Below are 230,686 nucleotides of genomic sequence, written 5' to 3' on the forward strand. Positions count from 1 at the left end.
TTCGAACGCTACCCGGGCGGCGGCTGTCAGGGCATCCGATAGCGGAGCGGGTAGCGCCGCAGCAGCATCCACTGCGCCCGCCAGGGTTTCTCCCGATTTACCGGCTGCCTGCGTGGACAACCCCTCCGGGATGACGAGGTTGTGCTGGTAGGACGCAGTGAGGATAGAGCCCAGCACGGCCGTTCCCAGGAGCGAACCCAGCTCGTAGCCGGTTTCGGAGATCGCGGACGCCGCTCCGGATTTGTCGGCCGGCATCGAGCCGAGGATGAGGTCGTTGGAAATGGTTTCCGCTGCGCCTACGCCAACGGCGAGGACAGTCAAAGCTGACAACAGGAACACAGGTCCACTGCCGTGGTCACCTACAGCGACCACCAAATAGCCCGCCGCGCTGAGGGTAAGTCCGCCGGCGACCACGAATCCTGGCCGGACGCGCTTTACCAGCGGGACCACTACCAGGCCGGCGATGACCGTTGCCAGGAGCGCCGGAATCATTGCGATGCCTGCTTCCATGGGGGACTGGCCCTCAACAAGTTGCAGGTGCTGGGCGAAGAAGTAGATGAAGCCCGTCATGGAAAACAAGGACAGGACGTTGGCCACTATCGCTGTGCTGAACACCTTGTTCTTGAACAAAGAGACGTCCAGCATGGGGCTCTGGATCCGCCGCTGGCGACGGACAAACAGAATTCCCATCACCAGGCCGAAGACCATGAAGGCCGCTGCCGACGCCCCGAATCCGTGAACAGCGAATTCCTTGATGCCGTACACGAACGGAGCCATGGTGATCACGGACAGCGCGATGCTGGGCACGTCCACACGGCCAGGGTTGGCGTCCTTGGATTCGGGAATGAGGACCCTGCCGAAGGCGAGGAGGGGCAGGAGGAGGAAGGCCGCCACGAGGAAGACGGCACCCCACCAGAAGTGTTCCACCAGCCAGCCGCCAAAGATCGGGCCAAGGGCTGCGCCACCCGAGAATCCGGCAGCCCAGACGGCAATTGCGAGCCGCCGACGGTTCGGATCAGCAAAGATGTTCCGGATCAAGGACAGCGTTGAAGGCATCAACATGGCGCCGAATACGCCCAGTGCGGCGCGGCCCGCAATCAGCCATTCCGCGGAAGGCGCGAATGCTGTAGCAGCCGAAACCGCGGCGAAGCCCGTGCTGCCGATCAGCAGCAGCCGCCGTCGTCCGATCCTGTCGCCGAGGTTGCCCATGGAAACCAGCAGCGCCGCCAACACGAGCGGGTAGGCGTCAATGACCCATAGGAGCTGCACGCCACCCACATCCAAGGAGCGGGCAATTGCCGGCAGGGCGAACGTGAGCGCGGTGTTATCGACGGCCACCAGCAGCACCGGGAACATCAGGAGTGCCAGGGCCGTCCAATCGCGCCACGGTGCTGCCTGACCAGTCAAGGTACGAGTGGAGCGGGGCGCTTGGGTTGAGGACGGCGTGAACATAAAGTTTACTGTACCGTCTAGACGGTACAGTTTCAAATTCAGCACCGCCAACCCCGTAGGGAATGATGTAGTCATGCCACGAAAGCCAGTTGCCAGGGATGCAGTCCTTGATGCCTACGAAGCCCTCCTTATCGAAGTGGGGGAGCGGGCTGCCACGCTTGACGCAGTCGCCAAGCGGGCAGGGGTCTCCAAGGGCGGACTGCTTTACCACTTCCCCAACAAGGAATCGCTGATCAGCGCTCTGTTGGAGCGCTTGGATGAGTTGGCCCAGGCAGACATCGAAAAAATGAAGACGGCACCAGATGGCAGCGCTGCTTACTTCATTCGGACCTCACTGTGGGCCGGAACTCCCATGGATCGGGCATTCGTTGCTGCCACGAGACTGGCCGAAGTTGCCCATGAGGAGACCCGCCACAGGTTTGCCGGAATCCAGCAGCAGTGGTTGGACGTCCTGGCCGAGGATGTTGGTCCGGAGGTTGCCAAGGCCGTCAGTTACATGGGCGACGGCCTGTATTTCAACGCCATGTTCGAGGGTGGCCGGGAAGGCGGCAAGGCCGGGCGGGAGGCCGACGTCGAGATCCTGCTGGGCGTCCTGGACCGGCTCCGCAAGTAGCGGGTCATCCATTTGCGGCGACGCCCGCGACGTAGGACAATTGAGCCTTGTGGTGCGCCTTTACTGGGGCACGCAAACAATTGAATATGCCTTTGATCTGCGGCGGGAGAGTCCTGCAAGCAAGTGATGCGGGCGCCGTAGGAGCAAACCCTCCCCAGGAATCTCTCAGGCCCACGCACCGCCGCGGCGAGGCAACTCTGGAAAGTAGCAGGCCTTTTGCCGCGTCCTTTGGCGCGGACGAAATGCTGTGCTCACCGACGGTGCAAGCGATCGTTGTGCAAGCAACACGCGGAAACTCTCAGGTCCAATACAGAGTGGGGAGGAACCCAGCCACTGTGGCGTACCCAAACGCCGCCCAAGTAATGGAGTTCCTTCGTGACGGTTAGTTCAGCCTCCACCACCTTCGTCGATCGGCATATTGGCGCCCGCCGCCAGGCCGACATTGAAACCATGCTCAAGACGGTCGGCTACGACACCGTTGATTCGCTGGTTGATACGGCCGTCCCCAACGACATCCGCCAGGACGTTGCCCTCACCCTTGAAAACGCGCTCAGCGAAGTCGAGGTGCTGGCTGAGCTGCGCAAGCTTGCGTCCAAGAACAAAACTGCCGTCCAGATGATCGGCCAGGGCTACTACGACACCGTCACGCCGCCGGTTATCCGCAGGAACATCCTCGAATCCCCGGCCTGGTACACGGCATACACGCCGTACCAGCCGGAAATCTCGCAGGGCCGCCTCGAAGCCCTGCTGAACTTCCAGACGATGGTCCAGGACCTCGTGGGCCTGCCGATCGCCAACGCCTCCCTGCTGGACGAAGCAACCGCCGTGGCAGAGGCCGTGCTCATGATGCGCCGTGCCAACAAAAACAAGGCAGCCCATGATGGGAAGACCGTCCTCGACGCCGACTGCCTTCCTCAGACCATTGCCATCGTCAAGGGCCGCGCTGAGGCCCTCGGCTTCGAGGTTGAGGTTGCTGACCTTTCGCTCGGTCTCCCGGAGGGCGTCATCAACGGCGTCGTCCTGCAGCAGCCCGGCGTTTCGGGCCGCGTGTTTGATCACTCCGCCGTCATCGCTGAGGCCAAGGAACGCGGTGCACTGGTCACGGTCGCAGCAGACTTGCTCTCCCTGACGCTCATCACCCCTCCGGGCGAGCAAGGTGCGGACATCGCCGTCGGTTCCGCCCAGCGCCTCGGCGTTCCGCTGTTCTTCGGCGGCCCGCACGCCGCGTACATGGCCGTCCAGAAGGGTCTCGAGCGTTCCATGCCCGGCCGTCTGGTGGGCGTTTCCAAGGACGACGCCGGTGTCCCCGCCTACCGCTTGGCGCTGCAGACCCGCGAGCAGCACATCCGCCGCGAGAAGGCCACGTCCAACATTTGTACCGCGCAGGCGTTGCTGGCCATCGTCGCGTCCATGTACGCCGTCTACCACGGCCCGGAAGGCCTGAAGGCAATCGCCGAAACCGCCCACGGTCACGCCCGCACCCTTGCAGCGTCGCTGAAGGCTGCCGGCGTCGAGGTCCTTCACACTTCCTTCTTTGACACCATCACAGTCCGCATCCCCGGCAAAGCGGCTGAGATTGTGGCCGCCGCCGAGGCCAAGGGCATCAACCTGCGCGGCATTGACGTTGATCTGGTGGGCATCTCTGTTGATGAGACCACAACGACGGCGGTTGTCGCCGACGTCGCGGCGGTCTTCGGCGCTTCGGTGCTCGAATCAGCAGAAGATTTCGCGCTGGAATCTTCCGTGGAGCGCTCAAGCGACTTCATGCAGCACCCCGTATTCAACACGCACCGCTCCGAAACCCAGCTCCTGCGCTACATCCGCAAGCTCTCGGACCGTGACCTTGCACTGGATCGCACCATGATTCCGTTGGGTTCCTGCACCATGAAGCTCAACGCAACCGCCGAGATGGAAGCCATTTCGTGGCCGGAGTTCGCCTCGATCCACCCGTTCGCTCCGGATTCCCAGACAGAGGGCTGGCGCGAGCTGATCACCGATCTTGAGTCCCAGCTAACTGAGATCACCGGCTACGATCAGGTCTCCATCCAGCCCAACGCCGGTTCGCAGGGTGAGCTCGCCGGCCTGCTCGCGATCCGTGGTTACCACCTGTCCCGTGGCGACGAGCAGCGAAACGTCTGCCTGATCCCTGCATCTGCGCACGGCACCAACGCTGCTTCCGCAGTGCTCGCCGGCATGAAGGTTGTTGTCGTGGCCACCGCTCCTGACGGCACCATCGATCACGTTGACCTCAAGGCCAAGATCGAAGCCAACCGGGACGCTCTCTCGGCCATCATGATCACCTACCCGTCCACGCACGGTGTATACGACGCCGACGTCCGGGAAGTCTGCGACGCCATCCACGAAGCCGGCGGACAGGTCTACATTGACGGGGCAAACCTCAACGCCCTCGTTGGACTCGCGCAGCCGGGCAAATTCGGCGGCGACGTCTCGCACCTGAACCTGCACAAGACGTTCTGCATCCCGCACGGCGGTGGCGGACCGGGTGTTGGCCCGGTTGCGGCCAAGGCCCACCTGGCACCTTTCATGCCCGGTGACGCTGCTTCCTGGACCGAAGGCAACGACGTCCCGATCTCGGCCTCCCGTTTCGGTTCGGCCGGTGTGCTCCCAATTTCCTGGGCTTACGTGAAGCTCATGGGCGGCCAGGGGCTCACGGAAGCCACCAAGTCCGCGCTGCTGGCGGCGAACTACATCGCTTCCCGCCTCAACGAGCACTTCCCCGTGCTCTACACCGGGGAAGGCGGACTCGTCGCCCACGAATGCATCCTGGACCTCCGTGAACTGACTGCCCGCACAGGCGTTACAGCTGAGGACGTTGCGAAGCGCCTGATCGACTTCGGCTTCCACGCTCCCACCCTCGCGTTCCCTGTCGCCGGAACCCTCATGGTGGAGCCCACAGAGTCCGAGGACCTCGTGGAGATCGACCGCTTCATCGAAGCCATGATCACCATCCGTGCCGAAATCGAGCAGGTTGCCACAGGCGATTTCACTGTTGAGAACTCCCCGCTGCGCAAGGCACCCCACACGGCTGCCGCCGTCGTAAGTTCTGACTGGGACCGCGCATACCCGCGTGAGCAGGCCGCGTTCCCCGTCCACCACCTCAAGCAGGACAAGTACTTCCCGCCCGTTGGCCGCATCGACGGCGCAGCAGGAGACCGCAACCTGGTCTGCTCTTGCCCGCCGATCGAAGACTTCGAAAACTAAAGGACGCCCTGCAAATGAACGAGAACTACACCGCTCTCTACGAAGAGCACAAGAAACTGGGCGCGTCCTTCACCGACTTCGGTGGCTGGCAGATGCCCCTTAAGTATTCGTCCGAGTTGGCCGAGCACCACGCAGTCCGCAAGTCCGCTGGCTTGTTCGACCTCTCGCACATGGGCGAAGTCTGGGTCACCGGACCTGACGCTGCAAAGTTCCTGGACTATGCGCTGGTAGGCAAGATTTCCGCCATGGCCGAAGGCAAAGCCAAGTACTCGCTGATCTGCCAGGAAGACGGCGGCATCATCGACGACCTCATCACCTACCGTCGCCCCTCTCCCGAAGAAGGCCAGGACAAGTTCCTGGTGGTCCCCAACGCGGGCAACGCTGCGGTTGTGGCGGCGGCACTGCTGGAGCGCGCGGCTGGTTTTGACGTGGTTGTGGAGGACGCCTCTTCCGAGACGTCGCTCATCGCCGTCCAGGGTCCGCGCGCGGAAGCAATTCTCCTGCGCCTTGTGCCCGCAGAGCAGCACGCCCTGGTCACCGAACTGAAGTACTACGCCGCTGTTGAGGTGCCGTTCACGTTCGACGGCGGCACTCAGGACCTGCTGCTCGCCCGCACCGGCTACACCGGTGAAGACGGCTTCGAGATCTTTGTGTCCAACGACTCCGCTGCTAACCTCTGGCAGGCCATCACCGACGCCGCTGAAGAAGGCGAGCTCGTCCCCGCAGGCCTGGCTTCCCGCGACTCCCTGCGCCTGGAAGCCGGCATGCCGCTCTATGGCAACGAACTGTCCCGCGAAGGCAACCCCTTCGCGGCAGGGCTCGGTCCCGTCGTCGCACTTTCCAAGGAAGGCGACTTCGTCGGCAAAGACGCACTCGCTGCCCTCAAGGCTGACGGCGCCGGCTCCACCAGCGGCCGCAAGCTCGTGGGCCTCAAGGGCCTGGGCCGTCGCGCTGGTCGAGGCCACTACCCGGTCCTCAAAGACGGCGCAGTGGTAGGCGAAGTCACGTCCGGCCAGCCCAGCCCGACGCTTGGTTACCCGGTAGCGCTGGCCTACGTCGACGTCGAGCATGCCGAAATTGGAACTGCGTTGGACATCGACCTGCGGGGTAAGAGCGAGCCGTTCGAAGTGGTCGCATTGCCGTTCTACAAGCGCCAGAAGTAAGCGGGGGTTGTCCCGACGGGTCGCCTTTTGGCCCGTCGGGGCCGGCGACCTCTGCATGCTCGGTCGCATGGGCGCCCGCTGAGCGGACGCGATGCTCTCTTAGACGCATGCTGCCGGTCACCGGACCCGAAGGGGCTGCGCACATCACCAGGACGCGCGGCCACTCTGGCGCCCCTCGAACCGCTGAATGCTGAGGGAGTGGCAACCTGCCGAAGGTGATCCGGTTGGATCACCTTGCCCACGGGACTTGGGTCCGTTCGACTTGGCGGCACGCCGCAAGGCTGGTTCCGCGCTGTGGTTCGGATCCAAGTATGTTATGGGTTCTCGCCAGGGATGGCGGGCCGACGGCGGGGGAGCGGGTTCCGGGAGCGGGCGTCCAAGGGAGCGGCACGTCCGCCCAGCGGGCGTCCTCGCGACCGAGCCCGCGGAGGAACCCGGTTCCACGCCCCCAACCCAGCCAAGGCTGCCGCACACGCAGCACAAAGATTTTGCCAACCAAAGAATAGGAAAACAGAATGCCCAAAGTAGCGCCCGAACTTCAGTACTCCGACGAGCACGAGTGGGTTTCCCGCGGGGAGGGGAACCTGGTATCCGTCGGGATTTCCGAGGTTGCCACCGACGCGCTGGGTGACATCGTGTACGTTGACCTGCCCGAGGTTGGCTCCGCCGTGACTGCTGGCGAGACCTGTGGCGAGGTTGAGTCCACAAAGAGCGTTTCGGACCTGTACTCGCCGGTCACTGGTGAGGTCACCGAGATCAACGACGCCGTCGTGGGCGATCCCGCCCTGATCAACAACGACCCCTATGGTGCTGGTTGGTTGTTCAAGGTCGCCGCTGAGTCCGAGGGCCCGCTGCTCTCGGCCGAGGAGTACGCCTCCAAGAATGGCGGAGATCTGTCCTAAGGGTCACTTTTCGGCCCGTCGGGGCCGACGTCCTCCGCGTGCTCGGTCGCATATGCACCCGCTGAGCGGATGCGATGCTCCCTTGGACGCACGCTTCCGGACGCCGGTCCCAAAGGGGCCAGCGTTCAGGCGCCACCGTATCGTGGGGTTGGGATGCTCGCTTAGACGCCCGCTGCCGGACGCCGGTCCCATGGGGCCAGTTCCCCGGCGAGCGTTAGGTATTGCCAGTCCGTTTCGGGGGTTCGCTGCCGGAGATGCCGTGCGCACGGCATGTTTGGCAGCGGAGCCCCGAAATGGACGGTGGAGCCCGCGGAGGACGTTGGCTCGAAGCGACCATACAGCGCCCACTGTGGCGTAGCGTGGGATTGTAGGAACTAAATAATTCGCGACGCCGGGTTGCCGCCAAAAGGGGCCGCCCGGCGTCGTTGTTCGGTCGCTTCCGCCACGAGCGGGGGAGACCATCCGCCAGGACCATCTGGCGGACCGTTTCAAACTGTATTAAGGAATCCCGACCATGGCTGTTGGTGTTTTCGATTTGTTCACCGTGGGTATTGGCCCGTCGAGTTCCCATACTGTGGGGCCGATGCGGGCTGCCGCGGTGTTTGCCGGTGAGCTGCGTGAGTCCGGCCTGCTGGACCAGGTGGCCTCTTTGCGGGTTGATTTGTATGGCTCCTTGGCTGCGACTGGCCGTGGCCACGGGACCATGACGGCCACGCTGCTGGGCTTGGAGGGATATCACCCCGAGCTGATCCTGCCCGATGAGGTGGAGGAGCGGCTCGCGTCGATCGCTGAGACGGGTGTGCTGAATCTGGCGGGAGCCGGTGAAGCGGGTGCCGGGGTTCAGTTGCCGTATGCGGTGGAGGACATGATCCTGCATCCGTTGACGGTGTTGCCGCGGCATACGAATGGGATGAAGTTTGCCGTGGCTGATGGCGAGGGCAACATCCTGCGGGAGGCGACGTTTTTCTCGGTTGGTGGCGGGTTCATTGTCCGCGAGGGTGAGGAGGACGCGGCCCGGGCGGAGTTGGAGGAGACGAAGGCGGAGTTGCCGTTGCCGTTCCGGACGGCTGCTGAGTTGATGGGCCGCTGCTCCTCGAAGGGTCTGGGGATTTCCGACATCATGTTCATCAACGAGCGTGCGTCCCGGTCGGAGGAGGAGATCCGGGAGGGTTTGCTTCATATCTGGCATGTGATGGAGGCGTGTGTTGAGACGTCGTTGAAGCGTGAGGGTGTGTTGCCCGGGGGGTTGAAGGTCCGCCGTCGTGCTCCTGACTGGCTGGAGCGGTTGTTGAAGGAAGACAAGGACCGCAACGATCCGAAGTATTGGCAGGAGTGGGTGAACCTGATCGCCTTGGCTGTTAATGAGGAGAACGCCACGGGCGGGCGGGTGGTCACGGCGCCGACGAACGGCGCGGCGGGGATCATTCCGGCGGTGTTGTATTACGCGTTGAATTATGCCCCGGGCATGGATCAGGCCAGCCAAAAGGACAAGGACGATGTGGTGGTGAAGTTCCTGCTCGCCGCGGGTGCGGTGGGTGTGTTGTATAAGGAGCAGGCGTCCATTTCGGGGGCTGAGGTGGGCTGCCAGGGTGAGGTGGGCTCGGCGTCGTCGATGGCTGCTGCCGGGTTGGCTGAGGTGATGGGTGGTACGCCGGGTCAGGTGGAGAACGCGGCGGAGATCGCGATGGAACACAATCTGGGGTTGACGTGTGATCCGATCGGGGGGTTGGTGCAGATTCCGTGTATTGAGCGGAACGCGATTGCTGCGGCGAAGGCGATCAACGCGGCGAAGATGGCGTTGTGGGGTGATGGGACGCACCGGGTGTCGCTGGATGAGGTGATCGTGACCATGCGCGAGACCGGCAAGGACATGTCCTCCAAGTACAAGGAAACCGCGATGGGCGGCCTGGCCGTGAACGTCGTCGAATGCTGAGTCTGTTTACTGTCGGTCGCTAGTGCCATGCTGTATCCATGAGCGGGGGATACGACAGGGATTTTTTGCGGGCACGCCTTGAACTGCCCAGTCCGTCGGCAACGACGATTCTTTTGGACTACACGCACTTCTCCGTGCGCTTCCGGGTGGCTCGGAAGCTCGCGGCGATCGTGGGGGTCAACATCAGTGGTCGGGAGTTGAGCCCGCTGGCCCGCGAGGGAACCTGGCATTTCGATAGCAGGATCCCTAAGGAACAGCAGGCCGGCCCGGACGTCTACAAAAACAACGCGTTCGATCGTGGGCATTTGGTCCGTCGCCTGGATCCCGTGTGGGGCGATGCGGCCACGGCGAAAACGGCCAACCAGGAGACCTTCGTCTTTACGAATGCCGCACCGCAGGTGGACGACTTCAACCAAGGCAAGGAACTGTGGGTGGGGCTTGAGGACCACGTGCTGGGCCACGCCGATGCGTACGACGCCAAGCTCTCCGTGTTCACCGGGCCAGTACTTCTCGACGACGACCTCCCGTACAGGGGCGTACAGGTTCCGCGGAAGTTCTGGAAAATCGCCGTATGGACCAACGACGCCAAACTCGGCGCCGCCGGCTTTGTGCTGGACCAATCGCCCTTGCTGGGCAAAGTTGAACTGAAGAAGGCGATCGACCAGCGCCTCCTTGAAGGTGAGCCACCCCCGCTTGGGCCGTTCCGGACCTTCCAGGTTCCCATCGGACAGATCGCCGACCTGACCGGACTGAGCCTCAGCAGACTCGCCAACGCGGACCGCCTTGTGAAGGGCCAGCGGGAACTCGGCAAGGAACCGAAAGCCATCAAGCTGGAGAGCGCTGAGCAGATCCGGCTGTAAGGGGCGCCGCTGGACGGGGACATGGCTCCCCTTTAATACGTGTCGTGGCCATGAGCTTCGTGACGCCCAAAGATGACTATTTCTGATAATTCTCTAATGTTTCACCAGTGAATTCCGGATAAACTGCCTCGTTTGATGTTCCCTCGCAAGATAGCTATTTTTGGCTTCATAACAGTTCTAGTCGGAGCTGGTGGGGATGCCGGGAGGCAAAATGGCACGGTATCCACTGAGTCTGCTCGTGTTGGTAGTTGCATTGGCCGGATGCAGCGCCAATTCGCAGCCTGACGGAGTGGATGCCGCGTCCTTGCCTTCCGTCGACCGAGCAGCATATGCCGGCGTGCATGCAAAACTGGATCCGGCTACGGCGACCATTTCCTTACCCATGGATGCGTACGAAGCGACGCCCGACGAATCAATGGTCATAAGTGCGGCCAACATGTATGTCATCGAGGATTGCATGAAAAACGCCGGTGTGACCATGCCAGAGAAGCACGGTGATCTGACGGTTAAAGCCGACCAGTCGTATGGCGTTTGGGTTCCCGAACTTGCGGCGAAGTACGGATATGACAAGGCAATAATCCGTACCGTCCCAGGTATTTACGATTCCAGGACGAGGGAATCAGCGGACGCAAATGTCAAGAAGTACTTTGAATGCGATAACGCCACGACCTCGAATCAGATACCTCCATTCCGAAGCAGAATCGCCGGTGCGGACTCATTGCTAACAAACATTAGCAATGACTCAAATGCATTATCTGAGCGGGATCCTGACTGGAGGGAATCACGCGACGACTGGATTGCTTGCCTCAAAGATGCCGGAATTTCAATGCGACAGGACTCACCTGATGCGTGGGTGCCTTCGTACCCTTCGGACAAGCAAGGCGAAATCAGGACAGCTGTTCAAGACGCGAATTGCAAGCAGGAAACCAAGGTAATGCAACGCATCTCGGATATCCGGGCGCAGTATCAATCTGCCCTGATCGCCGCCAACCAAGCTGCCATGAACAGGCTCGCGGAGGATAAGACCGAGGCTTTGGCCAAAGCGAGGACGATTCTCCGGCAACATGGCAAGGGCGCCGCTTGATGCCGTTGCAGCAAGACGCAGTAGTTAAGGTCCCACGAGTTCCGCGACTCCGGCGGATCATTGGCTTCTTGGTCATAGTTGTGGCAGGAATGGCAGGTTCCTTCCTTGCCGGAAGCTACATAAAGTCACCCCAGTCTGCTGCCCTCGACTCCATCAACACTCCAATCAAGGTGACCGCCACAGTGGAGCGTAGGACTTTGGCGAGCACTTTGATCATCCCCGGGAGCATGACCCCGGGAACGTCGGTGGGCATCGCAGCATCAGTACCGCCAGGGACTGAACGCGCCGTCATAACGCGCATGCTGGTTGCTGTTGGCGACACGCTAAAGCCGGGGACAATCGTTGCGACTGTGTCCGGGCGCCCTCTCATTGTCATATCAACGTCCGTCCCGTTGTATCGGGACCTGAAAGATGGTGACAACGGTCAAGACGTTTCCGCCTTGCAGAATTGGCTTCAATCCATAGGGTATCGGCCCAACATGACCGGAATATTTGATAAGTCCACCCAAGAATCCGTGGCGGCTTTGTACCGTGACGTTGATCAGTCAGCCCCAAAATCCGACGACAAGAAGGCCATGGTCCGGTGGAGGGAGTTTGTTCAAATTCCTGGTGATGAGGGCTCTGTGACGAGCATTGCTGCTTCAGGAGCCGTGCTGACGGACGATCTTTTGGTGGCTACAGCGCAAACTGCCCCGGACGTGGCCGTGGGACGGGCGTCAATTACACAGGCTGAAGCTCTCACAGTTGGCCAGGCCGTTGCGCTCGAAGCCAGTGGGTACAGCGCCCAGGGCGTCATTCAGAGCATCGGGGTTTTCGACCAAGGCAATCCGGAAAAGGGGACGCTTCCAGGAATGGACATCATCGCATCTGTTCCGGACGATCCCAACAAACCAAAGCCGGGTCAGCCAGTCTCTGTCAGCGTGAAGGAGCCGGTCCAAGAGACCTTGGCAGTTCCCCTGACCGCCATCAAACAGGATGACATCGGGACGTATGTGACCGTGCCAAGTTCGAAAAAGGACGCTGGTGAGGATACTTCGGCGGAAAGAATCGACGTGACGGTGACAGGGCAGCGCGATGGCTGGGCTGCCTTGGCCGAGACTTCGAAGCTGGAGCCTGGAACCACGGTCGACGTATCGTGAACCTGCCTGCGCAAAGGCCCGGCAGGATTCCCCTGCTCCGGTTGGAAGGCATCGGGCGCTCCTATGCAGGAGCCGATGTGCCTACTGCGGCCCTTCAAGACGTCAATCTTGAGATCTGTGAGGGTGAATTCGTTGCGATCATTGGTCCCTCAGGATCCGGCAAATCAACGCTACTGAACATTCTTGGACTGTTGGACCGTGCATCAGAAGGCACGTACTCGATCAACGGTGCAGACGTATCACTGATGGCCGAGAAGCAGCGTGACTGGTTGCGATCGCGGATGTTTGGGTTTGTCTTCCAAGCCTCGCACGTGATCTTGGATGAATCGTCCGCACGGAACGCAGCGCTCGGCCTTCGTGTGCAAGGTGTCCGCCACCTGGACCGGGAGTTGGAAGTAACGCAGGCCCTGCTGCGCGTTGGGTTGCTGCACAGGACAAGCGTGCTCGGCAAGAACCTCTCTGGAGGGGAGAGGCAACGTCTTGCCTTGGCTCGTGCTCTCGCGACCAAGCCCAGGATCCTGTTCGCAGACGAACCCACAGGCAACCTGGACAGTGTCAATACCCAGAGCGTCATCGCGGATCTCAAGGCGTTGAATCGAACCGGGGTGACAGTCGTCGTCATTACGCATGATCCGATCGTCGCCGCCGCAGCAGCCCGCCGGATCGTCATCGACGACGGACGACTGGCAAAGCCCGACGCGCCGGGTTCCCCTGCCTCGACAGCTGTTCACGAGCCCATGGTTGGGCGCCCGGATCCAACTGAAGTTTTCTCCCCAGCCCCACTGGGGAGACGGCTCAATCTCTTGATGGATGACGTCTATGATGCATTGGCATCCCTTACCTCCAGGGCAGGCAAGGCACTGCTGCTCATTCTGGCGTTCATGCTGGGATCGGGCGGACTGGTTGCCTCAGTAGGCCTTAGCCAAAGTGCCTCCGCGCAGGTTTCCGAGCGCTTGGCCGAAGCCGCATTGGATGAAGTGCAAGCCTCAAGAAGCCCATCTGGGGTCCAACCCACGAACGCTGACATCGCAGCCTTGCGAGGTCAGAAGAGGAAAATAGAGAATCTTCACGGAGTGGTCGCGGTTGGTTTGCGAGTGGAGTTGGCGACTTCTGAATTTCGGCCCACACGCTTTCAGCCAAATAGGGGAATCCAGGAGGACGACTTCGCAGGGTCACTCCTGGCCGTGGACTCGACGTTCCTCGACATTAGCCAGGCCGTAGTTGAGCCTGCTTCTGCGTTATCTCTTCTGGACAATTCCTTCGGAAAGCCCGTAGCAATATTGGGACAAGATACGGCCGTCCGTTTAGGGATTCCTTCTGCGGGTCCGGGCCAGAAAATTTGGATCGGTGGGCAGTCCGTTCCAGTCGTGGGCATACTGCGCCAAGCCGGAAGGAACCCGGTTCTCGCAGACAGCATCATCCTGGGGATCAGCGCCTACCCATCCGCTGCTTCTGACAACCCTGTATTTGTGATCCGCACTCTCCCTGGATTTCCAGCACCATTGGCCGACGTGATTCCTTTGGCCCTCGACGCAGCTCATCCGGAGCACTTCACCGTCAACACGGTGGCAGACCTTCGTTCGCTCCGCAAAGGAGTCAACAACGACCTGGGCGTGTTGATCAGTGTCATCTCGTGGGTGTTGCTGGCACTCGCCTGTCTTAGCGCTGCTACGTCGATGTATCTGACTGTGCAAACGCGAAGATCGGAGATCGCTCTGCGGAGAGCCCTCGGTACGAGTCGCTTCAGCATTGGCCGGATGTTTATCTTTGAGGGTTTGCTGGTGGGATTGGGCGGTGGACTGGCTGGCGGAACGGTCGGAGTGCTGGGAGTTCTGACCTTTTGCCTGGGCCAAGGGTGGACACCGGTTCTGGGGCCTGAATCAGTGTGGACCGGAGTTGCCGCTGGCGCAGCTACTGGTGTTCTTTCAGCGTTGTATCCAGCCATTGCGGCGTCCAAAGCGGATCCGGCTCAGGCTATTCGCGCCTAGTTCGAGCGGGCAACTCACCCAGAGTCGGGCTATTTTCCTCGGCCCGATAGACTTGAGGCTGCATGTCCGCATGCGCACCCAGCTTTTGAACACTGCACCAAACCCCTGAGATTGGACACGGCCACCTTGCGAGAATTTACCGCCCGCTTTGCCACCGCCGAGGAAATCGATAACTGGGACAAGCACGTCACAGCCAACCCCAATGGCGGCAACATGCTGCAGTCGGACGCCTATGCGGCAGTCAAGGATGGCAACGGCTGGTTGGTCCGCCGGCTCGTCATTGAGGCCGCTGACTACGCCAGCTACAACCTCCTTCTTGAAAAGAAGTTCCCCGTCCTTGGCCGGCTCTGGTACCTCATCAAGGGACCGGACGCAGCCGAGGTAAGCGACATCAAGCCTATGCTGAACGCCCTCGTCGCCTTGGCGAAGGAACAGAAGATGAACGTCTTCACCATCAAGATAGAGCCCGACGTCGTGGAGTCACCTGAGGTGTCCGGCCAGCTGAAGGCGGCTGGCTTGGTTAAGGCCCCGAACATCCAATCCAACGATTCCACCGCACTCCTGGACATCTCCGCGCCCGCCAATGAAGTGCTGCGGGGCATTTCATCGCGGGCCCGCAACGCTGTCCGCAGGGCAGAACGTGAAGGATGCGAGGTCCTCCCAGCCGAGCCCGGCGAGGAGACCTATCGCAAGCTCTACGCACTGATGCAAGACACAGTGAACGCCAAGGGTGCCATGCCATTGCGGAGCTACGAGTACTACTCCCGTTTCTGGCACGAATTCTGCAGCCGTGGCCAGGGTCACTTCTTCTTTGTCTACGAGGACGGTGCACCCAGCGTCGGTGCTTTTGTTATCAACTATGGCTCCAAGGCAACCTACAAGGATGGCGGTTCCACCCAGAACCGCAAGCAGTACGGTGACTCGCATTTGGTCCAGTGGGCGGCTATCCAGCGGATGCAGGATCTGGGCTGCGTTGAGTACGATTTCTGCGGCACGCCGCCGGCCGCCCGGATCAAGGACAAGACCCACCCGCTGTTCGGCATGGGTTTGTTCAAAACGAGTTTCACCAAGACGGTTACGGACTTCGTGGGTTGCTACGACCTCGTCCTCGGACCTATCCGCCATAAGCTCTGGCTCAAGGGAGCAGAGCGCGTCTTCCGCCGACTGGAAACTATGCGCACAGGCGGACAGTTCTACTAAAGAACCGGCACCAACCCAACACTTCAGGCCCGCCCCGGCCACCAACGGGTGCAAATCTATCTAGGTGAGGTAATTTCTTTGACTCCGATTGAGGCTGGAACCGGCATGGAATTCGTGATTCTCAGTGACGCTGATTTCGAGACATTCGCCAAGGGGCACCCACAAGGCAGCTTCATCCAGTCCGTGGACCTGGCGCGTTTCCAACGTGCCCGCGGCCAGGAAGTGGAGCTCTTTGGCGTGACCCGCGGTGGCAGCCTGATCGCTGCCGGAAAGCTCGTCTATACCACCAATCGCTTTGGCTACAAGGTCTGCGACTGCGCAAAGGGACCACTGCTGGACCACAACGACGCCGAAGCGGTGCGGTTCGTCGTCGAGCAGTTGAAGAAGCACGCGGCCTCGAAGAAGGCTGCTGAGCTGCGCATCTCACCGAACGTCAAGTACATCGCCCGTGACGAGGACGGCGCCGAGCACCCGGAGGTTGAGGACAACCGTCCGCTGCTGAAGGAGCTGGCAGGGTTGGGCTTCAAGCACCAGGGCTTTGACATGAATTTCGCGAACATCAACTGGATGTTCGTCAAGAAGCTGGACGGAATCGCCGATTCCGAAGAGCTCATTATGGGCATGAACTACCGCACGCGCAAGGCCATCCGGAAGGCCGAAAAGAACGGCGTTTACCTGGAACAGGCCACGCTGGAAACCCTGGACGACTTCTACAACGCGCTGAGCACTGCCGGCGACGAAAAGGGTTTCACCTACCGCGAGCGTGAGTACTACGAGCAACTGCTCCGCAATACCTCGGATGAGTTCACCAAGCTCATGATGGCCAAGATCAACATCCCCGAATACCGGGCCTCCATCACAGAGCGCCTGGATGCGGAGTCCAAGACACTCGCGGACCTCAAGCGCGACGTCGAGGAAACCGGGAGCAAGAAGAAGGCCAACCGCATCAAGGTGGTCCAGGACCTCGTGGACAGTTACGAGCGTAGCCTCAAGGACATTGAACGGTTCCCCGACTCGGTTGGCGTGGCTACGGTTGCGGCGATCCACTTCGCTTGCTCCGGCGATGAAATCGTGTGCGTGATCGGCGGGACTGTCCAGGACTACATCTACTTCAACGGAGCCACGTCGCTGTACTGGGGCATGCTGTTGCACGCTCTGAACAACGGCTACTCGCGTTATAACTTCTACGGCACCTTCGGCATCCAGGGCCAGGACGAAACCGGTCACGGCGGCTACGAATTCAAGAAGGGCTTCGGCGGCGAGGTGGTCCAGCTGGTTGGCGACTTCGTGACACCGGTGAACCTGCCGGTCTTCACCGCTTACCGGGCGGTCAGGAAGCTCGCAGATGCCGCCAAGACGATACTGGCAAAATTGCCGGAGCCCGGAAACCTGCTGAGGAAATTCCCGGGGAAGAACTAATCAACCAAAGCCAAGGGAGGAACACTGCGTGACTGAACGCCCTGAGGGCTCCGGCGGCAGGCCTCACACTGACGGCTTGCCCAAGACCCAGCCGTTGCGGCCATCGCAAATCCGGCAGAACGCCAATGCCAAGCGCATGCTGATGCGCTTGGTTCAAGGCGATAGCCCGCCCACTGCCCCCATGAACATCGTGGACCGGCTCGCGGGCAGTCCCTACGCCAACCCGACTATCCAGGTTGTTGGTGTCGACGCCTCAGCGCGTAAGACGATCGACTTCGCCCTGCATCTGGCCGAAGTCATGTTCCGATACGGTGCAGGCGCCCTTGAAGTTGAGACAAGCATGATTGCCGTTACCGCGGCCCTTGGCTTGAAGAACGTTGAAGTGGACATCACCAACCAGTCGGTAGCCATCAACTATGCGCCAAAGGACCAGACCCCCATCACGTTGTTGCGTGTGGTGCGCTCGTGGACCAATAACTACGCCGGCCTCGCGCAGGTGCATCAACTGGTCACGGACATCGTGGCCGGGGGAGTGGGCCGCGACGAAGCCGTCCGTCGATTGAATGACATCGTCCGCAGCGCCAAGCCCTTCCCTCGCTGGATGGTTACGGTTGCCTTTGCCGTGTTCGCGGCGGTGTTCGTGGGCGTCCTGGGTGGTGGTCCCGGCGCTTCAGCCCTGGCTTTTGGCTCCAACTTGCTGATCAGTTTGGTTGCGCGGCAACTGAGCCGGTGGCGGACGCCCGACTTCTTCATCACCATGGCTTGCTCGTTCCTGGTCACGTTTGTCGCCCTGATGCTGCGTTGGGCGGGTGCGGACATCGCTCCGTCCATTGTGGTTGCCGGCGGGATCCTGTTGTTGCTTCCAACGGGCAGGCTTGTATCTTCCGTGCAGGACGCCATCAACGGCTTCCCGGTCACCGCGGCCGGACGATTCCTCTCCACGCTGCTCACCTTCGGCGCGATCGTCGCTGGTATCGCCGTCGCCGTCGTCGTCGGGACCCTCATGGGCAGCGAAGTCCTGGACGTCACCAAAACATTCCCCGATGCGTATCCTTTGTGGGGCCAAGCCATTCTGATCGCCATCGCCGTAGTGGCTATCGGCGTCACCGAGCAGACACAGATGCGCCTGTTACTCCCGACGGCGGCAGTCGGCTTGGTCGGCTTCTTCGTGTTGTGGGGGGCTACCACTGCCGGGTTCGGCGACCGCTTGTCGCCGGCAGTATCGGCTGTGGCCATCGGCCTGTTGGCTCGGGTAGTGGCACTGAAACTTGGCGCTCCCCAGCTTGTAGTGGCTGTTCCGGCCGCGCTCATCCTGCTCCCCGGCCTGACCATATTCCGTTCAATGTATGTATTGACCATTGAGGAAGCGGACATTGTTCAGGGCGCCGGAGGCATGCTGAATGCAGGCGCGATCGTCCTGGGAGTGGCAGCAGGAATCGTCCTCGGTGACAACCTGGCCAGGCCGCTCACGAAGGGCCTATCCAGCAACGAGCGCCGCAGGGTACGGCGCCGCTAGATCTGCGCTGGCCGCTGGATCTGACTAAATCTGTCCTACGGGAAGCTTCTTCTCGGCCTGGAAAACTTCCTCTACCCGGCCCTGAGCCCAGTAACCGGAGAGCGAAACCTGCGAACGCTCCAGGCCGCGCTCGGCGAAGAAGATCTGCCGCAGGCCCTTCATGTAGCCTCTTTCGCCGTGTGCAAAGACATCAACCCGGCCGGGGAGCCACTGCATTTCACGAAGCGCCTCAAGCAGCAGCTCGCTTGATCCGGCAGGCACTCCGTTGCGCTGCAGCCAGTGGAGTTTCAGGCCAGCAGGAGCAGAGATAGGCAGGATGTCCTCGGCGCTGTCCACCTCAAGGAACGCAAATCCGCGGGCTTCCGGGGCGAGCGCCTCTATGCAGGCTGCGATGGCTGGAATCGCGGCGTCATCGCCGGCGAAGAGGTGCCAATCGGCGTCGGGCGCAGGATTGTAGGCGCCGCCGGGCCCGGTAAAAATCAGAGTGTCCCCAGGTTCCGCTGCCGCTGCCCAAGGCCCTGCCAGGCCCTCGTCGCCATGGACTACGAAGTCAATCGCCAGTTCCCGTTCTTCCAGGTTCACCCAGCGAATGGTGTAAGTCCGGGTGTGCGGCCATTGCTCACGTGGCATCGTCTCGCGGATGGCCCACAGGTCCAGCGGAAGTTGATAATCAACGCCGGGCTGGGGAAAAACGATCTTGACGTACCGGTCCACGTATTCGTTGTTCACGTAGTCGCTGAACCCTGGCCCGCCGGCGACGATCCGCACCATGTGAGGTGAGAGCCATTCTTTGCGCTGGACCCTCAGGTTGACCTGCGGGCGTGTGGTCCGGGTGGCGGACGAAGAAACGGGGAGAGCAGCCATATAGGCAAGCCTAAGCTAATTCGTGGGGTGCCAGTTGGGTATGAGTCGAAGGTTACAAGATGGGTAGTTCCCAATCGACGGGCTCTGCGCCCTGTGACGCCAACAGCTGGTTGGTTCGGCTGAACGGCTTGGAACCAAAGAAACCACGTGATGCCGAAAGGGGACTCGGGTGCACCGAAGTGATTGCCGGTGTGCCATCCAGCAGCGGCAGGACCGCTTCGGCGTCCTTCCCCCACAGAATCGCGACCAGGGGACTCCGGCGTCCCGCGCCGTCGGTGCGATGGGCTACCGCACTGACAGCCGCCGTCGTGATGGCCTCCCAGCCTTTGCCGCGGTGTGAGCCAGCGCTTCCGGCTGCGACACTAAGGACACGGTTCAGCAGCAGGACGCCTTGGTCCGTCCAGGCCGTGAGGTCGCCATGGATGCGCGGCGGGAGCCCGAGGTCGTCGTGGAGTTCACGATAAATATTTGCCAGGCTCCGGGGGATCGGCCGCGTATGCCGCGAAACGGCAAAGGAAAGCCCGACGGCGTGTCCCGGGGTTGGGTACGGATCCTGGCCAAGGATGAGTACTTTGACGTCAGCCAATGGTCGGCGGAAAGCCCGGAGAAGGTTGGTAGCTGCAGGAAGGACGTGGATCCCTTGGGCAGCCTGACCCGCAACAAAGGCCAAAGCCTCACGGAGTTGGCCTTCCACGGGTCGCAACGCGTCCGCCCAATCAGCGGCCATCAGCTCTTCCAAGGGTCGGTCAATAAGCTCGTCGAAGCCTGGATCGGCAACGCCGGCGGGTTCCAGGTCAAACAGTGCATCCTCACCAGTCACCCTGTCATTGTCTCCTCCATGGCATCGGCGGTGCGAATGACAGCGTTGTTATTCGCCCGTAACATGGGGGTAGGACATTTTCCCCCAACCAGCGTCAAGGAGTGTGCCGTGGCTGAACCAGCACCGGAACCAATGGCGCCGCAGTCTACCGGTTTGGCACTTGAAGACCTGGCAGCCGAGACCCGCAGCGACTCACCTCTAAGTGACCGAGATCAGCAAATGTTGGCCTTGGAACGGCAATGGTGGAAGTACGCCGGCGCCAAGGAACAGGCGATCCGTGAGCTCTTCAATCTCTCCGCCACGCACTATTACCAGATCCTGAACGCACTTATCGATACCGAAGATGCGTTGGCCCACGATCCCATGCTGGTGAAGAGATTGCGTAGACTACGTACGTCGCGCCAACGTGCGCGGACAGCGCGCCGTTTGGGGTCCGACGCGTAAATCGCCCGGCTGATAGTCAGCAGCAACCAGCAAGGACAAGGCTTCACCATGACCAAATTTGCCAAGGATGAATTCGACCGGGTCCCACAGAACAGCTCCCGGCAGGGTGTGCACCGTGACGCCCAAGAGACAGTCCGCCCCAATTTGTGGCCGGTCCTGACCCTAGGAGCCGTGGCCCTTGTGCTGGGACTCGTCGCTTTCCTGATACTTCCGCGGCTCGGCCTGGTGGCCCCCAGCGCGTCCACAAGCGTTTCGACTCCGGCGCCTCAGCAGAGCGAAACCTCCCCTTCTGCTGCTCCTACCGAATCAAGCAACGCACCCATCGCTTCCGGCGAGCCGAGCCCGGGAACCACGCCTTCAGGCGAAGCTTCGGCAACTCCTTCTGCTGCGCCGGTGGACAAGTCCGTTGCAGTGGCTGTCTACAACGGCACGGCTACGGCTGGGCTTGCCAGTCGCGTCGCGGGCCTGGTCCAAGGCGATGGTTGGGCTTTGGGATCTGTGGGGAACTGGGGCGGCCTGCCGCAACAGTCTTCCGTGGTCTTTTACAACGTCCCTGGACAGAAGGCGAATGCAGAAGCACTGGGCAAACTCCTCGGTATCACCGCGGTTGTTGAGTCTCCTGAAATACAGCAGCCTCTAGTGGTTGTTGTGGGACCTGGCTACCGGTAATTTCGCTGAATCCCGCCCGTTTTTCTGTGGTTTCAGCCTCGAAAGCTACAACTCGGTTAAGCCTCAATAACAAAAGTCATGGTCGGCCCCTCGGCAGGAGCGCGCGGATAGTGACTGTGGTTACAGTGGATTGATTCCGGTCCGGAGATCCCGGCAACCGGTCTTGGCTACTGTGAAAGTGTGGGCATCATGGCTTTGGGAACCGTCAAATGGTTCAATGCCGAAAAAGGGTACGGCTTCATCACTGTGGATGACTCCGGCGACGACGTCTTCGTGCACTGGTCCGCTATTCAGATGGAAGGCTTCCGTGCCCTCGAGGAAGGCCAGCGGGTGGAGTTCGAATTAGGCGAAGGCCAGAAGGGTCCGCAGGCCGAAAGCGTCCGCGTTGCATAGTCCCTTTGGCCGTCACGTCAGCTAACGGCTGAAACCCCTTTGTTTATAGCGCAAAGTGGCGCTTCTGCTTGCACTCTCCCCGGTCGAGTGCTAATTATTGATTTAGCACTCCTACGCTTCGACTGCTAACTCCGGCCCGGCCTACGCCGGCGGCGGATGGCTCTCGGAACGTCAGGGGGATCAAGAAACACCTTGGTGGGGTGAGGTCCGGAGCGCGGGGCATACAGAGGCCGCAAGCAAAGGACCGTCCGTCGCGGGCACCCCATCTGACAGGTTCCTTCTTAACGACTGTCCCGAAAGGACTACCGCCGTTATGGCCAAGATCATTGCATTTGATGAAGAGGCACGCCGCGGCCTCGAGCGGGGCCTGAACATCCTCGCCGACGCCGTCAAGGTCACCCTCGGCCCGCGTGGACGCAACGTCGTCCTCGAAAAGAAGTGGGGCGCCCCCACGATCACCAACGATGGTGTTTCCATCGCCAAGGAGATCGAGCTGGACGACCCTTACGAGAAGATCGGCGCTGAGCTGGTCAAGGAAGTTGCCAAGAAGACGGATGACGTCGCTGGCGACGGTACCACCACCGCTACGGTTCTCGCCCAGGCACTGGTCAAGGAAGGCCTGCGCAACGTTGCCGCCGGCGCCGACCCCCTGTCCCTGAAGCGCGGTATCGAGAAGGCTGTTGAGGCAGTCATCAAAGAACTGCTCGCCTCTGCCAAGGAAATCGAAACCAAGGAAGAGATCGCGGCCACGGCTTCCATCTCCGCCGGTGACCCGGAAATCGGCAGCCTCATTGCCGAAGCCCTGGACAAGGTGGGCAAGGAAGGCGTCATCACGGTCGAAGAGTCCAACACCTTCGGCCTGGAGCTCGAACTCACCGAAGGCATGCGCTTCGACAAGGGTTACATCTCCGCTTACTTCGTCACCGACGCTGAGCGCCAGGAAACGGTCCTCGAAGACCCGTACATCCTGATCGTGAACTCCAAGATCTCCAACGTGAAGGAACTCGTCACGGTTCTGGAGAAGGTCATGCAGTCCAACAAGCCGCTGCTGATCATCGCCGAAGACATCGAGGGCGAGGCTCTGGCCACCCTGATCGTCAACAAGATCCGTGGCACGTTCAAGTCTGTTGCCGTCAAGGCTCCGGGCTTCGGTGACCGCCGCAAGGCCCAGCTCGCCGACATCGCCATCCTCACCGGTGGCCAGGTCATCTCCGAAGAAGTTGGCCTCAAGCTCGAAAACGCTGGCCTGGAACTCCTCGGCACCGCCCGCAAGGTCGTTGTCACCAAGGACGAGACCACCATCGTTGAAGGTGCCGGCGACGCCGAGCAGATCGCTGGCCGTGTTGCCCAGATCCGCGCCGAGATCGAAAACTCCGATTCCGACTACGACCGCGAGAAGCTGCAGGAACGCCTGGCCAAGCTGGCCGGTGGCGTTGCAGTCATCAAGGCCGGCGCCGCAACCGAGGTTGAGCTCAAGGAACGCAAGCACCGCATTGAGGACGCAGTCCGCAACGCCAAGGCTGCCGTTGAAGAAGGTATCGTCGCCGGTGGTGGCGTTGCCCTCATCCAGGCTGGTGCCAAGGCATTCGCCAACCTCACCCTCCAGGGTGACGAAGCAACTGGTGCCAACATCGTCAAGGTTGCCATCGACGCTCCGCTGAAGCAGATCGCCTTCAACGCTGGCCTCGAGCCGGGCGTTGTTGCTGACAAGGTTCGCGGCCTGCCTTCCGGCCACGGCCTGAACGCTGCCACGGGTGTCTACGAAGACCTGCTGGCTGCCGGCGTCAACGACCCCGTAAAGGTCACCCGCTCGGCTCTCCAGAACGCTGCTTCCATCGCTGGTCTCTTCCTGACCACCGAGGCTGTAGTTGCCGACAAGCCTGAGAAGAACGCTCCGGCTGCCGGTGGCGACGACATGGGCGGCATGGGCGGCTTCTAAGCCTCCTAAGCTGTAGCGTCACGCTTCAGAGCAAACGACGGCGGTTCTCACCATTTGGTGGGGGCCGCCGTCTTGCTGTATCGCCCAAGTAAGTCGCAGCACATCTCGTTCTGAATGCTCAAAACGACATGTGCTGCTACATAGATGGGTGCTAGCACGCTTTCAGTGTCTGTGTGGTCTGGCAGGATTGAAGGCATGACGATTATTGCTGCCGCCGATGGCTCTGCCCTCGGCAATCCTGGGCCGGCCGGTTGGGCCTGGTATGTTGACGACTCCTGTTGGCGCGCAGGAGGCTGGCCCCACGGCACCAACAACATGGGCGAGCTCATGGCTGTCCTGGACCTGTTCCGTTCCACTGCCCACGTACCGCAAGAAGAACTGCTGATCCTTTGCGACAGCCAGTACGTCATCAACTGCATCACCAAGTGGATGCCCGGGTGGAAGCGGAAAGGCTGGCGCAAGGCTGACGGAAAGCCCGTCCTGAACGTTGACCTCCTGAAGGACATCGACCAAGCAATCGTCGGGCGCAAATACACATTTGAATGGGTCAAGGGCCACGCCGGCCACGACCTCAATGAGGCCGCAGACGAGCGCGCACGCGCCGTAGCCACCGCCTTCCAGCAGGGCACCGCAGCTCCAATCGGACCGGGCTTTACAGGCTCCGACGAGGCCCTCGCCGCGCCTCTTCCTGTTCCGGCCAGAGCCGGGCGCAGCTTCCAAGCCCACTCGGAACCCACGTTGTTTGGGGAGTCGGGTATCTTCGGTCAGCCGGATCTTTTCAGCGAACTGGAAGAGGATGCGTCCGCCCAGCAGTTGCCCGCAGAGGAAATCGTGGTTGCCTTGGAGCGCGAGCTCCTGCGCCCGGATGTACGGACCGACATCGGCAGGATTGGAGTATTGCTTCATCCTGACTTTGCCGAGATTGGCAGCTCGGGTCGCTTCTGGACCCGGGACGCCATGATGGTCGCCCTTGAGGAGGACCCCGGCGAACCCATTGAACTGGAAGTTCTTAGCGCCGATCGCCTGAGCGAGAACACTATCCTGCTGAACTACCGCAGCTTCGCGCATTCGGGTTCGGCCCTCCGCAGTTCCGTTTGGCTTCTGGACCGAGGCCAGTGGCGGCTCCGATTCCACCAGGGCACCCCCGAAAACTGACCCAACGGAAACACTGCACATCAATTCACAGCAGGAAACAGAAAGCTTGGTGACCTGCGGGGCGGCTGCACAGGGGGAAGACAGCCGGCCCCGCAGGAGCTTATGTGAAGCAGGACCTCGAATGTGCCTTGAGCGTGCAGCCCCTAGTAGGCGAACCGCTGGGTGTTGCCCTGCTCCACTTCGAGGTAGCTTGCTGCGGCCGACGCTAAAGCCATGTTGATGGAAGCCAGCGAGGCCTCGACCTTGTTTTGCGTCAGGGACCATTCAAGGACAAGCGACTGGAAGTTGGTGGCGGCTGAGCCTCTCCACGTGGCTTGAAGCTCGTCCAGTCCGTGTTTCATGGCTTGCACGTCCGTGCTGATGCGGTCAACGGTTGCTTTGACGTTGGACGACTTGAGCTGAAGGAGCTCTGTGTCGACGGAAATGACGCTCATGGGTGATGCCTTTCGACGATGATGTTCCGCTGAACGCGGCGGTGTGCGTGGCCACAACATTGAGCCTAGGCAGCTGCCTGGGGCCCGGGAACAACCATTCGTCGCTATGTGGATAACAGCTCTCTTGAAGAGCCGTTGCCTGGGTAATGCCGCCATGGATGACACCAGCGTTACTGGGATATCAGCTCCGCGGGCTCCTCGCGGAACGGGAGGCTGACCACCAAAGTTGCGCCGCCGCCGTCGGTCTCTTTCACCCGGACGCTGCCTCCATGCGAGCCAACGATGGCAGCCACAATGGCCAGACCGAGGCCACTGCCGCCTGTCTCGCGGGTGCGTGAGGTATCGGCCCGGTAGAAGCGTTCAAAGATTTTGTTGGTCTCGGCATCTGGAATGCCGGCTCCGTGATCTCGGATTTCGATGACCGAGAAGGCGCCTTCAGGAGTGGTCCGAACACCAACTGCGAGTTCTATAGGGGTGCCCTCTGGCGTGTAGCGCAGGGCGTTGCCCACGAGGTTGCCGATGACCTGCCGGAGCTTTGCCTCATCGCCCTGGACCGGGGCTGGCGTCGGGGAGGATCCATCGAGTCCGATGAGCGTGATGTTCCGGTTGCCGGACGAGGCTTTGGTATCCACCACGGCGTCGTGCGCCAACAACTGCAGGTCCACCGGCTTGAGTTGCAACGGCCGTTGCTCGTCCAGCCGGGCCAAGAGGAGGAGGTCCTCCACCATGGAACCCATGCGTTTGGCTTCACTTTCGATTCTGCCCATGGCCGTGGCGACGTCTTCGGGGGTGGCCAGCGCGCCGTGGCGGTAAAGCTCTGAGAAACCTCGAATGGTGACCAATGGAGTCCGGAGTTCATGGGAAGCATCGGCGGCGAAGCGGCGCATCCGGGCTTCAGACGCGGCGCGCGCCGCGAAGGAAGCCTCGATGTGGGCCAACATTGCGTTCAACGAAGCGCCAAGCCGACCCACCTCTGTATGGGGGTTGTCGATTTCCACGCGTCGGGAGAGGTCACCTGCCGCGATGGCTGCTGCTGTCTTCTCCACGCGCGCCAGGGGCCTGAAGGATCGCGCCACAGTCCATGTAGCGATGAAGAACGCCAGAACCAGGGTCAGCAGGCCAACGCCCACCACTACAAGTACGGCGTGTTCCATGACTTTGTCCACGGGCGTCAGCGGCAGGCCGATAATCACCACGCCGTTCTGACCGTTGGCAACGACGCCCACGGCAACGACACGCCAGTTGCTACCGGCGGTGCCACTCACTTGGAACGGGGCATTGCCGCGTGCCTTGGCCTCGGCAGGAGTGATGTTGGCGATCGCCGGACGGTCACTTTGCATGCCACCGAACTGGTACGGCGAAAGCCCCGGAACATACAGGGTCAGCGAATAATCAGTGGGCACGGCGGGGTTCGGCTCGGAGAGCTTGTCGAATGACTGCTGGTCCTGTGCCAGCGCGACGGCGGCCTTGAGTTTGTCATCTACCTGGCCTTGCAGGTAGCTCTTGACGAGCGTCAGCGTGCCGGCTCCCGTCGCGGCCAGAGCGAGGAGGAGCAGCCCCATGATGATGGCGACCAGCTGCGACCTCAGGGACGCCGATTTCCAGCGTTGCAGCAAGGTCAGCGCTTCTCTGCCGTTCGCAGCACGTAGCCCACTCCGCGCTTGGTTTGGATGAGGGCTGCGGCATCGGGGTCGATGTCCACCTTGCGGCGTAGATAGGAGATGTACGACTCAACGATGGAGGCGTCGCCATTGAAGTCGTATTCCCAAACGTGGTCCAGGATCTGTGCCTTGGAGAGAACGCGGTTGGGGTTCAGCATGAGGTAGCGCAGGAGCTTGAACTCAGTGGGGGACAGCTCAATGACTGTGCCACCGCGTCGGACCTCATGGGCGTCGTCGTCGAGTTCGAGGTCGTCCACGCGGATCACGGCGTCGTCATCCTCAAGGGGCTGGGTCCGGCGCAGTACGGCGCGGATGCGGGCCACGACTTCGTCAAGGCTGAATGGCTTGGTGACGTAGTCGTCGCCACCCACGGTCAGGCCAGTGACCTTGTCCTCGGTGTCGTCCTTCGCCGTGAGGAACAGGACGGGGAAGTGTTTGCCTGCGGCCCGGAGGCGACGCGTCACTGTGAAGCCGTCCATGTCCGGCAGCATGACGTCCAGGACTGCGAGGTCCGGGGAGTTAAGGTCGGCGGCGGCCAGGGCTTCGCGACCATTGGATGCGGCAACGACCTCGAAACCTGCAAACCGCAGGGACGTGGAGAGAAGCTCGCGGATGTTGGGTTCGTCGTCGACGACAAGGAGCTTGGCTTCGGGGCCGTTCTTTTTCATGACACCCATGATGCTCCCAGTTTCTGTGAGTTATCTGGATGCTTGATGTGAGGAGACTGCGTGCCGCCTCAGATTCCCAGGGCCAGTCCTGCGCCGAGGGCTCCCATGGTTACAGCGATCCCGCCGTCCAGGATTCGCCACGACTTGGGCCGCGCAAAGAAGCCGCGCAGGAATCTGGCGCCGAAGCCCAGGGAGCAGAACCAGAGGATGCTGCCCAGCATCGCACCGGCGCCGAACCACCACTGCAACAGAGTGCCTTGGGCACTGGCGAGCGAGCCGATAAGTGCGATGTCCAGGTAGACGTGGGGGTTTAGCCACGTCAACGCCAGTACGGTGGTGAGAACCGCGGCGAGGCCACGTTTGGCGTCGCCGTCGGGAGAGGGCGTCTCGGAAGAAAGGAGCACCTGCGGGCGAAGGGCCCGACGAGCCGCAAGCACCCCATAAGTCACCAGGAACGCCGCCCCCACAAAGCGCAGAACCACGACGGCGGCAGGAGCGGCCGCGATCAGTGCACCCGTGCCAAGTACGCCCGCAGCGATAAGGAGGGCGTCTGAGAGTGCGCACACTGCGACAACCGCGCCTATATGTTTGCCAAGAATTCCTTGCCGAAGGACGAAGGCGTTTTGGGCGCCGATGGCAACGATAAGGCCTAGGCCCGTAGCAAGGCCGAGGCCAGTGGAGTTGAAGATATCAGAGAAAGTCACACTTCCAAATTATGGTCCGCAAGGCATTTAGGACAGCTAATGTTATTGATGCCCCGTAAGATTTTCTTATGCCACAGTTTCCCTCAGAGCAGTTGTTAACGTTCGCCACCGTACTTTCGGAAGGCACATTGGATGCGGCCGCACGCCGGCTGCACATCACGCCGTCGGCAGTGTCCCAACGCCTGAAGGCGCTTGAGCAATCATCCGGAAGGGTCCTGCTCCAGCGGAGTAATCCCGCGCAGGCCACCGAAGCAGGCGAAGTGGTCCTTCGACTCGCCCGGCAGGTTGCCCAGTTGGAAGCAGATGCAGGCGTGGAGTTGGGTTTGGGCACGGACGGTCCGCACCTGGCTGTGCCGATCGTGGTGAATGCGGACTCGCTTGCGGTCTGGTTCCTGCAAGCACTTGCCCGCGTGCCGAGCGATCTCCACATCACCTTTGACCTGCACCGTGACGACGAACAACACTCCACCTCGATGCTGCGTTCGGGGACTGTCATGGCCGCAGTCACGGCCACCCCGGAACCGGTGCAGGGCTGCCGTGTTGAGAGCCTCGGAGTCATGCGCTACCGGGCAGTTGCAGCTCCAGCCTTTGTGGATCGTTGGTTCGCAGAAGGGGTGGACGGCGGCAGGCTCAACATCGCACCGGCAGTGGATTTCGACCGAAAGGACACCTATCAGTGGGCTTTCGTGGAATCGTGGCCAGGTGTTTCACAAGCACAACAGAAGGGGCCGCGACACTACGTGCCAGCTTCACAGGACTTTGGCGATGCCATTCGCGTGGGCTTGGGCTGGGGACTGATTCCCGAAGTTCAATGCGGGCCCGACATTGCCGACGGGCGCTTGATTGAACTCGCTCCCGAGCGTCCCTTTGATGTTCCGCTCTACTGGCAGCGCTGGAAGACGGCGTCAAGAGTGCTCGACGTCCTTAGCTCCACAGTCCGGGAAGTCTCAGCCGAGTACCTTCGGACGCCCTAGTCCATCCGTTGTCAGGAAGCCACTGGGCCAGGGTTAAAGATCCGAACACGCCCACGGATGCTCCTAAAAATGTCAGTGCCCCATTCCACACTGGAAACATGGCAAAAGAAGCAGCCCCCATCAGCATTCATCACAATGAAAAAGCCGCGGACGTCGAGTTCCACGTGACGTACCTGGATACAGACTCGGGCCACATCAGGCGCGAGGAATTTCCGGACCTGGCCTCAGCCGAGCGCTTCGCGAGCGCGCAGCTCCACGACGCCGATTGCTGGGCAGTAGTGGATGGCGTTGCGATCCAGCACGCCAGCCGCATGGTTGCCTGAGGACGTCCGCCCGCCAGCCGTCCTATCCCGCCAGCCGACCTATTCAGGCCGGTTGTGGGAATGGCCGCCGTGGACGAAGTCAGATGACACGCCTTCGTACTTCAGCATCATCATCATTCCCTCTGCAGCATGGTCCAGGTTGTGGCAGTGGTCCATCCAGATGCCCGGATTGTCCGCATGGAGCAGTAGCTCCCATACTTCGCCCGGCAGCACCTCCACGGTGTCAAGGATCAGCGGCGATCCACTCGGAGCCACGCCGTTCCTGCTGAGTACTTGAACGTGGTGTCCGTGGGGATGCATGGGATGAGGCTCAGCGGTGCGGTTAACGATCGTCATTTTTACGGTGTCTCCTTCGGCCACCTCAATGGATGGCACCAGGGGATAGGATGCGCCGTTCACCGTAAACGCGTAGCGCGGAACTCCGTCAACAAAGCGGAATTGCCGGTCCAACACCAACACTTCCTCCCGGACATTTTCTGCGGGTGCCGGTGTTCCAGCCACAGGTTCGCCGTAGTGCAACAGGTCCAGGACGGGCGTCGTCGCAAAGACGCCCGGCTGCGCCTTCTCAGGAACATCCGGCGCTTTCTCGGGGACGTCGGGCGCCTTCTGCTGGACGTCGGCTGCTTTCGCTGCGGCATCGCCCTTGGCAGCGTCTGCATTCACCCCGTCCGGGCGGGATGGGGTGACCACGACGACGGCGCTGGCCGCCGAGTCAGAGCGGAGCGTCACCTGGGATTCGGGCATAGTGAACGTGACGTCCATCCGTCCTCCTGCCCCAATCCGCAATAACTTCCCTGTCACCTCCTGCGGCTGGTTCACGTCCGTTCCGTCCACGGCCGCAACCTTGAACGCTGTTCCGTCCAGAAGGTAGCGCTGCGGCAGGGAATCAGTGTTGATGAGGCGTACCCGAACGCTCGAGCCCGGGACGGCCGCGTACACACTGTTACGGTCTGAGGAGCCCAGCAACCCCAGACCGCCGAGGTCGTGTCCTGCCACCACAATGTCAGTATCTGCGCGAGGCAGTGTGGGGTTGTGCACGACGAATGTGCCGTAGAGGCCCTTGCGGACACCTTCGGCTGAGTCCTGGTGCGTGTGGTACCAATATGTGCCGGCTTGGGCAGCAAGGAAGCGGTAGGTCATGGACTGCCCGGGCATGACGGCGTCCTGTGTTGCCCCGGCCACGCCGTCCATGGCGTTGGGGACGTCGTAACCATGCCAGTGCAGGGTCACGCCAGCGCTCACATCCTGGTTCTTTAGCTCAACTTCCATGACCTCGCCCAGTTGTGCTTCAATGCCGGGCCCGGGGAGGCTGCCAAAGGTCCACGCATCAGTGGACTCCCCGGAGGGCAAGGTTATGTGTTCCGTGCGGGCAGTGAGTTCGTAGTGCCGGACCACGGCGTTGTCAGGGATCTCTCCCACCAGGCTTGTTACCTGAGTTGGGGCCACCACTGGTGCAGCGGTGACACCTCCGTGATGACCCACGGCGGCCGCAATCACCGCGCCATCGGCGGACCGGCTACCCAGCCACGCAAAGACTCCCGAGCCCAAAGCGGTGCAGGCCATGAGTCCGGCAACTGCAGCAGCCGCCGTCGTGCGCCTGTGAACCAGGCCTCGGCCGGGTGCGGGGCTGCCGCCGGGAAGGGCGGGCGGAGCGGGAGGAGCGGGAGGAGCTGGCGGAGTGGGCGGAACCTGGAACACAGGGAACAGCGCCAGCCTGGCTATCATCACGGTCCCTGCTACCAGGAACAAGAGAACCGCCAGCGTCCACGGGGCGGGGAATGGGCCGAGGACGAACATCAGGGCAAGTGAGGCAATTGCCGAAGCCGCGGCCGACACCATGGCGAGAACCGTCCATTCGTGGGTTCGGCCAGGGCGGCCGGGTTGCTCCCGCGAAGATGGTGGGCCGGTGTTCCGCCTCCTCAGCAAATACGGAACACCGGCCATCGCGGCCCAAGCCGCGGGGATGGCGGTCAAAGGCAGGCTGATGGTTGTGCGTTCGCTGGCAAACCACCAACTGCCGGCCACCAAAGCTGGGAGCAAGGCATAGCGCGCTGCCGTCATAAGAATGGCTAAGCCCAGCAGAAGAAGCGCCAAGTCGACAACGCGTGGCCTGGCGGGCCCCCTGCCAGAAGAAATGACCATCCAAGCGGCGACAATCCAGGCGCCGCCGGCAAGGATAGCCAGCACCAGGTCGACGGCCAGTAGCTGTGAGATGTTCACAGCCGCCGCTTATCAAGCTGTAGCGGAAGAGGCGGAAGCATCCGATGCTGCTGCCTTGGGTGGAAGGGGTTGGGGATTGAGTGCAAGGGCGCGGGCACGTCTGAACAACCAGTAGGACATGAAGATAATCAGCAGTCCTGTGACGGGGTGGATGGAAGCCACCCACGAACCCGAAGGCGTGATGAAATCCTCCGACGAGCCAGTGAGCATTCCGCCAATGATGAAGATGAACAGCTGGACCCATGTCATGAGGAAGATGCCGGCGGCAAGCCAGATGGTCCGGGATCCGGCCTTGGCAATAGCTGCGACAATCACAGCCAGCAACGCCGAATAGCGCAGCACGAATTGGCCGTTGATTACGTGATAAACGCCCGCTTCGCGCTGGGCTTCAATGGTGTTTTGGAAATGGAAGTAGCCCGCGAAAAAGAGCTGGGCAAGTCCCGATAGCAGGATGATCGCCGCCAGGACCAGGAGGGTTTTACGCATAGGGAGTCCTCTGGTAAAAAATCACAGATTCTTCAAGGCCTTCGAATCGCCGGCACCCTGGCTGCGGGCTACCCCCACTGCCGACGACTGGCCGCCGGGCTGCCTGGACCAAGGGCAACTCTAAAGGGCGGAGAGCTTCACTTGGAATCCTAAAATTGCTGGAGATAAATAGCAATGCCCTGGCGATTATTCGTCGGTGGCAGCATCCTTGCCCACGTCCTTGGCGTCCATGATCCGGTAGGCATATCCCTGTTCAGCCAGGAAACGCTGGCGCTTGGCGGCGAAGTCCTGATCCAAAGTATCGCGGGCCACAAGGGAGTAGAACCGCGCGGAACGGCCGTCTTGCTTGGGCCTCAGCAGGCGCCCCAGGCGTTGCGCCTCCTCCTGGCGGGACCCGAAGGAGCCCGAAACCTGGATGGCTACTGAAGCTTCCGGGAGGTCGATGGAGAAGTTGGCAACCTTGGACACTACGAGCGTCTGGATCTCGCCCTTGCGAAAGGCATCAAAAAGCTTCTGCCGGGCTTTGACGGTGGTTTCACCCTTGATCAGGGGAGCATCCAGCCGCTCCGCGATCTCGTCCAGTTGGTCAATGTACTGGCCGATGACCAGCAGTTGCTCACCCTTGTGCGCCGCCACGAGCTGCTCAACCAGTTGGGTCTTTGTCTCGGAGGTCGCACACAGCCGGTATTTGTCCGCGTCATCAGCCATGGCGTAGGCCACGCGTTCGTCGCGGGGTAAATCGACGCGGACCTCAACGCAATCCGCCGGTGCGATGTAGCCCTGCGCTTCGATGTCCTTCCACGGAGCGTCGTAGCGCTTGGGTCCGATGAGGCTGAAGACTTCGCCTTCCCTGCCATCCTCGCGCACCAGTGTGGCCGTCAGGCCGAGCCTTCGCCTGGCCTGCAGGTCCGCCGTCATCCGGAAGATCGGGGCGGGTAACAAGTGCACCTCGTCATAGATGATCAAGCCCCAGTCATGACCGTCCACGAGTTCAAGGTGCGGGTAAAGTCCACCGCGCTTGGTGGTGAGCACCTGGTAAGTAGCAATAGTTACAGGCCTGACTTCCTTGACCGCTCCGGAATATTCGCCGATCTCATCTTCGGTCAAGGACGTCCGCTTGAGCAGCTCGTCTTTCCACTGACGTGCCGAAACCGTGTTCGTGACCAGGATCAGTGTTGTGGTGGAGGACGTCGCCATCGCGGCCGCGCCCACCAGGGTCTTTCCCGCACCACAAGGAAGAACGACGACGCCGCTGCCGCCGGCCCAGAAGTTCTCCGTGGCGAGCTTCTGATAGGGGCGCAACTGCCAACCCGTTTCGTCGAGCATGATCAGGTGGGGTTGCCCGTTGACGTACCCGGCAAGGTCCTCGGCCGGCCATCCCAACTTCAGGAGCAACTGCTTGAGCTGGCCTCGCTGCGAGGAATGAACCACGACAGTCTCACCATCGATCCTGGGCCCAAGGAGTGGGGCGATCTTCTTGGCACGGATGACTTCCTCCAGCACGGGGTAGTCGTCGGTACGCATTACCAAACCGTGCTGTGGATCTTTTTCGAGGCGAAGCCTGCCGTAGCGCGACATGGTCTCTTCGATATCAATCAACAATGCATGGGGGACCGGGAAACGGGAGTACTTCAGCAACGTATCCAACACCTGCTCGGCGTCTAGTCCCGCAGCCCGCGCGTTCCAGAGCCCAAGGGGCGTCAGCCGGTAGCTGTGCATGTGCTCGGGAGCGCGCTCCAGTTCAGCAAATGCCGCAATGGCGTGCCTGGCCTCTGTAGCGAGCTCGTGATCGACTTCCAGCAGAATGGTTTTATCGCTCTGTACTATCAGTGGACCGTCGGTCACTCTTGAATCCTCACTTGTGCAGTTCTCCTGCTGGTTCTACATCGATGATCCGGTGGATGGACAGCACACGTTCTGTTTCCTTACCAGGATCGAAGACCCTGACGCGGCCACCGGAGACGGATACAGGAACCACAGTTTCGGTGTTCGCATTCCCCAGGCTGTCCACCACGTTCATGGTGACCGCCTGTTTGAGCCGGATGGCCTTCTGCAGCGTTTCCAGGCCGAGCTGCGTGGAGGCTTCGCCTGTCGCATCAGCCGGGACGGCGCGGTGCTGCCGTAACACCGAAAGCTGGGCTTCGACGTCGTCGTCCGGTGGGGCCGTCCGCGGAGCCGTGTAGACCGGACGCGCGCTGCCGGGCACTGCCGCTGTCCGTTTAAAGCGCACGACGGCGGGTTCCGCCTCCTGGACAGCAGGTGAGAGTCCCAGCTCGCGCAGCACACGTGCAGTCTCCTTGGGGCTGGCAGAGGACGTCAGGACGGTGGGGGCGATCCGAACAAGGCTCAGTGCAGACGTCCGGGCCTCGTGCAACAGGTCGGTGATGGCGGATTCGTCGTCGCTTTGGATGAAGCTGGCACTGGAACCGATTCGCAAACGTCCGTGTCGGGACGCTGTGTCCTGCACCAGGTACGCCAGTGGTTGCGGCACGTCTGTGGCTGAATGCTCGCGTAGGAACGACAACAGCGATTCCGCATCCTGTCCGGCGTCGAGGGCCCTGCGGATAGTTGCCGTGGAAAAACGGTAGATCGACGCCGGGCCCTGGCCCTCGGCGTCGGCCATGAGCAGCAGCGTTTCGCTGAGTTCGGGGGCGAGGTAACCGGGCGCTACTGCTGTGAGGTCCGCCTGAAGGAGGATGTGGTTGACCGCGGCCGGCAGGTGTTCACCGAGGAGGGTCATCGCCTCCTCCGGATGGCCGAGCGCGATGGCAGATCCCAACTGGGTGAAGGCCCCGGACCCCATCAAGCCCAACAAGGTGGCTTCTTCCAGGATCCCCCTCACCAGCGAGCTGAACCGGCGGGACATGCGGGGCTGCGCCCATTCCGCCCGTTGCAGCACCGCGCGCGCGTCAAGGACAGGTGCTTTGCCATCCGGAGCTGCGGCCTCAACCGTCAGTTCATTGAGGATCTCCAGGATCCTGCGCCTGACCACTGGAGCATCGGGCCTTTGAGCCTCCGCGGACAATGCATTGATGGTGCTGCCGGCGGAACCTGGATGGGATGGCGAGCCGGACGTCGCTCCCGGGAGGGGCTGGCCCACCATGGAAGGTGCCCGCTCGCTGGCCAACCAGGCGTTCACCAGCCAGAGCCACTGTTCCTGTCGCGGCAGGGAGAGCCATTCCAACTGTGGCGGCTGGATCCACGTGGAACTGTCAACGTCCAGCCGCACAAGGCCGGCCAGCGCGCAGAACTCCAGCAGGAGGGCAGTTTCGTGGACGCCGCAGCGGATGGATTCAGCCAGGCGCCGGAGCTCACGCACGCCTACGCCGCCGCTCCGGAGGGTTGCCAGCGGCTGCTCACGGACTGCAAACAGCACCTCGCTGGTGCGCCGTAGAGTCTCGGCGATGGCGCCCATCGCGGCGTTGCGCCGGAGGGCAGAACTCGTGTGGCCCAGTTCTGGAACCGGAGGGCTCAGGGTGAAGTCGTCAACGATCGCACCACCCCGCAGGGCGATGCCCACACTGTGTGGCAATTCGACGTGGCCGGCATCCAGGGGAACCAACAGGCCGCGGGCCAGCAGCCAATCGACAGGCCCGACGTCGGCGCTTTCGTGGGTCACGGAGGCCCGCCGTTGAGCCTGGGGGACTGCGCCCATGGCCCAACTGCCGAACTTGTCCAGCAAGCCAACGGTCCTTTCGGGCGCCGTGGCCAGAATAGCGCGCACATTCTCGGGGCTTGACGTCCAGCGTTGCAGGGACAAGGCGGCGTCCATGGGAGTGCTGGCAGGGTGGATGTCCAAGCCACAGTGATGGAGCTCGGCTACGAGCTGAACCACCCGTTGGGCGAAAGCCGGCTGCAACCTGACCAGCTCCGTGTAGCTTCGGCCCAGGCCGGCCGGATAGATGCCGATCACGTCCTTCAGGCTTCCAACGGGAAGGTAGAACCGTTGCCGGGAATTCGGTTGTGAAATTGATGCCGCCGGCGGATCGGCCCGGTGAATCAACGCCAACTCCTGAAGTTTGGCGAGGATCGGTTCCAGTGCAGAGAGAGTGGACCCTGCAATGACCTTCTTGAGTCCGGCAGCAGAAACACTGTGACCGGTATCGGCATTCGTGCACAGATGGAGCGTCTCCAGAACCTGCATTTCAGGCTTTGTGAGTCGCTCCAACGCCCGTTGCACGCTGACTCGCGCACTTGCCCGGGCTGCCAAGGCAGCGAAGTCCGGGGCCATGGGAGAAATCAGGTCTGGCCGCGCGGCAAACAAGGCCCGCAGCGAGTTATCGCTGCGCGCTTCCAGTTCCTTGCTGAGCGCGCGAATAAGGGACATCAATCCAACGTTACCGCCACAGGGCCGCTCGTGCGTGGCCAAGGCAAAGCCGTCCCGGTTGATTCGCTGTTGACGGCGCCTGGTTCGCTGTTGCCGACGCTTGATTAGCTATTGCCGGCGCCGTTGACGGACGGCATCCAACACCAGGACCACGGCAAGCATGAAGGCAACCGGCAGTCCATATAGCGCGATGGACGTGATCCACACTGGTGCCACTCCACCGTTGAATGCGATAGCCATGACCGCGCCCACTGCAGCCAGGGAAAGGACGGCGATCACAGCGGCGACGATCATCAGGGGGCGGCGGTAACCCGGGGAAGTCATGCGCCTAACGCTAGCAGCAGCGCACACAAAACAGGCCTGTGGGCTTTTCGGCGGCCGGCATCGCGGCCCGCACCGCTGCCAGGGTGCAGGAAAGGTGCAGAAACGGGTGAAGCAACGGGTGCAGCAAGGCGCCGCAAAGCGGCGGCAAAGCATGAATAGCTGGTCCGGCAGGATAACCTTGAAGTAACAGACCAACACGGACCGTGCTGTCTCCCTCGATCCCGCAAATCCCTGCGGATGCGGTGGCGGCGTGGCGTGTCTCCAAAGCAAGAACGAAGAAGGTTGATTACGTGCCCACCGGCAAGGTCAAGTGGTATGACAAGGAAAAAGGCTTCGGATTCCTCGCGGCTGAGGACGGCCAGGAGGTATTCCTGCCCAAGACATCGCTGCCCGCAGGCGTAACCGAGCTCAAAGCCGGTACGCGTGTGGAATTTGGCGTGGCCGATGGCCGTCGTGGTGCCCAGGCATTGGGCCTTCGGGTCCTGGACAAGACGCCCTCCATCGCCAAGGCCAAGCGCATGAACGCCAAGGACCTGGCGCCTTTGGTGCAGGACCTCGTGACCGTGCTGGATAACTTGTCCGGTACTTTGTCTTCCGGCAAGTACCCGGAGGGCAACAAGGCCAAGGCTATCGGTATGGCGCTGCGCAAGGTTGCCGACGAGCTGGAAGCCTAGGAACTGCCATGACTTCGGAATCCGCACAGGATACACAGGCAGGAAGGGACGCGCAGGCCAGCCCTGGGGTCGTCACTGACGCCGCCCCAGTTCCTGTCGCCGGGGAGAATCCTGTCGCCGGGGCGAATCCTGTCAACGGGCAAGCCCCTGAAAACAGCGACACCCCAGGGCGGAAGCCGGTCGCAGCGAAGCAGCGGGCCGGCATCCCCGTGTGGCGCGTTGGCAAGCCGGATGCGTTCCTGGCTGCCGCCGTCGACGTCGCGCGGGAAGCGGTGGAGACTATCGCGAACCCGGGCGAGGTGGGTGCCCACATCGGCGCAAAGTCCGAGGGCGACCGCGTGGTCACGCATTTGTTCGAGTCGAAGCTTGCGGGATACGGCGGGTGGCAGTGGTATGCCGTGATCACCCGCAATTCCCGGTCAAAGATCGTCACAGTCAGCGAGCTTGGCCTCCTGCCCTCTGAGGATTCCATCCTGGCCCCGGAATGGGTCCCCTGGGCAAAGCGTGTCCGCCCGGAGGACGAGACGCCCCTGGTGGAGGAGACGGTAGAGGAAGTGACCGAGGAATCCGTGCAGGCTGCGGAAGACGACGCCGCCGAAGCATCCGATCCTGAAGCCGATGAAGCCGATGAAGCCGATGAAGCCGAGCCAGCCGACGAAGAGGACGACGACGCCGTCGCCCGCTTAGGGGATTAACGGCAACGGCGCCGTCCGGGAACAACCCCGACGACGCCGTTTCCTGCCTTTCGCGAAAAGCCGCGGCAGTTAGTTCTTGAGTTTTTATTTCTTGAGCTCGCCCACGACATAGTCGATGCTGGCGAGCAGGGCTGAGACGTCGTCCGGTTCGATAGCGACGAACGTGGCGATGCGGAGCTGGTTTCGCCCAAGCTTGCGGTACGGCTCAGTGTCCACCACGCCGTTGGCCCGCAGGATCTTGGCGATTGCCGCTGCATCGATGGAGTCGTCGAAGTCGATGGTGGCGATCACGTTGGAGCGGTCCTCAGCCTTTGCGACGAACGGTGTGGCGTACTCGGAAGCCTCGGCCCAGGAGTAGATGCGGCTGGCAGAGTCTGCTGTGCGCTTGCTGGCGAAGTCCAGACCACCATTGCTGTTGAGCCACTGCACCTGTGCGTCCAAAGTCACCAGCGTGGACAGCGAAGGTGTGTTGTACGTCTGGTTCAGTTTGGAGTTGTCAATTGCGGTCTGCAGGTCCAGGAAGTCCGGAATCCAGCGGTCGCCGGCCTTGATGCGGGCGGCGCGCTCCAACGCCGCGGGGGAGAACAGGCCGAGCCACAGGCCGCCGTCAGAAGCGAAGTTCTTCTGCGGGGCGAAGTAGTAGACATCCGATTCGGCGACGTCCACGTCCAGCCCGCCGGCGGCTGAGGTAGCGTCCACCAGGACGAGCGAACCGGCGTCGGCGCCCTCTACGCGCTTGACGGGGGCTGCAACACCGGTTGATGTCTCGTTCTGGGGCCAGGCGTAGACATCAACGCCGGCCTCTGCCTGGGAGGCCGGTCGCGTGCCGGGCTCTGACTTGATGATGGAGGATGCATCGAGGAAGGGGGCTTTGTTGGTGGCCGCGGCAAACTTGGAACCGAACTCACCGAAGGAAAGGTGCTGGGCCTTTTTCTCAACCAGGCCGAAAGCCGCTACGTCCCAGAACGCTGTGGAACCGCCCACGCCGAGGACAACCTCGTAGCCCTCAGGTGCACGGAAGAACTGGCTGAGTCCTTCGCGCACCGAACCCACCAGGTTCTTGACCGGTGCCTGACGGTGTGACGTGCCAAGTATGGTGGTCGACGCGTCAGACAGGGCCTGGACCTGTTCCGGGCGCACCTTGGACGGTCCCGCGCCGAAGCGTCCGTCCTTGGGCAGCAGGTCGGCGGGAATAGTGATGCTGTTGTCGCTCACGTGTGGCTCCAATGGGTATCGGTTAGAGAGGGGGAGGTGGGCAGGTGGCATCGGCTGCCCCTTCGACTCCCTCATTCTGCCTGACCGGACCCACCGTCAGGAATCTGCGGTTGTCATAGTCCGCCACGTGGAATGCCGGACCACCATGGGCATTGCGACCCCGGGAAAAATTATCCAGAGTAATTCCAAATAAGCTAGGCTTGGGTTGACGTTCCTGAGGTGTCGGTTGCACACCATCCACCTTGGCGGGGACGCGGTACGGTGGAGATTACGCAAGAAATGCGTTCGAGGAGAGCTGAGCTGGATGACGGATCTGATCGATACCACTGAGATGTATCTTCGGACCATTTTGGAGCTTGAAGAAGAGAACATCGTGGCTCTTCGCGCACGCATTGCGGAGCGTCTGCGGCACTCGGGTCCCACGGTTTCCCAGACCATTGGACGCATGGAGCGCGATGGCCTGGTGATTGTGTCCAACGACCGCCACCTGGAACTGACCGAAGTCGGGCGCAAGCGGGCCACCGAAGTCATGCGGAAGCACCGCCTTGCCGAGAGGCTCCTGGCGGACGTCATTGGTCTGGACTGGGCATACGTTCATGACGAAGCGTGTCGCTGGGAACACGTCATGAGTGAACGGGTGGAACGGCGCCTGTATGAGTTGTTGGAGCACCCCACCGAGTCACCGTATGGCAACCCCATCCCGGGTTTGGAGGCGCTTGGCGGCCTCGCCAACCAGCCCGTTGCCCGCTTGGACGTGAACCTGCTGCATGCCATGGACGGGTACGCTGCCGATTCCCGCGTAGTAGTCAGCCGGCTTGCTGAACCCATCCAGGTTGAGCCCGAACTCCTCACCCAGCTCGATGAAGGCGGAATTCGTCCAGGCGCAACTGTCTCCTTGGAACGGGTGGGGGAGTACATCTCCGTCCGCGTTCCCGGTATTGAAGGAGCACTGGAGCTGCCTCCCGAGGTAGCTGCGCACGTCTTCGTTGCTGTCAGCTGACCCTAGGGCGTGTCAGATCTCACTTTGGGGCGGCTGGCGCGCGTGTGACCTGCGGATTCCTGCGACTGGTGATATGGGGGCGTCCACAACACGGTCGTTTGGGAAGATAACGAATTTATTACTGCGGGCTTTAATCGCCTATAGTTATCTACTAGCGCCGATACCAAAGCGTTACCTGATCTGGAGCCGAGCTCTGCCAGCAGATCAGGTGTGTCATCAACTACTGGCAGAGGCGGGGGAACCACAAGCGGCTGCCTAAAGAAGCAGCCTTGGGGTGAAGTCCGCAGCAGAAGTGCCTACTAACGCAAGTCCTTCCGGGGATACCTGTGTGCCGTTTGCGCTTCGTGCGGACCGGGTCTTTGAACTCTCTGACCCGAATCCGACAGCTAACTTCGCAGGCTTTCCAGAGAGGAACAGAGTTTGACATCGCAGAACGTCAGGGGCCGTCGCCGCGCGTCCGGCCCCGCTGCTGAGCTGCGGCCAGCCCGCGCCGCAATGGAGATCCGGCCACGCGACACCCCGCGTCAGGTGCGCCGCCGCAAGAGCCCATTGCGCCAGGTAGCCGACTTCGCCGCAGCCAGTGGTGTCGGGCAGAAGGCCGGAGTCGCGCTTGCCGCTACCGGACTTGCCCTGACTGTAGGCCTGCCTGCCACAAGCCCGGTCATGGCCACATCCGAATCCGGCCAGGCCGAGGCGGCCCTCTCCGTGCCGGGTGGCAGCCAACCCGAAGTTTCTGCGGCAGCCTCTGCCAAAATCGATTTCAGTCGCGCAGCAGTCGCTACCGCCGCTGATCCTGACGGCAAGCTCAAGCAGTTGCTGAGCGCCCAGTCAGCGGGGAGCATTCAGCGCGCATCCTCACTTGGCACGCTGGGAAGCCCTCTGGACAAGCTGGTCACGGCATCGCCGTTTGGCTACCGCGTCAGCCCCCTTACGGGCGGCACCGGTGACTTCCACCGCGGCCAGGACTTCGTAGCCCAGTGCGGTACTGCCGTTCACGCCGCAGCCGCAGGCAAGGTCACGTTCGCAGGCTGGCATGAGTACGGCGGAGGCAACCGCGTCGTGATTGACCACGGCAACGGCCTCGAGACCACGTACAACCACCTGTCGTCCTTCAACGTCAAGGTGGGCCAGACTGTCAGCCGTGGCGATACTGTCGCGCTGAGCGGCACTACAGGCGCATCTACGGGTTGCCACCTCCACTTCGAGGTCCAGGTAAACGGTGAAGTCGTAGATCCCATGGGCTGGCTCTGAGCCAGTTGATGGTTGTCTATCGCATTCATGACACGCCCGTGACCTGAATGTGACATTCACGAATATCTGTTGTACCGTCTAAAGCGCATCGGCTTTTTAGGGGGCCGATGCACTTGAGTGGATTGCCTAGCTCTGCCACCACTCGAGGTCCGTTCGCAAAAATCGTCTGGCAGGGGCGGGGGAACCAATTTTGGCCTTCGAATCAGAAGGCCTTGGGGTTAAGTCGCAAAAGCTTCCTTGAAGCCGCGCGGCCGGATGACTCCCATCCGAATCCGACAGCTCACCTCGCAGGCATTGGGAGAGGCTACCTTCGTGTCATCACGCACTACCCCTGCGCGCCATCGCGCCGAATTGGTTCGTACGAACCCGTTGAACACCCTTTCCAAGGCTGTCTCAACCAATGCAGGCACCGTAGGCCGCCAAGCCGCCGTTCTGGCCGCAGCCTCGGGACTTGTTCTCAGCGTTGGACTCCCGGCCCAGGCCGCTGACACCGACGTTTCCAAGTCGGAATCCTCCAGCACCCAGCAGTTGGTCGCCACCGCGGTTGTTACCGCTGAGCCCACGGCAACCGTTTCCTTCGAAAGCCCCGTTGTGGCTACCAAGGAAGCCCCCAAGGTTCAGCGCGCCTCCCAGCGCACGCAGGCAGCCGAAGGCCAGACGGGCGACGCCCTCGCTGCCCTGTCCTCCACGGCCAAGGATGCCGCATCCAGCGCGGCAGCTTCCGGACTCGCAGCAATTGCCTACACCGGCATTGGCCACCCCTATGTCTGGGGCGGCACTTCCCCCAACGGCTGGGACTGCTCTGGATTTGCCCAGTGGGTCTACGCCCAGGCCGGCATCAGCATCCCCCGGGTCAATGCCTGGACGGCCATGAAGCCCACCAGCACGCCGGCCCCCGGCGATCTCGTCATGCAGAACGGCGGAGCCCACGTGGGCATCTACGTCGGCAACGGCATGATGATCAGCGCGCTCAACCCCAGCCAGGGGACGCTCCTGACCCCGGTCGCAGCCACCGGCACATCCTCGTTCTTCACCCTCCGCTAGGAAAATCCCATTCGGGGTAAGCCAGCATGCCCCCCAAGTGCTGGCCGCCCATAACCTGCGTGCGTCCCCACCGTGCGCGGATACGAAAAGAGAGTAATCATGACCAGTGCAAACAAGGTTGCACGGCATAGAGCTGAGGCCCCCAAGACCAGCTCACTTGCCGTCATTGCCAAGGCTGTCAGCGACAACGCCGGTGGCGTTGGCCGTCAGGCAGCAGTGATCGCAGCTGCATCAGGCCTTGTCCTGACCAGCGGCGTGGCTGCAAATGCTGCGGATACCAATGTCCAGCGCGAATCCACGTCTGCGTCCACCCTTGATGTGCAGTCGGTTGCCCAGGCCACCATTGCTGCCGATTCCAGCGTTGCCATCTCCTACGAGCGCCCCGTAGTCAAGACTGTCGAAGCCCCGGCTCCCGTCGTCGAGAAGGCACCTGCCAAGGAAGCTCCGGCTGCCGGCGGCACCGCTACTTTGGCGGTCAACACTGATACCTCCGCGGCAAAGGCGCCTGCTGCATCCAGTGGCCTCGGTGCAGCTATCGCTGCAGCGGCCTACGCACAGCTCGGTGTCACGCAGGACTGCACCATGCTGGTGACCAACTCGCTGGCCGCCGTCGGTATTCACTTCCACGATTGGCCGGCCGGCTACCTCTCCCTCGGCCGCACGGTCAGTGCAGCTGAAGCGCAGCCCGGCGACCTCGCTTACTACGCCAACGGTGGCTACGGCGGAATGGCACACATCGCTGTTTACGTCGGCAACGGCATGGCAGTCCACGGTGGATGGAACGGATCCACCACGGCACTGTTCAGCGTGAACGTTGGCTCCGGCCCCGTTTTCATCCGCGTCAACGGCTGATCAAATACTCCACGGAACACCCCGCAGGCGCACGCCGGCGGGGTGTTCTGCTTTAACCAGCAAGGTGTCCCGCACATGAACTTTCGCCAACACCACAGGCGAAACGGCAGAAAAATTCGTTGATACGGCATATAAGTGCTTACCCTTGTGTTGTCGATCCACAGCCCGTACAAGCAGAGGGCAGCCGGCCCTCGTGCCCCTGACGGGTGCGGCCGTGAAGAGGTACGTGCATGCGCACACTCGTTCTGAATGCTGGATATGAACCGCTGGCGGTAGTAACCTTCCGCCGGGCGCTGGTCCTTGTGCTGACTGGAAAAGCTAGCGTGGTGGCCGAAGGCGACGAGCCTGTCGTCGGGCCACAGGAGATTCTCGGAAGACCATCCGTGATTCTTCTCAATCGCTACATCCGGCCCCGGTACAACAAGATCACTGCCGTGAGCCGCCGCGGGGTACTCCGCCGCGACGGCCATCGCTGCGCCTATTGCGGGAAAACAGCGCACACCATAGACCACGTCCACCCCAAATCCAGGGGCGGCGCGGATTCCTGGGAAAACCTGGTTGCGGCGTGCTTGAAATGCAACAACGCCAAGAGTGACCACACGCTCGCCGAGATGGGTTGGAAACTTCGTTTCAAACCTGGCGTGCCCACAGGAACCATGTGGCAGATCAAAGAACTCGAGAAACCTGCGCCGGACTGGGATCCGTTCCTGTTGCCGGAATCCGCCGCCTGATCGATTTCTGTTGCCCTCCCGCCGTCCGGGTACTCTGGGCGGATGGAGTTCAACGCTGTGATTCTGGCGGGTGGCAGGGCCACCCGCCTCGGTGGCGTGCCCAAGCCCGGATTAACGTTCGACGGCGCCAGCCTCCTTTCGCATGCCCTGCAGGCGGCGCGGGGTGCTTCCGCAGTGGTGGTGGTTGGTCCAGACACTTCTGGTGGCGGTGGCGTCCTGCCTGATGGAGTTCTTAGCGCGCGGGAGGAGCCGGCCTTTGCCGGCCCTGCCGCCGCGATTGCCGCTGGTTTGGCGGCTTTTCATCAGGCAAGGGAGCAAGCGCCCTGGACGCTCGTCCTGGCATGCGACATGCCGCACGCCGCCAGGGGCATTGAGCCCCTATGGGAAGGACTGCGTGCGCATCCTGAAGTAGAAGGCGCAATGGCCGTTTCAGCCGATGGCCGGCAACAGCCCCTCCTGGGCATCTACAGCACCCGGGCTTTGGAAAGGGAAGTTGCGGCAGCTTCGGGGTTAACGAACTCTTCAGTGTTCCGGCTGCTTGCTAGGCTGAACCTGCTGGCCATTACCGTCCCCGATGGGTCTACCGATGATGTGGACACGTGGGAGGACGCTGAGGCCTTGGGCATACACGACGAGCAGGAGGCGGACATGAAGAGCCAGGAAGAGACGCTCGAGGACTGGTGCCGCACACTGTTGCAGGCCTTTGAGCTTGAGGGCGTTGAAGTGGACATCAATGAAGTCCTTGCCGTGGCAGGAGCTGCAGCCCACTCCGTGGTGCGGCCTGCTGCGCCACTGACAACGTTCATCGCAGGTTACGCTGCGGGCATGGCCAGGGGGATCGGGCAAGCCGCGGACGACACCGCCATGAGCGCTGCCCTGGATCTGGCCCGCCAGGTTGCCAAGCAATACCTGGAGCCCGGGACTGAGGCGGAATGACCGAGGCCCCCGGACAGGGCCACCACCACGCGGCACACACATGGCATGAGGCCCGGCAGCGTGCCTTTGACGTCGCCGCTCCCATCCCGCCAAGCCCAGTGCCGTTGAAGGCTGCCTTGGGAAGGACATTGGCCTCGGATGCAGTGGCCATTCAGGACATGCCGCACTATGCGTCCTCCGCCATGGACGGCTGGGCTGTCAACGGAACGGGTCCATGGATTCTTGTTGAGCCCGGACACAGACTTGCTCCCCACCAGGCCAGTCCCATCGTCACCGGAGGACTCATTCCACCAGGCGCCAAGGCCGTTCTGCGCACCGAAAGCGGCGTTATTACCACGGACGACGACGGCCTTCCGATCCTTGCGCTCGGCGGCTTGGCGAAGCCGGGGGAGCCACGCAATGGCCAGCACATCCGCAAAGCTGCCGAGGAAGCCGCAGAAGGGGACGTGCTGCTCAAGGCCGGTACCGTCCTGAATCCTGCGCACATTGCCTTGGCTGCCCTGGCCGGCCTGGATGAGCTGGAAGTCCTGGGGAAACCCTTGGTGCGATTCCTCCTGACGGGATCGGAAGTGGTGACGCAAGGGGTTCCCCTACCGGGGAAGGTCCGGGATACCTTCGGACCTCAGCTAGGCGCTGTCGTCGAACTCCTTGGTGGCATCGCAGGAGAGCAACTCAAGGTTGGCGACAACTACGACGACTGGCTTGCGGCTTTGCAGGACACCGAGCCTGAACCCGCGGAACCATATGCAGCACCGGAGCCGCCGGCCGACGTCGTTATTACTACGGGCGGTACCGGACGCTCAGGGACGGACCATTTCAGGAGGGCCGTGGCTGAACTGGGCGGCCGGCTGCTGATCGATGGCATTGCCATGCGCCCTGGCCACCCGGCCGTGTTGGCGGAGCTTCCGGACGGACGCTTCGTGCTGGGCCTGCCCGGGAATCCGCTGGCGGCCATGATGGCATTGTTCACCGTGGGGGGGCCGCTGCTCGCAGCGCTTGGCCACGGGAAGCTGGAGGACGTTGGCGAGGTTCCCAGCGGTGCAATGATCGACGCCGATCCTGGACGGACGCGCCTGATGCCTTTCAAGCTGGTCTACGGATTGGCATCGCCCGCGCAGCATGCCGGCCCGGGGATGATGCGTGGGCTGGCGGGAGCAGATGGCGTCTTGGTGGTGCCGCCGCATGGTGTCCAGATGGGCGAACTGGTCCCGGCCTTTCCCTTGCCGTGGGGTAAACCTTTGCCCGCACCCAAGGCCGCAGAAGGAAAACCCCGCAAGTCGCCGGCCCGCCAACAAAAGAAGGCCCCGTCCGGTCCTGTTGACTGGAGCGCGCTGGAAGCCTAGGGGTCGCCGGGTGGACGCAGGTGGCAACTGGGTGCCCGGGCTTGCAATGATGGACCCATGAACAGGCATGCTCCCGAACAGGACATCAATGAAGATGACCTGCAAATCCACCCGCCCAAGAAGGCTGCGGCAGGCCTCAAGGCTGTCACTGTCGCCCTTGAAAGGGGCTACTCCCAGGCAGGAGTAGCCCGCACGGTCCGCTCCATGCTCAGGGTCAACCAGCATGACGGCTTTGATTGTCCGGGCTGCGCCTGGCCGGAATCCATCACGGGACGTCGCAGTCCCGCGGAATTCTGTGAGAACGGCGCCAAGGCAATCGCTGAGGAAAGCACCACACGGACAGTGGGGGCAGATTTCTGGGCAGCACATTCCATCGCCGATCTTGAAGACAAGACCGAATACTGGTTGGGGAGCCAAGGGCGAATCGCCGAGCCTGTAGTCCTCAAACCGGGGGATACCCACTATTCCCCGATCAGCTGGACTGAAGCCTTTGCCTTGATCGGGGAGCATATCAATGCCACCACACCTGATCGCTGCGTTTTCTACACCTCCGGCCGGACGGCCAACGAGACCGCGTTCATGTACCAGTTGTTCGCCCGCAGCCTGGGCACCAACAACCTGCCGGACTGCTCCAACATGTGCCATGAGTCCTCGGGCAGCGCGCTGAACCCGACCATCGGGATCGGCAAGGGAACGGTCTCGCTGGAAGACATCCACCACGCCGAACTGGTGTTCGTGGTGGGCCAGAACCCCGGAACCAACCATCCGCGCATGTTGTCCGCTTTGCGTGACTGCAAGAACAACGGCGGAAAGATCGTTGCAGTGAACCCGCTTCCGGAAGCGGGACTGCTGAACTTCAAGGACCCCCAGTCGCTCAATGGCGTGATCGGCGGCGGCACTACTATCGCGGACGAATTCCTCAAGATCAAGGTCGGTGGCGACCTCGCTCTGTTCCAGGCCCTGGGCCACCTGCTCCTGGAGGAAGAGAAGCGGAACCCGGGGACGATCGTCGATAAGTCATTTATCGGGAAGCAGACCGAAGGCTTCGAAGCGTACGCCAAGGCGCGGTCCCAGTTGGACTGGGAGGAAACCGAGCGCGCAACAGGGCTGTCCCGCGAGGAGATCGTCACTGTGGCGGGGCTGATGGCCAAATCAAAGGCGACCATTATTTGCTGGGCGCTGGGCTTGACCCAGCAGCCGCACTCCGTGGATACGCTGAAGGAGATCATCAACCTGCTCCTGCTCCAAGGCAACTTCGGCAAGCGGGGAGCCGGAGCCTGCCCGGTGCGTGGCCACTCCAACGTCCAGGGCGATCGCACCATGGGTATTTGGGAGAAGCCGGGCGAAACGTTCCTTGCCGCGCTGGACGAGGAGTTTGGTTTCCGGATGCCTCGCGAGCATGGATATGACTCCGTGGAGACCCAGCACGCACTGGAAAAGGGGGAGGTGGATGTCTTCGTGTCCATGGGTGGAAACTTTGCTGCAGCCGGTTCTGACACTGCAGCTTTGGAGGCCGGGCTCAAGACCGCTGGACTGACTGTCCACATCTCCACCAAACCCAACCGTGCCCACGTGGTTCACGGGAAGACATCCCTGATCCTGCCGACGCTGGGACGCACGGACACGGACGACAAACACCCCAAGGGCAAGCAGTTCCTCTCAGTAGAGGATTCGATGTCCGTTATCCACAAGACGCAGGGCAGGCTGGCTCCGATCTCCGAGCACCTGCTGAGCGAGCCCGTTATCGTCGCCCGGATGGCGCAGGCGACCCTCGGGGATGACCACGGCGTGGACTGGCGTGCCATGGCAGAGGACTATGACGTGATCCGGGACCACATCTCACGTGTCATCCCGGGGTTCGAGGACTTCAACGCCAGGGTCCGCACCAAGAACGGGTTTGTCCTGCCGAACCCGCCGCGGGACACCCGTACCTTCGCCACTGATATCGGCAAAGCACGCTTCTCGGTAAGTCCGCTGGAGTATCTTGAAGCTCCAGAGGGCCACTTGATCCTGCAGACGGTGCGCAGCCACGACCAATACAACACCACGTTCTATGGCCTTGATGACCGCTACCGCGGGGTCTCGGACGCCCGCAGGGTGATCCTGGTCCACGAGGAAGACCTCGCTGGTCTGGGCTTCGAGGACCGTGACCTGGTGGATGTCATTTCCACCTTTGCCGGTACGGAGCGGCGGGCAAATAAGTTCCGGCTGATCGCATACCCCACGGCCAAGGGCTGTGCTGCCGCATACTTCCCGGAAGCGAACGCCCTGGTGCACCGCGAGCTGGTGGCCCGGGAATCCAACACGCCCGGCTACAAGGCGATGACTGTACGGTTCGTGAAACACCCCGAGGAGAACGGATCCTGACATGGGACGCGTGACCCAGCGCCGAAAGCTGCATAAGTTCGTCCTGGACGGATCGCCCCAGGCCCTGGAACACCCTGTCCGATACAAGGAAGACATCCTCGCGGTCGAGGAGCCTCTGGAAATCCGTCTTGGAGATATGTCGTTCTCCGTGACCATGCGGACCCCTGGAGACGACTTCGATCTGGTGGCGGGATTCCTTGTGTCGGAGGGCATCATCTGGGAGCCGGGGCAACTGGTCTCCGAGCGTTTCTGCGCGGGGGAGGACGAGGAAGGCGTGCAGACCTTCAACGTCGTGGACGCACAGCTGCGGCCCGACGTCGAACGTCCGGACACCGGCCGTAACGTCTACACCTCAAGCTCCTGCGGCATTTGCGGCACCGACTCGATCGACGCCGTCCGGAAGTCCTCGCGGCACAGTCCCCAGGACGATGAGGTCACGGTCCCCGTAAAGGCGCTTGCTGCCCTCCCGGACCGGTTGCGTGAGGCGCAGGCGGTTTTCGCCAAAACAGGTGGCGTCCATGCCGCGGGCCTTTTCAGGATTCACGACGACGGTACTTCCGAGCTGCTGTGCCTGCGGGAAGACGTGGGCCGGCACAACGCCGTGGACAAAGTGGTGGGTTGGGCTTTGCGGGCCGGCAAGCTGCCATTGAAAGGAACGGTTCTTCAGGTATCCGGCCGGGCATCTTTCGAGCTCGTCCAGAAAGCTGCCATGGCGGGCATTCCCGTCCTTGCGGCCGTTAGCGCTCCCTCCAGCCTCGCGGCCGAGCTCGCGGACGAAACAGGTATCACGTTGGTGGGCTTCAGCCGTGGGTCGAGCCTGAACGTGTACGCGGGCAGGGACCGGATCGTGGGAGAAGAGGCTGGCTAGCGCCGCTATTCCCTGTGGATAGTCCTCGTTCACTTGGCTATTGAGCTGGAACAACGTAGATTTTATCCATCGATTGGAATCGCTGTGTCCTCGAATAACGCCGTCCATAAAGTGCCGGCTCGCCCGCCAGCCATGACGCTTTGCCACCAGCCAATGCCTAAGGGGATTTAATTGCACGACGATCGCCGGATCACTGAACAGCGTCTCGATCGATTCGTTCGGGAACGTCTTCTTCCGGCCATTTACGGCAGGTCCGTCCCACTGCAGCTCAGCAGCTGGGATGCGCCTGGAGAACCCGTGCCCGCAGCCGAGGCCATGCGCCAGCTCTTCACGCCCCAGGAGCCGGGCGCACCTTGGGGTAAGCCGTGGAGCACTAAATGGCTCCGCCTGCAGGGTGAAGTTCCAGAAGGCTGGGGTTCTGCCGAGGGGACGGCGGTGGAAATCATCGTGGACCTTGGCTTCAACAGCGACGTGCCGGGGTTCCAGTGTGAAGGCACAGCCTGGCGCGCCGATGCCAGCATCATCAAGGCCATCTCCCCACGTAACTACCACGTTCCGCTGAAGCTGCTCGGTGGCGGATTGTCCGTGGATTTCTATGTGGAAGCAGCAGCCAACCCGGATGTGTCGCAGGGTTGGTCATTTGCGCCTACTCCTTTGGGGGACAAGGCGACATCCGGAGACGAACCCCGGTATCGCCTCGGCCGGATTGCCATTGCCGAACTCAACGAGACGGTGTGGGAACTGAACCAGGACGTGTGGACACTGAGTGGTCTCATGCACGAGCTCCCCATGGAGCTGCCGCGCCGCCACGAAATCCTGCGGGCCCTGGAACGGATGCTGGACATCATGGACCCGGACGATGTTGCGGGAACGGCTGCCGCAGGCCGCGAGGCACTGGCAGAGGTACTGAGCCGGCCCGCCTATGCTTCGGCCCACGAACTCGTGGCTACCGGTCATGCGCACATCGACTCCGCTTGGTTGTGGCCTGTCCGTGAAACCATCCGCAAGTGTGCCCGTACATTCTCCAATGTCGTGGCTCTCATGGACGAGAACCCCGACTTCGTCTTCTCGTGTTCCTCGGCCCAGCAGATGGCCTGGATCAAGGAATTCTTCCCTGAGCTTTTTGTCCGCATCCGGGAAAAGGTCAGGGCCGGGCAGTTCGTTCCCGTCGGTGGCATGTGGGTTGAATCGGACACCAACATGCCCGGTGGCGAGGCCATGGCGCGCCAGTTCGTGGAAGGCAAGAGTTTCTTCCTGAAGGAATTCGACGTGGAGTGCCAGGAAGCCTGGCTGCCCGATTCGTTCGGCTACTCCGGCGCACTCCCACAAATCGTTAAATCTGCAGGTTTGCGATGGTTCCTTACGCAGAAGATTTCCTGGAACAAGGTGAACCGGATGCCGCACCACACGTTCACGTGGGAAGGCATCGATGGCACCCGGTTGTTCACCCATTTCCCGCCGGTCGACACGTATAACGCAGAGCTCCATGCCCGGGAGCTGGCGCATGCGGAACGCAACTACCGTGAGCACGGGCGCGGCACAATGTCACTGGTTCCCTTCGGTTATGGCGACGGCGGTGGTGGTCCCACACGCGAGATGGTGGCCGCTGCACACCGCACGGCAGATCTCGAGGGTTCACCCAAGGTCAGGTTGGGCACGGCCAAGGACTTCTTCACGGCGGCCGAAGCCGAGTATCGCAACCTCCCGGTGTGGGTGGGCGAGATGTACCTGGAGATGCACCGTGGAACGTACACCAGCCAAGCGAAGACCAAGCGGGGCAACCGGCGCAGCGAGCACCTGCTGCGCGAGGCAGAACTGTGGTGCTCCACGGCTGCCGTGCGCCTGGGCGACGCCTATGCCTATCCCGAAGCGGAGCTCAAGAGGCTCTGGCGGTTGGTGCTCCTGCAGCAATTCCACGACATCCTGCCGGGCAGTTCCATCGCCTGGGTCCACCAGGATGCCGAGCGGAACTACGAGGCAATCGCCCGCGATCTCGAGGCCATCATCACCGAGGCTGCTCAGGCACTTGTCGGCCAGGGAGACAGGCAGTTCCTGCTCAACGCGGCCCCACACATGCGGGCTGGCGTGCCGGCACTCGCCGCTGCGGAAGCCGTGAAGCCGGACGCAGTTGTTGATGCCGGCGAAAAGGATGGCGGCTACGTCCTGGACAACGGAATCATCCGAGCTGTGGTGGACAGTGATGGCTTGTTGACCTCGCTCATGGATCATTCCTCTGGCCGTGAGGCGATTGCGCCCGATCAGCCCGGCAACCTGCTTGAGCTGTTCAGGGATACTCCCAATGAATGGGACGCCTGGGACATCGAGGAGTTCTACCGTCGCAACGTCACCAAGCTGATGCAGGCGGAAACCATCGATCTTGAGCGCACGGCGGCAGGCGCCGTCGTGGTGGTCAAGCGCACGGTTGGTGCCTCCACCATCACGCAACGGATAACGCTCGACGCCGGTGCGGAGTCCCTGGGGATCGCCACCACAGTGGACTGGCAGGAACGCGAAAAGATGCTTAAGATCGCCTTCCCACTGGATGTCCGGGCGGACCGTTCGGCCTCCGAGACCCAGTTCGGCCATGTGTTCCGGCCGACCCACACGAACACATCATGGGATGCTGCGAAGTTCGAGATCTGCGCACATCGCTGGATCCACGTTGCCGAGCCAGGTTATGGCGTGGCGGTCAGCAACTCTTCCAGCTATGGGCACGACGTCACCAGGGCTGTCCGCGGAGACGGGCGGACGACGACCACCGTCCGTGTCTCGCTGTTGCGTTCCGCCAGGTTCCCGGACCCCGAAGCAGACCGCGGCGAGCACACGCTTGAACTTTCCATCAGGCCTGGAGCGGGGATCGGGGATGCCGTGGAGGAGGGCTACCGCACCAACCTGAAGCCCCGCTATGTCACTGGCAGCAAGCCAGTGGAACCCCTGCTCTCCGTGTCCAACCCTGCCTTGGCAGTGGAGGCAGTGAAGCTGGCCGAGGATGGCTCCGGAGACGTCATTGTGCGTCTTTACGAATCCCTGGGACAACGCTCAGCCGGTGTTGTCAGGGCCAATTTTGAAGCTCATGGCGTCCTGGCCACGGACCTGCTGGAACGGCCGGTAGAGGCCCCTGGAGTGACTGTGGGACAGGACGCAGCTGAGCTGGTCCTGCGCCCGTTCCAATTGGTCACGTTGCGGTTCGCCCGATAACGGCTGGCCAGCACCAAGAGGACCCGCGCCAAGATGTTTAGACGTCGTGCTGCAGCCGCTTCACGAACAGCTTGGTCCGTTCCTGCCGGGGTGCGCGCAGCACCTCGGCAGCAGGGCCGCGCTCCACCACAACGCCGCCGTCCATGAAGATGACCTCGTCTGCCACGTGCTGGGCAAAGGCCAACTCATGGGTCACGATCACCATGGTCCAGCCTTCCTCAGCGAGTTCCTTGATGACGCCCAGAACGTCACCGACGAGCTCGGGATCCAATGCCGACGTGGGCTCGTCGAACAACAGCAGTTGGGGCTGGAGCGCCAAAGCACGGACAATGCCCACGCGCTGCTGTTGTCCGCCTGAGAGCTCAAACGGATAAGCGTCCCGCTTGTCAGCCAGGCCCACCCGCTCCAGCAATCGCTCGGCTTCGGCGATGGCCTCTGCCTTGGGCCGCTTCTGGACTTGGACGGGGCCTTCAATGATGTTCTTCAGGACCGTCATGTGCGGGAACAAGTTGTAGTGCTGGAACACCATGGCACTGCGGTCCCTCAGCGCTGCGATCTCCTTCTTGCCCACTTTGGCGCCGAAGTCGATGGAGAGGCCATCAGAGGTCTCGCTCCCCGAGCCGGAGCCGGAGCCCGAGGCCGAGCGCGGACCCCGGCCGGTGCCGCCGAAGGTGACGGTACCGGCGTCGGGGATTTCAAGGCCGTTGAGCGAACGCAAAACAGTGGTCTTGCCCGAACCCGACGGCCCGATCAGGGCCACCACCTGGCCGCGCCGGATGTCGATATCGATGTCGCGCAGAACCACGTTGCTGCCGAAGGCTTTGGCGAGGTTCCGGGCCTTCAGGACTGAGGTGACGCGCGGTTCGCGCTGTTGAGGTGCATCAGTGGGCGACATAGCGGTCCAATCTCCTTTCCACGGCGGATTGCGCAGTGGAAAGGATCAGGCAGATGACCCAGTAAACCAGGGCTGCCTGCAAGTACAGGGCCATGAACTCCTGGCTGAACGCAGCGATTTGCTGGGCATTGCGGAAAAGTTCAGTAACCAGGATGAGGGAAGCGAGCGAGGTGTCCTTCACCAGGGAAATGAAGGTGTTGGACAACGGTGGAACGGACACCCGTGCCGCTTGCGGAAGGATAATCCGCACCAGCGTTTGGGGGTGGGACATTCCGATGGTGTGGCCGGCTTCCCACTGTCCCTTGGGGACGGAAAGAATTGCGGCCCTGATGATCTCGGCCGCGTAGCCGCCCACGTTCAAGGAGAACGCGATGATGGCGCTCGGCCAGGGATCCAGCCGGATACCAATGCTGGGAAGGCCGAAGAAGATCACAAACAGCTGCACCAGCAGGGGAGTTCCGCGGATGACCGAGACGTAGAAACGACCTATGCCGGACAGCAGCCAATTCGAGCTCAGCCGCAACAGCGCCACCACCAAGGCCAGCACCAGGCCAAACGCAAAGGAGGCCAGGGTAAGAGGGATGGTGCCCGTTACGGCCCCCGTGATGATTGGCCCGAAGGAACTCCAAATGAGGTCCCAGTTCATTTATTTGGTGACATCCGCACCGAAGTACTTTTCAGAGATCTTTACCAGGGTTCCATCTGCCCGGAGATCATCCAGCGCCTTGTCTACAGCCTTGGCCAGCTCGGTGGAACCCTTGCGGAACACCAGTGCACTCTCGGTCTTGTCCGGTGCTTCGGCCGCCACCTTCAAACCGGAATCCGGGGTGGTTTTCGCGTAGTCCAAGTAGGTGAGTTTGTCGTTGACAGTAGCGTCCACGCGTCCCTGCTGTACGAGGGTGGCAGACTGGGCCCAGCCTTCAACGGCCTGAACGTTGGCGCCGGCCTCCACGGCCATTTTGTAGAAGTTGCTGGTCAGCGACTGCGCGGTGGTCTTGCCCTTGAGGTCAGCGAAGCTGTTGATGCTGGAGTTGTCCTTCTTGGTCACCACAACGCCGGTTGAGACCGTGTAGGGCTTGGAGAACTCGTACTTGGCTTTGCGTTCGTCATTGATGGAGATCTGGTTGGCGATGGTATCGAACCGCTTGGCGTCCAGGCCCGCAAAAATGCCATCAAATTGCGTCTCCTGGAAGCTCGCCTTCACGCCCAGCTTTTCAGCCACGGCTTTGGCAATCTCAACGTCGTAGCCCGTCAATTCACCAGCGCCCTCGGCGTGGAAACTGAACGGCCGGTAGGTCCCTTCCGTTGCGATGACGAGTTCGCCCTTGGATTTCACGTCGGACAAGGATGTATCGCCACCGGACTGGGCTGGAGTGGAACCGCCACCGCAGGCAGAGAGTGCAATGGCGGCGGCGGCCAGGGTAGCGGCGAAAAGAGAACGGCGGGAGCGAAGGCTGGTCATGGAGCCATCTTAGTCACGGGCCACCACGGATTCCCGGCAGGAAAGGCTTGGAGGCCTGCGGAAAGGGTGGTTAAAAAGGCTGAGTGGGGGCGGTCCCCAACAGCCCGCCACCACTCATCCCCCCAATTGTGATCACGTGGGCGCCACATTCACCGGAAACCCGTTCTCTGATTCCGGTGCCAGGCTGCAACCGCGTTCACACATTCATGATTGTGCCACGATCTAATGGTTTTGTGAAAGTCTTTACGCTGTGCGTCTTGCTTTGCGCCTGGCAAATGCCTTGGAGAACCAGATCCCAGCGAGCCCAATGGCGGTGGCCAGCACTGCGGAGTAGTTAATCAGGGAACGCAGCCACAGGTGCACCAGCGGGATCAGTGGGAAGAGTTGGGACACCAACAGCAACGCCAGGCCAATAAACAGGAGTGCCGAGGCGGCACGCAGCAATGCGGGGTAGCGGCCTACGATGGTCCGCCAGATGGCGGGCAGCAAGCAGGCTGATACGTATCCAGGATAGAAGCGACCCAGGGCCGCGTAGGCCTCCATGGATGGTCCCCAGGTCAGCCCTGTCATTCCCGCCGTGGAGCCGCGGGTGTCCGTAATGACAAAAAAGAACGTGGTCAACGCCACCGTGATTCCGAGGACTGTCAGCCCCCAAGGGCCACGAATGGCCCGTTCCGCTGACCTGGAAGCGAAACCCATGGCAATTTTGATGCCCATCAGCAGGAACGTGCCGTATAGCAGGAACCGCAGGATCAGGTTGGTGACGTTAACCCCGCCGAGAAGGGCATCGATGGCAAGATATGGCGCCTCGATGCTGAGAAGGATATCCAGGGTGATCAGCGCGAAAATGTAGAAGACCACCCGGTTCTCACCCCTGAGCAGGCTCGGAATCCGCGCGATGGTAATCGCCAGGCACACCAGCAGCGTTGCCCAAGGCAGGACAGCCGTCATCCGAGATTCTCCCAAATTCGTTCAGTTCGTTCGTGGTCTTGTTCTTGGCGGCGCAAGGTCTTGCCCAGCGCCTGAAGCCTCTCACCGGCCAGGGTCACCAGCTCGCCCAAGGTCATCCGGTCAAGGGCCTCCTGCCGCCCGTTGGGGGACCAACCGGCCTCCGCCTCCGTGATCAGCCCTCCAGCAACCAGCCCGCCCGCTGGTCCGACGCCGGCAGCCCGCGACGTCGCGATGGCCAACTCGGGAGGAAGCCTGTTGGCGGTCAGGTGGGCGGAGAAGTTCTGTGGCGCGATGCCGGTGGCTTCGCTGACCCGGTGCCGCAACTCGCCGTCGTCGATTGCATCCACCCAGTTGCGAACTGCGGTGGGGTGCGGTGTTGGCGACAGTCCTGTGACGGAGACGGACCCCGGTTCACTGCGTTCCACTACCGCGCGCAGCAAATCCATGGTGGCAATCTGGCTCACCAGTTCATCCGGCGTGGGCGGGACGGCGTCGCCCCGAAGATCTGCGTAGAGGTCAAACGTGGCAAGGGCTTGCACGGGATTGATGTGATAGCCCCGGCTGATGCTGACCAACGTTGACTCTGCCACCTTGCCCCGGACCAACTGTTGGGCCAGCGTTGTCCGTTTTATCCCGGAAATCCTGCAGACGTCCGCTGTGCTGGCGTTGGGTGCAACGCCGTGAAGCCAGCGTTGGAACGCCTTGGACGGTAAGGGCATGGAGGGCTTTCTGGGATATTTCAAACGGCAAGTCCGGCATCACCCACAGGGGAACCGAAGCAAAGGGTACGGATTGATTTTACGCCGACGCCACATTGAATTATGCTTGATGCTTGAACCCGTTGGTCCGTACACCCCCCAAGTCCGGACCAGCGGGTTTTTCCATGCCCGTGGGAATCACGGGTAGTGAGGCCGCGTTTCGTAAGTGAACCCGCGCTTGTTTTAGCGTGCTGGTGATGTAGACGCGAGCGCCGTGGTGGCGCTGCGAGAGGAATAGAGAATGACTGCAACACTGGTGGCCAAAGATCTTGCCGGTGGTCACGGCCACCGCACGCTCTTTTCAAAGCTTTCCCTCACCGTTGCTCCCGGCGATGTGGTGGGTGTGGTGGGCGCCAATGGCGCCGGCAAATCGACGCTCCTGCGCATCCTCTCCGGCGTGGACCAGCCGCAGGAGGGGACCGTCAACCTGGCTCCGTCGGACGCCTTTGTGGGCTGGCTGCCCCAGGAGCATGAGCGCACCGTGGGCGAAACCATCGCAGCGTATATCGCCCGTCGTACGGGGTGCGCACAGGCGACGGCGGAGATGGAAGCTACTGCCGAAGCCCTCGGTTCCGGAGCTCCCGGAGCGGATGACGCATACTCCCTGGCCTTTGACCGCTGGATGGCATCCGGCGCTGCAGACCTCGAGGACCGGATTCCGGCCGTGCTGGCAGACCTTGGCCTGGAGCTTGGTACCGATGCCCTCATGACCGGGCTCTCCGGCGGGCAGGCTGCCCGGGTTGCTTTGGGTGCACTGCTGCTCAGCCGCTTCGATGTTGTCCTTCTTGATGAACCCACCAATGATCTGGACCTTGATGGCCTGGCCCGGCTGGAGGCTTTCGTGCAGGGCCTGCGCGGAGGAGTGGTTCTGGTTTCCCACGACCGTGAGTTCCTGGCCCGCTGCGTCACCACCGTAGTGGAACTGGACCTCGCCCAGAATTCAGTGGCTGTCTACGACGGCGGCTACGAAGCGTTCCTCGAGGAACGTGCGGTCGCCAAGCGCCACGCCCGCGAACGTTACGAAGATTTTGCCAACACCAAGGCCGATCTTGTGTCCCGCGCACGGACCCAGCGCGAGTGGAGCTCCCAGGGCGTCCGCAATGCGATGAAAAAGAATCCGGACAACGACAAAATCCGCAGGGCCGCGAGCACCGAGTCCTCCGAAAAGCAGGCGCAGAAGGTCCGCCAGATGGAGTCGCGCATCGCCCGCCTCACCGAGGTAGAGGAACCGCGCAAGGAATGGCAACTGCAGTTCAGCATCGGCCAGGCGCCCCGCTCGAGTGCCGTCGTCGCAACCCTTCGGGACGTCGTGGTCCGTCAAGGCGACTTCACGCTGGGACCAGTCAACCTCCAGCTCAACGGCGGTGAGCGCATCGGGATCACCGGGCCCAACGGCGCCGGTAAATCCACTCTCCTGCGCTTGCTGCTCGGCACCCGGAAACCGGACGACGGCGAAGCCTCCATGGGCGCCTCTGTCGCCATCGGCGAAATCGACCAGGCCCGTGGACTGCTCGACGGCGGACGGCAGCTGGGCGACGCCGTCGAAGCTGTGCTGGTGGATTGGAACAGTGCGGACGTCCGCACGCTCCTTGCCAAGTTCGGCTTGAAAGCCGACCACACTTCGAGGACCGTCGATTCGTTGTCCCCGGGAGAACGAACCCGTGCTGCGCTGGCCCTCCTGCAGGCCCGTGGCGTGAACCTGCTGGTGCTGGACGAACCCACCAACCATCTTGACCTCCCTGCAATCGAGCAACTTGAAGAGGCGCTGGAAAGCTACGAAGGCGCCCTCCTGCTGGTCACCCATGACCGGCGTTTGCTTCAGAACGTTCGGCTCGATTCGCGTTGGCACCTGGAAAACGGCCGTGTCCAGGAGCTTCACCACACCCCCGGCCAGGAGAAGTAACCATGAGTATGGACCGCGTAGCGTGGAGCTCGCTTTACAACATCACCACAGCCAAGAGCGGTTCACAGCCGTTCTCCAAGGAAACGCTGAAGCGCGTGCTGGGCTTTGCCGCGCCGCACAAGGCCAAGCTCATTGCCTTCGTCATTGCCTCGATCGCGGGTGCCTTCCTCGCCGTCGCCACGCCAGTGCTCGCGGGGCAAGTGGTTGACGCCATCATTGCCAAGGCGGATGTGGGTACGGTCATCTGGCTGGCCGTACTCATCGCGATTGTGGCTGTCGGCGAGGCTGGGGTTGGACTGGTGACGCGATGGTTGTCCTCCACCATTGGCGAGGGCGTCATCGTGGACCTGCGCACCCGCGTGTTCGACCATGTGCAGCGCATGCCCATCGCTTTCTTCACCCGGACCCGGACAGGCGCGCTGGTCAGCCGCCTGAACAACGACGTCATCGGGGCACAGTCTGCCTTCGCCGGCACGTTGTCCGGTGTGGTCAGCAACGTTGTGGCGCTCGCCTTGACCCTGGTGGTCATGCTCAACACGTCCTGGCTGGTCACCGTCCTGGCCATGGTGTTGCTGCCAATCTTCCTGATACCAGCCCGGCGTATGGGATCCAAGCTGGCCGACCTCCGACGCGAGGCGGCCGCGCACAACGCTGCCATGGGCACCCAGATGACCGAAAGGTTCTCCGCTCCCGGCGCCACACTGGTGAAACTCTTCGGCAGGCCGGACGAGGAATCCCAGGAGTTCGCTGCCCGCGCCGGCCGGGTGCGTGACATCGGCATCCGAACCGCCATGCTGCAGTTCACCTTCGTCACGGCGCTGACTTTGGTCTCGGCCCTGGCCCTGGCCCTCGTTTATGGACTGGGCGGCTGGCTTGCACTTGGTGGCCAACTGGCACCTGGCGACGTAGTGGTCCTGGCTCTCCTCCTGACTCGTCTCTACGCTCCGCTTACCGCGCTCTCCAACGCTCGCGTGGAAATTATGAGCGCACTTGTCAGCTTCGAGCGGGTCTTCGAGATCCTGGATCTGCAGCCCCTCATCACGGAAAAGCCGGACGCTGTAGCCGTTCCGTCCGGACCTGTCGCCGTGGAATTCCACGACGTCCGCTTCTCCTACCCGTCGGCTGACAAAGTGTCCCTTGCCTCCTTGGAAGACGTGTCCACGCTGGACACGCGTGGCGGCGAGGAAGTCCTGCATGGTGTCAGCTTCCGTGTTGAGCCGGGCCAAACCGTCGCCTTGGTGGGCTCGTCCGGTGCAGGAAAGTCCACGGTGGCCCAATTGTTGTCACGCCTGTACGACGTCGACTCCGGAGCCGTTCGCCTTGGCGGGCACGGACCTGGCACCGGCGTGGATGTCCGGGACCTCGGCTTTGACTCACTGCGCGACACGCTGGGCATGGTGACCCAGGACGGCCACCTGTTCCACGAAACCATTGCATCCAACCTGCGACTGGCCCGGCCGGATGCCACGGAAGAGGACATGTGGGAGGTCCTCCGCCGGGCACGCCTGGAGCCCATGATCCGGTCTCTTCCGGATGGCTTGGAAACGGTCGTTGGCGAGCGCGGGTACCGGCTCTCCGGTGGCGAACGGCAACGGCTCACCATCGCGCGTTTGCTCATCAAGCAGCCTTGCGTGGTGATTCTTGATGAGGCAACCGCCGCGCTGGACTCCACCAACGAGGCCGCTGTCCAGGCGGCCTTGGGCGAAGCGCTCGAGGGGCGTACCGCCGTCGTGATTGCGCACAGGTTGTCCACGATCCGGGCCGCGGACGTAATCCTGGTGGTAGAGGACGGCAGGATCGTGGAGCGTGGCACGCACACCGAACTGCTTGTTGCCGATGGCCGCTATGCGGAGTTGTATCGGACCCAGTTCGCGGAAGCCACGGCGGTGGCTGAGGAAGCAGTTCCGGAACTGTAACGCTGTCCGCAACTGGCTCGCATTAGTGGTTGTTCTGAGCCCTCAGAACAACCACTAATGCCAGCTACTTGGGCGGGGTGAGCAAAGGCAGCACGTGATCCGTCAGGAGCGGTGCGAGGTCCCCGGGTAGGGGTGCCGTGAGGTCCAACCAACGGATCTCGGCGATCTCGGCCGAAGGGTGCGCTTCCCAAATCCCAGGAGCGGTGAAGACCGTGGCTTCGATGTTGGTCGCGGCCTCGTTGGCGGCCACTGCGAGCCAAGCGCCCAGGGGTTCGAGGTCTTCGGGAGCAACCTCGATGCCTACTTCCTCGAACAATTCCCTGGCAGCAGCTTCTGCCGCGGTTTCACCGGCCTCGGGTTTGCCGCCTGGATGCATGAATTTATCCGTGCCGCGCTTGCGGACAGTCAGGAGCTGGCCCTCCTTGTTGTAAACGCACACGGCGCTGACCACGATCACATCAGTAACGCTCACGCTTGCCTCCCACTGTTGATTCGGACAAGGCGTTCATTCGCACCAAGTGCGATTCCAGCAGCAGATCCTTGGCCGGACCGCGGACATCCCACGTGAAGCGGAACGCGTCCGGGCCTTCCCAGGTGTAGTTCACGTAGTAGTCGTCGGGATCGCACCAGTGTTTGTCCTGGTTGGCTTGCTCCGCAAAACTCATCACATGGAATGGCCGGCCATCGGGGAAGAAAACGTCCATGGAATCCGCTTCAGGGCCGAGCTTGAGGAGATATTCGCGGAACGCCGGGCCAGTGTGCGTGGGCCAGTGCATGGTTCCGTCTTCGCGGTAGTGAAGGCCGCCGTCGGGCTCTTCCGTGTAACGCACGACGCCGGTAAAGGTTCCGCGGGTGCCGGAGGCCCGGTCCAACAGAGTCCGCTCCACATTCCACGTGCCGGCCAAATAGGCACGCAAGTCCTGGATGGGCTGCTGGTGGTTCAAGTGCCCTCGATTGGAATCGAACCAACGACACCGGCTTTAGGAGAGCCGTGCTCTATCCACTGAGCTACGAGGGCCTGCGTGTCCATAGCCCGGAGTACCGTTACGACAGCTCCATGGCCGGACACGACTACAAGCATACAAGCTGCCGGGCCAGTGCCCGAACCGGGCTAGGCTGGCGGTCATGAGAGGGCATACGACAGCACGGGAAACCACCGGCACGTTCCTTCCGGACGTTCGCGCTACGCGCGCAAACATCGGCGCCTGGGCCCAGCTGAGCGTGGTCCAGTATTTCGTTGCAGAGTCTGCTGTCATCGAGGCTTGGGCCGGTCCGCAACCGTACAGCAGGGCCGCCGGGTTCATCAGCGACCTGGGCGCAGTATCGTGCGGCGTCTACGAGGACCGGGCAGTGTGCTCCCCTTTGCATGTGCTGATGAACGCCTCTTTTGTTGTCCAGGGCCTGGCATTGATCCTTGGTGCGGTGTTCCTGACCGCAGGGCTTTTGTGCGTGGCAGCGCGTCCGGGTGTGCATGCCCAGCGCTTCCACACCGCCACAGCCGATGACGAGCCCCGGACCCGGGTCCTGGCCAAGCCATGGATCATGGCTGTGGCCATTCGCATACTGACAGGTGTTTCCGGCCTCGGGACGGTCATCGTTGGACTCGTGCCCGAAGACGTCGGCTCCCCATGGCATTTTGCCGGCGCACTGATGTTCTTCATCGGCGGCGGCTTCGCCTTGCTTCTGCTGGGCATCCTTTGGTTCCGGCAGACGCCGATGAGCTGGTTCATAGCTGCCTGCGGCTCCCTCTGTATCGGGGCGCTCATCGTTGGCGGGATCACGGGAATGGACGTGCCGCAGCCCGGAACACTGGAACGGCTGATGGGCTACCCCGTCACCATTGGCTTGGCAACTGCCGGCCTGGTCATCGCCCAGCGCGTGCACGCGGTACGAAAGGCGGCGAAGGCCCTGCGGTGATTCAGGCATGGGGACAGCAGGAGCGGGACGGTGACCGTGGATGGATGCCACAGCCACCGCTCCCGGTTAGGGGATGCTCTGCCAGAACCAGCGGATCAGGTCAACCGAAAGTCGGATGACATTCACCATAAGGTTCAGAGCGCCCCAGGACTTCTTGCGCTTTCGCTTTGAAGTCATCGGACACCTCCTCCCGTAGGAAAGGTGCGATCACGGACCCTACGAATGCCACTTGCCCAAATTCTGCAAGGGCATTAGAGAAAATCCGCTCGGGGGCCTAGTCTTGATGTGTGGGCACCAAGGAATTAGTCCCTTGATCGCACAACATGGGCGCCCTGCGCCTAACAATGACCCGCTGGCCGGCGGGTCAATTGTTTTAACGAAGGGGTGGGCGGTTGGCCCACTGGGATAACACTATCGTTTTTATTTCGCCCGCTTCGTACAGCCTTGCCCATCCGAAGACAGCGGCCCGGGCCCATGAACGGGTGCGCCTGCCGGGCTGCGGGACTATTCTGACGCTATGACGACGGCGGCTGGTCCGCGCGGCGGCGACCGGGGACTTCTGCCTGACCTCGCCAGCCGGCGCGAGCTGATTGGGGGTTGGGCCGCGATCACCCTCATCCACTATTTCGTGGTGGAAGCCACTGCGATGGCTGTCTGGCAAGGCAATCCAGGTTATGACCGGCGTGCCCACGTCATCAGTGATCTGGGCGCTGCCCACTGTGGTCCCTTCAACGGTTACGAGGTGTGCTCGCCGCTTAATTGGCTCATGAATGCTTCGTTTGTGCTTCAGGGAGTTGCCATGGTGCTCGGGGCGGTGCTTTTGAGCTCCGCTGTCCTTTCTGTGGCGGCTGAGCCAGGCGCCCGGGTCATCCGGCCAAGGATGGCATCAAGCGTCGCGTCACCCGACGCCTTTCCCTGGCTTGCAGCCGGGGCCGTCAGGGTGATGATCCTCGTGGCAGGCATAGGGCAGGCGATGGTTGGCCTGATCCCCGAAGACACCGACCTCGCCCTGCATCTGACCGGTGCGGGACTGTACTTCATCGCCGGACCGCTGTCGTTGGTGATACTGGGCCTGATATGGCTAGGGCACACGCAGATGTCATGGATAGTTCTGCTGTTCGGGGTTGTATCCCTGGGAACCACCATCTACGTGCTTGCGGTGCAGTTGCGCGTCGAGGAGCCCGGCGCCATCGAGCGCACCATGGCGTATCCGATCATCCTGGGGTTGTCCTTGGTAGGGCTGGTAGTGGCTCACCGCGTCACAAGGGAACGGAAAGCTGTCAGGGCTGTTTCGCGTTCTTCCGTCCGAGGAACACCGCCGCCACGCCGCACAGCAGGCTGATAAAGAACAGCACCCACGACGCAATGGTGACGGCGGAAGCCAGGGCAACCGAACCGGCGTCGGGCGTTTCCGCAGCCAGCATGGAATCAATGGCGACGTTGGACCACAAGTGAGCCACAGCAAAAAGCAAGGGAGCGGCCCACATTGCCCAGCGCCACGATTTGCGTGCAACGTTGATGCCGATCAGCAGGAGCCAACTGAAACCGAAGATCAGCGGAAAGAGCGTGCCGGCAGTCTTATGGACGTAATTCAACTGACCGCGCGCGGCTTCGTCCATCGCGGCGCGAAGCTGGGCGACGTAGTCCTGTGAGAACCCACCAATCAGCGAATCCGGCATTGCCAGGCCGCCTGAAAGCTGCGTCATCTGGTTCAGCGTCAGCAAGTGCAGGTACCAAAACAGGAACAGGCTGGCCACTACGCCTGCAATCACAATGAGCTTGGAATTGCTCTGCGCCTTCTCTGGGGTCCGCCGCGTGGTGGGATTGATCACGGGTGGGAGGGTGTGATCCGGGACCACCGCCTTGGCTCCGTGCTTCTTGATGCGCTGCGCTGGTGTCTTGGCCATGTCATTCATTATCCCGCCACATAAGCTGGGACCATGACCACCGGCAGGCACACCGCAACTGAACTCGATCCATCACTTGATGACTACCAATTGGCCAGCGCACTGGTCCGCGAGGCAGGCCAACTGGCGCTGCTCATGCGGATGGGCGGACTGCAGGGCACGCGCAAGACGTCAGTGTCCGACGTCGTCACGGCAGCCGATCATGCGGCCGAGGCGTATGTCCTGGAACAGTTGCAACGCTGCCGCCCCGAAGATGGCATCCTTGGCGAAGAAGGCACCTCTGTTGCCGGGACGAGTGGCCGGACCTGGGTGATCGATCCGGTGGATGGAACATACAACTTCCTGCACGGCTCCACATATTGGTGTTCGGCCATTGCCCTCAAACGCGACGATTCAGACCCCTTAGATCACCGAGTCAATCCAGTTGCGGACCCTGACGTGCTGCTCGGGGCCATCTACCAGCCCGAACTGGACAAGCTGTGGCTCGGCGGGGACGAGCATCCGGCAAGCCTGAACGGCGAACTTATTTCAGGTTCCGGAGACCTCCCTGTTGGCCAAATCTGTGCAGCAACCTACATCCACCCCACCTGGTTGGCGGACCCCCGCACTGCAATGCCCTGGCATGCCGCAGCTGTCTCCGCCGCATCGCTGCGCATGTTCGGTTCAGGCTCGTGCGACCTCGGCCGCGTGGCTGATGGCGAGCTCGGCTGCTGGTTCCAGCACAGCTGCCCTGAGTGGGATTGGCTCCCCGGCAAGGCGATCGTCCGCGCTGCAGGTGGGGACACCGCCGTCGTGCAGGTCAACGGCCTTAACTGGTTTATTGCCGGAGGCCCGACGGCGGTCGGCGAGTTGAGTGCGGCACTCACCTCTGTTCCCCAGTTTGCGTAGTTTTTGATCGCCGGGCTGTGCTCTCTTTGGGGTGGCCCTTGAGTGTCAGAGGCACCGCCTAGACTGGTAGTCACCATGGATATGTTGTTCGACCCCTACGCAGACGGCCCCTTCAACGCAGGCTCCAAAGCCGCCATCAAGGCTGCCCCGGAGCTTTCGCACGCGGGTGGCGGCACTGCCCGCGCCCGGTTCGGTGAGGGCAGCGGCGGGTCCAGCAGCGGTACGAACGACACTCCTGCTTCCGGTGGTTGGGGTAATCAAGGGGCTGGAAGGCTGCCATCCGCCGACGCCCTCCTCCAAGGCTTGAATCCGCAGCAGGAAGAAGCCGTGAAGCACGCCGGCAGTCCGTTGCTGATCGTTGCGGGTGCAGGCTCAGGCAAGACCCGTGTGCTGAGTAACCGGATCGCCTACCTCATTGCCACCAAGCGTGCCCACCACGGCGAAATCCTGGCCATCACCTTTACCAACAAGGCCGCGGCGGAGATGCGCGAACGTATCGAGGCCCTGGTAGGTGGCCGGGCCAAGAGCATGTGGATCTCCACGTTCCACTCCTCCTGTGTGCGCATTCTGCGCCGTGAGGCTGCGAACGTGGGCCTGAACTCGAACTTCTCCATCTACGACTCCGCGGATTCCCTGCGCCTGATCACTCTTGTGTCCAAGAACCTGGATCTGGATCCCAAGAAGTTCCCGCCCAAGGCCATCCAGCACAAGATCTCTGCGCTCAAGAACGAGCTAATCGACGCCGACTCCTACGTCTCCTCGGCAAACCACAATGACCCCTTCCAACAAGCGGTGGCGGAGGTCTTCAAGGGCTACACCCAGCGTCTTCGCCAAGCCAATGCCATGGATTTCGATGACTTGATCGCGGAGACCGTCTACATGTTCCGGGCGTTCCCCGCGCTCGCGGAGTCCTACCGGCGCCGGTTCCGGCACGTGCTGGTGGACGAGTACCAGGACACCAACCACGCCCAGTACGCGCTGGTCAGGGAAATCGTTGGCCTTGGCACTGATACCGACGTCGAGCCCAGCGAACTCACGGTGGTCGGAGACTCCGATCAGTCCATCTACGCTTTCCGTGGCGCGGACATCCGCAACATCGTGGAGTTTGAAGCCGATTACCCCAACGCGCGCACCATCAAGCTTGAGCAAAACTACCGTTCCACGCAGAACATCCTCACCGCCGCCAACTCCGTGATTTCCCGGAACCCCAACCGCCAGGAAAAGCGGCTGTGGACGGCAGAGGGCGATGGCGAGAAGATCGTAGGCTACGTAGGAGAAAACGAGCACGACGAAGCCCAGTTCATCGCCAAGGAAATCGACCGGCTTCAGGACGAGGAAGGGCTGCGTCCCGGCGATGTCGCCATTTTCTATCGCACCAACGCCCAGTCACGATCCATTGAAGACGTGCTGGTGCGGGTGGGCCTGCCGTACAAAGTGGTGGGCGGCACTCGGTTCTATGAACGCAAGGAAATCAAAGACGCCCTGGCGTACCTGCGCGTCCTGGTAAACCCCGACGACGACGTCAATCTCCGCAGGGTTCTCAACGAACCAAAGCGGGGGATTGGCGACCGTGCCGAGGGTGCAGTCGCTGCCTTGGCTGAACGCGAGCGGACGTCCTTCATGACCGCGGCCCGCCGTGCTGACCAGGCGCCAGGGATGGCAACGCGTTCTGTGAACGCAGTCCTCGGCTTTGTGAAGCTGCTGGATGACCTCGCTGAAGTGGCTTCCGGATCCGGTGCTTCCGCTGCCTTGGAGGCCGTGCTTGAGCAGACCGGATATCTCGAGGGTCTGCGCGCCAGCAACGATCCTCAGGACGAGTCCCGCGTGGAAAACCTCGCCGAATTGGTGGCGGTAGTCCGCGAGTATGAACGCGACAACCCGGACGGTTCACTGGGCGAGTTCCTGGAGCAGGTTTCCCTGGTGGCTGACGCTGATCAAATTCCTGATGCTCCCGGCGGAGATATTGACGCCGCCGTGGCCGAAGCCAAGCGCATGGGCGTTGTCACGCTCATGACATTGCACACCGCCAAGGGCCTGGAGTTCCCGGTGGTCTTCCTCACCGGCATGGAACACGGTATCTTCCCGCATCAGCGCTCGGCCACGGACCCCAAGGAACTGGCCGAAGAACGCCGCCTGGCCTACGTCGGACTTACCCGTGCACGCAAACGGCTCTATGTCACGCGCTCCGAGGTCCGCAGCATGTGGGGCCAAAGCCAGTACAACCCCGCCAGCCAGTTCCTGGAAGAGATACCCTCCGAGCTGGTGGACTGGAAACGTGAAGGCATGAGCCGGCAAGCGGCAGGTGGTGGTTGGGGAAATGCTCCAATCGGCTCCAACCGCTACGGCGGCTCTTTCTGGGGAGCAGGCACGTCCCGCGGGGTTGCCGCCAGCCCAACCGCAGGTTTCGACGCCGACGTCCCGGCCGCCGTCGCACGCAACAGGGTGCAGCCGCAAAAGGAAGTCATTTCCGTGGTGGTGGGGGACAAGGTCAACCACACAAGCTTCGGCAACGGCGTTGTGCTGGGGGTCGAGGGCTCGGGTGACAAGACCGTCGCCAAGGTGAAGTTCGACGTCGGTGAGAAGCGTCTGCTGTTGCGGTACGCGCCCCTGACCAAACTGGATGCCTGACCGAGGCCCAACTGCAGGCATGGCCGCCTCCTCGTTGACGTCCCGCCGGGTTTGTTGCCATAAGTTCAGGCCACCCCTAGACTGACGGGGCGTTGCACTGGGGCCGGCGTCGATTGTTTTGCCTACCTTGCAGCGCCAACAAATGTTGCATTCCTGTGGGGGAGGACGCGCGTGGGCGCAATGGCTGGGCGGCATGGTTATGCCGGTAAATCTCTGAGGTTCTTGCTTGCTGTGCTCCTCGTTGGCGGCTTCGCCGGGGGCCTCGCCCTGCAGGGCGCAGAGCCGGGAACTGCTGCTGATCTGCCCGTTCCTAGTAGTGTCCCCACTGCAAACCCGGCCGCCACGCCCAGCGCCAGCGCGAGTCCCAGCGCCAGTGCCAGTCCCACCGCCAGCGCGAGTCCCAGTGCCAGCGCCAGCGCGAGTCCCTCGGGCGGCGCGACAAACACGCCCAGCCCGACATCAACTGCGAGCCCTACCGAGACCCAACCACCCGCCGTCGAAAAAGTCGCCGTTGAGGCGGCAGCCCCGCTGTCGGTAAGGCTCAGCGAGGACCGCGCGTTCGTGGGCAAACCGTTTGAGGCTGAGTTGCAGGTTACCGGCGGGACCGACCCGTATACCGCAACGGCGACGGATGTCCCAGCAGGTTTGGTTTTTGACCCGGTGACCCTGAGCTTCAGCGGAACTCCTACTGAGCTGTACAGCCCATCTCTGACGGTCACCGTTTCGGACTCCTCGGATCCCCGGCAAACCCTGACCGAACAGATATACATCGACATCAAAAGCTACTATCCGCCGAGCGTTTACGTATCGGACGGAGAGCTGCTGCCGGGTATGGGCACGTTCGACGACGGTGTGGTGGGGTGGTACTACCAAGAGTTCCTCGACTATTACGGGTTGGACCGTGCGAACACCTCGATCTCAATAGTTTCCGGGCAACTTCCCCCGGGCTTGGAACTTCGCGAGTCATCGGTTTCCGGAGTGCCAACCACTCCGGGTACCTATGGATTTACTCTCCATATCCAGGACCGTTTCGGCTTCTCGGACAAGACATCCAGCATCATCGTCCATGCATTGGGAATGCAAACCACCGGTTTTGACGTTCCGCCGGCTGTGTTGGGTGAGCCGTATTCGGCCAAGATTGCACAAGCAACCGGGGGAGTAGCACCTTATGTCTACGGCTATTCCACGCGGAGGTACTTTGCGGGCGGATTGAGCTCGAGTGATCCGTCTCCGGAGGGCCTGACGGTGGATACGAACGGGTACCTCACGGGGATACCCACGCGCGTTGGCTCTTTCCGGATTGCCGTGTGGGTCCGCGACGCGGACCAGCTGACGCAGCGCATTTTCTGGACAACCGTGACTGTACTCGAAACCCGGCCTCCGGTCGTCGAGCAGCCGCCCGCGGAAAGTCCACCGGCGGCAGCGGAGGCTCCAGCAGCTCCAGCACCTCCGGCCGCGGTGACTCCGGCAGGAGCGGTGGCGTCGACGTCGGGCGCTGAACTCGTCGTAACCGGACTGCAGTCCGGAAGCCTGAAAACCACTCTGGGGGCCGCCGTGGGCCTGCTGGTTGTGGGCGCTGCGCTGATCGTCCTGAACAGCTTGCGTCGGCGGCGAAGCAGTCTGGTTTGAGGTCACCGGCATAATTGGTGGCATGCGACGGACTGTATTGGGGATTCTTGCCGCCTTGCTGATGGTGTTGGCCACGGGCTGCTCCTTCGCCACCAAGGACCCTGACTATGTCCCGCCGGCGCCGTTGCCTCCGCTGGAACAGCTCAAGCAGGTCCCCGTTACGGAGCAGACCGCCCTGGCTGCAGGCGAGGGCGTCACCGCGTTTGTGACGCCGGACCGCAACATCGTGTGCGCCATGACGTCTTCCAAGGGCGGGCACCTCAACGTGCCGTACGAGGCTAACTCGTATTCTGATGCGGCCAACAACAAGTTCGCCGTGGTGCCCGTGGTGCACTGCGAATTGGCGAAGTATGCCAAACCTGACCTAACCGACGTCGCGGACGACTGCGCCGGCACAGGCCTGGGCTACCTTGGCGGCACGGTTCTCCTTTCTCCGGATAAGGCCGTCTATGGCTCGTGTCGTTCCGGCGTAACACAAATGGAGTCAGAGTTCGGGCCCAAAGGTAGCCGGAGCGGCCCCATTTCCAAGCTGCGCGAGCTGGCCGACGGGCAGAACATCGAGCGCAACGGCCTGCGGTGCTCGGCCTATAACGACGGCGTAGCCTGCGGAAATGTCTCCGGTGGCGTGGCGTTCTTTGTCAGCCGGGAGGGCTACCAGCTGATTTCCGACGGCGGCAAAACGGTCCGCGGGAACCTGAAACCGGCGTCGTGATCGCCGTCGAACAGACGATGAGCGGCCAAAAAACCGCGTCATTCTGCGGGTTTTCTACAGCCGATAGAAGTGTAAGGTTACTCACTTAACAGGTAGTGTGTAGCTGGCGGGACTCCTCAAAGGGCTAAAGTTCCGAGAGGACCTTACGCAATGTGACCGGCTTCAATCCCGGTTGTTTACCGCGTACTTTCCGCAGCTGGCTATCGCGGTCATCGCGGTTCCCGGCTGAACAGAAAACTACTTCGACGTAGAAGGACACTAAACCGTGGACCTGTTTGAATATCAGGCGCGCGATATGTTCGAAGCGCACGGTGTACCCGTGCTCGCCGGCATCGTGGCGCACACTCCTGAAGAAGCAAAGGCAGCTGCCGAGAAGATCGGCGGCGTTACTGTCGTAAAGGCACAGGTTAAGGTTGGTGGCCGCGGCAAGGCTGGCGGCGTCAAGGTTGCCAAGACTGCCGAAGAGGCGCTTGAGCACTCCACCAACATCCTGGGCATGGACATCAAGGGCCACACCGTCAACAAGGTGATGATCGCCCAGGGTGCGGACATCGCCGAGGAATTCTACTTCTCGGTCCTCCTGGACCGCGCAAACCGCAACTACCTGGCCATGTGCTCGGTTGAAGGCGGAATGGAAATTGAGCAGCTGGCTGTTGAGCGTCCTGAGGCCCTGGCCAAGATCGCCATCGACCCCGCTGTGGGCATTGACCAGGCCAAGGCTGACGAGATCGTCGCAGCTGCAGGCTTCGCTGAAGAACTGCGCGGCAAAGTGGCCGACGTCATTCTGAAGCTCTGGGACGTTTTCAAGAAGGAAGACGCAACCCTGGTTGAGGTCAACCCTCTGGTCCGCACCGGCGCGGGCGACATCATTGCCCTCGACGGCAAGGTCACTCTCGACGAAAACGCCGATTTCCGCCACGTGCACCACGCACTGCTCGAGGACAAGGAATCGGCTGACCCGCTTGAGGCCAAGGCAAAGGCTCAGGACCTCAACTACGTCAAGCTGGACGGCGAAGTAGGCATCATCGGCAACGGCGCCGGTCTTGTGATGTCCACCCTGGACGTTGTTGCTTACGCTGGTGAAAACCACGGCAACGTCAAGCCCGCCAACTTCCTGGACATCGGTGGTGGAGCTTCCGCCGAGGTCATGGCCAACGGCCTGGACGTCATCCTGGGCGACTCCCAGGTCAAGAGCGTGTTCGTGAACGTCTTCGGTGGCATCACTGCTTGTGACGCTGTGGCAAAGGGCATCGTGGGTGCACTTGCTGAGCTCGGATCCGCTGCGAACAAGCCGCTGGTCGTTCGCCTCGATGGCAACAACGTCGAGGAAGGCCGCCGCATCCTGACCGAGGCCAACCACCCGCTGGTTACTCTGGCCGCCACCATGGACGAGGGCGCCGACAAGGCCGCCGAGCTCGCCAACGCAGCTAAGTAAAGGGACGCGACAATGTCTATCTACCTCAACAAAGACTCCAAGGTCATCGTTCAGGGCATCACCGGCGGTGAAGGCACCAAGCACACCGCACTGATGCTCAAGGCCGGCACCAACATTGTTGGTGGCGTCAACGCCCGCAAGGCCGGCACCACGGTCCTGCACGGCGACAAGGAAATCACCGTCTTTGGCACCGTCAAGGAAGCCATCGCTGAAACCGGCGCAGACGTCTCCATCGTCTTCGTTCCGCCGGCATTCACCAAGGATGCAGTGGTTGAAGCCATCGAAGCCGGCATCGGCCTCGTTGTAGTCATCACTGAAGGCGTTCCGGTACAGGACTCCGCCGAATTCTGGGCACTCGCCCAGTCCAAGGTTGACGCAGACGGCAACCAGGTCACCCGCATCATCGGGCCGAACTGCCCCGGCATCATCACCCCGGGCGAAGCCCTGGTTGGCATCACCCCGGCGAACATCACGGGCAAGGGCCCCATCGGCCTGGTGTCCAAGTCTGGTACCTTGACCTACCAGATGATGTACGAACTCCGCGACCTCGGCTTCTCCACCGCCATCGGTATTGGTGGCGACCCCATCATCGGCACCACGCACATCGACGCCCTGGCTGCGTTTGAGGCTGACCCGGAGACCAAGGCGATCGTCATGATCGGCGAAATCGGTGGCGATGCTGAAGAGCGCGCTGCTGACTTCATCAAGGCCAACGTCACTAAGCCGGTTGTTGGCTACGTTGCAGGCTTCACCGCTCCTGAGGGCAAGACCATGGGCCACGCCGGCGCCATCGTCTCCGGCTCCGCAGGTACCGCACAGGCCAAGAAGGAAGCTCTCGAAGCTGCAGGCGTGAAGGTCGGCAAGACGCCGTCCGAAACCGCTAAGCTGCTGCGCGAGGTTTTCGCAACGCTCTAGTACCAAAGCAACGCGGGGTCACTTATGGCCCATTCCTGAACGTGGAATGGGCTCAAAGTGACCCCGCGTTGCTCTTTAAAGCACGACGGCGGCCCCGCACCWTTTTCAAACGGAAGGTGCGGGGCCGCCGTCGTGCTTTAACGCGAACCCTCTGTACCTTCGTCATCTTTCTTTGTTAGTATGTCAGGACAAACTACTTCGAAGGAGACTCGGATGCCACTTGTAAGAATCGACGTCAATCAGGGCCGGTCGACGGAGGAACTGGCCTCCATCAGCCGCGCCATTCACGATGCAATCGTGACTGAGTATGAAATCCCCGAGCGCGACTACTTTCACATCCTCACTGAACACCCGCGGGGACGGATCGTGGCCCAGGATGCCGGACTGGGCTTTGAGCGGAGCGACGACGTAGTGATGATCCAGATCTTCACGCAGGGCGGGCGAAGCCAGATGGCCAAGAGCTCGCTCTTCGAGGCTATTGCCGAAGCGCTTGGCGAGGTTGGTATCAAGGGCGAGGATGTCTTCATTGGCTACATGGAGAACTCGCCTGGTGACTGGTCTTTCGGCTTCGGACGGAGCCAATATGTCACTGGAGAATTGGCCATCCCGCGCAAGTAGATGCAGTCCGTGTCATGTTGTAAATATGTCAGTACAAACCTTTGACAGGACATGAAATCTGGGGCAAAGTAGTCATGTGGCCCCGCTCACTGAGGGGTGGCAAGGCATTGGGGCCCAGCGCTCAAAGGTTCAGAGTTCACAAGAGAAAGGTCAACGATCATCGTGACCCACGAACTGCTTACAATCGGGCGCATCAGCGTTGATATCTACCCGAACGACATCGGAGTGGACCTGGAGGACGTAACGTCCTTCGGCAAGTATTTGGGAGGTTCGCCCTCCAATGTGGCCGTCGCTGCTGCGCGCCACGGCCGCCGCTCCGGTGTCATTACCCGCACGGGCGACGACGCATTCGGAAAGTATCTGCACCGGGAACTGCACAAGTTCAATGTTGACGATTCGTTTGTCTCCCCGGTGAAGGAGTACCCGACGGCGGTGACTTTCTGTGCGATCAAGCCGCCGGAGGATTTCCCGTTGTACTTCTACGGACGTTTCCCCACGGCGCCGGACCTGCAGATCAAAGCCGAAGAACTCGATCTTGAGGCCATCAGGGACGCGGGCATTTTCTGGTCCACGGTGACTGGCCTGTGCCAGGAACCCAGCCGCAGTGCCCACCTCGCCGCCCACGAAGCCCGGCCTCGGACTGGTCTGAAGGAAGGCCAGTTCACCATCCTGGACCTGGATTACCGGCCGATGTTCTGGGATTCGGAAGAGGAAGCCCGCACGGAAGTCGCTAAAATCCTCCCGCACGTCACAGTCGCGATCGGCAACGACAAAGAATGCGCCGTCGCGGTAGGAGAGGGGACGCCGGACGAACAGGCGGACCGCCTGCTGGCTGCAGGCGTCGAGATCGCAGTTGTGAAGCTCGGCCCGGAAGGTGTGATGGCCAAGACCCGCACTGAGCGTGTTGTCTCGGCCCCTGTAACGGTGGAAACCGTCAACGGCCTGGGCGCGGGTGATTCCTTCGGCGGGGCTTTCTGCCATGGACTGCTGTCCGGTTGGCCGCTGTCCGAGGTCCTGGATTACGCAAACGCTTCCGGTGCAATCGTCGCCTCGCGGCTTTCCTGCGCGGATGCGATGCCGACGCCGGATGAGGTCACTTCGTTGCTGGCCGAACGCGGCCGGCGGATCCCGGGAGCTTCCCCTGCCGCGGCCCCTGCGCCTGCAGTACCCACGTTCGCAGAAGGAGCAGTCCGTTGAGCCTGAATGACGATCCCCGCCGGTATGAGCACTTGAGCCGTATCAGGCTGGAGGACCCGGAGGCCGTCGCGCGCGCGGCTGCCACCCGGCGTCGCCACCCGGGCTTGAAGCACGGCGTCCAGAATTTCATTGTTGCGGCGGACCACCCGGCACGGGGCGCCCTTTCGGTCGGGCCGGAGCCGATGGCGATGGCCGATCGCCGGGACTTGCTGGACCGATTGCAGATCGCCCTGGCGAACCCGGCCGTGGATGGCATCCTTGCCTCGCCGGACATCATGGACGATCTCCTGCTGCTGGGTGCTTTGGATGGCAAACTGATCTTCGGCTCGATGAACCGTGGTGGCCTGGCTGGTCTGGTCAACGAGTTCGATGACCGGTTCACCGGCCACACAGCCGCTGCGTTGCAGGCACTGGGTGCCGATGGCGGGAAGATGCTTACGCGGATCTGCCTGGGAGATCCGGATACCGTGGCCACGCTTGAAGCGACCGCCAAGGCCATCGATTCGTTGGCCGAACGTAAGCTCATCGCCATGGTGGAGCCGTTCCTGTCGGTGCGGGACGCCCATGGCAAGGTCCGCAACGATCTTCGCGCGGACGCCGTGATCAAATCCGTCGGCATCGCCGAGGGCCTGGGTTCCACCAGTGCCTACACCTGGATGAAACTTCCGGTGGTGGCCGACATGGAACGCGTCATGGCCTCCACCACCCTTCCCACGGTGCTGTTGGGCGGTGACCCTGATGGCTCGCAGGACGAGGTCTTCGCCAGTTGGCAGGCCGCCCTCGCGCTGCCGGGCGTCCGCGGCCTCACAGTGGGCCGGACGCTGCTCTACCCGCACGACGGCGATGTGGCAGGTGCCGTTGCGACGGCCGCCTCGCTGCTGAACAGCACTGCACCTGCGACCGGACCTGCGCCGGCTGCGGGGGAGCGCACCTCGTCTGACCGTATTCCAGTGAAAGTATCGGAGTAGCCCCGCCATGGGAATCTCAACAGGAACAGCAACCCGTCGGATGACCGTGGCCCAGGCCGTGGTCGAGTTCCTTTCCAAGCAGTACACGGTGGATTCCATCGGAGGCCAGGAGTACCGTGAGCGCCTGATCCCGGGCATGTTCGGTATCTTCGGGCACGGCAACGTTGCTGGCGTTGGTCAGGCTTTGAAGCAGTACCAGGCAGCGGACCCGTCCATCATGCCGTACTACCAAGGCCGCAATGAGCAGGCCCAGGCGCATCAGGCGGTTGGCTATGCGCGGCACACGCGCCGGCGCCAGACGTTCGCGATCAGCACCTCGATCGGACCCGGTTCCTCGAACCTGCTGACAGGTGCCGCCCTGGCCACAACGAACCGGTTGCCGGTGCTGCTGCTTCCGAGTGACACGTTCGCCACCCGGGCAGCGGACCCGGTGTTGCAGCAGTTGGAGTTGCCGTACGCGTACGACATCACGGTCAATGATGCGTTCCGTCCGTTGTCGAAGTTCTTTGACCGGGTGTCCCGTCCGGAGCAGTTGTTCTCGGCCTTCCACCACGGCCTGCGTGTCCTGACGGACCCGGCCGAGACAGGCGCGGTGACCATTTCCCTGCCGCAGGACGTCCAGGCCGAGGCCCTGGACGTCCCGGAAGAGTTCCTGGCCGAGCGTGACTGGCGGATCCGCCGTCCCGAGGCCGAGGACGAGGACATCCGCCGCGCCGTCGAGGCCATCCGGGCCGCGAAGTGCCCCGTGATCATCGCCGGCGGCGGTGTGCTGTACGCCTACGCCAATGAAGAACTCGCCAAGTTCGCCGAACTGACCGGCATTCCCGTGGGGAACACGCAGGCTGGCGTCGGGGTTCTGCCCTGGGACCACAAACACTCCCTGGGTGCGATCGGGTCCACGGGCACGACGGCGGCCAACGCCATCGCTGCCGAAGCGGACCTGGTCATCGGGATCGGAACGCGCTACGAAGACTTCACCACCGCGTCCCGCACCGCGTTCCAGAACCCGGACGTGAAGTTCGTGAACATCAACGTCGCCCCCATCGATGCCTACAAGCACGGGACCACCATTCCGGTCGTCGCCGACGCCCGCAAGGCCCTGGTGAAACTGAACCAGGCCTTGGGCGGCTACCGTGTGGGTGCTGACCTTGAAGAAAAGGTCGCGGCGGAGAAGAAACGCTGGAACGCGATCGTGGACGAAGCGTTTGATACCCGGTTCACGCCATTACCGGCGCAGAACGAGATCATCGGCGCGACGAACAAGGCCATGGATGACCAGGATGTTGTCATCTGCGCCGCGGGTTCCCTGCCGGGTGACCTGCACAAAATGTGGCGGGTCCGTGACCCGTTCGGCTACCACGTGGAATACGCATACTCCTGCATGGGCTACGAAATCCCGGGCGGGTTGGGCGTGAAGCGCGCAGCACTGGCCGAAGCCGCTGCCGGCGGTCCGAACAGGGATGTGGTGGTGATGGTGGGGGACGGTTCCTACCTGATGATGCATACCGAACTGGTCACCGCCGTCGCCGAACGCATCAAGCTGATCGTGGTTCTGATCCAGAACCACGGCTACGCTTCCATCGGTTCGCTGTCCGAGTCCCTCGGTTCCCAGCGTTTCGGGACGCAGTACCGGGTCCTGGACAAGGAACAGCACAGTTTCGACGCCGGCGAGCACCTGCCGATCGATCTGGCCACCAACGCCGAATCCCTGGGCGCGAAAGTCATCCGGATCGAACCGGGCGAGAACGTCATCGAAGCCCTCGGCGCGGCCATCAAAGAAGCCAAGGCAGCCCCGGAAACCGGCCCGATCGTCATCCACGTCGAGTCCGATCCTCTGCTGGACGCGCCCAGCTCCGAATCCTGGTGGGACGTTCCCGTCTCCCAGATCTCCGAGCTCGAATCCACCCGGCAGGCCTACACGACGTACACCGAGCACAAGAACCGCCAGCGCAAGCTGCTCGGCTGATTCCCAACACACAGCCCCCGCCTCTAAAGCCACAGCTTTCAAAGCCACAGACCAAAGGAAGTCCGCATGTCGACGACGACCACACTGACCACCATTAACCACTTCATCAACGGCGCCGAAACCGCAGGCGACGGCGACCGCACCCAGCCCGTATATAACCCGGCAACGGGGCAGGTCAGCGCCGAGTTGCGCCTGGCCAACGAGGCTGACCTGAACACTGCGGTGGCCGCGGCGAAGAAAGCTGCCGAGTCCTGGGGCGATATTTCCCTGGCCAAACGCACGGGCGTGTTGTTCAAGTTCCGTGAGCTGGTCGCCGCGCACGTGGACGACCTCGCCGAACTGATCACCGCCGAGCACGGCAAGGTCCTCTCCGACGCGAAGGGCGAGATCGGCCGCGGCCTGGAAGTCATCGAATTCGCCTGCGGCATTCCGCAGCTGCTCAAGGGCGACTACTCGGACCAGGTCTCCACCGGCATCGACGTGTTCTCCTTCCGTGAGCCCCTGGGCGTGGTTGCCGGCATTACCCCGTTCAACTTCCCGGTGATGGTGCCTTTGTGGATGGCTCCGATGGCGATCGCCACGGGCAACGCGTTCATCCTCAAGCCCTCCGAGCGTGACCCGTCCGCCCCGATGCTCCTCGCCCGCCTGTGGAAGCAGGCCGGGCTGCCGGATGGGGTGTTCCAGGTCCTGCACGGCGGGAAGGAAACCGTCGACGGGCTCCTGACCCACCCGGACGTAGACGGCATCTCCTTTGTTGGCTCGACGCCGATCGCGCAGTACGTGCATGAGACCGCCACGAAGCGCGGCAAGCGAGTCCAGGCCCTGGGTGGGGCGAAGAACCACGCGATCGTGATGCCCGACGCGGACCTGGACAACGCCGCAGACCACCTCGCCGCCGCCGCTTTCGGCTCCGCCGGGGAACGGTGCATGGCGATCTCCGTCGCCGTCGCCGTCGGAGACGCCGCCGACCTGATCGTGAAGAAAGTCGAAGAACGTGCCCTGGCCATCAAGGTCAGCAACGGCACCGAACCCGACGCCGACATGGGCCCGGTCATCACCCCGGCCTCGAAGGAACGCATCCTCAAGATCGTCACCGAAGCCGAAAATGCCGGCGCGGCCATGGTCGTGGACGGCCGGGACCTCGTCGTCCCGGGCCACGAAGAAGGCTTCTGGGTCGGACCCACCGTGATCGATCACGTAACCAGCGAGATGACTGCGTACACCGAGGAAATCTTCGGCCCCGTCCTGGTCGTGGTCCGCGTCGCCGACCTCGAAGAAGGCATCGCGCTGATCAACGCCAACCCTTACGGCAACGGCACCGCGATCTTCACCTCCTCCGGCGCCGCAGCCCGTAAATTCCAGCGCTCCGTGACCGTGGGCATGGTCGGCATCAACGTGCCCCTGCCCGTCCCCGTGGCCTACCACTCCTTCGGTGGCTGGAAGAACTCCCTCTTCGGCGACAAACACATCTACGGCCCCGAAGGCGTGTCCTTCTACACCCGCGGCAAAGTCATCACCTCCCGCTGGCCCGAACCCACCCACGCCTCCGGCGCCTCCTACAACTTCCCCTCCAACTAACCTTCCTAGAAAGACACCGCTGTCATGACTGACGTCGAGAACAAGCTCATCATCGGCACCGCCCCCGACTCCTGGGGCGTGTGGTTTGCCGATGACCCCCAGCAGACTCCGTGGGAACGGTTCCTGGATGAGGTTGCTGAATCCGGTTACAAATGGATTGAACTGGGTCCCTACGGCTACCTGCCCAACGACCCCACCCGTCTGGCTGAAGAGCTCAAGCAGCGCGACCTCAAGGTCACTGCCGGAACGGTGTTCACGGCATTCCACCGTGGTGCCAAGCAGTACGACGAAGCCTGGGAGCCGGCCCGTAAGGTGGCCGAACTGACTGCGGCCATGGGTGGCGAACACATTGTGGTTATCCCCACGATGTGGCGGGACGACGTCACGGGCGAGGCCGTAGAGAATGGCGAACTGACCGACGAACAGTGGGCTGATCTCTTCGCCGGCCACAACCGGATGGGCAAGGTCCTGTTGGAGGACTTTGGCCTGCACCAGCAGTTCCACTCCCACGCGGACTCCCACGTTGGCGCGCAGCAGGACATCGAAACCCTCTTGGCGGCAACGGATCCCCAGTACCTGAACCTTTGCTTGGACACGGGCCACGCGGAGTACTGTGGCGCTTCCAGCCTGGAGCTCATCAAGAATTACCCCGACCGGATCGGCTACCTGCACCTCAAGCAGATCAACCCGGAGATCCTTGCAGAGGTCAACGAGAAGAACATGACCTGGGCCGCTGCCAACTTGGCCGGCGTCATGACCGAGCCGCCCAACGGCCTCCCGGACCTGCGCGCCGTGATCGAAGCCGTGGAAGGCCTCAACCGGCCGATCTTTGGCATCGTGGAGCAGGACATGTACCCGGTAGCGTTCGATGTGCCGATGCCCATCGCCAAGCGAACCCGGAACTATCTGCTCTCCTGCGGATCCCGCACACGGGTCCAGTAGCGCGGTCCAGTAACAAACCGAACCTCACGAAGGATAGAAAAGTGACAAAGATTCTCCGCGTTGCCGTCATCGGCGCAGGCCGCATGGGTGCGGACCACATCAAGCGCCTCAGCACCCGCATCCACGGCGCTGAAGTAGCCGCCGTCGTCGATGTTGACCTTGCCCGCGCGCAGGCTGCCGTTGAAGGAATCGACGGCGCCGTGGCGCTGTCCAGTGCCGATGAGGCGCTGAACAATGGTGACGTCAACGCCGTCCTGATCGCCACGCCGGGCTTCCTGCACGAGGAAATCCTGTACAAGGCGTTGGAGAAGGACTTCCCGATTCTCTGTGAGAAGCCGCTGACGCCGGATGCAGAAAGCGCGTGGAAGGTTGTCCAGGCTGAACTGGCATTGGGCCACAAGCGCATTCAGGTGGGTTTCATGCGCCGTTTTGATGCCGAGTACTCAGCGCTGGGTTCGATCATCCGCAACAGTGAATTGGGGGAGCTGTTGATGTTGCACCACCAGCACCGCAACCCCAGCACGCCTGAGGGCTTCACCAACGAGATGCTGATCAACGACTCCGTGGTCCACGAGTTCGATGCCATCCGTTACTTCACCGGCGAGGAAATCACGTCCGTGCAGGTCCGCTTGGGGAAGCCTACGCGCAACGCCCCGAATGGCCAGCACGACCCCCAGCATGTGCTGCTTGAAACCGAGTCCGGCGTGTTGGCCGACGTCGAGATTTACGTCAACGCCAAGTTCGGCTACCAGGTGGCCACTCAGGCGTCCTTCGAGGACGGCATTGTGAGCATCGGCGGGGACAGCGGCCCTTACATCCAGTCCGCTGGCAAGTGGGGCGGCAGCGTCACTCCGGGCTTCGAGGAGCGCTTCGGAGCAGCGTACGACGTCGAGGTCCAGGCTTGGGTTGATGCCGCCCTTCGCGGCGAAATCGGCGGTCCCACCGCCTGGGACGGTTATGCCACCGCTGCCTGCTGCGAGGCCGGCGTCGAGGCCCAGAAGTCGGGCGAAAAGGTCAAGGTCCAGTTGAACACCAAGCCGGATCTCTACAAGTAAGGGACTGTTATGAAGATCGCCCTTGATCCCACTCCGTTCCACCACAGCCATACGCTGCTGGAGTTCCCGCGCGTGGCAGCTGATCTCGGCTACAAGTACCTGCAGATGACTCCCCATGCGGACCTCATCCCGTTCTTCAACCACCCCAAAGCTGATGACGAGCTTGTGGGTAAGTTGAGGGCAGCGTGTAAGGACGCCGGCGTCGAAATCGCCTCGGTCCTGCCCGTCCTGCGGTGGTCTGGACCCGATGAGGACGCCCGGGAAGCTGCGGTCCGCTACTGGAAGCGGGCCATCCAGATCGCCGTCGATCTCGGGGTCCAGACCATGAACACGGAGTTCAGTGGCCGCCCCGAGAATGCCGAGGAGTCTGAACGCGCGTTCTACCGTTCCATGGAGGAGCTCCTGCCGATCATCGAGCGCGAAGACATGGATGTGCTCATTGATCCCCACCCGGACGACTTCGTGGAGGATGGTCTGGCTGCACTGCGTGTGATCCGGGGCGTGAACTCCCCGAACATCGGCATGGTCTACGTGGCTTCGCACTCTTTCCATATGGGCAACAAGCCGTTGGAGATCATGCGTGCAGCCGGCGACAAGCTCCGCCTGGTGCACGTCTCTGACACGATGAACCACCACGCCTCACACGGCCTCCGGTACATCACCAACCCGCCTGGCAACGCTGTCCGCGTCCACCAGCACCTCAAGATCGGTGACGGGGACGTGAACTGGGACGAGTTCTTCGGCGGCCTGAAGGAGATCGGGTTCCTGGACAAGGAGAACACCGTCATGGTCTCTTCGGTGTTCGCAGAGGACGAGAATGCCGAGGACGTTTCCCGGTATCAGCTCAAGACGATGAACGACTACATCGCCGGAACAAAATAGGTAGCTTGAGTACGGCTAAGGCCCCCTGGATATCATCCAGGGGGCCTTGGCTGTGCACCAGCTCGGGAAGTTAGGCGCCGAACGGGAGCCTTGGGTCCACGTCCTGGCCGTCCCAGGTCTGGCGGATCCAGCCGTGGTGGGGGTCATCGCTGATGAGCCAGTCGCGCACGCGTCCGGGGCCTGCCATGACGTTCAGGTAGTAGAGGTCGTAGCCCGGAGCTGCCATGGCAGGTCCATGCCAGCCGTACGGGACCAGGACCACGTCACCGGTGCGGACCTCAGCCGAAACATCGATGGGCCGGTCATCGGAGGCGTAGACGCGGGCGTAGCCGATGGCGTCTGAGTCTTCCGGGGCGGGCGAACCTTCAGCGACGCGCGTTTCGAAGTAGTAGATCTCCTCCAGGCTGGTCTCGCCTTCCTTCTCCTCATCGTGCTTGTGGGGAGGGTAGGAGGACCAATTGCCGCCGGGGGTGATGACCTCGCAGACAATGAAACGATCAGCTTCCAACGCAGCCGGTGTGCCGAAGTTGTGGACCTGCCGGGAGCAGTTGCCCGCCCCACGCAGCTCTACGGGGGTCTCGGCTGCCGTGATCAGGCGGATTGGGTACTCGGCCTTCGCCGGTGCGGTCGCGACTGCCACCCTGCCGCCGTCGTGCGAGCTGATGGTGACAGCCTTATCGATACCTGTGTACAGGACGTCACTTGGCCCGTGGAAAACCGAATGCCGGCCCGCGAGGCTGTACTCGCCGTCGTCGACCGTCACGGTAAACGAACCGCTCAACGGAACCACAATGCGTTCTTCCGCAGCGGCAGGAAGCTCGACGGCGGCACCAGGCACGAGCGTGGCAACCTTCAGTCCCGTATGGGCCCAGCCGTCGATCGCGAGAGTGGAATCGGAAGTGCCGAGCGAGATATCCCACTTGCCGTCAGTAGCTGTTCCCAGTGGGTAGACCCAGTTGGCCATAAGTTTGTGTCCTTGCGTTAGCGCTGTACGAGTGTCATTTCAAAGCTGTAGGAATCGGCGCGGTAGACGTGGTGTCCCGTTTCAACCATGCGTCCCGTGTCATCCACCGCGGTGCGCTCCATGGTCACAAGCGCCGAACCCACTTCGGCTTCGAGAAGGGGAGCCTGGTAGTCATTGGCGATCATGGCGCCGATGCGCTGGGATGCCAATCGGAAATTCACGCCGCCGCGACGAAGGATCGAATAGAGCCCCTCGCTGGAGAGCTGGGCTTCGTCCATGCTGGTGATGTCGTCACGGACCCAGTTCTCCATGAGCGCCAGGGGCTTGCCGCCAACTTTGCGGAGGCGGGTGAAGTGGTAGACCTTTGACCCAGGCGGCAGTTGAAGCGCGGTGAGTGTGGCGGCGTCGGCCTCCACGTGGGAGAAGCTGAGCACATCCGTGGTGGGCTTCTTGCCGTTATTGCTGAGGTCATCGAAAAGGCTGGAGAGTTCCAGGGGACGCCGGACCTGGCTTGAAACAACCTGGGTACCAACGCCACGTTTACGCACCAGAAGGCCCGAGCGGACCAGTTCGTCCATGGCCTTTCGCATGGTGGGGCGGGACAGGTTCAGCTGTGCCGCAAGGTCGATTTCGTTGTCCAACCTGCTGCCCGGTTCCAGGACTCCGCTATGGATGGCGGCTTCGATTCCCTGGACCACTTGGTGATAGAGCGGCACCGGGGACGAACGGTCGATGCTGAGGCTGAGTTGGTTCGCCACGGGTTTCTCCTAGCCTGCGGAAGCCCGGCCCGGGAAGCAGTATCCCGGCCGGATGGATGAGTATGTCCGCTCATGTTCTCTTGATAGGACATACTGCCTTTTTCTGATAATAGCAGCCGGGCTGTGCTGGTCAAGGAAGTGACTTCCACCCACGCTGCGGCGTCATCTACTCGAGGAACTTACGTAAAAACATCCTAATGTCAGGACAAACTGTTGACAAAGTGTGAGACGAGTCACCATGATCGAGGTAGCAGGCGATCCGGGCACGAGTCCCCGGACGCCCGAAGCTGACATCAAAGGAGATAACGGTGGCAAAATTCTCGTGGCGCAAAGCGGCGCTCGTCGCAGCAGTGGTTCCATTGGTGGCCCTGAGCGCCTGTTCGAGCCAGGGTGGTAAGCCGGCAGATTCCGGGGGAGGTGCAGCGGCCGGACAAGCAGCCAGCACGGCACGCATCAAGGTGGCCCTCATTACGCACGCAGCGGCTGGTGACACCTTCTGGGACATCGTCCGCAAGGGCGCAGAGGAAGCATCGAGCAAGGACAACGTGGAACTCCTGTACACCAGCGATCCCGAAGCCGGGCGCCAGGCACAGCTTGTTCAGCAGGCCATCGACCAGAAGGTGGACGGCATTGCTGTCACACTGGCAACTCCGGACGCCTTGAAGGATGTGCTGAAGAAGGCCACCGATGCTGGTATTCCCGTGGTGAGCCTCAATGCGGGTGAATCGGTTTCCAGCAAGCTGGGCGCTTTCACGCACTTCGGATCCAACGAACAGCTCGCAGGCGAGGCAGTTGGCACGCGGCTCGCTTCAGAAGGCTACAAGCACCCTGTGTGCGTCATCCAGCAGCAAGGCCACGTGGGCCTGGAAGCTCGCTGCGCCGGCGTGAAGGCCAAGGTCCCGGCAACGGAAATCCTCTACGTTGATGGCAAGGACATGACCGCGGTCCAGTCAACGGCCACAGCGAAACTCCAGGCGTCCAAAGATGCTGATGTGATCATCGGTCTCGGCGCCCCCATCACCCTCACCCTGCTCAAGTCCGTTACTGACGCCAGCAGTTCGGCCAAGGTGGCCAGCTTCGACCTCAATGCCGATCTCGCCCAGAAGATCGTAGACGGCCAAGTGATCTTCACCGTTGACCAGCAGCCATGGCTTCAGGGCTACATGTCAGTTGATGCCCTGTGGCAGGCAAAGCGCGGCGGCTTCAAGATCGGCGGCGGGCAGCCGGTCCTGACCGGACCAACCATCGTAGACAAGACCAACGCCTCCGATGTCCTCAAGTTCGCCCAGCAGGGCGTCCGCTAGATCCAGGCATCAGGCTGCGCGGCGGGAGACCGCCGCGCAGCCTGACCAACAAGGAGTCATTCCCATGGCAAACACAGCAACCCTGCCGCCGGCGACATCGCCTGGCGACGAACGGGTCGGACGCCGTAGTCCGGTCCAAAAGTTCCTGGCAAGGCCCGAGGTCGGTGCACTGGTCGGAGCAGTTGTCCTTTTCATCTTCTTCGCGTCTGTTTCCCAGACGTTTACGCAGCCGAACGCGCTCGCCACCGTGCTGTACGGGTCCTCAACCATTGGCATCATGGCCGTAGGAGTTTCCCTGCTGATGATCGGCGGTGAGTTCGACCTTTCCACCGGTGTGGCCGTGATCTCTTCCGCCCTGACCGCCTCGCTCTTCAGCTGGAACTTCTCAATGAATGCCTGGGTTGGTGTCACGTTGGCACTGGTTGTCTCGCTGGGCATTGGATTCATCAACGGCTGGATTCTCGTCAAGACCAAACTTCCAAGCTTCATCGTCACCCTGGCGACCTTCCTCATGTTGACGGGCCTGAACCTGGCACTGACCCGCCTCATCGGCGGCAGCGTCTCCTCGCCGTCGATCTCCAAACTGGACGGGTTCGAATCGGCACGAGCGGTGTTCGCCTCCTCCATCAGCATCGGCGGCGTGGAAGTCAAGATCACAGTCTTCTTCTGGATCATCCTGGTGGCAGTGGCCTCGTGGATCCTGTTGCGCACCCGCGTTGGCAACTGGATCTTCGCAGTGGGCGGCGACGCCAATGCTGCCCGCGCAGTTGGCGTCCCTGTGACCAAGACCAAGATCGGCCTCTTCATGGCTGTTGGTTTCTGCGGCTGGATTCTGGGCATGCACAACCTCTTTGCCTTCGATGCTGTGCAGTCCGGCGAAGGTGTTGGCAACGAGTTCCTCTACATCATTGCTGCCGTCATCGGTGGATGCCTCCTGACAGGCGGCTACGGCTCGGCAGTGGGTGGCGCAATCGGTGCTTTCATCTTTGGCATGGCCAACAAGGGCATCGTGTACGCACAATGGAATCCGGACTGGTTCAAGTTCTTCCTGGGCTTGATGCTCCTGCTGGCCACCATCGTGAACCTGATCGTCAAGCGCCGGGCAGAGCTCAAGTAAGGGGCCGGAACAATGAACGCACAACAGATCGACCAGCAGACACTGCTGAAAAACGAGAAGGACCCGTTGACGCACACACCCGTGCACCTGCTTTCGCTCGAGGGAGTAGGCAAGCACTACGGCAACATCATCGCCCTGCGCGATGTCACCATGGCTGTGGACAACGGCCGGGTTACCTGCGTCCTGGGCGACAATGGCGCCGGCAAGTCAACGCTGATCAAGATCATCGCAGGCCTGCACCAGCACGACGAAGGCACCTTGCACGTGATGGGCGATGCCAGAAAGTTCAATTCGCCCAGGGACGCCCTCGACGCCGGTATCGCCACTGTCTACCAGGACCTGGCAGTGGTTCCACTGATGCCCATCTGGCGTAACTTCTTCCTTGGCTCGGAACTGATCAGCGGATTCGGTCCGTTCAAGAGCATGGATGTCCAGAAGATGAAGGACATCACGCTGAAGGAACTGGCCGAGATGGGTATCGACCTCCGCGATGTTGACCAGCCCATCGGTCAGCTCTCCGGCGGCGAGCGCCAGTGTGTCGCCATCGCCCGGGCCGTGTACTTCGGTGCGAAGGTGCTGATCCTGGATGAGCCCACGGCCGCACTTGGCGTGAAGCAGTCCGGCGTGGTGCTTCGGTACATCCTCCAGGCCCGCGACCGCGGCCTCGGTGTTATCTTCATTACCCACAACCCGCACCACGCCTTCCCTGTGGGTGACCGCTTCCTGCTGCTCAAGCGCGGCAAGTCGATCGGCTACTACGACAAGAAGGACATCACCTTGGATGAGCTGACGGCCCAAATGGCCGGCGGTGCAGAGCTCGCGGAGCTGGCCCATGAGCTGGAGCAGCTCGGCGGGCACTCCGATGCGCTCGAGGAGGTTAAGGCTGAAGTGGCGGGTGTGGCTGACGCTGCACCGGAGGGTGCCACGAAGCGGCACTAGGTTTGTTCCGCGGACTTCTGCCCGGAGCGCCTGATGGCTCCGGGCAGAGTCGTTTCCGGCACCCCCAGTGAGCGGCCCCCTGCAGCGTCCGCCTCTACCGAACCGCCGACGTCGTGCTGCGGAGTACTAGCGTCGGCTCGATGAGCTTCCGCTCCGGCTCCAACGCAGGATCGTCGATGCGGGCCAGCAGCCTTCGAGCAGCGTCCATGCCCACAAGGTCGCTTCGGTTATCGATGGACGTGAGGTTCAGGAAGCGCGACTTGGCTAACGGGGAATTGTCGTACCCGATCACCGAAATATCGTGGGGCACGGAAAGCCCACGGGCTTTGATGGCGGCGAAAGCGCCCAGCGCCATGGTGTCGTTGGCGGCGAAGATGGCGGTAGTGCCGGGGTGGTGATCGAGAAGCCAGCAAGCGGCTCCGTACCCGTCTTCTTCAGACGTTCCTTCAGTCTGGCCGATGACGACTTCGACGCCGGCAGCCTCCAGCGCGCGTTGGTAACCGGCGCGCCGGTGTGCTGACGCGCCGTCGGACCCCGAAAGGTGGCCGATGCGGCTGTGGCCCAACCCCAGCAGGTGGTCCGCTGCCATGCTGCCCCCGCGGTCGTCGTCGTTGGTTATCAGGTCCGCGCCTGTCGGGACGCCCTTCCGCCATCCGGCAACCACAGTGGGGACCCACGTTCCAGCGAGCATGGGTTCGCTGGGCTCGGCGGCCAGGACCAAGGCGTCCACGTGCATGGCCAGCAGGCCGTCTGTGGCTTCCTTGATGCGGTTCGCGCCAGGCCTGGAGTCCGCGAGCATGACGTGGTAGCCAAGATCCGAAAGGACGGATTCCATACCCCGGAGGAGATCCACGAACCAGGGGTTCCGGTAATCGTCGATCACCAGGCCGATGCTCTTGGTGCGGTGGCTGGCAAGAGTGGTGGCAGCCCGGCTTGGCCGGTAGCCCAAATCGTGTATCGCCTTTTGGACGGCTTGCCTACGCTTTTCGCTGATCCTCGCCGGGTCCTTGAGGAACAAGGAAACCAACGACGGCGAGACTCCGGCCTGCGTGGCGACGTCGTAGAGGGTGGGGCGTCGAGTCTGTGCGTTGTTCAACGGAATCGGTGTGCCTTTCGTGTCTGTCCTTGAGGATAGTCGCTTAAGGATTGACAGGACATATGGACATAGCTACGCTCAAACCCAGTGCAAAAATTGTAGCGCTACAAAATGCCGCTTATGCCTCATGGTACGCGGCAGCGTGGGCTTTGCAGGCATGGCCGGCAAAGGCCACGCTGCCGCGTACCGCACGGCATCTGCCCTCTACAGCCCGGTACTGCCACAGCTCCGCCTCGTCTCGATTGGCGACGTGAATGCTGAATTTGGGTCTCTGGCTGCCCGACGTTTTGGATACGAGCGCAACGATACGTGCTGGCAGGCAATCGCCGAGGCTGGTGACATTGACGTGGTGAGCGTGGTCATCGCCAACTCCCTCCACCGCGAAGTCGTGGAAGGCCTGCTCGCCGCCGGCAAGCACGTGCTGTGCGAGAAGCCGCTCAGCGATACCCTGGCCGATGCCCGCGCCATGGCAGACGCCGCCCGGCAAGCAGAGGCACGTGGAACGCTTGCCCGCATCGGCTTCACCTTTCGCCGGACTCCGGGCATCGCCTACATCCGTGACCTGATCCAGAACGGCGTTCTCGGGAACGTCCTGCACTTCAGTGGCAGGTACTGGACCGACTACGGCTTCAGCCCCACGGCGCCCATGAGCTGGCGATACAAAGGCGGGCCCGGCTCCGGTGCGCTGGCCGACGTCGGAAGTCACCTGACGTACGTATCCGAATTCCTGTGCGGCGATATCAAGTCCATCAGCGGTGGCCGGCTCGCCACGGCGATTGCCAAGCGCCCTCTTCCGCTGAGTGCCGTGATGGGTCACGATCACGTGGCCGTCAGCGACACGTTCGAAGCGGTCGAGAATGACGACTACGCAGCCTTCAACGCAGAGTTCACCAACGGCGCCGGAAGCTTCGAGGTCTCCCGCGTTGCAGCCGGCCATGCCAACAGCCTCCAGTTCGAGGTCTTCTGCGAGAACGGCGCCGCCAAGTTCGATCAGCGCCGCCCGGCCGAAATCCAGCTGTTCCTCAATGACGGCTCAGGTATCGAGAACGGTTACCGCCAAGTCATCCTCGGCCCGGGCCACCCGTACATCGCCGGCGGACTCGCCATGGACGCCCCGGAAGTTGGCTTTGGCCAGAACGACGCATTCGGCTATCAGGCCCGAGCGTTCCTCGAAGAAGTTGCCGGGCTCAACGCAGAAGCATCCCTGCCTCGCTGCGCCACCTTCGATGAAGGCGTCCGCAACATGGAACTCCTCAATGCAGTCACCGAATCCAGCCTGAACAACGGAAAGAAGATCACGCTATGAAGCTCGGCGTCTACAACGCGATCCTGCACGACCGCCCGCTTCCCGAAGCGCTGAAGGTCATAGCTGATCTTGGCCTCACGGGCATTGAGATCAACACCGGTGGATTCCTGCCCGCCGTGCACATCCCCACCTTTGACCAGATTCTGGAAAGCGACGCAGCGCGCGACGACTATCTGGCGATCTTCGAGGGCACCGGCGTTTCCATCGCTGGCCTGAACTGCAATGGCAATCCGCTGCATCCCAAGCGCGAAATCGGTGAGAAGCATGCCGAAGACATCCGCCGCTCCATTCGCCTGGCCCATCGCCTCGGCCAGAACCGGGTTGTAACCATGTCCGGCCTGCCGGGCGGCGAGCTAGGAGCGACCACCGTCAACTGGGTAGTCAACGCCTGGAACTCCGCGGCCCTGGACGTGCTGGATTATCAGTGGGATGTGGCCGCTGCGTTCTGGAAGGAAACGGACCGCCTTGCTGCTGATCACGGCGTCAAGGTGGCGCTGGAACTGCACCCGCAGAACCTCGTCTTCAACACCGCTGATGTCTACAAACTCATCGAGCTCACCGGTGCCACCCATGTTGGTGTCGAACTCGATGCTTCGCACCTCTTCTGGCAGCAGATGGACCCTGTGGCTGTGGTCCGCGAACTTGGCCCATTGGTGTTCCAGGCAGCAGCGAAGGACGTCCGCGTGAACAAGGACAACGCTGCGCTGTACGGAGTTTTGGACAACGGCTTCCGACGGCTTTCACCCGAGGAAAACCGCACCAACCTGGGCGGCGACGAGTGGGCCAACGAATGGCCCAAGAACTCGGCCTGGGACTTCGTTGCCTTGGGCCGTGGACACGATACGGCCTTTTGGACAGAGTTCCTCCGGGCGCTCCATGAGGTTGATCCCAACATGCTGGTGAACATCGAACACGAGGACGTTTCCCTGGGTCGCATTGAAGGACTTGAAGTGGCGACGCAGGTCCTTAAGGATGCTGACGCGGCGTTGGAAGCGTCACTGAACGCTTCTGCCGTTGGGCCATTTGACAGGACAAACTGACAAGGTTTAGTGTCGCCTCAAGAATCCCTCTTAAGACTCAACTTCTGCTGCACTGACGGAGACAGATAATGATGAAGCAAGTGACCCTCGGCCTGGTGGGTGTCGGTCGGATTGGCGTAATGCACGCCAAGAACATCAGCGCGCTCAACCACGTCCTGAACCCGGAGGGTGTCCAGGTCCAACTCAAGCTGACCGACGTGGCGGAGGAACACGCCCGATCCGTGGCTGCTGAATGTGGAGCGGAATTCCTTGGTTCGGTGGCGGAGTTGATCACCTCGGGTGTGGATGGACTGGTGATCGCCACCGGCACGGCGACACACCCGGACCTCATCCGCGCCGGTGTGGATGCTGGGATTCCCGTGTTCTGCGAGAAGCCGGTGGCCGTGAATGTCGCCCAGTCCCTGCCGGTCCTTGAGTACATCCGGGAGAAGGGTGGAACCGTGCAGATCGGCCACCAACGCCGCTTCGACGCCGGCTACCTGGAAGCCAAGCGGGCCTACGAAGCCGGAGAATTGGGCTGGATCCACTCCGTCCGTGCCCTCACATGCGACATGACACCGCCGCCGGTCCAATTCCTGGCAACCTCGGGCGGCCTGTTCCGAGATTGCTCCGTGCACGATTTCGACATCCTTCGCTGGCTCACGGGCAAGGAAATCGTGGAGGTCTACGCCAAGGGCTCCAACAATGGCGACCCCGCAATCGGTGAGGTGGGCGACGTCGATACCGCCCTGGCGGTAGTAACGTTCGACGACGGCACGGTAGGCACGGTCTCAGCCAGCCGTTACAACGGGGCCGGGCATGATGTCCGGCTGGAACTCCAAGGCTCTGATGGCTCAGTGGTGGTTGGCATGGACGAACAGATGGCTGTCCGCTCGGCCGAGCCAGGGGTTGCGTTCCCGTTCGGCAACTCCCACAAGACCTTTGCCGAACGCTTCGACCAGGCGTACCGCTCCGAGATGGCTGCGTTTGTGGAATTGGTCCTCGGGGAACGCAAGAATCCGTGCACTCCCGAGGACGCTGTCGCTGCTTCCAAGGTGGCCGACGCCGCCCAGGAATCCCTCGAAACCGGCGTCCCCGTCCGCGTCGCCCCCTGATCTTCTCTCACATCCTGCGCCTTTTTCCCTGATCTTCTCTCACATCCTGCGGGATTGCCGGCGTTCCTCTCTCCCTTGCTTCAGGAAAGCCACGACGTCGGCACCTGACCTGAGTGCCGACGTCGGGACTTGCCGCGCGGGACGTGAGAGAGGATCGGCCGAAAGGGGCCTCGATGTGAGAGAGGATCGGGCGAAAGGGGCCTCGATGTGAGAGAGGATCGGTCAGGTAGCTGCTGTCAAGGTGGGCGGACGCCGCCCAGGAATCCTTTAAAACTGGCGTCCGGGTCCGCGTCGCCGCCTGATCTTCTCTCACGTCCTGCGGCTTTTTCCCCGATGTTCTCTCACATCCTGATGGATTGGCGGCGTTCGTCTCTCCCTTGCTTCAGTAAAGCCACGACGTCGGCACCTGACCTGAGTGCGGACGTCGGGACCTACCGCTGCGGGACGTGAGCGAGGATCGGGCGAAAGGTGGCCCGATGTGAGAGAGGATCGGGCGGAAGGGGCCTCGATGTGAGAGAGGATCGGGCGGGAGGGGCGTCGATGTGAGAGAGGATCGGACGTAGCTGACGCGGGCCGGATGAGTCTGGGGGAAAACTCCGACCCGCGCCAGGTCTATGGGGGGCTGATCAGCCGATGACCTTCATGGCCTGCCAACCCGTGCCGAGGCTAACGGGCGGAACGTTGCTGAGCGTTCCGCTTCCCGATCCGGGATAGAGCCACAAAGTGTCTCCGATGCGGCCTACGACGTCGTTCTTACCGTCGCCGTCAAGGTCCCGTGGTCCGGCCAGCGCAGTGCGGGTTCCCCAGCCCGTCCCGATCTGCGTCCATTGCAGCCAGCCCCCGGAACCATTGCCCGGATATAGCCATAATGCGCCTGTATCAGTGCGCCGCGCCAGTACATCTGCCTTGCCGTCACCATTGAAATCGCCGCTGCTGAAGATGGAGTTCATGACGCCCCAACCCCAGCCGACGGTATAGGGGGTCCGCTGTCCTCCAGCGCCATTTCCTTCATACAAACGGAGGTCGCCGTTGCTGCGACGTGCCATGAGATCGGGAATACCGTCACCGCTGAAATCCCCTGGTGAGAAGATCTGCGTCATGGTGCTCCAACCGATGCTGACCTGCTTCCGGGCGCCAAAGCTGCCGGCGCCATCACCGGGGTAGAACCATAGGACGTCCCCGGATCGTGCCAGGACGTCGGGCTTCCCGTCGCTGTTGAAATCGCCCGGGGTGATGGTGTCCGTGTTGGCTGACCAGGCGGGTGCAGGCAAGGCGAGTTGCCGTGGGCCGAGTCCACCTGCGCCGTTGCCGGGATACAGGTACAGGTTCCCGGCGGTATCAGCCGCCAGGACGTCAGCGCGGCCGTCACCGTTGAAGTCATGGGCCGACGGCGGTCCGGCTGCGGGAACGGTGTACGTCTGGGTGCCCACGGGCGAGGTGTTGCCTGCGGTATCCACGCCTATGTATTTGAGCGTCAGCGTGGAGCTGCCCATCACAATCGGGCTGGAGTACTTGATGTTGGTAGCAGATTCCGTGGCCGTGGGGGTGCTGCCGTTCGTCGTGTAATAGATGGCCGCCCCAGGCTCGTTGGCGCTCAGCGTGATCGTGGCGCCGCTGGCCAGGGCCCGTCCGGTGGGATTGGCCGTCACAACAGGAGCCGTCGTGTCCGGCGGAATCGTGTAGGTCTGTGTTGCGACGTCGGAGGTATTTCCAGCCGTATCCTTGGCGAAGTACTTCAGGGTCATGGGGCCGGGCCCATTGAACGTTATTGGCGCGGTGTACACCAGGCCGGCTGTGAGGGGATCGGTGCCGTCTGCGGTGTAACGGATTTCCGCTGGTTCGTTGGCGGACAACGTGATGGTGGTACCTGCAGGATAGGCGCCCCCTACAGGGTTGGCTGTCACAACAGGTTTGGTGATGTCAGGGCCCGTGGAGTACGTCTGGGTGGCCACGACCGAGGAATTGTTGGCGCCGTCAACGGCGAAGTACTTCAGGGTCATCGGGCCATTCAGCGGGATGGGGCTGGCGTACTTGCTGCTCGCCGTCGTGGGGTTGCTGCCGTCCGTGGTGTAGTAGATCGTCGCCGTCTCATTGGCGGTGAGGGTGATGGATTGACCCACAGCGTATGTTCCACCCGGAGGCGTCGCAGTAACCACGGGAGCAACGTTGTCCGTGCCCAGGTACGCCTCAAACTCGGCCAGACCGGCGTTCGTGGTGGTGGAGCTTACCGAGGTGATGTTCAAACGCACAGAGCTCACGGTCTTTGCCGGGAAGTTGATGGTGAGTCCGGAGCCATTATTGGGAAGGGCAGGGACTGTCACTGTGCTTCCGTCCGAGAACAACAGGTTTCCTCCGGTGATTTGGTCCGAGAGGAGCGGCCGGTCGAACAAGGTCACCGAGTTGATGGTCCTTGTGGGGGAGAAGTTGTACTGAATCCAACTGCCTGCCTTTTCGCCGGCTGTTACCCACTCACGGGTTGCGTCCATGGGAGCGCCCCAGTCGTACCCATCCCGGGCTTTTTCCGGACTCTGGGCTGTTGCTTTCTGGGATGACGCCGTGACGGTGGTCCCTGCAGATTTTGCGGCATTGCCCACCCACTCAATGGCTGTGATGTATTGCCGCTTCAGCCACTCGTCGTAGGGGGAATCGGGGCAACCTTCGCCGGGACTGCTGCAGATATACATGTCGAAATCCGCGAATCGCACGAAGGTGTCCACCTTCGCAGTGAGTTCAGCACCCGTCACATTCTGGGGGTACTCGTCAATAACGTACGCATCGTAGGCCAGGGAAGTGTGGGGGCCGGTGTAGCTGCGCGTAGCCAACTGCGCGAATTTGGCGGTTGCCCAATGGTCGCTGTGGTCGTAGGGGTTGTTAAAGTTGCCAGTCCAATCCTGGGTACGGAACGTGGTCGGTTGGAAGTTGGCAACCAGCCGGTTCAGTGCAGTCTGGAACTGGGACTTGGTGAACGTGGCGGCATTGTCCACGGGCCTGATGGAGGAAAGCCGTCCATCCCAGAGTTTGAGAATGCTCTGGTCGTTGTACGCCGCACTGCCATCACCATTCGGGAAACCATCGGGGAGCCGCATGAACACCACAGAGATGTTGGGCGCGCCATTGAGGGTTTGCATAGTCAGCGGCCGGTTGGGAACGCCTGCGTCCGAGGTGGTCCACGAATCAGACACCCCTGCCATCTTGGAGTAACTGGCCCTGATTCCAGCTTCCAGGCCCTTCCAGTACGAAGCGCCCTCGCCGGCCTCGCCCGCAGTGGTGAACACGGTTTGGACGCAGCGTTTGGCCTGGATATCCCTCATGAAATCGGGGCTCAGGAAAATCAGGTCATCGTCCGTGTGGGCCACGATCTGCATGGCGCCGCCGGTTCCTGCGCACGGCGGTACGGCTGACACCGCAGGGGTGGCGGAAAATGCGACGAGTCCCGCGAAGGCCAGAGCCGGACTAAAGATAAAACCCAGAAGGCTGAAAAAATGGGCTTGCCGATTCGCACGACGGACGTATTTTGGACGGTCCACAACCATGCTCCTTTGAGCAGATGTTGGGCCCCCCAGCCGGCAAACTTACGACGCCCATCGGGACGTCATTCGAATGGAGTTATGCGCTAGCCGAGCTCTCAGAGGAACGGAAAGCGATGCAGTGAGCGCTACTGTACTCCTCCGGGCCGGGCCTGAACAGGGTTCCGGCACACTTCCACGAACGCTTTAAAAGGCGCCAACCGCTCCGCATCCGGAAGCTGGGAAGCTTCCGGATGCCACTGCACGGAGGCAACCCAACGGGAAGGGTCTTCAAGCGCTTCCACCGTGCCGTCGTCGGCGATCGCCGTCACCACCAGGCCTTCACCCACCCTGGCCACCGCCTGGTGATGCCCCGAGGCGATCTTGATGGAGGTCCCTTCCGGTGCGCCATAGAGCGCGGCGGTCTTCGAACCGGGTACCAGCACGACGTCGTGCCACGCCCACTCATTGGCCGTGGGATCGTCGGGATTCAGCCCGTTGTGGTTGACGGCGGAAGGTGCCATGTCCTGGATCAACGTCCCGCCGTAGAGCACGTTCAACAACTGATGGCCGCGGCAGATCCCCAGCAGCGGAAGGCCGGCGTCGATCGTTGCCCGGGCGATGTCAATGTCCAAATGGTCCTGCTCGGGGTTGACGTCATAGACCGAATCCTCCGGGTCCTGGCCATAAAGACGCGGTTCCAGGTCCCCGCCACCGGGCAGCAGCACGCCGTCGAGCGTTTTCATGACGGAGGCCAGACGCCCGGCGCTGTCGGCCGAAACGGGGGTCAGCAACACCGGCTGTGCACCGGCTTCACGGAGCAAATCCACAATAAAGGTGAACAGTTGGTTGGCTTCGCCCACGCGGGCGTCGGGATTGTCCGAGCTGCTCAGGCGGACCGGAACTCCGATACGCGGCCGGGCGAAAGCGCCGTCATCTGAAGTCTTCATGCTTCATCATGCAACGGAACATCGCCCTGCGCGTAAACGGGACTCAGGCCGTTCGGCACTACTACGCTGATGCCATGAATCCCTCCGGTGCCTTGAACCCAAGTCCACGGACGCTCGACGTCGAAAGCATCGTCCATTTTGACAAGCTGGTCAGTTCCGGGGCCGGGTCCATGCACGGCTGGCACGCACAGTCGCTGGACCTTCGCGGACGCTCCCGGGAACTAAAAATGATGGACCCGCAGGGCGCTATCTTCCTGGGATGCACTTTCGACGACGGCATCGAGGAGAGCCTTCGAAGCCGCGGCGCGCTCATCTTTCCCAAGATGCGCGGCGTGCCGTTCAACCCGTATCGCGGCACCCTCTACACGGCCAGGGAACTCTACGAGGACATTTCCACTACCGAGTACGAAGCCACCCTGGACGCGAGGATTTATGAGTGGAGCATCCTTCCGGGCAAGCGGGCAAGCCTGGACGCGACGCTCGCCGCAGCCCTCCACGACCACGCCATTGGCGATGCCCTGGACGAACTGCTGCAAGACGGTGAGCTATCCGGTACCAAGCTGGTAGGCGTCATGGGAGGACACGCCGCCCAGCGCGGAACCAAGGAATTCGCCGACGCCGCGCGGCTGGGTCGCCTGCTGGCGCAAGCCGGATTCACGGTAGCAACCGGCGGTGGCCCCGGTGCGATGGAAGCAGCCAACATGGGCGCCTACCTCAGCGGACTGCCCGACGCCGATTCCAGCGCAGCGGTTCAAACGCTCGCTTCCGTACCGGGGTTCAGGCCCTCGGTGACGGCTTGGGCGCGGCAAGCAGCCGCCGTCGTCGAACGTTACCCGGAAGGCACCGCGACGCTCGGCATACCCACGTGGTTCTACGGCCACGAGCCACCAAACCTGTTCGCAACCCACATCGCGAAGTACTTCGCCAACGCGATCCGGGAAGCGATCCTCCTGGAGCTTTGCAACGGCGGGATCGTGTTCCTGCCGGGTTCCGCCGGAACCGTGCAGGAGATCTTCCAGGACGCCTGCGAAAACTATTACGGCGCTCCCGAAACCATCACTCCCATGGTCCTGGTGGGCCGCGATCATTGGGAACAGACCTACCCGGCGTGGCCGATGCTGCGGAGCCTCGCTGCCGGGAGGCCCATGGCGGAGAGGATCTTCCTGGTGGACACTGTGGAGGATGCGCTCGCAGTGGTGGCCGGCTAGAAATCTTTGCTAGAAGTCCTTACTGCAGGGGCCGGAGCCGAGTTGGGCAAGGCCCGTCTTGTCCCCGGCGGCGTACTCTCGAACCCACGAGGCTTGGTCGTACATCAGTTGGCGGGGGTCATCCACATGGTCCAAACCAAGAACGTGTCCGAGTTCGTGCATGATCACAGCTGTGCCCACTTCCTTGCCTTGGGGTGAGTCCATGATCCCGGCGAACTGGGGTGCATCCAACGATACCGAGCCAGTCACGTAGGCCTTATAGCCGTTGCTCAGGCCGATGGAAGAGCTTCCGCCCAAGCCGACCGTTTGCCCGGTCAGCCGAGGCACCTGCTCTGGTGTAGTCCAGGCAATGAGCACAGGCGCCCAGCGGTCACCGTAAGTGGTGGGCTGGTAGCCGGCCCTGTTGGTGCTCGGGATTTCGGACGTCGGACCGTCATAAATGAACTGCAGCCCGGAGGCGAGGCTGGCCTGCCGGACGGCGTCCTCCACCATGGAATACCAACTCGTTGGGGCCAGATCCGAGTTGACCACGTAGTGGATCGGTCTGCAAGGGGAGTATGCCAGGGGAGTTCCGTCTGCTTTGACGGCCAGGAATTTGTAGGAAGTGCTGGTTCGCTGCAATGGCGCCGGCGTCCCCAGTGGCGCGTCGGCTTCTTCAAAGCCGGGCAGCGGATCCTGACGCTGGCCAAAGGGAACCAGCCCGGGGTGCGGCGCTTGGCTCTGCGTCGTGGAATCGGACCAGAACTTTTGCAGTTCGCCGCTGAAGTAGGCGCCGGCGCAGACCAAACCGAGGATGCCGAACAGGAACAGGATGGCCGCGATGCTGCTGTGTTTGATGGGCGGCCTGGGCGGCGGCGTGGCATGCTGCTGATAAGGCGGCGGGGGATAGGGGTCTGGCCTCTCCGGCGACCCATAAGGTTCCATCGAACCCCCTCACGGGACGGCCCAATCGGACGGTGAGCGCCGCCGTCGGCCGCTTCCGTCAGGATAGAACCGATGGCGCGGTGAGTCCATGGCGGTGAGGCCAAGCTTCGGAGCTTCAGATGTCCTTGCGGCAAGGAGCCGAGGCCAGGAGGTGGAGGCCGTTCAGGTCGCCGGCGGCCAATCCGTCAGGGGCGCCGATCTCCGGGTACATCAGCTGAATGGGATCATCAACATGATCCAAACCCATGACGTGCCCCAGCTCGTGCTGCATAACGGCCAGCACATAGTCCGAACCGCCGTCCTCCGCAAGAAGCTCCGCTACTTGCGGGGTGTCGAGCTCCAGGCTGCCCGTGATGTAGCTCTTGGCACCATTATTCAGTGAGTACATGGTGCTGCCGCCCGTACCGATGACGCTGTCAGCCAGCGCTGGAGCCGTCTCAGGTGTGGTCCATGAAATCAGCAAGGGCGCCCACCGGTCGCCGTACTTGGACGGTTGGTACGGTTCGCGTTTCGCTGTGGGGAGTTCGTCGGTGCTGCCATCGTTGACGAACTGGATTCCGGACGCCGCGGAAATATTGGCGATTGCGGTGGCAAGCAGTGCATCCGTACCCTCCGGTGCAGTGGCGTCGTTTACCACGTAGTGCAAGGGTCGGCACGGCGAGTACCCAACCGGGGTGCCGTCGTCGTTGGTTGCAAGGAACTTGTATGAATTGCTGGCGTTAGCTGGTGGCAGTGGCGACGCCAGCGGGGCGTCCGCCTCCTCGATTCCTGGAGGCGGCGCGTCCAAGGCACGGGCCGGGGTCTGCTGGATCGGCTCGCTCTTGGGCGAATTGGGCAGGGCCACGCCCGGAAACAGCCCGACGATTCGCGGATCGCCGTGGAGCAAACCGCTGACAAGGACAGCCACGACAGCGGCGACACCGGCCATGAGGACGCCGCGAAGAATTCGGAGGGTTGTGCCCGCACGACGGTGTTTTGGCGCGCGCAACGGCGGCTGCTCCGAATCCACGGTTCTCCATTCCCTACGCCCCGGTCACGCGGGGCCGCGCGGAGGACGAACCAACATTACCGCCTAGACGATCATCGTTCCGAACGCGAGGCCAAGCGCGTAGGTGGCGGCCGCAGCACCCAGGCCGATCGCCAACTGCCGGAAGCCGCGGCTCAGCGGTGAGGTCCCGGACAACAGTCCGACGACGGCGCCAGTCGCCAGGAGCGCGATCCCCACCAAAACACCGGCTACTGTCAGCGCCGCCACACCCGTCATGCCGAAAATAAACGGAAGGATGGGCACGATGGCTCCGGAAGCGAAGAAGCAGAAGCTGGACATCGCGGCACCCCACGCAGACCCCACGGTTTCGTGGTCGTCAGCGGGTTGCTCCTTCTCCGGTTGCAAGGAAAGGCTTGGATCGCAGTCACAGCTGAAGAGTCCCATGCGTTCGGCCGCGCGGTGCTCGGCGGCCTCGCGGGTCATGCCCCTGGCCAGGTAGACCAACACGAGCTCGTTGTGCTCGATGTCCAGAGAAGGCGCGGCAGTGAGGGTAGCCTGCGTGGGCAGGGTGGCGTTGAGCAACTCCCGTTGCGAGCGGACCGAAACGTACTCACCGGCACCCATGGACAGGGCACCGGCCAGCAAACCCGCCACGCCACTCATGAGGACCACAGGGCTGGGAACGCCCGTTGCTGCCATGCCCATAACCAGTGAAAGGTTGCTCACCAAGCCATCGTTGGCACCAAAAACAGCGGCACGGAAGGTACCGGAGAGCCTGTTGCGTCCACGGGTAGCGAGGCCCCGGACAACTTCTTCGTGGATTTGTTCGTCGGCAACCATGGCCGGGGTCGCGGCAGGCTCGGCACCGTAAGGGGAGCGGCCTTCCGCGCGCTGAGCCAACGCGAGCACGAAAACGGAACCGAAGTGCCGTGCCAGGAAGCCAAGTAGCTGGCTACGGGTGGAGGCACCCTTCGGCATTCCAGCATGCTCTCCGAGCAGCTTGAGCCAGTGTGCCTCATGCCTTCCCTCGGCCTCGGCCAAGGCGAGCAGGATCTGGCGTTCCTCGCCGTCACGACGCTGGGCGAGCTCCCGGTAGACGGCGGCTTCGGCGCGCTCATCGGCCAGGTATTGACGCCAGCGCCTGATGTCCGCAAGCGTGGGCGGGACTGGTTGGGGCGGTGTTCCGGATCCGGGGGTGGGGTCCGGAGCGGGGCTCGACGAACCGTGGTATTCCTGGTGCTTTTGCACTTTCTCTCCTGTGCTGGGTGGGGTAGTTGCGGCCCCATTGCAACGCCCACTGTACCGCTTATTGGCGCGGATTTTTGGCCGGTATTCCTTAGCGGGAATGTTCGGCGTGCCTTAATTTTGGGCGCTATCCACGCATGCCTTGACCCTCTTCAAGCACAGTGCTCAGATGGAAGGACAGGGGCGGGGGCCCTCCCCGTACTCGTCTCAGCAGGCTGCTTGCCAGCCCACCAGACGGAGGTTGCAGCATGGACACCACCGAACCGCACGCCAACCACCCGGAGCGGGAGACCATCGAGTCGGACCCCGCGTACGACTACAGCGAAGACCAGGAAGTCGACGAACCCTGGGTGGAGGAAATCGACGTCCCGGATGACGACGAGCGGGTTGTTCCCCTGGATGAAACCGAAGAATTCCGTGGGGAAGAAGACGAAGAATTCTAAGCGTCCTCCAAGTGGGTCCTGCAACTCGGGAACCCAAGGTAAAGCGCAACGGCGACGCTGCCCGAAAAGGGGCGGCGCCGCCGTCGAGCATTACTTGGGGCTGGGTCTGCTCAGCTGGCGTTGTGGCTGCTGACGGGGTGGGCTTCCAGGGGCAATTCGTCAGAGACTGCACCGGCCACGCGCTTGTCCCAAGCCGCCCGAACTTCTGGTTCGGTGGGCGGCGTGAGGAGGGAAATCACGACGTATGCCACGAACGAGGCAGCCAGGCCGTAGTAGATGGGTTCGTTGGCGTAGACGCCGTCGACGCTCGGGATGAGTCCAGTGGCGAACAGAATCAGCAAGGCCAGAGTCAAAACAGAGCCCACTGCCATGGACCAGGCAGCAGCGATACCGGTTCCGCGCTTCCAGACGAGGCCGCCCAGAATCGCGACCAGGAGGCCGCCCACCAGGATGTCGTAGGCAATGGTGAGGGCAACCACCACGTCCTGCGCGGCCATGGAGATCAGTACGGCAACGATGCCCAGGCCAAGTACCCAGTAGCGGTTGGCCTTGACGTCGTGCTCAGGGTTTTCGGTGTCATCGGTGTTGATGGTCTTGCCGAACCAGCTCGCCACGAACGGAACAACATCTGCGCGAGCCACGGTGGCGGCGGCAATCAGGGCACCTGAAGCGGTGGACATCATGGCTGCAACAGCTGCGGCCATGACAAGGCCGCCGATGCCGATGGGCAGGATGTTCGTTGCCACTTCGGCATACACCACGTCCTTGCCAAGGCTTGCCACATCGATGTTGGGGAGTGCTACCCGGGCAGCCAGGCCGATCAGGGCGCCAGCCACACCGTAGAGGATGCAGTAAACGCCGGCCGTCGCTCCGCCCCAGCGTGCAACCTTGGGAGTTTTGGCGGTGAAGACGCGCTGCCAGATATCCTGGCCGATCAGCAGTCCGAGTGTGTAGACCACGAAGTACGTGATGATCGTCTGGACACCGATTCCGTCAATCTGGAAGAAGCTCGCATCGACGCGTTCACGGATGCCGTCGAGTCCTCCGGCTGCGTTCATGACGAAGGGGAGCATCAGGAAGAAGATGCCCACGGTCTTGATGATGAACTGGACCTGGTCGGCCAGGGTGATGGACCACATGCCACCGATGGTCGAGTAAACAAGCACAATTGCACCGCCGACGGCGATCGCCATCCAGCGTGGCCAATCGAAGAGGACGACAAAGATGGTGGCGTAGGCGCCGGTGGACGTGGCGCAGAGCATGAGGGTGTAGGCCAGCATCACGATGCCGGAGGTCTGCGTGGCCTTGCTGCCGTAGCGAAGGCTCAACATTTGGGAGACCGTGTAGATCTTCAGGCGCTGGATGGTGCCGGCGAAGAGCAGGCTCAGGAGGAGGACGCCGGCGCCGATTGCGACGACGAGCCACATCCCCGAAATGCCGAACTTGTAACCCAAGCCGACGCCGCCGACGGTGGATGCGCCACCGAGGACAACTGCGGCCATGGTTCCGGTGTAAAGGAAGGGGCCCAGACGGCGGCCGGCCACGAGGAAGTCGCTGTTGTTCTTGGTGCGGGACTTGCCCCACCAACCGAATGCAAGCATGGCAAGCAGGTACACCACCACAATGGCGATGTTTATGAACGATGAGTCCATGAGTGGCTCCTTGGAGCTGGTGCACGGAGGTTGGGGTTTTCGACGATACTCCTGGGAATCGCCGAAGTCTCCGTGCTGATGATGGGAGATTGGGTTCGTGTTGTGTGCCTCACAGACAACACTTGTTGCCTATGAGGATATGTTGTGATCGGAGTAACAGTCAAGGGGCTTTGGTCATCGTTGGGCTGTTTGTGGCTCTCACTGCCCGGGATCCCGCTACTATTGCTGCAATGACAGGGCCCAATGACAGGCCTGAAAGGTTCGTGAATGAAGGCTCTCCCCGTTGAACCAAGCAACGTTCCCGTTGCCATTGGTTCCAGAATCCGCGCAGCCCGTCAGGCGCAGCGCCTCACCATCGAACAAGTGGCGGACGCCACGGGGCTGACCAAGGGCTTCCTCAGCCGTGTCGAGAGGGACCTGACATCGCCGTCGGTCGCATCCCTCGTAACCCTTTGCCAGGTCTTGTCAGTTTCGGTGGGAGACTTGTTTGCCGCTCCGGAAACCCACCTGACCAGGCGCGACGACGGTCCACGCATTTCCCTGGGTGGCCAGGGCATTGTGGAGCGCTTGTTAACTGCCCGCTCGGAGCGGCGCCTGCAGATCCTTCAGGCCACCATCGAACCGCGGGGCCGTGGAGAGAACGAGCTCTACGCCGTGGACTGCGACGTTGACGTCCTGCACGTGGTGAAGGGGCGCATCAAACTCATCCTGACCAACGAGGAGTATGACCTCGAAGAAGGGGACACCCTCTCCTTCCCAGGCAGGGAACCCCATACCTGGGTCAATCCCACGGACGAAACCGTCGAGGTCCTCTGGGTTCTGGTGCCCGCAGCGAGCCGCTAGGTCTTTCCAAGCAACGCGGCCCAGTCAGCCCACGTGGACCCAGGGCCGGCGGGTGATGTCTGGCTCAGCTTCCCGCAGTACCTCGCGGGTGACCGGCGCGATCTCGCCCTCGCCGAAGAACAGGAACTTGCTGAGGTTGGAGATCGGATTGCCCTCGGTCCAGCGGAAGTAGATGTGCGGCATGAAACCCGTGACGTCGCGGATGTGAAGCAAGACGGCGGCAAGGGTGTTGGGCACGTTGTTGCTGTGGACTTCCAGGATCTTGAACCCGTGCCGGAGTTTGCCAACCACCTGGAGCTCCTGCTCGAAGTCTGAGCTGTCATCAACGATGATCTCGATGAACACTGCATCGCAATCAACTGGCAAGTGGTTGGCCTGCTGCGCGTGCTGGAGCTTCTCCCGGTACCGCCCGGCGCTGAGATGCTTTGGTTCATGTGCGATGATGCGGACCGGTCCGTCCACGTTATTCGCAGTGAATTCGAGGGCAGTCTGGTCCATCTTGATATGCGTGGCCCGGAGCTCGAAGGCACGCCGGATCCGGGAAATGAAGCTCACCACCATGATGGCCAGAATGAACAGTGCGGCGATCTTCAGGCCGTCAGGACGCTCGATCGAGTTGACCACGGTGGTGTAGATGAAGACCAAGGACACGACGCCGAAGCCGATGACCTGTGCCCGCTGCTTCTTTCGCCGGGCGGACAGTGTCACGGCGATGGAGGCGGAGGTGATCAAGACGAGTACGCCCGTGGCATAGGCGCCACCCTGTGCGTTGACGTCGGCTTGGAAAATGATCGTCACGATGAAGGCGATGACTGTGAAGACCAGGACGAGTGGACGCAGTGCGCGAACCCAGGCCGGAGCCATGCCGTAACGCGGCAGGTATCTGGGGACCAGGTTCAGCAGGCCCGCCATGGCCGAGGCTCCGGCAAACCACAGGATGGCGATGGTGCTGACGTCGTACACCGTGCCGAATCCATCGCCCAGGAACTTGTGGGCCAGGAAGGCGAGGGCACGTCCATCAGCCTTGCCGCCTGATTCGAATTCTGCGGCCGGGATCAGCATGACGGTAGTGAAGCTGGACGTGATGAGGAACGAGCTCATGATGATGGCGGCGGTGGTCAGGAGCTTGTGGGCGCCCTTGATCCGGCCGGCCGGGTTGGCCTCAGTGTCGGATGCATGGCCCTTGATCTGTGGCATGACTGCGACGCCGGTCTCGAACCCGGAGAGGCCGAGGGCCAATCGTGGGAATACCAGCAGCGCAAGGGCAATCATCAGTATGGGATCGCCGTGGGATGTGTTCAGCGCCGTCCACCAGTCAGAGATCACCCGGGACTCTGTGAATACGTGGCCGATGGAGACGACGACCACCACGAGGTTCAGCGCCAGGAAGGCGACGACCAGGACGACGGCCACGTTGATGGCTTCCTTGAATCCGCGCAGAAAGACGATGCCTAGTCCCGCAATCAGGGCCAGGGTGATGACAACCTGCTGGCCTTCCAGGAAGTGCGGAGCAAAGGGGTTCTCAATGAGGTGGGCCGTGGCGTCGGCGGCGGAGAGGGTGATGGTGATCATGAAGTCCGTGGCCGCAAAGCCGAGGAGTGCCAGGACGAACAACTTGCCTCCCCATCGAGGAAGCAGGCGCTCGAGCATGGCAATGGAACCCTCGCCCCGGGGACTTTCCCTGGCAACGCGACGGTATACAGGCAGTGCACCGGCCAAGGTGACGAAGACCAGGAGCAGCGTGGCCAACGGCGAGAGCAAGCCGGCAGCCAGGGCAGCGATTGCAGGCTGGTAGCCCAGAGTCGAGAAGTAGTCCAGGCCCGTCAGGCACATGACCTTCCACCAAGCTTGCGGTTTGTGAGCTTCCGCTGGCTGTCCGTGCGGACCCTGCCGCTTGCCCGAGGTATCCGGCATTCCTTCCAGCAGCCACGATTTGAGGTGGAATGCCTTTTTGAGTCGGTCTGCAGGATCGGCCGGCGGCCTGGTCAGGGTGGTCACGTTGTCCTTTCGGGCAGCAGTGTGCTGCTTAGGCAAGGAGCGTATGGCCGCCGTCAGCGGCTCAACCCCGGTTTTTATGGAATCTTTACGCCTCATGTGACCGGCATCTCACGTGAACTCATCAGCAAAGGGAACTTGTAAACAGGTGATGCTTATTAGAAAACTTTGAGTGTATGATGGGTGTCACAGTTACTGATTCATCTCGACCTATCCACTAAGGAGTGGCGCATTTTGGAAGAGCTCCGTATTGAGGCCAACGGGAACCTTGGTCCCATCGATTCGTCCCGCATTCCGCGCTACGCCGGTGCGGCCACCTACGCCCGCCTGCCCCGCTTGGACCAGGTATCCAAAGCTGACGTCACGGTTGTTGGCGTGCCCTTTGACTCCGGTGTTTCCTACCGGCCCGGCGCCCGCTTTGGCGCGAACCATGTGCGTGAGGCCAGCCGTCTGCTGCGCCCGTACAACCCTGCCTGGGATGTCAGCCCCTTCGAGAACATCCAAGTGGCAGATGCTGGCGACATGGCGGTGAATCCGTTCAACATCAACGAGGCCATCGAGACAATCCAGCAGAACGCCCTGGACCTCACGGCCAACGGCAGCAAGCTCGTCACCCTGGGTGGCGACCACACCATCGCCCTTCCGCTCCTGAGGGCAGCAGCGGAGCGCGCCGGTGAGCCGGTGGCCATGCTCCACTTCGACGCACACCTGGACACCTGGGACACCTACTTTGGCGCTGAATACACGCACGGCACGCCGTTCCGCCGCGCAGTGGAAGAAGGCATCCTGGACACGGAGGCCATCAGCCACGTGGGTACCCGCGGTCCGCTGTATGGCAAGAAAGACCTCGACGACGACCACCGGTTTGGCTTCGGAATCGTCACCTCCGCTGACGTCTACTACCAGGGCGTTCTGGAGACAGTGGCCAAGATCCGCGACCGCATCGGAAGCCGTTCGCTGTACATCTCGGTGGACATCGACGTCCTGGATCCGGCACACGCGCCCGGCACCGGTACCCCCGAAGCCGGCGGCATCACCAGCCGTGAACTGCTCGAGATCATCCGTGGTTTCCGTGGCATGAACCTCGTCGGTGCCGACATCGTGGAAGTTGCCCCGGCTTATGACCACGCCGAAATCACTGGCGTTGCCGGCAGCCACGTTGCTTATGAACTGGTAACCCTCATGGCGGACAACGCGGTTGCAGGCGACCGCCACGGCGCGCCGAACGGCTACGCCCAGCAGGCCCTCGGTGCACGCATCGCAGAGCTCGCCCAGGCAACGGGCACCGCAGGAGAGACGCGATGATCGATTTCGATCCCGGCACTGCTGCGCCCACGAAGGGCACTGATCAGCGCAACGGTGGGGACCTCGTCGTCGAGACCCTCGAAGCGCTCGGCGCGAAGACGGTTTTCGGCATCCCGGGCCAGCACGCCTTGGGTCTCTTTGACGCCATGGGCCGCGGCAACCTGCACTTCGTTTCCTCCCGTGTGGAGAACAATTCGGCGTTCGCAGCTGATGGCTACTCCCGCGCGACTGGCGAAGTGGGCGTGCTGTTCCTTTCCACCGGTCCCGGCGCGCTGACCTCCCTTGCTGGTTTGCAGGAGGCCTACGCCACCGGTGTTCCGATGGTGGTTGTTGCCAGCCAGATTCCGCTTGAGGGCCTGGGCGCCCGCCGCAAGGGCATGCTGCACCAGCTGGATGACCAAAAGGCTTCGGCCGCGAATGTCACCAAGAGCCAGCGCCTGATCCAGCACGCCTCGGGCATCCCGTCGGCCATCCAGGACGCGTGGACTGAAGCGATTTCATCTCCGCAGGGTCCGGTGTGGATCGAGATTCCGCAGAACGTCCTGCTGGATCCGATCATGGTCCCGCCGGTGGAGGACGCGCTCGCCGAGGCCGCGGACAACCCGCCGCGCGTCGAGCTGATTCGCGAGGCCGTGAAGTGGCTTTCGACGGCGGAACGTCCAGCGATCATCGCAGGCGGCGGTACACGCCGTGGCAGGGCTGAGAAGTCGCTGCTCTCCATTGCCGAGCAGCTACGCGCTCCCGTCATCTGCACCCCTGGCGGCAACGGAGCGTTCCCGTGGAAGCATGAATTGTCCCTGCAGTCGTGGATCGAGGACCGGTACATGACGGACCTCCTCGAAGACGCGGACGTGTTGATCGTGATCGGTTCATCCCTTGGCGAAGTGACCTCGAACTACTTCACGTTTGAACCCCGCGGCCGCATCATACAGATCGACGCCGAACCCCGCGTCCTCGAATCCAACCGGCCAGGTTTGGGCATCCGCGCCGACGCCGGGCAGGCGCTCGCAGCCCTGGACGAAGCTCTCGCAGCAGCCGGTGCCGCTGACACGGCAACGCGTTCCTGGCATAGCACTGTACCTGAGGACCTGGTGAAGGAAACCCTGGCCAAGGTGAAGGCCCGCCTGGAATCACAGGACCTGGCCAAGGAACTGAAGTTCATGGCCGACATCCGCGAGGCTGTCCCGGCTGATATGCAGACGTTCTGGGACATGACCATCTCCGCGTACTGGGGCTGGAGCTGCTGGGATGCTCGCGAGGGCCAGTTCCATTCCGCACAGGGCGCCGGTGGCCTCGGCTACGGCTTCCCGGCCGCGATCGGTGGTGCTGTCGGCCTGGAAACTACCGGCAAGCCGAGTCGAGTGCTTGCCGTATCCGGTGACGGTTCCTCCATGTACTCCATCTCCGAACTTGCCACGGCGAAGCAGCACAACATCCCGGTCACCTGGCTGATCGTGGACGACGGCGGCTATGGCATCCTCCGCGAATACATGGTGGGCGCTTTCGGCAAGGCCACGGCCACTGAGCTTGCACGACCAGACTTCGTGAAGCTGGCCGAGTCCTTCGGTGTTCCCGCCCGCCGGGTGGCCCCGGAGGAAGTGGGGGACGCGCTCAAGGCGTCCTTCGAAGCGGACGGCCCCAACGTCGTCGTGGTTGAGACGCTGCTGAAGATGTTCGGCCCCACCCACCTGGACCACTAAACCGCCATAGCCAGTCAGCCCCCGCACGAAACGCCGTGCGGGGGCTGACTGCGTTTAACATCCAGTTGCTGATCTGCGCCGAGTTCGCCGGGAATCTTGCGAGTTCGCCCGGAAGTCTCGGACGTTCTGGCATTGTTCCCGCGTTTTCGACGGCGGGACCGCCCGGGACGTCCGGGACCGCCCGGCTTCTTTAGTTTCCCAAAGCAATCAATATGAGTTATAGTTGCTCTAGGCAAACAAAAAGGGGTGTTTTCCATGTCCGTCGGTTCTGCCACAGCAACCGATCTTGTGCATCAAATCTTCGACCTCCAACGCACCCTGCGTTGCGTGGTGACCGCCCACATGGCCCGCGTTCCCGACGTCGGGATGGCAGTCCAGGGCGTCATGCGCTTCATAGGCGAGGGGGAGACCCGCGCAACGGCGCTGGCTACGCGCCTGGGCGTCAGCGCGCCGGTCCTGAGCAGGCATGTCGCCGAACTCGAGGAACTTGGCTTCGTCGCCAGGCGGCCCGATCCAGCGGACGGCAGGGCGCAGCTCCTTGCTTTGACGGAGGACGGCGCGGCGAAGCTGCGCGAGTTCGAAGAACAACGCAGCGTGAGACTGCGGGATTACCTGGCGGATTGGAGCGAGGCTGACGCCCTCGAGGCCTCCCAGGTCATCAACAAACTCACCACGTCCCTCAAGGACTCAATCCGGGCAACGGCGGCCGGCTCCACTACGACGACTCACACAGCTTAGGAGCCACGCATGGCCACACCAATTCAGAATGCCGCTCTGGGGAATACCGCAGCACCCATGACCCACCGGCAAATCATGGAAGCCCTCACCGGCCTCCTCGCTGCCTTCTTTACGGCGATCCTCAGCAGCACAATCGTTGCCAACGCGCTGCCAACCATCATGTCCGAACTCAAGGGCACGCAAACTGATTTCGCCTGGGTCATCACAGCTGCTCTTTTGGCGAACGCAGCCACCACGCCCATCTGGGGAAAGCTCGCTGACCTCTTCGACAAGAAACTCCTGGTCCAGCTGAGCATCATTATCTTCGTGGCGGGCTCCGTCATGGCCGGCTTGTCCGAGACGATTCCGCTGCTGCTTACTGCGCGTGTCATTCAAGGCATCGCCATGGGTGGCCTCACCGCCCTGGCCCAGGCAATCATCGGTTCCATGATCCCGCCGCGGGATCGTGGTAAGTACTCCGGCTACATGGGTGCCGTGATGGCGGTGGGCACTGCCGGAGGCCCGCTGCTGGGTGGTTTCATTGTGGACAGCCCGCTCGGCTGGCGCTGGACGTTCTTCGTCTGCGTGCCGCTGGCCGTTGTTGCGCTCATCCTGCTCCAGGTGACCCTGAAGATCCAGCACATCAAGCGCCCCGCCAAGATCGACTGGCTCGGTTCCATCCTGCTGACCTCCGGCGTGAGCCTGCTCCTGATCTGGGTTTCCTTCGCCGGCAACCCGGACTACTACGACTGGTTCTCCTGGCAGTCAGCCCTCATGGTCGGCGGCGGCGTAGTGCTGCTGGCCCTCCTGGTGCTGGTGGAAACCAAAGTTGCCCAGCCGATCATTCCGCTCAAGATCATCTCCGAACGCACCACGGCACTTGCTATCATCGCGTCGATCGCGGTCGGTATCGCCATGTTCGGCTCGTCCACCTTCCTGGGCCAGTACTTCCAGGTCGCCCGTGGAGCCACACCCACTGAGGCCGGCCTGCTGACGCTGCCAATGATCGCCGGCAACCTTATTGGTTCTGTGGCATCGGGTGTCCTGATCAGCCGCTTTGGCAAATGGAAGCGGTTCCTGATCGCAGGCTCCGTGCTCCTGATCGGCGGCCTCGCTTTCGCCGGCACCATGGACCACACCACCGAGCTGTGGATCGTAGCCATCTACACCGGTGTGTTCGGCCTCGGCTTGGGCATGCTGATGCAAAACCTGGTGCTCGCCGTGCAGAACACGGTCCAAGCCAAGGACATCGGTACGGCCAGTGCGTCCGTTGCATTCTTCCGCTCTGTGGGTGGCGCAATCGGCGTGTCCGTCCTTGGTGCCATCATGTCCAACCACGTGAAGGACCTGGCCGTTCAAGGGATGGCCGCCGCCGGTATTCCAGTTCAAGGTGGCGGGTCTGGTGCCAGCATGGACCTGGCTGATATGCCCGCGCCCATTGCTGAGATCATGCGCGCCGCTTATGGGGACGCCACCGCACAGATCTTCCTGATCTCCGCGATCATCAGCGTGGTGGCACTCCTGGCCGTGCTGTTCATCAAGGAACGCCCGCTGCGGCGCACTGTCGACGCGGCGCCGGAGAAGGAACTCGTGGCGACGGCGTCCGGAGATGCTGCCATGTCCCTGGATACCACTTCCCTGGATACCGCATCCTTGGACACTGCTTCCCTGAATCCCGCTTCCCTGGAAGCCGCTGGCGCCCGCGTTGCTCAGGTTGGGAAGCCCGACGACGGCGCACGCCGCTTGGGTGCCGAGCCCGCCGTTTCAGGGGGCGGCCGTCAGGTTCCGGTGGGGGAGCGCCAAGGGCCAGCCACGGACTCCGGATCCGATCTTGACCTCGAATTTGCGCGGATCCTGACCCAGGAACGTCCCCAGGCAACTGCCGACGTCAAGGAATTGCAGGAACAACTGTCCCGCACCCAGTACGTCCTGGCCGAACAGCAATTGCAGCTGAGCCGGGCCAACGTTGAACTGCAGGCACGTTTGCGGGAGCAACAGACCATTGCGGAGCAGCAGGCCCATACCGCGGAAGAGCTCGCCGCCCTCCGCAAGGAGCTCAAGCGCGAACGCAGGCAGCAGGAACGCATGGCGTTGATGCTCCTCCAAGGCGTCCAAGCGCAGGAAGCACGTTCGGACCACGGCAAGCACGCAGGCTAAACACCACAGATCCTGCCCAAGTACGAAACTCCTGGCGTACTACGCGCGACGGGGCGAACGAGGGCGGGGCGAATGAAAGCGGGAGCGAATCGCCGGCTGGGTGACCAGCCGGCGTTTTTGTTGCCTGCAGCGGCTGATCCGGCCTGCAGCGGTTGAAGTGCCTGCGCCAGCGGGAGCACATCCGACACGGGAAATACTCCGCTGGGATGATCTTTTCCTTAGGTTGTTTCGCCGAGGCAACGGATTTCGTAGAGTAAGGAGGCTAATACTGTCAGCCCCTGATGCAAAACTTCTCTTACTTCATTCACGCACTCTTTCTAAGGACCCGTGGGCATGCTTGTCACCCTTATACGGCGCTACTCCAAGCCGTATTTGCCGCAGATAGTGGCCGTCCTCATATTCCAGTTGGCGTCCACCATTGCCACGCTCTACCTCCCAAGCCTCAACGCCAAAATCATTGATGAGGGAGTCTCCCGCGGCGACACCGACTTCATTTGGCGGACCGGTGCGCTGATGCTCGCCGTCGCACTGGCTCAGGTGCTCACCGCCGTCGCAGCCGTCTACTTCGGTGCACGGACGGCAATGGCGATCGGCCGGGACCTCCGGCGCAGCGTCTACCGTCAAGTGAGCAGTTTTTCCGCCCAGGACGTGAACCGTTTTGGTGCTCCTACGCTGATCACCCGCGGCACCAACGATGTCCAGCAGGTCCAGATGCTGGTGCTGATGGGCCTGAACTTCATGGTTTCCACACCCATCATGTGCGTGGGTGGCATCTTCATGGCCCTCCGCGAGGACCTCAGCTTGTCCTGGTTGGTCTGGGTTTCCGTGCCCCTCCTGGTGGCTGTCGTGGGCTACCTCGTGGTCCGGTTGATGCCGTTGTTCCGTTCCATGCAAACCAAGATCGATGCCATCAACGGTGTGCTGCGCGAGCAAATCATTGGTATCCGGGTTGTCCGCGCCTTCGTGCGCGAACCTTATGAAGCCAAGCGATTCGGTGACGCCAACCAGGACCTCACCGCCGTCTCCGTGAAGATCGGCAATCTCTTTGTCCTGATGTTCCCGGCCATTGGCATGATCCTGCACCTGTCTACTGCGGCGGTCCTGTGGTTCGGTGGCCAGCGCGTGGACTCCGGCGACATGCAGGTAGGGTCCCTCACGGCCTTCCTTCAGTACCTCCTGCAGATCCTGATGGCAGTCATGATGGGAACCTTCATGGCCATGATGATTCCCCGTGCTTCCGTCTGTGCAGACCGCATCGGCGAGGTCCTGGATGTGGAGCCTTCCATCCACAACCCAACATCCCCCGTGGTTCCGGCCGAAAAGAAGGGACACGTGGAGTTCCGCGATGTCACCTTCAAGTACCCCGGAGCCGAGGCGCCGGTGCTGAGCAACATTTCCTTCACCGCTGAGCCGGGCAAGACCCTGGCGATCATTGGTTCCACCGGCGCAGGCAAGACCACCCTGGTCTCCCTGCTCCCGCGGCTTTACGATGTCGCCTCAGGTGATGTCCTGCTCGACGGCGTCCCAGTCACCGAACTGGACGCGTCGGAGATCACCAGCCGCGTCTCGGCCGTGCCGCAGAAGCCGTATCTTTTCTCCGGGACCATCGAGCACAACCTGCGCTTTGGCAAGCCCGAGGCCACCGACGAGGAACTCTGGGAGGCGCTGGAGACCGCGCAGGCCAAGGGCTTCGTTGAGGAAAAGTCATCCGGCCTGAACCGGCGGATCGCCCAGGGCGGCACCAATGTGTCCGGTGGCCAGCGCCAGCGCCTTTCCATTGCAAGGGCCCTGGTGACCAAGCCGAATGTCTATCTGTTTGACGATTCCTTCTCGGCCTTGGACGTTGCCACCGATGCCAGGCTCCGGAGAGCTCTGAAGGCCAAGACACGTGACGCCACGGTCATCATCGTTGCCCAGCGCGTCTCGACCATTGCCGATGCGGACGAGATCCTGGTTCTGGATAACGGCCGGATCGTGGATCGCGGAACGCACGACGAACTGCTGGAAACCTCGCCTACCTACCAGGAAATCGTTGAATCCCAGCTGAGTGTAGAGGAAGTCGCATGAGCGAGCAGAACCAGCAAAAGAAGCGTGGCTGGGCTGCCAAGGCAGAGGCCGCGAAGAATGCCCAGGCTAAAGACGAGGCAGCCGAGGCAGACGTGGCAACCGAGGCACTTGATGACGACGACTTCGTAGAGGAGGAGTACGTCCCTTCGGAAGCCGATGGCGGTATGTTCGGCGATGTGCCCGCCAAGAAAGCCAAGGAGTTCTGGCCATCGGCCAAGCGACTCATGGGCTTGTTGAAGCCTGAGAGTGTTGGCGTCTACATCGTGATCGGCCTTGTCGTGGTCTCGGTGGTCCTGAATGTGATTGCGCCCAAGATTCTGGGCAGTGCTATGGACGTGATCTTCGGCGGCGTCATGGGCAAGCAGCTCCCGCCCGGCGTCTCCCAGGAACAGTTCGTGGAGCTCATGCGCCAGCAAGGCCAAGAGAACTTTGCGGACATGGTCTCCAAGATGCAACTCACCAACGGGATCGATTTCCCCAAGCTGACGTTCCTCATTTCGGTCGTGCTCCTGATGTACTTTGTGGCCAACATCTTCCTGTGGGCGCAAGGCTGGCTCCTCAACAGGATCGTCATGCGTGTCATCAAGCAGCTCCGCAATGACGTCCAGGCAAAGCTCAATAGGCTCCCGCTGAACTACTTCGACACCCGCCAGCGCGGCGACATCCTGTCCCGCGTTACGAACGACGTCGACAACGTCCAGCAGGGACTGCAGCAGGCGTTCGCACAGTTGGTCAGCTCGGTGCTTACCGTGCTGGGTATCACTGTGATGATGTTCATCGTGTCCTGGGAACTGGCACTGATCGCACTGATCGCGCTGCCTCTCTCCGGTGTCATGGCCGGCGTCATTGGTGCCAGGAGCCAGAAGCTCTTCGCTGCACAGTGGAAGAACACCGGCTCGCTGAATGGCCAGATCGAGGAATCATTCTCGGGGCACGACCTGGTCAAGGTGTTTGGCCGTGACGCTGACATGCTCGTGCGCTTCGATGAACGCAATGAGGCCCTGTACAAGGCTTCGTTCGGTGCCCAGTTCGTTTCCGGCGTGATTTTCCCGGCCATGAACTTCGTGTCCTACCTGTCCTACGTCGGCATTGCCGTGGTCGGCGGCTTGCGGGTTGCCTCAGGTTCGATGAGCCTTGGCGACGCCACAGCCTTCATCCAGTACTCGCGTGAATTCACCCAGCCGCTCGGCCAGATCGCCGGCATGGCCAACATGCTGCAGTCCGGTGTGGCCTCGGCCGAGCGCGTTTTCGAATTCCTCGACGCCGACGAAGAAGTTGAAGAGACCGGTACGCGGCACCTGCCGGCCAAGACCGACGGCCACGTCGAGTTCGAGCACGTCTCCTTCAGTTATGTGGAGGACAAGCCCCTCATCGAGGACCTGTCCTTCAGCGCGGAGCCTGGCCACACCGTGGCGATCGTCGGACCCACCGGCGCCGGAAAGACCACCCTGGTGAACCTGGTAATGCGCTTCTACGAGCTCAATGCCGGACGCATCACCTTGGACGGCGTGGACATCAAGGACCTCAGCCGCTCCGAGCTGCGGTCCAAGGTGGGCATGGTGCTGCAGGATGCCTGGCTCTTCGGCGGGACCATCTACGACAACATCAAGTACGGCAACCTGGACGCCACCGAGGAACAAATCATGGAAGCGGCCAAGGCCACTTACGTGGACCGCTTCGTCCGGGCATTGCCGGACGGGTACCAGACGATCATCGATGAAGAAGGCAATAACGTCAGCGCCGGTGAGAAGCAGCTCATTACCATCGCACGTGCGTTCGTCTCCGATCCGTCACTGTTGATCCTTGATGAAGCTACGAGCTCGGTGGATACCCGTACTGAGCTGCTGCTGCAGAAGGCCATGGCCGCCCTCCGCACGGACCGGACGAGTTTCGTCATCGCCCACCGTTTGTCCACTATCCGCGACGCCGATACCATCCTGGTGATGGAGAACGGGCAGATCGTGGAGCAGGGCAACCACAACCAGCTGCTGGTGCTCCAGGGCGCCTACTACCGCCTCTACATGTCCCAGTTTGCCGGTGAGGAAGAGACCGCCGTGGATGATTCGACGGCGGTGCACAGCTGAGCGCGGATTCCCTGAGCACCGGGGTGCAAACCCAGAATTCCGTGGCACCCCAGCGCATTGAGGTACTCGTACCTATGCGCTGGGGTGACATGGATGCGTATGGGCATATCAACAATGTGCAGATTGTACGGATGCTGGAAGAAGCCCGAATTGCGGCTTTCGGACCACCACGAGGTGCTGGCCTTCTAGGGGTAGAACCACCGGCGGCCCTCTTCAATGATGTTGAAGAGGGCACCATGACGTTGGTTGTGGAGCACAAAGTCCGGTACGTGCGGACTTTGGAATACCGCAACATCCCGGCAGTGGTGGAGATTTGGGTTGGCGTCATCAAGGGGGCCAGCTTTGATCTTCACTACGTCATCAAGGACCCCGTCACAAGGGAAGACTGCGTCAAGGCCGTTACACACCTGGCCTTCGTGGCGGAAGCTACCGGGAGGGTCCTCAGGCTCACTGCGGACCAGAAGGAAAAGCTGGAGCGTTACCGCGCGTAGAGTTTCACCATGAAACTTGAAATCGCCGTGGTGAGCGCGGCGGGCGCCGGTACGGCCGCGTCCGAAGGTGCCGATCGGGTTGAGCTCTGCAGCAGCCTGGAACTTGGTGGCATCACACCGAGCCAAGGACTCATGGAAGCCAGCCTTGAACACGTTGCCGGGCGCCTTGAGATCCATCCGCTCGTGAGATGCCGTCCCGGCGATTTCCACTACTCCGCCTCGGATGTGGACACCATGGTGCACGAAGTACGTCACCTGCTGGCTCAGGGCGCCCACGGCATAGTGGTGGGCGCCCTGACCTCAGAGGGCGACATCGATGTTCACGCGGTCCAACGCCTGGTGGATTCTGCCCGGCAGGCCAACCCTGAAGCGCAGTTGACCTTCCATCGAGCGATCGACCAATCACGGGACCCGTTGGCCACCCTTGATCAGTTGTTGGAACTCGGCTTCACCCGGGTACTCACGTCCGGCCACGAGGCCACAGCAGGTGCAGGCCTTGCCAACCTTTCCGAGATGGTGGAGCGGGCCGGGGGAGCCCTGGAAATCATGGCCGGCGGCGGACTGAAGCTTGGTGACATTCCGGCGATGCACGCGGCCGGCCTCTCGGCCGTTCATCTGTCCGCCAAGAGAACTGTCTCTACCCAGGGGCAACGAAGCATCTCCCTTGGCGCCCAGGACGTTGCCGACCCCACTGCGTATACCGTCACAGACCGGGAAACGGTCCGCATGGCGAGGGCGGAGATCAACGCGCTGGAACTGGGTGCTCCCCCCGAATAGCGTCGACTGCGGAATAGTTTCCACTCGCGAACAGCTTCCACTTCCCGGGTCAGCCTCCCCACATAGCTTGGTTGAGCGGAGTAACCGTCAGGCTTTCCAGCCGTGCCGTTCCTCCTTCTGAGAAGACCGAAATGTGGGTCGCCCCAGCGCTGGGAAAAACTTGGTCGGTGATGGTCGTCAGGCCGTCCTGGGCGAAAAGCTCCACGGATGCACGGTCCACGTACAGTCGCAGGCGAAGTCGGCCATTGATTAGCTCCACCCGTGGGTCCTCCACTGAACTGAACGCTGGATGGAATCCCTCGTTACCCGAGTTGGTCCTGTCGACGGCAAGCCGTTTCGTGGACGGAGCGTAGCCGATGCGGGTTGCTTCGATTCCGTTGTCGAGGACTTTCAGGCCAAATGCCGACGCCGTTCCCGGCGAGAATTCGGCGTCGACCTGGACTACGTCACCGGTGATGGGCAATGTGGTTGTTCCCGGCGAGACGTCCTGGGCCGGCGCCGTGTACGCTGCTGCCGTGTTCTTCAAAGCATCGGCTTGGGACACCACCTGCTGCCGCAGCCGCGGGCCCTCGGACGTCTGTGTAAGGACGACTTCACGCGGCAACGCCATGGTTCCGCGCCACGTGCTGGTGGGAGTGTCCTGCCCGTAGTCCCAGTTGTTCATCCAGCCCAGCATGATCCGCTTGCCGCCTGGAGCATTGTTGAAGGACACCGTGGCGTAGTAGTCCCTGCCCCAGTCCAGCCAGTCATGCTGCTCGAGGTGGGAGGCATCCGAGGACACGAATTCGTCGGCGAGGATGTGTCCCCAGCCGCTGCGGTTGTTGTCCACGATCTTGATGGTGGCCTGGCTGCCTTTGTAGGCGCTGACGTCCCAGGCGTTCCACTCCAGATGTTCGGAGTCGTTGCCGGTGGCTGTCCGGACTGTTTGGCCATTGACCACAAGGTTCACGGTGGTTTCAGCACTTCTGGGCTTCGCCGGTTCCGAACCCAACACCATGTTGTCCAGTGTCAGGTGGCCCCAAGGCCCGGTCGCGTTGTCCACAACCCGGATGCGCGCGATCTGGCCGTACCAAGGGGAAACGTCCCAGTTCTGCCAGTTCAGGTCGCCCGAATTCGTGCCCGTTGAGGTGCGCACCGGCACCCCTCCCACCAGCAGCTCAACCTGGAGCTCTCCGTTGGTGCGGCTGCCGCCACCCAGGAGGAAGCCGATGTTGGTGCTGGTCAGGTAAAACTCGGGGGAGGTGATGGTGCCGACGTTGTTGTCTTGGTTCGGGCCGCCTTCGAAGGTGTTGATCCGTTTCCCGATGGCGAATTCACCGCCCGACGTCGAGGGGTTCAGTGCCGCTTGGAAGTCGCCGGTGAGCTGCCAGCCGGCTTGCGTGAGGGTCCCGGGGTAGTCGAAGCCGTCGAACAGCAGGTAGCCAGGAGGGGCCTGGTTTCCCGACTGTTTCCCGGCTTCCTGCGGGTGTTTTCCGCCGCCGACAAGGAAGTTGAGGTAGTCCTTGTCCAGCGTGAAAGGTGCTGATTCCATGGTGCCCACGGGAGCATCTCCGCCATGGAAGCCGTTAACCAGCCCGGCTCCGATGGTGCCGGTAACCGCCATTTGTCCTGACAGGCTTCCTGAGGCGGGGGCGCTTCCCCAGGGCCCGGAACTGTTTGACGGATCGTTCTGGACGTTCCAGCCGCTGTAGTTGCCGCCGTTGAAGCCGGAAAGGACGTTTCCGGGGGGAAGCTGGCTGGCGGGATCGATATTTTCGGCGGTGAAGGACGTGCCGTTGAAGGTTCCCACGAAGTATTGTCCGCCGCTGCCGCCTGCAACGGCTCCAGGGTTGATGTTCACAGAAAGGACCCACTTGATGTTGTTTGGGTCTCCGTCGACGGCCAGGGGGAACAGATCAGGGCATTCCCACTGCCCGCCTGTTGCATTTGCCGGACCGAAGTCATCCAGATAGTTCCATTGCTTGAGGTCGTTGCTCTTATAGAAGAGGACGCGGTGTTCGTCGGCTTCAACAGCCGCCATGACCCAGTAATCCGGACCGGTGGGGGAGTCGTACCAGAAGACTTTGGGGTCGCGGAAGCTGGAGGTGTTCCTGTTCAGGACTGGGTTGTTGCCGTACTTGGTCCAGGTTTGTCCGTCGTCGGTGCTGAACGCCAGCGACTGTGCTTGTTTACCGGCGAGGGTGGAGTGGGCCGCAGTGTAATTGCTCGTGTAGATGGCCACTAACGGCGGATTTTGGAGGGTCCCGAGCCCGCTGGTGTTCTGGGTGTCCACCACCACGGATCCGGAGAAGATTTCCTCGATGACCTGGCCGGATCCGTTGAAACCCCGGGGAATGGCGAGTGGTTGTTCCTCCCAGTGGATCAGGTCAGTGGAGGAAGCGTGGCCCCAGCTCATGTCCCCCCACCGCGTCCCGTTGGGGTTGTACTGGTAATACATGTGGTATTTCCCGTTGTGGAAGACGAGCCCGTTGGGATCGTTCATCCAGTTCGCTTCCGGCGTGTAGTGCAGGTACGGGCGGTATTGCTGGGTGGCCGGATCCGGGTCGGTGGCCTGGGCGGTGGCTGCGAAGGAGAATGAGGCAGCGGTGAGAGCCACGGCCGCCCCGATCGACATTAAGGCTTTGGTGCGTCTTGTCATCGTTGACAGACCTTTCGTCAAGGGCTTGCGTTGCAGGATGACGACGGCGGACCCGCCTCGTGGGGCGACGCCCGCCGTCGTCGTTACTTATGCCGTGCGATGACGCCGTGCTGTTGCGGCGTTCGGTTTACGGCGTTGCCCTGAACGCGTAGTTGGACGCGTACCGCACCACTTGGTTGCTGTCGCCACTATCAAGCACCTTGGACCCGGAAGTGGATGCATCCAGGACTACGGTGTGCACCGCGATGGCCGAGACAGTGTTGTTGGTGGCGATGAAGTTGTTGTTTCCGGAAGCCACCAAAATGATGGTGGGCGTCTGCCCCGACGGCGAGACCGATCCGGAGGCGACGTCGTAGCTGAAGTGGTTTCCAGTAACCGTGTTGTTGCTGCCCGCAATGTGCACCAGGCCGAAGAGATCATCCAGGCCGTTGTTGTACGGCTTGAGGGGATCGAACGGTTCCATCTGGCGCAGGAAGTGATTGGCTCCAACGAGGTTTTCCGTGCAGCTTCCTTCGAAATTCACCATGCCGGGGTAGAAGGCATGGAAGCGGTTGGAGGTGATGGAAGAGCGCGTGCAGTCCTTGAAATGCACGCTGCTCTTGCCCCGGGGGAAGACGTTGTTGCCCGTGACCAGCAACCCCATGTGCCCCTCGGCGAAGATCGAGAATCCCACGAAGCCGGCGCCAATGAGGTTGTCAGTGACTTTCGAGGCCTGGCCTGATCCTGTCAGCTCCACGCAGGATCCACATTCGGCAAGGAAGTTGCTGCTGACGCTCAGGGCATCGGTGTCCCTCACAACAAGCCCATGCTCGAGGTACACCATTCCCATGCGCTCCACCCGGCAGGAATCGTTGGCGGAATCGAAGCGGATGCCGGTCTTGCCGTTGGTGTAGTCGTTCTCGTTGGAGCCGAAGGACACACCGTCGAGGCAGAAGTTCTCGAACACCACCGCGCTGATCCGCGGATCGCCTGCGCGGTAGACCCGGAAGGCGTCCGTGTTCCCATCTGTGTTTTCCACCCTGACGCGGCTGGCACCGGGGTTGATCTCGTGCCAGCCCGAGGTGTTGCCGGCGTTGTAGCGGATGCTCAGCGAGGTGAAACCATGGCCGGATCCCCGGATGGTCAGGAAGCTGATGTCCACATTGACCCGGGTCTTGAGGGAGTAGTCTCCCGGCGGGATATAGATGACGGCACCGGGCTTGGACGCCTGGCTGGTCTGCTGGCTTTTGATGTCAGCGATGATGCTGTTGATGATGAGCCCGATGTCGTTGTACGGGGTGGCGGACGGATTCCCTGGCACGCTCCAGGTGGTGACGTCATAGACGGTGGTCAAAGCTGGTTCTCCTCACATCGTTGGGGGACTGAACTGTGCTGCTTCTCTTCAAGTGCGTCCGGAACCGCGAGCGCCGTGCTCTGCATGCTCGCTCGTGCCTCGCTTGGACGCATGCTGCCGCACGCCTCCGGCGGTTCCGGGTGGTTCTACAGAGGGCTGCTCTATAGACGGATGCCCTACAGGACGCCGATCAGGTGACGGTGCCCCTGCGGCTGAGTACCGGCGTCGGGCCTTGCGGCCACTTGTTCACGTGCTGCGGCGGCAGCGTTGCCCGTTGCCGCGACAGCGAAGGCGACGGCCGCCGACGCCGTAAGCGCGCGGAGCACACTTCGCCGGCTGATGTCCGGGATGGGTTTCATACGTTCTCCTTTGAATGGGGATGCCCACTGGGCACAGCGGATGCCAAAAACTGCCAAATCGGCCAAAATATGCCAAAACGGTTTATCTACTAGCGTCGATGACTCTAGGGCTGGCGCATCCGGCGCGTCAAGGCGCCAAACTGGCCAAAATGTGACGCTTGACATACTGCCGAAATCGGGCCTATGGTGTTGCCAAGTCGTTTTGGCAAAACGATTCTCCATCCCCAAAGATTCTTTCAATCCCGTTCCAAGAGAAAGTCGACAGCGATGTCCACTCGAAAGACCATCTCCAGGCTCGTCACACTCGGCGGCCTCTGCACTGCCGTCGCACTCGCTGCTACTGGTTGCGGTGCCGGGGGCCCCGCACCAACATCCGGAAGCGCATCCAGCACAGTCAACGTCCTGGTGGAAGCAGGAGGCCACGCCGAGCTCACAGGCGTTGCCCAGCAATGCAAGAAAGACACCGGCCTCGACGTCAACTTCGTCGAACTGCCCTATGACGGCATGTTCAACCGGCTCTCCAGTGAGTTCTCCTCCGGCAATGTCTCCTTCGACGTCGCGGCATTGGACTCCGTGTGGCTCCCCAGCTTCAAGGATGCAGTCCAGCCAATCGATGAACTCTTCACCGATGAAGCCAAGAAGGACATTTTCCCCGCCCTCGTGAAGGAAGCCAACGTTGATGGCCACTTCATCGGAATGCCGGCATGGACCAACGCAGAGATCATCCTGTACCGCAAGGATCTCTTCGAGGACGCCAAGAACAAGGCAGACTTCAAGGCAAAGTACGGCTATGACCTGGCAGCCCCCACCACGTGGAAGCAGTACCAGGACATCTCCGAATTCTTCACCAAGGACGGCATGTACGGCACGGACGTGAAGGGCGCCGTGGAAACGGAATGGCTTTCCCACGTCCTGCAGGCCGGCTCGCCGATGGTCCTTGATGCGAACAACAACGTGATCATCGATAACGCTGCCCACAAGGAAGCGCTCGACTTCTACGTCAGCCTCACCAAGGACGCCCCTCCGGGTGCTGCACAGGTTGACTGGGCAGCGGCACAGAACCTGTTCAACCAGGGCAAGACCGCCATGACCCGCTTCTGGGCCCACGCCTACCGGCAGATCCCCAAGGACTCTCCCGTTGCAGGCAAGGTGGGGGCTGCAGCGATGATTGGCGGCAGCGCCGGCGTCGCGGGTGTCCCGGGCCCGTGGTACCTGTCCGTACCCAAGGCGACCAAGAACGCGGATGCAGCCAAGAAGTTCATCAAGTGCGCGTACGACTACAACAGCATGGGTGTGGAATCCAGCCTCGGACTCGCCTCGCGCATCTCAGCGTTTGAGAAGTACCAGAACCAGCCGGGCTACGAGAGCTTCAAGCCGCTGATCGAAACTCTCAACGGCAAGGCAACCGCAACGCGTCCGGCAACAGCCAAGTGGCAGCAGATTGTGGACACCGTGCTGGTTCCGCTCCTGCAGAAGGCTGTAGCTGGCGGCGACTCCGCCACCCTCCTGGCTGACGCCAAGAAGCAGATCCAGGACCTCCTCAAGTAAAGACTCCGCGGCCGGCACCAGCCGACTCAGCCAGTGCCGGCCGCGGCCCCAACAAACAGAAGAGAAAATCGTGCGTATCTCCGATCGCCGCTTCGCCCTATACCTGATGACCCCAGCGGCACTGTTCCTGGCCGTGTTTGTGGCCTACCCGCTGTTCCGCCTCGTCGCAGACAGCTTCTTCAAGATCTCGCCCATCGCGGGCGGCCCGCGTGACTTTGTCGGATTCCAAAACTACGCTGCAGCGTTCGCCTCCGAAGCCTTCATGGGTGCCGGCTGGCGAACCCTGGCTTACACAGTAGTGGTGGTGACGCTGGAGTTCGCGCTCGGCCTGGGGATGGCCCTCCTGTTCACCACGCTCGGACGCAAGTCCCAGATCTGGCGAACGGTCTTCCTTTACCCGCTGATGATTGCGCCGATCGTGGCCGGCCTGCTCTGGAAGTTCCTGATGATCGATAACTTCGGCCTCATCGGGACCATCCTGCACCAAGCGGGCATCCTCTCCAACCCCAACCAGATCGGCTGGCTCTCGGACCCGAACATCGTGCTGTTCTCGGTGGCTGTCCCGGACATCTGGCTCACGACGTCCTTCATGTGCCTGGTCCTGTTCGCCGGCCTCCAAAACATCCCCGGCGACCTCATCGAGGCAGCCCGCCTGGACGGCGCCAAGGCACCGGCGCTCCTGTTCCAGATCATCCTTCCGCTCCTCCGCCCGGTGATCGCCGTGGCACTGGTGGTCCGCGGAATCGATGCCGCCCGGGCCTTTGACACCATCCTCATCCAAACCAACGGCGGCCCGCAGTCCGCCTCCGAAACCATGAGCCTGCTGATCTACCGGACCATGATCCGCTTCGGCGATCCCGGCCTGGCCAGCGCCATGGGCACCATCTACCTGCTGGCGATGCTCGCCGTCGCATTCTTCGCGGTGGCCACCATCTGGCGGCCAGGAAAGGACAACTGATGAGCGCCGCAGAAACCTCGCACGACGGCGGGACACCGGCTTCCGCTCCTGGCGTCAGGCCGCGCCGCGCAGCAATGGTCGCCCGGCTCACAGCTGCCAAGCACACCCAAGCTGCCGAGCACACCCAGGCAGCGAAGCAAACACCCGGTGACACGGCAGGCAAAACTGTGCTGCCGCCGTCGGGGGTTACTGAGCCAAGCGCCCCGCGCAAGCGTCGTGGTGTAAACCGCGAAGGCCTTGAGGCTGGACGTCGCAGCACGCGGACCATCCTGTGGATCCTGCTGGCCGCAGCCATGGTGCTGTACGGGTTCCCGTTCCTGTACCTGCTGTTTACGTCCTTCAAAACCCCGATCGATACCATCGCCGTTCCACCCACCATCCTTCCCAAGGAATGGACGCTGGAGAATTACGCGAACGCCCTGGGCCGCAGCGGTGTGTTGGCGTCATTCATCAACAGCATCCAGACCGCGATCATCAGCACCCTGCTTTCGCTGGTGCTGGCTGTCCCGGCGGCTTACGGCATCACGCGCTACAAGACTCCGAGCGGCCGGGTGTTCATCATGGCCGCACTGGTCACCCGCATGGTGCCGCCGGTAGCAATCGGCATTCCGCTGGCATCCATGATGGCTTCGGCAGGGTTGGCGGACACGCCGATCGCATTGTCCATTGCCCACACCACCATTTCCTTGCCGCTCTCCATCTGGCTGATGTCCAGCTTCTTCGAGGCTGTTCCCCGGGACCTGGAAGAGGCAGCAACCGTGGATGGCTGCAGCAGGCTCGGTGCGCTCTGGCGGGTGGTGATCCCGGTGGTTTCCGGAGGCATCGCCGTCACCGCGATCTTCGCCTTCCTGGCCTCATGGAACGAGTTCCTCTTCGCACTCCTGATGACCGCCATCCGCTCGCAGACCACCCCCGTTGTCATCGCGAACTTCCAGACCCAGTTCGGCCTGGACTGGGGATCCATGACGGCGCTGGCCGCCGTGTACTCGATCCCGGTCATCCTTCTCACCCTTCTCCTGCAGCGCAAGATCGTCGCCGGCATGACGCTCGGCGCAGTCAAGGGCTAAGACACCGTCAAGGGCTGAGAAACCACACCACAAAAAGGGCAGAAGCTATGTCAAGCAACAACTACTACGACGTGACCACGTGGCCGGTCGGTAATCCGTCCGAGGACGTCGGTGAAGTCATCAACAGCATCATCGCCGACGTCAAGGCCCGGCAGGCAGCCAGTGATGTGAACAACGGAGGAAAGCCGGGAGCGGTGATCTACCTTCCGCCCGGCGACTACCACCTCCGTACGCAGGTGCTGATCGATATCAGCTTCCTCAGGATCGAGGGTTCGGGGCACGGCTTTACTTCCTCGAGCATTCGGTTCAACGTCCCCGAAGACGAATGGGCTGATCTGCATGAGCTGTGGCCCGGAGGAAGTCGCGTTATTGTCGATCTTCCACTGGACGCGGACGCTGACAGCAAGGGCGCAGACGGGGAGGTCGCAGGCGAAGCCAAGGGAGCAGCCTTCTACATTGAGCGAAGCGGGAGCCCCCGCATCAGCTCGGTAGAGTTCTCCAACTTCTGCATCGACGGCTTGCACTTCACCCCTGATGGCTCGGACCTGCCGCCGGAGAACACGTATGTGAATGGCAAGACCGGTATCTACGTGGCGAGCGCCAATGATTCATTCCGCGTCACGGGGATGGGCTTCATCTACCTGGAGAACGCCCTCACGATCCACAACGCTGACGCGCTTTCCATTCACGATAACTTCATCGCTGAATGCGGGAGCTGCATTGAGTTGCGCGGTTGGGGACAGGCGTCAAAGATTACCGACAATTTGATCGGAGCGGGTTTCAAGGGCCACTCGATCTATGCCAAGAGCCATGGCGGGCTCTTGATAACCGCGAACAACATCTTCCCCAGGGGTGCCAGCAGCATCCATTTGGACGGCGTCACGCGTTCAAGCGTCACCAACAACCGGCTGCATTCGTTCTACCCCGGGATGGTGGTTCTCGCAGCGAACAGTTCCGAGAACCTCGTGGCGACGAACCACTTCCTGCGTGACCATGAGCCTTGGACACCCTTCCTGGGAGTCGATAACGGGCTGGACGATCTTTACGGGCTTCTCTGCGTGAGCGGGAGCAACAACTCTGTGGTGGGCAACCACTTCTCCGAGGTCATCGACGCAGAGAGCATCCGTCCCGCAGGTGCGACGCCGGTCATCATCCGGTTGCTGGAGGGGGCTGGAAACTTCGTCTCCAACAACCACGTGGTGGCGATGGACGTTCACGCCACGTCCAGTGATTCCTGCTTCTCCGCCCAGGTGGACGCCCTGTTGACCACGGGCGCTTCTGACGGGCTCGCCGTTACGGCCGTCCTGGTCGATTCCGGATCTGCCCGGAATACGATCCTTGATTCCGGAACCGACGACCAAGTTATTGCAGACAGGGCTGTCAACGCCTTGAGGGCCACACCAACTCTGGGTTTCCAGGCCGCACATGCTGATTCGATCGCAGGATCAGCACCAACATCATGAGGACGTGGGGGACCAATGACCAATAGATCAGTGGGTATCAAAGACGTGGCGGCAGAGGCCGGAGTTTCGGTCACCACCGTCTCCCATGTCCTGAACGATGTTGCCTACGCCCGCGTTGGCGCAAGAACGCGGGAGCGGGTCCAGGAGGCTGCGCATCGCCTGGGGTACGGCCCGAACCGGCTGGCCCAGGCCCTGCGGACACAACGTTCAGGGATGATCGGGTTCATCAGCGAGGAAATCGCCACCACGCCGCATGCAGGCAGGATCATCCTGGGCTCAGAGGAAACTGCGAAGCGCCGGGGCTACAACATCATGATCATCAACTCCACCAGCACCAGCTCCCAGGAGTCCAAGGAAAGCCAGGTGGCGGATCTGCTGGACCGGCAAGTGGATGGCATCCTGTACGCCACGATGTATCACCGGAAGCTGGCTGTCCCCAAGAACCTCGCTGGACTGCCTGCAGTCCTGGTGGACTCCGAAGACATCAGCCAAACTGTTTCCTCCGTCATCCCCGACGAAGTGGGCGGGGCAAGGTCCGCAGTGCAGACACTGATCGACGCCGGTCACACCCGGATCGGGATGCTCAACAACACCGACGACGTGCCCGCAACCCACTCCCGGTTGAGGGCTTTCAAGGAGACGTTGGCAGACGCCGGGCTGCCGTTCCACGAAGAACTGGTCCAGTCCGAGATCTCGGAGATGCCCGGTGGCTACCAGGCGGCGCTGCGCCTGCTGAAATCCGAGAACCGGCCAACGGCCGTGTTTTGCTACAACGACCGTATGGCCATGGGTGCGTACCGGGCCGCTGCGGAACTTGGCCTTCGGATTCCAGATGACATCTCCTTCGTCGGTTTCGACAACCAGGAACTCATTGCCGAAAACCTTTACCCAGCGCTGACGACAGTCGCCCTGCCGCACTACGAAATGGGTGCCTGGGCAACGGAAAACCTGATCGATGCCATCGAAGGGAAAACCGACCTGCAGCTGTTCGCTACCCACCCCACCGTTCTTCCATGCCCCATGGTTCTTCGCGATTCCGTCGCTTCCCTCCCGAAAGACCTCCGATGACTGAAACAACAACGCACCGTGCCGCCCCCGGCGAAGACGCCGCCTCAACGATGCGTCCGATACTTCACTACACGGCCAAGAACACCTGGCTGAACGATCCAAACGGACTGGTTTGGCACAACGGCGTCTACCATCTCTTCTACCAAAACAACCCCTTCGACAACGTCTGGGGCAACATGTCCTGGGGGCACGCCACCTCGACTGACCTCCTGCACTGGACTGAACACCCGGTTGCCATCGCCTGCGACGACGAAGAGGACGTCTTTTCCGGCAGCATCGTGGTGGACCACGGCAATACATCAGGATTCGGCACAGACGAAGAGCCGGCGTTGGTGGCCATCTACACGAGCGCCTTCAAGGAAGGCTCGGCGCATCAGGGGACACAGGCCCAGTCCCTCGCGTTCTCCACGGATGGCGGCATGTCGTGGAGCAAATATGCAGGCAACCCGGTGCTTGGCCGCGGCTCGGCCCATTTCCGGGATCCCAAGGTGTTCCGCTACGAGGGATCTGCCGGGTCCTGTTGGGTGATGGTGGCCGTGGAGGCCCAGCATCAGCAGGTTGTCATCTACCGCTCGGCGAACCTCAAGGACTGGGAATACTTGAGCACCTTCGGCCCCGCGAACTCGTCGGAAGGCGAATGGGAATGCCCGGACTTGTTCCCGCTCCCGGTCGACGGGAACCCGGAGAACGTCAAGTGGGTCCTGGTGGTCAACGTCAATCCAGGTGCCGTGGCCGGTGGCTCGGGAGGGCAGTACTTCGTGGGCCACTTCGATGGCGTGCAGTTCACTGCCGATCCTGATTCGCTCGTTTCACCCGGTGCCGACGGAACCATGGATCTCAGGCAATGCCTGTGGCTCGACTGGGGGCGTGACTACTACGCCGCGGTCTCCTTCAGCAACGTCCCGGAGAACCGCCGCATCATGATCGGCTGGATGAACAACTGGGACTATGCCAACTCCTTGCCCACGGCCCCGTGGCGCTCGGGGATGTCGCTTGCCCGCGAGGTTGAACTCGCAACAGTAGACGGTTTGCCGCGCTTGGTGCAGCGTCCGGTGCTGCCTCTGGACTCCGGGGAGCCCGCCAGCCTTATCCAGGATGCCGAACTTCACGACTCCGTGGCGCAACTGCCCGACGCCATGCCGGGATCAGCCCAACTGATCGAGGCTGAGATCCTGCCCGGCTCATGCCGGACCATTTCCTTCAGGCTGCTAGGTGCCCCGGACGGGAGGGCCGCAACGGTTCTCAGCTTTGACGCCGGGACGAGCCAGCTCACCCTGGACCGCCGCAACTCCGGAAACACCGGCTTCCACGAAAAGTTCGCGTCGGCGGAGTCGGCGCCCGTGAAGCTCGACGGCGGCGTGCTGAGGCTGCGTATTATCGTGGATCAATCAGTGGAGGTCTTCGCCCAAGACGGCAGAGTTGTCCTGAGCGATCTTGTTTTTCCCCTGCCCGGGAGCTTCGGCACCGAGCTGCGCGTGGACGGCGGCACCGCCGTTGTGCGGAAACTGGTGGTCAGCTCCTTGTCCTAACCCCGGGGCTTCACGACCAGGATCAAGAGTTCGTGGTCGTGGATCTCGTAGACGATACGGTAATCGCCCACCCTGATTCGCCATTGTCCATCGCCGCCAACGAGTTGGGTCGCTTTGGGCGGCCGTGGAGTGGCCGCCAGGATTTCCACGGTCTTCAACACCCTGACCTGGGCGGATTTGTCCAGTTTGCGGATCTGCTTGGCCGCCGTGGCCGTGTAGGTGATGTTGAAGTCTGCGCTCACGCCTCGATTCCAAGCTCACGCAACAACTCCGCGTGAGTGACGCGTGGTTCTGTTTCGGTCTTCGCTGTGTGTGTATCGGCCAGATCTTCAGCGTCTTCAAGCGCCGCCAGGGCTCGTTCGTAGAAGTCTGGGTCAACAACTACAGCCACTCGGCGGCCACGGCGGGTGATGTGGACGGGTTCCTGCCGCACGGCGTCAATGAGCTCTGACCAGTGCATTCTGGCTTCATTTGCAGTTTTTACGGTCATCCCTCAAACTTACGAAACTTACGATTCGTAAGCAATTGGTGGCTCTAGCGCTGGCCATCCGGTTCGAGGAGACTGTGGGTGTGGACGTTGAATTCCTCACGAACGGATCCTGACATGGCTGTCACCTCACCTTCCAACCTCACTGTCACCACCATTTCGCTGACGATGGCAGATATTGGCCCACTGAACCCCTTGCCGGTGGTGGCCGCGGAGCTCGATCAGCCTTATACGGTGGGGGAGGGCGTGCCGGAAGAGCTCCAAGCGGCCGCTCGCTATGGAGTAGTGCCCAACGTATTCCCGTACCTCATGCAGGATGGCTATAGCCGGGAGGCGGCGCCCAAGGAGCTGCCCGCCGTCGTGCTTGAGAACAGCAAACTCCGGGCGACGATCATACCGTCGCTGGGCGGCCGTATCTGGGAATTGTTCGACAAAGTGACGGGAAAGCAGCTCCTCCACACGCACGACGCGCCGCACCTGGCCAACATCGCGCTGCGCAAGGCGTGGTTCGCGGGCGGTTTGGAGTGGAACATTGGCACGCGCGGCCACTCACCCACCAGTTGCGATCCTCTGCACACCGCGATCGTCCACACTCTGGACGGTAAGCGCATCCTTCGCGTGTGGGAGTTCGAGCGGCTCCGGGAAGTGGTGTTCCAGGTGGACATATGGTTGCCTGCGGAATCGGACGTGCTGTTCGCGGCGGTGCGTATCCGCAACCCCAATGACCATGAGGTTCCCATGTACTGGTGGAGCAACGCGGCCATTCCGGAGACGGACCGCACCCGCGTGATCGCCCCGGCGGACGAAGCATTTGGCAGCGACTACGCCACGGACATCACCCGCGTCCGGCCCACGGACCATAACGGCTACGACGGCACCTGGTTGGTCAACAGCCCGCATGCTGCAGATTTCTTCTTTGATATTGATCCTTCCGAACGGCGCTGGGTTGTAGCTGCGGACCACGACGGCGATGGGCTGGCGATGCTGTCCACCAGCCGGCTGAGGGGCAAGAAGCTTTTCGTTTGGGGACAAGGCCAAGGCGGCAAGCGGTGGCAGCAGTGGTTGAGCCCGGGTGCCGGTCCTTATGCGGAAATTCAAGCCGGGTTGGCGAGAACCCAGTTTGAGCATTTGGCCATGCCGGCGGGTGCGGAATGGTCCTGGGTGGAGGCGTACGGGAACGGGCATCTGAATCCGGACACCGCCCATGGATCGGGCTGGGATGCGGCCGTGGCCCATGCCGGCCAGCGGCTTGAGGAGCTCCTAGCACACGAGGACCTAGAGGCAATGCTGCCCGCCGCGACCACCGATGCTGACGTCCCGCCGTCCACCATGCTGCTCCACGGCAGTGGCTGGGGAGTGGTGGAACGGGCGCGGCGGCGTCGGACGGGCAAGGGCTGGATTGACGAGAGCGGCACCCCGTTCGTCGATGAAAGCATCACCGCCGAGCAGGAACCATGGCTGGACCTTCTGAAGGGAAAAACGTTCGACGGCGCGCCCAGCTTTGTTGCCGGAGCTGACTGGGAGGAGCTGCTGGAGGGACAGGAAAGTCCTGAGGCGCGGTTCCATGTGGCCACGATGAGGCATGCCAGGCAGGACCTGGAAGGAGCCAAGGAGGCGTATCGCGAGGTGCTCGCTGCCCGGGGCGTTCGGCCAGGGACTCTGGCGCTCGCACATCGTGGATTGGGCCTGGCGTTACTGGCCGAGGGGGCGGATCGCGAGGGCCTGGGCGAACTCAGGAGCGGCGTTCAAGCCGACTCCGCCAACACAGCGTTGCTCACCGAGGCAGTGACACTCAGCATCCGCCATGATGATCCGGCCCAGGCGCTGGAACTGCTGGAGTCCGCACCCAGGGAGGGCGCCGCCGTCGGGCGTTTGAGGTTCCTCAGGGCCCTGGCACTGGCCCGGGTGGGCAAGGCGGGCGAGGCCGCAACCATCCTGCGCGAAGGGGTGGAGATACCGGACCTCCGCGAGGGAGAGGATGCCATCGCGGCGCTCTGGGAAGAAGTCTGTCCGGGCGAAGCTGTGCCGTTCAACTACCAATTTGGAATGCACTAGGGGGCTGGGCCGGCAACGCATAGCAGGTTTTCGGCCCGTCACGCTTCGGGCAGCAGGACCAGTTCCAAGAAGCCGCGCAGGGCTTTTGCTACGTCTATCTTGTCCGGGGCCAACAGCCACTGGGTTTGAAGTCCGTCCCACAGGGCCACCAGGGACGTGGCTGCCCACGCTGGATCCACGCCGGGCCGGAGTTTGCCCTCCTGGGCCAAGGCCGAGAAAGAGCGCCTGTAGCTTGCCCGTATGCGTTCGAAGCGTTCGGTGAAGTAATCACGGCCGGGATGGGCATTCGTGATCGATTCCGCGCACAGCACTGTGTAGAGCTCGATGACGCCGGGAATCTTCTCGTTATGGAGCGCCGTGCGAATCACGGCATCCTGAAGCGACTCTTCCTCAGCCGAGGGATTCTCGCTTCCGGTCAGTTCGTCGCGCCACTCCAGGACGCCCATCAGAAGATCGCTTTTTGACGGGAAATAATGCAGGAGGCTGGTCTGGCTCATGCCCGCTTGGTTGGCAACGTCCTGTAGCGAGCCGCCCAAATACCCCTTCGCGGCAAACACGGCGTGGGCGGAGTCGAGGATGAGTCGTCGCTTTTCCTTCGCCTTGGCATAGGGTCCCCGCTTGGCGCTCGCCGTGTCCTTTGTGGTCATGGCAAGCCAGTGTACAGCGGGCGGGGATTGGAATACTGAAATTAGAGTAACTACTCGAAATTTGTGTTAGCGTGGTCACACCCAACCCTGCAGTGGACGCTTGAAGGAGCCACGTGGAATCGACATCTTCGGCCTTGTTTGCCGGCACTTCCTACATCACCCATCCCGGCCCCGGCTCCGGCAATCGCCTGCCGGCCCGCTCCTGGCTACGGAGCGACGCGCCCACGATCCCGCTCAACGGCTTGTGGAGATTCCGGTTGCTGCCCGGTGCGCCCGGAACGCCCGGCGGCAGGGGAGTCCTGCCCGCCGGCGAGCAGGTAGAAGGAGTCGCTGATGAAGGTCTGGACGATTCCGGTTGGGATGAAATCCCGGTTCCTTCCCACTGGGTCCTGGAAGGTGAGGGCCGCTATGGCCGCCCCATCTACACCAACGTCCAGTTCCCTTTTCCCACCGAGCCACCCCACGTGCCGGACGAGAATCCAACGGGCGACTACCGTCGGAACTTCACCATTCCTGCTGACTGGGCAAGTGCGGAGAGGATCGTCTTGCGCTTTGACGGGGTGGAATCCCGCTACAAAGTGTGGGTCAACGGCACAGTAATCGGCGTCGGCACGGGAAGCCGGCTTGCCCAGGAATTCGACGTCACCGAGGCAATCCGGCCCGGGGAAAACGTCCTCGCCGTCCGCGTCCATCAGTGGTCTGCTTCGAGCTACGTCGAGGACCAGGACCAATGGTGGATGCCGGGCATCTTCCGCGACGTCACGCTTCAGGCCCGTCCTCAAGCGGGAATCGACGACGTCTGGTTGCGGACCCCATTTGAAGGCACCAGCGACTCCGGTTCAGGCATCATCGACGCCGAAATTACCGCTGCTCCTGCTGCCTATCCTGTGCGCCTCCGCGTTCCCGAGCTCGATGTTGATGTCACGTGGGAAACTCCGGCGGACGTCGCCCCGGTGGCGATTGCCGCCGTCGAACCCTGGTCCGCGGAAGTCCCGCGGCTGTATGCGGCGACGATCTCCAGCCAGGGCGAAACGGTCTCCTTGAAGATTGGCTTCCGTACTGTAGAGATCAAGGGGGACCAATTCCTGGTGAACGGGCGGCGGGTGGTGTTCCACGGCGTCAACCGGCATGAGACGCACCCGGACCGTGGCCGCGTCTTTGACGAAGATTTTGCCCGCGCAGATCTGGCCATGATGAAGCAGTTCAACGTCAATGCCATCCGCACCAGCCACTACCCTCCGCATCAGCGGCTGCTGGATCTCGCTGATGAAATGGGATTTTGGGTGATCCTGGAATGCGATCTTGAAACACATGGCTTTGAGCGTCATGGCTGGGCCGGAAATCCCAGTGACGATCCCGCCTGGCGTGAGGCGTTGGTGGACAGGATGGAGCGCACCGTTGAGCGGGACAAGAACCACCCCTCAATCGTCATGTGGTCCTTGGGTAACGAGGCAGGAACAGGCGCCAACCTCGCGGCTATGTCCGCCTGGACCCACGCGCGAGACTCCAGCCGTCCAGTGCACTACGAGGGCGACTACGCTGGCGCATACACGGACGTCTACTCGCGCATGTACTCCTCCATCCCCGAAACCGAAGCCATTGGCCGCGACGATTCCGGATCCCTCCTGCTTGGCTGCTCCGCCGCGGAATCGGCGCGCCAACGCAGCAAACCGTTCATCCTGTGCGAGTACGTGCATGCAATGGGCAACGGTCCCGGTGCGATCGACCAATACGAGGACCTGGTGGACCGCTACCCGCGGCTGCATGGAGGCTTCGTGTGGGAATGGCGTGACCACGGGATCCGCACCACCACCGCTGATGGCACAGAGTTCTTCGCCTACGGGGGCGACTTCGGCGAGGTTGTCCACGACGGCAATTTCGTCATGGACGGCATGGTCCTTTCGGACTCGACGCCCAGCCCGGGACTGTTCGAGTTCAAACAGATCGTGGCGCCCCTCCGCTTGGGCTTCGAAACAGCCGTCACCGACGGCGTGACGCGCCCCATGCTCACAGTCGCCAACCTGCGGCACTCGGCGGACGCGTCCGACGTCGTCCTTCGCTGGCGCACCGAAACTGACGGCGAGGCGACCGCGTCCGGAACGTTCGACGTCGTGACCTCCGCTGGCGATCAACTCGCCGCGGGTGACTCCACAGTCATGGAGCTCCCGGAGTTGGCGCTGAAGGCTCTAAGCAGGGTGGAGGCCGGCGAACAGTGGCTCACCGTTGAGGTTGCCCTGCGCAAGGACACCGCGTGGGCTCCCGCCGGCCATGTCATCTCCACTGCACAGTTGGATTGCACTGCGCAGTTGGATGTCAGCGCATCTGCTGCCAGGCGTCCAGCTAAAGCTCCGCGACCACTGTCGTCGGCTGGGCGCGGGGAGACCGGGACAGGTGGCACCTTATCCCTGGGTCCTGCCTCCCTGGGACCTGCCCAGTTCGAGGATGGGCGGCTCGTTGCCCTGGCTGGACTGCCGGTATCCGGCCCGCGCCTGGAGTTGTGGCGAGCACCAACGGACAATGATCGAGGTTCGAATTTCGGCAGCTACGACCTCGGCGACCCCTGGCTCAACAATGGCAACGGCGTCCCGGCTCCGTCCAATCAGAGTGTGTGGCTCAAGGCGGGTCTTGATAGGTTGACGGCCCGCGTCGAGAAAGTGGTGCAGGCCGACGACGGCGTGTTCGTCACCACCCGCTATGCCGCCGCGGACACCGCACATTCTGTTTCCGTGGACGAGCAGTGGCAGGTATCCGGGGGAGAGCTGTGGTTGCGCCTGGATATTGCACCCAGCGCGGGTTGGGACATCGTGTGGCCTCGTCTGGGAGTGCGGTTTGACCTGCCCGGATCAGTGGACGGAGCCTCCTGGTTCGGGACAGGACCCCGGGAATCGTATCCGGACAGCATGCGTGCCGCCCTGGTGGGCCGCTACTCGGCGGCAATCGACGAGCTCAGCGTGAACTACGCCCGGCCGCAGGAGACAGGGCACAGGAGTGCTGTCCGATCCTTGGAACTGCGTAACAGTACGGATCCCTGGGTGACGTTCCACGCACTTCCCGATTCCAGGGATCGACTCCCTGGCTTCACCTTGTCCCGGCATACGGCCCAGCAGGTCACGGGCGCAGCCCATCCGCACGAATTGCCGCAGAGCCGGAACAGCTTCCTCTACCTTGACGCCGCACAGCACGGGCTTGGCTCCAGGGCCTGCGGACCCGACGTCTGGCCGGATTTCGCCCTCAAACCCGAAGCCCGCACCATGGTGTTCAGGATCGCGGCCGCCAGCTAGTAAGAACGCTGCCAGCTAGTAAGAACGCTGGCGGCTAGCAGGAATCCAGTCCGGCCTTCCGTCTGCTTGCCCGCAAGCAGACGGAAGGCCGGACACTTCTCGTGGACACGCTCAGGGCGTCGGAGTGGGCATGGCCGTGAGGGTTGCAGTCGGCGTGGGCGTCGGCGTGGGCGTCGGCGTGGCCGTTATCGTTGCGGTCGACGTGGGTTCGGTAGTTGGGGTCGCCGTGATGGTTGCGGTGGGAACGGCCGTAGCTGTTGGAGCGGGCGACGGCTTGGGGTCGGATGTGGGCGTTGGGGTTGCCGTGGGCGTCGCGGTAGGTTCACTGGTTGGAGTTGCCGTCGGCGCGGCCGTTGGGGTTGGCGTGGCCGTAGCGGATGGTGTTGGCGTGGGTTCGGCGGTGGGCGTGGGGCTGGCCGTTGGGGTCGGCGTCGGCGTAGCACTCGCCGTTGGTGTGGGCTCCGCCGTTGCAGTCGGCGTGGGCGTAGCCGTTGGGGTCGTTGCAAGTTCGGGAGTCGACGGTGCAGCCGGCGTGGGGGCCGACGTCGCCTGCTCGCCAAGCGCGCCGCCGAGCGACCACACCGGAACCTCGCCAACCGGCGTCGTTCCTGTTGCTGGTGAGTAGCTCGTGAGCCTGAGCAGATCCACAGACGACTCTTTATCCAGCGGAATCAGGCTCCACGACGATGGATCCACCAGTATGCCGTTCACAATTGTTTCAAAGTGAAGGTGGCATCCCGTCGACGAACCAGTGGAGCCGACCAACCCGATGACGTCCCCGGCTTGGACTACCTGCCCTTTGCGCACGGCGCTCGCCTGCAGGTGGTTGTACGTGGTGATCAGCCCGTTGCCGTGATCGATTTCTATCCGGTTGCCTCCGCCCCAGGCATGCCAGCCCACCTCGCGCACGTAGCCGTCGTCGGCAGAATGAACTGGGGTTCCACAGGGCGCCGCGAAGTCCTGCCCGGTATGAAATTCACCAGGGGCACCGGTGATGGGACTGGTGCGCAGCCCGAAGGGTGAGCTGGGGCGCAGATTCACCAGTGGGGACATTAAAGTGCCTGGTCCTGGCCGGACATGACCTGACGCAGCGTTACCGACTGATGTTTGCCACCAACCGCTGCCGCTGGAACAAGGGAGTGTCAGCGGACCTTGGGAGTTCAGGAAACCCACGATCTTCTGGGCCAGCTCCCGGTACTTGGTGTAGTGGTCTGGATCCTGGTTGTGCTGTACCTGGTGGATGGCCAGGGTGGAAGGCAGAAGCTGCCAGTCCTTGATGCCCTTCAGAGCTAGGAAGAAACTGGTTGCGCTGATGAATGGATCCATGCGATCGGCATAAGAGCCCCATGCCCCGTTGGCGCGCTGCTGGAACAGCCCACGGGAGTCGGGGCCGGCGCTATCGCCGAAGTCCTTGTTTTCCAGGGAAGATTCGCCAAGCGCGGCTTGTACCCCAAGGATTTGGGCATCGGAGGGAAGGTCCAGTTTTTCCGCCGCCACCATGATGGCCGAAGCATTGCGGAGTTGGAGGTCCGAAGGAGCGCCGATTGTGGACGCCACTCCAAATCCTGAGGCTGTTTGTTGACAGAGCGTCGACGCCAAAGGGTTTGTAGGCGCAGGCTCAGACGTCCCCGAAGTGTTGGTGGCCTGAACCGGAGTGTCATTCGTGGACCGGTTGGCTACGGAAGGCGCGTCCGTCGATGAGTTTGCCCGGATCTGTTGGATGGCCGAGGGCGCCGTGGTGGCTGCTCCAGATTGGAAGCAGCCGAGCAGCACCGCTGCCGCAATAAGCGCTAACGGAAACCGGGCGCGAACACGCAGCCGCGTTGGGCCTTTGTCAGGAGGTTTGCTGTTCACAAATCCCGCTCCTGACATGAGCCCCCGCCCGGCGAAAAGCGTTGGAGGTCCACACCATTGTCTGGATCCGATCACTGCATGTTACGGGTACTGCATGTCTATGGGAATGACAGGCCCACGTCAAGACTTTGCGCCTTCGCAGTGCTCCAAATCCAGATGCTTGGCTAAGTCAAACAAGGTAAGTTGGCATGGTGACCCCCTCCGTGAAGCCTGCCATTGACCGCGCCCCCGGAATCTCCAAGGAGATCGAGGATGCGGCCTGGTATGTGCTGGGCCCGGCACTTCAAGGGAGACCTTCAGCGCTGGACGGACGCACGCTGACGTGGACGGCAGACGCCGCCGGGGAGCTGCTTGAACGCCTTGAGCGTGGGGTGGAAGATTCCAAAGCACCCATGATGACCAATCTCCGGCAAAACCTCGAAGGCGCGTCCCGCGAGGCCAAGCTGCTGGCAGTGGAGTTGCTGTTCCTGCAGTCCTTGCCGCTGGCCCACGAGGTCAAGTCCCTCAGGGTGAAGCGTGCCCGCGTGGCCGAGGCTGCCTCCTGGGTGGAACCGGCCATCGAGTTGCCGGAACAGCTCTACGAGGGCATGACGGACCACGGCGTGATTCGGGACCGTACCGCGGAGTTCAACTGGACCATTTGGGACCACCTGAAATGGCTGTGCCGCTTTGTTGCACACATAGACAGCCAGAGCACGGAAACCATCAACCAGGCCCTTGCCGATCCTTTGAAGTTCCATGAACTTGCGGTCGGAACACCAGAGGACCAGCCGGCCCTGCGCCGCAGCATTGAGTATTTGGTGTGGCCCAGCTACTTCGAGCCCGTGGTGGCTGACGTGGAGCGCCGGGAGATTCGTGACGCTTTCGCCTCACTCGTTGGTGGCGCCGGGGGCGATACCGAAGAGGACGTGACTGCGGACATCCATCGGATCCGGCTGCACCTGGACGAACAAGCCGGCCAGCGCATCGATTGGTACGCACGCCAGCTGGTCAGCCAATGGCGCAAGGTGGGAGACCCCGGCCGCAGATCCTGGTTGCTGCGTACGCATCACGACAACGCTGATTTGCTGGCCGCGTGGGTTGCTGAAGAGAAAGCCACGCTGGATGTTGAGCACCTCCGCTCGCTCACTGCCGGAGTCACTGCGGGCGTGGTCCAGCATGCCGTGGATGAGGATTACAAGCACCTGGGCTACGTAGAGCGCGAGGACACTAAAACCGCGGTCTTCGCATTCCTCACGGTAATGAAACCCGGCGACCTTACGCTCTATCAGCACGCCGGACGCGTTCGGGTCGGCGTGGTCCTCGGTGAGCCCGAACACCATGAGGACAACCGGCGTATTCGCCGCAAGGTTCGCTGGTTCGATGACAGTTACGCCATCACCGAACTTCCGCGCCATGCGCAGCGGCAATTGTCCACGCCCGGCATCATCGTGGATGTCACCAGGGTCATTCAGGCGCTGCAGGAACTCCTGCCGGTGGAAGCCGAAACCGACGGCGAGGACGAAGCGCCGCCCACCGCCGTCGTCGAGGTTGTCCAGCAAGGTTTCCGGCCGCTGACGGAAGAGTTCGCAGCGTCCCTCCACATGGACCTCGAGCCGCTGAAGGAGATCGCCGAACTGCTCGAAGAGAACCGCCAACTGGTTCTTTATGGTCCGCCAGGGACCGGCAAAACGTACCTGGCCAAGCACCTCGCTGCGGAGCTCGCAGGCGACAGCACCGATGAACGAGTGAAGCTGGTGCAGTTCCACCCGTCGTACGCGTACGAGGATTTCTTTGAGGGTTACAGGCCGGACAAGACCGACGACGGCCAGGTCTCCTTCAAGCTCGTGGCCGGGCCGTTGCGCCGGCTCGCAGAGGAAGCCGCCAAGCCGGAGAACGCGCACAAGCCGTACTTCCTGATCATCGATGAGATGAACCGTGCCAACCTGGCCAAGGTCTTCGGCGAGCTGTACTTCCTGCTCGAGTACCGTGACGACCGCATTTACCTGCAGTACAGCCCCAACGAGCCCTTCAGCCTGCCGGACAACCTGTACATCATCGGCACCATGAACACCGCTGACCGCTCCATCGCCATGATGGATGCGGCCATCCGTCGTCGTTTCGCCTTCATCGAACTCCATCCGAAGGTGGAACCGGTCAGGGGTTCGTTGCGGCGCTTCCTTCAAGCGCGTGGTTTGGACACCCTCAACGCGGATCTCTTGGACGCCCTCAACGACGCCATCGACGACTGGGACCGCGACCTGATGATCGGGCCGTCCTACTTCATGAAGAACGCCGCCCAAAACTCCACAGGTCTGCGCCGCATCTGGAAGTACGAGCTGATGCCGTTGCTGGAGGAGCACTACCACGGGCAACTGAACCGCGCGCAGCTTGAGGAACGCTTCGGCCTGGATCAGTTGCTGGGACGACTTGCTGCCCGGTAAGGCCGTCCCGCCACGCCCACGCCGTCCACCCGCAAGCGCCGGCAAGACGCCGGCGGCTGCCGGGACCCGGCACATCGTCATGGACGAGCTCTCACGCGGAGTGGTTGACAAGCTTGACCCCCCAACGGCTGCGTTCATCAATGCCAGTGGGCTGGCCAAGGCCTCACCGATTGGCATGGGCCTCTACAGGATCGAACCCGTGGGCAAGGTCGGATCGGTAAGGACTTCCACTGTCCAGTTGGAGGTCCGCCCCAAGGACCGGCTTGGCCTGAGTCGCTTGCTTTTCCTCCTCAGCTACGCCGGTGATCAAGGGTTCCGCGACCACTCCGTGGAAGCCATTGAGCATCCAGATCTCTGGAGCGCCCTGGCCGAGTCGCTGGCCCAGCTGGCCGACCGTGCCCTGAGCCGCGGCGTCCTTCAGGGCTACCTCACCATCGATGAATCGCTGCGGACCGTCAAAGGCCGCATCCGCATCTCGGACCAGATCTCCCGCAGGCCCGGCATGATGGTGCCCTTGGAAGTGTCCTACGACGAATTCACTGAGGACATCCCTGAAAACCGCATCCTCCGCGCGGCCTTGGAACGAATGGGAAAGGTGCCAGGCGTCCGGGCCGACGTCCTGAGCCGCTTGCGCCAGCTCAAGGGAAAGCTCGACGCCGTCACGCGCCTTCAGTCCGGAGCTCCACTGCCGCCGTGGCGGGCCAACCGCATGAATCTCAGGTACCACGCCGTTCTGCGGCTCTCGGAGGTCATCCTGCGCAATGCCTCGGCCGAGGCCGGGGAAGGGAAGCAGCAGACGGCTTCCTTTGTGGTGGATATGGCACAGGTTTTCGAGGAGTTCGTGGGCACGGCTTTGCGCCATGCGATGACTGCGTACCCGGGGGAGATGCGCCTCCAGTACGGAGCTCTGCTCAATGAGGCAGTCCGGGACACTGATCGCCTGACAGTTCGCCCCGACGCCGTGCATTTCCTTGGCGGCAGGCCGGTGGTGGTTTACGACTCCAAATACACGGCGGCAGGGGATGCCGGCGCTTCGCTGAACGCGGACCATTACCAATTGCTGGCGTACTGCACCGCACTCCGCGTTCCGACGGCATGGCTTGTTTACGCTGGGCCGGGGGAGATGAAGCTGCGCAGGATACTCAACACGGACATTGACATCGTGGAGTATCCCCTGGACCTGTCACTGCCGCCGTCGGAGATCCTGGCCGCCGTGGCGGACCTTGCGGAACAATCCTGGGGCGAGGTTGTGCGTCAGGCTGTGGCGGGACGAACGGCGTCGGACTAGCCTGATAACTAAATCTTCACGGATGGAGGCATCATGGCTCGCAGGAAATCGTGGCGCGATATGAGCAAGGGCCAGCGGATCATGCTCATCGTCAGCGGAGCCATAAATATGGCCCTGCTGGGTGCAGCGCAACGCAGTATCGGCAAGACCCCCGATTCCAGAATCAGGGGAAAGAAGGCGGTGTGGCGTGCTGTTTCGTTCATCAACTTCTTCGGACCGGTGAGCTACTTCCTCTTCGGCCGCCGTCGTGATGCCGCCGTAGCGGGGAGCGCGGGCGCAGCGCGTTAACGCTTAGGCGGGCATCTTCACGAGGAAGGTTGTGCCCCGGCCGGGTTCGCTTTCCAGCGTTATGGTCCCGCCATGCGCTTCGACGATCGCTTTGCTGATGGGCAGTCCAAGCCCGACGCCGGGAATGGTGCTGTTCCGTACGCCGCCGGCACGGAAGAACTTGGTAAAGGCCTCGGACTGCTCTTCTTCGGTCATGCCCATGCCGGTATCGGAGACGCGGCAGAACACGAAGTCCTGCTCCTCCCACGCGGCTACTTCTACATCTGCGCCTTTGGGGGAGTACTTGATGGCGTTTGATACCAGGTTGTCCAGGACCTGGGCTATGCGTGAGGAGTCCACATGGGCTTCCAAAGAGTCAGGGACATCCATGGACAACCGGATGCCCGCCTTGGCAGCGCGGGGACCGGCAGAACTCACACTTCCCCGCACCAGTTCAGCCACGTCCACTGTGTGCGGCTGAATGATCATGTGGCCCGACCGCACTGCCAACAAATCGGACACCAGGGTAAGCAACCTTTCGGCGTTCCGCCGGACGATATCCAGCTGCCTGCGCGAGGAAGGATCGAGGGACCGGGGATCATCCAGCAGAAGCTCCACATAACCAAGGATGGACGTCAGCGGCGTTCGGAATTCGTGGGAGACGTTGGCCACGAAGTCGTCCTTGGCGGCCAGGGCATTGACCAGGTCCGTGACGTCGCTGAAGACGACGACCGAGCCGGCGAAGTTCCCGGCGTCGTCAACCATGGGGCGGGCACTTGTGGTGAACGCACGCTGCTCTGCTCCGGAACCAAGCCACACGAGCTGGTCTGTGAACCTTTCGCCCAGAACCGCGCGCCGGACTGGACGGCGGTCGACGGGCAACGGCGTGGTCCTGTCCTGGTCGAAGACGAGCAGCTGGGATTCGTTCGGATCGTCGTTGCCTGCAGGAGTTGCCAGGGAGTGCGTGTGTCTTTGGCGGCGGTTCATGAGGATGTCATGACCGTCGCCATCCACGGCCACCACACCCAGCGGCAGGGCTTCCATGACGGTGTTGAGCAGCCGTTCCTGTTTGGTTCGGATGTCCAGGGCTGTCTTTAGTTCCTCGTCCTTTTGCTCCAAGGCCCGCTGCTGGCGGACCATGCTTAGCGTCAGCACGCTCACGGACACGCCGATGCCAAGCATCAGGATGGGGAAGAGCAGGGGCTTGGTGAGGTCCCGCTCCGTTAGTGATCCATTGACGAACAAGGGGGCCCACACGATGCAAAGCGGACCCACGAATGACATGGCAATGGCCAGTCTTGGGTACAGGCCGGATGCACAGAGCCAAATGACTGGCAGGACCACCAGGACGCTGAGTCCCGTGAGCGATTCCTGTCCTCCTTCCCTGCCGAAGGAAATTGAGACCATGTCCAGGATCGGTATCGCCAGGAAGCTGGGGAACGGGAGCCGGTGCCAGGGCACAATGACGCACACCGCCAACAGGAAGGCCTGGCTCAGCAGGAAGAGGAGAAACAGGGGATTCTCGAGGGTGGCCGGAAAAAAGAGCCACACCAGAATCGCCGAAATGCAGACACAGACAGACAGCGGCAATTGGCTGAGAACCACCCTCATTCGCAGGGTGTGTTCGTGGAAAGAGCGCCGAAAAACCAGGAGTTTTTTCTTCTCCCCAAGATCCCAGGTGGTTGGGCGGGTCACGGCGCAACCACCGGGAATGCAGAAGAAAGTCGGTTCATGAGATCAGCCTAACCATAATGGTTATACTTCGAAGGGTTATCGAAGGGGCTGAGGGGCAGCGATGAGTGAAGTACGTGTGGGGCTGGTCATTGAAGATGACCAGGATATTCGCGAATTGGTGCGTGTGGTCCTTTCGCAAGCGGGGTTTGACGTCCATGTTGCATCCACTGGATCCGCGGGCGTCACGTCAGCCCGTGAACTGAATCCTGACGTCATAACGCTGGATCTGGGCCTTCCCGACATCGATGGCTTCGAGGTGGCACGGCAGATCAGGAAATCCTCGGACGCCTACATCATCATGCTCACCGCCCGGGCGGAGGAACTGGACACCCTCATGGGCCTTGAGGCCGGCGGTGATGATTACCTGACCAAGCCGTTCCGTCCGCGCGAACTTCGCGCCCGCGTCGAGGCCATGATGCGAAGGCCCCGCGCGTCGTCGGAGTCCAAGGCAGCCGTGGAAGAAACTGACCCGGAAATGAGCCACAACGGCCTTGCCGTTTCGGCAGGTTCCCGGACGGCAGTCCTGAACGGCAAGGAACTGAGGCTGACACGCACCGAATTCGACCTCCTGCTTGCCCTCCTTGAGACCGGCAGGATCGTGCGGACCAAGGCAGATCTGGCGCGGCGACTCCGCAACGAACCCTACGACGTCGGCAGTTACGTCAGCGACGCCGACGAACGTGCCGTTGAGGTACATATGGGCAACCTGCGCAAGAAACTTGGCGACAGCATCCAGAACCCGCGCTGGCTCGAGACCGTGCGCGGCGTTGGGTACCGGCTGGCGCCGCTGGCTCAGGGCAGCTGAGCTGCGCCACTGGGGACGGCTGGGGTGCCAGCCGCCTGGGCGCGATTCTGCGATGCTGTTCGGTTCGTGGTGGTACCTACGGCAATGGGTTTAGCCTTCGCACTCGATGCAGTATGAGTGGCCGTTGGCTTCGCGTGCCAATTGGGACCGGTGCCGGACCAAGAAGCAGGAGTAACAGGTGAATTCGTCCTCGGCCTGGGGAATGACCTGAACGATGAGTTCCTCGGAGACAATTTCACCGCCGGGCGTCAAGCCCTCATCGAACGCATCGGCCTCGTCCAATTCCGTGACGACGCTGCGGGCATCGGGTGCGTTGGCAGACTTCAGTGCCTCCAGCGAGCGGTCCTGGGATTCCTTAACGTCGGAGCGGACTTCGTCGTAATCAGTTGCCACTTAGGTGATTCTCTTTTCTGGTGTTCGATTCTGACGACACTGCAACGCGCACCGTGGCGACATTGTTCCCGGGGATAAAAATTCGCCGCGTCTTGGCCGGATTCTCCCGCGCGGACCCCATTGTCCAACAAGCCGTTGCACAATTGCCGTGGGGGCATGTCGTCGTTCTTTTGGACAAGACAGACACTCGACGACATGACGAATGTGCGCCGGAGCCCTGATTTGCAACATCGTTTGTTCGATCTTCCGGCAGACCGCCGGACGTGGTGGCTCAGAACCGCCCGAGTCCAGCCGGGTGCTCGAAACCTATACGGGCGAGTGCGCAGCCACGGATGCGCGTTCTACGGTGGGGCACGCAATCTTCACTGCGGAGTCGATGGGTGCTTCGTCCAAGCCCAGCAGCATGCGTACTCCTGCCGCCCCGAGTTCGTAGTGCGGCAGTGACACTGTGGACAGCGGCGGCCGAAGGTGGGCTGCGATGACTTCCTGGTTGTCGAATCCGACCACGGCAATGTCGTCAGGGATGGACAGCCCGTGTTCCCGCAGTCCGTCGTAGAGTCCCATGGCCATGCGGTCGTTGTAGCAGTACACGGCGGTGACCTTGCGTTTGAGCAGCTCTTCGGTGGCGCCGTATCCGCCTTCCTGGTCGGGGTAGGCTTCCATGACCAGGTCAGGGTCAAACCCAATGCTCGCGGCAGCCAACGCGTCTTTGTAGCCCTGGAGCCGTCCGTCTTTTGCCGGTGCGGGGATGGTGGCATTGATGAAGGCGATGCGTCGGTGGCCGGCGTTGAGCAGTATCTCCGTGGCGGAGTGCCCGCCCTGTGCTTCGTCGGGGACGACAGCGCGGGCTGCCCCGGGCTCTGTAGCGAAGCAGTTGACGAGGACGAAGTCCGCCTCACGCAGGGTTTCCGGGATGTCGGTCGGCCGGTGGAACCACGTCGAGTACAGGATGCCGCGTACCTTGTATTCCAGCATCATGGCGATCGCGTCCTTTTCCAGGTCGCGGTTGCCCTCGGTGTTGGCGATCAGCAGGGCGTACCCGTGTTTCCATGCTTCGTCCTGCGCGCCGTGGATAATCTGGCCGGCGAAGGGGGTTGTGGCGACGCCGTCTGCCACCAGCCCGATGAACCGTGAGGTGCCGCTGACCAGGGTCTTGGCCATTGCATTGGGGCGGTATCCAAGCTGCCGGATTGCGTCCTGGACGCGTTGACGCGTCTTATCTGCAATGCGGGCATTCTTCTTCTGGTTGATGACCAGGGAGACCGTGGCAGTGGACACGCCGGCCGCTTCAGCAACTTCGCGGAGGGTAACCGGATGCGCGCGGCCTATTTTGACAGGAACGTCGGGGGTGGCCGCGTTGCCCGAATTTTTCTTCTGCGAAATCATTTGCCCTCCATCGGGAGTATATCCGGCTGGTATGGGCATCACCCCTTCGTCGCCCCGCTCTCGAGGCCTTGGATCATCGCCTTGTTCAGCACGAGAAACACCAGCAGCAGGGGCGTGATCGTGACGCAGACCGCGGCAAAGGTGGCCGTCCAGTCGGTTTTTCCCATGGCTCCGATGTAGTTTTGCAGGCCCAGTGGGATCGTCTTGAGTCCCTCAGAGAGGACGAACGTGTTGGCGAAGATGAAATCGTTCCAGATGAAGATGCTGTTGACCAGAACGACTGTGACCACAGTATTCACGGAGAGGGGGAGGGTGATAAGCCCAAAGATCCGGTATGGGCCCGCGCCGTCCAGCGAGGCGGCTTCGTATGTCTCGCGAGGGATGTATTCAAAGAAGGAGGAGAAAAGGTAGATCGACATCGGAAGAGCGAATCCCGCCAGGGGAATGATCATCGACGGGTAGGTGTCGAGTAGGTTAACGGTCGAGTAGTCGATGAAAAGCGGTACCAGCGCGATCTGCACGGGCACGATGATGCCAATCAAAAACAAGCTGCGGACGAACTTGCTGAACCGAAAGCCGAGGACCTGCAGGGCATAGGCCGCCATCATGCCCAGAAGCACGATCAGCAGGTTGGCGCCCATCGTGACAATGAAACTGTTGACGATGTTCATCCCGAGATTGCCGGTCTCGAACGCGCGGGCGTAGTTATCGAATGTGATCGCCTTGGGCAGGGCAAACGGGTCGCCCGTAGCGAAGTCATTTTCGGTGCGCAGACTGGTGATGAAAAGCCATGCGAGCGGGTAGACCTGCACGATGACGATGAGCGCGATGAGGACCTTTGACAGGGTGCCGTGCAGGCTTCGTTTGCGCCTGCGCCACGTGGGCAGTGGTGGCCTGCTTTCTGATGTTGCAGGGGGCCTAGTGATCCGAGCTGCTTGCGCGGTCATGCGTCCGCCTTTCGTTTGAGCATGAGAAGGATGAGTCCGACGGCGACCAGGCACTCGACGACGATAAATACCGAGATGGTGCTGGCGTAGCCGAAGTCAGTGCTGGTGAAAGCTGTCTTGTACATGTAGGTGGTCAGCAGTTCCGAGGACTGTCCGGGGCCGCCGTTGGTCATCAGATAGGGGATGTCGAATCCGCGCAGGCCGTAAGTGGTCGCCATGATCGTGGTGGTGATCCACACGGGCCGGATGTGCGGGAAGCGGATCTTGGTGAACAGTTGCCACCGTGACGCACCGTCGAGGCGGGCGGCTTCCTCAAGTTCCTGCGGAACGGATAGCAAGGCCGCGTAAATGATGAGCATGTACAGCCCCGTGAAGCGCCAGCCTTCCGGTACCGATACTGCCGTGAGGACGGTGTTCACGTCTGAGAGCCATGCGTGTTCAAGGGTGCCGAGGCCGATCCACTGCAGCACCTGGTTGAGCAGACCCACCGGGTCGATCGAGTAGATCCGCACGAAGAGGAATGCGATAGCCACGGTGGAGATCACGGCCGGCAGCAGGTAAAGAGTCTTAATTAGTTCGCGGCCGCGGCGTAGAGAGGTGAGTAGGGTGGCGACAAGCAGCGCACCGCCGAGCTGCAGGACCAGACAGATGAACAGGTAGCCGAGTGCATTGAAGAAGGAACGCCAGAAGACGTCGTCGCCGGTGAACATCCGTAGGTAGTTGGCGAGGCCGACGAACTCCATGTCGCTGATGCCGTTCCAGGAGAAGAAGCTGAGGAACAGGGACTGGAGGATGGGGAACAGTACGGCGGCGCCGTAGAGCAGCAGGGGTGGGAGCAGGAAAACCAGGACTGAGAGTCGAGACCTGTTGGGGAGCATGGTGGGGCCTTTCGGATGGGGGGCCGAAGCCCCCCACCGCTATGTGTTATTTGAAGAACTTCGGTGCGTTCTGCGCGATGGTGCTGTCCATCGTGCTGGTGAACTGTTCCGGCGTGATGTCGCCTTGGACGAGGAGCACGAGTTCTTGCTTGAGCCGTGAGTCAGTTGTCGGGTCCAGCTGGGTATCCCACGGCATGGCCTGCTGATCTCCCAGGTCGTTTGCCGTCTCGAGGGCCTTCTTGTACAGGGGAGTCGCATTGGCCGGGGTGGCGGTCTGCACGTTGGTCGTCGGTGAAAGAGCGCCGGTCGCCGCATACTCGGAAGGGTATTTCGTCAGGGCAAACTTGAGGAAGTCGCTGACGAGCGGGTCGTAGGTCTTGGCATTGACAGCCATGCCGATTCCGGACGGCGAGACGTATTCGTTGGCAGCGGTGACGGATCCTTCAGTTGTCGGGAGGGTGAGGAAATCAATATTGTCCCGAACTGCCGGGTTCAGCTTGTCAGTCGCCAGGCTTGGCAATTCCCACGTGCCGATGTTGTACATCGCTGCCTTCCCGGAGGTGAAAACGTTCTGGGCGTCGGAGTAGCCCTGGGAGGAGAAGCCATCCTGGAAGCACTTGTTTTTGCCCAGGGCAGCCAGCCAGTCAACGGCCTTCTTCCCGGCCGCGTCAGAGAACTTCGCGTTGCCCTTCTTCAGCTTCTGGAGGAAGTCGGGACCCGCTGTCCTGAACGGCTGGTAGGCCATGTAGCGTTCCAGGGGCCACTGGTCCTGCCCGTCGATGGCGATCGGGGTGATTCCCGCGTTGCGCAGTGCGGTGCACATCGCGGGGATGTCGTCCAGCGACTTCGGTACCGGGACGCCAGCCTGCTGCAGCAAGGCCTTGTTGTACCAGATGAACTCCAGTTCGAATTGGAACGGGATCATGTACAGCGATCCGTCGTCGAATCGCTGGTAGTTCAGGGCGTTGGGTCGGTAGTTGTCATACACGCCCAGGTCTTTGAGCAGCTTTTCCGCGTCAACCATCTTGCCCTGCTTGGCAAGCTGTTGGGCGAACGGTGTGGCATCCGTGTCGAAAAGCTCGGGAAGCTTGTTCGCGGCGGCGAGGGTCTCGAGTTTCTGGATATATGAGGGGCGGTCCGGGGTGGTGATGAGGTTCAGCGAGAAGCCCGGGTGGTCCTTGGCATAGTCGTCCGCGACCTTCTTCATGATGTTGATTACTGCCCCGTCCGCTGGGCGAGAGAGCAGCCATGAGATTTCCCTCGGTTTGATCTCGCCGGTGGGCCTCACATTGGCAGGGCCGCCGGCCCCTCCCCCGGCGCAGGCGGCCAGGGACAGCGCAGCTATGGCCGCGACCGCAGCCGTGCGAATCAGTTTCTTCATGGAACAATCTCCTTTGATTTGAGCCGAAAGTGGTGGTGTTTAGTTGTCTGTGCGTTTACGTATCTGAAGTTCGGTAAGAGCAGCGGAGCCCTCCCCGGTGAAGATGCCTATCCGCCCCACCGGCAAGTCGTAGATCCGGGTGCTGAGGGCGACCTGCCGATCAACAACGGCAACGCACAGGTCCCCGTCGACGATGACTTCCAGCGTGTGTTCGCCGGGAGGCAGGTGGCAGGGGCGTTCCAATTCGATGTCGAACGGGATGTCCCCGGAGACATGCCACTGCGCATCGCCGGTGATCTTCCTTGGCCACCGGTCGAAAACCATGCGCCCGCGCTTCGGTTCCAGGCGCAGGACGTAGGACTGATCCCCGTCCTGGCTTGATCGGAGCAACAGCCCGCATTCGGTGGTGTTGGGGTCAATGTCCAGTACTGCCTTGGCGTAAAACTGGCTGGGCAGTTCTTCTTCGGACACGATGGCGGTGTACCCGTCCGGTACGTCCAGTCGTGTGGGCAGTTCGGCTGGCAGGGTTACCGGGACGTCTTCCCAGAAGCTGTCTACGAGTTCGTCGGCGAAGGAGAATCCCAGTGTTCCGTCGGGGTTCTGGCGTGCTTCCAGGACGGACATCGTGCCGGCCCACTGCCAGGGACCGTCGTCGGTGTTGCCTTCCTTGCTTGCGATCCATCCAAAGAAGAAGCGGCGACCATGGCGCTCTGCGGACTTGGATGCGTAGAAGGCGCGGCCGTCGACGCTGTCAAGATTGGGTACGGTCCACGGGCCGTCGGGGCTCTTGGCCATTCGGTAGCGGGTTGTGAACGATTCGGAAAACTCGGAGTACACCATGTACCACCAGTCGCCCCAGGAGAAGACGTCGGGGCACTCATGGGTGATGTAGCGGCGCGGGTCCCAGAATGGTTCGGTGTGCTGCCACGTCATGAGATCAGTGGACACGCACTGTGCGATGACGCCTCGGCGCCGTTCCGGTCCGGCGGAGTGGCGTGCCGCCAGCAGCATCCTCCACTGGCCTTTGCTTTCATCGCGAAACACGAAGGGATCCCGCCAGTCACCGGACTCGTAGCCGTCCGGGGCGCCGAATGTGAGTTCCGGATGCTTTACCCAGCTCCGCATGTCATCCGTGCTCGTGGCGTGCATAACCAGCTGCAGGGGCGCGCCGTCGGGGCCGAGGTTCCGGGGGTTGTGGCCGGTATAGAAGAGGTGATGGACGCCGGTGTCGTCGACGACGATGCTGCCTGTGTAGGCGTTGAAGTCCACGTCGGTTTCGCTGCCGTGATGCAGGGATACGCCGTGGTTCTCAAACTCCGTGAGGTCCTTGGTGGTGACCAGATTCCATGAAGTGCCGGGTTTCGGGTCCGTACGGTCTTCGTGAAGGTAGAAGAGCCAGAACTCGCCGTCCTTTTCGAAGGGGATGAGGTCCCCAACCCATCCGTTGGCGGGTTGGAAGAAGACTGAGCGTTTCATCTGCGCTGATGTCCATTCTGCTAAAGCGTTTGATCACTAGTAAGTTAGCGTTAATCGTGAGGGTGGTCAAGCGTTTTAGCAAAAGTTGTTTCGCGCCTTCTATGGTCTAGTTTCGGGGCGGGGCATGGACCGACTCGACCTTTATGACTCGGCCAGCTGCTTTGTTGAGTCACAGTTGTTTTGGTTGCTGGCGATCTTGCTTGCTCGGCGGCCGATGGAGCCGGCAGTTCAGCACGAAACGCTCTGACCAGCCGGATCACCGAAACTCTCCGGGAAGTCGGACCGGGCTTCTCCTTCGTCGGCGGGGCCTCCTGCTACCTCGCGAGAACGTCGACTTTGAGGGGCGCACAGGTATTCACGAGCCAGCTGAAGCCGTCAGCCGCGGCGAAGGCAAGTCCGCTTCCCGGGACTACTTCAAGGTGGTCTTCCTGAAACCTGTCACCAAATAGCACGTTGGCTCTGGCACTGTTGTCGCGTCTAGACATCCAACCGAGCCGTCAAACCCTGCGGAGTGGGCTGCCTGTGCCCATTTGCGCGTCTGTGGGTAGTTATCCATCGGGGTGTCTGTAAGTTGGGTGGCCTCGATTCCGGGCGCACGAAGGCCCAGTCCGAAAAATTCTGCGATCCGAACCTGCCGCTTCAACTCCAGCCCCGCCAAGACACTGTTGGCGTAAATGCTGCGGGAAGCGTCGCCGGGGCGCCAACAGGGACATCGTGCAGCAGGGTCTCAGCCAAGGCAGCTTCCCGGGTTTCGGACAGGTACAGGGCCGGGACCATGGGGTCGCCGAAGAAGTGGAACCGGCCGGCGCCCTGGGGCCCGGGGTTGAACTGGTTGGGCCGGAACCGGTTGGAGTGAATACGGTGGAGGATGGTCCCAAGTGCCAAGACTCCGATGCGTGGCTCGAAGGGGTCGGGTGGCTCCGGGGTCGTGGGCCAGACGACCGTCACCAGATGGCCTCGAAGTGGGCCTCAGCCGCGGCGAGCAGTTGTTCCCGGTCGTTGAGATGGTCCACTGGCCGGCGCTGATCAGCGAATGCCGATGAAGGGGTTGCCATCCATAAGACCAGGTCTTCGTCCGGGACGTCGAGACCGCGGGTGAGCGCCACTAGCTCTGGAATGACAAGAAGGACGGTACCGCGCTGCAGATCGAATTGGAACTTCGGGTAGCGGATGGCCTGGCGGCGGGCATACCCGAGCAGCCTCCCGGCGGACCGCTGCGACGACGCGAAGTTCCGGTTGGTGGCCTTGGCGCCAAGGAAAGCTGCCGTCTCAGTGCTGCTCATGGACGGCAACTCGTTCTCGATCCGCCGCCACCAGTTCTCCTCCGCCTGCAGGCTGCGGACAAGTTCAGGAGAGGGCGTATCCGGATTGGACGCAATCGCGGCTCCCAAGGCGGAGATGCTGTTCGCTTCACTGAGAGCCCTTTTTAGGATCCATGCATCGACGCCGACAACCTCGGAGAATTCCTTCACGGTGGAGGGGGAGGATTTGGTGGCGAAAGAGCCGCCTGCAGCACGCCGACGAGCGGCTATCGCCTTCTTTTTCAGGATCACGTCCCGCCGTGAGGTCACCATTTCTCCTCCTGACAATGACGGTTGATACAGATGACTTTTGTCATCTGTGAAAGACATCGCGTTCGTTCGTTTGCCCCTCGATCTACGCGGCGGCAGGCTTCCGGGGCGTCGGCTGGTAGGCCAGAAACTTCCAGGTTTCATCCTCCTTGACCCATACAGACAGGGCACTGTTGGCAAGGGTTTTATGGTTTCCGTTGACAGTGAGATCTGCGTTCATCTCGCCGAACACCAGTGCCGTGTCCCCGATAAGGAGGATGTCTTCAATGGGGTGGTCGATTCGGTGGTACTTGTAGAACCCTTTGCGAAGCTTTTCCAGGTAGCTGCCCAACGTGTCCCTGTCGCCGAGTGAATGGGTGTACACCAGCTGCTTGTGGCAGAGGTCTTCAAAGGCAGCGTAGTCACCATCGACTACGGCTTGGTAGCGTTTCGCCTCCAACGTTTCGATCTGGTTTTTCTCGGCTGCGGTGGCGTTATCCACGAAAGCGCTCTCCTTGCTTGAAGTGTTTGACCCCAGTCTGCTTCCAAGGTAATTGACGACAAGAAGAGTGTCAACTAATAGTTGACGAATCTCTCGCTCCAAGCAGCCAGGCCCCTGCCACGTCTTATCGCTCGGGCGCCGTTAGACGCCGGGTAGTGCGCAGTAATTAGGCACTTTTCGCAGTTTCTGAGCGTTCAAGCTTGGGTTCGCTTCGAACAACTATGTAACCTTTTACTTGACAGCTGTGTGTTGAATCACTTAACGTCGTCCTCGAATCCTTCGCCACCACAACCAGCGCTGCCGTAGTGCGGACCGAAAGGTAGATCTCATGGAATTGGAACTGACCGGCAAGAAGGCCATCGTGACAGGTGCCGCCCAGGGCATCGGGCGTGCGACCGCACTTTTGTTGACCGCAGAGGGGGCAACGGTGGCAGCGCTGGACATCGACAAATCGGCTCTGACCGAGCTTGAAGAACTGGCGGCGGACAATCCGGGCCGGATTGTCCCCGCCGTCGTGGACTTCACCAACGGCGAAGCCACCACCAACGCGGTCATTGAGGCCATTAGCCAGCTCGGCGGCCTTGACCTGTTGGTCAACAACGTCGGCTCCGGGGCGGTCCGGACTTTCGAGCAGATCTCAGACGAAGACTGGCAGCGGACGATGGAGTTGAACTTCATGAGCTACGTACGCACCATCCGGGCCGCCCTGCCTACGCTTCGTCAATCAACGGCGCCATGCATCGTCAACAATGCCTCCGATCTGGCCCGCCAGCCTGAAGCCCAGCCTGTTGACTACTCGGCAAGCAAGGCGGCAGTGCTGGCGCTGACGAAGTCTATTGCCCGCGCAGAGGGTCCGAAGATCCGCGTCAATGCGGTCGCTCCTGGGCCAATCTGGACACCGTTCTGGACCAAACCGGGCGGTTTCGCGGACACCTTTGCCACCCTTCACGGGATGGAACGCCAGGCGGCGGTCGAGCACGAAATGAAGCTGCGTCAGCTGCCACTGGAACGGCTGGGCACTCCGGAGGAAGTGGCACGCATCATCGCCCTGCTCTGCAGCCCGATTACCAGTTTCGTCACCGGATCCGTCTGGGGCGTGGACGGCGGCAGTATCCGCGGACTTATCTAGGTTCTCAGTCCGTCCTTGACGCCCGTCGGCAGGGCAACGGATGGACGGCACGAAGGGGTAGAAATCAGGAGTGTGAGTGGCCAATCGCCGCGGAATCGCCGTCGTCGGATCCGTGCCTCGCCCTGGCGAGGTCCAGAGGATGGGCGAAACCCTGACGGCCGACTACTGCCCAGATGGCGATGCAGTCTTCACCGGAGGTGTTACTGAGACGGTGCGGCACGTTCGAGTCGAAGTTCATGCTGTCTCCCGGCCCGAGAACATCGCCGTCAAAGGAGACCTGAACGTTCAGGTGGCCAGAAAGTATGTGGATGTACTCCCATCCAGGGTGGCGCATCAAGGCGTCCGCGGCACAGGACTCGCTCCCGGGTGCGTACGTCACCCGCAAAAACTCGACCAACGGATCCGCCCGTTCCGTAAGCCGCTCCCAGCGGACGCCTCCCATGTTGATCTCCGGACGGTCGCTGGCCCTTTGGATTCCTGGCAGGGAACCTGCCGGAGGGACGAACGCGGAAACACCGTTCAGTTTGTTCGCTGACGCTTTGGCGCTGGCGTCATTGGCCTGCTGGGCTGGCCCCGAGTGCTCACCGCTCATCAGCGAGTCCAGCGACAGTCCCAGTTCGGACACGATGGTGTACAGGGTTCCGATGGAAGGGACGGCACGGCCCAGTTCGACCTGCGACATAAAACTTGCGGAGATGCCGACCCGGCGGGCGAGCTCCCGGAGGGAGATTTTCGCCTTGGTCCGTGCGGCCCGGAGCTGACCGCCCAGTTGGGCGCGACCCTCTTCTGTAGCCGGTATTGTCTCTTGAATACTCATCGTGGGCCTTTCCGGCGATCCAACCCGGCATGCGAGCCAGTCGTTGATATGTCTGTCCACCAAGCGACCACTTAGCTGGCCACAATGTAAAGTCTGCGCTCACGCCAGTTTACCCTTCTCTTGCCCGCTCTGGCGATATTTGGCTGTTTATTTAGACTTCAGCCAGCACGACTGCGAGTTTGGACCTCCAGCTGTAAAGTTCAATGTGCTGTATTACTTGACAGTGTGGGGTGTGTCACTTTACATTTGAGGAGTGATGAAGCCGACGGCTGGCCATTAATGGAGGATTTCCCAGTCGCCACCGCCGGCCAAAGTTTTCGACAAGCGCCCGGTACTCGAAGCCGAGGACGGACCGCCCCGGAACAAGAAGAGTTCCACCGTGTATATCTACCTTCTAATTAGGAGCAAATGATGGTGCAGGATCGCAAAGGCGCCTCCGCATTCAAACTGAGCCGTCGCCACATCGGTGTCGCCGTGCTCGCCAGCGCCACTGTCGCGCTTTCCGCCTGTGGCGGGGGTGCAGCACCTGGAGGTGCTGATGAGAAGCCCACCGTTGGTTTCTCAGCAGGTGTCCTCGACAACCCCTTCACTGCGGGTCTGGTTGACTCGGTCGTCACCGAGGCCAACTCAAACGGCCTGAACATGCTCCCGGCATCCAACGCTGAAGGCGACCCCGCCAAGCAGGTGACCGATATCAACACACTGATTTCCCAGAACGTCAAAGGCCTTGTGACCATCCCCCGGGACAGTGATGCCGTCGTTCCGGCTATCCAGGCCGCGAATGCCGCCAACATCCCGGTGGTGACAGTGGACACCGCAGCCAACGGCGGCAAGATCTACATGAACATCAGGGCTGACAATGTTGCCATGGGCACCAGTGTCTGTGAACAGATCGGCAAGCTCACCGGTGGCAAGGGCACGGTGCTGGAGCTGCACGGCGCGCTGTCAACGACGTCGGGATTCGACCGCGACAAGGGATTCAGCGACTGCATGTCGGCCAAGTTCCCCGGCATGCAGATCATCAAGAAAGACACCAACTGGGAATCCGCGAAGGCTGTAGAGAATGCTCAAACGGTTCTGAGCACGTCCAAGATCGACGCGGTCTTCCTAGCCAGTGACTCAGTGATGCTCTCCGGCGTACAGACCGTAATGGAAGGCCAGAGCAAGTGGGCTCCCGCCGGACAGCCTGGCCACGTTCCCCTGGTGACGATTGACGGATCCAAGGGATCCTTGGAAGCCATTCGTTCCGGCCACGTTGATGCCGTCGTTTCCCAGCCCGTGGACCTCTACGGCAAGTACGGAGTCCAGTACCTTAAGGACGCTATCGCCGGCAAGGAATACAAAGTCGGCCCGTCCGAACATGGCAGCGAGATCGTCGACTACAAGGGAAACCTGGCTGACATGCTTCCTTCCCCGGTTATCACCAAAGCCAACGTTGATGACCAAAACCTCTGGGGCAACAAGAAGTAGCTGCCCCCTCCTTCCCTCGGGCAGGACCTGGGTGAAGACTGAATTTGAGAAAGGGTGACATCGTGGTCACAGTTAACACGCAAAATGCCATCGAGATTCGTGGGCTCCAGAAGTCCTTCGGTTCCACTCAGGCGTTGACAGATGCCAACCTGATCGTCCGTTCAGGCGAATCCCGGGCCCTGCTCGGTCGGAACGGGGCAGGAAAGTCCACTTTGATAGCGATGCTCACCGGCCTGGTGACGCCGGACTCCGGCACCATTCACATCCAGGGCGCCAACGGTGAAGTCACCGAAGGCCCCGGGTCTGATTCCATCGCCTGCGTCTATCAGAAAAGCACCCTGGTGCCGGAACTGACGGTGGCGGAAAACATCAGCCTTGGTGCCTACCCGCGAAAGCGCTGGGGGAGCGTGGACTGGTCCGCGATCCGCAGGACGGCCACTGACCAGCTCAAAGATTGGGGCTACGAGCGCATTGCCGACAAGGTGGTTGCTGACCTTGAACCGCTGGAAAAGAAGATCGTCGAAGTCTGCCGGGCGCTGTCTCGGGGACCACGGATCCTTCTTCTGGATGAACCCACTGCCGGACTCGATGAAGGGGCATCCCACGAACTCTTCGCCCAGATCAACAGCCTTCGCCAGCGCGGAGTCACGGTCATTTATGTGTCCCACCACCTTGAGGAAATCTTCAAGGTCTGCGACTCTGTCACGATCCTGCGCGATGGACGGGACGTCCTGACTGCCCAGACGTCGCACCTTACCGTTAGTCGAATCGTCAATGTTATGGCAGGGGTGAGTGAGGAAGAAGCTGCGGCCGCAAAGAAAGGTACCGTTGGCGCACATCGCCGCCAGGACCAATTGGGCGACACGCGCCTGACTGTTACCGGCGCCGCCCTCGGCTCCCGTGTCCTGGGAGCGAGCCTGACAATCCGCGTTGGGGAATGCGTCGGGCTGACAGGCCTCGATGGGGCAGGCCACGTCCAGCTCGCGCAGGCCATCGCCGGTCAGCTCGCGCTGGATAAGGGCACGGTGGAGCACAACGGCCACACCCTTGGTCAAGGCAACGTCATCAAGACCATCAACGCTGGCGTGGGTTTCGTCCCAGAAGACCGCCACGTCAACGGCTACGTCCCGGAGATGTCGGTAGAGGAGAACGCCACCCTGACCATCGTGGACCGGCTTCGCGGCCGCGGCGGCCTTATCAATTCAGGCCGACGCCGCGAGCGCTTCACAGCACTGTCCGGAGCCTGGGCCATCAAATGTGACGGACCCACGCAGGCCGTCGAAGAGCTCTCCGGAGGCAATCAGCAGAAGGTCGTGCTCGCACGGGCTCTGGCGTCCGACCCGGACACGCTGGTTCTCGTCCATCCCACTGCCGGTGTGGACGTAACGGCCAAGGAGTCCATCTACGAATCACTCCGGGCGCTGCGCGAAAGCGGAAGGTCCCTGCTGATCGTCTCCACGGACGACACGGACCTGGAAATCTGCGACAGGGTCATCGTCATGTACAGGGGCGAAATTCACGCCGAACTCGACGCCGGCTACGAAGAGTGGGAACTCGTAGGCGCCATCCAGGGGGCGGAGGCAGCGGCATGAAAATGAAAACTGCCGCCACGCCCCTTCAGCCCACACCCACAGAGCCAAAGAACCAAGGAGAAACTCCCATGTCCACGCATACCCCGACCGTTGCGGGTACGCCGACCAGCCGCCGGCCCGTCAATATCATCGGTCAAGCCCGCTCGTCAGGCTGGGCACGTGAACTGGCACTGCTGCCCGCCATTATCCTGGCGATGGTGGTCGGCGCGGTGCTGTCCCCGCAGTTCCTCACGGCGAACAACCTCCTGAACAACGTCCTCGTCACCTCTGCAGTCCTTGGGATCGTGGTGATCGCTGAAAGCATCATCCTGATCTCCGGATACTTCGATCTTTCCCTCGAATCCGTCGTGGGCCTGGCCCCGATGCTCGCCGTCTGGCTGGTCCTGCCCACCGCGGTCGGCGGCTCCGGTTTTGGATGGTCGCCCTGGGCCGCGATGGCGGTCATGTTTGTCCTCAGTATTGTCATCGGATTCACGAACGGGTTCCTTGTCGGCAAGCTCAAGCTCAACGCCTTCATGGTCACCCTCGCCATGCTCACACTCCTCCGGGGCCTGACCATGGGCCTGTCCGGCGGCAAGACCCTCTCGGGCCTGCCCCCTGAGTTCCTGGCCCTCGGCAACGCCAAGTGGTTCGGGATTTCCATCCAGATCTGGCTCTTCGTGATCTTCCTGGTCGCTGCCGCCATCTTCATGCGCAGCCACCCGGTCGGCCGCAAACTCTACGCAATGGGGGGAAACAACGCAGCGGCAGCGGCGGCAGGTATCAAGACGCTGCGCCTGACCATCGGAGTGTTCGTCGCCGGCTCGATCATCGCCGCATTCGCCGGTCTCATGCTCACCGGCCGCATCGCATCCGTGACCGCCAACCAGGGCGACGGCCTCATCTTCACTGTGTTCGCTGCGGCCGTCATCGGTGGCATCAGCCTTAACGGCGGCAAGGGATCGATGGTCGGTGCGCTAAGCGGCGTATTGCTGTTGGGCATCATCCAGAACATCCTGGTCCTGTCCCAGGTGCCCTCATTCTGGATCAAAGCCATCTACGGCCTCATCATTCTCAGCGCGCTGATCTTCAACTACTTCGCCGGTTCCCGGAGTACCCGCCGCGTCGTGTAACCAATCCGCCACCCCTTGAAAACAAGGAGCATCACACCGTGAGTTCACCATCCTTCGACGGGAAAGTCGCCATCGTCACCGGCGCGGCCAGTGGCATCGGCTATGCGACCGCTACGGCACTGGCCGCACAGGGTGCGACCGTCTACGGAGCTGACATAGCCGCCGGCGACGCAGCTGACGGGACCATCCAGTGGCGGCGCCTCGACGTCGCCGAAGAAGACGGCTGGAAGGCACTCACGGAAGAAGTGCTCCAGGCCCACGGCCGGATCGACGTCCTGGTCAATAACGCAGGCCTGGTCGGATCGTACGAATCGATCACGGATATCGACATCCAGGACTGGCACCGGATCATCTCCATCAACCAGACCGGGGTCTTCCTGGGAATGCGCTTCGTCGCACCGGCCATGCTGGCGCAGGAATCCGGATCCATCGTGAACGTCTCGTCCATCTGGGGACTTGTCGGAGCAGCCGGCGTCGCCGCCTACCAGGCATCCAAGGGTGCCGTGACGATGATGACGAAGAACGCCTCCGCCACCTGGGCAGCGCAGGGGATCCGCGTGAACTCGGTCCACCCCGGGCTGATCACAACACCCTTGACGGAAAACCAGGATCAGGCCATTTCAGATGAGCTGATCGCCAAGACCCCTATGCACAGGGCCGGAAAGGCCAGCGAAGTCGCCGATGCGATCGTCTACCTCGCCTCCGACAAGGCCTCATACATCACCGGCGCGCAACTCGTTGTCGATGGCGGATTCACCAGCATCTGAGCCCCACTGACCAGCCGCCCCAGCTCCAAGGAAGGAACAGCACCATGAGCACGGACCTCGGCCCCGGAACACTGACTGCCGCAGTCATCGACAGTTTCCGCAGCACCCCGGATGACCGGCTTCGGACCATCCTGACCAGCCTCACCACCCACCTTCACAACTTCATCCGGGAAATCGAACCGACGATCGAAGAATGGGAAACCGCCATCAACTTCCTGACCGCCACAGGCCAGAAGTGCGACACCGTCCGCCAGGAGTTCATCCTCCTTTCCGACGTGCTGGGCGTGTCGATGATGGTGGAAACGATCAACGACGCCGAAACCCCGGACGCCACCGACTCCACCGTTCTGGGGCCGTTCCATATGGTCGAATCCCCGAAACGGGATCTGGGCGAGAACGCTTCGCCCGAGAGCGAAGGTGATATCTGCTTGGTACGGGGTCGCATCCTGTCCGTCACCGGTGAACCGGTCCCGCATGCCTCCATCGACATCTGGCAGGCAAACACCAAAGGCTTCTACGACGTTCAGCAACCCGGCATCCAAAGCATCGGCAACGGACGCGGTCTGTTCACATCCAACGCCGCCGGAGAGTTCTACTTCCGCAGCGTTATCCCCAGCTATTACCCGATACCAACCGACGGGCCTGTCGGTGACCTGCTGCACGCCACTGCGCGCCATCCGAACAGGCCGGCACACATCCACTTCATCGTCACCGCCCCCGGATTCCGGGAACTGACAACCCACATCTTTGTTGCCGGCAGCGACTACATCGACTCAGACGCCGTTTTCGCCGTAAAGAAGAGCCTGATCGCCGAATTCGCGCCCAACACCTCAGCGGACGACGCAGCCCGCTACGGGCTTGCCTCCCCGTTCATGGAGGCAGTGATCGACATCGTTATCCACCCCGACCTCGTCGACCCCGACATTATCCAGAACGCGGTGATGTCCCCGGCCACTGCTCGGATTATCGAAGCACAGGAGAACACCCAATGAAGGATTTTCAATACCAGGCACTTCCAATGCGCGTCCGCTTTGGAGCAGGATCTCTTGCCTCCCTCAACGATGAGGTGGTCAAACTTGGCCTCAAGCGTGTTCTGGTCCTTGCCACCCCTTTCCAGGCGGACCTCGCTGAAAAGGTTTCCGCACAGTTGGGAGATCTCAGCGCCGGCGTGCATGCGGAAGCTGAAATGCACGTGCCCATCGAATCTGCCCATAGGGCGCGTGAGGTAGCCGCAGCGGCTCAGGCCGACGGGTACGTTGCTGTTGGCGGCGGATCGACAACGGGGCTGGGCAAGGCCATCGCACTCGAGTTCGGCCAGCCGATTATCGCCGTCCCCACCACTTACGCCGGCTCCGAGATGACGCCGGTGTGGGGGCTGACCGCCGACGGCGAAAAGAAGACCGGGCGCGATCCCAAAGTTCTGCCCACCAGTGTCATCTACGACCCGGAACTTACCGTCACCCTCCCGGTGGCCATGTCCATCACCAGCGGATTCAACGCCATCGCCCACGCCGTGGAGGCCCTCTACGCTCCCGACGGATCGCCGATTATCTCGCTGATGGCAGAGGAAGGCACCCGTGCACTGCTCGAAGCGATGCCGAAGATCGCCGAAAGCCCCTCCAGCATCGAAGCCCGCTCCGACGCCCTGTACGGTGCCTGGCTCTGCGGAGCTACTTTGGGTGCAACAACAATGTCCCTGCACCACAAGTTGTGCCACACTCTCGGCGGGACCTTCAACCTTCCCCACGCCGAAACCCACACAGTGGTGCTTCCCTATGCCCTGGCCTACAACGCCCAGCACGCCCCGCAGGCGATCGCGGCCCTGCAGCGCGCAACCGGTTCAGACAATCCCGCTGCGCACTTCAAGAAGTTGAGCGTAGCCCTCGGTGCGCCGTCGTCGCTGGCTGAACTGGGCCTTAAGGAGTCCGATATCGACAAGATTGTCGAAATCGCGACCAAGAACCCTTACGCCAACCCGAGGGAAGTTACGCCGGAGGGCATCCGGGAGCTCATCACTGCGGCTCTCCACGGCAGCGACGTCTAAGCCGACGAACCTCGTTACTACCCGCTGCCTGAACCTACAGAAGGAAGACATCATGTCTGAGACCGTCAAAGACGTGCGGCCAGCATCCGCAGTACCCCCTCTGGGCACTGTCCCAGCCGTTCTGGTCCGCAAAGACGCCAACGCCACCGTCACAGTCGAGCCAGGCACTACAGCCGTCACATCGCCCAAGCCCACCGAACTCCTTATCCGGCCCGCCTACGTAGGGGTGTGCGGAACCGATATCGAGATCCTGCACGGCAGCATGCCGGAATCCTTCAAGATCAACTATCCCCATGTCATGGGCCACGAATGGTCAGGTTTCGTCGTGGAAGCAGGTGCTGACGTTGAAGGGTTCCACCCAGGGGACCGGGTGCTCGGCCACGGACACCTGGGTGGAAATGACTGGTTTGGCGTCACTCACGACGGAGCAGCAGCAGAGCTCTTCACTGTCCCGGCGGACATGTGTTTCCACATCCCCGCCGAGGTGGACATGCTTACGGCCGCCGTCATCGAGCCGTTCGCCTGCGTACTGAACGGATTGACCAAAATCGGCGGAATCAGCGCTGCGGACACCGTCCACGTGCACGGACTCGGAGCCATCGGCCTCAACGCCGTCCTGCAGGCAGTCACCGCAGGCGCGGTCGTCGTCGTGTTCGACCCCAGTCCGCTTCGTCGCGACACTGCGATGAAACTGGGGGCAAAAGCTGCCGTGAATCCCCTGGAGAACCCGGACACCACTACTGCGGCATCAGAGGCCATCGGACGGCCATTCGCAGACGTGGTTATTGAGGCTTCCGGGAACTCGGCGGCTCAAGCGGCTGCGCTCGAGAGCGCTGACCACAATGGACGTGTCTTGCTGATGGGTGTCTCCACTCCGAAATTCGCTCCCGCGCGATTGGGCCTTGTCCAGGAACGGAACCTGACAATCGCCAGCTCCACCGGGGCGCCGGTGGCAATTTGGCCGGCAGCGATCCGTTTCGTTGCCAACTCGGGCCTGAACCTCGGTGAGATTGTCTCCACTGTGGTCCCCTTCTCCCGAGGGGACGAAGCCCTGCAGCGTGCACAGGATTCCAGCCATGAAACGAAGGTCATGCTCGCCCCTGACGACACAGCGCTCGACGGCGGGCCAAGCTCCCCAACCCCCAAAGCCAACTAACAAAGGACGAATGTGAACGACACGAGCATCATTCAAAACCGGGACCTGCTGGCCTCCTGCTGGACCTGGGCAGGAAACGCAGCGCCGCTGCGTGGCGACGAAACAAGTCCCATTGACGTGCGGACCCGGGTTGAGGCCGCCGCCAAAGCCGGTTGGAAAGGCCTTGGATTCATCCACGCCGACCTTCCACAGATCGAAGAAACCATTGGCCTTAAGGGACTCCGCCAGCTGATGGACGACAACGGCATCGTCCACGCCGAGATGGAATTCCTCGCCGATTGGTGGAAGAACGGCCCTGAACGGGAGGAATCCGATCGCTGGCGCAAGATCCTTTTCAACGCCGCGGAGATTCTCGGCGTCAAGACCATCAAGATCGGCGCGGAGCTTGCTCTCGAAGGTGAACCGGCGCCCGTCGATGAGATCGCATTCCACGAGGAATTCGACCGGCTCGCCACCCAAGCCGGCGAAGCAGGCACGCGGGTCGCCCTGGAACCGATGCCGATGAACAACCTTAAGACGATCGAAATCGGCGCGAAGTTCATCAACGAAGTCAACAACCCGCACGGCGGACTCACCGTCGACACCTGGCACACCAGCCGCGGCGGGACCCGTTATGAAGATCTGTCCTCCATCCTGCCGATGGACAAGGTCTTCATTGTCGAAATCGATGATGCCCGCAAGGACGTTGTCGGTTCGCTCTGGGAAGACACCATCAACGAGAGGCTCTACCCCGGCGAGGGAGACCTGGACACCGTCAGCTTCGTCAAGGCAATCTATGACGCCGGCTGGCGGGGTCACTGGGGTGTGGAAATACTCGCGGAATCACACCGGATCCTGCCCTTGGACCGGGCCCTGGCCCGCGCCCACGATTCGGCGGCGGCAACACTCGAGGCAGCGTCCCAGTTGATCGCCGCAGAGCAGTCCGAAAAGGTCTGAAGCGACTGAGCTTTCTGAATACTCCCGGCCCACGCGCTGCCCGCAAGAGGCAGCGCGTGGGTCAAACACGACAAGCACCCTAAGAAGAAGCGGAACACCGTGAGCGCACCAGCCCCCGAGGAACGATCGGACGCGGCCACACAGCTTGGCAGTCGGCTCCGGAATGCCCGGCAAAGCGTCAGGCTGTCCCTGCGCGAACTCGCGCGCCGCGCAGACGTTTCCGCCAGCCTCGTTTCACAAATCGAGCTTGGCCGCACGTCACCGTCCGTGGGAACCCTTTACGCCCTCGTCTCCGAATTGGGCCTGTCACTGGACACCCTGATGCAGGATGGGGCCCTGTTGAGTATTCCGTCTCCAGTAACGAACCTCCGGATGGCTGACACCGCCGTCGCAACCGGGGAAGCGGAAACCAAGTCCGCGGAGGACCAGCACCGGGTCACCCATTCAGTGACCTCCATGGCGGCCAATCCACTCCCAGGGCTGCTTGAAGCGAGGGACCGTCCAAAACTACGAGTCGACGGTGTCCTCTGGGAGCGGCTGACCGCTGAGAACGACCCCAGCGTGGAGCTGCTTCGCGTGACGTACCGAAGCGGCACAGAATCCTGCCCGCCGGACAACCTCATGCGGCATGGTGGGCATGAGTACTTCCACATCCTTGAAGGAAAGCTCCACGTGGAGGCAGGCTCCTCGTCGGGAACGCTTAACGCCGGGGACAGCATCAATTTCTTATCGTCCCTCCCACACCGGCTTAGCAATCCATTCACCGAGGACTGTGTAGCCATCTGGGTGGTGGTCGGCCGGCGAAGCCAGGACCCGGACAACACCGTCTCGCCCATTGCATAGGCCCGACGCAAACTGTCCGTACAAGTCTTACGGAACATGGAATGGAGCCCCAGACGGCCGTAGGGCAATGCGTTCCGTTGGTTGGTCTCAGAATTCTACTTCCAGTTGCGGCTTCCGTGATCAGCCGCGGACGCTCCGAGTTCCTTCGCGCATTGGAGTTGGTGTTGGTTCACCGGGAGGCTGTTGATTCCGGGGTTCATGGCTTGTGCTCGTGCGTGAGCCAAACCATTGCAGGGTTCCGGGAACGGGCGGATGACCATTGCCGGGGCTATGGTCATCCACCTCGTTCGATACGCACCTTACGGCTGCCGCCCTGTGGCCTGGGTGACGATGGGCGCCGCTCCGGTGTGGCCGTCGCGTGCAGCGGCAATCTCGCGGATCCGCCCGCGGCATGCGTACCAGCCTGCGATCATGAGCGCTACCGCGATTGCGGTTACGACCACGGTCAACGGGGAGTCTATAAGAATCATGACAAGGACCACGGCTAGGAAGGCAATGGTTAGATAGCCCGTAAACGGGGCTCCGGGCATGCGGAAGGAGGGACGTTGGGTCCACCCTTTCCTGGCCCACCTCTGAAATTGGATTTGGCACAGGACGATCGCGGCCCACGCGACGATGATGCCAACGGCCGCAATGTTGAGGACGATCTCGAATGCGTCGCCCGGGACGATGTAGTTCAGCGGGATACCGAGGAAGGAGACTGCTGCCGTGATGGCTATGCCGCCGTAGGGCACGCCGGCCTTGTTCATTCGAAGTGCGAATCTCGGCGCTGAGCCGGCGGCGGCCATCGAGCGTAGGATGCGTCCGGTGGAGTAGAGCCCGGCGTTCAGCGAAGACAGGGCAGCTGTGAGCACAACGAGGTTCATGATGGAGTCGATGCCGTTGATGCCGATTGAGCTGAAGAACGTCACGAACGGGCTGACGCCCTTTTCATAAGCGGTGTAGGGCAGCAGCAGTGAGAGCAAGACGACGGATCCGACGTAGAAGAGCGCGATGCGGGCGATGACGGCGTTGATCGCCTTCGGCATGACCTTGGCTGGGTTCTCGGTCTCGCCGGCGGCAGTGCCGACGAGCTCAATTGAGCCGTAGGCAAAGATGATTCCCGACATGAGCAGGACCATCGGCAGAACGCCGTTCGGGAAGATTCCGCCGTTGTCGGAGATGAGCTGGAATCCGACCGCGCCACCGGTAGGAGTGCCGAAGACGACGAAATAGATGCCCACGAGGAGGAACGCGACCAGTGCGGTGACCTTGATGAGGGCAAACCAGAATTCCATCTCCCCGAAGACCTTGACGGAGACAAGGTTGAGGGCGAGGACGAGCACCAGGGCGATCAGTGCCCAGCTCCACTGTGGGACCGCGGCGATCCAGGGGACGTACCTGCCGAAGAAGCTCATGTAGAGTGCGGCAGCGGTCGTGTCGGCGATCGTCGTCGCAGCCCAAACCAGCCAGTAGAACCATCCGACGGTGAACGCTGCCTTCTCGCCGAAGAATTCCCTGGCATAGGAGACGAACGAGCCCGACGACGGTCGGTGCAGTACGAGTTCGCCCAGGGCGCGCAGGATCAGGAAGGCGAAGGCCCCGCAGATCGCGTAGGCGATGAAGAGTGATGGCCCGGCTGCGGCAAGTCGGCCACCTGCGCCGAGGAACAGGCCGGTGCCGATCGCACCCCCGATAGCGATCATCTGGATTTGTCGGGATTTGAGTCCTTTCTGGTAGCCGGCATCCTCGGCGTGCAGTACGGGATCGGGTGCGTGCGCGTGTCCCGAGTCTGTGACGGGCGGCTGAATCGACATGGGAAGCCTTCCTGTTGGTTTGAGCCTGAAAAGGGCCTGATGGTCTACGGCGTAACCGCTGGAGTTGGGGTGCGGGCAGGCATTTGAGGGGATTGCCGTTCTGGGCGCCCGCGGTAGGGCTGTAGTGAGCAGAACGGGGATATGGGAAACCTGAACACCGAAGAACCGGAGATTCAAATCACAGTTGAGAGTATGCGGCAAGACGCATCAAAAGATCAACAGTTTGTTGGAACAGTTTTGCCCTTGAGGGCGGGCACGCCTAGAAATGTGCAGTTTGCAGGGACTGATTCAGCGTTGGCTCGGCCTACCGCATGTAAACGAAATGTGTAATAATTGTGGAAAGTTCCGCTTTACTCAAACTTTGTGTTGAATACACTTTGAGTTGGATCGGCGTGGCGTACCTGCTGTGCCGCGTCCGTCTCTCGAACGTCTGGAAGGTTTCTTATGGCTGAATCCGTTACGTCCACACCGCTCTATGAACGCGCGGTCCGGGTGGGGGATTTACTCTTTGTCTCCGGCCAACTCCCTATCGGAGATGGCGGCTTGCTGTATCCCGGGCGCGTAGGCCAGGAAGTTACAGTCGAGCAGGCGCGTGAGGCTGCAGTGCTTGCTGCCAGACGATGTCTGGATGTCGTCCGCGATGAACTCGGATCGTTGGACGCCGTGAAGGGTATCGCCAGGATCGGAGGGTACGTCTCAGCAGGGGAAGGATTCGTGGATGCACCCGCAGTGGTCGATGGCGCGTCGTGGCTCGCCGTCGATGTCTTGGGAGAAAAAGGCCATCATGCGCGGCTGGCAGTGGGAGTAGCCTCGCTGCCGCTGGGTGCATGTGTCGAGATTGAAATGACTGTGCAGTGCTAAGGACAGCCGAGAAGACTCAAACCGCCAGCTTCGCGGCAGTCGGGAATCCGCTTGAGGAGCTCTCCCTCGAACAGCTCCGCCAGCGCATGAGCATGAAATGGCGCACTCATCCCTCCGACGTGCTGCCTCTGTGGGTTGCTGAGATGGACGTCCGGCTCGCGCCGCCGGTTTCGGAAGCGCTGCACGAAGCCATCGACGCTGGAGACACCGGATACCCTGCAGGGACGGAGTTCGCGGAAGCCATAAGTGCGTTCGCTTCCCGGCGCTGGGGCTGGGATGGGCTGGCAGTCGAGCGCACCGCCGTCGTGCCTGACGTGATGATGGGCGTAGTCGAGATCCTGCGTCTGATTACAGATCCCGGCGACGCAGTCGTCGTCAACTCCCCGGTGTATGCGCCTTTCTATGCTTTCATCACCCATGATTCGCGCAGGATCGTTGAGGCACCGCTAGGGCAGGATCTCCGGATCAACCTCGCCACCCTCGAGGAAGCTTTCAAGCGCGCGCGGTCATCCGGACGGAATGCCGCGTACCTGATCAGCAATCCGCATAACCCGACCGGGGTGGTCCACAGCCCTGAAGAGCTCGCAGCTGTCGCCGCCCTCGCACACAACTACGGGGTCCGGGTCGTCTCGGACGAGATCCACGCCCCGCTCGTCCTTCCGGGAGCAACGTTCACGCCGTATCTGAGCGTGCCCGGGGCGGAGAACGCGTTTGCGCTCACTTCGGCGTCAAAGGCCTGGAACCTTGCCGGCCTCAAGGCAGCACTCGCAATCGCCGGGCCCGACGCTGCCGATGATCTGAAGCGCATGCCCGAAGAGGTCAGCCATGGACCGAGCCATCTGGGTGTCATCGCCCAGACCGCCGCATTCCGTGATGGTGCAGAGTGGCTGAATGCCCTCCTCCGAGGCCTCGACGCGAACAGGGCCCTCCTCGGCAAGCTGCTCGCCGAGCATCTTCCCGGGGTCGGGTACGCTGCTCCCGAAGGGACATACCTGGCTTGGCTGGATTGCAGCCATCTGGCCCTCGATTCGTCAGCCGGGCACGAAGGCCTCGCTACCGTTTCCGACCTTGCCGGGCCGGCCAGGATGTTCCTCGACAAGGCTAGGGTCGCTCTGAGCTCCGGCCATGTCTTCGGCACGGGCGGGGCAGGACATGTTCGCCTTAACTTTGCCACGTCCCAGACCAATCTCACCGAAGCCATCACTCGGATGGGGCGAGCCGCCCACGTTGACTGAACCTTCCTTAGTTGCAACAGCATGTTGAACGAAGAAGGTCTATCTCAGGCTGCTTGCGGCCCTAGCGGATACGCTTCAACAAAAAGGCAGTAATTTATGGCGAGTCCGGGAACCTGGACCGCCTGCTAATCGGAAGGACACCAACGATGACCCAGATTGGTTCGGTCGGCTCAACAGCTCCATCCCCGGACGCGCTGCAGGGCATGGACGCCGAGTCCATCAACCGCGTCCTCGAGCTCCTGGTGGCACCCCTTCAGGCCGCGGTGCCTCAGCCTACCGAGGTCGTCCTTCATGATCTGCAGCGAATCCCTAACACCGTTCGTGCTATCGCCGGAGACGTTACTCGCCGCCAGATCGGAGACCCACCTACCGACAAATTGCTCGAACGTGTGGCGGCCGGCGACTTCTCCCATGAGATCGGCTACCGCTCACAACTGCCCGACGGGAGAATCCTCCAAAGCACGACGATCATTTACATCGACAAGGAAGGCCGAGCCGCCGCGGCTCTGTGTCTGAATGCGGACGTATCGGCCTGGGTTACGCTCCGCTTAGCCTTGGACCGCTTCGTTCTCGGCCACGACGGCAGCTCCATGCTGGCGACCGCGACCGTGAACAGGGCAGCGTCGGTCGGCCCCCAGGGGAGCGAGTACTTCCCGCACAGTGTGGAGGAGCTCAGCTCCAAGCTCGTCGAGGCGGCGATCGCCGCCATTGGGGTCCCCGTTGAGCAAATGCGCAAGGAACACAAAGTGCAGGTCGTGGCGGAGCTGGAACGTCGTGGATTCTTCCTCGTAAAGCAGGCTGCCGAGACAGCGGCGACGGCACTCGGAGTCACCCGCTTCACCATTTACAACTACCTCAACGAACTCGGCGGAGAGGTCGAAGAGACAGCCTAACCCGACAGAAGGCAGCGTTACCCCGTTCCCTGGAACTCAAGCCTTCCTCATCGCCGGATCACCAGCAATGAACAATTCCCTACCCCGTCATGCCCGAAATGAGGCACTGGAGCATCACTCTGCCCGGCCAAGTCATGCGGGCAATCGTCCAGGCACGCATCAATCACCTTCCCTGTACAAGACAAATCGTCAAATAAATCAAGGAGAAAAAATGAACACCAGCACCACCACGAAGCCGTTCGCCGACCTCGCTGCTATCCAGGCAACCGTCGAGGCTGTCAGCGCCCAGCGTGAACTCGGCCGCGTCACTTTTACCATGAACAGCGAGTCCGCAGGCGGTCTGACAGCGAAGACCGAAACAGGCCCGCTGCTGCAGGCAGGCGTACCGGATAACTCACGACGTGGAAAGTACACACTGCATAGTGACGAGCCCATCTCGCTGCTCGGCACAGACACTGCCGTCAGCCCTGCTGAATACATCCTCAAAGGACTCGCCGGCTGCTACATGGTTACCCTTGCCTCACTCGCCGCAGCTCGCAACATCACCCTGGAGGAGATTCGGCTCACCCTCGGGTTCGATATCGATCTGAGTGGATTCCTCGGCATCGACGAGTCCGTCCGAAAGGGCGCAGAACACATCACGGTCAACGTGGAGCTCGAAAGCCCGGGCACTCCACGAGAAGATCTTCAGGACCTCGTCAAGGCACTGGAAGCGACCTCGCCAATCCGCGACACCCTTGCCAACCCCGTGAAAGTCACCACTGCACTGAACTAGGACCATGCGTGAGTTCCGGGCAGGGCTTCGAAGCCCGGCCCGGAAACTCCCATGAGCAGCCCTGTGACGATGTCGTCGCAGAAATTGTCCTGCCGCGCTGGCAGTCCGGGGCAGTGTCCTGGTCAGGACGCCTGTTGTATCTAGGCCTGTCCCCAGAATGAGTCTTCCGTCGCACCATCGGCCGAGAACAAACGGACGTCTACGATGTTCCCCTGACGGACAGTGAGAAGGTCTACGCCCGCCATGTCCATGGAGGCGTCGGTCCGCGTGCCCGAGAACGTGACCGGGACGGCTACGAGCTCACCGTTGACCATTGCCGGCCCGGTAACAGCCAATTGGAAGGTCCCTTGGCTGGCTTCCATCATCCCGCCCAGCAAGGCACCTACGCCGTCGAGCCCTTTATGGTCACCGGAAAAGCGGTTGGACCCCGGCTGGTGCCACACCACGTCAGGACTCAGCAGCGCCATGGCTGCTGGCACGTCCCCCCGGCCAAGGGCTTCGAAGTACGAGGCGGCCACGGCCGCCGGCGTCTGATCATTCATCAGTTCTCCTTCAGTTGTGATTACGCAGCCATGGTTACATTCGGTAACCTGTTACATCAACGTAACTAAAGGAGCTGGGTTTGATTGGATGCGCCGGTTTGGAACATCATGGTGGCCACGTGCCCCTCACGTACTTCCCTGGCTAAGATCGCCAACAAGTGGACGGCAATGATCGTCATTGCCCTCAGCAAGGGCTCTTTGAGGTTTGGCGAACTCCGCGAAGAAGTAGATGGCATCAGCGGCAAGGTCCTGGCCGATACGTTGCGGGATTTGGAGCGTGACGGGATTATCGAGCGAACCGCATACAACGAGATGCCGCCGCGCGTGGAGTACGAACTCACTACGCTGGGCCACAGCCTGCGTGAGCCGCTGACGGCGCTGGGGCGCTGGGCCGAAGAGCACATCAACGAGGTACTGGCCGCGCGGGACGCCTACGACGATCGTCCCGGCACGCGACCCATGCCGTAAAGGCCGTCAGGCCGTAAAGCGTTGGCTTTGAGCATCTGGCGTGGCGGTGCGGAAGGCTGAATTACTTGCTGGGGGCTCCCTGTCGATGGCGCTGGACAGCATCATAATTGCCGCACTTGGCGGAACAGTACGAGCGCCTGCCGTTGCGGCTAGTATCCACAAACACTGTTTCGCAGCCTTGGCGGGTGCAAGCCCCTATTCTTTTTCCCGCAGATTCGACAGTGAACAGTGCAAGGCCTCCGGCTGTTACTGCTTTGACGCGCGCTACAACATCCTCCTCTTCGGGCGCCCAGTGCAGGTGAGGTTGCAGTCCGTCGTGAGTGCTCAGATAGGCCCGGCTGGTCCCGGCCTCCAAGAGTGAATTGATCGCCCTGCAAAGCCCTTCGGCATCTGTTGCGTCGAAGGCCTTCCGCAGCATCAGGGCCCATTGCCGGAGGCGTTCGGCTGAATTGGCGGTCAAAGACGAGGTCTTCCGGATTTGATGCTCGTCCAGAATGTGCAGGACACGCTCAACGCTCCAGTCGGGTCCGCCGGCAAGGTTGACCAGGTCTACTGCCAATTCAGGACCCGTCATGTTGTCATGGTTGAACTGCACTAACCCATTGCAGCACAGTTTTCCATATGCTGCTCGTAACCACCGCAATTATTCCTGTTGTATCGCTTCTTGTTCTTGGGGCGGTCTTGCGACGGAAGTTCCTCGTTGATTCCGGGTTTTGGGGCGGCATGGAATGGTTGAGCTACAAGGTTTTTACTCCGGCGCTGTTCATCTCATCCATCGCAGGCACGGATCTGAGCATCGTTCCCGTAGGGCCGCTCCTCCTGAGCGTCGGCGTGCCGATTGCCGTTATTGCTGCATTGGTCATCGGCTCGGCTCGCATGCTTCGCACCAATGGCCCCCGGTTGACTTCACTGGTGCAAGGCGCTGTCCGAATCAACACCTATGTTGGCCTCACCTTTGCCGGCGCGCTCCACGGCCAGGAGGGAGTGGCTACCTTCGCCCTAGCCAGCGCTGTTGTTGTGCCATTGGTGAATGTGATCTGCGTGGGAACATTGTCCGCATACGGCGACAAGCTGGCCTTGGTGCGCCGCAGGCCGCTGTGGCGGGAGTTGCTTGAAAATCCGCTCATCCAAAGCTGCGCTCTGGGACTGCTTCTTAACCTGGCGGACTTGCCTCTTCCGGAGTTTGTGTCCGCGGCACTCACTATGCTGGCCGCCCCCGCCCTCGCCTGCGGAACGCTCATTGCCGGGGCGGCGCTCCACGCTGACATTCGATGGCGGGATACAGCCGATATTGCGGCAGTTTCTCTACTGAAGCTCGTCGTGCTTCCGCTTTCGGCTGCCGCCATTGCCATACCCTTAGGCGCCGCGGGAGCCGGCCTCAGCAGTATCGTGCTGATCTGCGCCATCCCGACGGCGCCCTCAGCCTACGTCCTGGCCAGCCGGATGGGCGGTGATGTCCGCCTTATGGCAGCGATAACAGGTACACAAACCGTGCTTGCCATGGGCACTCTGCCTGTAGTTCTGATGCTCGTGGACCTCATGAAAGCGCGGTTCTAAACCCTGAATCGGCTTCACAGGAGACCCTTTCTGGCCATCCCGGGACCGGCCCCAGCAACGGCAACAGCGGAATCCATCATCAGATGGATACTTCCGAACACATCGAAGCCTTTCTCTGGAAAGTCAGAGGACGGAGTTGAGGAATGTTTGGGTGCGTTCATTTTGTGGGTTGCGGATGATTTGTTGTGCTGGGCCTTGTTCGATGATGGCGCCTTCTGCCATGAATACGACGCGGTCAGCGACGTCGCGGGCGAAGTTCATTTCGTGGGTAACCACCACCATGGTCATGCCTGATTGGGCGAGGTCTTTCATGACCTTGAGGACTTCTCCGACCAGTTCAGGGTCCAGTGCGGAGGTGGGTTCATCGAAGAGCATCAGTTTTGGTTCCATGCACAGGGCCCTGGCGATGGCGACGCGTTGTTGTTGGCCACCGGAGAGTTGGCGTGGGTACGCGTTTGCTTTGTCTGCCAGGCCGACGCGTTCCAGTAGTTGGAGTGCTCGCGGGGTGACTTCTGTTTTCCTTTGCTTCAGAACCTGTCGGGGCGCTTCGATAAGGTTTTCCAGCACGGTCATGTGGGGGAAGAGGTTAAAGTGTTGGAAAACCATGCCGATGTCCGCGCGGCTGCGCCGAATGTCGGCGTCTTTTTGTTCGTGTAACTTGTTGCCTTTGATGTCATATCCAATGACTTTTCCGTCGACCCACATACGGCCGCCATTGATCCGTTCGAGGTGGTTGATGCAGCGCAGCAGGGTGCTTTTGCCTGATCCTGAAGGGCCGATCAGGCAGACTACCTCGCCAGCGTCGATTTCCAGGTTGATTCCCTTGAGGACGTGGAGCGAACCGTAGTTTTTCTCCACGCCTTCTGCTTTGATCATGGTTCGCGGTCCAGTGACTGCTCCGGCCGGTTGGGTCGTGGTGCTGGTCATCGTATACCGCCTTTTCTGGTTGGCCGATGGTGGGTGTTGAAGAAAAGCGTGAGGCTCTGCCAAGGGGTGAGGGGGAGGTTGCGTTGGTTGCCTTTGGCGTACCGGCGTTCCAGGTAGTACTGGCCGATGCTCAGGACGGAGGTGATGATGATGTACCAGATACTGGCCACAATCAGCAGCGGTATGGTTTCGAAGGTCCTGGCGTAGATGATTTGTGACGAGTAGAGAAGTTCCGGGACAGAGATCACTGACACCAAGGATGTGGTTTTGAGCATGCCGATGGTTTCATTTCCGGTGGGGGGAATGATGACTTTCATGGCTTGGGGCAAGATAATGCGCTGCATAGTGCGGAAGCGGCTGATTCCCAGGGCGCCTGCTGCTTCTGCCTGGCCATGGTCTACGGAGAGAATTCCTGCGCGTACGATTTCGGACATGTACGCTCCTTGGTTCAGACCGAGACCAAGTATCGCTGCTGTTATCGGGGTGATGAACTGGTTCGCGTCCAGGGCCACTCCAGGCATGCCGAAACTGATCACCGGGTAGAGCGCCGCAAGGTTGTACCAGAAGAGAAGTTGGACCAAAACCGGCGTGCCTCGGAAGAAGTTTACGTACGTTGATGCTGCGGCACGGATCACGGGGTTAGGGGAGAGCCTCATGACGGCCAGGACCACGCCCAGGACGATTCCGATCACCATGGAAACAGCTGTGAGCATCAATGTGACGGCTATGCCGTTCACAATTGAAACATCACGGATGTACTTACCCACCGTTTCCCACCCGAAACGGGGATTGGTCACTACTGACTGCAATGCCAGCGCGGCAAGTACCAGAATCAAGGCTCCTGAAACCCAGCGGCCAATATACTTTGCCTTCACCGTGGTGAACTCATCAAGAGACCTCTGCGGCGTTTCTATCGGAAGTGTTGTTGCTCCCATTGGATATCCCTTGTCTACTGTGGCTCTTATTCGGAGATCTGATCAGCGGTGATACTGGACCCGGAGGGGATTCCCCAGCGCTTGTTGATGTCGGAGTATGTTTTGCTCTGCACAATTGCTTTCATGGCAGCGGTGATCGCCGGGCGCAAGCCGGACTCTTTGTTCAGGGCAATACCAGTGAGCCTCGGCTCGTAGTCGCCACCAGCCGCCAACTCGAATTTGTTCTCGGCAAGTGCTCCTTGATAGCTCAAAGGAATACTGTCTGCCATCACGCCATCGACCCGCCCTGACAGGAGCGCAAGGTTTGCGTCTGTCTGGGTGGGAAACACAGCCTGATTGATTGCCTGTTCGCCGCTGCCGGTACATTCCTCTGACATGGTCGGGAGGATGTCGAGGGATTCGTGGGTGCCCTTTTGTGCGGCGATCTTCTTACCGCACAAGGAAGCGGCGGTCATCGATAGTTTGGCCGGGTTCCCGGGTAGGACGGCCATGCCGGAACCACCAGAGATGTATGGAACGAAGTCGACCACCTTCTGTCGCTCTTCCGTGACGTTGAAGGCCGACATGCCGGCGTCGTACTTGTTGGAGGCCAATCCCGGCAGGATCGTGTCGAACGTAGCTGGAACATATTGCGCCTTGAGCCCGAGGGAGGACGCCAGGACATTGCCCATGTCCACGTCCCAGCCGATGACTGTCTTGTTGTCGGTGTCAAAGTATTCAAACGGGGGATACGTGGGGTCTGTTGCCATCACCAGCGTGCCTTTGTCCCGCATGGACTGAGGTAGCAGGGCACGGGCTTCTTCATTTTACTCCGCCTTGTTCGCTGGCTGAAGAGACAGGTGCCGTTGCCGGGCTCTGCGCGGAAGCGTCACCTTGCGACGCTGTTGTGCAGCCGCTGACGGAAGACATGACCAGGGCTGCGGTGAGGAGCGCCAACTTATTGCTGATTCGCATCGTTAGTACCTTTCGTGAAGGGGGCCTGCGGACATTCGTTGATGGGCGCCCAGTCGGATCCTTGGGAGGCTCGTGACTTGGGCCACTATTGCTGCAGGCGCCTACTGAGCTTGGCATCGGAGATCGACGGCCGAATGGTTCTCCCAGACAAAAATGCGTCGCAATTTAGTTGTCCGCGACAAAGGACGGACTGCTGCCGCCCTAGAACATGGAGGGCATGAGAACTGATTCAGAACCCCTCGCATCCGCTCGTGACGTTGCGGCGAAGTCGGCAGCAAGGGCGGCGCTTTCTTTGCGGCCGCTAACCTCAAAAGGCGAATTCGCTGCTGCCTCTGACCTGCTGGCAGGCATCTGGGGCACAAGCCGGGACGCGTCGCCGCTGTCCTCCGATCTTCTCCGCAGTTTGAGCCATGCGGACGCCTGCGTAACCGGAGCCCTGTCTGGTGAGGAGGTGGTGGGCGTCGCAGTAGCGATCTCAGGGCCTCCCGTCTCTGAAGTGATGTACTCACTCATTGCCGGAGTAAAACCGGGATTTGCTGGTCGGGGAGTGGGCATCGCACTCAAATACGCCCAGCGCGTTTGGTCTCTCGAGCGGGGTGCCAAACGGATGTTGTGGACTTACGACCCCTTGATTCGCAGGAACGCCCATTTCAACCTCGTGCGCTTGGGAGCACGGGTGCAGAATTACATCCCGGAGTTTTACCCACCCATGCACGATTCTCTAAACAGGATGGACCGCACGGACCGTCTATGCGTGAGTTGGGACCTGGCGTCGGCTACTCCGTCGACCCCAGAGGACGACGACGGACCGATCGCCCTTCGCGCCGGGGAGAACGGCAGCCCTCAACGCTCTGGCATTGCACCGCAACCGCGGATGCGGGTCTGGATCCCCCGTGATATCGAGTCGATGCGGCTTGACGACAACGCTTTGGCAATGCGATGGCGTGTTTCCATGGCGGATGTCCTGCAAGAAGCAGAAGCGCAGAACTTGGTGCCCGTGTCGGTTTCTGGCTCCGGGTACTACGTGCTGGACACGGTGAGTGCACAATGAGCGCGGCATTCAAGGTTGAATTGCGAAGGGTGCGCATGCCCCTTGCCGGCGAGTTCAGGACATCGCGTGGCAGCGAGTCAGTGCGCGAGATGCTTCTGGTCCGATGGGTCACAGACAACTCAGAAGGTTGGGCCGAATGCGCAGCAGATGCCGAGCCGGTCTATTTTCCGGAACGCCTTGAATCAGCGCGACTCCTCATCGCGGAGGTACTGGTCCCGTTGCTAGCGAAAATTCCCACGATTGATGCGGCCGGTGCGCATGTGGCGATGAAGCGGGTCCCCGGGAACCCGTTGGCTAAGGCTGCGCTTGAGAGCGCGATCCTTGATGCCGAACTCCGCGCGCACGGAATGTCCATGAAGTCCTACCTTGGTGGCTCCCGCGAGAAAATCAGGGTCGGCGTTTCAGTAGGTATTTGTGAATCGTTGAGTGATTTGATCCGCCAAGTCGAAGGGTACGTTGCAGAGGGATATTCTCGCGTAAAACTGAAAATAGCTCCGGGGTGGGATGTTGAGCCGGTCCGGGCCATTAGACGCGAGTTCGGTGAGGACCTGCTTCTTCAGGTAGATGCAAACCAGGCGTACACGATCGCTGACGTCAGCACGCTTCGCCGGCTGGACACCTTTGATCTCCTCTTGTTGGAGCAGCCCCTTCCAGCGGAGGAGCTGTGCGGTCACGCCCGGCTGGCAGGCTATCTGCAGACGCCCATTTGCCTCGATGAATCCATTACTTCCTGTGCTTCCGCTGCTACCGCAATTCAGATGGGGGCGGCACAGATCATCAATATCAAGCCAGCACGGGTGGGTGGTTACCTTGAAGCTCGGGCCATCCATGATCTCTGCCTCGCCCAGAGCATACCCGTTTGGTGCGGTGGCGTGCTTGAGACCGCGATTGGTCGGGCAGCTAATCTGCAATTGGCTTCATTGCCGGGTTTTACCCTTCCATCCGATATTTCAGCCACGAAACGCTACTACACCAAGGACATAGGCCAGGAGTTTCATATCGAGTCTGGAACCATAAGCGTTCCACACGGTCCCGGAACCGGAGCAGTCATTGACTTGGACTACTTGGAATCGGTCAGCGTGGAACAGGAATGGTTGATGTAGGTACTGCTTGGACGACTGGAACAAATGCGTCGGGTGAAGGCGGGAAGGGCGCGTTAAAGCCGTTCCCGCCGGCGCAGGTGGAGCTGTAGCCACATGATGAGGCGTTGGCCCGGGTTGTCCACATCGATTCCAAACTTCTTTGTCAGCTGCCTCATACGGTAACGCTGCGAATTTTCATGGACCATCATCAACTCCGCTGCCCTACGGTTATCGCCAAAGGTGTCTAAAAACGCCAATAACGTGGCAGCGTACTCCGTGCCGTTGGCTGCATCGTAGTCAAGGATCTCTCGGACAGATCCCAGCAATCGCTCGGGAGCAGCGACCGTTCCTTCAGAAAGCTCCTGCAGCAAAATCCGGTGGCGATCTTTTTCAGTGGACATGGCTTCATCCAAGGCTTCGATATTCTGAAACCGGAAGGCTGTTTCGATGTCGGTATGTGCTCCTTTTAAGTCGGCAACTGTATGCAGTGGCCCGGAGTAAGCGCATCGGAGATGAACTTCCGCCGTACCGGCTACGGCACGCTGTGAGGCCGTAAGGAAATTCCTGATTCGCTCGTCGGTCAACTGGTCCGCCCCGGGAATGAGCACAAACACCCGATTCGCGAGCACGGTGCAGGAAGCGGCTCTCCGAACCGCTTCGGCGTTCAGCGCGACGATGTCTGCGATCCTGCCCAGGTCAATATCAGCTCCAGTTTCGACGGCGTTCGCGAAACCGATCAACACCACCGGCATCTGCTTCTCAAGGGTGAGTGCGGCCCCAGGCTCCATTTGTACGCCACCCAGGGCGGCCGTCAGCAATTCGCCGCGCCGATGGCGCTGCAAACTGAATGCGCTGGCCGCATGTAAAAGGTGCAGGGATGCAATGGGTGCAGCATCGGCGAGTACGCTGGCGATTTCTTCGCTTCTGGTGCCGCCTTCGTCAAAAGCCCACAACGAGCCAACCAGCCTTGATCCGACTCTTACCGGCATTGCCACTCGCTCCAAGGCGCCATGTTCCTGGTCAAAAAAGACCGGGGTGGTCGCCATGGCCACAGCTCGGTACCGCGCCAAGTACCAAGGCAAGTCCGGCACAGCACGCCCCAGAATCGCATCGCGTCGGCTATCGTCCGTACCCTGATCGGCAATATTTGAATACGCCACCACTTCTCGATTGACGTTCTCAATCGTGATGGCAGTTCCCGCCATCGCAGCTATCGCATTCGCCAGACTGAACAAATCACCGGGAGCGATATCCGCGATAGAGGCAGTCCGCATTTCTGCCGGATCAGAAACAGCGGCGCTGATCAGCGCATGAAGCGAGTTCCAGGAGGCGTCATCTTGAGCAACGAGCACCTGGACCTTCCCGGCACCCGAAATATCTATTGTTTCCTTGGCCGAGTCACGAGACTTCAAGACGACGGCCGCGTACTCGCGCTCTGCCGCTTCCTTGATGGCGGACGATGCAGCGTCGGGCGCCAAGGACGCGCCCGTCATGAGAAGAACACCGCCCTTGATAGGCGGGACTTCCTCCAATGGATCCCAAACAACCGACGCCCGGACATCCGGGTCTGCTGGCAAAGAGCCGTCGCGCGGACCATAAGGAGTCAACAGCAAAGGACCCAGAGCCGCCAGCAGCTCGCTCAAAGAGGTGTATGGAGGCGAAGCGGCTCCGCTCATGCCAACCACTCCTAGTGGTTTGTACTGCCCTCGATGGGACGCGCCAACAAAGAGTCGACGAGTCCGGCCAGCAACGCAGCCCGCTCGGGCATGGCGCTGATCTGGACCCATTCTCCCTCGCTGTGCGCGCCGGCACCAACAGCCCCCAAACCATCAAGGGTAGGTATTCCCAAAGCTGCGGTTAAGTTTCCGTCGGAAGTGCCCCCGGCCATCACTCCGCGGAGCGGAGGCAGACCTAAAACGGCGGCTACCTCACTGGCACGATCAAACAGAGCTGACGCCCGGCCTTGTTCAAGTGGTCCTCTGTCAATCCCTCCCTCAACTTGGAGGACTGCACCGTCCAGCTTGGGCTGCAGACACCTCAAAGCAGCGTCAACCCGCTCCAACTCAGACATTGAGGTGGCACGCACGTCAATGTCCAGCCAGGCTGAAGGCGGAACCTGATTGGATGCTTCACCTGAACGAAGCGTGGTGGGTGTAACAGACGTGCCCCTGGCAATGTCCTGCAGGTCATCTATCAAATGAATCTGTTGAGCGATCTCGACGGTGGCGTTTATCCCGGCCTCCGGCTCAAGGCCAGCATGCGAGGCACGCCCACGGACATGAAGTCGGTACATGCCCGAACCTTTGCGGCTCGTTTTGAACGCCCCATCCAAGCTTGCCTCGAGTACCAGAACGGCTTCCACTTCGGCGGCAAGCTTCTCAATCGCACTACGGGAAGAAGCCGACCCGGTCTCCTCATCTCCGGTAATAAGGATCTGTATTCCATCCGGGTTGCCCAGTGCATGAACCGCGTAAAACGCCTGCACGATCCCGGCCTTCATGTCGAAGGACCCAGGCCCCGTTGCTTTGTCGCCATCCACGGAAAAGGGCCACCGACTGGTAGTACCGACGGGCCAAACAGTGTCGTAGTGACCCACGATGAGAATGCGAGGCTTAACACCCAAACTCCACAACAGGTGCGTGCATCCTTCGCCGGGGAGATAGACAGGCTCACTCCCTAGCAGACTTTTTCCAACAGCTGAGACCTTTTCGGCAGCTGCAACCAGCTCCATCGGCTGCGTTGATGGCGATTCTGAAGACACCAGCAGTTCCAAATCCTCGAGCATCCGAGGCTGAAGTTGAGACAAAGTTTCCATGAGTCGAACGGTCATGAGGATCTCCTAAAAGGGTTTTGCCTCATCATCCGCCGCTTCGCCACCACGCTGGACATCAACTTCGACAAATTTTCTTTCAGTTTTTGTCCGATTCAACAACTCGGATAGAGCGGAGCCATGGCTTGTGCGCGTGGGTGAGCCAAACCATTTCAGGGTTCAGGGAACGCACCAGCAGCTGGCCCTCTGTGCGGGGGTTGTCCAGTTCATCGAACCAAACTGCTGTGTCTCCAGCGATGACGGTAGGGCCTTCTTCTCCATCGATGACAACGATTTGTGAGCCGCGGGTGTGGCCTGGCGCTGAAAGGAGTCGTAGTCCGGGAAGCAGTTCCAACTCGCCGTCGACCGGAAAGTATTGCACCCCTGGTGGGTCCACCCATTCAGGGATGGTGTAGTCATTCTGGTTGCGGGCGTCGTCGAGTTCCTGGCGTTGGACGTAGATGGGCTTGCCCGCGAAGAGGTGATTGCCCCCGCAGTGGTCAAAATGCAGGTGGGTGTTCACCACGATGTCGACGCTGCTGATGTCGAAGTCCTGTTCCTTTAGCGGGTAAAGGCGCGGATCCATGTCGGCGACCGCGGGGTGAAGCTGAGTCATGCCGGTATCCACCAGCACCCGCCCGTCGGGGTGGTCAATGACGTGCACGTAGACCGGCATGGGTTCGCCTTCGGGAACCAGCTCGGCCACACGGATGGCGGTAACAGGGATTGCAGCGGCGGAATTCACGTCTTTACCTCAGTTCCAAATGATGGCCATGACCTGTCCGGGTCCAGACTCCCATCTGCCAACTTGTCTGTCGAGCAGCAGCACCAGAAGCAGGTTCCTCATTTTCGGCGCGCGAATCTCTGCGTTAGCCGATTAGCCGACGCCGTTATCGCTTTGATGAGCCCTGGCGACAAAGTGCTCAACCCGGCGGTCCGGGACCAGCCAGATCAGCGCCACAACGGTGAAGATGGCGATCCCGAACAGGGGCTGGACCAGGGTGGCTGCGATGCCGGCCATATAGATCACGGGGGATGCTTTGCCTTTCCAGTCCCGGCCGACAGCCCGGGCAAGGGCCCCGTCCTTGCCTTGGGCGGCGATCAGGCGACGTTCCAGGATGTAGTACCCGAGCGCTGCACACAGCAGGTTGATTCCGTATAACAGGACGGGCACCTGTGTGAAGCCGGACTCATCCATCCACCGTGTCGTGAAAGGGAAGAGAGACAGCCAGAACAGCAGGTGCAAATTGGCCCAGAGAATCCCGCCGTTCACTCGACTGGCCAGGTGGATCATGTGGTGGTGGTTGTTCCAGTAGATCCCGACATACACGAAGCTCAGAAGGTAGCTGAAGAGGGTCGGCAGAACTGCGGCCACGCCCTCCCAGGTTGGCGTTTCCGGGGTGTGCAGCTCCAGGACCATGATGGTGATGATGATGGCCAGCACGCCGTCGCTGAACGCCTCGAGCCGGTTCTTGTTCACCGACCCCGGTCCCGTCGCACGTAGCACTGCTTTTGGCTCACCCTGTCATCAGCCATAGTCGGCTCCTCTGAAGGTCTGCACTGTCGGGGACGACGCGCACCTGGTGGATAGAGTACACCCGGTCGCCGAGTGGCCCGCCAGCCCAAGATACAAACACCAGCGGAGGCCGCCTCTCGCATCACTTTGTGCTGCCACTCCTCGGTCCTGCAGAAAGCCTCGTGATCATCTCCGGTGCCTGGGGATATTCCTGGCTCACTTCTTGCTATCGGTCAGCCATGCGTCCAGTTCCTCATCAGTGGAGGAGTCAATCAGTTGTACTAAAGCCCAGTTGTCTCGATGGTTTGGGGCCGCGCGGAGATGGTCCTCCCAGTCTTCGGCGTATTCACGGAGAGCATCGATTAGTTCAATGGTCGCTTCTTCCAACGTCGTCCCGTCAGCCGCCAGGGGCAGGCCGGGCAGGAACATGCCCCAAACCCCGTCCTCGTTGACGACCTGCGCTTTTGCCGAAACGTTATTCACTAAGAATTCCTTGGACAATCTGGTATTCACCACAGAGGCGGAGCCCTCCAAGCTCAATCATAGACAGGCTGCAACCTATGGACGCACCTGGATGATCGTCTTCCCATTCCGGCGCGCGGAAGGATTGAGGGCATTGAGCGCATCGTCGAATTCTCCGACGTTTCCGATGTTTGTCCGCAATCGTCCGTCTCGGATTCGCTGGACGATTTCACCCAGCTGCGCACGATCCGATTCGACAACGAAATCCACTGCCAGACCATCCCGAGGGCGGGATTCAACCGGCCCGGTGATGCTTACCAGCGTTCCGCCGGGCCGGATCAGGGCCGCTGACTGCTTCTGGATGTCGCCCCCGATCACATCGAAAACCAGGTCAACCCCGCTGATACCTTGCAAGCTGTCATTGGCGAGATCGACGAACTCGTGCGCTCCGAAGTCGAGTGCCTTCTGCCGATCACCGGTGCGTCCGGTGCCGATGACGTAGGCGCCGGCCTCACGTGCCAGCTGAGTCACCATCGTTCCGACTGCCCCGGCCGCGCCGTGCACCAGAAGGCTCTGCCCCGACTGGATGCGGCCATGGATAAACAACCCCTGCCACGCGGTCAAGCCAGAGATGGGCAGGCTCGCGCCAACAGTGAAGTCGACGTCCCCCGGCAGCGGCGCAAGGTTACGTGCCTCCATCGCCACATACTCCGCCAAGGTCCCATCTCGGTGCCAGTCCGCAAGGCCAAACACGCGTTGACCCACCGTCAGCCCTGTGGTGCCGTTGCCGAGCGAGGTTACGACGCCGGCAACCTCGTGCCCAATGATGGAAGGTGTCCGATCCCGTCCGGCTCGATCAGTCCAGGTCGAGGGCCACCCGACCTCAGTCGGAACGAATCCCGCGGCATGAACCTCAACAATGACATCATTAATAGATGCCGACGGCTCCGGCCGTTCGGCCATCCTCAGCCCGGCCATACCGGCGGACTGATCTGTCACAACAATTGCTTTCATCAAAAGCTCCCTGTGCTCGACCCTGGCCTACAGGGCGGTTTTACTTTTGTAGCTTTACCTTCCACTATTTTGCCGAGACTGAACCCCGGGCGGGAAGGTTCTGGTGTCGTGGTCCGGTGCCGCGACTGCGAGGGCGTCCTGCTCCGGTTGGTGGACACACCAACCCAATATTCAGCCGTTTCGTGCCGTACCGCTTCAGTACCATCGAGCTATGTCTACGAATCTGGTTGCCCTGAAGATCTCGATCCACGACCGGAGAAGTTGGCCGCAGAGGAACACACGTACAAGTCCCCGCTCCTGTTGCAGGGGGCAGAGTTGGTTCTGCAGCGCCATGCACGCCTAAATGAAATCAGTGAAGGCCTTGATTTCGTCACGAGTCATGATGCTGAGCTGCTGACGCGCCTTGAGGACGCATGACGGCATATCTGGACATTGAAGACGCCCCTTCACGTCGTTGATCGGTACGGCTTCCACACCCGCGATGTTGGCTAAGCCTCGGCGCCGCCTAACTGCCGACCCGCAAAGGCTCCGCGATCGCCACAGGATGATCGCGGCCCACGTCCTCCAAGAAATCCGCCTCGAAGAACTCCGCGTTCGCCCTGATGTAGTCTGCCCATTCGTCAGGGACATCGTCCGCGTAATAGATCGCCTCCACGGGGCACACGGGATCGCATGCCCCGCAGTCAACGCACTCGGACGGGTGGATGTAGAGCGAGCGTTCGCCCTCGTCGATGCAATCCACCGGGCATTCGTCAATGCACGCCTTGTCCTTCACATCTACGCAGGGCTGTGCGATCACGTAGCTCATGGCGCACTAAACACCGGTGTAGACGGTCTTGCCCCAGGTGTAGAAGTCCAGGGCGGACCTGCCTTGCTCGCGGAAGGTGTTGGTGGAGGAATCCTTCACACCGCCGAAGGGGACGTTCAGGTCCAGCCCGGCAGTGGGTCGGTTGATCTTCACCACGCCGGCTTGGGCGCGGGCAGCGAAGTCCGTGGCGAGGGCCAGGGAGTCCGTGCAGATGCCGGCGGTGAGGCCGTAGCGGGAATCGTTGATCGCAGCCAAGCCTGCTTCATAGTCGGCCACCTCAAGAACTGCCACCACTGGCCCGAAGATCTCTTCCGTCACGGCTGCGTCGTCGAAGGGCAGTCCGGTGAGAATCGCCGCCGGGAAGAACAGCGCGCCGGCGGGGTCGCCGTCGTGCTGTCCGTGCAGGAGTGTGGCCCCGCGTTCGACGGCGGTACGCACCGCTGCCTGGTCCTGCTCGAATTGCTGCCTGCTCACCACAGCGCCCATTCGGGCGTCCCCATCAAGTCCATCGCCGGTGGTGTAGGCGGCGGCCTCCTGAACCAAAGCCTCGAGGAAGGCGGAGCGGATACCCGGCGTCACGTAGACGCGGGACGTTGCGGTGCACGCCTGGCCGGTCAGGCCGAATGCGCCCGCCGCTACTACCTGCGCAGCCCTGCGGGGGTCGGCGTCGTCCAGCACCAAAACACCGTTCTTGCCGCCCATTTCGAGCTGGACGCGGGCGCGCCGGGCATTGAGGATCTCCTGCAGTCCAAGGCCGACATTGGTGGAACCCGTGAACGACAAGCCGGCAATCCGGGGGTCCCGGGCCAGCGCGTCACCCACCACGCGTCCCTTCCCGTGAACCACGTTGAACACGCCGGCGGGCAGTCCAGCATCCTGTAGGGCGCGCGCCAGGTGGGTTGTGGACAAGGGAGTGAGCTCGGCCGGTTTGATCACCACGGCGTTGCCGCTGATCAGGGCAGGCGCAGTTTTCCACGCCGGAATGGCGATGGGGAAGTTCCACGGGGTAATGAGTCCCACCACGCCTAACGGTTCCCGACGCGTCGTGATGGTGGTGTCCGGCAGGCCGCTGGGCAGGACTTCGCCGGTTGCTGCCCAGCCCAGCGAGCCGAAGAAGCGCAGCACGTCCGAGGCCCGCTTGACCTCACCCTTTGCCTCCGCGAGCGTCTTGCCTTCCTCACGGACCAGGTCCTCGGCGATGGCGTGGTGGCGCTCGTTGAGCAGGTTTCCGGCCGCGATGAGGATGGCGCCCCGGGCTGGTGCGGGCAGGGCCGCCCATGACGGCTGGGCTGCGACGGCCGCAGTGATGGCGGCATCCACGTCCTGGGCGGTGCCGCTGGGTGAGAGGGCTGCGACTTCGCCTGGCCGGGCCGGATTCATTCGCTGTGTGTCCGCGTCGCCGAGCCATTGGCCATTGATGAGGTGCTGGGCGGTGATCGTCTGCGGGTCGGTGATCGCCTGGGGGTCAACTGCTGTGGAAGTCATGATGTTCCTATCGGATTTAAGGGGGAGGCTAGAGGCTGCGGATGAGGCCGCCGTCGCACCTGAGCGCGACGCCGGTGATGTACGACGCCGGCGCGCTGCACAGGAAGGCGGCAGCAGCACCGAACTCGGCAGGTTCTCCATAGCGCCGGGCGGGGATGGTCTTGCGGGATTCGAGCTGGATGTCTTCGAGCGTGGTACCGCGGCGCTTGGCGGCGGCCTGGTCAAGTTGGGTGACCCGATCGGTGGCGATTCGGCCTGGCAGGAGCAGGTTTACGGTGACCTCGTCCAGGGCAACTTCGGCAGCGAGGGTCTTGAGGTAACCGGCCAGGGCAGCCCGTCCAGTGTTGGAGACGGCGAGGTTGGGAAGCGGGGCTGTCACGCCACTGGATCCGATAGCCAGGATCCGGCCCCATCGTCGTTCACGCATTCCCGGAAGCACGTGGGAAACCAAGGCGTGCTGCGGTTTGACCAGGAGATCAAACGCCGCCGCGATGTCATCGGAGCTCAGCGTGGCTGCGGCACCGGGTTTGGGGCCTGGGCCGTTGAGGACCAGGATGTCGATCGGTCCCAAGTCCGCGACCGTCTGTTCCACGGCCGATTCGATGCCCTCGGGCGTGGTCAGGTCTGCCTCGATCGCCACGGCGTCGAAGCCCTTGGTGGAGATGCCCGCAGTATCAGTCCCGTACGCGGCCTGCAGCTCACCGACGATCTCCTTGGCACGGTCCCGACGACGGCCCACGATCGCTACGCGCACGCCTTCGGCAGCCAAAGCACGGGCAACGGCCAGACCCAGCCCGCCAGTGGATGCAGCCACCAAGGCTGTCTTGCCAGCAATTCCCAAATCCATCAGAAGCTCCTTGCCGGGGCGGCGGCATTTTCAAGTGCAGCAGCTGCCTCACGAAGATGTGTGGCCATACTCCGGCGCAAGGCTTCGGGGAAGCCCGCTGCAGGGGCGCGAACACCGGAGTCCTTGATGAGTCCCCGTTCGCGCAGGCATTCCTTGCGAATAGCCAGCGCCACTTTCGCTTGCTGCTCGAAGTTGATCAGCGGCAGATAGGGGAGCAGTTCGCGCTGCGCTGCTTCATAGCCCTCTTGCTGCCATGCCCGCACACAAGCTATGAGGGCTTCGGGGTACGAGAAACCAGTCATTGCGCCTGCTGCGCCGGCCGTCAGTTCATCCAGCAGTCCCTGCCCGCCGAGGCCACCAAAGACTGAAACCCCGACGGCGGCACTCAGCTCCGCGATCGCGACGCTGGTGGGGGGTGCTTCGGCCTTGACAGCAATGACGAAGTCGCAGACCGTGACTACGGAGATCAGGGCAGGCGTGGCAATGCTGACGCCGCTTGCCAGTGGATAATCCTGCAGAACAACCTTGGCGCCAGTAGCCCGGAAGATGGCATCCAAATGCGCAATCACCGTCTCAGGCTTGGCCGAATTGGCCTGCACCATCACTGCTGCCAAGCGTTCTCCGGCAACCTCCTGGGCTGCCCGGACTTCCTCAATGGCGGGCCGGGTAGCCAGGGCCGTCACGCCCACCACCAACGGCAGCGCGGTGCATTCGACGGCGGTTTCCAGCACTTGCTGGCGTTCCTCAGCCGTCAGTGCGGCTGCTTCGCCGAAGACTCCCAGCACGGTGAGTCCCGTGGCGCCGATGGACTCGTAGTGCTCAACGAGTTCGGCCAAGCTGTCCAGGTCGACGTCCAGCGTGCTGCCCTGGAATGGCGTGGCAACAACGCCCCACACTCCCGGAGCCAACGATTTATGGTTTAGGGATTCGGGCGCGACTGATGGCGGCATCGGTATCTCCTTTTATTTCCTTTGAAATGGTTTTTGTTGGCGAGGCGGGTCAGTGGCAGGTCAGGTCATTGGTCCTGCCGGATCACTAAGCCAATCAACGCCCCGGCCAGATCGGCGCGCGCTTTTCCTGGAAAGCGCGCACTCCTTCAGCGGAGTCTTCACTGTCCAGCGCCGCCATAAGAGCCGGCAGTCGCAGGCCGCGGGCTTCGGTGGCCGTCAGATGGGAAGTCTGCGTGACCATCTGCTTCACGGCACGGACCGAAGTGGGTGCGCACGCCAGGACCTGGTCCACCCAACGCTGCACAGCGGCGTCGAGCTCTTCAACAGGAACTACCTCGTTGACAAGACCCATGGATTGCATCTCGGCGGCGCCTGCCTTGCGGCCTGTCAGGAGCATCCCCATGGCCTGGGTATACGGGATCCGCCGCACCAACTGGTGGATGCCGCCGTCGAGCGCCAACCGCCCAACGCGAGGTTCCGTCAAGCCGAACTTCGCGGTGTCGGCTGCCACCACGATGTCGGCACCCAGCACAATTTCCATGCCGCCGCCCAGGGCGTAGCCGTTGACCTTGGCGATGACAGGGACGTCCAAGCTGGTGCGCAGGCTCAGGCCGCCGAAGCCGTTGGGGTCCAGGCCGGCCCAATACTCCAGGCCGGTCTTGTCCACGGCCGATGCCGACATGTCGGCACCAACGCAGAAGGCACGGGACCCAGCACCGGTGATGACAACCGCACGTACGGACGGGTCCTGCTCAAGCTGCGCCCAGATCTCGTTGAGCCGTGCATGCGTGGCGGCATCCACGGCGTTGAGGACGTGTTGACGATCGATGACCACCGTCGCCACGTGGTTCTCGATGGTCAGAGTGACGGTATCAACCGGCGCCTCAACTGGTGCTTGAACTGCTGTCGCCGTCATCGCAACACACCCAGCTGCTGCAGGCGCTCGATCGCCTCTTGGTCGAAGCCGTTCTCCAGCAGGACCTCCACATTGTGCTCACCAAGTCGCGGTGCGGCGCGGCGGATAGTGGGCGGTGTAGCGGAGAGCCGGATGGGAGCGTTCAGCATACGGACAGTGCCGATGCCGGGGTGCTCTGCCTCCACGATCATCCCGTTGGCCTCTGTTTGCGCATCCGCCAGTGCCTGTTCCAGAGTGTGGACGGGAGCGTTGAGCAGCCCCTGCTCCTCAAGCTGGTGGGTCCAATACTCGGTGGTATTGGTGGCGATGCGCTCGCGGAAGATGGCCTGCAGCGCGGGCTTGTTCTTGAACTGCTGCTCCAGGTTGGCGAACTCGGGACGCTGGGTGAGGTCCTCGTCCAGGCCAAGCGCTTCAGAAATCCTGGCCAGGGGATCGGGCGTGAAACCACCCACCATGCACACGGCGCCGTCGGTGGTTTCGAAGACACCGCTCAGCGGCATCGCACCCCAGTTGACCTCGTAGCCACGGTTGAGCTGCATGCACGCTTCCTGCATCTGCAGGTGCAGCATGGAGTCGTACATGGTCACCTCCACCTTCTGGCCCACTCCCGATGCCTCGCGTGTGCGCAGCGCCAGAAGGATGCCCTGCATGAGGTGCATGCCGGTGATGTAATCGCACAGGGTGGTGGGGTAGATGGAGGGCTTGGCGTCATCGGATTCCCGGCGCCACATCACTCCGGAATACGCTTGCGCGATCGCGTCCTGGCCACCTTTATGCGCGTAGGGTCCCTCAGGACCGAAACCGGTGCCAGAGGCCCAGATGATTCCCGGGTTCGCAGCTTTCAGGTCCTCGTAGCCGAAGCCCATCCGTTCCATGACTCCGGAGCGGAAGTTGCTGACCACAACGTCTGCATCAGCTATGAGCCGGTGCAGCACCTCGCGCCCTTCGTCTGTGCGCGTGTCCACGGAGACGCTGCGCTTGTTCCGGTTGATGGACAGGAAGATCGGGTTGTCCTGGCCGTCCTGGTCGGGGAAGGAATTGCGTGAAATGTCGCCTGCGCCGGGGCGTTCCACCTTGATGATGTCCGCACCGTAATCGCCCAGTAGTTGGGTGCAGGAGGGGCCCATGAACACCTGGGTGAAGTCCACGATCTTGATGCCGTCCAGCGGCAGCGGGGTAACTGCCGCCGCAGCTGTGGTGCCGGTGGCAGCGGCGGTGGGTGCCGGCGTCGTGCTTTCAGTCTGATCGAGGAGGACGGTGCTCATGCCGGCACCGCCGTGGTTACGTCGACGCTAGCGTTCGACGACGGGACGTCGCCCGGGTCTGCACCATGCCGGCGCATGCCCTGCTGGATATCCAGCGCGGAGACGTCTCGGACCAACACGTTGTTTTCTACGGCGAGGGCCGCTGCAACGCCGACGGCCTGGCCCATTGCCATGCAGGGCGGGATCTCGCGCGACATTTTCTGTGCCTCCGGGGTGGCGGAGTAGTGGCGGCCGGCGACCAGGAGCTGGTCCACTTCCTTGGGGAGCAGCGAGCGGTACGGGTAGTAGTAGTCACGGCCGCGGGCAACGGTGTCCGCGAAGTGGCGGCGCTGGGTGACGTCGTCCTTGGTCATGACGTACTCGCCTTGCAGGAGGCGGGTTTGGCGGACGCCCATTTGGGAGGCGACGTCCAGCATGTAGCAGTTTTCGAAGCCAGGCAGGTTGGCGCGGACGTATTCCACGGCCTCGGAGATGCGGTCCCTGGCTGCGAACTCAGCGGCAGTCATGTCCGCCGGGTCAACGCCGTCGAATCCGCTCATGTGCGGAGCGTTGCACCAGACCACGCCGTCGATGGGGGTCTTGAGCCACCAGAGTTCCCACGCGCCGCCGAGGAGGCGCTTGATCTTGCGGTTGATGGCCCGCGCTTCCTTGGGGTTGGCCTGTTCGAAGGCTTCGGCTGCCTTGGTGTTCACATTGCCGAGGCGGAAGACCAGCGTGGTGAGGTAGTTGTCCTTGGCATAGCTGGCGCCGGCGCGCGAGGCGACGTCAATGTCACCGGTGGTGTCGATCACGACGTCGGCCATGAAGGCCTGCGGGCCCAGTTTCGTTTCGCAGATGACGCCCTTGATCACGCCGTTGTCCACGATGGGACGGGAGAACCAGGAGTGCAGTCGGAGGTCCACGCCAGCCTCGCGAACGAGGTCGTTGGAGACGCGCTTCCAGCCGTCGGGATCGAAAGCCGCTGCGTAACAGATGGGCTTGGGGTTGGTGTGGGAGTGGAAATCGAAGGTGCCGTAGCGGCCCCACTTGTTCCAGAGTTCCTCGGACGTTTTGCGGTCATCGGCGGGCGGGACGATTGCCAGGCCAAGCTTCTGCAAGCGCTCCACGTACTCGGAGACGATGCCCGTGACGGTGATTTCCTGGCCGTTGATCATGTCATCGAGAACCAGGACCATGCCACCGGAGGCCAGGCCGCCCAGGGATGAGTAGCGTTCCAGGAGCGTGACTTTGGCTCCCGAGCGGGCAGCGGTAACCGCCGCGGCGACGCCTGCGGGACCACCGCCGACTACCAGGACGTCGGATCGTGAGATGACCGGGGCGGTAAGGTCCGCCGTCGTAGTGCTGAGTTCAAGGGTATTCATGGGAGGTTCCTTACTTTCCGACGAAGATGCCGTTGGAGCGGCGTGCGGCGAGGTAGAAAACGATGCTGAGGATGGAGAGGACGGCCACGTAGACCGGGAAGATCCAGGTGAGGTTCAGGGACTGGAACCAGACCAGAAGGTAGGAAGCGGTGCCGCCGAACAGGGCTACGCCGATGCCATAGCCCAGGGCCACACCGGTGCCGCGGATGTTCTTGGGCATCAGGGATGAGCTGACCACGTTGTAAAGGGTCATGTTCAGCACCAGGACGATTGAGCCGCCCAGGAGGACTGCGGCGAATCCGCCAATGCCTGGCTGGACGTACATCAGCATGAGGAACACGGACGGGATGGCGAGGATGCGGGTCACCAGGAACCAGCGGGACATTGCTTTGCCGTCGGCCAGCTTGCCGATGATCCAACTGCCCACTACGAGGATGACGGCCAGGATGGTGGTGAGGGCGAAGACCGCGGTGGGATCTTCCTTGAAACCGCTGCGGGCTGCGGTGGGAAGGCCAACGTTCCAGGCGTAGTTGTAGGCCTGTGCTGCGCCCACCACGAAGATGATGGCAAGGACGGAGAGCCAGTGCTTACGGACTCCGGACCACACGGCACGTGGAGTGTTCGTGGCCATTTCCTCGGCCTTGAGGGTTTCCGGCAGGGAGCGGCGGAGGTAGAGAACCACAAAACCGAAGGCAGCGCCGATGATGAACGGCACACGCCAGCCCCAATCGGCCATGGCTGCGCCGCCGAGGACAAGGCTGCAGAGGAAGCTCACCAGCGAGGCCAACAGGATGCCGATGTTCACGTAGAAGGACATGATGCCGGCCACGTAGCCTTCGCGGCCTTCCGGGGCGAGCTCTACAGCGTGGGAGGTGGAGAGCGGGGCTTCGATTCCTGTGGAGATACCTTGCAGGACGCGGCACACCAGCAGGATGACGCCGGCCCAGGCGCCGATGGTGGCGTAGTTGGGCGTGATGGCAATGACCAGCGTGGTGCCGGCCATGAGCATGATGGACAAGAGCATGACCCGACGCCGGCCGATCCGGTCGGCAAGCGTCCCCAGCAGTATGCCGCCAAGGGGGCGGAAGGCGAACCCGACGGCGAACACGGCCAGTGCGTTCAACGTGGCGGAGAGTGGCTCGGTGTTGGGGAAGAAGTTCGGTCCGATGAAGGCTGACAGGAGGCCGAAGACCATCCAGTCGTACCATTCAAGGGCGTTGCCGAGGCCCAGGCCCAGCAGTCCTTTGCGGACCTGGGGAGTGAACTTTGCGTTGGCGGGGGAGGAGTGGCTGGTGCTTTGTGACGGGACGGCGTTGTCCGTCGTTTGGGTGTTGAGCATGGAAGTGTCCTTACGCTGACGCCCCGGAGGGCGTGGGAGGGTATGACGCAGGAACGCCTGTTGGAGGAGGCGTGTTGTGCGAAAGTGGCAAGGATTGTCTGCGGCCACGGTTCGTGTCCGGACAGTTAAGGGAAAACGCTGGCGCCGTTGAGGGGCAGCAGTGTTACCACGCGTGTGGTGCGTTGACCCAGATGGCTACGCATACCTCTTCGTAGCTGTTCTTGTACCAGTGGGGGATCTCTGAGGAGTAGGTGATCGAGTCGCCCTCTTCGAGGCTGTAGCAGACGCCGTCCAGATAGACGTCCTTACGGCCGGAGATGATGTAGCAGAACTCTTCACCGCTGTGGGTAAAAGGGGTTGCGCTGGTGTCGTGCCCTGGGGGCGTGCTGATCCACTGCGCTTCGATGCTTCCGTCGCGGTTGGGGGTCAGCAGTTCGTGTACGGCTTCGCCCACGGATTCGCGGGTGACGTTCTTCAGGTTGCGTCGATCGGATCTGCGGACCACGGGTGAGCTGGATTGGTCCTGGCCAATGAAGAATCTCCCTACAGGGATATCCAGGCCGTGGGCCAACTGGGCCAGCGTGGTGAAGGAAGGGTTGGCCATTCCGCGTTCGATTTGGCTGACGATCGCCTGGCTGAGGCCGGTGATGTCCGAGAGTTGGGCGAGGGTCAGGCCCTTTGCCTTGCGCATGGTGCGCACCTTGTTCCCCACAGTTGCCAGCAGTTCGCTGGTGGCTGGCGGTGCAGGAGTCTCGGTAGTCATTGCCGCATCCTTCGTTGGTGAGCTAACTCACACAACTATAGTGAAGATTTTTAGCGAGTCAATGGTTTTCTTTATTTTCGTGAAGATCTTTAGGAAAGTGAGGGTTGGAGTTCGCAAATCGTGCCGAACACGAAGGCCTCGATCATCTGCACTTGCGGCCTGAGTTCCTGAAGATGCCCGGCGTTGGGGAGGAGCCTGATGCTGATCTCCAGTTCCGTGGCCAAGCGGCGCATGCAGATTGCGCCCACCATGTGGCTTGATGTCTTCAGGCTCAGCACGGCGTCCATGGCATCTTCCATGTCCAGGTTGTTCAGTGCGTGATGCAGGCGGTCAACCCGCCATGGCAGGAGATCTACGTAGTTGCGGACGAACGTGCTGACGATGGATTTGTCTCCGCCAAGTTCTGCCTGGAGTTCGGTGAGGGCGGTGGGATCAACCAGTGAGTCTGTGCACTCGTCATACTCAGACACCAAACCCCTCCCGCCTCCGAACAATAGATTCACGATTCAACAGTAGGTCCCGGGGAAGTATCGCAACGCCTGAAATCGAAAGCTTGATCCAATCTTGAGCGGACTCAGAGGGAGTCTTGATCGAAGCCGCTGAAAGTAAGTAAAAGTACTTGAATAATTGCTGAATCGGGGGATCAAGGCGTGGACAGAGGATTGGAAATCAGCATGAACGGTGGTGTTCGACCCTCCCTGGGTCTCATGGTCATCATCGTTTTTTGCCTGACGGTGCTGCTGGGAATCGGTGGAACGTCAGCGTATGCGTTGTGGGAGCAGGGCTCCCGAACCACCGCCGATCACTCGGCCGAATCCGCTGGTTCGGCCACCCCGTAGAGCGTTCTGCCCTCCAAGAACGCTGTCAGCCGTTCTTCGAGGACTGAGCTGTCCCGCAGCTCGCACTCCCACACCGTCAGCACCTCCCAACCGGCCGTGTTCAGTTCTTTTCTCTGTGCGAGATCGCGTTCACGGGTCCGCGTGCGCTTCGTCTCCCAGAACTCCGCATTGGCAGTGGGGGAGTGCAGGCCAACCTTGCAATCATGGAAGTGCCAGAAGCAGCCGTTGACGAAAATGACCTTGTGGCGGCCGGAGAACACCAAATCCGGGCGGCCCGGCAGCTTGGTCCCACCAGCCTGCCCGTGCAGCCGGTAGCGGTATCCCTTGGCATGCAGGAGTTTCCGGACCAGTAACTCGGGCTTGGTGTTTTTGCCCCGGATCCTCGACATGTTTCGGCTGCGCTGCTCAGGCGTCAGCAAGTCCCGGCTCTCGCCCATACAGTCCAGCCTACCTACCCAAATTCGCTAGGGGTGGGTGACGTTGACCGTCCGGGGAGCTTGGAAGGACAGCAGCCGGAGCCATTCGGGGTTGGGGTCCCCGAGTCGAACACCCTTGAGTGCCGCGGTAGTCTCGTGAACCACGACGGCGGCCTCCAGTTCGGCGAGTTTCGCACCTAGGCAGCGATGGATTCCTGAGCCAAAAGCCAGGCCGTAGGGTGTGGGTCCCTGATGGTCGGCCCCTTCCCCGGAAGATTCCCCGGCGGCCCACGGAAAGCCGTGGTTCCCCGTCAGCTCCACCAGGATTTCTTCCCCTGCAAGGATTGGCTCGCCGTTGAGCTCGGTATCGCGTGCGGCCACCCTCCGCCAGGTAGGCACAGAAGATTCAGTGGCCAGCACATGCCGAACAATGTCCCGCGCCTTGGCATTGGAGGAGGCTTCGTCCCAGGAAATTCCCCGGGAGCCCTCGGCCAGCCGGAAGAGAGTGGTGCTGATGAGCTGCGTGGTGGTCTCCTGGCCAGCGATGAGCAGGAAGTAACCCAAGGAACAGATCTCCGGCGTGCTGAGCCCATGGTCTGCGAGTGCCCTGAAAAGGTTAGGCTCCGGGGCGGAAACGGCTTCAAGTACCAGCTCCCGCAGCCAGGTGTAGAAGTCGGCCGCGGTGTGGGCCAGCTCGAGTTGCCGTTCGGGATCCGGCCATCCCCAGAACAGCTCAAGGGAATCCAGGCTCCACGCCTTTAATTGTGGAAGGTCGCGGACCGGAAGGCCCAGCATTTCCAGCATGATGACTGCCGGGGGATAGGCGGCCACTGCCTGCACCAAGTCAACGCTTCCTGCCGAGCTGAGGAGCTGGGCTGCGCCGGCGGCTGACTCTAGGGAGAGCTGCCGGATGCGGGGTTCCATGGCAGCGACTTTGGCGGGAGTGAAGAAGCCCGCAACTACCTTGCGGATAGCGGCGTGCGACGGGGAGTGGTTGCTGGCAAGGACGGGTGGAAGGGCGAACCGCGCCTTCTGCAGGACGCGGAGGGCCTGCCCGCTCAGTGGCGTCACCGCCAGGAGTGCGTTGGCTGGGGTGAAGTCGCCAGGCCGGTGAAGGACCTCGCGGACTGTATCCGGATCGCGCAGCACCTTGTAGGGGCATGTGGTGATGGTGCTCATGCCGGCACCCCTTCAAGCCAAGAGGCTGCCTGTTCGCGGAACACTGTGGGATCCATTCCGGCGGCTTCGTTCCGGATGGCACCCAGCAGTGGTACGGGCCAGTCCGAGATGGTGGCACGGTTGCTACGTTCCACGGCGCCAGGGACCGCTGGCCAGCTGCCAAGCACTACACCCACCACCGGCAAGCCCCTCCGATCGAGGGCTTCGAGCGTCAGCGCCGTGTGGTTCAGGGTGCCTAATGACGGCCGCGCCACCACGGCGAAGCCAGCCGAATCGCCAAGGAGTGTTCCGAGGTCAGCCAGCGTCCCGCCGTCGTGGTCCAACTCCACCAGCACTCCGCCGGCACCTTCCACAAGGACGTGGTCATGGGTGTTGGCCAGTGCGCGGATTCGCTGGGCATGCGAAGCAAGCTGCGGCAGCGCCACTTCGTCACAGGCAGCAGCGGGGACGGGGGCCAGCGGCTGTTCCAGGACGATGCCGGCCTCGGCCGTGAGCGGGCCGGCGAGCCGCACCACTTCCGCACAGTCCGAATCGCCGTCGACGTTGCCGCTTTGGCAGGGCTTGTAGACCGCTACCGAGCAGCCGCGCTGCTTAAGCGCTGCGGCGAGTGCCGCCGTCGTAATGGTCTTCCCGACGCCGGTATCAGTACCGGTCACCAGGATGATGCGGGGAAGTTTCATGAGGTTCGCTCCAGGATGTCGCGCAGCACTGAGCAGGCGTGGTCGAGGTCGGTGGGGGTCAGGTTTGCCCGGGCTGTGAGCCGCAGGCGGGAGACGCCGTCCGGCACTGAAGGTGGACGGAAACAGCCCACCTGGACGCCGGCAGCATACGCGGCGTGCCTCGCAGCCAAGGCCGCCTCCGCTGAAGGCATGGGGATGGATTGAACTGCTCCGGCAGAACGCTCGACGGCGGCTGAGCGTCCCAGCCTGGGCTGCAGTTGGGCGGCGAGAGCGGCTGCGTTGTGATGGACGGCCGCGGCGCGCCAGGGTTCCTGCTGGATGATTCCGACGGCGGCCAAGGCAGCAGCCGCCGCGGGTGGGGCCAACGCGGTGTCGAAAATGAAGCTCCGCGAACGGTTTACCAAGTGCTCTCGCAACAGGCTTGAACCAAGCACGGCCCCACCTTGGCTGCCCAAGGCTTTGGACAGGGTGGCCGTGCGGACGACGCCCGGATGGTCCGCCAGGCTGGTGCCAGCCACCGCGCCGCGCCCTTGAAACGGGCCGACGCCGGCAACGCCCAGGCTGTGGGCCTCGTCGATCAGCAATACGGCGTCGTGTTCCTGGGCGAGGTTGAACAGCTCTTGCAGTAGAGCAGCGTCGCCACCGACGCTGTAGATGGACTCAACAACCACCAAGGCCCGCGGCTGTGTCCGTCCTTCCAGGAGGCGTGCCGCGTCCGCAGCGTCATTGTGCTTGAATTCCCGCACTTCGGAGCGGCTCAGCCTAAAACCATCGATCAACGAGGCATGACAGTGCTCGTCCGCCACAATCAACGTTCCGGGACCACCCAAAGCCGTGGTGACACCCAGATTTGCGAGGTAGCCGGAGGAGAACACCAACGCAGCCTCCGCTCCCGTGAACAGGGCAAGGTGGTGCTCCAACTCAAGATGCAGTTCCGTGGTGCCGGTGACCAGCCGGGATGATGCAGCGCCAGTGCCCCAGCGCCTGATCGCGTCCGCGGCAGCCTCCGCCAGGCGCGGATCCGTAGACAGGCCCAGGTAATCGTTGCTGGCGAGGTCGATCATCAGGCGGTGTCCGTCTTCTTTGCCCGAGGCGGCCTGCGGGCCACGCACCGTCGGGTTCCGGACCAGCCCACGGCGCTCGCGGACCTCTGCCTGTTGCTCCAACCAGGCGGTCATGGAGACGCTCATGCTCTGGCCCCCAGCCTGTCTGCGGCCGCGGAGACTGCCGCAACCATCCCAGCGGTGATGGTCCTGATGTGGGAGGTCGAGCTGATGTACGGCGGCATCGTATAGACAAGGTTGCGGAATGGACGGACCCACACGCCGTGCTCGATCGCAGCGCGGGTCACGGCAGCGCCGTCCACCGCGTCCGCCAACTCAATGACGCCAACCGCGCCGATAGTACGTACGTCCATAACGCCGTCGAGCCCCAACGCCGGGGCCAATCCTTCCGTCAGACCTGCGCCTACGCGCTCAACGTCTGCGCGCCAATTGCCGTCCCGCAGCAGTCCGAGGCTCGCGTTGGCCACGGCACAGGCGAGCGGGTTGCCCATGAACGTCGGGCCGTGGAGCAGCGCACCCGCACCACCGCTGGAGACCACCCGGGCCAGCTCGCCTGTGCACAACGTCGCAGCCAGCGTCATGTACCCGCCCGTAAGGGCCTTGCCGACGCACAGGATGTCCGGAACAACGCCGCCATGGTTCGCCGCGAATAACTCTCCCGTTCGCCCGAAGCCCGTGGCGATCTCGTCCAGGATGAGGAGCAAGCCGTGGGCATCAGCTATCTCACGGAGGATCCGCACACACTCGGCCGGGTAGATGAACATCCCGCCGGCTCCCTGCAGGACAGGTTCCACGATGATGGCCGCGAGCTCATCGGAATGCTCACGGGCCAGCACCTCAACAGACGATCGCCACTCACTGATAGTTGTTGGCGTGGCAGTCGCCGCGGCTGGGGGACGCGGCGCAAAGACGTTGCGCGCCAGCAAACCGGGGAACGCGGAATGCATACCGTCAACGGGATCACAAACGCCCATCGCCGCGAACGTGTCGCCGTGATAGCCACCGCGGACCGTCAGGAAACGCTGCCGTCCTGGACGTCCGGAAGCCGTCTGGAACTGCACCGCCAGCTTCAGCGCCACCTCCACCGAGATGGAACCGGAATCAGCCAGGAACACGCGCTCCAGTTGGCGGCCAGGCTCGCCCGGTGCCAAAGCCAACAGGTTCTCCGCAAGATCCACGGCAGGCTGATGCGTCAATCCGCCGAACATCACATGGCTGAAGCTGCCCAACTGGCGCTGAACCGCGGCGTCCAGCACAGGATGGCGGTACCCATGGATCACGGACCACCACGACGACATCGCATCCAGTACCTCATGCGTGCGGCCGTCCTCGTCCCGAAGCCGCAGCGCCACGCCGTCGGCCGCTTCAACTTCCCAGAGCGGCAGCGTCCCGGACGCCGGAGCATAAGGATGCCACAGGCTCGCCCGGTCCCGCTCGATCAGCGAACTCATCGGGACACCCGTCCATGGCGCGAGCACTCCGCCGACCACCCCAGCGGCGTCACCTGAACCTTCATCCGGCGGCGGCACTGCGTGCAATAGCGGGGCGGCTCCATCGCCAACCGTTGATGGCAGCCCTGGTGCGGGTCCGACGTCGGGTGCGGGTCCGACGTCGGGCGCTCGCCGTTGGTGCCTTTATCAGCGGTGCCTTGGCTAACAGTCCCGCCGCAGTGCCCACAGTATTCCGCCTGCATGGCGCCTAGCGCGGTCATAGCGACTTCTGGAGTTCCTTGATGGGCATGTTGAGCTCCACCAGGAGGTTGAGGTCGGCGGTGGCGGGGCGGCCCAGTGTGGTGAGGTAGTTGCCGACGATCACGGCGTTGATGCCGCCGAGCAGGCCTTCGCGGGTGCCGAGGTCGCCTAGGGTCAGTTCGCGGCCGCCAGCGTAGCGGAGCACTGTCCGTGGCATGGCGAGCCGGAAGGCGGCGATGGCGCGGAGGGCGTCCTTGCCGTCCATGATGCCCTGGTTTTCCAGCGGCGTTCCCGGACGCGGATTGAGGAAGTTCAGCGGAACTTCATGCGGTTCCAAGGCGGCCAGCTGGGCGGCGAGTTCGGCCCGCTGCTCCAGGGTTTCACCCATGCCGATCAGGGCACCGCAGCACAATTCCATGCCGGCGGCCTTGACCATGTTGCAGGTGTCCAGCCGTTCCTCGTAGCTGTGCGTGGTGACGACTTCGGGGAAGTAGCTCCGGGCGGTTTCGAGGTTGTGGTTGTAGCGGTGGACGCCCCACTCGGCCAGCTGGTCAACCTGGCGCTGGGTCAACATCCCCAGGGAGCACGCGATGTTGATATCAACTTCCTCGTTGATGCGGTCGATCGCGAACTTGATCTGGTTCATGAGCTTGATGTCGGGGCCACGCACTGCTGCGACGATGCAGAACTCGGTGGCACCGGTGGCGGCTGTTTCCTTGGCGGCCTTCACCAGCTCGGGGATGTCCAACCACACGCCGCGGACAGGGGAATCAAACAGGCCGGACTGGCTGCAGAAGTGGCAGTCCTCGGGGCAGCCGCCGGTCTTGATGGAAATGATGCCCTCAACCTCGACGTCCTCGCCGCAGTGCTTCAGCCGGACCTCGTGGGCGAGTTGCATGGCGGCCGGAATCTCTTCGTCAGGAAGTTGGAGGATCTCAACAAGCTGGGCTTCGTTGAGGCCTTCACCGCGTTCAAGGACCTGCTCGCGTGCGATGTCCAGGATGGCGGAGGCAGTGGCCTCTTGGGTTGTTTGGGTCGTCATGAACTTGACGGTATCCGCGGGCGCGCATCGCGATTTTGTGGGGTCCGTACAAAGGGGTGCTAGGGATTTTGGAGCGCCTTTATGGATCCTGGGCGAGACGGCTGGTGCAGAAGTTACAGCTGTGAAACATCGTTGTGACTGATTTGACCCGCTGCGTGACTAGCGTCGTTGGCGAAGCACCGACCACGAATTTCGAAAGTGAGCACGGATGAGCGACGTTCTGACAGACACCCAAAGAGCTACGACGGCGGGGAACGCCGATGCGATGAGCGCAGCGAAGGAGAGCCTGGAAGATTACACACTCCGGTTCGCCCCGCGCTCTTACCGGAAGTGGAGCGCCGGTGTGGTGGCGACCAGTGCCCTTGGCGGGATCGCCTACCTGGCTGACTTCTCAATCGGCGCCAACATCGGCATCGCCTACGGCACCGTGAATGCCATTTTCGGCATCATCGTGGCAGCAGTGATCATCTTCGCCACGGGATTTCCGCTCGCTTACTACGCCGCCCGCTACAACATCGACCTCGACCTCATCACCCGCGGGTCAGGCTTTGGCTACTACGGTTCAGTGGTCACGAACATCATTTTCGCGACCTTCACCTTTATCTTCTTTGCCCTCGAAGGCTCCATCATGGCCCAGGGCTTGCAACTGGGGCTCGGCGTCCCGCAATGGCTGGGGTATGCCGTGTCCACCATCATCATCATTCCGCTGGTGATCTACGGGATGAAGACCCTTGCTACTTTGCAAGTCTGGACCACCCCGTTGTGGTTGCTGCTCATGGTGGTTCCCGTCGGCTACCTGCTGCTCTCACACCCTGAAAGCATCGACGCCTTCTTTGCTTATCCCGGCGCTTCGGGCGAGGGCGGCACCAACCTCGCCTCGGTGATGCTGGCTGCCGGCGTTTGCCTTTCCCTGATGGCCCAGATCGCAGAGCAGATCGATTATTTGCGCTTCATGCCACCCAAGACGGCAGAGAACAAGGGTGCTTGGTGGCGTGCCGTAATTCTTGCCGGACCGGGCTGGGTTATTTTCGGTGCCATCAAGCAGATTGTGGGCATGTTCATTGCGATCTACTTGATCGCCAGGCTCGATCCCGCCGCCTCCGTCCACGCCAACGAACCGGCCCACCAGTTCCTGGGCGTCTACCAGGAGATGATGCCGGCCTGGCTCGCTATGTCCTTGGCAGTTGTGCTCGTGGTTATTTCGCAGATCAAGATCAACGTCACCAACGCCTATTCCGGCTCGCTTGCCTGGACCAATTCGTTCACCCGCATCACCAAGACCTACCCCGGCCGTATGGTCTTCGTGGTGGTCAACCTGGTAATCGCGTTGATCCTCATGGAGTCGAACATGTTCGAGTTCCTCAACACCATCCTTGGCTTTTACGCCAACTGTGCCATGGCCTGGGTGGTCACTGTGGCCTCCGATATCGCGATCAACAAGTACCTGTTGAAGATCTCGCCCAAGGTTCCTGAGTTCCGCCGGGGCATGCTCTACGCCGTCAACCCGGTCGGTTTCGTGTCCATGCTGGTGTCCGCAGGCATCTCCATCGCGGTCTTCTTTGGGGCTTTCGGGGTTGGAGTCCAACCGTATTCGCCGATCTTCGCCGTCGGCCTGGCTTTGGTACTTCCGCCGGTCCTGGCTTTGGCGACCCGTGGCCGCTACTACCTCCGCCGCACCGACGACGGAATTGATCTGCCCATGTTCGACGCCGATGGAAACCCCAGCGACGAGAAGCTCCTCTGCCACGTAACCGGCCTTGAGTTCGAACGCCCGGACATGCTCCGCTCAGGCCAGGACGGTCCCGACGGCGAACCCCGCTTCATCTCTTCCCTCGCCTTGTCTACGGACAAGTCGGGCGCACTGGTGCTGCCAGCCCAGAAGTAGTCGCCCTCACCCAAGTAGGTCGCAGATGAGCGCGTTCTGAGGCGTCAAAACGCGCTCATCTGCGACCTACTTGGGCTGGCGCTGCGCACGAATAGTCAGGATGCTTAGAATTAGGCATGGCACAGGATGAGCGCAACGAAGAGACAGGGCCGACCGGGCAATCTGAGCAGGCCGAGGGATCCGAGCAGGCTGAGGAATCTGAGCGGGCCGAGTCAACAACCGACCTCGACGAGGACATCGCCATGGCTTTGGAAAACCATATCCTTAACCCCGTGGAGGATCCTGAAGATGCGTCGGATCCACGGACTATGTATCCGTCGGGGGAGTTCGAGCCGCAAACCCAGGACTATCCGGGCTGGACCGAGGCAATGATCCCGCGGCCGGACCACGGGGAGCATAGCTATGTGGGCCATCATCGCATGATGGGATTCCGGACCTTGATTACAGGCGGCGACAGCGGGATCGGGAAAGCCGTGGCCATTGCCTTCGCCCGTGAAGGTGCAGATGTGGCGTTCACGTATTTGCCGGAAGAGGAGCAGGACGCCGAATTGACGGTCCAGCTGATCGAGGCCGCGGGCAGCCGTGCCCTCGCGCTTCCAGGAGATCTGCGGGACGAGGAATTCTGTCAGGAAGTCATCGCCCAAACCCTCCAAGAATTCGATGGCCTGAACGTCCTGGTGAATAGCGCAGGCTTCCAAATGACTACGAGCCAGGGGATCCAAGACCTTAGCAGCGAACAGTTCGACCGGACCTTTAAGAGCAATGTCTATGCACTCTTCTGGCTTACCAAAGCGGCCCTGCCTCACTTGCAGCCAGGGGCCTCGATCATCAACACCTCATCGATCCAGGGTTACCATCCGAGTCCCTCGCTGATCGATTACGCCGCCACCAAGGCCGCCATCAACAGCATGACGTTCTCGTTGGCAGAATCCCTGGGCCCCAAGGGAATCCGGGTCAATGCCGTAGCTCCCGGGCCGGTGTGGACGCCCTTGCAGCCACCAACACAGCCGGAGGAGAAGATCGTAAAGTTCGGTCAGGACACACCTCTCGGCCGGGCCGGTCAGCCTGCTGAACTTGCCGCCACGTATGTCCTGCTGGCAACAGACGAGTCCAGCTACATTTCCGGATCAGTCATTGGAGTGACCGGCGGAAAGCACCTCGCCTAAGCCGCCAGCCACCGGTTCCCTCCGGTCAAGAGGATCTTCCAAGAAGTCAGGGCTTGAGCACCACCTTGATACAGCCGTCCTGCTTCTTCTGGAATTTCTCGTACAAGTCAGGTGCGTCGTCCAGACCACCTGTGTGGGTGACCAGATGCATGACTCCCAGCGGATCGGCGTCGTCCTCTACTAAGGGGAGCAGCTGGTCAGTCCACCTGCGGACGTTGCATTGCCCCATGCGGAGTTGAACTTGTTTGTCGAACATGGTCATCAGTGGCATGGGGTCGGCCTGGCCGCCGTATACGCCACTGAGTGAAATAGTCCCGCCGCGCCGCACCAGATCCACTGCAGTGTGGAGGGCAGCAAGGCGGTCCACGCTCATGGTCTCCATGGCCACCTGCGCAGGCTTGTCAGGGAGCAGGGAAACGGCCCGATGCAGGAATGAGGCCACCGGTGAACCATGGGCTTCCATACCCACTGCATCCACCACAGCGTCCGGGCCACGGCCGAGGGTCTCCTCGCGGATTGTGGCGGCTACGTCCGGGCTGTAGTCCATGGTCTCCACTCCGTGTGCTTCCGCCATTGCCCGGCGCTCAGGAACGGGATCCACACCAATGACGCGAAAACCTTTGTGGACGCCAATTCTGGAGGCGAACTGGCCCACAGGACCGAGTCCGAGCACTGCCAAGGTGCCGCCTTCGGGGACGTTGGCGTATTCGACGGCCTGCCATGCAGTGGGCAGGATGTCCGAGAGGAACAGGTAGCGCTCGTCGGGGAGGTCTGAATCTACTTTGATGGGCCCGTAGTCTCCGAAAGGCACGCGCAGGTACTGTGCCTGGCCGCCTGGGACGGAGCCATAGAGTTCGGAGTATCCAAAGAGTGCAGCCCCTGTGCCCTTGGCTTTGACTTGCGTGGTTTCGCACTGCGACTGAAGGCCTTGGTTGCACATGTAGCACCGGCCGCAGGAGATGTTGAAGGGCACCACAACGCGGTCGCCCTTTTGGAGCCGGTGGACCTCTGAGCCCACTTCTTCCACGATTCCCATGGGCTCATGGCCGATGACGTCGCCCTTGTGCATGTAGGGGCCCAGGACTTCGTAAAGGTGCAGGTCCGAGCCGCAAATGGCTGAAGATGTTATTCGGACAATGACGTCCGTTGGTTCCTGGATGATGGGATCGGGGACATCAATAACGCTCAATGAACGCCTGCCCTGCCACGTCACTGCTTTCACAATCGCTCTCCCTGCTTTGGGGGCTGGAGGTGTCCCGCGCTGCAGGAGACCATCCCAGCGAAGCAGAGTTGGCAGCGGCGCACAAGGTCTTCGGTAGCCTCGACAGCTCCTGATGCCGGGCCTACATTGAGGCTATGAGCGAAGAATCGAGCGAACCGGACCAAACGCTTTCCGAAACCCCAGCGCCTTCAGAAGCTTCAAAACCCGCGGTACCTGCCGGCGTCGAGCATGAGGACAGCAGCCCCGGGACGGGTGACTTCACTACCGAAGTGGACCCAACCTTCATCCCTGATGAAAGCGGCGAGACGCCGGAGGAGAAACGCGCCAGGGAGCATCCAGAGTCGACGGGTAGCTAAACGCGCTTCTAGGCAATCAAACAGCGGACGACGGCGGCCCTCCGGTGACTGCGTCGGTCACCTGCGCCTTCGATTTAGTAAGTAACCTGATAATTGGTGTTAAGCTGGTAGGAGATAACTGTCCACGTGATCAGAAAGCGTTTGGAACGAACACGGGATGGGTACAACTTTGGGTACTAAGCACAGCGTGGGCTAGGGACGGCGCCCAAACAAAGCCGTTCACGAGGGAGGCAATCCACATGGATACGGGGCAACTGGTATTGATCATCGTGTTGGCCGTCGTCGTAGTCGCAGCTGTGATCATTGCGGTGGTAGTTGGGCGCAAGAAGAAGGCCGAAGTCAATCGCCGTCGCGCAGGGGAATTGCGCGAGAAGGCAGACCAGGAAGCCGTCGGCGCACATCAGGCGAAGGCCCAGTCGGCCCAAGCCGAGGCAGCGGCCGTTCAGGCAGAAGTCGAGGCCAACCGGCTCCGGCGCGAAGCAGACCGGCACGCGGAGAAGGCCCAAGAAGCCAGCGGGCGCGTTGAGGAGCACCTGCGCCACGCCGACAAAGTGGATCCCGATGTCAGGACTGGCCGCGACCGGGAGAACGATACGGATCGTGGACGTGACCGTGACATGGATACACGTGACATGGATACAAACGACGAACGGCTTACGCGGGATCGCTCGGCACGGGAAAGCGCCGTCAGGGAAGAGCCTTTACGAGAGGGTTCCACGCGGGAAGGCTCTACCCGGGACGATTCTGTGCGGGACGGTTCCAGGCGGGACGGAGATAGGAACGTGTAAGTTCCTACGGTGAAACGGAGGCAGGAAGTGAGCATCGTGGTAAGGCGACCGGGACAGGTGGTGCGCCCGATGGATTCAAGGCAGAACAGGCATGCAGTTGACGTCGTTCTTGGCCATTTGGGCGAGATCGGCCCAGCGGTAGCGGCCCTGCGCCGTGAATCGTCGCGGCTCGCTGAATGGGGAGAAGAACTGGCCCGCGTCCGTCTTCGTGGCGGCAGGGTGTTTGCTGCCGGCAGCGATGGTTCTGCGCACGAAGCCCAAAGATTCACCTCCGAACTCGCGGCTCACGACCCCAGGGATGGCTCTGCCTTCAAGGCCATATCCGTCAGCAACAGCGCCACCGACGGGGCCCGCGGAAGCATTAGTGACCAGATTCCAGGCTTGGTCCGGCGCGGCGACATCGTAGTGTTGCTCGCCGCCAAGGGAATCACGGACGATCTCCGCGAGGCCGCTGCCGCGGCGAAAGCTGCCGGAGCGCGGGTGTGGGCGTTGACTGGCAAGGAGTCCAAGGACCTTGCCCAGGCTGTCAACGAAGCAATTTGCATCGACACGGATCCGCCCCATGCCGAAGAAGCGCATCTGGTTGCCGTCCTGGCTCTTTGCGAGTGCTTCGACGACTCTATGAGGCTGCGCGGCCAGGGCTAAGCCATGTGATCTGCCACTCATTCGGAATAGTTGCATACGCTGCACAGTTGCCCAGAGTGAACCCCGATTCATTCTGAAAGGAACTGCGCATGCTGTTTTCCCCCTTGGCCCTTGGTGAGCTGGAACTTCCCAACCGACTGGTGATGGCGCCGCTGACCCGGCTGCGGGCCGGCGCCGACGGAATTCCCGGTTCACTGATCGCTGAGCATTACCAGCAACGCGCCTCCCTTGGGCTGATTGTCAGCGAGGGAACGTACCCGACGCCGGCCGGTCAGTCGTACCCGGGCCAGCCTGGCTTGGTCACGGACGCGCAGATTGCAGGCTGGAAAACAGTCACCGATGCCGTTCACTCTGAAGGCGGACGCATCTTCGCCCAGATCATGCACGGCGGCCGCGTTTCCCACGCGGACATCACGGGCGGCCACGAAATCGTGGGCCCGAGTGCTGTTGCCATCGAGGGCGATGTCCGTACTCCGAACGGCAAGCAGGCATACCCGGTGCCGCGCGAACTCCGCCCGGACGAGCTCCCGGGAGTCATCCAGGAGATTGTGACCGCCTCGAAGAATGCGATTGAGGCAGGATTCGACGGCGTGGAACTCCACTCCGCCAACGGTTACCTGCTGCACGAATTCCTTGCACCCAACTCGAACGTCCGGACCGACAGCTACGGTGGCTCCCCGGAGAACCGCGCCCGCTTTGTGATCGAGACCGTCAATGCCGTGGTTGAAGCACTGGGCGCCAACCGCGTGGGCATCCGGATCTCCCCGGAACACAATGTGCAGGGCATCGCCGAAACGGATGCTGCCGACGTCCGAGCTACTTACGAAGTCCTGGTGGACACCATTGCGCCGCTGAACCTGGCGTACCTCAGCATCCTGCACCACAACCCGCAGGGCACCTTGGTCCAGGATCTTCGCCAGCGTTTCAATGGCACGTTCCTGGTGAACACCGGCTTCGGCGAAATCACTACTCGCGACGAAGCCTTGGCGATCGTCGCCGATGGCCTCGCGGACGCCGTTGTGGTGGGCCGCCCGGCCATTGCCAACCCGGACCTCGCCCGCCGCTGGCGTGAAAGCCTCCCGCTCAACGAGCCCGATGCCTCCACCTTCTACGGCGAGGGCGCCGAGGGTTACACGGACTACCCGTTCTACGCGAACTAAAGCGCAGCACCCCAGGCTAAACCACGACGTCGGCACTCACGTAGTGCCGACGTCGTGGTTTAACGTGTGGCCACCCAAGTAAGTCGCAGTTGAGCGCGTTTTGAGTGCTCAGAAGGCGCTCAACTGCGACTTACTTGGGTAAGTCACGTCCTGCTTCCTATAGGATTTGTGGCATGTCTGAACCTTCGCCGGCTCTTCCCCGCCCGGGCTTTCCCGTCAGCCGCCAGGTGTTGGCCGATCACGTTTATGAAGCCCTCCTCGAGTGGCTCATGGATGGTCGGCTCGAACCCGGGGCCGCCGTCAGCATCGACGGAATGGCGCGGGAACTGGACGTTTCTCCCACCCCGGTGCGTGAAGCGTTGGCGCGACTGGAGCATACGGGCATGGTGCGGCGCGTGGCGTTGAAGGGGTATCGGGTAGCTCCCGTGTTCACGCGCGAGGATTTCGCCGAACTTATGGAAGCCCGGCTTTCGATTGAGCCCGTGAATGCCCGCCTCGCGTGCGAGCGCATGACGTCGGAAGGCCTGGACGCCCTGAAGCAAGCGGTCGAGGATCTCAAGACTGCACCCCGGGGCGGCACGTTTGCTGAGTACCGAAGCTACCTTGAGGCTGACGAGCGCTTCCACCAATTGATCGCGGCGCAAGCCAGGAATCAGTTCCTGCTCGCCGCTTACAACACTTTGGGCGGGCAGATCCAGCGCTTCAGGTTGTTTGGGGGAGTGGGGATCACAGATGCGGAGCAGGCTATCGCGGAGCACCAAGCCGTCCTCGACGCGATGACGAGCGGGGACCCCGGGAAAGCCGCCGACGCAATGGTCAATCACGTGGAAAAGGTGCGGGGTCGGGCCATTGCTGACGCGCCGGAGGACTGAATACTGCTGCTTGATAAGGGCTCGCCGCTGATGCGGCGGGCCTTTTTCATGCCCTGAGTGAGCCCCTTCACAGACATATGTAAGACATATAGGATCTAGGAAGTTTCGCGAAAAGGGTTGACAGCTTTGCTTGGGTCGTAAATCCTATAGGAAACAGGATTACACGAAGGAGTGATCATCATGGCGTATACCGCCGAGAATTGGCCCATCACCGCGGCCCTCCTGCAGTTCCCCGGGGCAGACGCTGCAGGACAACACGTGAACGACGCCGATGCTTCCGTTTGGGCGGCCGTCCTGCAGGAAGTGAAAGAGGCTGGCTTTGCCAACGCCGACCTCACCGACAGCTGGGTCCGCCCGGGCGATCTCAGCACGGAGCGTCTGGCCGAGTTCAAGCAGACGGCCGACGAAGTGGGCATCGGAGTGCCGGTCATCTCCGCAATCCGCCGCAGCGTCATCCACCAGACGGACTGGGCCGACAACCTCGCCTACAGCCACCGCACCATCGACGCCGCTGCAGAGCTTGGCTGCGAGGTCGTGTCTTTTGGTCTTCACCAGGCCCTCACTCCGGAGCAGCAGAAGCAGTTGTGGTTCTGGACCGTCGAGGGCTACAAGGATCCGGTAGAGGACAAGGAAATGTGGGGCAACGCCGTCTCCCGCCTTCGTGAACTTGGCAAGCATGCAGCAGAGGCGGGCATCCTCGTCTCCCTGGAAATGTACGAGGACACCTACCTTGGCACTGCTGATTCATCCGTGCAGCTGGTCCAGGACATCGGTTTGGACAACGTCGGCCTCAACCCGGACTTGGGCAACCTGATCCGCCTGCACCGTCCTATCGAGGACTGGCGCGAGATGGTGGCCAAGACCCTGCCGTACTCCAACTATTGGCACATGAAGAATTACATCCGCGACGAAGATGTGGCCCGCGACAGCTACATCACCATGCCCGCACCCATGGAAAGCGGCCTGATCAATTACCGCGAGGCGTTCAAGTTCGCTCTCTCGGTCGGTTTCCAGGGCATCCTCTGCACCGAGCACTACGGTGGCGACGGACTCAGCGTCACGGCCAGCAACCAGGAATACCTGCGCCGCCACGTCCTGCCGAAGACCGAGGGTTACAAACTCGGCAAGAGCGAAGTAGCTCAAGGACGCCAGACACCGGTAAACCAGCTCGCAGGAGTCTAAGGAATGACGCAGATTTTCGACAACCCGGCAGACTTTGCCGATGAAGCCCTGGACGGCTTCGTGGCTGCCAACCGCGGCTATGTTGCCAGGGTAGATGGCGGCGTGGTCCGCTCCACCGAAGTACCTGCAGGGCAAGTGGCGTTGGTGGTCGGCGGCGGTTCCGGGCATTACCCGGCCTTCGCCGGATTGGTCGGCCCCGGACTCGCAACGGGCTCGGCCTGCGGCAACATGTTCGCCTCCCCGGCCGCTGGCCAGGTCTACCGCGTGGCCAAAGCGGCCAACGCTGGGGGTGGGGTTCTCCTCAGCTATGGCAATTACGCTGGCGACGTCCTGCACTTCGGCCAGGCACAACTCCGCCTTAACGCCGAGGGCATCGAAACGCGCACTGTCACCGTCACGGACGACATCGCCAGCGCGCCGATCGATCAACTCGAGAAGCGCCGCGGCATCGCAGGCGACCTGACAGTCTTCAAGATCGCCGGCGCCGCCGCCGAAGCGGGACTGAACCTCGACGACGTCGAGCGTTTGGCCATCAAGACCAACTACCGGACCCGCTCGCTGGGCGTGGCCTTCGACGGCTGCACTCTTCCGGGTGCCAAGGATCCGTTGTTCCACGTTCCTGCCGGGCAGATGTCCCTGGGCCTCGGAATCCACGGTGAGCCTGGGATCTCCGAGCACCCGATGCCCACCGCGTCCGAGCTTGCGGAGCTTCTGGTTTCCAAGCTGCTCGCGGACAAGCCCGACGACGCCGGGGACCGGGTGGTGGCAATCGTCAACGGCCTGGGCACGGTGAAGTATGACGAGCTCTTCCTGCTGTTCGGCAAGGTCGAGAAGCTGCTCACCGGCGCTGGTCTCACCGTTGTTGAACCGGAGTGCGGCGAGCTGGTGACCAGTTTGGACATGTCCGGACTGTCCCTGACGCTGCTCTGGCTGGACGATGAACTCGAACAATATTGGGCGGCGCCCGCCGATACCCCCGCTTTCCGCAAGGGCAGCATGGCGCCCCGTGCAGCACGTGCCGAGGCACTGATCGTCGACGCCGAAACCGCCGACGTCGAACGGCCCACCCCGGTAGCCACGGAACTCGGGCGGCAGGCTGTGGCCATCCTCGCCCAGGTGCGTGACGTCGTCGTCGAACACGAAGACGAGCTCGGCAAGCTGGACGCTATCGCCGGCGATGGTGATCACGGAATCGGAATGCGCCGCGGCGTCGACGCTGCGGCTGCCGCAGGCGAAGCCGCATCAGGCTCCTCGGTAGCGCGAATCCTCCTCGCGGCCGGCGAAGCATGGAGCGAACGTGCCGGCGGAACTTCGGGCGCATTGTGGGGCTCGGCGGTCATTGCGGCCGGGCAGTCGCTCGGGAACCGTGAAACGTACAGTTCCTCGGATGCCGGCGACGCCGTGAATGCCTTCGTCCTGGCCATCACCGAACTCGGCAAGGCCGAGCCCGGAGACAAGACCATGGTGGACGCCCTCCTGCCGTTCCGGGATGCGTTCCTGACCGAGCTCGACGGCGGTGCTCCCGTGGATCGGGCACTGGCAGCAGCTGCTGCGGCTGCTGAATTGGCTGCCGCGAGGACCGCTGAACTGCGGCCGCTCAAGGGCCGGGCGCGCCCACTTGCCGAGAAAAGCCTCGGCCATCCGGATCCGGGCGCAGTCTCCTTTGGCCTGATCGCCACGAGGATCTCCCAACACATCGATTCACTACTGGCCAGCGCTGCTTCAGCGGCTCCGGCCGGAAACGGAGCCTGAGAATGAGCGATACACAAGGCTGGCGCATCGTCGTCGGCAATGACGAAGCTGGTGTGGAATACAAGCAAGCACTCCTGGCGCTGTTGGAATCCGACCCGCGCGTTGCATCTGTGACCGACGTCGGAGTGGGTGCCAACGATTCCACGTCGTATCCCCACGTCGCCGTCGATGCCGCCCGCAAGGTAGCTGATGGTGAGTTCGATCGAGCCCTCCTGATCTGCGGCACCGGGCTGGGCGTGGCCATTGCGGCCAACAAGGTCCCCGGAATCCGTGCGGTTACGGCCCACGACAGCTACTCGGTGGAACGATCCGTACTGAGCAACAACGCGCAGGTCCTCACGCTCGGGCAGCGGGTGATTGGCTTGGAACTGGCCAAGAAGCTCGTAGGGGAGTGGCTCGGCCACCGCTTTGACCAAAATTCATCCTCCGCCGCCAAGGTGGACGCCATTTGCTCCTATGAGCCCGACTACACGAAGGCAGTTTGATCATGACCGTTTCTGAAGCAACCGAAGGCACCGCGAAAAACGCAGCCCGGAAGATCGCCGTCGTGGGCTCCGGTTACATGGGCGGCGGCATTGCCCAGGTCCTGGCGCTCGGTGGGGCGCGCGTGGCTTTGGCGGATGTGTCTGCCGAGATCGCGCAGAAGAACTTCGACCGCCTGCTGGTCGAATCCGATCAGTTCATCGCCGATGGTCTGTTCCCGGCGGGATCCACTGAAATCCTCAAGCAGAACCTGTGGGCTGCGAAGGACATCGAGGAAGCCGTTGCTGATGCCGACTTCATCGAGGAATGCGTTCCCGAGGTCCTGGAGATCAAGCACCAGACCCTGGCCCGGATCAGCGCCGCGGCCCGCCCGGATGCCCTGATTGGCTCCAATACTTCCACGATTTCCATTGCCGCCCTGGCAGAAGCCGTGACCAACCCGGAGCGATTCCTGGGCATTCACTTCTCCAACCCGTCACCGTTCATTCCGGGCGTCGAGGTCATTCCGCACGCCGGCACTGCCGCCGCCTCGGTAGCCGCTTCGCGCGAGCTGGTTCACGCGGCGGGTAAGCAGACCGCCGTCGTGAAGGACGTGACAGGTTTTGTGCTCAACCGCCTGCAGTACGCGCTGTTCCACGAAGCTGCGCAACTGGTGGAGCAGGGCATCGCAACAGCGGACGACGTCGACACCCTGGTGCGTACGACGTTCGGCTTCCGCCTGCCATTCTTTGGTCCGTTCGCGATCGCGGACATGGCCGGTTTGGATGTCTACAACTTCTGCTACAAGTCCCTGCAGACGGGCTTCCCGGAGCGGTTTGCGACGCCGAAGATCCTGTCTGACCTCGTTGAGGCAGGCAAGCTCGGTACGAAGACCGGCGCAGGGTTCCTCAACGTCCCCGCCGAGCGCACCCCGGAACTCATCGCGTACCGGAACAAGGCCTACGTCGCCATGCAAAAGCTCATTGAAGAGCTTGGCCCGGCACCCATCAACTAGTTCTTTTTTAGGAGATCCTTTCATGAGCACTTTCCCTAGTGAACGCACCGCCATCGTCACCGGCGCCGTTTCCGAGCGCGGCATCGGCCGCGCCACTGTGAACTACCTGGCCGCCCAAGGCTGGAACATTGGCATCATCGATCTTGACGACGCCGCCTGCAAGGCTGCCGCTAAGGAAGTTGCTGCAGAATACGGTGTCCAGGCCCACGGAGTCGGCGCGAACGTCGCCAGCGAAACCGAAGTCCGGGCTGCGATCGATGAACTGGAAGCCGAGCTGCCGCAGATCGTCGCCTTGGCCAACGTTGCCGGCGTCAGCTCACCCATCGGCTACCTGGAACTCGAACCTGCCGAGTGGGATCGCGTGCTGAGCATCAACCTCAACGGTGTCCACTACGCCACCCGCCGGGTGGCCGAATCCATGGTAAGGAACCGGACCGGCCGCATCGTGAACATCTCTTCGGTCTCTGCCCAGCGCGGTGGCGGAACGTTCTCCAAAACCCCCTACTCGGTTGCCAAAGCCGGTGTCATCGGCCTGACCCGTGCCACAGCCCGGGAACTCGGCGAATACGACATCACCGTCAACGCGATCTCACCCGGCCCCATCGACACCGACATCATGGGCGGCACGCTGAGCGAGGAACGCAAGGACGAACTGACCAAGGACCTCGTGGTGAACCGCGTGGGCTCCACCAGGGACATCGCCGCCGCCATCGCCTTCCTCATCAGCGAGGACTCCGGATACATCTCCGGCCAGACGCTGAATGTGGATGGCGGTCTGTACATGCACTAGGGCTTCCCCGATATGAAGACCCTGACGATATGAAGGCCTGGACCAGAGAACGCAAGATCTACCTTGCCGTGGGCATCCTTGCCTGCGCAGTGGGCATGGTGCTCATTTTCTTCCCGCGCTGATGGCGCGCTGCGTTAGCCATCTCAACCCCAACTGATTGCTCAAAGAGGAGTTTCAATGTCCGTTGCCTCAACTTCCACCAAGGAGTTGCTGGATTCACCGATTCTGAAGTCGGCCATATCCAAGGCTTCCCGGCGGCTGATGCCGATGCTCGTCATCCTGTACGTGGTGGCATTCCTTGACCGCACCAATGTGGGCTTTGCCGAAGCTGCCCTTGGGGTGGACAAAGGCATCACGGCAGGTGCTTATGCCCTGGGTGCCGGTATCTTCTTCATCGGCTACGCCCTGTTCGAGATCCCCAGCAACCTGCTGCTTACCAAGTTCGGCGCCAAAGTCTGGCTTGCCCGCATCGCCATCACCTGGGGCATAGTGTCCGCGTGCTTCGCCTTCGTGCAAGGCGAGACCTCGTTCATCATCCTCCGCTTCCTGCTGGGTGTCACCGAGGCAGGACTCTTCCCAGGCGTCATCATGTTCCTCGCCGCCTGGTTCCCCAACAAAGTCCGCGTGAAGATGTTCGCCATCTTCTACCTGGCTCAGCCTCTCTCCCAGATGCTGGGAGCTCCGCTGTCCGGGTGGCTCATCAACATCGGCGACCAGGTTCCCGGGGTCGCCGGATGGCAGGTCATGTTCTTCGTTGAAGGTTCGCTGGCCATTGTGGCCGGCATCGCGTCCTTCTTCTTCCTCATCAACAGCCCACAGGATGCCAAGTTCCTGAGCAAAGAAGAGAAGCTTGCCCTGACGGATGTCATGGCACTGGAAGACACCGTCAAGGAAGAATCAGGTCCGCGCGGCGTCCTGGCTGCCATGCGCAACGGTCGTGTCTGGTACTTCACCGTCATCTACTTCTGCCTGCAGATCGCGGTCTACGGCGTCACGTTCTACTTGCCGCAGCAGGTGTCCCAGCTCACCGGCCAAAAGGTGGGACTCGCCGTCGGACTCCTGGCCGCTATCCCGTGGTTCTTCGGGATCTTTGCCTGCTACTTCGTGGGCAAGGCGGCAAACACGGTGGCACGTCGTCGCCGCTGGGGCACGGCACTGTTCGTGTCCACAGGGCTCTGCATCTTCGGTTCAGCCTGGGCCGGCGCCAACCACCTTCCGGCGCTCGGCATCATCTTCATCAGCCTCGCGGTGTGCAGCTTCCTGTCGACCGGTCCCATCTGCTGGTCATATCCGACGGCGTTCCTCACCGGAACTGCGGCGGCTGCGGGTATCGGGCTGATCAACTCCCTGGGCAACCTCGGCGGTTTCGTCGCACCGATCCTTCGCACCACGGTCAACCAGGTCACAGCTTCGGACACGGGCACCATGGGTGTGTACGCTCTGGGTGTCCTGCCGTTCCTGGCCGCGGTGATGATGTTCGGCACCCGGGCCTTCACCAACAAGGCCGACGAGTTGCTGGACAAGTAGCCGTGAAAATTGCTGCCCCTACAGGTCCCTTGTTCGTTGGGGTCAGTACCAAGATGTACATGGGTTACGCACAGAGTTTGGCGTGGCTGGAGCAGTTGCTGGCAGAAGTGGACGCCCGTCCGGCCCTTGGGGCCGGGCGGGTGGTCCCGTTTGTGATCCCGTCATTCCCGGTGCTGCCCACAGCGTCCGCGATGATTCAGGGTTCGCCGTTGGTCCTTGGGGCCCAGAACTGTGGCTGGTCGGATGGGCCGTGGACTGGCGAAGTCTCACCGTCGATGCTGGCCGAAGTTGGCGTGGGCCTGGTGGAGATCGGCCATGCCGAACGGCGCCGGTACTTTGCCGAAGACGATGCGATGGTAGCCCTGAAGGTTCGTGCCGCCGTCGACGCTGGCCTGACGCCATTGCTGTGCGTCGGGGAGGCCGTGCTTGCTGAACCTGAAGATGCCGCCGCTACCGTCTTTGGTCAGGTCAAGGCGGCCGTGTCCGGAGACTGGTCGGCTGCTTCCCGCTTGGTGATCGCCTACGAACCCGTGTGGGCCATCGGTGCTGCGGAGCCGGCGTCGGCTGCTTATGTTTCCCAGGTTGTAGCTGCACTGCGGGCATTGCTCGGTGCCCATGGATTGGCTGAGCTGCCCATCATCTATGGCGGCTCAGCCAAGCCGGGTCTGCTGCCGCAGCTGAATGGTGTCTCCGGTCTCTTCCTGGGCCGCTTCGCGCACGACGCCACAAACTTCGGCCGTGTGTTGGACGAAGCCCTCGCTCTCCCCATCTGACTGGCATTTGTGGTTGTTCCCAGTGCTGGGAACAACCACAAATGCCAGCTACTTGGGCCGGGTGTGCCCTCAACTGACCCCACGCTGGCACAGGGCAACGAAGCCGCCAAGGTTTTCCAGACCCTCCGGATGCGTCGGGAGGTAGTTGGTCAGTTCAGGCGAACGCACGACGACGGCACGCCACTGCCCTCGCGACACCGCCACGTTGATTCGGTTGCGCAAGAGCAGGAACTCCATGCCGCGCGGCACTTCCCCTGCGGCTGAGGCGGCCATGGAGACGATGACCACCGGCGCTTCCTGGCCTTGGAACTTGTCTACCGTTCCTACCCGCACTTTTGCCAACCCTGCTCCCCGGAGCTCGTGCTTGATCAGTTGTACCTGGGCGTTGTAGGCCGCAACCACCAGGATGTCGGTCTCTTCAAGAGGCCGGCTTCCCGGCGCTTCAGAAGGGTTTGTCCAGAGCAGGCCCACGTGCGCCTGGACCTGGCGGACAACCTCTGCGGCTTCCTCCGGCGATGACGTCGAGTTGCCCGTATGCGGGACATACACACAGGAAATGCCAGGGCTTGCACCTTCCAAGTGGCGAAGTGATGCGGCCGGCGCTGCTTCGAGTCGGTTGTCATAGGAGAGCTCGGAGACTGCGTCACATAGGGCGGGATGCATCCGCCAGGACAACGCGAGGAAATAACCGAGTTCGGGGGGCAACGTGTTGTAACCATCCGACAACCACCCCAGCGCAGATTCGTCCACGGGTTCAGGGTGTTTGCCCTGGGTGACTTGCGGTAGTTGCTGGGGATCCCCCAGTAACAGGAGGCGTTTTGCTGCGCGGCTCACGGCCATGGTGTTGGCCAGGGAGAACTGGCCTGCCTCGTCAATAACCAGCAGGTCCAGCGAGCCAGCCGGAACTTCCTTGCCTACCATCGCCCACGCAGTACCGCCGATGAGAGCTCCACCCGGCTTGGACAGGATGTCGCTGACGTCGGCCTTGGCGCACGCACTCCACGGCACCGGATCGCCGTGCTTCACTTCCTTGGCCACGCGTTCTGGATCCACGCCTGCTTTCTCCACGGCAGCGCAGAGCATGTGCTCCACCACGGCATGGGATTGGGCCACAACGCCGACTTTCCAGCCATCTGCCACGAGCCTGGCCAGGACGTGGGCCCCCACGTAGGTCTTGCCGCTGCCTGGAGGGCCCTGGACGGCCAGATAGGAATGGTCCAGGTCCTTTACTGCCGCAGTGATGGCGTCGATGTAGCCATCAGGACCGGATCCCACGGCGGGCAGGGATTCCAGACTGCGCAGTTTTGGCGGCTTCCTTCGCACCAGGTCCAATGCTGGATCCTGGGGCCATTCCGGCAGCGAATCCCTGAGCCTGCCGGCCAACACGGCCAATGCCGCCCTCTGGCCCTTCGTCGGAATCGGGCTGTCTGGCGTCAGCGCCATGGGAGTCTGTGGGAACTCTGTCGAATCATTGCGTAACCCCTCGGCCATGGTGACTGACTCGAAGTCACCGTCCTCGCCGACTTCGATGATCTTGGTAGTGTTCCAGCCTGCGCGGCCGAGCACGGATGATTCCTTTGCCACCAAGGCATCAGGCAAGGGGGGACCGTACATGCGGAAGTACGTCTTGCCCGTCTCCAATCCCGCGCCGTCACCGGAACGGCCGAGCAGTTTCACAATGCGGGCAGGGTTACTGCGAGGGGTTGGTTTAGCCCAATCCTGCAGCACCACAGCCTGTTCCACCGTGAAAATATCGCGGCCATCCTCCCACTGGGACACTGGCTTTTCCAAGCGGTCGAAGTGCCCCCACCAATATTGCTTGTCCTCACGCCCGTGATATCCGACGCCCGCTGCCACAATGGCTATGGCCCGGGAATCCGGGGACAGCCTTTCCTCCTCCGGCAGCGCGGCAACGTAGTCAAGCAGCGCGGTTTCTTCGGGTGCCGCCTCGTATTTCTTCGGGTCAGCGGGGGTCTGCGCCGCATCGGACCGGTCCCCGAAATCTTCCGCATCCCCTGAGTCGTCGCCGGCCGAGCCACCCGGCACGATGGACCGCTCAGCGGCGCGGGCAAGAAGCCAATTGCGCAGCTCCAAGGTTGAGAGGCAGTCGTACTCGTTGTAGTCCCTGATGCTTTCGAGGATGGCCGCAGCTTGCTCAGGGTTATCGGTGTCCCGCGCCGTGCAGTAGTCAGCGTAAGCAACAACGGAGGCTCCGGCGTCGGTGACGTCACCGGAGCGAAGGTGCTGGCCCATATACAGAGGCTCGAGCTTCTTGATGCTGTACGAATTCTCGGACACGCGGATGCTGTGCCGGACGGTATCGAAGAGGTCCACCAGGACGCCTTGGCGCAAAAGATCGTCGACGGCGGTTTCGCCCACCACGTGCGTCAGCGACAGATTGCGCAGGGCCGTCTTCTCGTAGGCAGCATAGTGGTAGATATGCATGCCGGGGTAGCTGGCCCGGCGCTTGGCAACATACTCCAGGAAGTCCACGAAGGCCTGGCCTTCCTCAGCCCGCGAATGCGCCCAGAACGGCCGGAAAACCGGCTCGGTGCCAGGCTCCAAGGGATTTTCGATGACTCCGAAAAGGTACTCTAGACCCCATTTGCCCGTGGCTGGATCCTGCCACAGGGGATCGCCCTCGAAGTCAAAGAAGATGTCCCCGGGGTCCGGCGTGGGGAGCCTTCCGAGGGTGTTGTCCGGCAGCACCTTATAGCTCACGGCCTTGGCTTCCCCGGCTTTGTCCGTGTAGTTCACGGTCCCATCGGGGGTCCCCGTCCCTGTTTGGAGCTGGGCTTGCTCCCGAAGGCGCAGCAGCGTGGGGTCGCCGACTTCCGGAAGCGCGGCCAGTTGGTCGATGGTGGTGACCCCGGCTTCCATCAGCTTCTTGCGGCGGCTGATACGCATACCGGCAACCATAAGGAGGTCACGGTGCAGTTTGACTTGCTCGGCGCAGTAATCGCAGCGGCCGCACGCGGAGAAGCGAGAATCGCCCCATTCGACGGGACCTGAAGCCCTGTGGGCCGTGGTCATTTTGAGGAACCGTTCCCGGCGTTCTTTGAAAACCGGCAGAATCTCCGCGAGCGGGTGATCACTGTGCACCCGGTTGCCCAGCACCAACGTGACCGTGGGATCCGGCGTAATACCGGCCCGAAGGAGTTGATCGCCATAGGCAGCCAGCTGCAATAGGGCAGTGACCTTGGCATGGCGGGCAAGCTTGGTATCGAAGACGGCGTACTGGCCGCCGGGACGCTTGACCAGGAAGTCCGAGCGCCCGTGGAATTGGCCATCGAAGAACGCGGCCTGGAACACGATATCCGCTCCGGAGTGCAAGGCGTCGATGGATTCCGCATGCTTGGCCACAAGGGTGGCGCGGTCCATGGCGGAGGCGGGAACGACGTCGTAAACGCCATTTCCTGTAGCCGGGTCCCACGGCCCGAACTCAGCCAGGAACTCATCCAGGACCCGATGCTCGTGGACATCGCCGAGCTTTGCAGTCCGCTCCAACATGGCATCTGAGGCGAAGTCAGGCTTGGGGGAGCGGCCCAGTTTTTCGTCGAGTTTCCGGAGCAGCTGGTACTCACAGGTGGCAGCGATGACAAGATCGCTGGCGGAAAACACCAAATCCTGTGGCGCGCCAGCTATCTCCGAATCGAGAAAGAACACCGTGACCTACTCCCTGTTGCCGGATGAACCACTGCAAAGTGGACCATAAAGCCAAGCTATCAGCGGCCCCCGACAATTTAGGACCCCACCGGCAGACCCAAAGAATGCGGCAGACTGTGCGGATCTCACGCGGTGAGGTCCCGGCGTCGGAGCAGGTAGGCCGCTAGTCCTGCTCCGGCCACGGCAATGCCGCTCATGGTGAGGGCAGCTGCGGGGTCGAACGCTTCGATAGGCATCGCCGCTGTGTGGCGGAACGGGCTGAGATCCTGGAGCCAAGCGGGCAGGCGCATCAGTTCGCCGAACTGTCCCAGAACCAGCCCTACGGCCAGGAACCCCCACCCGAAGGCAATACTCATCCGGGGGATCGTGGCGAACGCCACCGCTGTAACGGCGACGAATACGACGGCGGCCGGCACGTGAGCCAGGGCAGCACCAACCAGCAGGCCCGGCGGCCCGCTCGCCACGCCTGAGAGGGCAAGCCCCACGGTGGCTGCTGTTCCCGCGACCGCCGCGACGACCACTGCCGATGCGGCGGAAAGGAGCAGGTTGGCTGCCAGCCACCGTGCCGCGGAATGGGGTGTGGCAAGGAGAAGTTCGGCCCGGCCCTCAGCTTCTTCTGCACGGAGCCGCAGGACGACCTGGATGCCGGCGGCCGCCGCGAGGACGCCCGCGATGCCCAGAAGCGCCGTGGTGAAGACATCGATGAGTTCACCGCGGCCGCCAGGGACGAGCCGGACGATCAGTTCACGGAGCGACTGGTTGCCACCGATGACGTTGGTGACCACGGGTCCAAGTCCACCTGCGATGCTGCCAAGCAGGGCCGAGAAGATGCACCAGCCGAGCAAGGTCAGCCGTTGCTGGCGCCACGCCAAGCCCAGAAAGGAGTTACCCCCGGGTACTGCCCGGTCCCGTCCGGCACGTTCGGGCAGAAGGCTTTCGCCCAGGTCCCTTCGACTCCTGAGCGCCAGGACGGCCAGGGCCAGAACAAGGCTCACGGCGGCCAGGACCAGCAGCGGTGTTGGGTCCGCGACCGAGAACGGCCGGGAACGTTGGCCCCAGCCGATGGGCGAGAGCCACGAAAACCATCCGCTGGTCACATGGGTCAGATCAGAGGATGGCGTACCAAACGCGTCCCCGATGCCGCGCACGAAATAGGCTGCCCCGACCAGTCCGGCGGCTGCACCGTTGGCTGCCCGACCCGAGGGCATGATCTGCGCCACCACCGCACTGACGGCAACGAAGAATGCCCCGACAGCACCCACAGCGGCTCCTGCCGTGAAGGCTCCTGACCCCGGCAGTCCCGCGGCAAGGAAACCGGCCGCCACACAGAGCGCCAAGGTCAGATTCGCTACGCCGCCCAGGATAAGGGTGGCCATCAGGGGCGCTGCTCTGCGGACCGGGACGGATCCGATCAGCTCTGCCCGTCCGAGTTCCTCGTCCGTGCGTGTGTGCCGGATGACCAGAAACGTGCTCATCAGTCCTGCCAGGACAGCGGTGAAGGCGTAGCCCTGGAAGAACACCACCGCTCCGATGCCTGTACCGTCGGGCAGTCCGCGGACGAACAGGAACGCAGGGCTTGCCCCGGCCACGGTGATGATCGCCGCCCGTGATGCCTCATCAGCAAATTCGGTGGCGACGGCATTGGCGATGATGAAGCCCAGAAAAGCGATACCCAGAATCCAGACCGGCAGCAGCACGCGTTCCCTTCGCGCCTGGACGAGAAATAGTCCCATCACGCCGGACATCAGCGCACCTGGCTGTTCGCGGTGCCGTAGTGGCTGAGGAAAAGGGACTCCAACGACGGCGGAGACACCGTCAGCCCGGTGATCCCGGCCGTCGTGGCTGCTTCCAACACAGTGGCAAGATCGGCCGGGTCCACATCAAACTCAACGATGCCGCCGTCGGTTGTGACGTCCTGCGCTCCTGGCATGGCCGTCAGCAACGCCGAGTTGGTGGCTTCGACCCTGAAATGGGTGAGCTTCAGGTGCCGTAACTCCGTTAGCGTCCCCGATTCCACGGCCCGTCCTGCCCGGATGATCGTCACTCTTTTGCAGAGATGCTCCACTTCGCTAAGGATGTGGCTGGACAGCAGGACGGTGGCACCGTCTGCGGTGACGCGCTGAACCTGACGGCGGAACACCGACTCCATGACGGGATCCAAACCGGCACTGGGTTCATCGAGCAGATACAAGCGTGCCGGACGGGCGAACGCCGCAATCAACGCGACCTTCTGACGGTTTCCCTTCGAATACGTCCGTGCCTTACGCCGCGGATCCAACTCAAACTCCTCAACGAGCTCCCGGCGAAGCCGTTCATCGACGCCCCCGCGGAGCCCGGTGAGCAAATCGATGACTTCCCCGCCTGAAAGGTTCGGCCACAAGCTCACATCTCCAGGAACATACGCAACTTCGCGGTGAGCGCGGACCGGATCCTGCCATGGATCCAGACCGAAAACCCGCGCGGTTCCTGAGCTGGGGCGCATAAGTCCCAGCAGGACACGCAGGGTTGTTGATTTCCCGGCACCGTTAGGGCCCAGAAAGCCGTGGACTTCGCCTTCATGGACCTGCAAATCCAGTCCATCAAGGGCACGGGTCCTGCCGAAGGTTTTGACTAGCCGTACGGCGTCGATGACTGGCTCTGATGCTGATGACATGGCTGATCCTGTCCCTCGGTCCAACGACCGAGGCGGATGCCAGAGCCGTTCCGCGGGCCCAACAGCCAGCGGGCCGACCAGGCTTCCCGGCTCTCCGAACCACAGCCTACGTCCGCCAGCCCGTGCGGGGAAGAGTGCGAGGGAGCAACCCTGCTGGATACGCTGGGACAACGGCCAAGAACATCCAAGGACGGAACACGATGACTGAATCAGCACGTACCACCGCCGATCCCGCTTTCGAAGCCGCTTACGAGGCCGCACAGAAGAGCCTCAGCGAGGGCGGAATCCCCATCGGCGCCGCTTTGGCCCGCGACGGGAAGGTCATCGCGAGCGGCCACAATGAGCGCGTCCAGCATGGCGATCCGATCGCGCATGGCGAGATGTCCGCGTTGCGCGCGGCAGGCCGGCAAAAGAGTTACCGGGATACCACGCTCTACACCACGCTTGCGCCCTGTGCGATGTGCACGGGAACCATCATCCAGTTCAAGATTCCGCGCGTCGTGGTGGGCGAAGCGGAGACGTTCCCGGGCGAGTTCGACCTCCTGCGTTCGCGTGGTGTTGAAGTAGTGGTCCTCGATGACCCGCGCTGCGTGGACATGATGCGCACCTTCCAGGAAGACCACCCTGAACTGTGGGCCGAGGACATCGCGGAATAACTGCAGCAGAAGAGGGCGCGACGGCGGCACCAAGGGCGGGATGCCGCCGTCGCCGGCTGCTGGGGAGCCATTTACCGACTAGCCATCCGACGGCTTTTTGGCAGGCTTCCTCGGAGCCGACCGGCGGGAACGGGCCGCCGGAGTTGATGGGATCAGTTCCTTGACCTGGGCCAGGACAGTCGGGTTCACGCCGCGGGAGCCCAGATCTTTGGCGAGGGTTTCCACCTCTGACTTTGCCGCTGCGGTGTTATCCGCCTTCACATGCAGCTCCGTTCGCAGTTCCACGAGCTTCCGGTACGCCAGGTTGTTCGCCGCACCGCTGCCCTTCTGGTAACTCGCGAGCCCCGCATCGGTCAGCGCAAGGGCCCGCTCAGGATCGGCGCTGTGGTGCTTCACCATCTTGTCTTCCTTGCGCCGATAGAAGTCATCTCCCACGGATTGCGCGACGGCGGTGGCCGCCTTGACGCCCAAAGGCTCGCCGCCGAACCGCTCGGCTGCCTCGGTAAGGGCGTCCAGCCCTTTGCTCAGGTGCGGCGACATGGATCCTTCGAAGGCGAGCGTGAGTCCTACTTCCCGCGTGAAGAACTCGGGTGCAAACCGATCCTCCTCCCGTGTGACCGGGAAGCCGACCCGCAACGGCAAGGTGTTGGACGCCTGGACGATGCCCTCGGTGGAATAGATGGCGCGGACCAGGTACTGGCCGGGCTCATCGAAAGCGAAGCCCTGCACTCCAAATGCCAGCTGGACCAGTTGGCTGTAGCGGTCGCTGCCATCGCTCGTGACGCCGGCGGCTGGTTCCAAGGTCACCGGTTCAGGGAGGCCGTAGAAGCAGACCACGGATTCGTGCAGCGCCACCGTTCCGTCCGGCTTCTGCACGTACACGGTAGTGTTCCCGAACCTGGGATCCATCCGGCCGTCCACCACCACGGGTACGTCGCTGGTGTTGCGCAAGCGGAATTCAATGGACACAGGCTCCATATAGTCGAAGTGGCTCTTGGCTGAGAGGGTCAGTTCAATATCGCTGCCCGGCCCGGAGACGGTCATGGCGCCGGCCGGGGATTCCAGATGCCCACCGGAAGCCCAGGGATCTCCGCCCATAATCACCGAAGCGCGGTCGCCATGGCGCATGTGGAGCAGTTCGTCGTCGTCGAACCTGAACCGAAAGTTGCCCCAGAAGGTATCCGTGCCGTTGCGCTGATCGTATTTCCAGTCGTAGTTCATCCAGGACAAGGAATCCGGCCTGGCCTTGTCCCACGCATGCAGGAAGTTGAAAGCGTGCCCTGCCTCGTGGACCCACGTGTACAGGAAGTGGCGCATCGCCCAGGCCTGGTCCTGCGTGGTGGGATTGGAGACCAGGTTCGTGAACCAGGAGTGGTTGCGGAAAACGGCAAAACCCTGGCGATCAGGGCCGCGACCAGCGCCGCCAAAGCCCGCAGCGGCGTCGAACATAATGCCACCAACTCCGGCGGTGTCGAAGAGACCTGCCTGCACGCCCCAAAGGTTCCAGGCAGGCCAACCGGAGTTGAACTTGCCGAAGGAGGTCTCCATGGCATCGTGAAGTTCGCCGACGTTCCACGAGGCGAAGCCGGCAGCACTGTCATCGATCACCGTATGGACCGGATCGATGGTGACGGCGACGCCCGCGTCGCGGTACGCGGACTCGATGGTGATGGTCCGGTTGGCCAGGTCCGCAGGGCGGTTGTTGTGTAAGTGGCTGTTGTAAACGGGCGCTTTGGGTTCGATGTCCACAGATGTGCAGTAGTCGAGCTCAAGGTTCATATCCCGGAAACAGCCCGAACGGTAGGCACACGCGTATGGTTGCCCGGCAACGCCGCCGGCCGTGAACGTGACCACTGCGCCAGTGATTGCGCCGTGGGACCAGGAGACGGTGATTTCCACCGTTGTGGCGGGATGGGTGCCTTTCCAGTAACGGACCGTTCCAGTAATGTGTGCCTCCGCGCGGGTCATGGTGACTACTGGGGTATCCACAATCCATGACTCCACATAGGTCTTCACGAGTTGGTTGACGCCACCTGTTTTGACCCAGCGGGTGCTGTATAGATCGCCACTGACTTTGTTCAGCACCGGAGATTCCACGCCCTGGCGGGGATCGACGTCCAAGCGGAGATCCAGTGCGCTGCCGACAGGGCCATTGCCTGCCTGATTGCCTTCATAGCGGCCGCTCACGGGAGCGGAGCGCCAGCACCTCCACCAGTCTTCGGAGGGCCATGTCAACGTGCTGGGCTGGGGCCCAAAAGCATGGGGCCCAAAAGCGTGGGGTCCAGAAGAAGAAGGAGGGAACGGGATGTCAGTGGGGTTGCTGGGGACAGGGTTGTAGTGGGTGCCGGGGACGTTGGGGGTGTCCATGTGAGGATCTTTCTCGCTCTGTAAGCAGTCAATATGCGTTCGTCCATCACAGGATGACCAGATGGACGGCATGACGGTTCAGGGCGGGGCGATGCATGTGAGGAGTCCCAAAGGGGGTGAAAGTGGCCATGCCCAGAAGCCGTGTGTAACCCAAAACGAGAATACTCCACCGAATGGATTATATCTAGGGAGGCATCTAAATTTTCTGCGCGGCAACCTGCCGGACCGCCTAGTCAGCCGCAGCAGCCAAGCGTAGGCTGGCAACATCGGCGTCGGAGCCGAAGGACCCCGCGTCGATGAACCCCATTCGATGAAGGAGGACCCATGAGTGTCGTACGTGAATTCATGACGACGGATGCCCAGTGCATTCCGGAGGACCAGACTCTTCAGGACGCCGCCCGCATGATGAGGGACTTGGACTGCGGTTCACTTCCCATCTGCGGCAATGACGGCAGGCTGACCGGCTTCATCACTGACCGCGACATCGTGGTCAAGTGTCTGGCCGAGGGAAGGGATGCCCGCGAAGTCCGGGCAAGCGAACTCGCCACCGGTAAGCCGTACTGGATTGACGCTGATGCCAACGTTGACGAAGCCATCAACATGATGGAAGAGCATCAGGTTCGCCGTCTTCCCGTCATCAAGGATCACAAGCTGGTAGGCATCATCAGCCAGGGAGATATTGCCCGCAACCACTACGCAGAACAGCGCGTGGGCGAAATGGTGGAGCACATCTCCTCCAAGGAGCACATGTCCCACTAGCGGCCGGCCAGCCCGCTGTAATCCAGTAATCCAGGTAATCCAGCCGCCGCGAAGCGCTCCCCGTCAGAGGAACGCCTCGCGGCCCGTTCCTTCGCGCAGCACGAGTTCGTCATCCTCTATGGAGACAATCAGGCTCCTGGGTTTACCAGCGAGCTTTTTCGTTGCGCTGAGCTTTCTGCTGCGGACTTCAACTCCCACCGTGGCGCCTTTCGCCGGCAGCTCCACCGTGATTTCGTCGGCCATTCCCAACAGCATCTTGGTAGACACATCCCGTTCGGACACAGCTTCCTTGCCGTTGACGGTCACGCTCACGTCATCGGAAACAAACCCGTCCTGAAGGATGATGAGCAGTTCCTGCATGCTCCAACTACAGCACTAACAGCGCTCCCGGCATAGGCTTTCCGGAACCCGGACCTGAAAACTGTCGGTCATGTGAGGCAAACTGTCAGGGTGACTCAATCTCTCCAGCACCAGTCAGCCGATTCTGCCATCCATCAACTCATCGCCAACGAACTCGGCGTGAAGGCCTGGCAGGTCAAGGCCGCGGTGGAACTGCTCGACGCCGGATCCACCGTTCCCTTCATCGCCCGCTACCGCAAGGAAGTCACCGGGACGCTCGATGACACTCAATTGCGCGATCTTGAGGAACGCCTCCGGTACCTGCGGGAACTGGAAGAGCGGCGGAGAACCGTTCTTGAGGCGATAGCAGCCCAAGGCAAGCTGACCCCGGAACTGGAAGCCGCCGTCGTCGGTGCTGACACCAAGGCGAGGCTGGAGGATATCTACCTCCCCTTCAAGTCCAAGCGTCGCACCAAGGCGCAGATTGCCCGCGAAGCCGGGCTGGAGCCGCTAGCGGACGTCCTGCTCGCCAACCCACAGCTCGACCCCGAAACCGAGGCCGCCAAGTACCTCAACGCCGAACACTCCATTGAGGATTCTGCCGCCGCGCTCGCAGGCGCCCGCGCGATCCTGGTGGAGCGCGTCGCCCAGGACCCTGACCTGGCCGAGGACCTGCGTGAGCGGCTCTGGAAGCAGGGGCGCATGGTCTCCCGTGTCAAGAAGGGCATGGAGGCCGAAGGCCAGAAGTTCAAGGATTACTTCGAGTTCACGCAAGTCCCGTCCGGAATGCCGTCGCACCGGGTGCTCGCCTTGTTGCGGGGTGAAAAGGACGGCGTACTTGAGCTGGATCTCGCCGAAGCAGACCCCGCCGACGACGACGCCCTGGCCGCCGCCCGCGGCCGCTACGAGAACGCTGTGGCCAAGTGCCTTGGGGTCGCCAACCACGGCCGTCCCGCCGATCTCTGGCTCACCCAGACTGCCCAGCTCGCCTGGCGCGGTCGCATCCTGGACCGCCTCACCACGGATCTTCGCGGACGCATGTTTGCAGACGCCGAGGATGAAGCTGTTCGGGTCTTCGCCGCGAACTTGCGTGATGTGTTGCTCGCTGCGCCAGCCGGCAACCGCTCCACCCTCGGCCTCGACCCGGGACTCCGCACAGGGGTGAAGGTGGCGGTGGTGGATGGCACCGGCAAGGTGGTTGCCACGGACACCATCTATCCTCACGCGCCGGCAAAGAAATGGGACGAGGCGTTGTCCACCCTCGGCCGCCTCGCCAAGCAGTACAACGTGGAACTCGTGGCGATCGGCAACGGCACGGCGTCGCGGGAAACGGACAAGCTGGCCACCGAGCTCATTAAGTCCCTTGAGGCCGCAGGCTCCAAGGGTGTCCAGAAACTGGTTGTTTCCGAGGCCGGTGCTTCCGTGTACTCCGCGTCGGCCCTGGCAGCTTCCGAGCTCCCCGGCATGGACGTCTCACTCCGGGGCGCTGTCTCCATTGCGCGCCGGCTTCAGGATCCGCTGGCCGAACTGGTGAAGATCGAGCCCAAGTCCATCGGCGTGGGCCAGTACCAGCACGATGTCACCGCTGCCAAGCTGGACCGCTCACTGGATGCCGTGGTGGAAGACTGCGTGAATGCCGTGGGCGTGGACGTCAACACGGCGTCCCCCGCGCTGCTGAGCCGTGTGGCCGGCGTCGGACCGTTGCTGAGCGAAAACATTGTGGCGTACCGCAACGAGAATGGGCCGTTCGCCAAGCGGAGCGACCTCAAGAAGGTGCCCCGGCTGGGAGCGAAGGCATTCGAGCAGTGCGCCGGCTTCCTCCGGATCACCGGGGGAGCGGAGCCGTTGGATGCTTCCAGCGTGCACCCCGAGGCCTACTCCGTTGCCCGCAAGATCCTCGTCGCGGCTGGCGGTGGACCCACCACTGCACTGGATCCGCAGACATTCGTTGACGGCACGTTCGGCCTGCCCACCGTCAAGGACATCATGACCGAGCTTGAGAAGCCGGGCCGCGACCCCCGACCCGCGTTCAAGGCAGCATCGTTCTCGGAGGGGATTGAAAAGATCTCCGACCTCAAGCCGGGCATGATCCTGGAAGGCACCGTCACCAACGTTGCCGCGTTCGGTGCCTTCGTGGACGTCGGAGTGCACCAGGACGGCCTGGTCCATGTGTCCGCGCTGTCCAACAAATTCGTCTCGGACCCCCGCGAGATCGTGAAATCCGGTCAGGTAGTGCGGGTCAAGGTGCTTGAGGCCGATCCCGAGCGCAAGCGCATCTCCCTGACCTTAAGGCTCGACGACGAGCCCGGCACCGCGGGCGGCCGCGGCTCCGGCGGGCGTGCTCAGGGTGGAGGTAACCCTGGCGGAGGTAACCCGGGTGCACGAGATGCTGGAGGGCAGCGCTCAGGTGGTCAGCCGGGTCAGCGTGGCGGTGGTCAGCCTGGTCAGCGCGGCGGTGGTCAGCCGGGTCAGCGTGGCGGTGGTCAGCCTGGTCAGCGCGGTGGTGGCCAGCCGGGTCAGGGTGACCGTCGCCAGGGCAAGCCGCAGCAGTCTGAAGCTCCCGCCAACACAGCTATGGCCGAGGCACTTCGTCGGGCAGGGCTCGGGAAGTAGCCAGCCGCAGCCGACGAAACCCCACCTTGTTCGCCTGTCATGCCGTACTACGGGATGATGGGCGAACAAGGGCGGGTTTTGACAGCGGAGCAAGCTACGACGGAGTGACTACGACGGAACCGACGAGCCATCCGGAACTGAACTGCCGCCGTCGTGGTCCTTTTCCTTCTGCCACGGCCAGCGGCCAGTGATCTCCAACTCAAGCGAGAAGCTCAGGAACGTCCGGATCAGCACGATGATCGCCAGGACGCCCACGCTCTCAAACGTGGGCGTCACAGCGACTGTCCTAATGATGTCGGCGGCCACCAGGAGCTCAAGGCCCAGGAGGATGGACCGTCCCAGCAATTGCCGGTAGGCCCGATAAGGAGAAAACGGGGCCAGGCCACTGGCGCGCTTGGGTTGGTACCCGCGCAAGGCGAGTGGGATGGAAACCAGCGCCCCAACCACCATGACTGCCACGCCGGCGAAGTCCATGTACCGGCCGACTTCTTCGATGATGTGCTGGAAATCCATGGCCGTCTCCAGCGGTTACTGTGCCGGTGCGGGGATCGGGAAGAAGACCCGCGGATCCTGCAGCAGTGCCGGGTAATCGAAGTCGGAGCGCTTGACCACGTCAGTGACTTCGAAGTTCCGGGCGAACTTACCCTCAACCGTGATAGGCCGTCCCTGGACCAGCCCGACGGCGAAGATCTGGCCGCCGTCGAACGGGACGGCGATCTCGGTCTTGCCGGGAAGAGTATTGAATGCAGCTTCCTGGGCTTGGCGTTTCCGCGTGGGCTTCTTCTCCAGTACCTTGGCAGGACGCTTTTTGGGGCCCTTGAGCTGGCGGCGGGACTTCTCTTCCGCGTACACAAATTGGTACTCGCCGGATTCTGAATCTGCGGCAGCCTTGGCCTTGCCGTGAGGAGGCATGCTCACAGTGGTGAGCTGTTCCGGGCGGATGTCTTCCACATTGGCCCGCAGGATCCAGAGACGGTCCTCTTCAGGGTCTTCAGGGTGGAATTCGTGCTTGGGCTCGGGCCAGATGTATTCGAGCTTTTCTTCGACGCCCGGGAAGAGCGGTCCGTAGAACTTGGGGTCCTTGCCAATGAGCTTGGAGCGGTGGCTGAGGTGCAGGTCCTCGTAGCCCAGCCACGGCGGCATGATGATCCGGGAGGCGTAATCCGGGTGTGCAGCCTGGGGTGCGAACTCCGCGATGTTGTTGCGGGTGTTGTCCGGGTGGCCGCGCTGGATCCACTCGTCGGCCATTGCCAGGCCGTACATGGTGAGGGCGGGGACGTGGCCCATCCACATACGGACGGCCGGGTGCTGCTGCCAACCGTACTCCGGGATGACCAGTGCGCGGAGGACCTGGAGGGCTTCGACGCGCTGTTTGCCGAGCCTTGAGGTGTCGAGCGCCGCGGCGCTCTCACGGAAATCGGCGAAAGGGAGGAAAGTCTGCATCCTTTCAGTTTGGGGGTCCCGCGGCGAAGAACCAAGTTGAGTGCTCCGGGACACGTGCGGATATGGGGCCTAGAGTTGTCGAGTGGAAACTTTTGGCGAGAAAACGACGACCACGGCGCCCCCGGTTGCCGAACTGCACCTGCACATCGAAGGGACTCTCCAGCCAGAGCTGATCTTTGCCCTGGCCGAACGCAACGGCATCGAACTGCCGTATGAAGACATCGAAGAACTGCGGGAGAAGTACGAGTTTACGGATCTGCAGTCCTTCCTTGACCTGTACTACGCCAACATGGCCGTCCTGCAGACCGAGCAGGACTTTACCGACATGACCCGTGCTTATCTTCAGCGCGCCGCCGCCGGGGGAGTGCGCCATGCGGAGATCATGATGGATCCCCAGGCGCATGTGGCCAGGGGTGTCCCGCTTGAGGTGTGCGTCAATGGGATCGCGAATGCGTTGGCGACGTCAGAGGAAGATTTCGGCGTTTCGACACTCCTCATAGCTGCCTTCCTCAGGGACATGTCCCAGGAATCCGCACTTGAGGTGTTGGACCAGTTGCTCGCGATGCACGCCCCCATCGTCGGCATCGGGCTGGACTCAGCAGAGGTGGGCAATCCGCCGTCGAAATTTGAGCGGTTGTACCAGCGTGCTGGTGAGGCCGGGTTGCGAAGGATCGCTCACGCGGGCGAGGAAGGGCCGGCCGCCTACATCACCGAGGCCCTGGACGTGCTGCACGTGGAGAGGATCGATCACGGCATCCGTTGCATGGAGGACACGGAGGTGGTGCAGCGGCTCGTCGCGGAGCAGGTGCCCCTGACAGTTTGCCCGCTATCCAACGTTCGCCTGCGTACGGTGGACAAGCTGGCTGACCACCCACTGCCGGAGATGCTTGCCATCGGTTTGAACGTTTGCGTGAACTCGGACGACCCCGCCTACTTTGGCGGCTATGTAGACGAGAACTTCGAGCAGTTGGCCAAGGTCCTTGAGTTCTCGGTTCCGGAGCAGGCCACTTTGGCGGCAAACTCGATCC

General features: G+C 61.9%; 202 protein-coding genes, 1 tRNA gene and 3 riboswitches (2 of these 206 running past the window's edge). Of the genes, 115 read left to right on the top strand and 88 right to left on the bottom strand.

Going from position 1 to position 230,686, the window contains the following annotated elements:
- Window positions 1-1,452, bottom strand: the 5' portion of a protein-coding gene (locus tag AC1DD5_RS08675) for an MFS transporter (RefSeq protein WP_477518053.1). The gene continues 99 nt to the left of window position 1, outside the view; only the first 1,452 of its 1,551 coding nucleotides appear in the window; it begins with the start codon at window positions 1,450-1,452; its stop codon lies off the left edge, out of view.
- Between the two features lie 73 nt (window positions 1,453-1,525).
- Between AC1DD5_RS08675 and AC1DD5_RS08680 the strand changes: the two genes are divergently transcribed.
- The 12 genes from AC1DD5_RS08680 to AC1DD5_RS08735 all read left to right on the top strand — a co-directional run bounded on the left by AC1DD5_RS08680 (window position 1,526) and on the right by AC1DD5_RS08735 (window position 18,491).
- The gene (locus tag AC1DD5_RS08680) at window positions 1,526-2,065 is read left to right on the top strand and encodes a TetR/AcrR family transcriptional regulator (protein ID WP_442006961.1); all 540 of its coding nucleotides are present in this window, start codon (window positions 1,526-1,528) and stop codon (window positions 2,063-2,065) included.
- Between the two features lie 93 nt (window positions 2,066-2,158).
- A riboswitch (glycine riboswitch) is annotated at window positions 2,159-2,256 on the top strand.
- Window positions 2,257-2,440: 184 nt separating this feature from the next.
- Entirely contained in the window at window positions 2,441-5,287 is a 2,847-nt protein-coding gene (gene gcvP / locus AC1DD5_RS08685) for an aminomethyl-transferring glycine dehydrogenase (RefSeq protein WP_477518054.1), read from the top strand.
- Window positions 5,288-5,301: 14 nt separating this feature from the next.
- Window positions 5,302-6,450 carry a glycine cleavage system aminomethyltransferase GcvT gene (gcvT, locus tag AC1DD5_RS08690; protein WP_477521142.1) on the top strand — a complete coding sequence of 383 codons (1,149 nt, stop codon included), beginning with the start codon at window positions 5,302-5,304 and terminating at the stop codon, window positions 6,448-6,450.
- Window positions 6,451-6,965: 515 nt separating this feature from the next.
- Window positions 6,966-7,352, top strand: a complete 387-nt coding sequence (gcvH, locus tag AC1DD5_RS08695) for a glycine cleavage system protein GcvH (RefSeq protein ID WP_477518056.1) — start codon at window positions 6,966-6,968, stop codon at window positions 7,350-7,352.
- Window positions 7,353-7,866: 514 nt separating this feature from the next.
- Window positions 7,867-9,285 carry an L-serine ammonia-lyase gene (locus AC1DD5_RS08700; RefSeq protein ID WP_477521143.1) on the top strand — a complete coding sequence of 473 codons (1,419 nt, stop codon included), beginning with the start codon at window positions 7,867-7,869 and terminating at the stop codon, window positions 9,283-9,285.
- A gap of 38 nt (window positions 9,286-9,323) precedes the next feature.
- The gene (locus tag AC1DD5_RS08705; RefSeq protein WP_477521144.1) at window positions 9,324-10,145 is read left to right on the top strand and encodes a DNA/RNA non-specific endonuclease; all 822 of its coding nucleotides are present in this window, start codon (window positions 9,324-9,326) and stop codon (window positions 10,143-10,145) included.
- Between the two features lie 211 nt (window positions 10,146-10,356).
- Complete coding sequence (locus AC1DD5_RS08710) at window positions 10,357-11,229, top strand: hypothetical protein (RefSeq protein ID WP_477518060.1); 873 nt, start codon at window positions 10,357-10,359, stop codon at window positions 11,227-11,229.
- Complete coding sequence (locus AC1DD5_RS08715; protein ID WP_477518061.1) at window positions 11,229-12,368, top strand: peptidoglycan-binding protein; 1,140 nt, start codon at window positions 11,229-11,231, stop codon at window positions 12,366-12,368. The genes AC1DD5_RS08710 and AC1DD5_RS08715 overlap by 1 nt, the downstream gene beginning before the upstream one ends.
- Before the next feature lie 77 nt (window positions 12,369-12,445).
- Entirely contained in the window at window positions 12,446-14,356 is a 1,911-nt protein-coding gene (locus AC1DD5_RS08720) for an ABC transporter ATP-binding protein/permease (protein WP_477518062.1), read from the top strand.
- A gap of 111 nt (window positions 14,357-14,467) precedes the next feature.
- On the top strand, window positions 14,468-15,556 hold the full coding sequence (locus AC1DD5_RS08725; protein ID WP_477518063.1) for a lipid II:glycine glycyltransferase FemX: 1,089 nt from the start codon (window positions 14,468-14,470) through the stop codon (window positions 15,554-15,556).
- A 105-nt stretch (window positions 15,557-15,661) separates the two neighbouring features.
- Window positions 15,662-16,975, top strand: a complete 1,314-nt coding sequence (locus AC1DD5_RS08730; RefSeq protein WP_477518064.1) for a peptidoglycan bridge formation glycyltransferase FemA/FemB family protein — start codon at window positions 15,662-15,664, stop codon at window positions 16,973-16,975.
- Between the two features lie 28 nt (window positions 16,976-17,003).
- A complete protein-coding gene (locus tag AC1DD5_RS08735; RefSeq protein ID WP_477518065.1) occupies window positions 17,004-18,491 on the top strand; it encodes a threonine/serine exporter family protein in 1,488 nt (495 codons plus the stop codon).
- A gap of 24 nt (window positions 18,492-18,515) precedes the next feature.
- Here AC1DD5_RS08735 and AC1DD5_RS08740 read toward each other — a convergent pair whose 3' ends face one another.
- Window positions 18,516-19,355, bottom strand: coding sequence for a siderophore-interacting protein (locus tag AC1DD5_RS08740; RefSeq protein ID WP_477518066.1), 840 nt, complete (start codon window positions 19,353-19,355; stop codon window positions 18,516-18,518).
- A 52-nt stretch (window positions 19,356-19,407) separates the two neighbouring features.
- Window positions 19,408-20,175 (bottom strand): uracil-DNA glycosylase, encoded by a 768-nt coding sequence (locus AC1DD5_RS08745; RefSeq protein ID WP_477518067.1) that lies wholly within the window; start codon window positions 20,173-20,175, stop codon window positions 19,408-19,410.
- A 108-nt stretch (window positions 20,176-20,283) separates the two neighbouring features.
- Between AC1DD5_RS08745 and AC1DD5_RS08750 the strand changes: the two genes are divergently transcribed.
- From AC1DD5_RS08750 to AC1DD5_RS08770, 5 genes are all read left to right on the top strand, one after another.
- A complete protein-coding gene (locus tag AC1DD5_RS08750; RefSeq protein ID WP_396133470.1) occupies window positions 20,284-20,619 on the top strand; it encodes a DUF3263 domain-containing protein in 336 nt (111 codons plus the stop codon).
- A 48-nt stretch (window positions 20,620-20,667) separates the two neighbouring features.
- Window positions 20,668-21,288 (top strand): LytR C-terminal domain-containing protein, encoded by a 621-nt coding sequence (locus tag AC1DD5_RS08755; RefSeq protein WP_477521145.1) that lies wholly within the window; start codon window positions 20,668-20,670, stop codon window positions 21,286-21,288.
- A gap of 189 nt (window positions 21,289-21,477) precedes the next feature.
- The gene (locus tag AC1DD5_RS08760; RefSeq protein WP_216926027.1) at window positions 21,478-21,681 is read left to right on the top strand and encodes a cold-shock protein; all 204 of its coding nucleotides are present in this window, start codon (window positions 21,478-21,480) and stop codon (window positions 21,679-21,681) included.
- 313 nt (window positions 21,682-21,994) lie between these two features.
- Complete coding sequence (groL, locus tag AC1DD5_RS08765; protein ID WP_442005923.1) at window positions 21,995-23,620, top strand: chaperonin GroEL; 1,626 nt, start codon at window positions 21,995-21,997, stop codon at window positions 23,618-23,620.
- A gap of 195 nt (window positions 23,621-23,815) precedes the next feature.
- Entirely contained in the window at window positions 23,816-24,775 is a 960-nt protein-coding gene (locus AC1DD5_RS08770) for an RNase H family protein (protein WP_477521146.1), read from the top strand.
- Window positions 24,776-24,918: 143 nt separating this feature from the next.
- On the opposite strand, the gene AC1DD5_RS08775 is transcribed toward AC1DD5_RS08770, so the two are convergent.
- From AC1DD5_RS08775 to AC1DD5_RS08790, 4 genes are all read right to left on the bottom strand, one after another.
- Window positions 24,919-25,209 carry a WXG100 family type VII secretion target gene (locus AC1DD5_RS08775; RefSeq protein WP_431118557.1) on the bottom strand — a complete coding sequence of 97 codons (291 nt, stop codon included), beginning with the start codon at window positions 25,207-25,209 and terminating at the stop codon, window positions 24,919-24,921.
- 170 nt (window positions 25,210-25,379) lie between these two features.
- Window positions 25,380-26,825, bottom strand: a complete 1,446-nt coding sequence (locus AC1DD5_RS08780) for a sensor histidine kinase (protein WP_442005925.1) — start codon at window positions 26,823-26,825, stop codon at window positions 25,380-25,382.
- 2 nt (window positions 26,826-26,827) lie between these two features.
- The gene (locus AC1DD5_RS08785; protein WP_477521147.1) at window positions 26,828-27,538 is read right to left on the bottom strand and encodes a response regulator transcription factor; all 711 of its coding nucleotides are present in this window, start codon (window positions 27,536-27,538) and stop codon (window positions 26,828-26,830) included.
- A 68-nt stretch (window positions 27,539-27,606) separates the two neighbouring features.
- Window positions 27,607-28,242 (bottom strand): LysE/ArgO family amino acid transporter, encoded by a 636-nt coding sequence (locus AC1DD5_RS08790; RefSeq protein WP_442018456.1) that lies wholly within the window; start codon window positions 28,240-28,242, stop codon window positions 27,607-27,609.
- 68 nt (window positions 28,243-28,310) lie between these two features.
- On the opposite strand from AC1DD5_RS08790, the gene AC1DD5_RS08795 reads away from it, so the two are divergent.
- Together AC1DD5_RS08795 and AC1DD5_RS08800 are read left to right on the top strand one after the other, a co-directional pair.
- Entirely contained in the window at window positions 28,311-29,216 is a 906-nt protein-coding gene (locus AC1DD5_RS08795) for a LysR family transcriptional regulator ArgP (RefSeq protein ID WP_477521148.1), read from the top strand.
- Window positions 29,217-29,314: 98 nt separating this feature from the next.
- The gene (locus AC1DD5_RS08800) at window positions 29,315-29,539 is read left to right on the top strand and encodes a hypothetical protein (protein ID WP_477521149.1); all 225 of its coding nucleotides are present in this window, start codon (window positions 29,315-29,317) and stop codon (window positions 29,537-29,539) included.
- 39 nt (window positions 29,540-29,578) lie between these two features.
- Here the strand turns inward: AC1DD5_RS08800 and AC1DD5_RS08805 are convergent, their stop codons facing one another.
- The 5 genes from AC1DD5_RS08805 to AC1DD5_RS08825 form a co-directional block, all read right to left on the bottom strand.
- Window positions 29,579-31,759 carry a multicopper oxidase family protein gene (locus AC1DD5_RS08805; RefSeq protein ID WP_477521150.1) on the bottom strand — a complete coding sequence of 727 codons (2,181 nt, stop codon included), beginning with the start codon at window positions 31,757-31,759 and terminating at the stop codon, window positions 29,579-29,581.
- Between the two features lie 12 nt (window positions 31,760-31,771).
- Window positions 31,772-32,245, bottom strand: a complete 474-nt coding sequence (locus AC1DD5_RS08810) for a hypothetical protein (RefSeq protein ID WP_442005930.1) — start codon at window positions 32,243-32,245, stop codon at window positions 31,772-31,774.
- Between the two features lie 186 nt (window positions 32,246-32,431).
- Complete coding sequence (locus AC1DD5_RS08815; protein ID WP_477521151.1) at window positions 32,432-34,090, bottom strand: DNA repair helicase XPB; 1,659 nt, start codon at window positions 34,088-34,090, stop codon at window positions 32,432-32,434.
- Window positions 34,091-34,100: 10 nt separating this feature from the next.
- The gene (locus tag AC1DD5_RS08820; RefSeq protein WP_477521152.1) at window positions 34,101-36,572 is read right to left on the bottom strand and encodes a helicase-associated domain-containing protein; all 2,472 of its coding nucleotides are present in this window, start codon (window positions 36,570-36,572) and stop codon (window positions 34,101-34,103) included.
- Between the two features lie 108 nt (window positions 36,573-36,680).
- A complete protein-coding gene (locus AC1DD5_RS08825; RefSeq protein WP_442005932.1) occupies window positions 36,681-36,896 on the bottom strand; it encodes a hypothetical protein in 216 nt (71 codons plus the stop codon).
- 290 nt (window positions 36,897-37,186) lie between these two features.
- On the opposite strand from AC1DD5_RS08825, the gene AC1DD5_RS08830 reads away from it, so the two are divergent.
- Both AC1DD5_RS08830 and AC1DD5_RS08835 read left to right on the top strand, forming a co-directional pair.
- A complete protein-coding gene (locus AC1DD5_RS08830; protein ID WP_216926040.1) occupies window positions 37,187-37,570 on the top strand; it encodes a cold-shock protein in 384 nt (127 codons plus the stop codon).
- Between the two features lie 8 nt (window positions 37,571-37,578).
- A complete protein-coding gene (locus tag AC1DD5_RS08835) occupies window positions 37,579-38,265 on the top strand; it encodes a DUF3027 domain-containing protein (RefSeq protein ID WP_477521153.1) in 687 nt (228 codons plus the stop codon).
- 84 nt (window positions 38,266-38,349) lie between these two features.
- On the opposite strand, the gene serC is transcribed toward AC1DD5_RS08835, so the two are convergent.
- Window positions 38,350-39,480: a phosphoserine transaminase gene (gene serC / locus AC1DD5_RS08840; protein ID WP_477521154.1), complete on the bottom strand. Its 1,131-nt coding sequence runs from the start codon at window positions 39,478-39,480 to the stop codon at window positions 38,350-38,352.
- A gap of 304 nt (window positions 39,481-39,784) precedes the next feature.
- Here serC and AC1DD5_RS08845 point away from each other — a divergent pair, with 304 nt between their 5' ends.
- The 10 genes from AC1DD5_RS08845 (at window position 39,785) to AC1DD5_RS08890 (ending at window position 53,070) form a co-directional block, all read left to right on the top strand.
- Entirely contained in the window at window positions 39,785-40,480 is a 696-nt protein-coding gene (locus tag AC1DD5_RS08845) for an iron-dependent transcriptional repressor DtxR (protein ID WP_477521155.1), read from the top strand.
- Window positions 40,481-40,664: 184 nt separating this feature from the next.
- A riboswitch (cyclic di-AMP (ydaO/yuaA leader) is annotated at window positions 40,665-40,894 on the top strand.
- Between the two features lie 6 nt (window positions 40,895-40,900).
- On the top strand, window positions 40,901-41,731 hold the full coding sequence (locus tag AC1DD5_RS08850) for a M23 family metallopeptidase (protein ID WP_431118572.1): 831 nt from the start codon (window positions 40,901-40,903) through the stop codon (window positions 41,729-41,731).
- A 144-nt stretch (window positions 41,732-41,875) separates the two neighbouring features.
- Window positions 41,876-42,039: riboswitch (cyclic di-AMP (ydaO/yuaA leader) on the top strand.
- A gap of 4 nt (window positions 42,040-42,043) precedes the next feature.
- Window positions 42,044-42,775 (top strand): C40 family peptidase, encoded by a 732-nt coding sequence (locus AC1DD5_RS08855; RefSeq protein WP_442018465.1) that lies wholly within the window; start codon window positions 42,044-42,046, stop codon window positions 42,773-42,775.
- 99 nt (window positions 42,776-42,874) lie between these two features.
- The gene (locus AC1DD5_RS08860) at window positions 42,875-43,627 is read left to right on the top strand and encodes an NlpC/P60 family protein (protein ID WP_442005938.1); all 753 of its coding nucleotides are present in this window, start codon (window positions 42,875-42,877) and stop codon (window positions 43,625-43,627) included.
- 230 nt (window positions 43,628-43,857) lie between these two features.
- On the top strand, window positions 43,858-44,358 hold the full coding sequence (locus AC1DD5_RS08865; RefSeq protein WP_442005939.1) for an HNH endonuclease: 501 nt from the start codon (window positions 43,858-43,860) through the stop codon (window positions 44,356-44,358).
- A gap of 42 nt (window positions 44,359-44,400) precedes the next feature.
- Complete coding sequence (locus AC1DD5_RS08870) at window positions 44,401-45,294, top strand: NTP transferase domain-containing protein (RefSeq protein ID WP_477521156.1); 894 nt, start codon at window positions 44,401-44,403, stop codon at window positions 45,292-45,294.
- Window positions 45,291-46,637: a molybdopterin molybdotransferase MoeA gene (locus AC1DD5_RS08875; RefSeq protein ID WP_477521157.1), complete on the top strand. Its 1,347-nt coding sequence runs from the start codon at window positions 45,291-45,293 to the stop codon at window positions 46,635-46,637. Before AC1DD5_RS08870 ends, AC1DD5_RS08875 begins: the two co-directional genes overlap by 4 nt.
- A gap of 57 nt (window positions 46,638-46,694) precedes the next feature.
- Window positions 46,695-49,004, top strand: a complete 2,310-nt coding sequence (locus AC1DD5_RS08880; protein ID WP_477521158.1) for an FdhF/YdeP family oxidoreductase — start codon at window positions 46,695-46,697, stop codon at window positions 49,002-49,004.
- Between the two features lies 1 nt (window position 49,005).
- Entirely contained in the window at window positions 49,006-49,872 is an 867-nt protein-coding gene (fdhD, locus tag AC1DD5_RS08885; RefSeq protein ID WP_477521159.1) for a formate dehydrogenase accessory sulfurtransferase FdhD, read from the top strand.
- A 171-nt stretch (window positions 49,873-50,043) separates the two neighbouring features.
- Complete coding sequence (locus AC1DD5_RS08890) at window positions 50,044-53,070, top strand: alpha-mannosidase (protein WP_477521160.1); 3,027 nt, start codon at window positions 50,044-50,046, stop codon at window positions 53,068-53,070.
- A gap of 37 nt (window positions 53,071-53,107) precedes the next feature.
- On the opposite strand, the gene AC1DD5_RS08895 is transcribed toward AC1DD5_RS08890, so the two are convergent.
- The 5 genes from AC1DD5_RS08895 to AC1DD5_RS08915 form a co-directional block, all read right to left on the bottom strand.
- Window positions 53,108-53,965: an amino acid ABC transporter ATP-binding protein gene (locus AC1DD5_RS08895; RefSeq protein WP_477521161.1), complete on the bottom strand. Its 858-nt coding sequence runs from the start codon at window positions 53,963-53,965 to the stop codon at window positions 53,108-53,110.
- Window positions 53,952-54,611 (bottom strand): amino acid ABC transporter permease, encoded by a 660-nt coding sequence (locus AC1DD5_RS08900; protein ID WP_477515960.1) that lies wholly within the window; start codon window positions 54,609-54,611, stop codon window positions 53,952-53,954. Before AC1DD5_RS08900 ends, AC1DD5_RS08895 begins: the two co-directional genes overlap by 14 nt.
- On the bottom strand, window positions 54,612-55,427 hold the full coding sequence (locus tag AC1DD5_RS08905; protein WP_442005947.1) for an amino acid ABC transporter substrate-binding protein: 816 nt from the start codon (window positions 55,425-55,427) through the stop codon (window positions 54,612-54,614).
- A gap of 243 nt (window positions 55,428-55,670) precedes the next feature.
- A complete protein-coding gene (locus AC1DD5_RS08910; protein WP_477521162.1) occupies window positions 55,671-56,378 on the bottom strand; it encodes a hypothetical protein in 708 nt (235 codons plus the stop codon).
- Window positions 56,375-57,097, bottom strand: a complete 723-nt coding sequence (locus AC1DD5_RS08915) for a hypothetical protein (protein WP_477521163.1) — start codon at window positions 57,095-57,097, stop codon at window positions 56,375-56,377. The genes AC1DD5_RS08910 and AC1DD5_RS08915 overlap by 4 nt, the downstream gene beginning before the upstream one ends.
- Window positions 57,098-57,377: 280 nt before the next feature.
- Between AC1DD5_RS08915 and AC1DD5_RS08920 the strand changes: the two genes are divergently transcribed.
- Both AC1DD5_RS08920 and AC1DD5_RS08925 read left to right on the top strand, forming a co-directional pair.
- Window positions 57,378-59,039, top strand: a complete 1,662-nt coding sequence (locus tag AC1DD5_RS08920; RefSeq protein WP_477521164.1) for an ABC-F family ATP-binding cassette domain-containing protein — start codon at window positions 57,378-57,380, stop codon at window positions 59,037-59,039.
- 2 nt (window positions 59,040-59,041) lie between these two features.
- The gene (locus tag AC1DD5_RS08925) at window positions 59,042-60,955 is read left to right on the top strand and encodes an ABC transporter ATP-binding protein (RefSeq protein WP_477521165.1); all 1,914 of its coding nucleotides are present in this window, start codon (window positions 59,042-59,044) and stop codon (window positions 60,953-60,955) included.
- Between the two features lie 64 nt (window positions 60,956-61,019).
- On the opposite strand, the gene AC1DD5_RS08930 is transcribed toward AC1DD5_RS08925, so the two are convergent.
- The 3 genes from AC1DD5_RS08930 to AC1DD5_RS08940 form a co-directional block, all read right to left on the bottom strand.
- Window positions 61,020-61,427, bottom strand: coding sequence for an NUDIX hydrolase (locus tag AC1DD5_RS08930; RefSeq protein ID WP_477521166.1), 408 nt, complete (start codon window positions 61,425-61,427; stop codon window positions 61,020-61,022).
- Window positions 61,414-61,899, bottom strand: a complete 486-nt coding sequence (locus AC1DD5_RS08935; RefSeq protein ID WP_477521167.1) for a DUF6314 family protein — start codon at window positions 61,897-61,899, stop codon at window positions 61,414-61,416. The genes AC1DD5_RS08930 and AC1DD5_RS08935 overlap by 14 nt, the downstream gene beginning before the upstream one ends.
- A 1-nt stretch (window position 61,900) precedes the next feature.
- Window positions 61,901-61,973: transfer RNA gene (locus AC1DD5_RS08940), tRNA-Arg, on the bottom strand.
- A 107-nt stretch (window positions 61,974-62,080) separates the two neighbouring features.
- Between AC1DD5_RS08940 and AC1DD5_RS08945 the strand changes: the two genes are divergently transcribed.
- Window positions 62,081-62,872 carry a DUF998 domain-containing protein gene (locus AC1DD5_RS08945; RefSeq protein ID WP_477521168.1) on the top strand — a complete coding sequence of 264 codons (792 nt, stop codon included), beginning with the start codon at window positions 62,081-62,083 and terminating at the stop codon, window positions 62,870-62,872.
- Between the two features lie 517 nt (window positions 62,873-63,389).
- Window positions 63,390-64,214 carry a DUF998 domain-containing protein gene (locus AC1DD5_RS08950; RefSeq protein WP_477521169.1) on the top strand — a complete coding sequence of 275 codons (825 nt, stop codon included), beginning with the start codon at window positions 63,390-63,392 and terminating at the stop codon, window positions 64,212-64,214.
- Here AC1DD5_RS08950 and AC1DD5_RS08955 read toward each other — a convergent pair.
- Window positions 64,153-64,779: a hypothetical protein gene (locus AC1DD5_RS08955; RefSeq protein ID WP_477521170.1), complete on the bottom strand. Its 627-nt coding sequence runs from the start codon at window positions 64,777-64,779 to the stop codon at window positions 64,153-64,155. The two genes, AC1DD5_RS08950 and AC1DD5_RS08955, sit on opposite strands and share 62 nt — an antisense overlap.
- 33 nt (window positions 64,780-64,812) lie before the next feature.
- Between AC1DD5_RS08955 and AC1DD5_RS08960 the strand changes: the two genes are divergently transcribed.
- The 14 genes from AC1DD5_RS08960 (at window position 64,813) to AC1DD5_RS09025 (ending at window position 82,192) form a co-directional block, all read left to right on the top strand.
- A complete protein-coding gene (locus tag AC1DD5_RS08960; RefSeq protein ID WP_477521171.1) occupies window positions 64,813-65,667 on the top strand; it encodes an inositol monophosphatase family protein in 855 nt (284 codons plus the stop codon).
- A gap of 75 nt (window positions 65,668-65,742) precedes the next feature.
- A complete protein-coding gene (pcrA, locus tag AC1DD5_RS08965) occupies window positions 65,743-68,295 on the top strand; it encodes a DNA helicase PcrA (RefSeq protein WP_477521172.1) in 2,553 nt (850 codons plus the stop codon).
- 180 nt (window positions 68,296-68,475) lie between these two features.
- A complete protein-coding gene (locus tag AC1DD5_RS08970; protein WP_477521273.1) occupies window positions 68,476-69,924 on the top strand; it encodes a putative Ig domain-containing protein in 1,449 nt (482 codons plus the stop codon).
- Between the two features lie 22 nt (window positions 69,925-69,946).
- Complete coding sequence (locus AC1DD5_RS08975) at window positions 69,947-70,636, top strand: hypothetical protein (RefSeq protein ID WP_477521173.1); 690 nt, start codon at window positions 69,947-69,949, stop codon at window positions 70,634-70,636.
- 265 nt (window positions 70,637-70,901) lie between these two features.
- The gene (gene sucC / locus AC1DD5_RS08980; RefSeq protein ID WP_224093741.1) at window positions 70,902-72,071 is read left to right on the top strand and encodes an ADP-forming succinate--CoA ligase subunit beta; all 1,170 of its coding nucleotides are present in this window, start codon (window positions 70,902-70,904) and stop codon (window positions 72,069-72,071) included.
- A gap of 12 nt (window positions 72,072-72,083) precedes the next feature.
- Window positions 72,084-72,986, top strand: coding sequence for a succinate--CoA ligase subunit alpha (gene sucD, locus AC1DD5_RS08985; protein ID WP_442005960.1), 903 nt, complete (start codon window positions 72,084-72,086; stop codon window positions 72,984-72,986).
- 213 nt (window positions 72,987-73,199) lie between these two features.
- On the top strand, window positions 73,200-73,604 hold the full coding sequence (locus AC1DD5_RS08990; protein ID WP_477521174.1) for a tautomerase family protein: 405 nt from the start codon (window positions 73,200-73,202) through the stop codon (window positions 73,602-73,604).
- Between the two features lie 162 nt (window positions 73,605-73,766).
- Complete coding sequence (gene iolC, locus AC1DD5_RS08995) at window positions 73,767-74,801, top strand: 5-dehydro-2-deoxygluconokinase (protein WP_477521175.1); 1,035 nt, start codon at window positions 73,767-73,769, stop codon at window positions 74,799-74,801.
- Entirely contained in the window at window positions 74,798-75,769 is a 972-nt protein-coding gene (locus AC1DD5_RS09000; RefSeq protein ID WP_477521176.1) for a Cgl0159 family (beta/alpha)8-fold protein, read from the top strand. The genes iolC and AC1DD5_RS09000 overlap by 4 nt, the downstream gene beginning before the upstream one ends.
- A gap of 40 nt (window positions 75,770-75,809) precedes the next feature.
- Window positions 75,810-77,735 (top strand): 3D-(3,5/4)-trihydroxycyclohexane-1,2-dione acylhydrolase (decyclizing), encoded by a 1,926-nt coding sequence (gene iolD, locus AC1DD5_RS09005; protein ID WP_477521274.1) that lies wholly within the window; start codon window positions 75,810-75,812, stop codon window positions 77,733-77,735.
- A 66-nt stretch (window positions 77,736-77,801) separates the two neighbouring features.
- Window positions 77,802-79,313, top strand: coding sequence for a CoA-acylating methylmalonate-semialdehyde dehydrogenase (locus tag AC1DD5_RS09010; RefSeq protein WP_477521177.1), 1,512 nt, complete (start codon window positions 77,802-77,804; stop codon window positions 79,311-79,313).
- A 24-nt stretch (window positions 79,314-79,337) separates the two neighbouring features.
- The gene (locus tag AC1DD5_RS09015; protein WP_477521178.1) at window positions 79,338-80,255 is read left to right on the top strand and encodes a sugar phosphate isomerase/epimerase family protein; all 918 of its coding nucleotides are present in this window, start codon (window positions 79,338-79,340) and stop codon (window positions 80,253-80,255) included.
- A gap of 41 nt (window positions 80,256-80,296) precedes the next feature.
- Entirely contained in the window at window positions 80,297-81,310 is a 1,014-nt protein-coding gene (locus AC1DD5_RS09020; RefSeq protein WP_477521179.1) for a Gfo/Idh/MocA family protein, read from the top strand.
- Between the two features lie 9 nt (window positions 81,311-81,319).
- Window positions 81,320-82,192 (top strand): sugar phosphate isomerase/epimerase family protein, encoded by an 873-nt coding sequence (locus AC1DD5_RS09025; RefSeq protein WP_477518100.1) that lies wholly within the window; start codon window positions 81,320-81,322, stop codon window positions 82,190-82,192.
- Window positions 82,193-82,262: 70 nt separating this feature from the next.
- Here the strand turns inward: AC1DD5_RS09025 and iolB are convergent, their stop codons facing one another.
- Both iolB and AC1DD5_RS09035 read right to left on the bottom strand, forming a co-directional pair.
- Window positions 82,263-83,156: a 5-deoxy-glucuronate isomerase gene (gene iolB / locus AC1DD5_RS09030; protein WP_477518101.1), complete on the bottom strand. Its 894-nt coding sequence runs from the start codon at window positions 83,154-83,156 to the stop codon at window positions 82,263-82,265.
- Between the two features lie 17 nt (window positions 83,157-83,173).
- Window positions 83,174-83,914 (bottom strand): GntR family transcriptional regulator, encoded by a 741-nt coding sequence (locus AC1DD5_RS09035; RefSeq protein ID WP_224093760.1) that lies wholly within the window; start codon window positions 83,912-83,914, stop codon window positions 83,174-83,176.
- Between the two features lie 308 nt (window positions 83,915-84,222).
- On the opposite strand from AC1DD5_RS09035, the gene AC1DD5_RS09040 reads away from it, so the two are divergent.
- From AC1DD5_RS09040 to AC1DD5_RS09050, 3 genes are all read left to right on the top strand, one after another.
- Window positions 84,223-85,218 carry a substrate-binding domain-containing protein gene (locus AC1DD5_RS09040; protein WP_477521180.1) on the top strand — a complete coding sequence of 332 codons (996 nt, stop codon included), beginning with the start codon at window positions 84,223-84,225 and terminating at the stop codon, window positions 85,216-85,218.
- A gap of 64 nt (window positions 85,219-85,282) precedes the next feature.
- Window positions 85,283-86,335, top strand: coding sequence for an ABC transporter permease (locus AC1DD5_RS09045; protein WP_477518103.1), 1,053 nt, complete (start codon window positions 85,283-85,285; stop codon window positions 86,333-86,335).
- A gap of 12 nt (window positions 86,336-86,347) precedes the next feature.
- The gene (locus tag AC1DD5_RS09050; RefSeq protein ID WP_477518104.1) at window positions 86,348-87,274 is read left to right on the top strand and encodes an ATP-binding cassette domain-containing protein; all 927 of its coding nucleotides are present in this window, start codon (window positions 86,348-86,350) and stop codon (window positions 87,272-87,274) included.
- Window positions 87,275-87,368: 94 nt separating this feature from the next.
- On the opposite strand, the gene AC1DD5_RS09055 is transcribed toward AC1DD5_RS09050, so the two are convergent.
- A complete protein-coding gene (locus AC1DD5_RS09055) occupies window positions 87,369-88,370 on the bottom strand; it encodes a LacI family DNA-binding transcriptional regulator (RefSeq protein ID WP_477518105.1) in 1,002 nt (333 codons plus the stop codon).
- Window positions 88,371-88,497: 127 nt separating this feature from the next.
- On the opposite strand from AC1DD5_RS09055, the gene AC1DD5_RS09060 reads away from it, so the two are divergent.
- From AC1DD5_RS09060 to AC1DD5_RS09070, 3 genes are all read left to right on the top strand, one after another.
- The gene (locus AC1DD5_RS09060) at window positions 88,498-89,676 is read left to right on the top strand and encodes a Gfo/Idh/MocA family protein (protein ID WP_477521181.1); all 1,179 of its coding nucleotides are present in this window, start codon (window positions 88,498-88,500) and stop codon (window positions 89,674-89,676) included.
- A complete protein-coding gene (locus AC1DD5_RS09065) occupies window positions 89,673-90,716 on the top strand; it encodes a sugar phosphate isomerase/epimerase family protein (protein ID WP_477518107.1) in 1,044 nt (347 codons plus the stop codon). The genes AC1DD5_RS09060 and AC1DD5_RS09065 overlap by 4 nt, the downstream gene beginning before the upstream one ends.
- A 71-nt stretch (window positions 90,717-90,787) precedes the next feature.
- Complete coding sequence (locus AC1DD5_RS09070) at window positions 90,788-91,810, top strand: Gfo/Idh/MocA family oxidoreductase (protein WP_477518141.1); 1,023 nt, start codon at window positions 90,788-90,790, stop codon at window positions 91,808-91,810.
- A gap of 626 nt (window positions 91,811-92,436) precedes the next feature.
- Here the strand turns inward: AC1DD5_RS09070 and AC1DD5_RS09075 are convergent.
- Window positions 92,437-95,337, bottom strand: a complete 2,901-nt coding sequence (locus AC1DD5_RS09075) for a chitobiase/beta-hexosaminidase C-terminal domain-containing protein (RefSeq protein WP_477521182.1) — start codon at window positions 95,335-95,337, stop codon at window positions 92,437-92,439.
- Between the two features lie 128 nt (window positions 95,338-95,465).
- Window positions 95,466-96,266: a gamma-glutamyl-gamma-aminobutyrate hydrolase family protein gene (locus AC1DD5_RS09080; protein WP_477521183.1), complete on the bottom strand. Its 801-nt coding sequence runs from the start codon at window positions 96,264-96,266 to the stop codon at window positions 95,466-95,468.
- Between the two features lie 74 nt (window positions 96,267-96,340).
- On the opposite strand from AC1DD5_RS09080, the gene AC1DD5_RS09085 reads away from it, so the two are divergent.
- The gene (locus tag AC1DD5_RS09085) at window positions 96,341-97,474 is read left to right on the top strand and encodes an LOG family protein (RefSeq protein WP_477521275.1); all 1,134 of its coding nucleotides are present in this window, start codon (window positions 96,341-96,343) and stop codon (window positions 97,472-97,474) included.
- Between the two features lie 9 nt (window positions 97,475-97,483).
- Here the strand turns inward: AC1DD5_RS09085 and AC1DD5_RS09090 are convergent, their stop codons facing one another.
- The 3 genes from AC1DD5_RS09090 to AC1DD5_RS09100 all read right to left on the bottom strand — a co-directional run bounded on the left by AC1DD5_RS09090 (window position 97,484) and on the right by AC1DD5_RS09100 (window position 100,634).
- Complete coding sequence (locus AC1DD5_RS09090; RefSeq protein WP_477521184.1) at window positions 97,484-98,398, bottom strand: matrixin family metalloprotease; 915 nt, start codon at window positions 98,396-98,398, stop codon at window positions 97,484-97,486.
- A 115-nt stretch (window positions 98,399-98,513) separates the two neighbouring features.
- Window positions 98,514-99,326, bottom strand: a complete 813-nt coding sequence (locus AC1DD5_RS09095) for a matrixin family metalloprotease (protein ID WP_477521276.1) — start codon at window positions 99,324-99,326, stop codon at window positions 98,514-98,516.
- Window positions 99,327-99,470: 144 nt separating this feature from the next.
- On the bottom strand, window positions 99,471-100,634 hold the full coding sequence (locus AC1DD5_RS09100; protein ID WP_477521185.1) for a VIT1/CCC1 transporter family protein: 1,164 nt from the start codon (window positions 100,632-100,634) through the stop codon (window positions 99,471-99,473).
- A gap of 245 nt (window positions 100,635-100,879) precedes the next feature.
- On the opposite strand from AC1DD5_RS09100, the gene AC1DD5_RS09105 reads away from it, so the two are divergent.
- Window positions 100,880-101,074, top strand: coding sequence for a hypothetical protein (locus AC1DD5_RS09105; RefSeq protein WP_442005842.1), 195 nt, complete (start codon window positions 100,880-100,882; stop codon window positions 101,072-101,074).
- A gap of 110 nt (window positions 101,075-101,184) precedes the next feature.
- Here AC1DD5_RS09105 and AC1DD5_RS09110 read toward each other — a convergent pair whose 3' ends face one another.
- Window positions 101,185-102,726 (bottom strand): sodium:solute symporter family protein, encoded by a 1,542-nt coding sequence (locus AC1DD5_RS09110; protein WP_477521186.1) that lies wholly within the window; start codon window positions 102,724-102,726, stop codon window positions 101,185-101,187.
- Between the two features lie 267 nt (window positions 102,727-102,993).
- On the opposite strand from AC1DD5_RS09110, the gene AC1DD5_RS09115 reads away from it, so the two are divergent.
- Window positions 102,994-103,569: a helix-turn-helix domain-containing protein gene (locus AC1DD5_RS09115; protein ID WP_017197669.1), complete on the top strand. Its 576-nt coding sequence runs from the start codon at window positions 102,994-102,996 to the stop codon at window positions 103,567-103,569.
- A 24-nt stretch (window positions 103,570-103,593) separates the two neighbouring features.
- Here the strand turns inward: AC1DD5_RS09115 and AC1DD5_RS09120 are convergent, their stop codons facing one another.
- Window positions 103,594-105,567: an APC family permease gene (locus AC1DD5_RS09120; RefSeq protein ID WP_477521187.1), complete on the bottom strand. Its 1,974-nt coding sequence runs from the start codon at window positions 105,565-105,567 to the stop codon at window positions 103,594-103,596.
- Window positions 105,568-105,798: 231 nt separating this feature from the next.
- Between AC1DD5_RS09120 and speB the strand changes: the two genes are divergently transcribed.
- The 8 genes from speB (at window position 105,799) to AC1DD5_RS09160 (ending at window position 116,862) form a co-directional block, all read left to right on the top strand.
- On the top strand, window positions 105,799-106,869 hold the full coding sequence (gene speB / locus AC1DD5_RS09125) for an agmatinase (protein WP_477521188.1): 1,071 nt from the start codon (window positions 105,799-105,801) through the stop codon (window positions 106,867-106,869).
- Entirely contained in the window at window positions 106,866-108,569 is a 1,704-nt protein-coding gene (locus tag AC1DD5_RS09130; protein WP_477521189.1) for a thiamine pyrophosphate-binding protein, read from the top strand. Before speB ends, AC1DD5_RS09130 begins: the two co-directional genes overlap by 4 nt.
- 255 nt (window positions 108,570-108,824) lie before the next feature.
- Window positions 108,825-109,307, top strand: coding sequence for a MarR family winged helix-turn-helix transcriptional regulator (locus AC1DD5_RS09135; protein ID WP_477521190.1), 483 nt, complete (start codon window positions 108,825-108,827; stop codon window positions 109,305-109,307).
- Window positions 109,308-109,316: 9 nt separating this feature from the next.
- Window positions 109,317-111,443 carry an MFS transporter gene (locus AC1DD5_RS09140; protein ID WP_477521191.1) on the top strand — a complete coding sequence of 709 codons (2,127 nt, stop codon included), beginning with the start codon at window positions 109,317-109,319 and terminating at the stop codon, window positions 111,441-111,443.
- 333 nt (window positions 111,444-111,776) lie between these two features.
- Window positions 111,777-113,510 carry an ABC transporter ATP-binding protein gene (locus tag AC1DD5_RS09145; RefSeq protein WP_477521192.1) on the top strand — a complete coding sequence of 578 codons (1,734 nt, stop codon included), beginning with the start codon at window positions 111,777-111,779 and terminating at the stop codon, window positions 113,508-113,510.
- Window positions 113,507-115,594 carry an ABC transporter ATP-binding protein gene (locus AC1DD5_RS09150; RefSeq protein WP_477521193.1) on the top strand — a complete coding sequence of 696 codons (2,088 nt, stop codon included), beginning with the start codon at window positions 113,507-113,509 and terminating at the stop codon, window positions 115,592-115,594. Before AC1DD5_RS09145 ends, AC1DD5_RS09150 begins: the two co-directional genes overlap by 4 nt.
- A 74-nt stretch (window positions 115,595-115,668) precedes the next feature.
- Window positions 115,669-116,085: an acyl-CoA thioesterase gene (locus AC1DD5_RS09155; protein WP_477521277.1), complete on the top strand. Its 417-nt coding sequence runs from the start codon at window positions 115,669-115,671 to the stop codon at window positions 116,083-116,085.
- 9 nt (window positions 116,086-116,094) lie between these two features.
- Window positions 116,095-116,862, top strand: coding sequence for a copper homeostasis protein CutC (locus AC1DD5_RS09160; RefSeq protein WP_477521194.1), 768 nt, complete (start codon window positions 116,095-116,097; stop codon window positions 116,860-116,862).
- Between the two features lie 49 nt (window positions 116,863-116,911).
- Here AC1DD5_RS09160 and AC1DD5_RS09165 read toward each other — a convergent pair whose 3' ends face one another.
- The 3 genes from AC1DD5_RS09165 to AC1DD5_RS09175 all read right to left on the bottom strand — a co-directional run bounded on the left by AC1DD5_RS09165 (window position 116,912) and on the right by AC1DD5_RS09175 (window position 121,192).
- A complete protein-coding gene (locus tag AC1DD5_RS09165) occupies window positions 116,912-119,500 on the bottom strand; it encodes a GH32 C-terminal domain-containing protein (protein WP_477521195.1) in 2,589 nt (862 codons plus the stop codon).
- A gap of 127 nt (window positions 119,501-119,627) precedes the next feature.
- Complete coding sequence (locus AC1DD5_RS09170) at window positions 119,628-120,833, bottom strand: NosD domain-containing protein (RefSeq protein WP_477521196.1); 1,206 nt, start codon at window positions 120,831-120,833, stop codon at window positions 119,628-119,630.
- A gap of 176 nt (window positions 120,834-121,009) precedes the next feature.
- Window positions 121,010-121,192, bottom strand: a complete 183-nt coding sequence (locus AC1DD5_RS09175; RefSeq protein WP_477521197.1) for a hypothetical protein — start codon at window positions 121,190-121,192, stop codon at window positions 121,010-121,012.
- A gap of 267 nt (window positions 121,193-121,459) precedes the next feature.
- On the opposite strand from AC1DD5_RS09175, the gene AC1DD5_RS09180 reads away from it, so the two are divergent.
- From AC1DD5_RS09180 to AC1DD5_RS09205, 6 genes are all read left to right on the top strand, one after another.
- Window positions 121,460-122,740: an ABC transporter substrate-binding protein gene (locus tag AC1DD5_RS09180; RefSeq protein ID WP_477521198.1), complete on the top strand. Its 1,281-nt coding sequence runs from the start codon at window positions 121,460-121,462 to the stop codon at window positions 122,738-122,740.
- A 70-nt stretch (window positions 122,741-122,810) separates the two neighbouring features.
- Window positions 122,811-123,698, top strand: a complete 888-nt coding sequence (locus AC1DD5_RS09185) for a carbohydrate ABC transporter permease (protein WP_223936080.1) — start codon at window positions 122,811-122,813, stop codon at window positions 123,696-123,698.
- A 74-nt stretch (window positions 123,699-123,772) separates the two neighbouring features.
- Window positions 123,773-124,765 carry a carbohydrate ABC transporter permease gene (locus AC1DD5_RS09190; RefSeq protein ID WP_477521278.1) on the top strand — a complete coding sequence of 331 codons (993 nt, stop codon included), beginning with the start codon at window positions 123,773-123,775 and terminating at the stop codon, window positions 124,763-124,765.
- A gap of 47 nt (window positions 124,766-124,812) precedes the next feature.
- On the top strand, window positions 124,813-126,228 hold the full coding sequence (locus tag AC1DD5_RS09195) for a right-handed parallel beta-helix repeat-containing protein (RefSeq protein ID WP_477521199.1): 1,416 nt from the start codon (window positions 124,813-124,815) through the stop codon (window positions 126,226-126,228).
- Window positions 126,229-126,243: 15 nt separating this feature from the next.
- Window positions 126,244-127,296 (top strand): LacI family DNA-binding transcriptional regulator, encoded by a 1,053-nt coding sequence (locus AC1DD5_RS09200; protein ID WP_442018288.1) that lies wholly within the window; start codon window positions 126,244-126,246, stop codon window positions 127,294-127,296.
- Window positions 127,293-128,825, top strand: coding sequence for a glycoside hydrolase family 32 protein (locus AC1DD5_RS09205; protein WP_477521200.1), 1,533 nt, complete (start codon window positions 127,293-127,295; stop codon window positions 128,823-128,825). The genes AC1DD5_RS09200 and AC1DD5_RS09205 overlap by 4 nt, the downstream gene beginning before the upstream one ends.
- On the opposite strand, the gene AC1DD5_RS09210 is transcribed toward AC1DD5_RS09205, so the two are convergent.
- Together AC1DD5_RS09210 and AC1DD5_RS09215 are read right to left on the bottom strand one after the other, a co-directional pair.
- Window positions 128,822-129,067 carry a type II toxin-antitoxin system RelE family toxin gene (locus tag AC1DD5_RS09210; RefSeq protein ID WP_477521201.1) on the bottom strand — a complete coding sequence of 82 codons (246 nt, stop codon included), beginning with the start codon at window positions 129,065-129,067 and terminating at the stop codon, window positions 128,822-128,824. The genes AC1DD5_RS09205 and AC1DD5_RS09210 overlap by 4 nt on opposite strands.
- Window positions 129,064-129,315 carry a type II toxin-antitoxin system prevent-host-death family antitoxin gene (locus AC1DD5_RS09215; RefSeq protein WP_477521202.1) on the bottom strand — a complete coding sequence of 84 codons (252 nt, stop codon included), beginning with the start codon at window positions 129,313-129,315 and terminating at the stop codon, window positions 129,064-129,066. Before AC1DD5_RS09215 ends, AC1DD5_RS09210 begins: the two co-directional genes overlap by 4 nt.
- Window positions 129,316-129,429: 114 nt before the next feature.
- Between AC1DD5_RS09215 and AC1DD5_RS09220 the strand changes: the two genes are divergently transcribed.
- Window positions 129,430-131,367 carry a DUF5107 domain-containing protein gene (locus tag AC1DD5_RS09220; protein ID WP_477521203.1) on the top strand — a complete coding sequence of 646 codons (1,938 nt, stop codon included), beginning with the start codon at window positions 129,430-129,432 and terminating at the stop codon, window positions 131,365-131,367.
- Between the two features lie 38 nt (window positions 131,368-131,405).
- On the opposite strand, the gene AC1DD5_RS09225 is transcribed toward AC1DD5_RS09220, so the two are convergent.
- A complete protein-coding gene (locus AC1DD5_RS09225) occupies window positions 131,406-132,014 on the bottom strand; it encodes a TetR/AcrR family transcriptional regulator (RefSeq protein ID WP_477521204.1) in 609 nt (202 codons plus the stop codon).
- A 113-nt stretch (window positions 132,015-132,127) separates the two neighbouring features.
- On the opposite strand from AC1DD5_RS09225, the gene AC1DD5_RS09230 reads away from it, so the two are divergent.
- The gene (locus AC1DD5_RS09230; protein WP_477521205.1) at window positions 132,128-135,295 is read left to right on the top strand and encodes a glycoside hydrolase family 2 TIM barrel-domain containing protein; all 3,168 of its coding nucleotides are present in this window, start codon (window positions 132,128-132,130) and stop codon (window positions 135,293-135,295) included.
- 111 nt (window positions 135,296-135,406) lie between these two features.
- On the opposite strand, the gene AC1DD5_RS09235 is transcribed toward AC1DD5_RS09230, so the two are convergent.
- Window positions 135,407-136,852, bottom strand: a complete 1,446-nt coding sequence (locus tag AC1DD5_RS09235; RefSeq protein WP_477521206.1) for a M23 family metallopeptidase — start codon at window positions 136,850-136,852, stop codon at window positions 135,407-135,409.
- A 485-nt stretch (window positions 136,853-137,337) separates the two neighbouring features.
- Between AC1DD5_RS09235 and AC1DD5_RS09240 the strand changes: the two genes are divergently transcribed.
- The 3 genes from AC1DD5_RS09240 to AC1DD5_RS09250 all read left to right on the top strand — a co-directional run bounded on the left by AC1DD5_RS09240 (window position 137,338) and on the right by AC1DD5_RS09250 (window position 141,148).
- On the top strand, window positions 137,338-139,572 hold the full coding sequence (locus AC1DD5_RS09240) for an McrB family protein (protein WP_477521207.1): 2,235 nt from the start codon (window positions 137,338-137,340) through the stop codon (window positions 139,570-139,572).
- A gap of 79 nt (window positions 139,573-139,651) precedes the next feature.
- Entirely contained in the window at window positions 139,652-140,860 is a 1,209-nt protein-coding gene (locus AC1DD5_RS09245; RefSeq protein ID WP_477521208.1) for a 5-methylcytosine restriction system specificity protein McrC, read from the top strand.
- Between the two features lie 33 nt (window positions 140,861-140,893).
- On the top strand, window positions 140,894-141,148 hold the full coding sequence (locus tag AC1DD5_RS09250) for a PLDc N-terminal domain-containing protein (RefSeq protein ID WP_477521209.1): 255 nt from the start codon (window positions 140,894-140,896) through the stop codon (window positions 141,146-141,148).
- 3 nt (window positions 141,149-141,151) lie between these two features.
- On the opposite strand, the gene AC1DD5_RS09255 is transcribed toward AC1DD5_RS09250, so the two are convergent.
- Complete coding sequence (locus tag AC1DD5_RS09255) at window positions 141,152-142,822, bottom strand: sensor histidine kinase (protein WP_477521210.1); 1,671 nt, start codon at window positions 142,820-142,822, stop codon at window positions 141,152-141,154.
- Between the two features lie 100 nt (window positions 142,823-142,922).
- Between AC1DD5_RS09255 and AC1DD5_RS09260 the strand changes: the two genes are divergently transcribed.
- On the top strand, window positions 142,923-143,666 hold the full coding sequence (locus AC1DD5_RS09260; protein WP_477521211.1) for a response regulator transcription factor: 744 nt from the start codon (window positions 142,923-142,925) through the stop codon (window positions 143,664-143,666).
- Window positions 143,667-143,756: 90 nt separating this feature from the next.
- Here the strand turns inward: AC1DD5_RS09260 and AC1DD5_RS09265 are convergent, their stop codons facing one another.
- The 9 genes from AC1DD5_RS09265 to AC1DD5_RS09305 all read right to left on the bottom strand — a co-directional run bounded on the left by AC1DD5_RS09265 (window position 143,757) and on the right by AC1DD5_RS09305 (window position 152,179).
- Window positions 143,757-144,059: a DUF4193 domain-containing protein gene (locus AC1DD5_RS09265; RefSeq protein WP_442005868.1), complete on the bottom strand. Its 303-nt coding sequence runs from the start codon at window positions 144,057-144,059 to the stop codon at window positions 143,757-143,759.
- Window positions 144,060-144,365: 306 nt separating this feature from the next.
- Complete coding sequence (locus tag AC1DD5_RS09270; protein WP_477521212.1) at window positions 144,366-145,445, bottom strand: LacI family DNA-binding transcriptional regulator; 1,080 nt, start codon at window positions 145,443-145,445, stop codon at window positions 144,366-144,368.
- A gap of 38 nt (window positions 145,446-145,483) precedes the next feature.
- On the bottom strand, window positions 145,484-146,392 hold the full coding sequence (locus AC1DD5_RS09275) for a carbohydrate ABC transporter permease (RefSeq protein ID WP_477521213.1): 909 nt from the start codon (window positions 146,390-146,392) through the stop codon (window positions 145,484-145,486).
- A complete protein-coding gene (locus AC1DD5_RS09280; protein ID WP_442005871.1) occupies window positions 146,389-147,270 on the bottom strand; it encodes a carbohydrate ABC transporter permease in 882 nt (293 codons plus the stop codon). Before AC1DD5_RS09280 ends, AC1DD5_RS09275 begins: the two co-directional genes overlap by 4 nt.
- A 46-nt stretch (window positions 147,271-147,316) precedes the next feature.
- A complete protein-coding gene (locus AC1DD5_RS09285) occupies window positions 147,317-148,651 on the bottom strand; it encodes an ABC transporter substrate-binding protein (protein WP_477521214.1) in 1,335 nt (444 codons plus the stop codon).
- 39 nt (window positions 148,652-148,690) lie between these two features.
- Entirely contained in the window at window positions 148,691-150,127 is a 1,437-nt protein-coding gene (locus AC1DD5_RS09290; RefSeq protein WP_477521215.1) for a glycoside hydrolase, read from the bottom strand.
- A gap of 639 nt (window positions 150,128-150,766) precedes the next feature.
- The gene (locus AC1DD5_RS09295) at window positions 150,767-151,075 is read right to left on the bottom strand and encodes an RES family NAD+ phosphorylase (protein ID WP_442005874.1); all 309 of its coding nucleotides are present in this window, start codon (window positions 151,073-151,075) and stop codon (window positions 150,767-150,769) included.
- Window positions 151,072-151,701 (bottom strand): hypothetical protein, encoded by a 630-nt coding sequence (locus AC1DD5_RS09300; RefSeq protein ID WP_477521216.1) that lies wholly within the window; start codon window positions 151,699-151,701, stop codon window positions 151,072-151,074. Before AC1DD5_RS09300 ends, AC1DD5_RS09295 begins: the two co-directional genes overlap by 4 nt.
- 82 nt (window positions 151,702-151,783) lie before the next feature.
- On the bottom strand, window positions 151,784-152,179 hold the full coding sequence (locus tag AC1DD5_RS09305; RefSeq protein WP_477521217.1) for a nuclear transport factor 2 family protein: 396 nt from the start codon (window positions 152,177-152,179) through the stop codon (window positions 151,784-151,786).
- Window positions 152,180-152,507: 328 nt separating this feature from the next.
- On the opposite strand from AC1DD5_RS09305, the gene AC1DD5_RS09310 reads away from it, so the two are divergent.
- A complete protein-coding gene (locus tag AC1DD5_RS09310) occupies window positions 152,508-153,308 on the top strand; it encodes an SDR family NAD(P)-dependent oxidoreductase (protein ID WP_442005877.1) in 801 nt (266 codons plus the stop codon).
- 64 nt (window positions 153,309-153,372) lie between these two features.
- Here the strand turns inward: AC1DD5_RS09310 and AC1DD5_RS09315 are convergent, their stop codons facing one another.
- Window positions 153,373-154,125, bottom strand: coding sequence for a helix-turn-helix domain-containing protein (locus tag AC1DD5_RS09315; RefSeq protein ID WP_442005878.1), 753 nt, complete (start codon window positions 154,123-154,125; stop codon window positions 153,373-153,375).
- Window positions 154,126-154,533: 408 nt separating this feature from the next.
- On the opposite strand from AC1DD5_RS09315, the gene AC1DD5_RS09320 reads away from it, so the two are divergent.
- From AC1DD5_RS09320 to AC1DD5_RS09360, 9 genes are all read left to right on the top strand, one after another.
- Complete coding sequence (locus AC1DD5_RS09320) at window positions 154,534-155,595, top strand: sugar ABC transporter substrate-binding protein (protein WP_477521218.1); 1,062 nt, start codon at window positions 154,534-154,536, stop codon at window positions 155,593-155,595.
- Between the two features lie 62 nt (window positions 155,596-155,657).
- Complete coding sequence (locus tag AC1DD5_RS09325; protein WP_477521219.1) at window positions 155,658-157,187, top strand: sugar ABC transporter ATP-binding protein; 1,530 nt, start codon at window positions 155,658-155,660, stop codon at window positions 157,185-157,187.
- 68 nt (window positions 157,188-157,255) lie between these two features.
- Entirely contained in the window at window positions 157,256-158,299 is a 1,044-nt protein-coding gene (locus tag AC1DD5_RS09330) for an ABC transporter permease (RefSeq protein WP_442005881.1), read from the top strand.
- Window positions 158,300-158,337: 38 nt separating this feature from the next.
- On the top strand, window positions 158,338-159,066 hold the full coding sequence (locus AC1DD5_RS09335) for an SDR family NAD(P)-dependent oxidoreductase (RefSeq protein ID WP_442018273.1): 729 nt from the start codon (window positions 158,338-158,340) through the stop codon (window positions 159,064-159,066).
- A gap of 44 nt (window positions 159,067-159,110) precedes the next feature.
- Window positions 159,111-160,058, top strand: coding sequence for a dioxygenase family protein (locus AC1DD5_RS09340; RefSeq protein ID WP_442005883.1), 948 nt, complete (start codon window positions 159,111-159,113; stop codon window positions 160,056-160,058).
- Complete coding sequence (locus tag AC1DD5_RS09345) at window positions 160,055-161,110, top strand: maleylacetate reductase (RefSeq protein WP_477521220.1); 1,056 nt, start codon at window positions 160,055-160,057, stop codon at window positions 161,108-161,110. The genes AC1DD5_RS09340 and AC1DD5_RS09345 overlap by 4 nt, the downstream gene beginning before the upstream one ends.
- A gap of 52 nt (window positions 161,111-161,162) precedes the next feature.
- Window positions 161,163-162,266, top strand: a complete 1,104-nt coding sequence (locus AC1DD5_RS09350) for a zinc-dependent alcohol dehydrogenase (protein ID WP_442005885.1) — start codon at window positions 161,163-161,165, stop codon at window positions 162,264-162,266.
- 12 nt (window positions 162,267-162,278) lie between these two features.
- On the top strand, window positions 162,279-163,202 hold the full coding sequence (locus tag AC1DD5_RS09355; RefSeq protein WP_442005886.1) for a sugar phosphate isomerase/epimerase family protein: 924 nt from the start codon (window positions 162,279-162,281) through the stop codon (window positions 163,200-163,202).
- Between the two features lie 99 nt (window positions 163,203-163,301).
- A complete protein-coding gene (locus tag AC1DD5_RS09360; protein WP_477521221.1) occupies window positions 163,302-164,045 on the top strand; it encodes a helix-turn-helix domain-containing protein in 744 nt (247 codons plus the stop codon).
- A 299-nt stretch (window positions 164,046-164,344) separates the two neighbouring features.
- Here AC1DD5_RS09360 and AC1DD5_RS09365 read toward each other — a convergent pair whose 3' ends face one another.
- The gene (locus AC1DD5_RS09365) at window positions 164,345-165,841 is read right to left on the bottom strand and encodes an amino acid permease (protein ID WP_442005888.1); all 1,497 of its coding nucleotides are present in this window, start codon (window positions 165,839-165,841) and stop codon (window positions 164,345-164,347) included.
- A 444-nt stretch (window positions 165,842-166,285) separates the two neighbouring features.
- Here AC1DD5_RS09365 and AC1DD5_RS09370 point away from each other — a divergent pair, with 444 nt between their 5' ends.
- The 4 genes from AC1DD5_RS09370 (at window position 166,286) to AC1DD5_RS09385 (ending at window position 169,605) form a co-directional block, all read left to right on the top strand.
- On the top strand, window positions 166,286-166,702 hold the full coding sequence (locus tag AC1DD5_RS09370; RefSeq protein ID WP_442005889.1) for a RidA family protein: 417 nt from the start codon (window positions 166,286-166,288) through the stop codon (window positions 166,700-166,702).
- Entirely contained in the window at window positions 166,696-167,937 is a 1,242-nt protein-coding gene (locus AC1DD5_RS09375; RefSeq protein ID WP_477521222.1) for a MalY/PatB family protein, read from the top strand. Before AC1DD5_RS09370 ends, AC1DD5_RS09375 begins: the two co-directional genes overlap by 7 nt.
- A 146-nt stretch (window positions 167,938-168,083) precedes the next feature.
- The gene (locus AC1DD5_RS09380; protein WP_477521223.1) at window positions 168,084-168,830 is read left to right on the top strand and encodes a helix-turn-helix transcriptional regulator; all 747 of its coding nucleotides are present in this window, start codon (window positions 168,084-168,086) and stop codon (window positions 168,828-168,830) included.
- A gap of 211 nt (window positions 168,831-169,041) precedes the next feature.
- On the top strand, window positions 169,042-169,605 hold the full coding sequence (locus AC1DD5_RS09385; RefSeq protein WP_477516018.1) for an OsmC family protein: 564 nt from the start codon (window positions 169,042-169,044) through the stop codon (window positions 169,603-169,605).
- A 140-nt stretch (window positions 169,606-169,745) separates the two neighbouring features.
- On the opposite strand, the gene AC1DD5_RS09390 is transcribed toward AC1DD5_RS09385, so the two are convergent.
- Window positions 169,746-170,147 carry a nuclear transport factor 2 family protein gene (locus tag AC1DD5_RS09390; RefSeq protein ID WP_442005893.1) on the bottom strand — a complete coding sequence of 134 codons (402 nt, stop codon included), beginning with the start codon at window positions 170,145-170,147 and terminating at the stop codon, window positions 169,746-169,748.
- 84 nt (window positions 170,148-170,231) lie between these two features.
- Here AC1DD5_RS09390 and AC1DD5_RS09395 point away from each other — a divergent pair, with 84 nt between their 5' ends.
- Window positions 170,232-170,615, top strand: coding sequence for a winged helix-turn-helix transcriptional regulator (locus AC1DD5_RS09395; RefSeq protein ID WP_442005894.1), 384 nt, complete (start codon window positions 170,232-170,234; stop codon window positions 170,613-170,615).
- Window positions 170,616-170,676: 61 nt separating this feature from the next.
- On the opposite strand, the gene AC1DD5_RS09400 is transcribed toward AC1DD5_RS09395, so the two are convergent.
- Window positions 170,677-171,189: a CGNR zinc finger domain-containing protein gene (locus AC1DD5_RS09400; RefSeq protein WP_442005895.1), complete on the bottom strand. Its 513-nt coding sequence runs from the start codon at window positions 171,187-171,189 to the stop codon at window positions 170,677-170,679.
- Window positions 171,190-171,236: 47 nt separating this feature from the next.
- On the opposite strand from AC1DD5_RS09400, the gene AC1DD5_RS09405 reads away from it, so the two are divergent.
- Window positions 171,237-172,172, top strand: coding sequence for an AEC family transporter (locus AC1DD5_RS09405; RefSeq protein WP_442005896.1), 936 nt, complete (start codon window positions 171,237-171,239; stop codon window positions 172,170-172,172).
- A gap of 123 nt (window positions 172,173-172,295) precedes the next feature.
- Here the strand turns inward: AC1DD5_RS09405 and AC1DD5_RS09410 are convergent, their stop codons facing one another.
- The 4 genes from AC1DD5_RS09410 to AC1DD5_RS09425 are packed head-to-tail and all read right to left on the bottom strand — an operon-like array spanning window position 172,296 to window position 174,988.
- Window positions 172,296-173,099, bottom strand: coding sequence for an amino acid ABC transporter ATP-binding protein (locus tag AC1DD5_RS09410; RefSeq protein WP_477521224.1), 804 nt, complete (start codon window positions 173,097-173,099; stop codon window positions 172,296-172,298).
- Window positions 173,096-174,034, bottom strand: coding sequence for an amino acid ABC transporter permease (locus AC1DD5_RS09415; RefSeq protein WP_477516020.1), 939 nt, complete (start codon window positions 174,032-174,034; stop codon window positions 173,096-173,098). Before AC1DD5_RS09415 ends, AC1DD5_RS09410 begins: the two co-directional genes overlap by 4 nt.
- Before the next feature lie 26 nt (window positions 174,035-174,060).
- Window positions 174,061-174,783 carry an ABC transporter substrate-binding protein gene (locus tag AC1DD5_RS09420; RefSeq protein WP_477521225.1) on the bottom strand — a complete coding sequence of 241 codons (723 nt, stop codon included), beginning with the start codon at window positions 174,781-174,783 and terminating at the stop codon, window positions 174,061-174,063.
- A 52-nt stretch (window positions 174,784-174,835) separates the two neighbouring features.
- Window positions 174,836-174,988, bottom strand: coding sequence for a hypothetical protein (locus AC1DD5_RS09425; protein WP_477521226.1), 153 nt, complete (start codon window positions 174,986-174,988; stop codon window positions 174,836-174,838).
- A gap of 217 nt (window positions 174,989-175,205) precedes the next feature.
- On the opposite strand from AC1DD5_RS09425, the gene AC1DD5_RS09430 reads away from it, so the two are divergent.
- On the top strand, window positions 175,206-176,039 hold the full coding sequence (locus AC1DD5_RS09430) for a GNAT family N-acetyltransferase (RefSeq protein ID WP_477516022.1): 834 nt from the start codon (window positions 175,206-175,208) through the stop codon (window positions 176,037-176,039).
- Complete coding sequence (gene menC / locus AC1DD5_RS09435) at window positions 176,036-177,142, top strand: o-succinylbenzoate synthase (protein WP_477516023.1); 1,107 nt, start codon at window positions 176,036-176,038, stop codon at window positions 177,140-177,142. Before AC1DD5_RS09430 ends, menC begins: the two co-directional genes overlap by 4 nt.
- Window positions 177,143-177,195: 53 nt before the next feature.
- Here the strand turns inward: menC and AC1DD5_RS09440 are convergent, their stop codons facing one another.
- The 16 genes from AC1DD5_RS09440 to AC1DD5_RS09515 all read right to left on the bottom strand — a co-directional run bounded on the left by AC1DD5_RS09440 (window position 177,196) and on the right by AC1DD5_RS09515 (window position 193,126).
- A complete protein-coding gene (locus tag AC1DD5_RS09440; RefSeq protein ID WP_477521227.1) occupies window positions 177,196-178,797 on the bottom strand; it encodes a PucR family transcriptional regulator in 1,602 nt (533 codons plus the stop codon).
- Between the two features lie 11 nt (window positions 178,798-178,808).
- Window positions 178,809-179,951 (bottom strand): M20 family metallopeptidase, encoded by a 1,143-nt coding sequence (locus AC1DD5_RS09445; protein WP_477516025.1) that lies wholly within the window; start codon window positions 179,949-179,951, stop codon window positions 178,809-178,811.
- A 79-nt stretch (window positions 179,952-180,030) separates the two neighbouring features.
- Window positions 180,031-180,675, bottom strand: coding sequence for an MBL fold metallo-hydrolase (locus AC1DD5_RS09450; RefSeq protein WP_477521228.1), 645 nt, complete (start codon window positions 180,673-180,675; stop codon window positions 180,031-180,033).
- Between the two features lie 132 nt (window positions 180,676-180,807).
- Window positions 180,808-181,410 (bottom strand): TMEM175 family protein, encoded by a 603-nt coding sequence (locus AC1DD5_RS09455; RefSeq protein WP_477521229.1) that lies wholly within the window; start codon window positions 181,408-181,410, stop codon window positions 180,808-180,810.
- 252 nt (window positions 181,411-181,662) lie between these two features.
- A complete protein-coding gene (locus AC1DD5_RS09460) occupies window positions 181,663-181,962 on the bottom strand; it encodes a type II toxin-antitoxin system HicB family antitoxin (protein WP_477521230.1) in 300 nt (99 codons plus the stop codon).
- 42 nt (window positions 181,963-182,004) lie between these two features.
- The gene (locus AC1DD5_RS09465) at window positions 182,005-182,922 is read right to left on the bottom strand and encodes an NADP-dependent oxidoreductase (protein ID WP_477521231.1); all 918 of its coding nucleotides are present in this window, start codon (window positions 182,920-182,922) and stop codon (window positions 182,005-182,007) included.
- Between the two features lie 505 nt (window positions 182,923-183,427).
- The gene (gene fdxA, locus AC1DD5_RS09470; protein WP_477521232.1) at window positions 183,428-183,730 is read right to left on the bottom strand and encodes a ferredoxin; all 303 of its coding nucleotides are present in this window, start codon (window positions 183,728-183,730) and stop codon (window positions 183,428-183,430) included.
- Between the two features lie 6 nt (window positions 183,731-183,736).
- Window positions 183,737-185,215, bottom strand: a complete 1,479-nt coding sequence (locus AC1DD5_RS09475; RefSeq protein WP_477521233.1) for an aldehyde dehydrogenase family protein — start codon at window positions 185,213-185,215, stop codon at window positions 183,737-183,739.
- Window positions 185,216-185,243: 28 nt separating this feature from the next.
- A complete protein-coding gene (locus AC1DD5_RS09480) occupies window positions 185,244-186,062 on the bottom strand; it encodes an SDR family oxidoreductase (protein ID WP_477521234.1) in 819 nt (272 codons plus the stop codon).
- Window positions 186,062-187,012 carry a dihydrodipicolinate synthase family protein gene (locus AC1DD5_RS09485; protein WP_477521235.1) on the bottom strand — a complete coding sequence of 317 codons (951 nt, stop codon included), beginning with the start codon at window positions 187,010-187,012 and terminating at the stop codon, window positions 186,062-186,064. The genes AC1DD5_RS09480 and AC1DD5_RS09485 overlap by 1 nt, the downstream gene beginning before the upstream one ends.
- 94 nt (window positions 187,013-187,106) lie before the next feature.
- Window positions 187,107-187,928: an enoyl-CoA hydratase-related protein gene (locus AC1DD5_RS09490; protein ID WP_477521236.1), complete on the bottom strand. Its 822-nt coding sequence runs from the start codon at window positions 187,926-187,928 to the stop codon at window positions 187,107-187,109.
- Window positions 187,925-189,193, bottom strand: a complete 1,269-nt coding sequence (locus tag AC1DD5_RS09495) for a CaiB/BaiF CoA transferase family protein (RefSeq protein WP_477521237.1) — start codon at window positions 189,191-189,193, stop codon at window positions 187,925-187,927. Before AC1DD5_RS09495 ends, AC1DD5_RS09490 begins: the two co-directional genes overlap by 4 nt.
- On the bottom strand, window positions 189,190-190,554 hold the full coding sequence (locus AC1DD5_RS09500; RefSeq protein WP_442002459.1) for an FAD-dependent oxidoreductase: 1,365 nt from the start codon (window positions 190,552-190,554) through the stop codon (window positions 189,190-189,192). The genes AC1DD5_RS09495 and AC1DD5_RS09500 overlap by 4 nt, the downstream gene beginning before the upstream one ends.
- A gap of 10 nt (window positions 190,555-190,564) precedes the next feature.
- Window positions 190,565-191,893 carry an MFS transporter gene (locus tag AC1DD5_RS09505; protein ID WP_477521238.1) on the bottom strand — a complete coding sequence of 443 codons (1,329 nt, stop codon included), beginning with the start codon at window positions 191,891-191,893 and terminating at the stop codon, window positions 190,565-190,567.
- Between the two features lie 163 nt (window positions 191,894-192,056).
- A complete protein-coding gene (locus AC1DD5_RS09510; RefSeq protein ID WP_442002461.1) occupies window positions 192,057-192,656 on the bottom strand; it encodes a helix-turn-helix domain-containing protein in 600 nt (199 codons plus the stop codon).
- 89 nt (window positions 192,657-192,745) lie between these two features.
- Window positions 192,746-193,126, bottom strand: coding sequence for an Hpt domain-containing protein (locus tag AC1DD5_RS09515; protein ID WP_477521239.1), 381 nt, complete (start codon window positions 193,124-193,126; stop codon window positions 192,746-192,748).
- A 180-nt stretch (window positions 193,127-193,306) separates the two neighbouring features.
- Here AC1DD5_RS09515 and AC1DD5_RS09520 point away from each other — a divergent pair, with 180 nt between their 5' ends.
- Complete coding sequence (locus AC1DD5_RS09520; protein WP_477521240.1) at window positions 193,307-193,495, top strand: hypothetical protein; 189 nt, start codon at window positions 193,307-193,309, stop codon at window positions 193,493-193,495.
- On the opposite strand, the gene AC1DD5_RS09525 is transcribed toward AC1DD5_RS09520, so the two are convergent.
- The 7 genes from AC1DD5_RS09525 to bioB are packed head-to-tail and all read right to left on the bottom strand — an operon-like array spanning window position 193,459 to window position 199,567.
- Window positions 193,459-193,932 carry a very short patch repair endonuclease gene (locus AC1DD5_RS09525; RefSeq protein WP_477521241.1) on the bottom strand — a complete coding sequence of 158 codons (474 nt, stop codon included), beginning with the start codon at window positions 193,930-193,932 and terminating at the stop codon, window positions 193,459-193,461. The genes AC1DD5_RS09520 and AC1DD5_RS09525 overlap by 37 nt on opposite strands.
- Window positions 193,933-193,959: 27 nt before the next feature.
- A complete protein-coding gene (locus AC1DD5_RS09530) occupies window positions 193,960-195,090 on the bottom strand; it encodes a cytochrome P450 family protein (protein ID WP_477521242.1) in 1,131 nt (376 codons plus the stop codon).
- Window positions 195,087-195,770 carry a dethiobiotin synthase gene (gene bioD / locus AC1DD5_RS09535; protein ID WP_477521243.1) on the bottom strand — a complete coding sequence of 228 codons (684 nt, stop codon included), beginning with the start codon at window positions 195,768-195,770 and terminating at the stop codon, window positions 195,087-195,089. The genes AC1DD5_RS09530 and bioD overlap by 4 nt, the downstream gene beginning before the upstream one ends.
- Window positions 195,767-196,948: an 8-amino-7-oxononanoate synthase gene (locus AC1DD5_RS09540; RefSeq protein ID WP_477521279.1), complete on the bottom strand. Its 1,182-nt coding sequence runs from the start codon at window positions 196,946-196,948 to the stop codon at window positions 195,767-195,769. The genes bioD and AC1DD5_RS09540 overlap by 4 nt, the downstream gene beginning before the upstream one ends.
- An 8-nt stretch (window positions 196,949-196,956) precedes the next feature.
- Window positions 196,957-198,285 carry an adenosylmethionine--8-amino-7-oxononanoate transaminase gene (locus tag AC1DD5_RS09545; protein ID WP_477521244.1) on the bottom strand — a complete coding sequence of 443 codons (1,329 nt, stop codon included), beginning with the start codon at window positions 198,283-198,285 and terminating at the stop codon, window positions 196,957-196,959.
- On the bottom strand, window positions 198,282-198,545 hold the full coding sequence (bsaP, locus tag AC1DD5_RS09550; RefSeq protein WP_477521245.1) for a biotin synthase auxiliary protein BsaP: 264 nt from the start codon (window positions 198,543-198,545) through the stop codon (window positions 198,282-198,284). Before bsaP ends, AC1DD5_RS09545 begins: the two co-directional genes overlap by 4 nt.
- Complete coding sequence (bioB, locus tag AC1DD5_RS09555; protein WP_477521246.1) at window positions 198,542-199,567, bottom strand: biotin synthase BioB; 1,026 nt, start codon at window positions 199,565-199,567, stop codon at window positions 198,542-198,544. The genes bsaP and bioB overlap by 4 nt, the downstream gene beginning before the upstream one ends.
- A 208-nt stretch (window positions 199,568-199,775) precedes the next feature.
- On the opposite strand from bioB, the gene AC1DD5_RS09560 reads away from it, so the two are divergent.
- Together AC1DD5_RS09560 and AC1DD5_RS09565 are read left to right on the top strand one after the other, a co-directional pair.
- A complete protein-coding gene (locus tag AC1DD5_RS09560; protein ID WP_442018060.1) occupies window positions 199,776-201,452 on the top strand; it encodes a purine-cytosine permease family protein in 1,677 nt (558 codons plus the stop codon).
- 242 nt (window positions 201,453-201,694) lie between these two features.
- Entirely contained in the window at window positions 201,695-202,618 is a 924-nt protein-coding gene (locus AC1DD5_RS09565) for an SDR family oxidoreductase (RefSeq protein ID WP_477521280.1), read from the top strand.
- 46 nt (window positions 202,619-202,664) lie between these two features.
- Here the strand turns inward: AC1DD5_RS09565 and AC1DD5_RS09570 are convergent, their stop codons facing one another.
- Window positions 202,665-203,840, bottom strand: coding sequence for a zinc-dependent alcohol dehydrogenase (locus tag AC1DD5_RS09570; protein ID WP_442018059.1), 1,176 nt, complete (start codon window positions 203,838-203,840; stop codon window positions 202,665-202,667).
- 134 nt (window positions 203,841-203,974) lie between these two features.
- Here AC1DD5_RS09570 and AC1DD5_RS09575 point away from each other — a divergent pair, with 134 nt between their 5' ends.
- From AC1DD5_RS09575 to AC1DD5_RS09630, 12 genes are all read left to right on the top strand, one after another.
- Window positions 203,975-204,196: a hypothetical protein gene (locus AC1DD5_RS09575; RefSeq protein ID WP_442018058.1), complete on the top strand. Its 222-nt coding sequence runs from the start codon at window positions 203,975-203,977 to the stop codon at window positions 204,194-204,196.
- Window positions 204,197-204,435: 239 nt separating this feature from the next.
- Window positions 204,436-204,984, top strand: a complete 549-nt coding sequence (locus AC1DD5_RS09580; protein ID WP_477521247.1) for a hypothetical protein — start codon at window positions 204,436-204,438, stop codon at window positions 204,982-204,984.
- A gap of 69 nt (window positions 204,985-205,053) precedes the next feature.
- Window positions 205,054-205,629, top strand: coding sequence for an SIS domain-containing protein (locus AC1DD5_RS09585; protein ID WP_477521248.1), 576 nt, complete (start codon window positions 205,054-205,056; stop codon window positions 205,627-205,629).
- 89 nt (window positions 205,630-205,718) lie between these two features.
- Window positions 205,719-206,789, top strand: coding sequence for an alkene reductase (locus AC1DD5_RS09590; protein WP_477521249.1), 1,071 nt, complete (start codon window positions 205,719-205,721; stop codon window positions 206,787-206,789).
- A gap of 173 nt (window positions 206,790-206,962) precedes the next feature.
- Window positions 206,963-207,661, top strand: coding sequence for a GntR family transcriptional regulator (locus tag AC1DD5_RS09595; protein ID WP_442002475.1), 699 nt, complete (start codon window positions 206,963-206,965; stop codon window positions 207,659-207,661).
- Window positions 207,662-207,841: 180 nt separating this feature from the next.
- A complete protein-coding gene (locus tag AC1DD5_RS09600) occupies window positions 207,842-208,843 on the top strand; it encodes a sugar phosphate isomerase/epimerase family protein (RefSeq protein WP_477521250.1) in 1,002 nt (333 codons plus the stop codon).
- A gap of 3 nt (window positions 208,844-208,846) precedes the next feature.
- On the top strand, window positions 208,847-210,595 hold the full coding sequence (gene dhaL / locus AC1DD5_RS09605) for a dihydroxyacetone kinase subunit DhaL (RefSeq protein ID WP_477521251.1): 1,749 nt from the start codon (window positions 208,847-208,849) through the stop codon (window positions 210,593-210,595).
- Between the two features lie 2 nt (window positions 210,596-210,597).
- Window positions 210,598-211,080, top strand: a complete 483-nt coding sequence (locus AC1DD5_RS09610; RefSeq protein WP_477521252.1) for a ribose-5-phosphate isomerase — start codon at window positions 210,598-210,600, stop codon at window positions 211,078-211,080.
- Between the two features lie 2 nt (window positions 211,081-211,082).
- Complete coding sequence (locus tag AC1DD5_RS09615; RefSeq protein WP_477521253.1) at window positions 211,083-212,072, top strand: 3-hydroxyacyl-CoA dehydrogenase family protein; 990 nt, start codon at window positions 211,083-211,085, stop codon at window positions 212,070-212,072.
- A 22-nt stretch (window positions 212,073-212,094) separates the two neighbouring features.
- A complete protein-coding gene (locus AC1DD5_RS09620) occupies window positions 212,095-212,862 on the top strand; it encodes an SDR family NAD(P)-dependent oxidoreductase (protein WP_477521254.1) in 768 nt (255 codons plus the stop codon).
- Window positions 212,863-213,039: 177 nt separating this feature from the next.
- Window positions 213,040-214,389, top strand: coding sequence for an MFS transporter (locus AC1DD5_RS09625; RefSeq protein WP_442002481.1), 1,350 nt, complete (start codon window positions 213,040-213,042; stop codon window positions 214,387-214,389).
- 2 nt (window positions 214,390-214,391) lie between these two features.
- On the top strand, window positions 214,392-215,162 hold the full coding sequence (locus AC1DD5_RS09630) for a triose-phosphate isomerase family protein (RefSeq protein WP_477521255.1): 771 nt from the start codon (window positions 214,392-214,394) through the stop codon (window positions 215,160-215,162).
- Between the two features lie 69 nt (window positions 215,163-215,231).
- Here AC1DD5_RS09630 and AC1DD5_RS09635 read toward each other — a convergent pair whose 3' ends face one another.
- From AC1DD5_RS09635 to AC1DD5_RS09645, 3 genes are all read right to left on the bottom strand, one after another.
- On the bottom strand, window positions 215,232-218,828 hold the full coding sequence (locus tag AC1DD5_RS09635; protein WP_477521256.1) for a TM0106 family RecB-like putative nuclease: 3,597 nt from the start codon (window positions 218,826-218,828) through the stop codon (window positions 215,232-215,234).
- Window positions 218,829-218,953: 125 nt separating this feature from the next.
- Entirely contained in the window at window positions 218,954-220,573 is a 1,620-nt protein-coding gene (locus tag AC1DD5_RS09640) for an ABC transporter permease (RefSeq protein ID WP_477521257.1), read from the bottom strand.
- Complete coding sequence (locus AC1DD5_RS09645; protein ID WP_477521258.1) at window positions 220,573-221,481, bottom strand: ABC transporter ATP-binding protein; 909 nt, start codon at window positions 221,479-221,481, stop codon at window positions 220,573-220,575. Before AC1DD5_RS09645 ends, AC1DD5_RS09640 begins: the two co-directional genes overlap by 1 nt.
- Window positions 221,482-221,681: 200 nt before the next feature.
- Here AC1DD5_RS09645 and AC1DD5_RS09650 point away from each other — a divergent pair, with 200 nt between their 5' ends.
- A complete protein-coding gene (locus AC1DD5_RS09650) occupies window positions 221,682-222,137 on the top strand; it encodes a nucleoside deaminase (RefSeq protein ID WP_477521259.1) in 456 nt (151 codons plus the stop codon).
- A gap of 78 nt (window positions 222,138-222,215) precedes the next feature.
- Here the strand turns inward: AC1DD5_RS09650 and AC1DD5_RS09655 are convergent, their stop codons facing one another.
- Window positions 222,216-224,504, bottom strand: coding sequence for a hypothetical protein (locus AC1DD5_RS09655; protein WP_477521260.1), 2,289 nt, complete (start codon window positions 224,502-224,504; stop codon window positions 222,216-222,218).
- Window positions 224,505-224,828: 324 nt separating this feature from the next.
- On the opposite strand from AC1DD5_RS09655, the gene AC1DD5_RS09660 reads away from it, so the two are divergent.
- Window positions 224,829-225,263: a CBS domain-containing protein gene (locus tag AC1DD5_RS09660; RefSeq protein ID WP_442002488.1), complete on the top strand. Its 435-nt coding sequence runs from the start codon at window positions 224,829-224,831 to the stop codon at window positions 225,261-225,263.
- A gap of 63 nt (window positions 225,264-225,326) precedes the next feature.
- Here AC1DD5_RS09660 and AC1DD5_RS09665 read toward each other — a convergent pair whose 3' ends face one another.
- Window positions 225,327-225,623 (bottom strand): hypothetical protein, encoded by a 297-nt coding sequence (locus AC1DD5_RS09665; protein ID WP_216926150.1) that lies wholly within the window; start codon window positions 225,621-225,623, stop codon window positions 225,327-225,329.
- Between the two features lie 90 nt (window positions 225,624-225,713).
- Between AC1DD5_RS09665 and AC1DD5_RS09670 the strand changes: the two genes are divergently transcribed.
- Complete coding sequence (locus AC1DD5_RS09670; RefSeq protein WP_477521261.1) at window positions 225,714-228,215, top strand: Tex family protein; 2,502 nt, start codon at window positions 225,714-225,716, stop codon at window positions 228,213-228,215.
- Between the two features lie 108 nt (window positions 228,216-228,323).
- On the opposite strand, the gene AC1DD5_RS09675 is transcribed toward AC1DD5_RS09670, so the two are convergent.
- Both AC1DD5_RS09675 and AC1DD5_RS09680 read right to left on the bottom strand, forming a co-directional pair.
- Window positions 228,324-228,728, bottom strand: coding sequence for a DUF1622 domain-containing protein (locus AC1DD5_RS09675; RefSeq protein ID WP_442002490.1), 405 nt, complete (start codon window positions 228,726-228,728; stop codon window positions 228,324-228,326).
- Window positions 228,729-228,743: 15 nt separating this feature from the next.
- On the bottom strand, window positions 228,744-229,658 hold the full coding sequence (locus AC1DD5_RS09680; RefSeq protein ID WP_477519139.1) for an MSMEG_6728 family protein: 915 nt from the start codon (window positions 229,656-229,658) through the stop codon (window positions 228,744-228,746).
- Between the two features lie 82 nt (window positions 229,659-229,740).
- Here AC1DD5_RS09680 and AC1DD5_RS09685 point away from each other — a divergent pair, with 82 nt between their 5' ends.
- Window positions 229,741-230,686, top strand: partial view of an adenosine deaminase gene (locus AC1DD5_RS09685; protein ID WP_477521262.1) — the 5' portion only. The gene runs 86 nt beyond the window's last position; the window shows 946 of its 1,032 coding nt (coding positions 1-946); its start codon is at window positions 229,741-229,743; the stop codon falls past the right edge of the window.

The organism is Paenarthrobacter sp. 10L420 (assembly GCF_056395385.1).

Coding starts and splice junctions, on each gene's coding strand:
- AC1DD5_RS08705 (WP_477521144.1), top strand. CDS start 9,324: ATGAGCGGGGGATACGACAGGGATTTTTTGCGGGCACGCCTTGAACTG.
- AC1DD5_RS08955 (WP_477521170.1), bottom strand. CDS start 64,779: ATGGCCAAGACACCAGCGCAGCGCATCAAGAAGCACGGAGCCAAGGCG.
- AC1DD5_RS09540 (WP_477521279.1), bottom strand. CDS start 196,948: ATGACCGCCTGGTTGGAGCAACAGGCAGAGGTCCGCGAGCGCCGTGGG.
- AC1DD5_RS08945 (WP_477521168.1), top strand. CDS start 62,081: ATGAGAGGGCATACGACAGCACGGGAAACCACCGGCACGTTCCTTCCG.
- AC1DD5_RS09060 (WP_477521181.1), top strand. CDS start 88,498: ATGGTACGCGGCAGCGTGGGCTTTGCAGGCATGGCCGGCAAAGGCCAC.
- AC1DD5_RS09275 (WP_477521213.1), bottom strand. CDS start 146,392: ATGACCGCGCAAGCAGCTCGGATCACTAGGCCCCCTGCAACATCAGAA.
- AC1DD5_RS09175 (WP_477521197.1), bottom strand. CDS start 121,192: ATGAAACCCATCCCGGACATCAGCCGGCGAAGTGTGCTCCGCGCGCTT.
- AC1DD5_RS09410 (WP_477521224.1), bottom strand. CDS start 173,099: ATGACCAGCACCACGACCCAACCGGCCGGAGCAGTCACTGGACCGCGA.
- AC1DD5_RS09620 (WP_477521254.1), top strand. CDS start 212,095: ATGAGCACTTTCCCTAGTGAACGCACCGCCATCGTCACCGGCGCCGTT.
- AC1DD5_RS09205 (WP_477521200.1), top strand. CDS start 127,293: ATGACTGAAACAACAACGCACCGTGCCGCCCCCGGCGAAGACGCCGCC.
- AC1DD5_RS09160 (WP_477521194.1), top strand. CDS start 116,095: ATGAAACTTGAAATCGCCGTGGTGAGCGCGGCGGGCGCCGGTACGGCC.
- AC1DD5_RS09610 (WP_477521252.1), top strand. CDS start 210,598: ATGAGCGATACACAAGGCTGGCGCATCGTCGTCGGCAATGACGAAGCT.
- AC1DD5_RS08990 (WP_477521174.1), top strand. CDS start 73,200: ATGCCACTTGTAAGAATCGACGTCAATCAGGGCCGGTCGACGGAGGAA.
- AC1DD5_RS09545 (WP_477521244.1), bottom strand. CDS start 198,285: ATGAGTTCGCTGATCGAGCGGGACCGGGCGAGCCTGTGGCATCCTTAT.
- AC1DD5_RS09090 (WP_477521184.1), bottom strand. CDS start 98,398: ATGGAACCTTATGGGTCGCCGGAGAGGCCAGACCCCTATCCCCCGCCG.
- AC1DD5_RS09050 (WP_477518104.1), top strand. CDS start 86,348: ATGAACGCACAACAGATCGACCAGCAGACACTGCTGAAAAACGAGAAG.
- bioB (WP_477521246.1), bottom strand. CDS start 199,567: ATGACGACCCAAACAACCCAAGAGGCCACTGCCTCCGCCATCCTGGAC.
- AC1DD5_RS08740 (WP_477518066.1), bottom strand. CDS start 19,355: ATGGCTGCTCTCCCCGTTTCTTCGTCCGCCACCCGGACCACACGCCCG.
- AC1DD5_RS09015 (WP_477521178.1), top strand. CDS start 79,338: ATGACTGACGTCGAGAACAAGCTCATCATCGGCACCGCCCCCGACTCC.
- AC1DD5_RS09625 (WP_442002481.1), top strand. CDS start 213,040: ATGTCCGTTGCCTCAACTTCCACCAAGGAGTTGCTGGATTCACCGATT.
- AC1DD5_RS09330 (WP_442005881.1), top strand. CDS start 157,256: ATGTCCACGCATACCCCGACCGTTGCGGGTACGCCGACCAGCCGCCGG.
- AC1DD5_RS09405 (WP_442005896.1), top strand. CDS start 171,237: ATGCTGCTCGTAACCACCGCAATTATTCCTGTTGTATCGCTTCTTGTT.
- AC1DD5_RS09180 (WP_477521198.1), top strand. CDS start 121,460: ATGTCCACTCGAAAGACCATCTCCAGGCTCGTCACACTCGGCGGCCTC.
- AC1DD5_RS09135 (WP_477521190.1), top strand. CDS start 108,825: ATGTCCGTCGGTTCTGCCACAGCAACCGATCTTGTGCATCAAATCTTC.
- AC1DD5_RS08845 (WP_477521155.1), top strand. CDS start 39,785: ATGACGGATCTGATCGATACCACTGAGATGTATCTTCGGACCATTTTG.
- AC1DD5_RS09385 (WP_477516018.1), top strand. CDS start 169,042: ATGAACACCAGCACCACCACGAAGCCGTTCGCCGACCTCGCTGCTATC.
- AC1DD5_RS09465 (WP_477521231.1), bottom strand. CDS start 182,922: ATGAAAGCAATTGTTGTGACAGATCAGTCCGCCGGTATGGCCGGGCTG.
- AC1DD5_RS08970 (WP_477521273.1), top strand. CDS start 68,476: ATGGCTGGGCGGCATGGTTATGCCGGTAAATCTCTGAGGTTCTTGCTT.
- AC1DD5_RS09590 (WP_477521249.1), top strand. CDS start 205,719: ATGCTGTTTTCCCCCTTGGCCCTTGGTGAGCTGGAACTTCCCAACCGA.
- AC1DD5_RS08800 (WP_477521149.1), top strand. CDS start 29,315: ATGGCAAAAGAAGCAGCCCCCATCAGCATTCATCACAATGAAAAAGCC.
- AC1DD5_RS09320 (WP_477521218.1), top strand. CDS start 154,534: ATGATGGTGCAGGATCGCAAAGGCGCCTCCGCATTCAAACTGAGCCGT.
- AC1DD5_RS09445 (WP_477516025.1), bottom strand. CDS start 179,951: ATGACCGTTCGACTCATGGAAACTTTGTCTCAACTTCAGCCTCGGATG.
- AC1DD5_RS09400 (WP_442005895.1), bottom strand. CDS start 171,189: ATGACGGGTCCTGAATTGGCAGTAGACCTGGTCAACCTTGCCGGCGGA.
- AC1DD5_RS09490 (WP_477521236.1), bottom strand. CDS start 187,928: ATGACGGCGACAGCAGTTCAAGCACCAGTTGAGGCGCCGGTTGATACC.
- AC1DD5_RS09495 (WP_477521237.1), bottom strand. CDS start 189,193: ATGAGCACCGTCCTCCTCGATCAGACTGAAAGCACGACGCCGGCACCC.
- AC1DD5_RS09345 (WP_477521220.1), top strand. CDS start 160,055: ATGAAGGATTTTCAATACCAGGCACTTCCAATGCGCGTCCGCTTTGGA.
- AC1DD5_RS09215 (WP_477521202.1), bottom strand. CDS start 129,315: ATGACCGTAAAAACTGCAAATGAAGCCAGAATGCACTGGTCAGAGCTC.
- groL (WP_442005923.1), top strand. CDS start 21,995: ATGGCCAAGATCATTGCATTTGATGAAGAGGCACGCCGCGGCCTCGAG.
- sucD (WP_442005960.1), top strand. CDS start 72,084: ATGTCTATCTACCTCAACAAAGACTCCAAGGTCATCGTTCAGGGCATC.
- AC1DD5_RS09310 (WP_442005877.1), top strand. CDS start 152,508: ATGGAATTGGAACTGACCGGCAAGAAGGCCATCGTGACAGGTGCCGCC.
- AC1DD5_RS09500 (WP_442002459.1), bottom strand. CDS start 190,554: ATGAATACCCTTGAACTCAGCACTACGACGGCGGACCTTACCGCCCCG.
- AC1DD5_RS09140 (WP_477521191.1), top strand. CDS start 109,317: ATGGCCACACCAATTCAGAATGCCGCTCTGGGGAATACCGCAGCACCC.
- AC1DD5_RS09095 (WP_477521276.1), bottom strand. CDS start 99,326: ATGGCCGGTGTCGCCGCTGTCGTGGCTGTCCTTGTCAGCGGTTTGCTC.
- AC1DD5_RS09220 (WP_477521203.1), top strand. CDS start 129,430: ATGGCTGTCACCTCACCTTCCAACCTCACTGTCACCACCATTTCGCTG.
- AC1DD5_RS09660 (WP_442002488.1), top strand. CDS start 224,829: ATGAGTGTCGTACGTGAATTCATGACGACGGATGCCCAGTGCATTCCG.
- AC1DD5_RS09595 (WP_442002475.1), top strand. CDS start 206,963: ATGTCTGAACCTTCGCCGGCTCTTCCCCGCCCGGGCTTTCCCGTCAGC.
- AC1DD5_RS08755 (WP_477521145.1), top strand. CDS start 20,668: ATGACCAAATTTGCCAAGGATGAATTCGACCGGGTCCCACAGAACAGC.
- gcvT (WP_477521142.1), top strand. CDS start 5,302: ATGAACGAGAACTACACCGCTCTCTACGAAGAGCACAAGAAACTGGGC.
- fdhD (WP_477521159.1), top strand. CDS start 49,006: ATGGGACGCGTGACCCAGCGCCGAAAGCTGCATAAGTTCGTCCTGGAC.
- AC1DD5_RS09370 (WP_442005889.1), top strand. CDS start 166,286: ATGGCTGAATCCGTTACGTCCACACCGCTCTATGAACGCGCGGTCCGG.
- AC1DD5_RS08775 (WP_431118557.1), bottom strand. CDS start 25,209: ATGAGCGTCATTTCCGTCGACACAGAGCTCCTTCAGCTCAAGTCGTCC.
- AC1DD5_RS08865 (WP_442005939.1), top strand. CDS start 43,858: ATGCGCACACTCGTTCTGAATGCTGGATATGAACCGCTGGCGGTAGTA.
- AC1DD5_RS08950 (WP_477521169.1), top strand. CDS start 63,390: ATGACGACGGCGGCTGGTCCGCGCGGCGGCGACCGGGGACTTCTGCCT.
- AC1DD5_RS09280 (WP_442005871.1), bottom strand. CDS start 147,270: ATGCTCCCCAACAGGTCTCGACTCTCAGTCCTGGTTTTCCTGCTCCCA.
- AC1DD5_RS09145 (WP_477521192.1), top strand. CDS start 111,777: ATGCTTGTCACCCTTATACGGCGCTACTCCAAGCCGTATTTGCCGCAG.
- AC1DD5_RS09480 (WP_477521234.1), bottom strand. CDS start 186,062: ATGGATTTGGGAATTGCTGGCAAGACAGCCTTGGTGGCTGCATCCACT.
- AC1DD5_RS09260 (WP_477521211.1), top strand. CDS start 142,923: ATGAGTGAAGTACGTGTGGGGCTGGTCATTGAAGATGACCAGGATATT.
- AC1DD5_RS09585 (WP_477521248.1), top strand. CDS start 205,054: ATGGATTCAAGGCAGAACAGGCATGCAGTTGACGTCGTTCTTGGCCAT.
- AC1DD5_RS08710 (WP_477518060.1), top strand. CDS start 10,357: ATGGCACGGTATCCACTGAGTCTGCTCGTGTTGGTAGTTGCATTGGCC.
- AC1DD5_RS08730 (WP_477518064.1), top strand. CDS start 15,662: ATGGAATTCGTGATTCTCAGTGACGCTGATTTCGAGACATTCGCCAAG.
- AC1DD5_RS08975 (WP_477521173.1), top strand. CDS start 69,947: ATGCGACGGACTGTATTGGGGATTCTTGCCGCCTTGCTGATGGTGTTG.
- AC1DD5_RS09130 (WP_477521189.1), top strand. CDS start 106,866: ATGATCGATTTCGATCCCGGCACTGCTGCGCCCACGAAGGGCACTGAT.
- AC1DD5_RS08810 (WP_442005930.1), bottom strand. CDS start 32,245: ATGCGTAAAACCCTCCTGGTCCTGGCGGCGATCATCCTGCTATCGGGA.
- AC1DD5_RS09580 (WP_477521247.1), top strand. CDS start 204,436: ATGGATACGGGGCAACTGGTATTGATCATCGTGTTGGCCGTCGTCGTA.
- AC1DD5_RS09640 (WP_477521257.1), bottom strand. CDS start 220,573: ATGTCCGGCGTGATGGGACTATTTCTCGTCCAGGCGCGAAGGGAACGC.
- AC1DD5_RS08905 (WP_442005947.1), bottom strand. CDS start 55,427: ATGACCAGCCTTCGCTCCCGCCGTTCTCTTTTCGCCGCTACCCTGGCC.
- AC1DD5_RS09190 (WP_477521278.1), top strand. CDS start 123,773: ATGGTCGCCCGGCTCACAGCTGCCAAGCACACCCAAGCTGCCGAGCAC.
- AC1DD5_RS09565 (WP_477521280.1), top strand. CDS start 201,695: ATGGCTTTGGAAAACCATATCCTTAACCCCGTGGAGGATCCTGAAGAT.
- AC1DD5_RS08900 (WP_477515960.1), bottom strand. CDS start 54,611: ATGAACTGGGACCTCATTTGGAGTTCCTTCGGGCCAATCATCACGGGG.
- menC (WP_477516023.1), top strand. CDS start 176,036: ATGAGCGCGGCATTCAAGGTTGAATTGCGAAGGGTGCGCATGCCCCTT.
- AC1DD5_RS09510 (WP_442002461.1), bottom strand. CDS start 192,656: ATGACTACCGAGACTCCTGCACCGCCAGCCACCAGCGAACTGCTGGCA.
- gcvH (WP_477518056.1), top strand. CDS start 6,966: ATGCCCAAAGTAGCGCCCGAACTTCAGTACTCCGACGAGCACGAGTGG.
- AC1DD5_RS09560 (WP_442018060.1), top strand. CDS start 199,776: ATGAGCGACGTTCTGACAGACACCCAAAGAGCTACGACGGCGGGGAAC.
- AC1DD5_RS09430 (WP_477516022.1), top strand. CDS start 175,206: ATGAGAACTGATTCAGAACCCCTCGCATCCGCTCGTGACGTTGCGGCG.
- AC1DD5_RS09300 (WP_477521216.1), bottom strand. CDS start 151,701: ATGGTGACCTCACGGCGGGACGTGATCCTGAAAAAGAAGGCGATAGCC.
- AC1DD5_RS09600 (WP_477521250.1), top strand. CDS start 207,842: ATGGCGTATACCGCCGAGAATTGGCCCATCACCGCGGCCCTCCTGCAG.
- AC1DD5_RS08835 (WP_477521153.1), top strand. CDS start 37,579: ATGACTTCGGAATCCGCACAGGATACACAGGCAGGAAGGGACGCGCAG.
- AC1DD5_RS09240 (WP_477521207.1), top strand. CDS start 137,338: ATGGTGACCCCCTCCGTGAAGCCTGCCATTGACCGCGCCCCCGGAATC.
- AC1DD5_RS08770 (WP_477521146.1), top strand. CDS start 23,816: ATGACGATTATTGCTGCCGCCGATGGCTCTGCCCTCGGCAATCCTGGG.
- AC1DD5_RS09655 (WP_477521260.1), bottom strand. CDS start 224,504: ATGGACACCCCCAACGTCCCCGGCACCCACTACAACCCTGTCCCCAGC.
- AC1DD5_RS09665 (WP_216926150.1), bottom strand. CDS start 225,623: ATGCAGGAACTGCTCATCATCCTTCAGGACGGGTTTGTTTCCGATGAC.
- AC1DD5_RS08795 (WP_477521148.1), top strand. CDS start 28,311: ATGCCACAGTTTCCCTCAGAGCAGTTGTTAACGTTCGCCACCGTACTT.
- AC1DD5_RS09365 (WP_442005888.1), bottom strand. CDS start 165,841: ATGTCGATTCAGCCGCCCGTCACAGACTCGGGACACGCGCACGCACCC.
- AC1DD5_RS08875 (WP_477521157.1), top strand. CDS start 45,291: ATGACCGAGGCCCCCGGACAGGGCCACCACCACGCGGCACACACATGG.
- AC1DD5_RS09200 (WP_442018288.1), top strand. CDS start 126,244: ATGACCAATAGATCAGTGGGTATCAAAGACGTGGCGGCAGAGGCCGGA.
- AC1DD5_RS09575 (WP_442018058.1), top strand. CDS start 203,975: ATGAGCGAAGAATCGAGCGAACCGGACCAAACGCTTTCCGAAACCCCA.
- AC1DD5_RS09110 (WP_477521186.1), bottom strand. CDS start 102,726: ATGGACTCATCGTTCATAAACATCGCCATTGTGGTGGTGTACCTGCTT.
- AC1DD5_RS09380 (WP_477521223.1), top strand. CDS start 168,084: ATGACCCAGATTGGTTCGGTCGGCTCAACAGCTCCATCCCCGGACGCG.
- AC1DD5_RS09155 (WP_477521277.1), top strand. CDS start 115,669: ATGCGCTGGGGTGACATGGATGCGTATGGGCATATCAACAATGTGCAG.
- AC1DD5_RS08785 (WP_477521147.1), bottom strand. CDS start 27,538: ATGAAAAAGAACGGCCCCGAAGCCAAGCTCCTTGTCGTCGACGACGAA.
- AC1DD5_RS09475 (WP_477521233.1), bottom strand. CDS start 185,215: ATGACTTCCACAGCAGTTGACCCCCAGGCGATCACCGACCCGCAGACG.
- AC1DD5_RS08895 (WP_477521161.1), bottom strand. CDS start 53,965: ATGTCGCCCACTGATGCACCTCAACAGCGCGAACCGCGCGTCACCTCA.
- AC1DD5_RS08920 (WP_477521164.1), top strand. CDS start 57,378: ATGACTGCAACACTGGTGGCCAAAGATCTTGCCGGTGGTCACGGCCAC.
- AC1DD5_RS08925 (WP_477521165.1), top strand. CDS start 59,042: ATGAGTATGGACCGCGTAGCGTGGAGCTCGCTTTACAACATCACCACA.
- AC1DD5_RS09150 (WP_477521193.1), top strand. CDS start 113,507: ATGAGCGAGCAGAACCAGCAAAAGAAGCGTGGCTGGGCTGCCAAGGCA.
- AC1DD5_RS09245 (WP_477521208.1), top strand. CDS start 139,652: ATGGACGAGCTCTCACGCGGAGTGGTTGACAAGCTTGACCCCCCAACG.
- AC1DD5_RS09290 (WP_477521215.1), bottom strand. CDS start 150,127: ATGAAACGCTCAGTCTTCTTCCAACCCGCCAACGGATGGGTTGGGGAC.
- AC1DD5_RS09485 (WP_477521235.1), bottom strand. CDS start 187,012: ATGCCGCCATCAGTCGCGCCCGAATCCCTAAACCATAAATCGTTGGCT.
- AC1DD5_RS08880 (WP_477521158.1), top strand. CDS start 46,695: ATGAACAGGCATGCTCCCGAACAGGACATCAATGAAGATGACCTGCAA.
- AC1DD5_RS09340 (WP_442005883.1), top strand. CDS start 159,111: ATGAGCACGGACCTCGGCCCCGGAACACTGACTGCCGCAGTCATCGAC.
- AC1DD5_RS08870 (WP_477521156.1), top strand. CDS start 44,401: ATGGAGTTCAACGCTGTGATTCTGGCGGGTGGCAGGGCCACCCGCCTC.
- AC1DD5_RS08910 (WP_477521162.1), bottom strand. CDS start 56,378: ATGACGGCTGTCCTGCCTTGGGCAACGCTGCTGGTGTGCCTGGCGATT.
- AC1DD5_RS09025 (WP_477518100.1), top strand. CDS start 81,320: ATGAAGATCGCCCTTGATCCCACTCCGTTCCACCACAGCCATACGCTG.
- AC1DD5_RS09425 (WP_477521226.1), bottom strand. CDS start 174,988: ATGCGAATCAGCAATAAGTTGGCGCTCCTCACCGCAGCCCTGGTCATG.
- AC1DD5_RS09680 (WP_477519139.1), bottom strand. CDS start 229,658: ATGCAGACTTTCCTCCCTTTCGCCGATTTCCGTGAGAGCGCCGCGGCG.
- AC1DD5_RS08825 (WP_442005932.1), bottom strand. CDS start 36,896: ATGACTTCCCCGGGTTACCGCCGCCCCCTGATGATCGTCGCCGCTGTG.
- AC1DD5_RS08760 (WP_216926027.1), top strand. CDS start 21,478: ATGGCTTTGGGAACCGTCAAATGGTTCAATGCCGAAAAAGGGTACGGC.
- AC1DD5_RS08820 (WP_477521152.1), bottom strand. CDS start 36,572: ATGTCCCTTATTCGCGCGCTCAGCAAGGAACTGGAAGCGCGCAGCGAT.
- AC1DD5_RS09080 (WP_477521183.1), bottom strand. CDS start 96,266: ATGAAGACTTCAGATGACGGCGCTTTCGCCCGGCCGCGTATCGGAGTT.
- AC1DD5_RS09645 (WP_477521258.1), bottom strand. CDS start 221,481: ATGTCATCAGCATCAGAGCCAGTCATCGACGCCGTACGGCTAGTCAAA.
- AC1DD5_RS09650 (WP_477521259.1), top strand. CDS start 221,682: ATGACTGAATCAGCACGTACCACCGCCGATCCCGCTTTCGAAGCCGCT.
- AC1DD5_RS09065 (WP_477518107.1), top strand. CDS start 89,673: ATGAAGCTCGGCGTCTACAACGCGATCCTGCACGACCGCCCGCTTCCC.
- pcrA (WP_477521172.1), top strand. CDS start 65,743: ATGGATATGTTGTTCGACCCCTACGCAGACGGCCCCTTCAACGCAGGC.
- AC1DD5_RS09350 (WP_442005885.1), top strand. CDS start 161,163: ATGTCTGAGACCGTCAAAGACGTGCGGCCAGCATCCGCAGTACCCCCT.
- AC1DD5_RS08960 (WP_477521171.1), top strand. CDS start 64,813: ATGACCACCGGCAGGCACACCGCAACTGAACTCGATCCATCACTTGAT.
- bioD (WP_477521243.1), bottom strand. CDS start 195,770: ATGAAACTTCCCCGCATCATCCTGGTGACCGGTACTGATACCGGCGTC.
- AC1DD5_RS09250 (WP_477521209.1), top strand. CDS start 140,894: ATGGCTCGCAGGAAATCGTGGCGCGATATGAGCAAGGGCCAGCGGATC.
- AC1DD5_RS08915 (WP_477521163.1), bottom strand. CDS start 57,097: ATGCCCTTACCGTCCAAGGCGTTCCAACGCTGGCTTCACGGCGTTGCA.
- AC1DD5_RS09390 (WP_442005893.1), bottom strand. CDS start 170,147: ATGAATGATCAGACGCCGGCGGCCGTGGCCGCCTCGTACTTCGAAGCC.
- bsaP (WP_477521245.1), bottom strand. CDS start 198,545: ATGACCGCGCTAGGCGCCATGCAGGCGGAATACTGTGGGCACTGCGGC.
- AC1DD5_RS09105 (WP_442005842.1), top strand. CDS start 100,880: ATGGACACCACCGAACCGCACGCCAACCACCCGGAGCGGGAGACCATC.
- AC1DD5_RS09115 (WP_017197669.1), top strand. CDS start 102,994: ATGAAGGCTCTCCCCGTTGAACCAAGCAACGTTCCCGTTGCCATTGGT.
- AC1DD5_RS09070 (WP_477518141.1), top strand. CDS start 90,788: ATGAAGCAAGTGACCCTCGGCCTGGTGGGTGTCGGTCGGATTGGCGTA.
- AC1DD5_RS09505 (WP_477521238.1), bottom strand. CDS start 191,893: ATGCTCAACACCCAAACGACGGACAACGCCGTCCCGTCACAAAGCACC.
- iolD (WP_477521274.1), top strand. CDS start 75,810: ATGACCGTGGCCCAGGCCGTGGTCGAGTTCCTTTCCAAGCAGTACACG.
- AC1DD5_RS08700 (WP_477521143.1), top strand. CDS start 7,867: ATGGCTGTTGGTGTTTTCGATTTGTTCACCGTGGGTATTGGCCCGTCG.
- AC1DD5_RS09440 (WP_477521227.1), bottom strand. CDS start 178,797: ATGAGCGGAGCCGCTTCGCCTCCATACACCTCTTTGAGCGAGCTGCTG.
- AC1DD5_RS08715 (WP_477518061.1), top strand. CDS start 11,229: ATGCCGTTGCAGCAAGACGCAGTAGTTAAGGTCCCACGAGTTCCGCGA.
- AC1DD5_RS09675 (WP_442002490.1), bottom strand. CDS start 228,728: ATGGATTTCCAGCACATCATCGAAGAAGTCGGCCGGTACATGGACTTC.
- AC1DD5_RS09285 (WP_477521214.1), bottom strand. CDS start 148,651: ATGAAGAAACTGATTCGCACGGCTGCGGTCGCGGCCATAGCTGCGCTG.
- AC1DD5_RS08860 (WP_442005938.1), top strand. CDS start 42,875: ATGACCAGTGCAAACAAGGTTGCACGGCATAGAGCTGAGGCCCCCAAG.
- AC1DD5_RS09525 (WP_477521241.1), bottom strand. CDS start 193,932: ATGGGCGAGAGCCGGGACTTGCTGACGCCTGAGCAGCGCAGCCGAAAC.
- fdxA (WP_477521232.1), bottom strand. CDS start 183,730: ATGAGCTACGTGATCGCACAGCCCTGCGTAGATGTGAAGGACAAGGCG.
- dhaL (WP_477521251.1), top strand. CDS start 208,847: ATGACGCAGATTTTCGACAACCCGGCAGACTTTGCCGATGAAGCCCTG.
- AC1DD5_RS09045 (WP_477518103.1), top strand. CDS start 85,283: ATGGCAAACACAGCAACCCTGCCGCCGGCGACATCGCCTGGCGACGAA.
- AC1DD5_RS09085 (WP_477521275.1), top strand. CDS start 96,341: ATGAATCCCTCCGGTGCCTTGAACCCAAGTCCACGGACGCTCGACGTC.
- AC1DD5_RS09195 (WP_477521199.1), top strand. CDS start 124,813: ATGTCAAGCAACAACTACTACGACGTGACCACGTGGCCGGTCGGTAAT.
- AC1DD5_RS09315 (WP_442005878.1), bottom strand. CDS start 154,125: ATGAGTATTCAAGAGACAATACCGGCTACAGAAGAGGGTCGCGCCCAA.
- AC1DD5_RS09225 (WP_477521204.1), bottom strand. CDS start 132,014: ATGACCACAAAGGACACGGCGAGCGCCAAGCGGGGACCCTATGCCAAG.
- iolB (WP_477518101.1), bottom strand. CDS start 83,156: ATGGCCAACTGGGTCTACCCACTGGGAACAGCTACTGACGGCAAGTGG.
- AC1DD5_RS09270 (WP_477521212.1), bottom strand. CDS start 145,445: ATGATTTCGCAGAAGAAAAATTCGGGCAACGCGGCCACCCCCGACGTT.
- AC1DD5_RS09415 (WP_477516020.1), bottom strand. CDS start 174,034: ATGGGAGCAACAACACTTCCGATAGAAACGCCGCAGAGGTCTCTTGAT.
- AC1DD5_RS09530 (WP_477521242.1), bottom strand. CDS start 195,090: ATGAGCACCATCACCACATGCCCCTACAAGGTGCTGCGCGATCCGGAT.
- AC1DD5_RS09420 (WP_477521225.1), bottom strand. CDS start 174,783: ATGGCAACAGACCCCACGTATCCCCCGTTTGAATACTTTGACACCGAC.
- AC1DD5_RS09010 (WP_477521177.1), top strand. CDS start 77,802: ATGTCGACGACGACCACACTGACCACCATTAACCACTTCATCAACGGC.
- AC1DD5_RS09615 (WP_477521253.1), top strand. CDS start 211,083: ATGACCGTTTCTGAAGCAACCGAAGGCACCGCGAAAAACGCAGCCCGG.
- AC1DD5_RS09165 (WP_477521195.1), bottom strand. CDS start 119,500: ATGACAAGACGCACCAAAGCCTTAATGTCGATCGGGGCGGCCGTGGCT.
- AC1DD5_RS08680 (WP_442006961.1), top strand. CDS start 1,526: ATGCCACGAAAGCCAGTTGCCAGGGATGCAGTCCTTGATGCCTACGAA.